Below are 230686 nucleotides of genomic sequence, written 5' to 3'. Positions count from 1 at the left end.
GATATACATTTTGAGGCTTTTCAGTTCCACACACCGTTGATCGGGAATGTAATCAAGATAAAGCACTGCGAAATCCGGCTGGCCAGTTTTGGGGCAGAGGCAGGTGAATTCTGGGATTTCCATGTGGATATGGAAATCGCGACCAGGATTAGGGTTATCGAAGGTTTCCAAAGCTTTGCTGGGTTGACTAGACATAAGGGCTACCGTATAAATCGGATTATCAAAAAAGTGCCATTATAGCCAAGACCTTCATCAATTGCGCCTGACTCATCTAAAGCTCGCTGGTTTTAAATCCTTCGTCGATCCCACTACATTGCACATCCATGGCCAACGCGTAGGCGTAGTGGGGCCTAATGGTTGTGGCAAGTCCAACGTCATGGAGTCCATACGCTGGGTGCTCGGCGAGTCCAGTGCGAAGGAAATGCGCAGCGAATCCATGGCGGATGTCATCTTCAACGGCTCCGGTAACCGCAAGCTGGCTTCCCGCGCCAGCGTGGAGCTTATTTTTGATAACAGCCTGGGCGGCGCGGCAGGGGAGTGGTCGCAATATGCCGAAATCTCCGTCAAGCGTGTGATCGAACGCGAAAAAGGTTCCAGTTACTTTATCAACAATACAGCGGTACGTCGCCGCGACGTGGCCGACCTGTTCTTGGGTACAGGATTGGGTGGTCGTGCCTATGCCATCATTGGCCAGAATACGATTTCCAGAATAGTCGAGGCCAGGCCTGAGGAAATGCGCGTGTTCCTCGAGGAGGCTGCGGGCATCTCTAAGTATAAGGAGCGTCGCCGCGAGACTGAGAACCGCCTGCGAGACACGCGCGATAACCTAGTGCGGGTAGAGGATGTCCGCCAGGAAATGGATAAGCAGATCATGCGCCTGGAAGCACAGGCTGCGGTGACCTTGCAATACCAGGGCCTGCAAAACAACTTGCAACTGGCGCAAGGGCAGCTCTGGCTGTTAAAAAAACGCGATGCCGGCAACCAATGGGAGAAGTCACAAGCCACAATGCAGCGGCTTGGTGTTGAGCTTGAAGCACAGATGGCAGCCCTCAGGCAATCGGAGAGTGGCCTTGAAAGCTTGCGCCAGCAACATCAGGCAGCCTCGGCGCAATTACAAACAGCACAGGCGGCTTATTACGAAGCCAACGCGGAAGTCTCAAACCAGGAACAGCAGTTGCGCCACACGCAGGAGGCGCGCTCGCGCCTGCAGGCGCAACTACAACAGATAGAGTCCCAATCACATAAACTTGACCAGCAGCACGAGGAATTCAGTACCAAGCTGCAGGCACTGCACGACCAGCAGCAAGTAGCCAGCACCGAAGAGACCGAGGCTGGCGAGCAACTGCAGGCATTGAAGCAGAAATTGCCGGAAATGGAGCGCGCCTTTCAGGCCGCGCTGCATATTCACTCCGCCGCGCAACGGGCGTTGCATGAGGCGGAGCAGGCCATACGCCTGGAGGAGACCAACCTAAAGCATGCCGAGCGCAACCTGGAGGATGCCAAGTTGCGCCTGCAGCTCATGCGACAGGAGGCGAGCAATCTGAATATGCCGGATGAGGCTAAGCTGCATGAGCTGGAAGCCGAGTTCAAGGAAGCGGCCGACCAGCAAGCCGGGTTTGAACACGACTTGCAGCAACTGCGGGAGCATGAGCAGCAACAGGCCGAGCAGGTCCGCGCCTTGCGCGATCAACTGCTGCAACATGAACGCCGGCTGGCACAGGCAGAAGCCGAGGCTGCCTCCCTGCGCAAGATACAGGCAGGCCTGGGCAAACAGGGACAATTGGAAGGGTGGCTGCGCGCGCATGGCCTGCATGACAGCGAGCGCCTCTGGCAAAAGATCAGGATCACCCCGGGGTGGGAAACCGCAGTCGAGGCAGTGCTTGGCGCCCGCCTCAATACGATTGTCGGCCTGCCGGAGCAGGATATGGCACGTGTTGTGGCAGATCGCCCTCCCGCAGCGCTGGTGATCGCCCTTCAAGGCAAACCAGCGTCGGCTCCCACCCATGCGCAGCAATTGAGCGCCATGGTAGAGGTGCTGGAGCCGGGATTGCAGGGGCTGCTGGAAAACTGGCTGGGCAACGTCTTGGTCGCGCAAACGGCGGACGAAGCAGAAAAGCTGCGCTTGTCATTGGAAAACGGGCAGAGCGTGGTCACTGCGGCGGGCGACATCTACGACCGCCATAGCATCAGCCTGCATGCGCAGAACTCGGAATTGCACGGCGTGCTGGAACGCCAGCGCGAACTGGATATGCTGGATGCGGGCCTGCCGCAAATGCAGCAGACGCTCCATGATGCCAAGCATGCCTTGCAGCAGGCAGAACTCAAGCAGCAGGAGTTGCGCCAGCAGCAACAGCAATTGCAGCAGCAATTACGCGGCACGACACAGGCGCAACACCAGCGCAGCTTGCAGATCCAGCAGCTCACACAGGAAAGGCAGCATATTGCTCAGCGCCGCCAAGGCCTGGAGAAAGATATTGCCGCTCTTGGCAAGCAACACGAAGCATTGCAGCAGGGCTGCCAGCAACAGCAGCAAAAGCTCGGCCAGTTGCAGACATCCCTAGCCCAGTTGCAATCCGAACGTCAGGAAACCCAGGCCAAGCGCCATGCCGCTGAAAACGAGTTGAATGCAGTGCGGGTTGCCTGGCAAAAAGCCGAGCGTGCCGCACAGGAAAAAAACTTCAACCACAAGCTGCTGGCGACCAGCATCGCGGATAGCCAGAGCAGGTTGATTGCGATCCAGGAAGAGCAGCAAAACCTCGTCATCCGCCGCCAAGAAGCGCAGGCGCTGCTCGAGGCGGCGGCAATGGAAAACCTCAAGGCCAACCTTGAAGTCGCGATCGTCCGCAAGCAGCAGCAAGAGACTGCATTGGCTGCCGCACGCGATGCGTTGGCAGAGGCTGACAATGCATTGCAGCAGCAAGAACGCAACCGTATGCAATACGAGCAGGGCCTGCATCCCCTGCGCGACAAGCTGGAGCAGTCGCGGCTCAATGAGCAGCAGGCGCGACTGCACTTTGAGCAATGCCAGCAGAACCTGCAGGAATGCGGGCTGGAGGAAGGCGCGCTGGTCCAGGGGCTGACCGTCAATACAAAAACCGGCGACCTGGAACGCAGGATTACGGCATTGGGGGCGGAAATCGAGGGTCTCGGGCCGGTGAACCTCGCCGCATTGCAGGAATTGGAAAGCGAGCGCGAGCGCAAGCAATACCTGGATAGCCAGTCGGCAGACCTGGAGCAGGCCGTCGCCACGCTCGAAGACGCGATACGGCGCATAGACCGCGAGACGCGCAGCCGCCTGCAGCACACCTATGACGAGGCCAACCGCAACTTTGCCGAATTGTTTGCGGAATTATTTGGAGGAGGGCAGGCTAAGCTGGAAATGCTGGGCGATGAAATCCTCGATACCGGCATGCAGGTGTTTGCGCAGCCGCCAGGCAAGAAGAATAGCACCATCCACCTGCTATCCGGCGGCGAGAAGGCGCTGACGGCCTTGGCACTGGTGTTTGCCTTGTTTCGCCTCAATCCGGCTCCGTTCTGCCTGATGGACGAGGTTGATGCGCCATTGGACGATAGCAATACCGAGCGTTTTTGCGCCTTGGTGAAAAAAATGTCGGAGCGCACACAATTTTTATTTGTCAGCCATAATAAAATAACCATGGAAATGGCTCAGCAGCTCATTGGAGTCACCATGCAGGAATCCGGCGTCTCCCGTATTGTGGAGGTGGATATTGCGGCTGCATTACAGATGCATGAAGCGGCATAAAGCAGGATTCGCCCTTGGCGCTTACGCATAGCGCACTGGCAACACTCTTGAATAAACCAGGATCATTTATCAGATCAAGAAGCTTGGAGTATTAAAATAATGACTGATCTACATTGGGCCTTACTGGGACTGGGCGCATTAATTATTGGCGCTGTGCTGGCATTTAACTGGTGGCAGGAACGCAAGTTCAGGAAGGAAACCTTCAAACGCTTTGATGAGCCTCAATATGATGCACTAATGGAAGAAGCACATGCCATCCGGCGGAATGAAGAGTTTCAGATAGACCCGCATGCTGTGAGGGATGATGAAGATGATTTACCCGAACATGTCGAGCCCAAGCAACTGGATGAGGCCGAGAGTGAATATGACCCTGTAGCCGATCACCCCATAGAAAATGAGACATCATTTACATCGGAAGATGTAAGTGAGCCAACGGTAGCAGCTGTCGATACTCCTGTTAGCGATATTGAGCTGGAACAAGATACATGGGTTGAGGAAGAGCACATTGCGGTAACCACGGAACTACCTCCTTGGGAAGAAGACATAGAGGCTCATCAGCCCGAAGAGCAATTGGATATAGAGCCAGCACCTGTGGCAGCCTCTCCCGCAATTGCTCAGCCTGTGCTTACTATCCCGCCTGAAGTAAACCCCGAGATTGATTTTGTCGGCGTACTATCCTTGCCCGCATCAGCCAGTGGCCAAGCACTGCGTCAGTTCTTGCTGTCGATAACCGATATTGATAAGCCTGTTTATGCTTACGGACTAGGTGGTGATCAGCGCTGGCACTTGCTGACTAGGGAACAAGAGTCTGCCCATTTCACCGCAGCGATTTGTAGCCTGCAGCTTGCGGACCGTTCAGGTGCAGTCTCGACCGGCACATTGTCACGCTTCCACCTTGCGGTCGAAGAGTTAGCTAAATCATTGGACGCCTCTATTGAATGGTTGAATACCGACAACCCCGTGCAGCAGGCAACCGAGCTGGATCAGTTCTGTATCGAAGTAGACCAGATGGTCGGATTTCATCTCACACAGGGAGCTAGCGGCCCGTTCACAGGCACCAAGTTCCGCGGCCTGGCAGAGGCGGGAGGCTTGATCTTGGGTGAAGATGGGGTTTACCACTACATGGCTGAAGATGGGAATGGCAATCCGCAGGTATTGTTCTCTGTAGTTAACCATGACAACCTGCCTTTCAGTGTCGACATGCTGCGCACCTCAGTGATTCGCGGCCTGACCTTCCAGCTGGATATTCCCCGCGTGCAGAATTACACCGAGGCGTATAACCACATGGTATTGCTGGCACGGCAGATGGAGCATAGCTTGGGTGCCCACCTTGTGGACGATAAACAGCGCCAGTTGAGCGATGCACAGATCGATAATATCCGTCATCAAATCAAGCTGATTCATGACAAGATGATTGCGCACGGCATTGTTCCTGGCCAGGTTTATGCCTTGCGCTTGTTCTCCTGAATATGTCGGATATCCAAGCCGGCTTATTCCCGGAATCTACGCCTGCAGTTACCACCTCCAATGTGGCTGAGCAGGCTGCTGCCTTACGTACAACCATCCGGCGCTATGATCACGAATATTATGTGCTGGATGCACCTAGCGTCCCCGATAGCGAATATGACCGCGTATTCCGCGAGCTTAAGGCTCTGGAAGAGGCACATCCCGCGCTGATCACGCCAGATTCACCGACGCAAAGAGTGGGTGGCGCTGCCATGAGCGGGCTATTGCCGGTCAGGCATCGCATTCCCATGCTGTCGATAGAAACAGAAACCGACATTACTCCTCAAGGCGCACACAATTTCGATGCCCGTGTGCGTAAAAAGCTCGGATTGTTGCCGGAAGATGCAGCGATTGAATATGCCGCCGAATTAAAGTTTGATGGCCTAGCGCTCAGTCTGCGCTATGAGCATGGACAGTTGATACAAGCCGCGACGCGAGGTGATGGCGAGGTGGGTGAGGATGTCACGCATAACATTCGCACCATACGCCAGATTCCGTTGCAGCTACATGGCGCTGCGCCCGAGGTGCTTGAGGTGCGGGGCGAAGTGTATATGAGCCGGCCTGATTTTGAGCGCTACAATGCCAGTCAGCGTGAACAAGGCAAGGCCACTCTGGTGAATCCACGTAATGGCGCGGCAGGCAGCATACGTCAGCTTGATCCACGACTTGCCGCGCAGCGCCCGTTATCGTTTTTTGCCTATGGCCTTGGTGAAACCAAGGGCTGGGAGGTGCCTCCTACTCATGCCCAGGTGCTAGATGCCCTCAAGGATTTTGGCTTTCCAGTATGCCAGGGGCGCACTGTGGGTGTGGGGCCAGAGTCTCTGGCAGCTTTTCATCAGGCGATTGCTGCCAAGCGAGATCAATTGACTTACGACATTGATGGGGTGGTTTACAAAGTCAATCGTCTCGATTTGCAGCGCGAGCTTGGCTTTCGCTCGCGTGAACCAAATTGGGCTGTGGCGCATAAATTCCCTGCCCAGGAAGAAATGACGGTACTGGAGCAGATAGATGTGCAGGTAGGGCGCACGGGGGCAATTACCCCAGTTGCGCGCCTCAAACCTGTGTTTGTTGGCGGTGTGACGGTCACTAATGCCACCTTGCATAATCAGGATGAAATCGACCGAAAAGACGTCCGCATCGGGGATACTGTGGTGGTGCGGCGTGCCGGGGATGTTATCCCTGAGGTAGTTTCTGTGGTGGCTGAGAGACGCCCGGCTAATGCCCGGCCTTATATCCTGCTGGACGCGATCGGGCATGCATGCCCAATCTGTGGCTCGCATGCCGTGCGCCTGCCGGATGAAGCAGCCGTGCGCTGTACGGGTGGCTTGTTCTGCCCAGCACAACGCAAACAGGCCATTCTTCATTTTGCTTCCCGCCGTGCCATGGATATTGAAGGCTTGGGTGAAAAGCTGGTAGACCAGTTGGTAGATAGCCACTTGGTAGCAATGCTGGCGGATATCTATCATCTTGATCTTGAGACCTTTTCCGGGCTTGATCGCATGGCTGAAAAGTCCGCGCAAAACCTTCTGGATGCTTTACAGCACAGCAAGCAAACCACGCTGAACAGATTTATCTATGCACTAGGCATACGCAATGTAGGCGAGGCGACAGCCAAGGATTTGGCACGATATTTTGGCAAGCTGGAAGCATTGCAAGCAGCGAGTGCAGAAGCGCTACAACAAGTGCCGGATGTCGGCCCTGTGGTGGCTCGCTCTATCGCCGAATTTTTTGCTGAACCGCATAACCGTGAAGTCATCAGCAAGTTGGTCGAGGCTGGCATACGGTGGCCAGAAAGTGAAGGACAACCGGCGAGCTCTGGCCAGTTAGAGGGGAAGACTTTTGTGCTGACAGGCACACTTCCCACCATGTCACGCGATGATGCCAAGGAACGCATAGAAGCTGCGGGCGGCAAGGTCAGCGGCAGCGTTTCCAAGAAAACCAGCTATGTGGTTGCGGGCAGTGAAGCGGGGAGCAAGCTCACCAAGGCACAGGAGCTAGGCTTAACCATTCTGGATGAAGCCGGGCTGCTTAGCCTGCTCGCTGAATGAGGGCAGACCTGCTTCCGGCATTGATACAGCTGGCGCACCAGGCTGGCGAAGCTATTATGCAGGTCTATCACGGTGATTTTGCCGTCCAGCACAAAGCAGATCAATCACCCTTGACCGAGGCTGACCTGGCAGCGCATCGCATCATCCAGGAAGGGTTGCAACATCTAACACCCGAGTTGCCATTGATTTCAGAGGAGTGCGAGCTTGTCTCTTTCGCAGAGCGTCAGCGATGGCAGCAATACTGGCTAGTTGATCCTCTGGATGGCACCCGCGAATTCGTCAAGCGCAACGGTGAATTTAGCGTCAATATTGCCCTGATAGATCAAGGCCGCCCCATTCTAGGTGTTGTGCATGCGCCTGCACTTGGTCTGGATTATTTTGCCGATGGCCTATCGGCCTACAAACAGCAAATAGGCGATGCCGTCGAGCGTATTCATGCTCGCGAGTTATGTTTAGATAACATTACCGTCGCGGCTAGTCGCTCCCATCCAGGCAGAAAAATACAGGCCATGTTGCACAATATCTCAGTGCAGCATGGTGAGCCGCATATCATCAATATGGGAAGCTCATTAAAAATATGCTTAGTAGCTGAAGGTAAGGCAGATATATATCCGCGACTTGGTTTGACTTCAGAATGGGATACCGCTGCAGCACAATGCATTCTGGAAAGTGCTGGCGGCCTATTAGTGGATCGTCATGGGCTTCCTCTGCAATACAATCGTAAAGACACCATCCTCAACCCCGAGTTTTTTGCCCGCGGACGTACCGCCCATGACTGGAATCAATATCTGGAGTAACAATGCCGCTTTTTAGAGCTCTTATCATATTCATGTTGACAGCTAATGCTGCGAATGCGGCGAACAATCCTGCTGAAGCCTGCCTCCAAGCGCTTAATGAAAACGATGCGGCGACTGCGTTGGCCCAAGCAGAGCAAGGATTAGCACAACAGCCTATGCAGCGAGATTTATTGCTATGCCAGGGCAGGGCAGCACTCAGTATGGGAAAGGCCAATGAAGCGCTGAATAGCTTTAGCAAAGCTGAACCTAGCGCTGTGACAGCAAATGACAGGCTGTTAGTCCATTTATTCAAAGGCAATGCTTATAAGGCGCTAGGCCAATATGCAGAAGCGCAAGCGAGTTATCAAGCAGCACTGTTATTGGCGCAGCAGGAAAAAAATCAAAAATTCCAGGTGATTGCGAGCTTGCTATCAGGAGAGGCGTTGGTACAACAGTCCCTGCTATCAGAAGCACAAGGCTATTATGAGAGTGCACTGAAACTAGCAGGCAACAATAACGAGCGCGCGGATGCCAATGAACACTTGGCGCGACTCAAAGCCAAGCAAGGGCTTTATGACGATGCAATCGCATATCAAGTCAAGGCATTAGTGATGCAGGCAAGTGATGGGGATTTTGATAGCTATGCCAATGCTGGTTTGGAGCTTGGATATTTATATATCGGTGCTAAGGACTTCAATAATGCCGAGAAAAACCTGAATAAAATCATAGAAAAAGCAAAAAGTGCCGGAGATGGCTACTGGGTAGCGAAAGGCTATTACTATCTTGGGCTCAATTTTATTGCAGCTAAGCAAGCCAACAAGGCGAAAGAAGCATTGGCGCAGGCACTAGAGATTGCCGAGGCTATTGGTGCTGAAAAACTAAGTGCAGAAATAAATCTGCAATTAGAAAAACTATCCCAGCATTAAAGTAATGCACTATTTGCATTTACTTCCAAAAACACATCAAAAATCTTCTGATGTTTTTTAATTTAATTAAAAATCAATCAATTAATTATGATATTTAATGTTAAAAATTAACTTTTAAGGGTTAATTTGTTTGCGAACAATCTGCATTTACGAGAAAATGCCTCTCCAATCCTGACACGCTGGGCTTATTGCCCCGGCTCAAAAGACCTGATAAATCAAGGTCATCAATAAATATATAAGGAGTGTGTATATGCAGCAGCAGATTGATATTTTTCTCACATCCCTCAATGAGTTCTGGACCCAAGTCGCTAATTTTTTTCCTAAATTGCTAGCCGTGATTGTTATCCTGGGATTCGGCTGGATCTGTGCCAAGGTGGCATGTATGGGTGTCAAGCGTATTCTTGAGTTGGCTCAGTTCGATAAGTTTGCTGATCGTTCTGGTCTTGAGGCCTTTCTCAAGCACGGTGATTTTGATCTGACGTTGAGTGGCGTAATCAGCCAAGTGATCTATTGGTTGGTGATTCTGCTATTTGTCATCACGGGCGCCAATACATTGGGCCTCAACGAAGTTGCCCATATGCTCAACAACTTAGCCAATTATCTGCCTAAGATTATTGTTGCTATTCTAGTGTTGATTTTTGGTACCTTGTTGGCGCGCTTCGTGAATCGCTTGGTATTCGCGTGGCTACACGGCATGAAATATGACGGTGCGCTCAAAATCAGCACGACCGTAGAGTATGGTATCCAGATTTTTGCCTTGTTTGTTGCCCTAGAGCAATTGGATATTGGCACACAGCTATTAACTGCATTATTTGTGATCGTCTTTGGTGCTATCTTCCTGGCGCTGGCCATTGCCTTTGGTCTGGGAGGCAAGGAAAGGGCTGCCCGCCTGATTGAAGAAATACAATCCAAGCGCAAATAAGGTGTAGTTTCCTTAAACTCGCTCAGAGCCGCTAATGCGGCTCTGAGCGTTTCTATCTGTAGGAGAGAGCCTACATCATAATCAGTCATTGCTTATCTCCCCGAGTGTATTGTTGTTTTAGCATGCAGTTGCAATCAGTCACATACTATTTGGGAGAATGAAATGGCACTTGGCACAGTGAAATGGTTTAACGACGCAAAAGGGTTTGGGTTTATTTCACCCGACGAAGGAGGCGACGATTTATTTGCCCACTTTTCGGAAATTCAGAGCAGTGGGTATAAAAGCCTCAAGGAAAATGACAGAGTGCAGTTTGAAATCGCACAGACAGCTAAAGGCAAGCAGGCCTCCAATATTCAAAAGGCTTAATCATGGATGTTGAAAAGGGTTGATCCTCTCAACCCTTTTGTTTTATGCATGCCTCAGCTTGGACTTAGTCCCAGCTAAATCTCACCTGATCCCCTCCCGATGATTTCCCTGCTTTTCCCGACATTATGTTTTATAACCTATGCTAGAATCTCTAGTTAATATTCATGTCCAATTCTTAACCCACGATGGGTGAGATGGCGGCGAATGCTGGTGTAAAACCATCATTGTGGTTTTGCAAATTTTTTATTTTCAATCACTTGGCTGGATTAACTCTCGCACCAGATGTGTAGAGCGTCAGCTCAAAAACTCGATTTAAGGAACACAGCAATGCAAGCAACCGTTGAGACCATCAGCAATCTTGAGCGCAGGATGACGGTTTCCGTACCAGTGCAGCCTCTGGAATCTGAAGTCAATGAGCGTATCAACCGCTTGGCACGTACTGCCAAGCTGCCTGGTTTCCGTCCAGGTAAAGTGCCGTTGAACATGGTGCGCCAACAATATGGTGCGCAAGTGCGTAACGAAGTGCTTTCTGATGCTGTGGAGCGTAGTTTCAATGACGCCATTGAGCAAAATAAGCTGCGTGTTGCTGGTTACCCCAACATTGAGCACAAGCCTTATGCTGAAACAGATCAACAGATTGAATACACAGCTACTTTTGAAGTGTTTCCTGAAGTGAAGGTCGGTGATCTGTCAAAGATCAAGATTGAGCGTCCTGCACTAGAGGTAGGCGAAGCTGAAGTCAAGAAAACCATTGATGTGCTGTTGCGCCAGCGTGCAACATTCGAGCCAGTCAAGCGTGCTTCCAAGAAGGGCGATAAGATCAACATCAGCTTGATCGCTTCGATTGACGGTCAAGAAGTTGAGCGCACTGATGAGCAAGGCCTTGATTTGGTCATTGGTGAAGGCGGTCGTTTCCCTGCTTTTGAGAGCGAGCTTTCCGGTAACAAGCCAGGTAGCAACAAGGTGTTCGAGATTGCTTACCCAGAAGATCACAAGCCAGAGCAGTTAGCTGGAAAAACCGTCAGTTACGATGTGACATTCAATACGGTAGAGCAAGCTAAGCTGCCTGAGTTTGATGCTGATTTTGCTCGTAGCCTGGGTGTGGAAGATGGCGATGTGGAAAAAATGCGCGAGGAAATCACTGCCAGCTTGAAGCAAGAAGTGGAAAAGCGTGTTCGCGCCAAGCTCAAGGAGCAGGCCTTCCAAGCATTGCTGGATGGTACTACCCTGGAAGTCCCCAAGGCATTTATTAATGCAGAAATTGGCCGCTTGATGCAAAGCACGCAAAACAACCTCAAGCAACGTGGGGTTGATTTGGCAAACGTCAACCTTGAGCCTGCATTGTTTGAAGAGCAAGCCAAGCGTAACGCTAGTTTGCGCCTTGTGCTGTCTGAGCTGGTTAATAGCGAAAATCTGCAAGCCAATGCCGACCAAATTCGCGCCATGGTAGATGTATTTGCTCAAAGCTTTGAGCGGCCTGATGATGTGGTGGCTTGGTACTATGCCGACACCAAGCGCCTAGATGAGCCAGCTGCTCTGGCAACTGAAGACAATGTCGTGGAATGGGTATTGAAGTCTGCCAAAGTCACCGACAAGAAAGTCAAGTTTGACGACCTGATGGGAAATAGCTAATGATTCATTATCCTTCGACCGCACAAAGCCAGTTTGAGGCACAAGGCCTGGGGTATATCCCCATGGTCATTGAGCAAAGTGGCCGTGGCGAGCGTTCCTACGATATTTATTCGCGCCTGCTCAAGGAGCGTATTATTTTCCTCGTTGGGCCGGTCAATGATGCCACGGCTAACCTAGTAGTCGCCCAGTTGTTGTTTCTGGAAGCGGAAAATCCTGACAAGGATATCTATTTCTATATCAATTCCCCTGGTGGCTCTGTCACTGCAGGGATGGGCATCTACGACACCATGCAATTCATCAAGCCTGATGTCAGCACTTTATGTGTAGGCCAGGCTGCAAGCATGGGGGCATTGCTGCTCACGGCAGGTGCCAAGGGAAAGCGTTTCTGCCTGCCTAACTCCCGTGTCATGATTCACCAGCCATTGGGTGGCTTCCAGGGCCAGGCTTCTGACATTGAGATCCATGCCAAGGAAATCCTTTTCCTGCGTGAAAAACTCAATGGCATTTTGGCGCATCATACCGGTCAGCCAATTGAGAAAATTGCGCAGGACACTGATCGTGATAACTTCATGAGTGCAGAGCAATCTGTGGCCTATGGCTTGGTGGACAAGTTGATTGCCAGCCGTGCGGATGCTGCATAAGATAGTAGACAAAACTTTAGTTTATTTAGGATAGTTTGATGACGACAAAAGCCGAGAGCGAAAAATTACTCTATTGCTCGTTTTGCGGCAAAAGCCAGCATGAAGTACGCAAACTGATTGCTGGCCCGTCCGTATTCATCTGCGATGAGTGCGTTGACTTGTGCAACGATATCATCCGAGAAGAAATTCAGGATGAAGATGGTCTCAAGCCTAAGAGTGGGAAATTGCCAACTCCTAAGGAGATTTGCGCCATTCTTGATCAGTATGTGATTGGGCAAACACAAGCCAAGAAAAACTTGGCGGTAGCAGTTTACAATCATTACAAGCGCCTAGAACAAGGCGGCCAGAAAGATGATGTTGAAATTGCCAAGAGCAATATCCTGGTGATTGGACCGACTGGCTCAGGCAAGACTTTGTTGGCGCAGACTCTTGCACGCCTGCTGGATGTACCTTTTGTCATGGCAGATGCGACAACGCTGACTGAGGCTGGATATGTTGGCGAGGATGTCGAGAACATCATGCAAAAGTTGCTGCAAAAATGCGACTACGATGTTGAAAAGGCACAGCGCGGCATTGTCTATATCGATGAAATTGACAAAATTTCACGTAAATCTGACAACCCATCCATTACTCGTGATGTATCAGGGGAGGGCGTGCAGCAAGCCTTGCTCAAGTTGATTGAGGGCACAGTAGCTTCAGTGCCTCCTCAAGGTGGTCGCAAGCATCCCAATCAGGAGTTTGTGCAACTGGATACCACTAATATCCTCTTTATTTGCGGTGGCGCATTTGACGGCCTGGACAAGGTCATCCGTCGCCGTTCCGAGAAGGGCGGTATTGGCTTCGGTGCTGAAGTGAAGAGCAAGGAAGATGCGCGTGCTATTGGTGAAGTGCTACGCGATGTTGAGCCTGAGGATCTGATTAAGTTTGGCCTGATTCCTGAGTTTGTTGGCCGATTGCCAGCAGTGGCAACACTTGAGTCTCTGGATGAGGCCGCTTTGGTGACAATTCTTGTTGAGCCAAAGAATGCGCTGACTAAGCAATATACCAAGCTCTTCAAGATGGAGGGCGTTGATCTTGAGTTCAGGGAAGCGGCACTGCACCTGATCGCGAAAAAGGCCTTAGAGCGCAAGACTGGTGCTCGTGGCTTACGTTCCATCATGGAGCACTCTTTGCTGGAGATCATGTATGACTTACCTTCAATACCCAACCTGCGCAAGGTTGTTGTGGATGAAGGAGTGATCAAAGGTGATACGCCTCCTATCCTTATCTATGCTGATGAACCTAAACTTGAGACTGCAAGTTAAGACTTGACGTACTCAATCAAATTAAAAGGCTGCTTTGCAGCCTTTTTTATGTGAAAATCTAAGCACTACCACTTGAAGTGGCGGTGCTTGTCCCCATTGATGTATAGAGCGTTCGGCATGTTGCCCAGCTGCTGACAACATTGAAAGTTTCTCCATGACAGAACAAACATTACCGGCTTTCTCCCCAGAATCTGGCTTACTGCCCTTGTTGCCTTTGCGCGACGTAGTGGTATACCCACATCTTGTCATCCCATTGTTTGTTGGCCGCGAAAAATCCGTCAAGGCGCTCGAGCTTGCTTCAGAACAGGATAAGCAAATCCTGTTAGTGGCTCAAAAATCTCCTAATAAGGATGAGCCTGACGCGGAAGATCTCTATGATGTTGGTACCGTAGCAACAGTATTGCAAATGCTCAAGCTGCCTGATGGCACTGTAAAAGTGCTGGTTGAGGGCTTGCACAGAGTGAAAGTGCTGGAGTTTGTCGAAACTCAGGAGTGCTTTGCCGCGAAAACAGAAATGATAGAAAGTCCGGCAGGCGATGATAGCCAGACTCAAGCCTTGATGCGTACTGTGTTCACGCAGTTCGATCAATACGTCAAGCTGAACAAGAAAATTCCACCTGAAATCCTGACATCACTAGCCACCATTGATGATGCTGGTCGCCTCGCTGATACCATCACGGCGCATTTGACATTGAAGTTGGAAGAAAAGCAAAGAATTCTGGAGATGTTCAGCGTATCTGAGCGCCTCGAGCATTTGCTGAGCCTATTGGAATCAGAGATCGATATCCTGCAGGTGGAAAAGCGTATCCGTGGCCGTGTAAAGCGCCAAATGGAAAAGAGTCAGCGCGAGTATTACCTGAATGAGCAGGTTAAGGCTATCCAGAAAGAACTCGGTGAGCAGGATGAAAATGCCGATATCGATGAGCTGGAAAAGCGCATTGCCGATGCTCGCATGCCTAAAGATGCCTTGACCAAGGCCAATGCCGAACTCAAGAAACTCAAGATGATGTCTCCGATGTCTGCCGAGGCGACTGTGGTACGGAACTACATTGAGACCTTGGTTGGCTTGCCCTGGAAGAAGAAAACCAAGATTAGTCGTGACCTCGGTATCGCAGAAGATATTTTGGATGCCGATCATTACGGTTTAGAAAAAGTGAAGGAACGCATTGTTGAGTATCTCGCGGTGCAACAACGTGTAGATAAACTCAAAGCACCTATCTTGTGCTTAGTCGGGCCACCTGGTGTAGGTAAGACCTCATTGGGCCAAAGCATTGCCAAGGCTGTAAACCGCAAATTCGTACGGGTAGCCTTGGGTGGTGTGCGCGATGAATCTGAAATTCGCGGTCATCGCCGTACTTATATTGGTTCCATGCCTGGCAAAATTCTGCAAAGCATGACTAAGGTGGGTGTTAAAAACCCATTATTCCTGCTCGATGAAGTCGACAAGATGGGACAGGATTTCCGCGGCGATCCTTCTTCTGCACTGTTGGAAGTGCTGGATCCTGAACAAAACCATACCTTCGTCGATCATTATGTCGAGGTAGAGTACGATCTTTCTGACGTCATGTTTGTAGCAACAGCAAACTCCTTGAATATTCCTGGCCCATTATTGGATCGTATGGAAGTCATTCGTGTGGCAGGCTATACAGAGGATGAGAAGGTCAATATCGCAATGCGTTATTTGTTGCCCAAGCAACTTAAGACACATGGCCTGAAGGAAAACGAGATTAGTGTTTCCGAAGCTACTATCCGGGATGTCGTCAGGTTTTATACTCGCGAAGCTGGTGTACGTAGTCTTGATCGTGAAATCTCCAAGGTATGCCGCAAGGTGGTTAAGGAAATTCTGACATCCAAGCCTAAAGCTGGCGCTGCTCCGCGTAAGGTGACCGTAACACCTAAAAACTTGGAAAAGTATCTTGGGGTTCAACGCTTTGACTATGGCGTCGCAGCGAAGGAAAACCAGGTTGGTCAGGTAACAGGTTTGGCATGGACAGAAGTAGGTGGTGAACTATTGACAATTGAGTCCGTTCTATTGCCAGGGAAGGGCAAGGTGATTACCACCGGCAAGCTGGGCGAGGTAATGCAGGAGTCCATTCAGGCAGCAATGAGTGTGGTGCGTAGTCGAGCTAAACGCTTGGGCTTCTCCGAGGATTTTTACGAGAAGAATGACATCCACATTCACTTGCCTGAGGGGGCTACGCCGAAAGATGGTCCTAGTGCTGGTATCGCCATTTCAACGGCATTAGTATCTGTCTTAAGTAACATCCCCGTTCGCTCTGATGTAGCAATGACTGGTGAAATTACCTTGCGTGGTGAAGTGCTGCCGATTGGTGGCTTGAAAGAGAAATTACTTGCTGCTCACCGTGGCGGTATTAAAACAGTCTTGATCCCCGAACAAAACGTGAAAGACTTGAGTGACATTCCTGCCAATATCAAGAATCATCTTGATATTCACCCTGTGAAATGGATTGACGAAGTATTGCAACTAGCACTAGAGAGGGTGCCAGAGTCGACTGATGCTGAAGAGGCTGTGGCAGAAGTCAAACCGAAAGGTAAAAGTACTAAACCGTCTCCTGTGACTAAACATTGAGCAATGTCAATGTAATAAGCGAGGGAAAGGCTTGACATAGCCTTTTTCCGCTTGATATAAAGCAGGGCACAGGGTCTTTTCGCACCTGTTCTTAAACAATGTCGAAAGGGGATTTACATGGCAAACAAGTCTGAACTGATTGAGCAAATCGCTAAATCTGCTGGTCTATCCAAAGCTGCTGCTGGTCGTGCTTTAGATGCAACAACTGCTGCAATTACCAAATCATTGAAAAAAGGGGAGCTTGTCACCCTGATCGGTTTTGGTACCTTTTATGTTGGTAAACGTGCTGCTCGCAATGGTCGTAATCCCCGTACTGGCGCCACAATTAAGATCAAGGCTGCCAATTCTCCTAAATTTAGGGCTGGCAAAGCGCTGAAAGATGCTGTAAACTAGCGGTCTTCGTTGGTTGAAGCGGGTGCTTAGCTCAGTTGGTAGAGCGTCGCCCTTACAAGGCGAATGTCGGCGGTTCGACCCCGTCAGCACCCACCATCAATCATCGTAAAAGTCGTTGAGTTTTGGAGAAAGCAACGCAAAGTCAAGGAGCGGTAGTTCAGTTGGTTAGAATACCGGCCTGTCACGCCGGGGGTCGCGGGTTCGAGCCCCGTCCGCTCCGCCAAGAAAAAAGCGAACCGATCGGTTCGCTTTTTTTATTTCCCCTCATTTCCTCATGTACTTCATATTTTTAACCCCGATGCATCACTGTTGCCGCAGGCATGTCTTGCTTACTGCATGTGTGGTATATTTAAGAGTTGGGTTTAGAAGTCAGTCTTGGTTGGCTGATCATTTCAAAGATTGAAAATAAAGAAGGCACATTGTTATGTTGGAAGCAATTCGTGATCGATCCAAAGGATGGTTAGCCAAAGCCATTCTGGCAGCCATTACTATCCCATTTGCACTTGTCGGCGTTGATAGTTATTTGCGTGATGCTGGCTCAAATGTTGCGGTGGCTAAAGTAGGGAAAGACTCTATTACCGTACAAGAGTATAGCAATGCCCTGCAAAACCTTCGCAATCGCCTTCAAAGCGAAGGTAAGGTTGACCAGGCAGTGATTGACGGTCCTGAATTGAAACAGGCGGTGATTGATCACTTGGTCGAAGGGAAGTTATTGGCTGCCGAAGTTAAGCGCGCAAATTTCATTGTCAGTGATGAACAACTTTCCAATTACATTACACGAGAAGAATCCTTCCATCAGGACGGTAAGTTTTCACAAGAGTTATACGATCAATTCTTGGCAGATCGCCGTCGCACTCCATCGCAATTTGAAAATGAAGTACGTGGCGATCTACTGACAATGCAAGCACGGGAAGGACTATCTGCATTGGCTTTTGTGCCAAATGGTGTTGCTAACAATGCCATCAAAATTGAACATCAGTCACGCGAGGTAAGCGTTGCTGAGTTCAAGACAGCCGACTACATTTCCCAAGTCAAAGTGACTGACGATGAAGTAAAAGCTTATTACAAAGAGCACCAAGAGAAATTCAAGGTGCCTGAACAAGTTAAGCTTGAATTCGTGCTACTTTCGGCCAATGCGTTAATTGCTAGTCAGCAAGTAACTGATCAAGAAGCACGAGATTATTACGCCCAAAATGCTGCTCAATTCCAAGGTGATGAGCAACGTCGTGCCAGCCATATTTTGATCGGCTTTGGAGTCAGCCCATCGCCAGATGCAAAACAAAAAGCCAAGCAAAAAGCTCAAGAGGTTTTAGCATTGGTGAAAAAGAATCCCGAGCAATTTGAACAGTTGGCACATCAATACTCACAAGACCCAGGTTCAAAAGACAAAGGCGGGGATCTAGGCTTGTTTGGCCCTGGGGCCATGGTGAAGCCTTTTGAGGATGCAGTATTCTCAATGAAGCCTGGCACGATCAGCGACTTGGTAGAAACTGATTTTGGCTACCACATCATTAAGCTGACCGAAATACATGGTAATGCTCAATCTTTTGAAAGCACACAAGGTCAAATTCGTGCTGAACTGATGTATCAAAAAGCCTTGGCTAAGTTTTCTGAGCAAGCAGAGAACTTCAGCAACATGGTGTATGAACAGGCTGATAGCTTAGAACCTGTTGCCAAGGAATTCGGATTGCAGGTTCAAAACAGCGGGTGGTTAAGCCGAGCTGATGGTGCAAAATTCTTTAAAAATGATAAGTTGATGGATGCTGTTTTCAGTGACGAAGTATTGAAGGAAAAGCGCAATACTGAAGCAGTGGAGGTTTCGCCAAATAATCTGATATCTGCCAGGGTTGCAGAATATAAACCCGCAGCAGCACGATCTTTTGAAGAGGTGAAGACTGGCATAGAGGACTTCCTGAAACAAGAAAAAGCCTCAAAACTAGCAAAGGAAAAGGGTGAAACAGCTCTTGCAGATTTACGTGCAGGCAAAACTCCATCATTAAACTGGACAGAGGCTGTCACTGTTGATCGCCGTAATCCACAAAGCTTAACTGATTTATCTGTATCAACAGCATTTAAGGCTGATGTCTCAAAGCTACCAGCTTATAACGGTGTTTCTGATCGCAATGGATATCTATTAACTAAAGTTACTGCCGTAAAATTTGCAGTGGAAAGCGACGAAGAGCAACGTGCTGCTAAAACGCAATTACAAACTGCACTGGCGGCAGAGTATAGGCATGCATACATTAATTCACTCAAGCAGAAAAGCAAAATCACAGTGAATAATCAATTGCTAAAATCAGATCAGGCAAATCCTTAATTTTTTGACCTTATCCAATAAAAAAGGCTCTTTTAGAGCCTTTTTTATTTTACAAATGGCTAGGCTCGTAAAACATCACTATTAGGTGATTCTCGTCAAGCGCCTCAGGCGTTTAATGCTGGCAAGGTATCAGACGGAAGTACGTTGCAGCTAGAGAGCATCAAGAGCGCGGCGCATGGCATCAACGCTTCGGGCAACCCAAAGGCACATGGAAAAGCGCAAAGCTCGCGTGCTACCTGACAAAGTACCTGGATAAATGCTTCGACATGCATGAACACTCAAGCAAGCGTTACTGGTCAAGCAAAGGCGCTCCCAAACCAGAAGTCACGCATCATTGACTAGGCTCCCAAAACATTACGGAAATGATTAAAGACACATTCGACATCGCCATGCTGCACGGAATGGAAGACTTTCCGGCTCAAATCATGCAATCGAGGGATCGAACGTTGTTATGGTTATCTGGAGCTAGGAATCTTAGATTATCATTCGACAATCAATTTAATTCTGATCAGGACTGACGATGTTTAATTGCTTCATTACATGGGTTGCTAGTTTTGATCCGGCTGTACATGCCGCTTTAATTTCTTTAATTGGGACTTTGCTTGTTGGCTTTCTTGCTTTTTTAGGTGTGTATAAAACTTTTACTCTGGGAAGGGAAACACTTGAGTTTGATACCAAAGCAAAACGTCTTGATGCCGACATTGCACTTAGAAAAGAAAATTACATATCAATCTTAGATAGTGCTTATAAAATCTTATCCTATTTGCCCCAGCTAGATAAAATCCAAAGTGATCCTTTATTCCAGCGTGAAATTACAAGCAACATGTCAAACATGCTTAAAGTTTCATTGATTGGAACCCCGCAAACCATTGAATTAACAATAAAGTTTCACTCTGAGGTTTTTAAAGTCTTAATGGATTCAATGAAAAATTTTTGTGAAATATCTCTAAAGTATCCATATGTTGACGAGGAATTGAATCCTCATGCCAATGATCAAAAATGGTATATGCAGCTGGAAAAATTCTCGGTCTTAGAGAAAATTAGAGATCAGTTAAAACCACTTAATGACTCTCTGATACCAGTCATTGCTTCTATGCGCAAGGATCTTCATGATGAACGTCATGAGGTAAATGGTGATTTTGATAATCGACTCATAGGAATTCTTAGTGAGAAGAATTCAAATGAATATGAATATACGAAACTTTTCTATAGTGATCTTAAATCACATATTAATGAGTAGATTTCACGCGATAAAAAACTCTTTCTAAGGGTAAGGTATCAACAACAAGAAAAAATCGCTCCTATAGATGAGTTATTCAGCAAATTGGCTAATCCAAGTCCCCAAATGAGGTTTGATTTCAGCCAGGTCAATGATAATGACTTGCTCATCGATTTTACATAATATACATTATACGAAGTTTATGACGAATTAAAATCGCCCTTGTCGTTGTAAAAATCGAGCCTTAATTGCACTACGGGTGCGTCCATCAAATCGTGCTTTCCTTGAGGTTCTTTTAACTCAACCGATTACTCGTCTTGACCGCGACCAATCTCTGAATAACTGCAGGAGATGGTTCTTGTTCTAGTACTCCTTCATTGTAGGAAATGACTTTAAACAGGGGAAGATAACTGATTAATAGCTCATTACTTTTGAGCAGGAAGTCTGGGTTTCTTGGTCGACCATATTGCTCGTGGCCTTCCATAAAGGTTTCATAAATCAGGACACCGGAAGCTGCCAGACTATTCGCCAGCAAAGGAAGTAAAGGGCGATGAAGGTAGCGGCAGACGATAATGGCATCGAACTGTTGTTGCGAGTAAGGCCAGCATCCCTGTTCTAGGTCTTGTAGGTGGGTATCAACACTAGGCGCTTGGTTTTTAAGGGTGCTCAGCGCAGCTGCATCGCGATCTACAGCAGTGACCTTAAACCCTTGCTGGGCAAGCCATATGGCATTGCGCCCATGCCCTGATGCAACATCCAGAACTTTTCCTCCTGTTTTGATGTAATGGCTATGTTGCATAAGCCATATGGAGGGCTGTGATGTCGTTAATGCTGAATGATTCACGAGGTTAAGCCTGAAGAATGTGGATATGTTCGGTGTTTAATACCATGCTGACTGGTTGATGAATTGCCAATGGCATAGAGTTGGCGCACTGTAGCTCAATTCGCTGGGTTGTACCTGGTAGATTGATACTGATTAGCCATTGATCTCCCAAGAGAATGCATTGATCAATGTTTCCAGTGAGATGCGCGGCTTCTTCATGTTGATTAGTCAAAAGCAAAGCATGATGAGGCACGCACCACTCTATGGTTAATCCAACAGAAAGCCTGTGTGGTACTGCTAGGGTCTGGCTGCCCAGCGATAGCAGGCTATGGTTTTCCGTTGCAGAGATAACCGTGCTGGAAAAAATATTACGCAGCCCAACCTGTGCAGCCACTGCCCTGCTTACTGGACGTTGCATAATGGCATCAGGCGTACCCTGTTGCAAAATGCAGCCCTGCCCCATTACGGCAATATGGTCTGCCAACAATTGGGCTTCATGCAGGTTGTGAGTCACCAATATCATGGGAATGTTAAGTTGAGGTTTTAGCTCGGCCAGGGTACGGTACAAGTCTTCCCGTGTCATGCTGTCTAGCGCTGAAAATGGCTCATCCAGCAATAAAATACTTGGATGGGCAGCAAGCGCCCGGGCCAGGGCAACGCGCTGTTGTTGCCCTCCAGAAAGCGTTGCCGGCTTGCGATGAGCCAAGTCGCTGAGTTTTACTTTTCCCAACCATGTTTGGGCGCGGGTTGATTGCTCTTGGCTAGGCAAACCATGTAGCGCAGCCTTGACGTTTTGCAACGCGGTCATATGAGGAAACAGGCCATAATGCTGCGGGACATACCCAATATGGCGTTGCTGAGGTGTTAACTTTATTACCTCATTGCACCAGAACTCGTCACTTAGGCGAATATAGCCAGATTCGGCATGCTGCAAGCCTGCGATCATGCGTAACAAAGTAGATTTGCCGCAACCTGATGGCCCCAGCAATGCCAACAACTCCCCTGCCTTGCAGTTCAATGCAGCCTTCAATGCAAAAGGCCTTTGCTGGCTAATATCGAGTTGGAGTTCAGATGTCATGATAGTTACCGCGTCGGCCAAAGCGCCGTGAAAGACTATTGGCAAGTGCCAGCACAATAATCGAGAACACCAGCAACATCAGCGACATATTACCTGCCGCTTCAAAATCCAGTGCTTGTACCCGGTCATAAATGCTGATGGCAATCGTCTTGGTTTCACCCGGCAAACTGCCGCCAACCATCAAGACAACACCAAACTCGCCCAGGGTGTGGGCGAACGTCAGTACCATGGCTGTCACGATGCCTGGCCAAGCCAACGGCAGTTCAACCGTCAACAGCGTGCGTAAAGAGGACATGCCGCAACATGCAGCAGCATCGCGCACTTCTTGCGGAATGGATTCGAATCCTCTCTGGATAGGCTGAACCGCAAACGGGATGTTGACGATGATGGAGGCGATCAATAAGCCGGAAAAGTGAAAGACGAGCAAATGGCCTGTCCATTGCGCTAGCCATTGTCCAAGCCATGACTGGCTACCAAGCCCTACTAGCAGGTAATAACCAACGACAGTAGGTGGCAGCACCAAGGGCACGGCCAACAAGGCTTCGATCACTGGCTTACCCATACATTGGCGATACGCCAACCACCGGGCTGCCAATAGCGCCAGCGGGATGAGCACAACAATGGTCATGGCCCCCAGCTTGAGTGACAGCCCTAAGGCAACCCAATCCATTAGTCACTACTCTCCTGGCAGGACAAAACCATAGCGGCTGAACACTTGCCTAGCTGCTGGTTGCTGGAGGAAATCATAGAATGCCTTCGCATTGCTACCTGAGTGCTTGAGCAATACCATACGTTGGCGCTGCGGGCTGTGCCAGCTTTCGGGGATTTCTGCATATTTCACGCTATTCATCAATTGCGGCGATTTAACCAAGGATAGTGCCACGATGCCACCATCGGTGGAGCCACTGGTCGCAAACTGGGCGGCCTGGGCGACATTTTCACCCAATACCAACTTGGGCTGGATTTGCTCCCAGATGCCTGCATGCTTGAGCACCTCAACGGCACGACGCCCATAGGGCGCATGCTCTGGGTTGGCGATAGCAAAGCGTTGCAGTTTGCCAGCCTTCAATGCTGCCTGCAAACCTTTCAGTTCCGAGTCAACTTCCAATGCAGCTTGCTTGGGTACCACGATCACCAGATGGCCAGTAGCGTACAATACGCCCTCATCCTTGGTAAAACCGCCAGCGTTGAGTTTGGTGACGTAATCCTCATCCGCAGAGACAAACAATTCAAAAGGCGCGCCATTGCTTATTTGAGTTGTGATAGCACCAGATGATCCATAGGTGACGGAAGGTTTTTCTCCACCCTGCTTCTCGAAAGCCTGGGTGAGTTCTTCGAGGACAAACTTGAGGTCAGCTGCGGCAGCAACACGCGCTGGCTCTGCATGTGCCAACATACTGAATATTAAACTCAAAGATAACGCTAGGCGTAAGGCAATATGATGCATGGAGTCAGCTTTCTGCGGGAATGATGGTGATTAGAAAAACACTTCATTATTTCTTTCGAAATATAACGAAACATTATAATCAACCCAATCAAAAAAGAACATGTCTACACAACCGCATTCCCAGGCCTTGCTGGAGTGGCATGAAGGCCAACCTTATTCTGCACATTTCGGGGATGTATATTTCTCGCGCGAAAGCGGGCTGGAGGAAACACGTCACGTATTCCTTCAGCATAATCAGCTAGCAGAGCGTTGGCAGAATTTGCCACACAAGACATTCACCATTGTGGAAACAGGCTTTGGCACTGGTCTCAACTTTCTTTGTGCCTGGCAGTTGTGGGAGCAAATAGCGCCAGCAGATGCGAGCTTGCATTTCGTCAGTATCGAGAAATTTCCGCTCAAGCATGCTGACCTCACTCGCGCGTTGGATTTATGGCCTGAGCTTAGGCAGTACAGTCAGGCTCTGCTGGCGCAATATCATCAAATCGTGCCCGGTTGGCAACGATTGGTATTTTGCCAGGGTCGCGTTCAACTGACGCTGCTGGTTGGTGATGTATTGGAGCTGCTGCCACACTTGAGTAGTCGAGCTGATGCCTGGTTTCTTGATGGGTTTGCGCCTTCACGTAACCCCGAGATGTGGCAGGATGCGCTATTTACCCAGATGGCCGAGTTCTCACACCAGCACACCACATTTGCCACTTTCACCAGTGCAGGCATCGTCAAGCGAGGCTTGCAATCTGCGGGCTTTGAGGTCAATAAGGTTGCTGGACATGGCCGCAAGCGTGAAATGCTGTGCGGCACTTTCACCCGCCATGAGCGCCCTGCCATCCAGGCTGGGTGTGCAATTGTAATAGGCGGCGGCATTGCAGGTACTGCCACTAGCCATGCCCTCGCGGAGCGAGGCTGGCAGGTCAAGCTGATCGAACAAGAGTCAGCCCTGGCCCAACATGCCTCAGGCAATCCAGTCGGCGTGCTCTACCCCAAGCTGGCACGCAATGATGTGCCATTGAGCCGTTTATCCCTGGCAGGCTATTTGCATAGCTTGCGGCTATTGCAGCGGCTTTCACTTGATCAGGCATCGCATATGCGATGCGGTATGTTGCAGCTTGCGTTTGATGAACAAGAGTTGGAGCGTTGCCAGCGGCTTGTTGCGCAAGGATTTTCCACTGAGTTGTTATATTGGGTGGAAAAGGAGGAAGCAAGCGAAATGGCAGGCGTTCCCCTATCGCACGGAGCGCTATATTTCCCTGAGGCTGGCTGGGTTAAGCCGCAAGCCTATTGTGCTGCCCTGGCCCAGCATGCCAATATCACTCAGACACTCTCCACCCACGCTACCGAGCTCAGGCAATGTGGCGATGCCTGGCAAGTATGGGCAGGTGGGCAGCTACTCGATGAAGCAGATATCGTCGTCATTGCCAATGCAGCACAAGCCGCTAATTTCTCGCAGACGCGTCACTTACTTCTGGAGCAAGTGCGTGGTCAAATTAGCCAGCTCAAGCAAATGGCGGATATGCCCGCCCTGCGCACGCTGTTATGCACCGATGGCTACATCAGCCCTCCCGTTGAAGGAAGTTACTGCCTGGGGGCGACTTTTGTCCCAGGAGATACCACCACCACAGTGCGCACCGAAGAGCACCAGCAAAACCTGGAGATGCTGCACCGCATGGCCCCTGCGTTGCATACCACCCTGATGCCGCAAGTGCCTACAGGGCGTGCTGCCATCCGTTGCACCAGTCCAGATTATCTTCCACTGGTTGGCCCAGTGCTGGATGCCGAAATCTTGGAGGCTAAGCCGCCGCGCTATACCGCCGATCCTGCTTCCAGCCTGCCATGGCTGCCAGGTCTTTATATCAATACCGGCCATGGTTCCAAGGGACTGACTACCGCGCCTATTGCTGCGGAAATGCTGGCTTGCGCCATTCATCAGGAGCCTGCGCCTGTTGATAGTGAGCTGCTTGCAGCCCTGGACCCCAACCGCTTTTTGCTACGCAAGCTAGGCTTGAAGCGCATGGTGCGTGGGCTGGCCTGCTATCCCCTACGGTGATGATTGCGAATATGGTTTAATGCAGAGCATGAATCCAGACCAGCTATTCCATTCCGCACTTGATGCACACCGTCAGGGGCAGCTCAAGCAGGCAGAACATCTTTATCGGCAGTTAATGGCCGTGGCTCCGCAACATGCCTATGGCTTGCATTATTACGGCGTACTCTGCTACCAATCAGGCCGGTCGCAGGAGGCTATTCAGCTCATAAACCAGGCGATTAGTGCTAATCCCGGCGACGCCGACCAGCATAACAACTTAGGCCTGGCTTTGCGTGCTAACGGTCAGCTGGATGCCGCGATTGAGCAGTTTAGACTAGGACTGGCACTGGCAAGCGATGATGCAGATTTATGGCAAAATCTTGCTGGCGCACAGTTCGCCTTAGGTCAGCTTAACGCAGCTAAAATCAGCTATCTTGAAGCCAGGAAGCTTTCGCCACGAGATAGCGACATCCATGCTGGCTTATGCAATGTATTGCAAGGCTTGGGTAACCAAGCACACCAGCTTGGGAATTTTACCGAGGCTGAGCATCATTTTCGTGATCTTGTGGCATTACAGCCCGGCAATGCTGCCTGGCATTACAACCTGGGCAACGCGCTGCGCGAACAAGGTCAGGCTGCGCAAGCTGCAGAAAGCTATCGTCGCGCCCTGGCGATCACCCCGCATGACGCTGATACACATAACAACCTCGGCAATGTGCTCCGTGAATTACAGCAATTACCCGAAGCCATTGCTTGCTATGAAAAAGCCCTGACAATCAACCCCAAGCTATATCACGCCAGGGTTCACCTTGTGCATCAGCGCCAGCATCTTTGCGATTGGCAAGGCCTTGATGTGGAGATCGCCGAGATACGTCGCTGGGTGAAAGAGGTTCCTGAAGCACAGGTTTCCCCGTTTGCCTTCCTGGCAATGCCAGGCACCACGCCTGCGGAGCAACTTCAATGCGCACAAAACTGGACCAATAGCCGCCACGGCAAGCTGTTATCCACGCAGCCATTGGGCAAGAAAACATTAGATCGCCAAGGCAAGCTGCATATTGGCTACTTATCCTGCGACTTCCGCTTGCACCCATTGGCTTCGTTAGTCAGCGAAATGCTGGAACTGCATGATCGTGATCAATTCAACATCAGCGCCTACTCTTATGGCATAGACGACAAAACGCCTGCTCGTATGCGTTTACAAGAAGCCGTGGATCATTTCGTGGATATCCGCCCACTGTCATTACAAGCCGCAGCAGAAAAAATCCAGGCTGATCAGGTAGATATTCTGGTTGATCTCACCGGCTATACCCAGGCCAGCCGTAGCGGCATCCTGGCATTCCGCCCAGCGCCGATACAAGCTTCCTGGCTGGGCTTTCCTAGCAGCATGGGCGCGCCCTTTGTGGATTACCTGATCAGTGACGCCGTTATCTCACCGGAGTCTGATCAAGCGTTTTATTCGGAACAATTGGCATTGTTGCCACATGCCTATCAGCCTAATGATCGCAAGCGCGCGGTGGCTGATATTCCTAGCCGGGCATCTTGCGGCTTGCCAGAGGGAGCGTTTGTCTACTGCTGTTTTAACCAGAGCTTCAAGATTACGCCTGAGGTATTCGCATGCTGGATGAGACTACTGCAAGCTACACCTGACAGTGTGCTCTGGCTGCTGGAAAGCCACGCCAGTGCTAGTCAACACTTGCGACTCGCTGCACAACACGTTGGCATAGATGCTACGCGCCTCATCTTTGCGCCCCGTGTGCCCATGGAACAGCACCTCGCACGGCATGCCCACGCTGACTTGTTTGTGGATACCAGCCCTTACAATGCGCACACCACTGCTAGTGATGCGCTGTGGATGGGGCTGCCATTGATCACATACCGTGGTAATACCTTTGCTAGCCGAGTGGCAGCCAGCTTGCTACAAGCGGCTGGGCTGCCTGAGCTCGTTACAACAGATCTTGCTGCCTATGAGGCCCTGGCTGTGAAACTGGCCCATCATCCCCAGCAATTACAAGCGTATCGCGAGTACCTGCTCAGCCAACGCGAAACGAGCACATTGTTCGATACCACGCGCTTTACCCGCGACCTAGAGGCTTTGTATCTCAGGCTGTCGCAGTCAACGCCAAGGTAGGCTCTGGCTCATCGCTAGGCAGGTTGCTCAACATGGCCATAGCGGCAATGTTGATGTCAGCCACCAAAATGCTGCTCAAGACACCGTTGGCATCGAGCAATGGCAATGACACTGTCAGGCAAAAATCCTCGGTTGCCGTGGAAAGGTAAATGCTCGAAATGTAGGGGTTCTTTGAGTCGCGTACGGCGCTGTAATAAGTTTGCAGGCTGCGGTCAGCCCCTGCCCCGCCGGCCTTGATCTTGCCGTACATGTTGGGGTTGATCCAGTTGGCAAAACGCTGGGTGCCATCGGGGTTGAGCTCAAATACGACTTCAAAGAATGGGTAATCCGAGAAACAGCTATCCAGGCAGTGTGCATCAGCATTGCGCGGTAAGGTTTGTAATGTCTTGAGTGCATTCAGCGCCCTGGCTTGCCAGTTACTATATTCATCAGTACGCGGAATGATCAGCCGTGGTGGAGTAGACTCAACCACGATGATGCTGCCAATATTGGATTTGCCAATTTTCTTGAGCGTAGCGGCTCTTTCCGCAGCGGCCACACTGTTGGAAATGCGTCCCTGGCTGCCATTGACGACGGCAATGGATACGCTGGCGACCGGGTGATCCTTGCCATCTTCCGTGGTAAAAAAGCCACGCTCCAGATCGCTACTATCATAAAGATGCACGGCCAATGCCTGGAAGTGGCTGACAACCTTCAACAGCAAGTTGACCAAGCCTGGATCCTCATGATCAAGAATCAAGACAAAATCATCACCGCCAATATGGCCAACCAATACTCCGGTGCGATTGTTGAATTCCTGCCTCACAATTTCTGAAAGCAGGCGAATCATGGCATCGCCACGGATAAAGCCATAGCGATCGTTATAAGCCTTGAAGTGATCAAGGTCGATATACACCAGTTGCGTGGTGGGATTGTTACGCAAACTCACATCAAGTGACTGGCGTAATGTCGGCCCTGTAGTCAGGTGGCTCAAGGGGTGCAGGTTGCCAGAGCTGGTTTTGCGACTGATGATTTGCGACATGATCTCCAGTGGGTGGACAATGCCGATATACACGCCATCGTCGCTAACCATGATCCATGGCTCAATCTCCCCTCGTTCCAGGTAAAGCCCTCTTGCCAAGGTCGAAGAAGGCATGCGAGAAGTGATCATGCGTGGCAATGGGTCACAGTAATTGCCCAGTGCATCATTGCGATGGGTAAATACCTTGCCTCGCTTCAATAAGCCGATGGGGCGCAAGCTGTCCAGCACCACTGCACAAGCAATATCGGGATTCTCGATAAAGGTTTTCCTCGCATGATCGATAGGTGTATTTACCTCGATAGTCAAGCCACGGCTGACGAATTCATTAATGCGAAATTCATCAGGGATGGGGGAACGATGCGATTCATCCCGGGCTGGCAGTGCTGTCACGTTTTGCACTGGCACCGCCTCGGGTTTGGCGAAATAATAGCCTTGCGCATAGACCAGCCCTAAATCCTGGCAATAGGTAATATCCTCTACCCGTTCCAGCCCCTCTGCCACGATGGTGCAGCCCAGGCGCTGGGCCATGGAGATAATGGCTTCGAGCAGCACAGTGCGCACACGGCTACCTTGCGCCTCATGCACGATCGTCCTGTCTATCTTGATGAAATCGGCCTTGACGACAGCGAGCGTACTCAGGCCATTGAACCCGGACCCCATGTCATCCAGCGCAATGCGTAAGCCTTGGGTGCGTATCATGTCGCAATGTTTGGCGAGTACATCCGGCGAGACTTCTTCGCTCTCTACAATCTCAATCACCACATCGCGATGCTCCATGCCATGGCGATCAAGTGCATCCAGCATCACCGACAGCCAATCGCCACGCATGATGGTTTGCGGCAACACATTGATAAACAAGGGAGTACCATGAGGAATTGCCTTGGCCTTGCCTGCCAAAGCCAGGTTCTGGCAGGCAATATCAAGCTCAACGGCGCGGTTCACCTGCCTGGCAAGACGAAATGCATCTTCACCATTCAGCATATTGCCATCAGGGTCACGTAAGCGACACAAGGCTTCGTAACCAAAAATCTTGCCGTTCTGAGTGAAATCGACAATCGGCTGAAAATGCATTTCTACATGTCGGCTCAAGTCTTCCAGCAGCCATGGGTGGCGCATGCGAGCATAAAAGGTATTGAATGGCATGATAGCGGCCATCACTTCCTCGATACCTAGCTTGCCATCTTCGCCATACCAGACATACGCCTCGTCCAGCACCTGCTCCGAATGCTCCACAGATAGTTTGTCGAGGATTTGCAGCAACTCCTGATCATCCTGGCAGGTAAAGACCATGACATAAGACTGCGCCGCCCCTTGAGTGGCCAGCATTTGTGGAGCAGATTGCAATGGGTGACTCAGGAGTTTGATATAGAGCTGCATGGGCCTGTTCATACGAAAAATGGGAAATCTTGAGCAAGACAATGCAATCCTTATGCCAGCCAAATACCGATATTGAACTTACAGCCCCCTTTTTGAGTTTCTGCTCTGTTATTGAAGGGAAAATATCCCTAACCCTAGCACCTCAACCTAAATGCAACAACACTTGGTCAAGCCTCTAAGAAAGTTGTGCCTTGCTTTGGTGCGCACGTTGATATTGAGTGCGATGCGTGCACCAGCATGGCGCTGGCACCTTGTGATAAAGTAGCCTTCAATAAAAATCAGGAAAGCAACAATGGCGGCTATCGATATCACCCCCATACTCAAATTCATGGTCGAGAAAAATGGTTCCGACCTGTTCTTCAGTACCGGCACTGCCATTCATATCGATATCGAAGGTCAAACTGTCCCCATTAACGCCCAGGTGATGTCCTCAGGCATGGTGCGCGAGATTGCCTATGCCCTGATGTCGCCAGCCCAGCAACAAGAATTTGAACAGACATTGGAAATGAACTTCGCCCTTAGCCTGCATGGTATTGGGCGTTTTCGCATCAATGTCTTCCGCCAACGTGGTGAAGTTGCCATGGTTGTGCGCTATATCAAGCACATCATCCCCAGCCTGCAAAGCCTGGGCTTACCCTCTGTGCTGAACGAGCTCATCATGCGCCAGCGCGGATTGGTGCTAGTCGTGGGGGCGACAGGCTCGGGGAAATCTACCACCCTTGCCTCCATGATAGACCACCGTAACACCACCCGCGATGGGCATATCCTGACCCTGGAAGACCCGATTGAGTTTATTCATGACCACAAGAAATCTGTCGTCGACCAGCGTGAAATCGGCATTGATACCTTGAGCTTCGAGAATGGCCTCAAGAACGCCATGCGCCAAGCACCTGATGTCATCCTCATTGGCGAAATCCGCGACATGGAGACCATGAAGCACGCGATTGCCTATTCCGAAACAGGGCACCTATGCCTGGCGACATTGCATGCCAATAATGCCAACCAAGCACTTGAGCGTATTCTGTCCTTCTTCCCTCCAGATGGTAAGCAAAGTATCCAGCTTAGCCTCTCGCTCAACTTGGCGGCCATCATCTCGCAGCGTCTGGTGCCCGGCATCAAGACCAAGCGCGTTGTCGCGACTGAAGTCCTGATTAATACGCCCTACATTTCCGAGCTTATCCTCAAATCCAAGCTCGAAGAAATCAAGGAGGTAATGGCCAACAATCAGGATATCGGCATGCAAACCTTTGACCAATCGCTGTTTGAGCTATTCAGCCAAGGCGATATCACTGAGGACAATGCCTTGGCAAGCGCTGATTCCCGCAACGATTTGTCATTGAAAATCCGCTTTGGTCATCAAGGCGCCACCGGGGGGTTTAGCGCTTAATAGCCCTCTGCTTATTACTGTCACGTAGCGACAGCGTTTATAATGTGCATCATGAATCCAGACCTCTACAAACTCCAGCCCTACCCTTTCCAGCGCTTGCGCGATTTATTTGCCGGCACTACCCCTAATCCGGATTATTCCCCAATCAACCTGTCGATTGGGGAGCCCAAACATGCTACCCCAACACTGATTTCATCAGCACTTGCAGATAACCTGGCTGGATTGGCGACTTACCCAACTACACTTGGCGTTGCCAAGCTGCGCGAAACCATCGCTACATGGATTGCCAAGCGCTACCAGATCCCGGCACTGAATGCGGAAACTGAGATCATTCCTGTCAATGGCAGCCGTGAAGCCCTATTTGCGTTTGCACAAACCGTGATTGATAGCAGCCTGCCGCAACCGGTGGTGATCAGCCCTAATCCTTTCTACCAAATATATGAAGGGGCTGCCCTGCTGGCAGGTGCTGAACCGTATTTCCTTAACACCCTGCCCAGCAATGATTTCGGCATGGCGTTTGAGTCTGTGCCCGAGAGTGTGTTGCAACGCACCCAGTTGGTGTATGTCTGCTCCCCAGGCAACCCATCCGGCAAGGTATTAAGCATGGAGCAGTGGAAAGAGATTTTCACGCTGTCTGATCGTTATGGCTTCGTGATCGCTGCAGATGAGTGCTATTCGGAAATTTATTTTGACGAGGCCAATCCCCCACTGGGCGCCTTGCAGGCCGCACATCAGCTTGGTCGAGATTACAGCCGCCTGGTTGTCTTCAGCTCGCTTTCCAAGCGCTCCAATGTGCCTGGCATGCGTTCAGGCTTTGTTGCTGGTGACGCCAAGATACTCGAGAAATTTCTGCTTTACCGCACTTACCATGGTTGTGCGATGAACCCTGCAGTGCAGGCCGCCAGCGCTGCCGCCTGGCAAGACGAAGTACATGTGGTGGAAAATCGTCGCCTTTACGCAGAAAAATTTGCAGCAGTTACGCCTATGCTGCAAGACGTATTGGAAGTCGAATTGCCAGATGCGGCGTTTTATCTCTGGGCATACACCGGGCAATCTGATACTAAGTTTGCCTTGAGCCTATATCGCGACTACAACGTTACTGTGTTGCCGGGTAGCTTCCTGGCGCGCGAGGCACACGGTATTAACCCAGGGCAAGGTTTTATACGCATTGCATTAGTGGCATCGCTGGCAGAATGCGTGGAAGCTGCCGAGCGCATCCGTCAATTAGCCAAAAGCCAAGGCTAGTTAGAAGTATCCAGAAAACCTTTGATTGCTTGATACGCCTGGGCATAGAGGTTGTCGCCCAGGCAGTCCAGCGCCAAGGTATCATCCATTCCCCGCAGCCACGTGAGCTGGCGCTTGGCGAGCTGGCGCGTCGCTACAATGCCTTGCGCTTGCCACTCGGCCTCATCAATATCTCCCGCGATGTATGCCAGTGTTTGCCTATACCCGACGCAGCGCATGGAGGTCATGTCAGGATGCAGGCCGGGATATTTCTTTAGTAATGCCTGTACCTCCGCTAGCAAACCTCCCTGCATCATGATGCTAAAGCGCTCTGCGATACGTGCATGCAGCACGGCACGGTCAGATGGCTGCAACGCGATTTTAAGTAAGCGATAAGGCAGGGTTTCAGCGGCCTGCTGCTGGTGCAGCGCCGTCATGGTTTGCCCTGTCAGTTGATACACTTCAAGCGCACGCTGGATGCGTTGCGAATCAGTCGGCTGCAAGCGTGCAGCCGTGTCCGGGTCTATGGTGGCAAGCTTTGCATGCATACCGGGCCAGCCTATCTCGGCTGCCTCCAGGTCCAGTGCGGCACGTACGCTAGCGTCCGCCTCCGGCAAACCGCTTAAGCCTTGTTCCAACGCACGAAAGTACAACATGGTGCCACCAACTAGTAATGGCACGTTACCACGCGCAGTAATCTCCGCCATCAAGCGCAAGGCATCAGACCGGAACTGGGCGGCAGAGTAGACTTGGGTTGGGTCGATCACATTAATCAGGTGATGAGGCGCTTGCTGCAAGATGTCGGCCTCTGGTTTGGCTGTGCCAATGTCCATGTCCTGGTAGACCAGCGCCGAATCTACACTGATGATTTCCAATGGCAAGGCTTGCACCAACTCAACGGCCAGCCCGGTTTTTCCGCTAGCGGTTGGCCCCATCAAAAAAATAGCGGGAGGATGTACAACAGGCATCAGTCAAGCAACTCCCTTATTTGCCGCGCATGAACATTTTATCCAGTTCACCCATGGTCATTTGGAACCAGGTTGGGCGGCCATGATTGCACTGCCCCGAACGCTCGGTTGCTTCCATGTCGCGGAGCAAGGCATTCATCTCAGGAATGGTGAGAATACGGTTGGCCCGTACAGCAGCATGGCAAGCCATAGTACCCAGCAGCTCATTGCGGCGTTCGGTAAAAGCCCTACTTGCGCCATATTGGCGCAAGTCTGCTAATACGTCCCTCGCCAGCGCGACAGCATCGGCATCCTTGAGCATCACGGGAATGGAGCGTACCGCCAGCGTGGTTGGCGATAGCACGGCAATATCAAAACCAAGCTGGGTCAGGCCATTATCTGGCAGGGCTTGCTGCTCCTGCACGGTCGCTACTTCCAGTCGGTCGGCATGGAAGCTCACTGGCAGCAATAATGGCTGCATCGCCACCCTGCTGGCATCCAGTGCATTTTTAAGTTTTTCATACATGATGCGCTCATGAGCGGCATGCATATCAACGACAATCAGCCCAAGCTTGTTTTGTGACAGGATATAAACGCCATGAATCTGTGCCACGGCAAAGCCCAAAGGAAAATCCTCTCCTTGGGCTACGCCCTGTGCTGGCTGCAGGACTTGAGCAGTATTATCTGGTGTTCCAGTATTCTGGCTTGCTGGCTCGCCATGATTGGCACTTTGAGATTGCAAATTACCAAATAGGGTTTGATAGAACTGGCTTGAGGCCTCATTGGCACGCAGGTCAATATTATTCTGGAAGCGCGGATAATTGATTTCAGGCACTGGCGCTGCCTGCTGCAGCGTCGCCGCAACATCTGGCGTGAGTGAGCTTGGCAAGCCAACAGGCGCTGCCAATGATTTATGAAGTGCATGGAAGATAAAGCGATGTACAGCCTGCCCATCGCGGAATCTCACCTCGGTCTTGCTCGGATGCACATTGACATCAACCAGGGCCGGATCAAGCTCCAGGAACAATACAAATGCCGGGTGGCGATCATGATGCAAGACATCCTGATATGCCTGGCGGATGGCGTGACTGATCAATTTATCACGTACAAAGCGCCCGTTGACGTATACATATTGCGTATCACGCGCATGGCGCGAAAATGTGGGTTTTGCCGCCATACCCCACAACCTGAGGCCGGCAGCGGATTCATCCAGGTAAAATGCCTCAGCGGCAAAATCCTTGCCGAGAATATCCTCAAAACGCTTTTCTGCACTGCCTGTAGCAAGACGCATGATCGCCCGGCCATTGTGCTGCAATAGCAGGCTCACATCCGGGCGGGATAGTGCTACCCGGCGAAAAGCTTCTTCGCAATGACCAAATTCGGTATTTTCGGTCTTGAGGAATTTACGCCGCGCAGGCGTATTGAAATAGAGATCCTGAATATCAACGATAGTGCCGACATCCAGCGCAGCAGGCTCAATGTCGGTTAGAAAGGAGCCTTCGGAGGCGACACGCCAAGCATGCTTTTCATCGGCATGATAGCTAGTGATCTGCGTGCGAGAGATAGCCGCGATACTCGCCAGGGCCTCACCACGAAAGCCAAGACTAGCGACACATTCCAGATCTTCCAGGCTGGCGATCTTGCTGGTGGCGTGGCGCGTCAATGCAAGATTGAGCTCATCGCGCGCAATGCCATTGCCGTTATCACTCACCTTGATTTGCTTGATACCGCCAGATTGCAAGGCCACGGCAATGTCGGTGCTCCCTGCATCAAGGCTGTTTTCCAGGATTTCTTTCAGTGCAGATGCAGGTCGCTCGACTACCTCGCCCGCGGCAATCTGGCTGATGAGTTGGTCTGGTAATAACTTGATGGATGGCATACTGGGGAGGCAGGGTCACTGACGATCAAGCCGCCTATTCTACCTTCAGCATGCCATCTAGGCGAATCTAGCGTCGGCCTACAGTCCGTCGATGAAGCGCAGGTCGTATTTCTTCACATCAACATCGGAAAGCACTTCACTCTCCAGCCCCACTTTTTGTGCCAGCAGATCTACAGGCACAAACTCGGGTGGACGTACCAGCAAGTCATCCGCTACTTGGTGCAATGCCTCGACAGCCTTGCCCTGCAAGTGAGCATCACGACCAAGTTTGCTGCCAAATGTATCGAAAATGACATAGATATTTTCTGCTGCCTTGAAGGCGTACCACGTCTTGGTCTCGTCTTCCTCTTTCACTGTCGGCAGGGTTTGTTTCAGAAAAATTTCAAGCTCCTGGCGCTTTTCAGGCCTGGCTTCCAATTTGATGTACAGCGCATATTTACTCATTGCATCGTTCCTTGATTACCGCATTCACGTACTTTTGATACGCACCTTTTATGCCAGCATGGGTTGGCTGGCTAGGAATGGCCGCGCAGTTCCACCGTTTGTAGATACTCGGGAACTGTTACCTTCCATTTCTTTTCTTCTTCTATCCTGTGTCTGAGTGCATCCGCTGCTACAGGTTCACCATGCACGATAAATGTCTGCTTAGGTGCTTGGGGGCATTGCTCTAGCCAATGCATGATTTCCTGATAGTCCGCATGCGCAGACAAATTATCAATGGAAGCAATCTCTGCACGCATAGGGACATATTCACCATGAATCTTCACGCTTTCAGCCCCGTCCAGCAGCGCTGCTCCACGAGTACCCGCAGCTTGGAACCCGGCAAACAATACCGTGTTGCGTGAGTCAGGGCCTAGTGCCTTGAGATGATGTACCACTCGTCCACCAGAGGCCATACCGCTGGCCGCCAGGATAATGGCAGGCTCGCGCAATTCGTTCAAGGACATTGACTCCTCAATCGTGCTCACCACCTTCGCTACCTTGGCCAACTCCCGGCATTGCGTTGCATTGAGTTTATGCTCGGCATGATGGGTAAGGAAAATCAATGTGGCATCAACCGCCATCGGACTATTCAGGTAAACCGGCAAGTCTGGGATCAAGCCTTCCTGCTTGAGTTTATGGATGTAATACAACACCTCTTGTGCCCGGCCAACGGCAAATACAGGCACCAATACAATGCCGCCGCGCTTGGCTGTACGATTAATAACGGTGGCTAGTTGTGTTTCTGGCGCCGCTTTCTCATGCAGGCGATTACCATAAGTGGACTCAACCACTAAATAGTCAGCAGCCTCTGGCGCTGTAGGCGCGTAGAGCAAAGGATCTTCCATCCGCCCAAGATCACCCGAGAACAGGATAGATGTTTGCTCATCCCTCAACAGCACTGTACATGCGCCAAGAATATGACCAGCAAGTTGGAGCTTGATATGAATGCCGTCCAGAATTTTGGTTTCTTGCCCCAATGGCACCGCTACCAGGTGCTCCAGTGCAGCCTCGGCATCTTCCTTGGTATAAAGCGGCAACGCGGGCTTGTGTTTGGAAAAACCACGCTTGTTGGCATAGCGTGCCTCCTCTTCCTGCAAATGCGCAGAGTCTCGCAGCAAAAGCTGGCACAGCGCCAAAGTCACTTCGCTGCAATACACCTTGCCACGAAAACCCTGCTTCACCAGCAATGGCAGATAGCCGGTGTGGTCGATGTGAGCATGCGTTAATACAACAGCATCAATCGAGGCTGGATCGACAGGCAGTCTTTCCCAGTTTTTCAGGCGTAATACCTTCAAGCCTTGGAACAGGCCGCAATCAATTAAAATACGACGATTGCCACTGGTTACAAGATGCTTGGAGCCAGTCACGGTGCCAGCAGCGCCCAGGAAGGTGATGTTCATGCTTATCTTTCTACCATTCTGGTATTGGCCAAGGGTGGGTTTGCAGCAAGATACTTCTTGATACCCGACAAAATGGAATTCACCAGTTTGTCCTGATGTGCGCCGTCGTTGAGCCTGCGCTCCTCTTCCGGGTTGGTGATGAACGCGGTTTCGACCAGGATGGAAGGAATATCAGGCGACTTCAGCACAGCAAAGCCAGCCTGCTCAACGTGGCGCTTGTGCAAGGTATTGATGGTGCCCATATGATCAAGCACCAATTTACCGAGCTTGAGGCTATCGTTAATCGTGGCGGTTTGCGATAAGTCGAGCAAGGTACGCGCTAGGTTTGGGTCTTTCACGCCCAAGCTTACCCCACCGATCAGGTCTGATTCATTTTCACGCTGCGCGAGCAGTCGCGCCATGGCACTGGTCGCCCCGGTTTCAGACAAGGCGAATACCGACGATCCCCTTGCCTGTGCGCTCAATGCTGCGTCGGCATGGATGGAAACAAACAAGTCAGCCTGCATTTTTCGGGCCTTGACCACGCGACCATGCAGGGGAATGAAGTAATCGCCATCGCGCGTCAATACACCTCGCAGATTAGGCTCCGCATCAATGGCAGCCTTCAACTTCTGAGCAATCGCCAGGGTGACATTTTTTTCGTAAGAGCCCTTGGCTCCCTTGGCCCCAGGATCTTCGCCACCATGTCCCGCATCAATCGCGATAGTGATCATGCGAGCACTGGGCTTTTTATTACTGGGCGGCGCCACAATGACCGATGGCTTGTTCGCCACAGGCGACTCAGGCACTACATCTGGGGAAACATTCGCAATCGCTGGCGACTCCGGGGCAACCTGCAATGCCGGCAAAGGTGCCTGGGCATTGTCTGGCTTGTCGCGTTGCTCCAGCATCGCCATCAATGGGTCTTGGGCCGGATAAATATCCAGCACCAATCTATCGCGATACTCACCGGCAGGTGGCAAAGTAAATACCTGTGGCTTGATTTCAGCCTTGAGATCAACCACGATGCGCACCGTACCCGGCTTGAAATTGCCGACACGTACCTGACGGATGTATGGGTCATTGGGGTTGATCTTTTCACCCAAGCTCTTGAGTACAGCCCCCAGCTCCACATTTTCCAGATCCAGCACCAAGCGCTCAGGGTCTTTCAGCATCACCATATTGTGATTGAGAGGCTTGCTGGTTTCCAACGTGATACGGGTATAGTCTTCGGCAGGCCATACCCGTGCAGCAGCGACCTGCACAATGTCGGCAGCATTAGCAGGCAAAAGGCCTAGAACCAGCGTCCAGACCAGCAACATACAGCTTAGGCAATAAGATTGAGTTTTGTAAGACATTGCTTTCCTGAATCAGTATTGGCGCTTGCTATGACCCGCCTGCCCTCACCTTCAGGCTGGAGACGGATATCGATATCAGGCGCAGGTAAAAGCTCTTGCGCCTTTTCCGGCCATTCGACCAGGCATAGGGACTCTGGATTGAAATAATCTCTGAATCCGGCAGCGTCCCATTCTTCCGGATCAACAAATCTGTATAAATCAAAGTGATATAAGTTTAATCTAGAAACGGTGTAAGGTTCAACCAGTGTGTAGGTCGGGCTTTTGACCTTGCCTGCATGTCCAAGGGCTCGCAACAGGCCACGCACCAGGGTTGTTTTGCCTGCGCCCAAGTCGCCATGCAGGTAAATATTAGTTCCCGGCGTCAGCACCTCGGCAAGCTTGCCACCAAATGCCAGCGTAGCTGCCTCATCGGCCAAGGCCAGTGTAAAATTCTCGTTCATATGTCTCAAACTTTAAACAACTTGGAAACTCTCGCAGCGGATATCAAGCGCTGGGGGCTGGAGCTGGGCTTCGGCCAGGTCGGTATCACCGATACAGACCTCTCTGCTGCCGAACCGCGCCACCAGGAATGGATTGCGCAAGGTTTTCATGGTGCCATGGATTATATGGCAAAACATGGCGAGAAACGCACACGCCCTGCGGAATTGGTGCCCGGCACCATTCGCATCATTTCTGCCCGCATGGATTACATGGCGCCGGCAGCACGTGATAGTGAAGAGGTGATGCAGCAATCTGAACTCGCGTTTATTTCGCGCTATGCCTTGGGACGCGACTATCACAAGGTGCTGCGCAACCGCCTGCAACAACTGAGCGACAAAATAGCACAACAAGTAGGTGAATTCGGTTATCGCGTATTTACCGACAGCGCTCCGGTGCTTGAGGTTGAGCTGGCGCAGAAAGCGGGCTTGGGCTGGCGTGGCAAACACACCTTATTGCTATCAAGGAACGCGGGCTCCTGGTTTTTCCTCGGCGAAATCTATACCGACTTGCCACTGCCTATAGATGAGCCCAGCTCGGGACATTGCGGCAAATGCACAGCCTGTCTTGATATTTGTCCGACACAAGCGATTATCGAGCCTTACAAAGTAGATGCCAGGCGCTGTATCTCTTATCTCACGATTGAGCTCAAGGACAGTATTCCCGAATCATTGAGGCCACTGATTGGCAACCGTGTCTATGGTTGTGATGATTGTCAACTGACTTGCCCCTGGAATCGTTTTGCGCAATTGACTCAGCAAGCTGATTTTCAAGTACGCCACGGCCTGGATAACATTAGCCTGGTGGAGTTGTTCAAGTGGGACGAAAAGACCTTTATGGAAAAAATGGCAGGCAGTGCCATCTACCGTATCGGCCATACACAATGGTTGCGCAATATCGCGGTGGGACTGGGTAATGCGGCAACCTCTCCCGAGGTGATCCAGGCGTTGGAGTGCCGGCGCAACGACCCTTCTGAACTGGTTCGTGAACACGTGGCCTGGGCGTTGGAACAACATGCAAAACAGCGATGAAAATTATTTATTCAACCGTATTAAAAAAATCTGGCCCGATTGTATAATCGCCGGTCCAAATTTGAATAAAGATCGGCACATGTTCACGCCATCCGTGTTTCGCCGTTTGAGCCTAGCGCTGTTTGCAGCCCTGGGCCTTTTTATTGCCTTTACCTTCTTCCAGTATGGCATTAGCAACGATGAGGAAGTGCAGCATATCTATGGCCGCCTGCTGCTGGATTTTTATAGCTCTGGCTTCACAGACCGATCTGCATTCGAGTACCGCAACCTCTTCCTTTATGGTGGCCTGTTCGACCTGATTGCTGCGCTACTTGAGCGCATATTGCCTATCTGGGTCTGGGATATGCGCCACCTGCTATCTGCCCTGTTCGGGTTGGCTGGGATTATCGCTTCCTACAAGATTGCACGCCGCCTGGGGGGAGAGCGTGCAGGCTTCTTCACGGTTTTATTGCTGGCAATTACTGGTGCCTGGTCTGGTGCCATGTTTACACACACCAAGGATGTGCCTTTTGCTACGTGTATGGCCTGGGCCTTGTATTACACCATGCTGATCATGGAAAAACTGCCGCGCCCACCGCTCAAGCTGGCCATCAAGCTGGGCGTTGCCATCGGCTGTGCGCTGGGACTGCGTATTGGTGGCGCTTTTGCCGTTATCTACTTGTTCTTGTTATTGGGCCTCGCAGGGCTTGTTCAGGTAAAAGGCTGGCAAGCACGTCTGCGCTATTGGCTGAATAGCGTCATTCACCTGATACCGGCAGGTGTTGTTGCCTTGATCCTGATGGCGATCTTCTGGCCATGGGGCGTAATGTCACCTGAAAACCCACTGCTGGCAGCCAAGTCTTTCTCACATTTTGCATTCAGCATGCTCACGATCATGGATGGCCGAGTCATGCCGATTGGCGATGTGCCTCGCTATTACCTACCCGCCTACCTCCTGGTCCGCTTGCCGGAAATCTTCCTGCTGGGATTGCTCGGCTTGGTGGTGGTTGCCGCGACTCGCTTGCACAGGCTATCTATTCACAAGGATAAGTTCTTGCCTTGGCTAGCGCTGGTCATTGCTGCCGTGTTCCCGATCGCCTTCAACGTAATTGATAAACCCGCTTTATATAACGGCATTCGCCACTTCACCTTTGTTGTACCGCCGATTGCCGTATTGGCAGGCCTGGGCCTTTCATTGAGCTGGGATACCTTGCATGCTTTCCCTCGCCTGCGCAAAGGGCTCACCGTCGGTTGCGCCGCATTATGCCTATTAACGCTTGCCACGCTTTGGCGCTTGCATCCTTACGAATATATCTACTACAACAACCTTGCCGGCTCCATGGCCGAGGCTGAGGAAGAATGGGAAGGCGATTATTGGTCCAGCAGCCTGCGCGAGGCTGCAGACATCTTGGAAGAGGAAATCTCCAGCAAGCCTAGGCGCGATGCCAATGGTGAGATCGTGCCTTACTTGGTGGCTGTGTGTGCCGAGAACATTCAGGGGACAGCATACCTGGACAACCGTTTCACCGTGACCAAGAACTGGGAAGCGGCCGACTTTTACCTTTCCACCACCAATATGGGCTGTGATGATGTCATGAAAGGCACGACGATTGGTGAAGTGGAACGCATGGGAGTAGTGCTGGCAGTTGTTAAAGACAGGCGCCAATTGCTGGCTCACCAGCGTAAGCCGCGCATCCCGGGTAGCGCCCATTAAACTCACAACTACCGTTCAGACGCGAGGGCGTATTGATGACAACAGATCGTAGCCAATCCAATCCACATATCAGCGTAATCATTCCTGCTTATAACGAAGCAGCTGCGATTACATCAACCGTGGAAAACATTGCCAACCAGCTCGCCACGCTCAGTCCGCATTGGGATATCGTCGTCATTGACGACGGCAGTCGTGACCAGACTGCCGATATTGTCAGGGTGCTGCCAGCTTATTTGCGTACGACACTAGTTCGTTTTTCACGCAATTTTGGCAAGGAGTACGCGATTAGTGCAGGGCTGGAATATGCCAGTGGCGATATCGTGATCTGCATGGATGCAGATGGCCAGCACTCCTCTGCCTTGATCAACGACATGCTGGACAAGTGGCGCGAGGGATATGACATGGTTTACGCCGTGCGCCAGGATCGCAAGGTTGAGTCGCACTTCAAGCTATGGGGATCTCGCGTTTTTTACGGCATCATGACGCTGGGCGAGCGTATCAGCATTCCACGTGATGCCGGTGATTTTCGCCTCATGAACCGCAATGTCGTGGATGCCTTGCGTAAACTACCCGAACGTAACCGCTTCATGAAGGGCATGTATGCCTGGGTGGGTTACAAATCCATCGGCATTCCCTATACCCCGCTACCTCGCAGCCATGGCGTGAGCACTTTCTCCCGCCTCAAGCTCATGCAGCTAGCCTGGACAGGTATCACCAGCTTCTCTGTCATCCCATTGCGCCTGGCTAGCGCGGTAGGTGGCCTACTGGCCTTGCTGGCTTTCGTCTACGGTATCTGGGTGATCCTGGAAAAAATGTTCTTCCACGAGTCCATCCCGGGCTGGCCTACCGTTGTTGCCAGCTTGATGTTTTTTTCCGGCGTACAACTCCTGTTCATCGGCATCCTCGGTGAATATATCGCCCGTATTTACGACGAAGTAAAGGGTCGCCCAACTTATATTGTTGCCGAAGTTGCCATCCCTCAACCTGAGGAACCATCACAGGCATGAGCGCTGCCTCACATGCACGCTCGGCATACTGGTTTACCCTCGTCGGTGCCGTGGCGGCCTTAGTGCATTATGGCAGTGCCATCTTTTTTGAAGGTTGCTTACAAATAAGTCCCAGCAATGCCAACCTCTTTGCATTCCTGCTGGCTTTTCCGGTGAGCTATATCGGGCATCACACCCTGTCCTTTGCCGGTAGTCGACAACTGCATAGACATGCCTTGCCCCGCTTTCTGCTGGTAGCTTGTACTGGTTTTATTGGCAATCAAGTCCTCTTGCTGAGCTTGTTGCAATTCACGCGATTGCCATTCTGGCTGGCACTGGCAATCGTCATGATTATCGTGGCAGTATCGACCTATTTACTAAGCCGCTTCTGGGCCTTCAAACAAGGAGTTTAAGATGGCCACTCCATTGATACTTAGTGCTGATGATTATGCCCAGTCTGCAGACATCGACCATGGCATTCTCAAGCTGATCCGCCTGGGCCGCCTCACCGCGACTTCCTGCCTCAGCCTCAGTCCGCGTTGGCATGAAGCGGCGGCTGCAATTAGCCCAGATATCCGCCAACAGGCAGATATAGGCTTGCACCTGGACTTCACCCAATTCTCTTACCCGCTCAGACTCTCACACCCACAGTTGGTGATCCGCAGCCTGCTCAGGCAACTGAGTCATAAGCAAATACAAGCCACGATCAGATTGCAATTGGATGCTTTTGAGAAAGAAATCGGTAGCGCGCCCGATTATATTGATGGCCATCAGCATGTGCACCAACTCCCGCAAATCCGTGATGCATTGCTGAGCGAACTGCAATCCCGCTATTCAGGCAAGCTGCCATGGCTCAGGATTTCACACCCAGCCCATGATGGCCTGAAGGGGCTTGTCATCTCGGCATTAGGCAGCAGCACGATGCGTAAGCTGGCGCTCAAGCGCGGATTTTCTACCACGCGTACCTTGCTCGGGGTGTATGGCTTCAACAGCAATGCCGAGAACTACCTTGAACAACTCAATCAATGGCTTGCAGTAGTTGCTAACGGCAATGCAAAAGGTCAGCCATACGCACTCATGTGCCACCCTGGGCTAGTGAGTGCAGATCAGACTGACCCTATCGGCCAGGCCCGCCCAATTGAGTATGAAGTATTAGCAGGTCATGCTTTTAACGAGCGCTTAGCCGCTCTGAACATCATGCCTGTGAAAGGCAGTGAGTTGTTTGCCAAGGCATAACAAAACAGGCCCATAAGGGCCTGTGATTTTATTTATTGCGCCTTGCTGCTGCGGGGTGTGGTTGCGGCGGGCTTGGGTGGGGATTTATCTTGGCTTTTCTTTTCCAGAGCCTGCTTTTCCTCCGGGCTTAGCACCTTCATGACACATTCTTCTGTGCCATAGCTGCCGCCGCTGTCATCGGGCTCGAAATACTCCTTGCGAAAGCTCCATCTATCTTTGCCAACCTTCTTGATCGTGGCAAGGCCAGTGCTATGATCGACGTTGTTTTTCTTGTCGCGGATATTGAAGCTGATCGCCATGCGATTACCCACAACCACGGCTTGACCATGGTAAACCGTGGAATTCACGGTTTCAGTTTCATAATAATAAGCGCCAAACTTGCCATGGCTGCTGACGCGGTTGAGGCGCAAGGCAACGACTAGATCATAAGCACCAATAGCGGAGTTTTCACCCTTGCACTCATAAAGACCTGTGTAATTGACGCCGGTAAACGCTGGTTTTGCTTGTGCCAAACTGGAAAAAGCCAGCATGGCGGAGACGATGATTACTTTTTTCATCCGAAGGACTCTGAATTATTGTTGCAATAGCGGTCTATTGTAACGCGTATATATGTCATCTCTGCAAGCATGCACAAATATTTCATGGGCTATCTGGCGAGATTGCCACCTCTCAACACCCTGCATTTTTTGTATTTGCGGACGAGGTGATTTAATATAGCTGCGTCGCAAAACCATTGATCAAACAATACTCTCGCGACACTCAACCATACCAACAGACTCTCAAAATTCAACCATGCTAAAAACTGCGGCCTTGTGGCGTTACAGTATTTTCAATTTTCTACTCATTGCTTTCCTCGCACATTGGTTCTGGCAACAAAACCAGCCTGTGGCGCTCACTGAACCCGAACTGCCTGCCAATGGCAAGCTTAACTGTGTTTCCTACGCACCTTATTATGGCGAAGGCGAAACGCCCTTTATTGCGACTACCGTGGCGGAGAAATCTAGGGTAGAGCAGGATTTGCGCCTGCTTTCCAAACGTTTTGATTGCGTTCGCACGTACTCGGTCAATCAAGGGCTGGATTATGTGCCCGAGGTAGCCGCCAAGCTAGGTATGAAGGTCTTGCTTGGCGCATGGATAGGCTACACCAAGCTTGAGAACGACAAGGAGTTCGAGCGAGCAATCGAGCTGGCAAACCGCTATCCCGACACGGTCAAGGGGCTGATCATTGGCAATGAGGTACTGCTGCGCAAAGAGCAGACTGAAGAAGTCATGCTGGCTTACCTGCAAGAAGCACAACAACGCACTGAAGTGCCTGTCACCTATGCCGATGTATGGGAATTCTGGCTCAAGCATCCCCGCCTCGAACAAGCCGTAGACTATATTACCGTGCATGTGCTGCCTTACTGGGAAGATGATCCGCAAAGCGTAGACAATGCCATTCAGCATGCAGAAAATGTCATGGATAAGCTGGGCCACACCTTTACCAAGCCTTTGTTTATCGGTGAAACCGGCTGGCCTTCTGTCGGCAAGCAGCGCAATGCCTCTGTGCCCAGCTTGGTTAATCAAGCATCTTACTTACGCCAGTTTATCCAGGTCGCTCACGATAAAGGTTGGCACTACAACCTGATTGAGGCAATAGACCAACCCTGGAAGCGTGATCTCGAAGGTACGGTCGGTGGTTACTGGGGGCTGTACGATACGAAGCTGAATAGCAAGTTTGACTTCAAAGGTCCAGTGGCTGAGCGCCAGGATGGCGTAAAACCGCTGATCTGGGGTTTTGCAGGCCTGATCATTTTCGTCATCCTCACCTTGGCACGTAAGGAAAACAGGTTGCCAGCCTTGCTGGCGACTGGCTCGCTGGGTGCTCTGACGGGTGCTACGGCTTATGTGCAGTGGGGATACCTGATTGCGGCTTGTCGCGATACAACGGAGTGGGCTGTCTTGATCGGCATTAGCCTGGTTGGCATCATTGCCCTGCTCAACATCCCATCGTTGATCACACGCGGGCAAAACAAGCTTGCACACAGCCTACTGTTTATCCTTGTGATGGCCGGCATGATAACGAGCTTCCTCCTAATCCCCAAGATGAGCTTCATTCCGCGAGACGTTGAGCTACACCCCATGATTGGGCACATCATTTACATGATGGATGGCCGTTATCGCAATTTCCCGCTGGCATTGTATGCCCTTCCTGCATTGCAATATGCCATTGGTTTCAGCCTGCTCGGGCTACTGCATCGCACTACGTTCGGGCGCTATCGTAAACTCAATATTGTTGCTCTGATTACGGCACTGATTTGCTTGATATTGGAACCGTTGAACACACATGCACTCTTATGGCTAGGCGTGATCATCTTGCTGGCCTATGCAAGTTGGCCACGCAAGGGAGCCAGGGTTTGAGGGGGCATCTGGCATCATCAGTGAAAAATAAAAGACAAGCATATGAAATTTATCAATAAATATAGCAAAGCCCTTTTTATTGCCTTGGCAGTCACACTGCTGCATTTCGGCATCTGGGAAGTCATCAATCGCGCACTGCCATTGATTGATGCGCCCCCTATCGTCAATGGCTTTGCTTACAGTGGATACCAGATTGGGCAAAGCCCACAGGAGCGTAAATACCCCAGCACTGCTGAGATATTGAAAGACCTGGAGCTGATGAAGAAGTACACCAACCGCATCCGTATCTACGGCGCGTTGGAAAACCCTGAAACCACCGCTCTGGCTGCCCGCCTTGGGCTTAAAGTCACCGCAGGTGCCTGGCTGGGTCCAGATCACGATGACAACAAGCGTGAACTAGATGCCCTGCTGGCCAGGACAGCGGTCTACCCCAATATTGAGCGCATTATTGTTGGTAACGAAGCGATCTTGCGCGGCGACCTCACAGCCGATGAAATGGTTGCCTATCTCGAAGAAGCCAAGCGTACAGCACGCGTACCAGTATCGACTGCAGAGCCATGGCACGTCTGGCTACGGTACCCTCAATTGGTCAAGCATGTCGATTTCATTACCGTGCACTTGCTGCCTTACCATGAAGGCCTACCCGCCGAAAAGGCCGTAGATTACGCACTTGAGCGCTATCACGAGCTGCTGGACAAGTATCCACGCAAGAAAATCGTGATCGGCGAAATCGGCTGGCCAAGCAAGGGACCAACTATTGATGCCTCGGTTGCATCTAACGTCAACCAAGCACGGTTTGTACGCGAATTCCTGGCCAAAACCGCCCATGAGCCTTTCGACTATTACCTGATGGAAGCGATCGATCAGCCATGGAAAGTCAAGATCGAAGGTTGGGCTGGTGCATATTGGGGCATGTTTGATGCCGAGCGCCAGGAAAAGTACTCCCTGCATGGCGCAGTACCCAAAGATCTACGCTGGGTTTCCAAAGCACTATGGGGTTCGATTCTAGCCTTCCTGCCGATATTGTTCCTGGCCGTACGATTCCGTAGCTGGGGCACAGGCGCACAGGTATCCCTGGCTGTATTGCTGCAAGCCTGTATTACCGTCTTGGTTGTGACCTGGAACCTGCCGGGTGATTACTATTATTCATTGCGTGACATGATCATCCTTGTGGGGCTTATTCTCGCCCTGCTGATGACCACAGCCGTACTGATGACCTATGCCGTTGAATTCAGTGAGGTCATGTTCAAGGGCTACTGGATTCGCGCCTACAAGCCTGCTGCACCCGTGCCAGCGGAAAAAGAGGCGTTTGTCTCCATTCACCTAGCTTGCTACAACGAACCGCCGGAAATGGTGATTGCCACCATAGAAAGCCTGGTCGAGCTTGACTACACCAATTACGAAGTGCTGGTGATTGACAACAATACCAAGGATGAAAGCAAGTGGAAGCCTGTGGAAGAATACATGGCCAAGCTACCCGACAACTTCAAGTTCTACCACCTGCCGCAATGGCCGGGCTTCAAGGCTGGAGCGCTTAATTTTGCCTTGCAGGAAACCGACCCCAGAGCAGAAGTCGTTGGCGTAGTAGATGCCGATTACGTCGTCACGCGCGATTGGCTGGCTGTGTTGATTCCTCATTTCGCTGATCAAGGCGTTGCCGTGGTGCAAGCACCACAGGCACACCGCGAGTTTGAGAACAACTTCTTCCGCCGCATGAGCAATTGGGAGTTTGAAGGCTTCTTCCGCATCGGCATGCATCACCGCCATGAGCGTAATGCCCTTATCCAGCATGGCACCATGACATTGGTACGTCGCAACGCCCTGGTTGATCTCGGCGGCTGGTCTGAGTGGTGCATCTGCGAAGATACCGAGCTAGGCTTGCGCTTGCTCGAAGGCGGTTACGAGTTGCGTTATATTGACCGTGTCTTTGGGCGCGGCCTGACTCCGGCCAACTTTGAAGCATTGAAATCACAGCGCTTCCGTTGGGCATTTGGTGCGATGCAGATCCTCAAGCACCACTTGCCAAAATTGCTCGGCAAATCCACGCTCAGCTTCGGTCAACGCTACCACTTCCTGACCGGCTGGCTAAGCTGGCTGGGTGACGGCCTGCAATTGATCTTCACCATGAGCTCCATTGGCTGGACCCTGGCCATGCTGGCCTTCCCCAAGTCGTTCAGCCTGCCGGTCTCCATCATGCTGACACCGGTGCTGTGCTTCCTTGTGGTCAAGGGCGCATTAGGCCCCATCCTGTATCGCAAAACCATGAAGGACTGCAAATGGTCTGACATCCTGGGAGCATCGCTAGCAGGCCTTGGTCTTTCGCATACCATCGCACGCGGCATCATGATGGGCCTGATCCAGAAGCGTGGCGTATTCAAGACCACCAACAAGGGCAAGGCAGTCAAGGGTAGTATTTTCGGCCTGCTCACACCAATCCGCGAAGAAGTGCTGCTACTGCTGGCACTGATTGTTGCTGCTGGTGCCATGCTTTACTCCCGCGGCTTCAGCAACCTGGATGCGCAGCTTTGGGTGACTATGCTGACCTTGCAATCCATGCCTTACTGGAGCACCCTGGCCTGCCAGATCATCGCGCAATTGCCTGATAGCAAGCCTGAACAAGCCTAGCGTTTATTACAGGCAAACAAAAACGGCGGCGAGATACACATCTCACCGCCGTTTTTTTATGACCAATCCATCTTCAAGATAGCCGCCTCGCCCACCATCGCAACCAAGCCGGCTTCCACGCCAGGGTCAGCGCAACCATCATGGCGGCCAAACTCAGCTGTATGACACCCAGCAAGGAGCCAAAACTGGCACCATCTGCCACCCAGTTCGCCACCATACTCAGCAATAACAAACCAGCACCCAGCAGGCGTGCTTGCTTGAATCGAGCAACCATAGTCACATTGACCGTTAATCTATGCTTTTCCTGCGACAAGGCCAAACTGGCCCAGCCTAAATAGGCAGCAGCCAGCCCGATAGCATGTATCCACATAGTATTACTCATGTTTGCCCAGCCCTATGCTGGAGGATGAAGTTGGCGTAGCTTTCTTGTGCTGGCTAGTGCTCTTGCGCTGCCCCAGCTTCAAAGCCGCATAAGCGGCCAGAATAGCGCCGAGCAATAAAACAACATCCATACCCGCCGTCGCATAATCGTGTCCTGCCAAGCTGTGCCATAGCGGCGTGCCAGTCGTCACTGCGTTGGAGGCAATGGTGAATAATGCCAACAGACTTATTAGCCATGCCTGCTCACGCCATGCTGCACGGCTACGCAACCAAGCATGAGCAAAGGTGGCAAGCCAACTTAAATAGAATACCCAGGCTTCAAGTGCATCACGCTCATAGCCCTGCAGGGCTGCGTTTGCAGGCAACCATCGATTAGCCAGTAAAAACATCAGCGTGGCGATGATGATACCTGTGACACTACCTATGGTCAGGCCTTGCACGATCACTACACCTTTCAAGCCTTGCTTGGCATGACGAACGCGACGCGCCTCCAGCCAGAACAAGAAACCGGTGGCAATCAATATGCATCCCGACAGGCCAGCGAGGAAATACAACCAGCGTAATGGCCAATGATTGAATTGGATGAAGTGCATTCCCGCGATATAGCGTTGAACTGTCAGCACGGGTTTGGCTTCGAAGCGGCTCAAAACTTCTCCAGAAATCCCATCGAAATAAATGGTATCAAGATTCATGGTGACATCTTGCTCATAGGAGCGACGGATTTCGACATAGGCATGAGCGTCCCCCGCATTACGCACACGCAAGAAATAAGGCTGCCCCCCACCCCACAGCTGGCTCGCCTGCGCCAACATGGCATCCAGCGATGCTAGCTGACCAGGTTTACCTGCTGGCTTGATGTCATAGCGCCCAGTCATTTCAACCTCATAAGCCGCCTTATCACCCGCATAAACCAGCTTATTGGTATTAGGAAAATACGTGGCAGCAAAAATGATCAGGCCAGACAATGTGATCACGAAATGAAAAGGCAAGGCCAACACACCGCTCAGGTTATGCAAATCCAGCGCTGAGCGCTGCATCGCTTTTTGCGGACGGAAAGTGAAGAAATCCGTGAATATCTTTTTGTGAATAATCACGCCTGAAACCAGCAGCACCAACATCCCCATCGCGGCAAGGCCAACTATCCAGTACCCCAACTTCAGCCATTGGATATGCAAGCGAAAATGAAATGGAAAGAAAAACCCGGTCGCGCCCAAGGTGTAGCGCTCATCCGTGATTTCTCCATTATGCGGATTGATATAACGCCGGATATTATCACCCTGCTCAGTGCGATAACGTAACGTAAACACTGGGGCACGCTCACTAGGCAGTGTGACACCCCACTGATTACCAGATAGCTTACTTGTCTCAATCAGAGGCAAGACGACTTTATCTAGCGATACCGCGGCATCCGGCATACTTACCCGCGTTGTAGGCATCATCCAGCGGTCAATTTCCTTGTCAAACACAGACAAGGTCCCCATCCAGAAGATCGCAAACAACACACTACCCAGCACAACGCCTGCCCAGGTGTGCAACAGCGCCATGGATTTACGCAAAGAAGGTTCCATCAGCAATGATCAACAATACAAACAGCGGTCATCTACTGAACTGGTCAGCCAGCAGATAAAGTAAACAGGGAAACAGGCACAACACCATGAAGAGACGCAACAAGCGGCGCTCGGCAAATGCCCATAGAAGAATGACAAGGTAAATCAGGAAAGCCAACAAGGCACTGGCAACGACGGCTTCGCTACGGAGCATGCCTAACTTGGCCAAGCCCAGTGCGAGAAACTGGACAATCACAGCACTCAAAGCATAACCTCCGATGATGATCGTCAGAATGCGCATGAATACCATCATAGGGAAGAAATTGCCTACTAAATGAGAGGTATTTATTATAACTCAGATAACCACCACATTCGGAATGTGGTGGTCATGGTGAGCACTCGTTAAAAATCTACTGTCGCAGAGAGTAGCAATGTGCGTGGTGTAGAAATAGTCAAACCTCCAGACGCTGAAGCCCAGTAACTGCGGTCAAACAGATTTTCCACATTTGCCCTCAAGGTGATGGGATGACCGTTTGCAGAAGTTACATACCGCGCACCGATATCAAATCGTATCCAATTCGGTACTTTCTGGGTATTTGCATTATCAAGGTACTGAGAACTGCTATAGAGTGTACGCGCAGTCAATGTCAGACCTTCGTAAAATGGCGTATCCCATTCCATTCCCAAATTGACGTTTGCACGGGAGGTTGCGGGAGACCTTGCGCCATCATTGGTACCGTTAACTGTTTTGGTCAGTTTACTGTCTAGCAACATAATACCCCCCAGCGTTCTTAACCCCTTCACCGGCTCGCCAAAAATATTCCACTCCAAACCAACATTACGCTGCTCCCCATTCAGACCAAAAATACGGTTTTCCGTAAAAGCGTTTGGCTGCTCAATACGAAACAGGCTGAATGTATTAGCAAAACGTCCATTATCAATCTTCACCCCAGTTTCCACTTGTTTGGATTTTATCGGTGGCAACACCTCACCTGGGTTGTTCACTGTAGCATTGGTTGGCGCAGTACCCCCAGGAGATAAGCTTTCCATGTAGTTAGCATAAATGGACACATTGTCCTGTAGCTTGAATACCACTGCCGCAGCTGGTGTCAAGGCTTGCTGGTTATAGTGCTGGCTACGGATTTCACTAGCATTGAAGGTGTCAACCTGTACACGCTGGGAACGAGCTCCTATAACCACGAGTAAACGATCATCTAAGATTGATATGGCGTCGGTCAGAGCAATACTTTCCAAGTCAGACAATCCGGATTTTGGCGTGTGTTGAGAAAACCCTTGAGTATTGGGGCGAGTAGTTCTCGTTGGCGAGTAGATATTGGAATTACTACTACCAGATAGGTTATAGATGCGATTACCAAACACCTGACGATACTTGGACATGCCCAATGTAACAGTATGCGCTAATGGTCCGGTGCTAAACTTGGAGCGTAGCCCTGCCTCTGCACTGAACACACGCTCGTCTCTATAGAACAAGCTGGGATCTGTTGCAAAATTACCTAGCGCATCAATATCTGGATTCGAGCGTAGAAATGCATTTTCACCCTTTCTTCCACCAATGGCGGCATAGCCGTTAAAGTGCGGAGTGAAATCATATTCCGCGCGCAAGGCTGCATAGGTATCCTTGGTATTTGTGTATGTCCACCGGGGCGCAAAGTTGCGATCTATCCTCTTGGCATCAGGCACTATGCTGGTATCCAGGCTTACCCTTTCAGGAGGTGCATCAATATTCCGTTGTTGGTACCCTGCATCCAGCGACAGTTTTAATTGGGCACCTTTATAGTCAATCGCTACCGTACCAACCGTTTGTTCAGTCGACTGATGATCAAATGCGGTTTCACCAGGTGTGCGATAAGCACCATTTACTCTGATGCCAACGCTATTGTCTGGGCCAAATCTGCGTCCAAGATCAAGGTGTGCACCTAACTGCTCCTTGCTGGCAAAACTTGTCGTGAGTTGATTGATGTTTTTATCGGTAGCTCGCTTAGGTACGATATTGATTGCCCCACCGACAGCGCCAGTAGGAGCCATGCCATTAAGCAAGGTGCTTGCCCCCTTTAACACTTCGACTCTCTCTATGGATTCTGCGGCTACCGCATAAGAAGGTACTACACCATACAACCCATTAAGCGCTAAATTACTGCTGGGCAAATTAAAGCCACGCACCGTGAACTGATCAAACCGTCCACCTCTAGCATTAGTGCTACGGACAGAAGGATCATTGGCAATAATGTCAGCCACTGTTGTTGCCTGCTGGTTCTGTATCAGTTCTCGTGTATAACTTGTGATGCTAAAAGGCGTATCCATGAAATCACGATTACCTAAAATGCCTGCCCTAGCTCCACTTGCCACCTGTCCACCGTTATAAACTTGTGGCAACTCCTCTACAGATTCACTTTGTCTCCCGGCCTTTACCTTCACCTCAGGCAAACTCCCACCTTGCTGTAACTGTGTGCTAGGTAGCTTGCGCAGGCCCCAAGTGCCATTTTCACGCACGACTTGATCCAAGCCAGTGCCCTGCAATAACTTGCTGACGGCCTGTTTGGCAGTGTAATTACCTTGCAAGCCACTGCTTTGCTTGCCAGACACCAGCTCAGGCTCAAACGAAATGAGGATGCCAGCTTGTTGGGCAAACTCAGCCAAGGCATCTTCCAGGGAACCCGCAGCTATCTTGTATTGTTGTTGGCGTTCTGCCGCAATATTTTCTTGGGCATAGGTAATTGGTGAAAAAGTGCTGCCCAATGCCAGCACAACCAAGGCGTGGCATACAGTCTGCCGGATTTTATGCTGGGATGATGGTAGACCGGAAGATTGTTCCGGCAGTTGGTATGTCATGATGGTTTCCTCAATCAAAATGAAGTGGTTCAACTGACATACCGAAGCAAAAATAAAAAACTACAGTCCGCTGCAAAAAATATTTTGCAGCTATGGTAAGTAGCTACTGATAATTAACGTACGCGATCAAGCAGGGTCCGGTAGAACCAAGAGCGCTTGATCTCCAAGCCTAGCGTATCTGCCACGGCATCTAGCGCTTTGTCGATATCATGAACAGGGAATACACCAGAAATACGCAGCTCGGCCACCTCTGCTGCGCATCGTATCGTGCCATGGCGATAACGCTCCAACTCTTGCAGCAATAAGCTCAGCTTCATATTGCGCGCCACGATAACTCCATTGATCCAGGCTAAACTATCGCGGCTGGCTTCCAGCAAAGAGCCAAGCTGTTGCCGACTAAAGACCAATGAGTAGCCGGCCTGTACGATACGCTTCACCCCCGCTGCCGCCACCTCAACCGCTCCATCAAAGACACTGACCAGTATGCCATTCTCATGATCGCGCACCAGGAAGCGTGTTCCTAATGCGCGTATCTGGCCATGGCTGGTTTCGACAATAAAATTGCGCTGGGCAAATGCCTGCTGATGGCCTGTCGTCAAGAGGATTTCCCCTTGATAGAAGCGGAATAGTCGCACGCTGGCATCATAATCAACGTCCAAAGCGCTGGCAGTATTGAGGTGAATGTCTGTGGCATCCATCAATGCCACATGCCTGCTTTCACCAACAGCGGTTGTATAATCCGCCAACATCGGGCGCCATGGTAGCTTCTGGTACCCCAAGCCCAATAACCCTGCGCTGCCTCCTACCAACACTGCCAATTTGAGCACTTGCCTGCGTTGCAGCATGTTATTCATGCGCTGGCTTATACGCCTTTCATCATGCAAGGTAGCTCTGGCCAGTGGAGGAGGAATCTGCCTTACCTGCTGATCAAGTTGACCAAGGCGATCCCAGGCAAGCTGGTGTTGTGGGTGCGCCTCTTGCCAACGCTCGCAGGCCTCGTAATCCTCCGGGCTAGCTTGGCCAGATTGCAAGATCACCATCCAGCGGATGGCTTCTTCTATCACCTGTGGAGAGGGAGTAGCTTGCATCAATCAGGTGGGGAAAGCAGCGGCATAACAAGCACCATATGCCCGTATCATGTATTGCTGCACTGAGCTGACAGAAACATCTAGCTGCTCTGCAATTTCGCCATAGCTCAGGCCATCAATACGAGAGAGCAAAAAAGCCTGGCGCACCTTGCTAGGCAACTGAGCCAGCATGCTATCGACCGCCACCACAGCTTCCATCGCCAGGGCCTGGGCTTCTGGCGATGGCACAACGGCCTCTGGCAATTGACTCAAGGCCTCTTGAAATGCCTGCTCCAGTGCTGATTTGCGGAAATAATCAATCACCAACCCCTTGGCTACTACGGTCAACAAGGCCTTGGCTTCATCAATATAGAGCCGTTCACGCGCGGTCAAGAGGCGGGTGAAGGTATCTTGAGCCAAGTCAGCCGCATGATGCGGGCAGCCAAGATGGCGATACAGCCACTGCACTAACCAGCGATGATGCTCTGTATAGAGCTGGCTGATGGCGCACAGACTCAAGGCCTGCGGATTTTTCATAGATGGGGATAGTTAAAAAATGCGAATTATTATTATTCTAAGGTAGTTTCTATTTGTAAGATAGAGCGAACGCTATCTTGGACGAAGGTATGTTGCGATCAGTGATTGACTAAATGCGCCGCTCCAATAATGCCCGCCTGATCACTGCTATTGGATACCCGGACATCAATCTTGTCCCGCAGTACGGGAATGGAGTCCTCATGCAACTGCCGGAACAATGCTGGCGAGAAATATGACCATGCCTGGCTCATCCCGCCCCCGATCAGCACTACCTCTGGGTCCAGTATTTTTGCCAGGTGGGCAATAGCCAAACCCAGATGCCGACCTGCAAGCGCATAGGCATCAAGTGCCGCGCTACCCCCCTGTGCTGCCCGCTCTGCAATATCCTGTGCAGAAAGGCTTTCTCCTGTCGCCTGGTGATAGCTCTGGGAAACACCAGGAGCTGCAGCATATTGCTCCAGGCACCCATGATTACCGCAACCACAGAGGCGCCCCTTGGGCTCAGTAATCAAGTGACCGACTTCCATGGCAATACCATGATCGCCAGGATAAGGTTTTGCGGCATGAATAAACCCGCCACCAACCCCTGTCCCCAGGCCAATATAGACCATACTGCGCGGAGCCTGTGGTAATAGCAGGAACTCCCCAAACGCCGCTACCAGGGCATCATTCTCCATAGCAACCGGCAAGCCGATCAATCGCGAGAGCTCTCCTGCAATATCAACATGGCGCAAGCCGGGCAAATTGGGAGATTGCACGACATGCCCAGCCACAGGGTCAATAAAGCCGGGAAAACCCATGCCGATGCCATTCACGTCAGGATACTGTTTCATTGCCTGCTGTAATGCCGATAGGCTGATCCTGAGAATTTCCTGCAACGCAATCGCCGGGGCATGCTGCTTGCAAATGGATGAAAAGTCAGCAGGAAACCGCTGTTCATGAATGACTTTTTTATCTTGCACCACACCCACCCTGAGATTGGTGCCACCAATATCTACGCCTAGGGTTAACTTTGCCATAAAGCCTTAGTTATATATAAACTATTAAATTAATAACAAACAACAATTAATTGTTTTTAATAAATTTTAATTCCACATTTATACCATTAACTAACTGCTCATGCTGCCATTCCAACACGATGGTCACGGCTTGCATGATTTTTTCAAACCCGGCTTCAGATTGAGAAACGGAAAAATGTGGATAGCTGAAATAATTCGCCGGAGCGCTACTTTGCAGGTGCAAGGTACCACCCAATACATCGTCATCCAGAAATAACTCCTGCCAGTCGTCTTGACTCAAAGCTTGCCCAAAGCCACCCAGAATTTCCTGCCCCTGGCGGAAGCGCCCGGCAGGGCCATCGCAACTAGGCATGGCAAGATTGATCTCAACACGCAGCCTGCCTGAAACCTGCATACCCTCTTGTAGGTGATAGCGGACTTGCAATGTCTCTTGTTCAAGCTTGTATTGCTTGTACAAAATGGGAGCAGAGCCATCAGGCAAATGTCCGACAAAGCGAATGGCTGCTGCATTTTCGCGTTGATATCGCAGCGGAATATTAGCGCCTTGATCCAGCCAGCTATCATGGAACAAGGCCTTGCGATAGACATCGATCTCAAGATCGCCAGGCAGGATTTCATGCTTGGAACCCATTTGCTCATGAGGGTTGGCAATCCCCTCACCTTGCTGGTGATGTTCTGGCGCAGCGTGAATCTTGCGATGGTAATGCTCTGCCTGCCGCGTCAGCGTATCACCAAAATTATGATGTAATGTGTAGCTATCAAGCTCAACGATTGCAGCGGCATCATCCAGCTTAATCACTGCTTGCACTATCCCGTTCTGCATCAACAGCTCATCGTATCCATCAATATCAATGTCCACGACCTCTGTTGCCGCACGCTTATCCACTTGGTCTAGCAAGCCTTCCAGCCTGATGATGGCATGATAAACCGCACGACGTAAGTGAGGCAGGTAAAGGCCACCAAACAAACCGTGCCAGTAGGCATCATTAGCCTGGGCTTCGTACAGCAGCTTCAGCATCTCGACAGTATGTTGGCTAGGCTTCAGGCTATGATATCGCTTGGATAACCCCAACATACGCTTATGCATCCAGTTAGACTCTGGATAGCGCATAAGGAAATTGCGCCAGATGCCGCCACGCACGAATGGCTTGGTCACTTCATATCGTTGGTGCTCCCGTTCCTGGGCAACCAAGTCCGCATAATGGTGCGCAGCAGGCACCGGCAATGTCCACTCATTCATCTCGATATAAGAGGTGGTGGGCAAATACACAATGCCTTTTGTCCGCGCACACTGGTGGTAGTCGGCATAGCGCATGGGCTTGATCACGTCTGAATTCAGCACCCCTTCTATGAATTGGCGCAACCAGCCACGCTCATATACCCACTGATAAGTCTCAGGCCAGATACCGAACTTCTCGATATCGTCAAAGTACACCGCAGCCGCCTGGCCATCTTCACTTGCCAGGCTTTCAAGATAAGCCACCACTTCATCCGCAGGTGAGAATGGCAAGCGGTAACGCAATGCCTCTGAGATAGGGAACAGGTCGATATGGCGGCCATCTTCCTCTGTCGTATAAAAACCATTCAATACACCAGCGTCTTTGCCTGCACACATGAAGTGGTAATCATCAACCGTTACATATTCAATGCCACCCTCTGCCAGGGCAGGCACTACGCTTGACTCCCAGACACGCTCCGTCAACCATGCGCCCTGTGGCGCTTGCCCCAGCTGGCTCTTGAGGAAGCGCGAAAGAACATTGATCTGCCCTACTCTATCCTGAACGGGAATGGAGGCCAGTACTGGTTCAGTGAAACCAGCGCCAAACAGCTCGGCCTGCCCACGCTCCACCATTGCTCGCAATAAGGCCATATCCTCAGGGAAATGCTCCAGCATATATTCCAGCAACCAGCCACTGATGTGGATAGCAAAATGAAACGCCGGATACTCATGCAAAACCCTGATAAACGGCCCGTAACAGCGGGCATGCGCATCTTCTAACACGCTCTCGAAATTACCCACTGGCTGGTGGGCATGCACACCAAGTAGCAATGCAATGGTTCTAGCCAATTCCTGCTCCTGTTTGATGAGATTAAGTGGTGGATTCCGCAGCTTGACCACGGCGCATGGTGCCCGCATTGGCAGCGGTGGAATCTGTGGCACCGCTACTGATGGCCAATCCTAGATTGCCAGGGGCTGGATGCTTGAGCAGGCTGTAAAGATTGGCAAGATTTTGACGGAATAATTGATCAAAACTACTCACACTCAAGGCCGAGTTGTAATCCCCCAGCCACCAAAACCAATCAGAACCCTCACAAATCGCTAACTGCCTGCTTGCCGCCTGTATTTCCTTCTCCGTCAACAATCCTTGCTGAATGACGATATCAAATACCTCCTTGGCCGCACAAAGCAAATCCCAGCCCCGGTTCTTATCAGCACTACCGATCCAGGTGCTAAAGCTGCCATACACCCAACTACCTGCAGCCACAGCTGGCAACTCCCCTAGTGGCAAGCTGCCATGCAGGGAGCGCTCAGCCAACTCGCTAGGCGTCAACATGACGATATGTTCATGTTGGCTCAATGCGGTATAAAGCTGGCTCAGGAAGTAATAGCCGTTGTAGGGATAATATTCCCAAGCATTTTCACCATCGAGAATCACGCTGACCACGGGCGATTGTTCACCATTATTCTGGGCATAGATCGCTTCCAGGCTGCCAATAAAATCGGCGACGGCATTATCCGCATGCTGGTTGGCATACTCGAACCCAATCTTGTCCGACAAGTGATCATCACGGAAAAAACAAAGAATCTGATGCTCAGCATTGCCCACCCGATAAGGCTTGTAGAGGTATTCGTGTCGCGGCGGCAACTCACTGCGATCAAATGATTTATACAAACTATTCGCCAATACGCCTTCACCTGTTGCCGCCCAGCTCACACCGTGTTCAGCCAGCAGCAACAAAGCATCGTGTGACACTGCACCTTCCGCTGGCCACATGCCATTGGCTGGTTTGCCGAAGCGGCGCTGGTGCGAAACCTGCGCCTCTTCGATATGCAGGCGTGCGCGCTGCTTGCCGTGCGGGTAATGCTGATAATGCGGCAATGGCGCATAGGGCATGGCATCGCGCGTAGAACGAAAATCCAGCAGCAAAGGCAGGATGGGATGGTAATGCGGTGTCGTGGAAATCTCGATCTGCCCTGCGGACTCTAGCGCCCGGTAACGGGGAATCAGGTCTCGCATCAGTGTGGCAATCAACTTGAACAAGGTTTGCCTATCTTCTGGCGTGAACTGGCTCCCCTTGTTCATGAGCGCCTGCACTTCGGGACTGTTACGCCGCACGCTTTCGCCGGTCCATGCCAGGTGATACCAGACCAGCAAATCAGCCATATATTGGCCTGAGAGATAATTGAACATGCTCTTGCCATGTGGCTCGAGCTTGACGTACATATTGTAGAGGCACTGATAATGCTCGAAGGGTGCGAGCATTTTTTCATGATGCCCCTTGAAGCAGCTATGCAGGATCAGGCAACGCTCATCCTGCGTCAGCGACTTCATGTCATCCTTGGCAAGCAGCGCCAGCAATGGGTCGCGGATATTGCCACTGTCAAACTGCTCGACGTAATCTTCCAGTTGATCCAGCAGCACTGGCACAAAGTTGAAGCTGACCCGCGCACCTGGATTGCTTTCCAGATGGTAGGCCATATCCGTGTAATCCTTGATGGCGTGCAGATATGTCCAAGGCAGCACATATTCACCGCTGGTAATGTCGCGGTAATCCGGCTGGTGCATGTGCCAATACAGATTGAGGTACAGCTTTGGAAGCGATGCAGTCATATCACCCTTTACTTGTTGTTACTTGTAAATAAAGTCTTGATCATGCTGCCCGATCTGCGCCGGGTTTAAGAGTCAACGAAAATGGTGCAGGCTTTGCCCCAACATATCGGGCGTGACCAACACTACACCCTCCTCCGTGACGTGAAAACGCTTGCGGTCCAGCTCCAGGTTAATACCGATCTCCATGCCATCGGGGATACGTGCACCGTTATCTACCACCACGCGCCGTAATGTCACATGTCGCCCCACATCGACCTTGGGCAAGATCACCGAATGCTCGATGCTGCTGTAGCTATTTACCCTGACATCCGAAAACAGCACAGAGTTTCTGATACTCGCGCCACTCACGATGCAACCGCCTGAAATCAGCGAGTCCGTCGCCTGCCCACGGCGCTCTTCATTATCAAAAACGAACTTGGCAGGCGGCAATTGCTCCTGATAAGTCCAGATCGGCCATTGCCGGTCATACAGATTGAGCTCAGGGACGACTTTGGTCAGCTCCATGTTTGCTTCCCAATAAGCATCTACCGTACCAACATCGCGCCAGTAATAGTTGCCATCCGCTGCACCGACGCAGCTATCCGTGAATCGATGGGCAAACACACGGTATTTCTTGATCAGGTAAGGAATGATGTCATGACCAAAATCATGGGATGACTTTGGATCATCGGCATCACGGATCAGTTGCTCGTAGAGGAAAGCGGCATTGAATACATAAATACCCATGCTGGCTAAGGCATGTTCTGGATCATCAGGCAAACCGTCAGGGTTGGCAGGCTTTTCCTTGAAATCCACGACCCTGTCATGTTCATCTACCCCCATGACACCAAAGGCGCTCGCCTCCTTCAGGGGCACATTGATGCAGGCTACCGTCATATCTGCCTTGTTGCGCACGTGGGCCGCCAGCATCTGGCCGTAATCCATCTTGTAAATATGATCGCCAGCAAGGATCAGGACGAATTCCGCACTGGTCTGTCGCAAGATGTCCAGGTTCTGGAATACTGCATCTGCCGTGCCTTTATACCACTCCTCCTGGATGCGCTGCTGGGCTGGCAATAGCTCGACAAATTCGTTGAACTCGCCACGCAAGAAACCCCAGCCGCGCTGGATATGCTGGATCAGTGTATGCGCCTTGTACTGCGTCACCACGCCAATGCGTCGAATGCCGGAATTGATGCAGTTGGACAAAGGAAAATCAATGATGCGGAACTTGCCGCCAAATGGTACGGCTGGTTTGGCGGTCCAGTTAGTCAGGTCCCTGAGACGACTGCCTTTACCGCCAGCGAGGATGAGCGCGACCGTGTTCTTGGTCAAAGTGCTCACAAAACGAGAAGAACTCAATTCATGCTGCTGCATTTTTGCCCCTCCTGATTTATAGTTTGGACATACGTTGTAACAACAGGGTGCGAACCGGGCCTATTCGCATTGATCTATTTCAGCTTCTGTAGAACCATTATAGGCACGAAGCCTCTTACTAAGCTATAGGCAAATGACTGGAAAAGCGCTTCCCAGCTAGCGCTTAGGAAACTTACCATCTCTGCAGAGTACTGGAATCCCATGTTGACCAAAACCAAGCACGACCCTCAGCTTAGCCACATACTCAATGCGCGGCACCATGATCCGTTTGCATATCTTGGGCTGCATCAAGTCCAAAATCAGTATGTCCTGCGCGTATTCCAGCCATTTGCAGAAAAAATATGGCTACAAACTACATCAGGCTGGGAACCGCTGAAGCTTAGTCATGATGCAGGGCTATTTGAATGGAAAAATAGCACCCCACCGCCTGTGCCTTGCCGTATCAAGCTGGAGGAGCAAGGACATCAATGGGAAACGCATGACCCCTATTCATTCTGGACTGCCTTATCACCAGATGAGTTATACCTGTTCGGCGAAGGCCGCCTGAAACAGGCTTACCGTACCTTTGGCGCACACTTGTGTGAGCAACAAGGTGTCAATGGCGTGAGGTTCGTGGTCTGGGCACCAAGTGCAGAACGCGTCAGCGTCATCGGCAACTTCAACCATTGGGATGGCCGTATCCACCAGATGCGCGTCCATGGCAGCAGTGGCGTCTGGGAACTCTTCATTCCCGGGCTTACCAGCAGCGACCTCTATAAATTCGAGATACGCAATCGCCATAGCGGGCAGGTGCTGACCAAGACCGACCCTTATGGCTTCAGCTTTGAGGCACGCCCAGGCACGGCGGCAAAAATCACTGGCAATGGCCAACACACCTGGCAGGATGCACAGTGGCTTCAGCAACGTGCACAGGCCGATTGGTTGCATGCCCCTTTCAACTGCTATGAAGTGCATCTTGGCTCATGGCGTCGCAATCATGAAGGCGGATTCCTGAGCTATCGTGAACTTGCCCATGAGTTGGTGCCTTATATTCAGGAAATGGGCTATACGCACATTGAGCTATTGCCAGTTTCCGAGCACCCTCTCAACGAATCATGGGGTTATCAAACAACCGGGTATTTTGCCGCGACTAATCGCTTCGGTAGCCCAGATGACCTGCGTTACTTCATCGACCACTGCCATCAGGCCGGGATAGGCGTCATCCTGGATTGGGTTCCTGGGCACTTCCCCAAGGACGATTGGGCCTTGGCACGTTTTGATGGCTCAGCCTTGTTTGAACATGAAGACCCACGGCTAGGTGAACATCAGGATTGGGGCACCTACATCTTCAATTATGGTCGCAATGAGGTGCGTAATTTCTTGCTGGCGAGTGCGCATTACTGGCTCTCAGAATTCCACATTGACGGCCTGCGCGTGGATGCAGTCGCCTCCATGCTTTATCTCGACTATTCGCGCAAGGCTGGCGAATGGCTGCCTAATCGACATGGTGGGCGTGAAAACCTGGAGGCCATTGATTTCCTCAAACAGCTCAACATCATGGTGCACGAGGATTTCCCAGGAGCACTGACCATTGCCGAGGAGTCCACCTCCTGGCCTATGATTTCACGTCCGGTTTATCTTGGGGGGCTGGGATTTTCCATGAAGTGGAATATGGGCTGGATGAACGATACCCTGGCTTATATCGCGCATGACCCCATTCACCGTCGCTATTATCACGACAAACTCACCTTTGGCCAGCTGTATGCCTATAGCGAGAACTTTGTCCTGCCGTTCTCGCATGATGAAGTCGTACATGGCAAGCGATCGCTGCTGGATAAAATGCCTGGCGATGCGTGGCAGAAGTTTGCTAACTTGCGCCTGCTCATGACTTACCAAATGACCATGTCCGGCAAAAAGCTCAATTTCATGGGCAATGAACTGGCACAAGGGCGAGAATGGAACGTCAACAGCAGCCTGGATTGGCAACTGCTAGATCTGCACTGGCACCAAGGTGTGCAACACTTGAACCGGGACTTATCCCACCTCTATCGCCAATTGCCTGCACTGCATGAACTCGACTTTGATCCTCACGGCTTTGAATGGATAGATTGCAACGACAGCGACCAATCCATCCTCACCTATTTGCGTCGCGGCAGGGATGGCAGCATCGTGCTGGTGCTACTTAACTTCACCCCGGTATTGCGAAGCGGTTACCGGATTGGCGTACCTTACGCTGGGCATTATCAGGAAATCTTCAATAGCGATGCCGGATGTTATGGCGGCAGTAACCAAGGCAACGGCGAGGGCTTGCAAACCGAGCCACAAGCCTGGATGGATCACCAGCAATCGTTATTGGTCACACTCCCGCCTCTAGGAGGCATCATCATTCAACCGACGTAAACTTGATACCATCGACACACCTCATCGATTAGCCGTTAACACTGATAAAAAGATAATAGAGTTGATTTAGCCACGCTAAATATCTCGCTTGGCTATCCCCGTAGATCGGGCTGAAGTGATATATTCACGCATTGCCATTTACCTCCCTTCCCCCCCGATGAGTGAGCTCAGAGCCCTGGCCAGGCGATATGTTTATTCAAGCTTCTTTATGCTGCTTGTTGGCTACATTTTCCCGATCATTGCCTTCTTGATGACGGATATTCTTGATGATCCCTATGTGTTTTTCATTGCATTGGGGTTCATGGTGCTATGCACGGCTATCGCCATGTGTCTCAACTTCATCACGGATCGCTACATCTTTGATATCAAGACCGTGAAAAAAGAAGATGGGAGCCAGTTCAGGCAGCGCTTTCTGCAACGCCATCACCACCTGCTACGCCTGCACCAGACAGTGGATTGCCTGAGCATCCTGAATTTACTGCTCAGCCCAGTCATGTTCTATTACGTGTCATATCTTCATGGTGCTCATGTCGTTAATATCGGGTAAATAGACGCCAGCAACAGTAAAGCGATGGCCACGTTGAACATACGCATTCTCAGCGGATCATTGAGCAGCTTGCGCAACATCACCCCAAACCCAGCCCAAGCCCCCACACAAGGCGCTCCCACCAAGGTAAACACTGCGCTTAATATCGCTACATCCAGCATGGTTGAGGGATGTGGCAGATAAGCTGCCAGTGCTGCCAACGCCATTACCCACGCTTTTGGGTTAACCCATTGAAATGCCGCCGCTTGCAGAAAGCTGAATGGCTTTCCTAATGTTTGCGCTTCACCTCGCAGGCCATGAATGGGAGCTTTTGCAATATTGAATGCCAACCAGCATAGATAAGCGGCACCAACGTACTTCATGACTATCTGCACAAAAGGATAGCGCGCAAACAAGCCTTGGGCTCCCATCCCAACGACAAACAGCATGACAAAAAATCCACTGCTGATGCCTAGCAGGTGCGGCATTGATCGTCGCCATCCATAGTTGAGCCCGGATGACATCATCATCAAGTTATTCGGCCCTGGGGTAATGGATGACACAAAGGAAAACATGACCAAGCCCAAAAGCAGCTCTACCGAAAAATGAGACATCAAAAATTCACCTAGCCTAGATAACTGTTGTATTTATACCAACACCGTTGCGTTTTACACAAAAAAACCTCATCACCCAGCACTCCGTTAACACTGATTAACGACATTATTAAGTAGCATGAATGAATCTTTGATGACATTGATTTCACTGAAGCCATTTATGCCCTATCGCAAACTACCCACTATGCCTGAGCTCGACTTTGATAGCCTTTGGAACCATACAGCAGATTGGTTCGAGACGCCTAATCAACACCGCCAGGGATGGAGTGGCGTCAGCCGTATCATGTTCAAGGCTGTGGATGAGAGCAGGCCTTTGTATGGGTTTCTCAAGCGCCAGCACAACTTCATGCGCAAAACATGGCGTCACCCATGGAGTGGCATTTCGACATTTCATTGCGAATACCAGAATCTACTGCAACTTTCCAAACGCGGAGTTCCCGTCCCAGCGCCACTTTTCTTCTCGGAAAAAAAGGAAGGCGATGACGTCAATGCCGTGCTACTGACCGCCGAATTGGTTGGCTTTATCCCATTGGATCAACTCGCTCCGAACATTTTCAAGCCTGGCATCAATGTCTCAAGGCAACGTAAACTCACTGCCTCAGTTGCCACAACCATCATGAAACTGCATCATGCGCGCTTTCAGCATCGTGCACTTTACCCCAAGCACATTTTCGTCAAGGAAATGCCAGATGGTCATTTCGAAAGCGTTCTGATTGATTTGGAAAAAGCACGTATCAGGCTACTGCCTGTACTACGCACCCTACAAGACTTGGCCACACTTAACAGAGACCTCATGCACCTGAGCCGCACTACACGGCTCTATTTTCTCAAGCAGTATTATGGTGCCAGCAAGCTAAGCTCACCGATGAAGTGGATAGCCAAGCATATCCATGCTCGCTCTGAACGCAAGAAAAAAGCTTAATCCTCATCCTGCCAGCCCCTCCACAAGCTACGGCACTTCAACATGAGATAGCGCCGCAGGAATTTTATGAGTAAAATGCGCACATCTTTTAGGGAGTAGCCTGCTTCTTTCCGAAGCGCCCGTATCAACATAATCGACGTTTGTCGTGGTGCGGGTAGCCATTCTGGTTGGCGAGACTAATGGAGGCTAGTACGTTCAGGTTGGGCGTCCTGGTCACCATTTGACTATGCCCAACCTCACGTACTGAATCCATGAATACTATTTCTACCTTGTTTTTGGCATTGGCCATGTCGGCCGATGCTTTTGCTGCGGCTATTGGCAAAGGTGCTATGCTGCAACGCCCCCGGTTGCTGGAAGCTTTGCGCACCGGCTTGATTTTCGGTGTCATTGAAGCTATCACCCCACTGGTGGGCTGGAGCTTGGGCCGGTTTGCGGCTGATTATGTGACCGCCTGGGATCACTGGATTGCCTTCAGCATCCTTTCCATATTGGGCTTGCGCATGATCTGGCTAGGTTTGCGACCAGATGAAGAGGCTGTGGAAAAGCCTCAAAGTCATTCTTTTATCCTCTTAGCCGCCACTGCGCTGGGTACCAGTATTGACGCCATGAGCGTTGGTGCCAGCCTGGCGTTTCTTGACGTTGATATTATTCCGGTGGCATTCGCCATTGGCCTGGTGACTTGCCTGATGGTCAGTATTGGCGTCATGCTGGGCCGCATGCTGGGCGCGGCCTCCAAACATACCGTAGAAATCATCGGCGGCCTGATCTTGGTTGCTATTGGCAGCCTGATCTTATACAAGCATTTATCTGGTGCTGGCTAAGCTTTTTTGGCCAGTAATTCAGGCGCAGTAGTGAAAGCGGCAAATCCGGCACGATACAAAGCCTCTGCGATCTCCCAGCGATCCTGCTTGACACGGTTAACCCAAAACAACGTGCTGTAGATGCCATCAAACAGCGAGAAGAGATAGAGCGTAGCAAGATGGATATCAATATCTGCGGGCAAGTCTCCTTGCGACATGGCCTCCCGTATCATCACTTCTATTCCTTCCCTTGACTGACGCTCCCAGTCATCGCGGATATCCAGCAGGGGCTTGTTGTCTTCGTTGCAGTCACACTGCATATACAGTATCTGCAATACACGCTGCACTGGCCCCGGTTCGCCACAGAGCTTGAGGAAGTACATTCCCTCTTGATGCAAAGCCTCAAGCGCCGATAATGCTGGGTCGCGCTCCGGGGGGACAGCCAATGTCAATGCGCGTTGACACATCTCGGTAGCGAGGTCGATCTTGTTATCAAAATGACCATACACCGCTCCGCGCGAGATACCAGCTGCATCCGCAATATCCGACATCGTCGCATAACTAATACCGCGTCGCAGGATCACCTGCTCAGCAGCATCAAGGATCGCTGAGCGCGTACGCAGTGAGTCTTCCTTAGTTTTCCTAGCCACAGCAACTCCGTTATTACCCTACTCATGATCTGGATATCATAACAAAAAATTAATTAATCAGTCATGATTGATTATGTTATAGTGCAAAAAAATCAGCTGTTAAATCAATTCCAGCTAACATTCCAACTTAACACCTCATTGAGCAAGCTTATGTCATCACCATTGTTTGGGCGTCAAACCACCTGGCTATGTGCGTCAGTTATTCTTGGTCTATCAGCATGCAGCCAGGAGCAACAGCAGGCAGAGAATGCTGCCCCTCCTGAAGTCGAAGTGCATATGGCAGAGATGACAACCAGCCCTATTGAGATATCCGTACCCGGTCGCCTGGAAGCCTATCGGCAGGCAGAGGTGCGGGCACGTGTCGCTGGCATCGTCACCGAGCGCCTCTACCAGGAAGGCCAGGAGGTCAAGAAAGGTACGCCTTTATTCCTGATCAACCCCGAGTTATTAACAGCAGCGCGTGACCAGGCCGCTGGCACTTTGGCCAGTGCAGAGGCCAATCACCGTAATGCGCTCGACAAGTTGGAGCGCTACCGTGACCTTGCCAGTGATCACTCCGTCAGTGAGCGCGATTACCAGGCCGCAGTCTCGGAAGAGTTGCAAGCCAAGGCACAAGTGCTGACTGCCAAGGCACAGCTAGACAAGGCCAAGCTGGACCTGGGGTATGCCAAGGTCACTTCCCCGATTGATGGTCGCACCCGCCGCGCCATGGTGACGGAAGGTGCCTTGGTCGGGCTGGACTCCCCCACTCCGCTGACAACGGTAGAGCAGATTGACCCGATCTACGTCAACTTCTCACAACCAGCTAGCGAGGTCATGGCGCTACAGCGTGCCATCAAGAGCGGCAAGATGAAAGGCGTTGCACGCGACAGCATCGCGGTAAAGCTAGTCTTCCCGGATGGGTCTGAATATGCCCATGCAGGCAAGCTTTTCTTCTCCGACATTGCTGTGGATAGCAGCACAGATACTGTGGCCATGCGCGCCCTGTTCAGCAACCCTGACCGCGAGCTGCTACCGGGTGGTTATGTACAAGTGCAATTAAAACAGGCAGAAAACCCTGCCACGGTGCTGGTGCCGCGTGATGCGTTGATACGGACTGCGGAATCCAGTAGCGTCATGATTGCTGACGAACAAGACCAAGTACAAGCGTTACCCGTCACGGCCCCGACCATGCTCAATGGCCAATGGGTAATCACCAGCGGCCTCAAGGGCGGTGAACGCATCATTGTCACCAACCCGGCCATGATGGCCCCAGGCACCAAGGTCAAAGTGCTTGAGGCTAGCTCAAGCGGCACACAGCCTTAATGATTTTTTGAACTGAGAATTCCATGGCTCGATTTTTTATTGAACGCCCGGTCTTTGCCTGGGTCATCTCCCTGCTGATTATTCTCGCGGGCCTGTTGGCGATTCGTGGCCTGCCGGTCGCGCAGTATCCTGATATTGCCCCACCAGTAGTCAATATCTCTGCAAGCTATCCTGGTGCCTCTGCCAAAGTAATCGAGGAGTCGGTCACTGCGATTATTGAGCGCGAGATGAATGGCGCACCACGGCTGATGTATATCTCGGCGACCAGTAGCCCGGGAACCGCCTCACTCAGCCTGACTTTCCGTCAGGGCACCAATCCAGACCTTGCCGCAGTGGAAGTGCAAAACCGCCTGAAAACCGTCGAAGCCCGCTTGCCTGAAGTTGTCCGCCGCAATGGTATCTTCATCGAAAAATCTGCAGACAGCATTCAGTTGATTGTATCCCTGACTTCGGAAGGCAATCGCTTGAGTGAGATTGAGCTTGGCGAATTGGCATCCGCCAATGTGCTACAGGCACTGCGCCGGGTTGAGGGCGTGGGTAAAGTGCAATTATGGAGCCCGGAATACGCCATGCGTATATGGCCTGACCCAGCCAAGCTCACGGCGATGAACCTGACCGCTTCAGATGTTGCATCCGCCATTCGTGCGCAAAATGCCCGCGTCACAGTCGGCGATCTCGGCAATCGTGCTGTGCCTGAGCACGCCCCCATCAGTGCCAACGTCATTGCCGACAACGCCCTGACCACCCCCGAGGATTTCGAGAATATCCCTTTGCGTAGCAAGGCCGATGGCTCTGCCATCTTGCTCAAGGACGTCGCACATGTGGAATTTGGCGGTAGCGACTACTCCTTCGTCTCGCGCGTCAATGGCAACAATGCAGCCGGCATGGCGGTCAAGATGGCACCTGGTTCCAATGCCGTGGCCACGGTCAAGCGTATCCGTGCCACCATGGATGAGCTGGTACGCTATTTACCCGCAGGCGTGGATTACCAGATCCCCTACGACACCTCTGCCTTCGTTGAAATTTCTATTGAGAAAGTTGTCAGCACTTTGGTCGAGGCCGTGGTACTGGTATTTCTCGTCATGTTCCTCTTCATGCAAAACCTGCGTGCCACCTTGATCCCTACCATCGTGGTGCCGATTGCACTCCTGGGCACATTTGCCGTGATGTTTGCGGCTGGCTTTTCCATCAATGTGCTGACCATGTTTGGCATGGTGCTGGCGATTGGTATCGTCGTGGACGATGCCATTGTCGTGGTGGAAAACGTCGAGCGCATCATGGCGGAGGAAGGCCTCTCGCCCTTTGAGGCGACCAAGAAAGCCATGAAGCAGATCAGTGGGGCGATTATCGGCATTACCGTCGTGCTGGTCTCTGTTTTCCTGCCCATGGCCTTCTTTAGCGGCGCAGTGGGTAATATCTATCGCCAGTTTTCCATGTCGTTGGCAGTGTCGATTGCCTTTTCGGCTTTCCTGGCACTCTCGTTGACTCCCGCACTATGCGCCACCCTGCTCAAGCCGATTACGCAGGATCACCATGAAAAACGTGGGTTCTTTGGCTGGTTTAACCGTAGTTTTGCTGCATTGACAGGGCGTTACCAGAAGCGTGTTTCCAGCATCATCAAGCGCCCGCTGCGCTGGCTGCTTGTCTATGGCACCATCATCGCCGTGGTCGCCTTTATGTTCTTACGCCTGCCCACCGCCTTCTTGCCTGATGAAGACCAAGGCGACTTCATGATTACGGTGTTGCTGCCTGCGGGTGCCACCATGCATGAAACCATGGGCACGCTGTCAGAAATTGCTGCTTACCTCAATGAGCATGAACCGGTGAAATATGTGTATGAAGTGGGTGGTTTCAGCTTCTATGGCACAGGCTCCAATAGTGGCATGCTGTTCGCCACCCTCAAGGACTGGAAAGAACGCAAAAGTGCAGATCAACACGTCAAGGCCATCGTTGACCGTGTCAATATGCAGTTCATGGGGCTGAAGAACACGATGGTATTTGCCATTAATACGCCTCCCCTGCCCGAGCTTGGCTCATCTAATGGCTTTGACCTGCGCTTGCAGGATCGCGGATCAGCAGGCTATCAGGCATTCCTGGCGGCCAAGGATCAACTCATGGCTAAAGGCATGAAAAACCCTGTACTCACCAACCTCATGTTCGCGGGCTTGCCCGAGGCAGCGCTGGTCAGCCTGGATATAGACCGCCGCAAAGCGGCGACTTTGGGTGTGAGCATGGATGAAATTAACTCCACCCTGGCGGCAATGTTTGGCTCTGACTATATCGGTGACTTCATGCACGGCAACCAGGTACGCCGCGTCATCATGCAGGCAGATGGCAAGGATAGACTGGAGCTTGAGGATATCCGCAAGCTCAGGGTGCGCAATAGCAATGGCGACCTTGCGCCACTAGCCTCTTTCGTCAAGATGGAGTGGATTTCAGGCCCACCTCAGCTCACGCGCTACAACGGCTATCCATCATTCACCATCAATGGCAGCGCCGCCCCAGGCTATAGCAGTGGCGAGGCCATGCAAGCGATCGAGCACATTGCACGTAGCCTGCCTCGCACCATCGGCTATGACTGGTCCGGTCAATCGCTGGAAGAACGCAGCTCTGGCGCCCAGGCCCCGATACTGTTCGGTCTGTCTGTGCTTATCGTCTTCCTCGCGCTCGCTGCCCTATATGAAAGCTGGCTGATTCCGCTGGCGGTCATCCTCGTGGTGCCACTAGGTGTACTGGGTGCCTTGCTGGGCGTGACACTACGCGAAATGCCCAACGATATTTACTTCAAGGTCGGCCTGATTGCCACCATTGGCCTCTCCGCCAAAAATGCGATCCTGATTGTCGAAGTCGCCAAGGATCTTTATGCCGACGGTATGAGCTTGTTTGATGCCACGCTGGAAGCAGCACGGCTGCGGCTACGCCCGATTGTGATGACCTCGCTGGCATTTGGCGTCGGCGTATTGCCGCTGGCCATCGCCACAGGGGCCGCATCCGGCGCGCAATCCGCGATCGGCACCAGCGTGCTGGGCGGCATCATCACCGCAACTTTGCTCGCCATTTTCCTTGTTCCCTTGTTCTTTGCCGTGATTGGCCGCTACATCAAGCGTCCGCGGCACCATGTGCAGGATCCAGCATGAATACTGCGTTAAACACCCGCTTGAATACGCCTCTAAAGCCGCTCGTGCTCGCCATCAGCCTAATGCTGGGAGCATGCTCGCTCAACCCGCCATACCAGCGGCCAGAAGCGCCTATTCCCACCGAATACCCCGCTGCAGGCACTGAAACCCACGCACAACCCGCAAGTTGGCAGGAATATTTTACCGATCCGGCATTACAGCAGCTGATCAATACCGCGCTCGCCAATAACCGCGACTTACGCCTGACGGCCCTGCGGATTGAAGAAGCCCGTGCGCAATATGGCATCCAGCGTGCTGACCGCTTGCCCACCATTGAGGCTACGAGCAGTTACGATCGTAGCAAGACAATTTTTGCACAAGGGCAAACCTTTGACGTCAATCTCTATCGCGTTGGCGTCGGCATCAGCGGCTTTGAGCTGGACTTCTTTGGCCGGGTCAAAAGCCTGACGACAGGGCTGCTGGAAGAATACTTAGCCACACAAGAAGCACAACAAACCGCTCGCACCAGCCTGATCGCCGAAGTCGCCGCATCCTATGTCAATGTGCGTGCGCTAGCGGAAAGATTAAAGCTTGCCAAGGATACCGAGCAAGCTCGCAACCTGGCCTACTCGCGTATCCTGCGTCGTCAGCAAGCAGGCCTGGACAATGCCATGGACCTCAAGACCGCGGAAATGCAGTTGGAAACAGCCCAGGCCAGCATTGCTGCCTTGCAGCGCGAATATGCACAAGCCCTCAATGCATTGCAGCTACTGGTTGGCAAACCTGGCCTAGTAGTAGCCGTGCCGCAGGAACAATTGGATAGGCTGGCATTCAGCCCCTTGCCCACTGGTTTGCCATCCACCTTGCTGGAAAGGCGGCCAGACATTCGCGCCGCCGAGCATAGACTGAAAGCTGCCAATGCCAACATCGGCGCAGCGCGTGCCGCATTTTTCCCGCGTATCCAGCTCACTACCAATGTTGGGCTGGTCAATGAGCACCTGAGCAGCCTATTTTCCGGCAGCAGTGACAAGGCCTGGTCGTTTAGTCCTCAGCTTACCTTGCCGATCTTCAATCATGGTCGTAACCAGGCAAACCTTGATCTTGCACGCGTACGCAAGGAAATCACCATAGTCGAATACGAGAAAGCCATCCAGAGTGCCTTCAGCGAGGTCTCCGATGTATTGCTCAGCCGTGAACAGATCGAGATACAAATTGCCGCGCAAACCCGCATCACCAATGCTGATCGCGAGCGCCTGAGATTAGCGTTGCGCCGTTACGACAAAGGTGTTGCCAACTACCTGGAGCTGCTGGATGCCCAACGTAGCCTGTTTGACTCCGAACAACAACTGGTCCAGCTCAAGCAACTCTCGCTGACCAACAGCATCAATCTGTTCAAGGTGCTCGGCGGAGAATGGCAAGCATCTTGATTGATACCATTGCAGTGAACAGTGCCAGAGCCATGAACTGCTGGCTAGCCAGCATGGATTACTCACCATGCTTTTCCAGAGGCAATAAATTACTTCACATTTTAAATACAACTAATTGATATAAAACAAAATTAGTAACAGGCATATTAAATGCCTATACACCCTGTAGTGCGGTTTGATCTGGCGACTTACCAGCCAGCCCAACCGCCTCTTTTCATTGATTTTTACAGGGTGTATACAACATGACAACACAACATTCCCAGTTCCGACCGAGCATCTTGCCGATGCTAATCGGCTTGGCCGCCATCTCTTCTCCAGCTTATGCAGACCCGACGTTTGCCCGCAATGATGACCAGTTCATCAATATTGGCGTAGCCGCACGTGCCAGCTACCGCTCAGAAAAAGATGCTGCACCCAGTGGCAAAGATAGATCGAATGATTTCGATATTGAAAGTGCCCGTCTCTACACCAACGGCAAGCTGCATAAATACGTATCTTTCGAGCTGAATACAGAGAAGGACGCCAACGACGACATCAAACTGCTGGATGGTCGCATCGGGCTGGAGCTTAACGAACATTTCAATATCTTCGTTGGCCGCTTCCTGCCGCCAGCCAGCCGCGCTTCTGCCTCTGCACCCTACTATCCACCAACCTTCGACTATCCATTCTCCGAACAAGCGCCCAGCAAGTTTGCTGGGCGTGACAACGGCGCTTCCATCTGGGGCGTGCTACTAAACCAGAAACTCAAATACCATGTTGGCGCATTCGAGGGACGCAGCGGATCAACTACATCCAATCAATCCGACAACCTCTCATTCTCTGGTCGCCTCTCCTATAATTTCTGGGATACTGAACCTGGCTTTTACAACATCGCCAGCTATGATGGCGCAAAAGATATTCTGGCGGTCGGTGCTTCATATCGCTTCCAGAAAGATGGCGCTGGCACACTAGCCAACCCAGGCGACTACCGTTACTGGAACGTGGATGGCCGCCTGGAAAAAGCCATCACCGGCGGCGGCGTGATCGGCGCTGAAGGCTCCTATTATCGCTATGACAACGACAATACCCAAGACCCAGAGATCGCCAAGGGCAAGGGCTTTTTCGTCACCGGCAGCTACGCCTTCCCGCAAGAGATCGGCATCGGCAAGATCCAGCCAAAGTTCGTCTATGAACAATTCAAGAACGACGAAAACAATGCCCTAGCCATCGCAGGCTTGGAAAGAAAACGCTACGACCTAGGCTTCAGCTACCTTATCAACGGCAGCAACCTGCGCATCGACACCTACTACTACAAGGAAACCCGCAACCTCGGACAGCCGGATATCGACGGCATTGCCGTGCGTTTCCATATCGCACACTTTTTCTAGAAGTAAAGAAAAACCATGAGTGATATAAACCAGTCATGGTTTATATCACTGTTTAACAAAATAAGGCTGTTATCACTTAGTCCGCCTATTTGGAGGTGGTTTTAAAGTACCTAATCGAATGAGTTGTTAGGCATCATTGCCGGGAAGCAACGGTGTTAGGATAGAAGCCATAAGCTCAGTTTGAACTTGATTCATGTCATCTACTAGCTTGTACATATCGCCAAGCGAGACTGAGGTTAGCTTCTCAAGTCTCTCGTATCGCTCAATATACAGCTTTCCAACAGCAGGAATACCATTCTGAATCGTCCATACTTGATGAATGTAAACTGCACGGCGGTCAAAGACATTTTTAATTTTTGTACTTATAAGCCCCACTTGATCTTTCAGATGGGGAGCTTTGCACTCAATTAGCGCTTTTAGCATCTCTGTCAGCTCACTTACTCTGGCTTTACCTGTGAAGGCTCTTCCAGTCGTGCTATCCAAACCTGCAATATGCCAAATCACGGTTCGAATTAGAACCTCTATACTGGATGAGCTGACAGCAATCTGACCAATAGCCTCTTGATAGGCTTTGGGTGGCCATGACCAGTTACGCGGGGTAGAGGAAGCTCTAAGAATATCCAAAACTAGGGAGTCTTGTGGAGTTGAACTGGCAATTTCCTGTGCCTGCTCGGGTGATATAGCAATCATATCTGCACTCACATAGCTGTCTTGCGAGCCATCAGCCTCAAAAGCATATACTTGCCATTTCTCAGGGATAAGCTGTTTGTAGTATTTCATGCTCATATTGAATTATCTTTCAATACCTAACTATATTGAGATAGCCACATCCTATTTAATGAAGCTTAGCTAAGTCAACGCACATGCCAACAATCTAAATATCACCAATCAACACATGATGATGTAGGCCGCCTAAGATTTTGCGGCCAAAAATACACTATGACATTGATAAAAATGAGCGACAGTTCTGTTTTGATATGAACATGAAGACAAGCGTCCTCCCGCACGCAACGGGAGGCCGTTATGATTTGACGTTAAGATTCCTTTGAGCAATCACGCGGGGTAATGCCTTTTTCCTTGGCGTACTTGTGCGACGATTCCTCAATGATCGGGCGCAGCAGCTTGCGGTCGGCCTGTACCCAATCAGAGATTACTTTCCACTGCTTGCCATTCCATTGCTGGAAGCGCACTGCGCCGCCGCCTTCATGATCGGAGCAAGAAAGCTTTAAGGGCTGCACTAAGCCGTAAGCACCTAGTTGCTTGAGGCGAGCATCATCCAGGCGGATATTCTCGAAGCCCCAACGGACTTCTTCGCCAGTCAAAGGACGCTTACCAAACTTGGCTTGGGCGACGCGTACCGCTTCAACATTGAGGATGCCATTGACCACACCAAGGTTGTAATACACGGTGCCAAAGCGCTTGGGGTCTTGCAGGTTGCCCTTACCAGCCTTGAGCACAGTCTTGTCGATATCCTGCAACACAGGGAAGTTGGTGCCGGATGGATGGGTGGTAATGGAGATGAAGCCCTTGGCTGCGCCACCTGCTGGTGCGGCATCCTCTTCCGAGTTGCTCCAGATATTGCCGATGATGTGATCCGCCGGGAAGCCGGTTTTTTGTGCGGTCTTTAGTGCCACCGGGTTCATGACGCCCCAGCCACGCAAAATCACCCAATCTGGCTTGATACGGCGGATATTGAGCCATTGCGATTGTTGCTCATTGCCTGGGTGCGGTACTTCGATCAGGGTCAGCTCGAAGCCGTATTTCTTGGCCAGCAGTTCCAGAATGGGGTTAGTTTCTTTGCCATACGGCGAGCCGTGAAACAGGGTGACGATTTTCTTGCCCTTCAGCTTGTCTAGGCCACCGGATTTATCCGCGATGTAATTGATGATGGCCGACACTTCGCTATAAGGATTGAGCTGCAAAGGGAAAACATAAGGAAACACGCTGCCATCGGTGGAATCAGTACGGCCATGGTTGATGGTGATCAGTGGCAGCTTATCCGCAGCAGAGCGCTCAAGCGTGGCATAGGCAATACCGACTGATAGCGGATTGGTGGCAGCTGCAGGTGCACCGTTCAAGCCCTTTTTCAGGCGTTCGTAGCACTCCACGCCTTTTTCCACGACATATTCGGTCTCGCACTCGCTCCAGGTGAACTTGACGCCATTCACGCCACCCTCTTTCAGGTTGACGTATTGCAGGTAATCAATAAATCCACCAAAAAACCCAGTACCGCCTGCGGCATAAGGCCCAACACGATAACTCTGCAAGGGAAAATATTGCTCGTTGGCCGCTTGCGCTGTTTCCGCAGCAAGGCTTAGCCCCAATGCCAGCCCCGCAAGCAGGACAGCAGGCTTTTTAATCAAAGACAACATGATGATGATGCTCCTATTAATAGTGAAATTCATACACTTTATAAATATTAAAATTCAACACATTAAAATAATCTCCTAAAGTAATTTATATATTAAATGGGCGTAAAAATCCCTACCCACTGCATACGTAGGGGATCAAACTTATTCAATCGGGAATCAAGTCATGGTGATTTGCACAAGCCTCAAAAACGCAAAGGCCAGATGCGGCTACGTTCGCGCAAGGTCTGCCACAGGCGTGCCAGCCCAGCTGGCTCTTTAATCAGAAAGAAGATGATGAATGCACCAAACATCATCTTTTGCAGATTTTCCATTTGCCCTGGGTCCACTACCCCAGCCAGCAAGCTGGATGAAAGATTAGAGAGCAATATTGGCAATAGCACGATGAAGGCAGCCCCGAGAAAATTGCCCAGGATGCTGCCCATGCCGCCAATAATGATGATGAACAATATCTGGAATGAGCGGCTGAGATCAAAACCGTGTGGCTCAACAGTGCCCAGATAGGTGAACGCCCAAAGTGCACCAGCAATCCCCAACAAGAATGAGCTGATGGCAAATGCCAGCAGCTTGGCCCTGAAGATGGGTATGCCAATCACAGCAGCCGCGGTATCCATATCGCGTACCGCCATCCAGTGGCGGCCCAGCTCGCTGCGCACAATATTCCGCGCCAAGAACGCCAGCGCTGTGACAATGCTTAACGTCAACACATACCTCCCTGCTGGCGTGCTGAAGTCATACCCCAGTATCACCAACGGCGGTGCAGTGATCACACCTGATGCATTGTCGTTGGAAAACCAGCTGAACTGGGTCAATACCCAGGTCACAACAAACTGTGCAGCCAGCGTGGATACCAATAGATAAAAACCCTTGATACGCAAACTGGGCAAACCCACGATAATCCCGACCAGCGCTGTCGTAAAACCACCCATCAGAAAAGCCAGCAACAAAGGCATGCCCTCAATGCGCAGGTGGAAGTTATAGGCGGCAAAAGCGCCCACTGCCATAAATGCCGCTGAACCCAGCGAGATTTGCCCGGCGTAACCCGTGAGCAGATTCAGGCCTAGCCCAGCCAGCGATAGCACGAGAAATGGTATCAGGATAGCGCTGAACCAATAATCGTTGCCAATGAAGGGGATGACAAAAAAAGCAAACCCCAGCAAGGTGTAAAAGGCCCAGCGCTGCTGCCATAGCTTGAAAAGTCGCTGGTCAGCCTGGTAGGAAGTCACAAATTGTCCTGACTCTCTGTAGATCATGCTCGCGCCCTCATTTTCATTTCTATACCCTCTCTATGGCACGTTCGCCAAAAATACCCGCAGGCCTGATCAACAGGAACAACAATGCCAGCACATAAGGAAACCAGTTTTCTATGCCGCCACCGATCACGGGGCCCAGATACACCTCGGCCAGCTTTTCCGATGCACCGATAATGAGGCCGCCCACGATGGCGCCACCAATCGAGGTAAAGCCACCGATAATCAACACAGGCAAGGCTTTGAGCACAATCAGCGATAGTGAAAACTGAACGCCCAGGCGTGCGCCCCATAGCAGGCCTGCCACCAGCCCAACAAAACCGGCGACCGACCAGACGATCATCCATATTTTCTGCAACCTGATACCCACCGAAAGCGCTGCCAGTTGATCATCGGCCACGGCACGCAGGGAAATGCCTATTCTGGTCTTGTTGAACAATAGAGATAGCAACAGTACCAACACACCAGCGGTTGCTGCCGCAAACAGATCAAACTGGGAAAGCAGCAAACCAGCAAACTCCAACGGCTCATCACTGACGCCTAACTCCAGGCCATGAACCTGCGCTCCCCAAAGAAATTGAGCCAGCCCTTCGATGATGTAGCTCAGTCCCAAAGTAGCCATGAACAACGTCATCGGTGGCTTATTCACCAAGGGGCGCAGCATCACGCGTTCAATACCCCACGCCAATACGATCATCGCCAGCAACGTGATGGCGAAGCTCGCCCAGAAAGGTACCCCACGTTCCAGCAGGCTGACGAAAGTCAGCGCCGCAAACAACACCATGGCGCCCTGGGCAAAGTTGAATACACCTGAGGCCTTGTAAATCAACACGAAGCCGATCGCGATCAACGAATACATTAATCCAGCTAGCAACCCACCCGCAAAAACTTCAAGAAAAAAATCCATGTATTCATTCTCTTAAAAATTACTTTTAATGCTTTACACCAAGATAAGCTGCAATCACATCGGGGTTGCGGCGCACTTCATCTGGCGTGCCATCGCCCACTTTCTTGCCATAATCAAGCACCACCACATGATCAGACAGCTCCATCACGACCCCAATGTCGTGCTCAATCAACACCACCGTAGTACCGAACTCGCGCTGGGTATCCAGAATAAAACCGCTCATCTCTGCTTTTTCTTCGCTGTTCATGCCTGCCATGGGCTCATCCAGGAGCAGTAACTTCGGCTCCGAGGCCAAGGCACGAGCAAGCTCTACGCGTTTCTGCAAGCCATAAGGCAATGTGCTCACAATGCTGTTGCGCCACTGATTGATACGCAGAAAATCAATCACTTCCTCTGCCTTGCGCCGCTGCACGCTTTCGTCCGTGATTGCACGGCCAATCCGCAGAGCCTGCTCCAGCCAACCGCTTTTCACTTGTAGATTGCGGCCGGTCAATACGTTATCGAGCACCGTCATGCTCTTGAACAAGGCAATATTCTGGAAAGTACGTGCAATCCCTTGCGTTGCAGCAAGATTCGCACGCATCTTGCGATGACTTGCGCCATTGAAATGGATATAGCCGATGTCAGGCTGGTAAACACCATTAATGATGTTAAGCAAAGAGCTTTTTCCCGCGCCATTCGGGCCAATCAATGCGCATATCTCGCCTTGTTTCACAGCAAAGCTAATATCGCTGATCGCCTTAACACCCTTGAAAGAAAGGGAAATATCCTGCAACTCAAGCAAAGGGGCTACCATCAGGATGCTCTCCGGCTTGTGCTTGCCAGGTCATCGTGCGCGGTGGGGATTTGCCTGGTGGTCGTTGTCGGCAAGGTACGCCAGTTGGCAACCTTATCCCAAGTGCGGATATGGATATCCAAACTCTTGAAGAAGGCCACTGAATCTGCCGTCAAGGCCGGGCCGATCAGCAATGGCACCCTGATGCGGCTAAAGCCGATGACATCTCGCAAGGGGCGCTTTACCAGCCAATACCCGAGGAAACCCTGCAACGCCGTCCTATCTCGATGCAAGGCATAAGTCACTACCCGACCAAACCAACTATCTGGCAGTGGCAGGCGCTCCCTGATCATGGCCTCAAGCCTGAGATAGGTTTCTCGCGTGCCAACAACCAAGGTAGGCCCAAGCTCACGCCGATCAGCATCGCGTGTGACGATGCTCTCGGGGAAATTGAGCGTAAAACCCGCCGTTAGCCATGGCGACAATAAGTAACGCAGATGGCCACTGGTGGCAAACACGCGTGCAACAAAGGCCTCTTCCGCACGTCCAAGGCGCTCAGTCAATACCAATAGGCGCCCTTCTTCCAACAGATCATCGTGGCGAAAATGCTCCACCTGCACGCTGCGCTCGCCGTTAACACGATATAGCGCAAACGCAGCCTGCCCAGCCTCTGACACAGGTTCACGCGCTATCGAATTGCCCCCTGTCAGCAACGATGGATAGTGGCGCAATGCCGGCTGTTGCTGCCCTGCAAGGCCGCGCGCCTCGGCATAAATCACACGCACACCTTGAGGACTACTGGCCAAGGTTTGTTCCACCTGCTGTTGACCCTCGGCAAATACAAATGCGGGTGCCAGGTGCGCCAGCAGCAAGGCCAGCGCCACCTCGTCCATCGATGGATCCAATGGCGCGGCTATGCCGCCCAACCATTGCGCCGCAATCGAGAGCAGCAAAGCTTCTCGCCGTGGGTGCGTCAGCAATACCAGCGTGTTGCCACGCTCAAACCCGATCTGGCCTAGCACTGCCACTAATTGCGCCACTTCTTCATGCAGCGATTTCCAGTGCTGCTCATGCCAGATGCCCAATTGCTTGTAACGCAATGCCACACGGTGTGGCTGCGTGGTCGCATGCTGAATCAGCCAGTGCGGTAAGGTATTGCTTGCCATATGCATTCCTTGCTTCACGCAGCCAATGCGACCTGTTTTTGTTCCAGCTCACGCACCAGCGGCAAGACTTTTTCACCGAAATAAGCAACTTCCTCATGGAAATGCAGGAAGGCAGATAGCACCAGGTCAACACCCACGGCCTTCAGCGCAACGATGCGCTCTGCAATTTGCTGTGGCGTGCCAATCAAGTTGGTCTTGAAACCATCGTTGTACTGCACCAAATCTTCAAAAGTCGATTTTGCCCAATTGCCTTCACCTTCAGGGCTGGCCTTGCCTGCCTGCTTGGCAGCATCACCAAAGGCATTGACGGCTTCTGGGTCTGCCTTGTCGATGATTTCCTTCAGCACCGCACGGGCTTCTTCTTCTGTATCGCGTGCAATGATGAAAGCATTGACACCCACCTTGACCTGATGACCATTGGCAGCCGCCTTGGCGCGGATGTCATCCACTTGGGCCTTGATGCCTTCTACCGTGTTGCCATTGGTGAAATACCAGTCAGATACTCTGGATGCCATGTCGCGTGCGGCACGAGAGCTGCCCCCCTGGAAAATCTCCGGATGCGGATTGGTGTTGTAAGGCTTGGGTTTCAGGGTGTAATCATGAAAGCGATAGAAATCACCCTTGAAGGTGAAGTTGTCCGTCGTCCAGATTCCCTTCAGCGCACGGATAAACTCCTCTGAGCGGCGATAGCGCTCATCATGCTCCAACCATGGCTCGCCAATCGCCTGAAACTCCCCCTTGAACCAACCAGAGACCACATTGATGGCAACGCGGCCCTTGGTCAGTTGATCTATCGTTGCCAACTGTTTGGCTGCAACCGCCGGGTTCCATGGGCCAGGGAGAATGGCGGCAATCACTTTGAGCTTGGTCGTGGCTGCCAGCAAGGCATGGGAAAATGCGACAGGCTCATGCTGAAACTCAGCACCATAACCCGCGGTAAAGCGAATCTGGCTCAGGGCATATTCAAAACCATTCTGCTCCGCCAATTGCGCCAGCTTGATGTTGTAAACAATATCCCAGCTAGTGCGCTGCTCGATCTTGCTCACAACCAGGCCACCACTGACATTGGGCACCCAATAGGCAAACTTGATATCGTCTTTCTTGCTACTCATGATTCATCCTTTCAATTAAGTCATTGACCTGCCTGCCACGCAGGCCTTGTTATTACTGCTGTATTGACCACCAGCCCTCATTGCCTCTTACCCAGATAGGCATCCTGCAAGGCACTATCCTGCAGCAACTGTTCAGCACTTCCAGACAGCACCACCTTGCCGGTTTCAAGCACATAGCCGTAATGAGCGTGCTTGAGCGCTACCGGGATGTTTTGCTCGGCGATCAAGAAGCTGACGTTTTCACTGGCATTCAACTGGCTGACGATATCGAAGATTTCCTGCACGATCAGCGGGGCCAGCCCCATGGAGGGTTCATCCAGCAAAACAAGAGAGGGATTGGTCATCAGGGCACGGCCAATGGCTACCATTTGCTGCTCGCCGCCTGACGTATAGCCAGCCTGCACCTTGCGTTTTTCCTTCAGCCGCGGAAACCAGGCATAAATACGCTCCAGGCCGGTTTGCAGTGCCTGCCTGCCGGGGCGGCGTACAAAACCGCCACTGATCAGGTTTTCCTCCACAGTGAGATGAGGAAATACATGTCGACCTTCCAGCACGTGAACGATCCCCTGCTGAACCAGCAGATTGGCGGAAGTATCAGTGCTTGGCTGCCCTTTAAAATGGATGCTGCCGCGACTGAGAGCTGCACGGCCTGCCCGCACCAGGCCTGAGATCGCCTTGAGGGTGGTGCTTTTCCCAGCACCGTTGGCACCCAGCAAGGCAACGATGCTGCCCTGCGGCACAGCTAGCGAAACACCGCTCACCGCCAGGATGGCGCCATCGTAAATGACCTCAATATCATTCACGCGCAACAGTGCTTCAGGCTGTTGCTGAGTGTGTAAACGTATGGCCTGCGGTTGAATCGCTTGGGTAACCACACTCATGCCCTGGCCTTTTCTGTCGCTGATTTTGCAGCATCCAGTGCCTGCAATGATGGCAAAGCCCGCTCAACAGCAAGCGCAATTCGCGCTTGCAATGATTCACTGGCAATCGCAAACCCGCCTAGATCCAGCTCATTAAAATCCTGTTCGCTGCCATACACACCCAATGGCAAGGTCAATGCCTGGAAAAAGCTGAACAAAGGGCGCAACTGGTGATCGATCACCAATGCGTGCCGATCACTTCCGCCAGTGGCTGCAAGAAAAACCGGGGTATTGATCAAGGCTTCATGGCCAACAAAGTCAAACAAATGCTTGAATAGGCCTGTGACAGATGCACGATAAACCGGCGTGGCGACCACCAGAATGTCAGCCTCCTCAATCTGGAGCACTTCATCCACTGCAGCCTTGGGTAGATCAAGGCGACTCAGGCTGCTACCAAGCAACGGTCCGAGTTGATACAACTCAATCAGATGCACATCCAGCGATAACTTGTCTTGCAACTCGGCGACGATCGCTTTTAACAAGGTTGTCGTGCGAGATGACTTTCCCAGACTCCCTGATACCGCCACCAGCTTCAATTTTTGGCTCATGCCGACTCCTATCCACTTATTCCAAAATGCACCGAATTCATCGAATGCAAATAACAATAAGTAGATAGCAGCAAGCATGCCAACACATAAAATCATTAAATATCATTAGCTTAATGAAAATAAGCATGCCTAATGACTGTTGCTATCCGTGCTGGATGCTGAACATCTGCTGATTAATCAGCAGTTCAAGCAAGATTTCCCCACCCTCACCCTCATGCACAGCACCATGCGTTGCTGATTAATCAGCAGCCATTCAGCAATTCTTTGCTTCAGTAGTAACAGAACGCACCGAAATAAATAACTAAACCAATGAATATCAATTAGTTAACAACATGGCACACAACATGCAATTCATCCGTGAGGATGATTGCATCCCTACCCATATTGATTGCTCATTAAGAAAGGTTATTCATGACAGCGACATCTGTACTCATTGAGGATGCTGAACAACAACAGTTGCCCCGCCCCGCAGCCCACATCATCAAAAGCGATGCCGAGGCGATTGAGGTTGCCCATTGGGTCGCCGCAGCAATTGCCAAGGAAGCCGCCACTCGCGATGCCGAACGCCGCTTGCCTGCGCCAGAGCTGGATCTGTTTTCCCAAAGTGGCTTATGGGGTATCACCGTGCCACGTGAATACGGCGGTGCGTTTGTATCGAATGCCACGCTAGCAGAAGTCATTGCCATCATTGCAGAGGCAGACCCCAGCATCGGGCAGATTCCACAAAATCATCTCTATATGGTGGAAGGCATACGCCTGGATGGTACTGAGTTCCAAAAAAAGTTCTTCTTTGACCTGGTACTCAAGGGCGTGCGCTTCGGCAACGCCTTCTCTGAAATTGGCACAAAGAGCGTCAATGATGTGCAAACCCGCATCACCCCCACCGAGGGCGGCTACCTGCTCTCAGGCAAGAAGTTTTACTCTTCCGGCGCCTTGCTGGCAGACTGGGTGCCAGTGGTAGCAAAAAATGAGGCTGATGACACCATTGTCGCCTTTGTAAAAAAAGGTACCCCAGGCCTCACGATCATTGATGATTGGTCCAGCTTTGGTCAGCGCACTACCGCCAGCGGCACAACGATTCTTGAAAACATTTTTATCCCTAGCGAATACGTGCTGCCTCACCACCTGGCATTTGACCGCCCCACCAGCATGGGCCCCGTGGCACAAATTATCCAGGCTGCCGTGGATACTGGCATTGCACGTGCTGCGTTGCGTGACACCATTCATTTTGTACGCAACCATACCCGCCCCTGGATTGATAGCAACCTGGAGCATGGTTACGAAGATCCGCTGAGCATCAAGGATATTGGCGATCTCCAAATCCGCGTGCATGCCACAGATGCCTTGCTACACCGCTCGGGAGAATTTCTGGATATCGCACAACGCGATCCGAATGAAGATACGGTAGCGGCAGCGTCGATTGCCGTGGCAGAAGCCAAGGTACTCAGCACCGAAACCGCCTTGCTGGCGGGCAGCAAGTTATTTGAATTGGCAGGTACGCGCTCTACCCTTGGCCAATTCAACCTGGATCGTCATTGGCGTAATGCCCGCACCCACACCCTGCATGACCCGGTGCGCTGGAAATATTATGCCGTAGGCAATTACGTGCTGAATAACGTCAAGCCACCACGCCATCCCTGGATATAACCCCGATCTGTTTTGCCAGCAAAAAAGCGGTGCCTATCTGGGCACCGCTTTTTTTATAGGGTCATCGCATCCAAGTGATACTGAGTGATTTTTCAGCAGCTCATCAGCACAATAGTCCTCACAACAACAGTATGGATAAAACAAAATCAATGAAAATCAGCAACATAAGATTGGCACGCAATATGTAATAACACCCTTAGCTAAGTGCAACACCTCTACCAATGGCTGGCACTTTTGCGATTATCTCGATAATTTACAAAAGGAATCTTAATGTCTCAGCAATTTTTCCCTCTGACCATGTTATTCACAAGCCTGCTGCTTCCAGTTGCAGCGGCAGCAGATACTGAGGCTTTGTCTCCGTGGCAAGCGCGAGCCGGCATTTCACTGATTGCCCCCAAGTCGAACAACGGCTCTATTCTCGATAATACCGCTGATGTCACCCTCAGTAACCGTGTAGGCCCCACCGTCAACATCGCTTACTTCATCACCCCGCATTGGGCAATCGATCTGCTAGGTGGCCTGGCATTCAAGCACCAGATTGATGTCAATGGCAGCCGTGCCGGTGAAGCTAAGCACCTGCCTCCCATTCTGAGCCTGCAATATCACTTCAGACCAGAAGCAACACTACGGCCATATGTGGGCCTGGGCCTCAACTACACCACCTTTTTGGATGAGAAATTAGACAATGGCGCCAAGCTAAAGCTGGGCGACTCTTGGGGGCCTGCTCTGCAAGCAGGTCTGGACTATGCCCTGGACAATCATTGGACCATAGGCGCAGATATCCGTTACGCACGCATCAATACCAAAGTCAAAATCAACGGCCTGGATGCTGGAGATGTCAGCATCAACCCTATCGTTTACACATTGAATGTCGGCTATCGCTTTTAGGAGGAATCACAACATGAGTCAACATACGCTTGAAAAACCCCAGCTGACTACTGTGGCACACCGTATCAGCAGCGATGCTGAAGCCATTGATGTAGCACATCGCCTAGCAGAACAGTTCCGCCAAGGAGCTGCCGAGCGCGACAAGCACAGAAAATTGCCCATCGCAGAGCTAGATGCCTTCTCTCAAAGCGGCCTTTGGGCAATCACAGTACCTAGACAATACGGCGGTGCTGAAGTGTCTTACCGCACCTTGGGCGAAGTCATCCGTATCATTTCAGCCGTTGATCCATCCTTGGGTCAATTACCGCAGAACCATTTTGTCGTGGTCGAACATCTGGTACTCGATGCCAGCGAAACACAAAAACAATTCTTCCTGGAGCTGGTTCTCAAAGGCGCGCGCTTTGGCAATGCATTCTCGGAAAAAGGCAGCCGCACCGTTGCTGAGTTTGAGACTAGGATCACACCTGATGGCACTGGGTATGTCGTCAACGGTACCAAATTCTTTTCCACGGGCGCTTTGCTCGCGCACTGGATCCCGATTGTGACTGTTGATGCTACAGGACTGCCACATCTGGCACTAGCTGAGCAAGGCACTCCCGGCTTGCAAGTCATCAATGATTGGTCAAGCTTTGGGCAACGCACGACTGCCAGTGGCACGGTTATCATTGATCAGGTAAAGGTACCGCAAGAGCATGTTGTTCCTATCTACCAGGCTTTTGCACGGCCTACTGTCGGTGGCCCAGTTTCCCAGTTTATTCAGGCCGCCGTCGATGCCGGCATTGCCGAAGGTGCGGTAGAGGCGACTATCCAGTATATCCGCCAGCATGCACGCCCATGGATTGATGATAAACACAGCCAGCATGCCAGCGAAGATCCTTATACCATTCAGCAGGTAGGTGATATCAAGCTACGTCTCAATGCGGCAATCGCAATCCTGGAGCGGGCGGCAGATAAGATTCAAATCGCTGCGGCAGATGCCACAGAAAGTCATGTAGCGGCAGCCTCCATTGCTGTTGCAGAAGCAAAAGTGCTCACCACGGAAATTGCGCTATTGGCCAGCAATAAACTGTTTGAGCTTTCGGGCACACGCTCCACGCTGGAAGACTATAATCTTGACCGTCATTGGCGTAATGCCCGCACCCATACCCTGCATGACCCGGTGCGCTGGAAATTTCATGCCATTGGCAACTACTATCTGAATGAGGTCAATCCGCCCAGACACCCCTGGATATAAACACTTAGCTCAATGATAAACTCAGGCAGATGATGCCTTTATCATTGAGCCAGCATCAGGCATCTCGCCACACGGGAAAGAGGAGAATCACGCATGAAACCAGAAACATTGGCCATACACGCAGGGTATAAACCCGACCCCACAACCAAGGCAGTTGCGGTGCCTATCTATCAGACGTCTTCATACGCTTTTGATAACACCCAGCATGGTGCAGACCTGTTCGACCTGAAAGTCCAGGGCAACATCTACACCCGCATCATGAACCCTACCAATGCAGTGCTGGAAGAAAGACTGGCCCAACTCGAAGGCGGCATAGGCGCTTTGGCACTCGCCTCAGGTATGTCCGCCATTACTTATGCCATCCAGACCATTGCCGAGGCCGGTGATAACATCGTCTCCGTGTCGACGCTGTATGGCGGCACCTACAACCTGTTTGCCCATACATTGCCCAAGCAAGGGATAGAAGTGCGCTTTTTCGATTATCGTGACCCAGCCAGCCTGGCGAAACTGATCGACTGCCGCACCAAACTGGTATTTGCCGAAACCATAGGCAATCCACTTGGCAACGTGGTCGACCTGGAGACCATCAGCAGCATCGCCCATGCTCATGGCGTCCCTGTCATCGTTGACAACACGGTAGCAACCCCACTGTTATGTCGCCCGTTTGATTATGGTGTAGATATCGTCGTACATTCGCTCACCAAGTATATCGGTGGTCATGGCAACTCCATTGGAGGAGCCATTATTGATAGTGGACGTTTCCCTTGGGGCGAGCATAAAGAGCGCTTCCCCAGCCTCAATACACCAGACCCCAGCTATCACGGTGTAAATTACGTTGAGGCTTTGGGGGCTGCGGCCTTCATCGCCCGCTCACGTGTTGTGCCACTCCGCAACACTGGCGCTGCCTTGAGTCCCTTCAACGCCTTCCTACTGCTGCAAGGGCTGGAAACCTTGCCTTTACGCATAGAGCGCCATAGCGAAAATGCCCTCAAGGTTGCGCAATACCTCAAGCAGCACCCCAAGGTAAAATGGGTGAAATATGCCGGATTGCCAGATCATCCTGAGCACGCATTGGTACAACGCTATCTCAAGGGCCAGGCTTCCGGCATTCTCTCTTTTGGCGTGCAAGATGGCCGCGAAGGTGGCACACGCTTTATTGATGCCTTGCAACTCTTCACTCGCCTGGTCAATATCGGCGATGCCAAAAGCCTGGCTTGTCATCCAGCTACTACCACCCACCGCCAACTCAGCGAGGCAGAGCTCGCCAATGCCGGCGTGAGTGTAGACATGGTGCGCTTGTCAGTGGGTATTGAGCATATTGATGACCTGATTGCCGATCTGGAACAAGCCTTGGCACAGGTGTAAATACAAGCCACATCAAGATGCATGACGTACCCTAGCCTCTTGATGTATCTGATTAGCAAAATAAAAAATCCCGGAAATCCGGGATTTTTTATTTATTTAAATCAATTAATTATTAAATTAACTTCATGAATAAAATGAAGGTTTAGGATATTGCTGGTTCAACGCCCAATCACCTAACTCGCGTAACTTGAAATCCACCGGATCATGCAAAGTGTATACCCGCAAGTTGCGCCAGAAGCGATCTAGACGCAACGCTGCCGTGGTCGCACGCGCACCTGTCACCTCAAACATGCGCTGGGTAATGTCCAGCCCTGCCTTGGTGGTGGCAACCTTGGCTGCTGTCACCGCCACCGCTACTTTACCTCGCTCTTCTGCGGTCAGCACTTCGCCCTTATTCCACGCATCATCCAGCAGTTCAGCGGCACGCTCGGTCAACAGCTTCGCACCTTCAAGCTGCACCCAAAATTCACCGTAATGCAGCAAGGTATAAGGCTCAGAGCGAATATCATCCGCCAATGATCCAGACCAGACGCGCGATTGCTGCAGGGTATATTGCCGCGCCTCTGCCAGCGCACCTTCGGCAATACCAAGATAAATATTCGAGAAAATTAATTGAGCGATCAGTGGTCGCAGGCAAGCAAACGGCGTGCTGAGTGGGCCGGGCTGCGTTAATAGCTCCGCCTCCTCCACGCGCACATGCTCGAAATCTGCACTACCACTGTCCGTCTGGCGCTGACCGATATTATCCCAGTCCTGATGCAGGATGATGCCTGAACGTGAGGTAGGAATAGCTGCAATCAATAGCTTTTGTGTGGAAGCATCAATGGCCGAGGCAATCAGCATGTCGGAATCGGTAGCACCAGAGCAAAAGCTCTTCTTGCCGTGGAACTCGCGCTGCCTAGCCTCAATGTTGCTCGCGGTGCGCGTATCCAGCGGATTAAGCGCATTGCCCCAGAACCAGTTATTTTCCGCGGTTTGGCGGAACCAAGGCTGCCATTGTGCCTCGGTACCAAATAACCTGACGGTGGCCAGCATGAGGTGCTGAAAGGCAAACACTTGGGCGATTGAGCTATCCACACGAGCAAAGCTGCGTACGATATCAAGGGTATCAACCCAGCTCGCGCCCAGGCCGCCCAAATCCGCAGGAATGATAAGCCCCAGTAGCCCACTGGCACGAATCTGGTCACGCTCGACTTTCGGTGTGCCGCCTAATTGATCCCTGGTGACAGCTGTCTTGGCAAATTCGCTCGCCAACGCCTGGGCCACAGTTTTGGGATCAATAGGCTCAGCTGGCCTAATCTCTGCCAAGGATAATGCTTCAATTTGATTCAAGACTTTGCTCCTATTTGACTGCCGTTAGCTTACCTGCGGCTGGCGGGGGCACGATATCGTTCGCGACCATCTCACCGAATGGGCCAGTCAGGTTAATACTGCCCAGCGCACGCTGCTGGTCGATGGGCAGTAAGGGGAATAACAATTCAGCCACGCGATAAGCTTCCTCAAGATGCGGATAGCCCGAGAAGATGAAATAGTCTATCCCCAGTGCGGCATACTCCTGGATGCGATCTGCCACCTCTTGCGGGCTACCCACCAGTGCAGTACCAGCACCACCCCGCACCAGGCCAACCCCGGCCCAAAGGTTGGGAGCCACGACCAGCTTATCGCGTCGCCCACCATGCAGGGAGGACATGCGACGCTGGCCTTCCGAATCGAAGCGTGAGAATGCCTTCTGCGCCGCAGCAATGGTCTCATCGGTAACATGCGAAATCAACTCATCCGCAGCCTGCCAGGCCTGCTCGCTCGTTTCACGCACAATCACATGCATGCGAATGCCGAACTTGAGCGTACGCCCATGTGCAGCAGCCCGGGCCTTGACGATTTCTATCTTTTCTTTCACCGCTTGCAACGGCTCTCCCCAGGTGAGGTAAACATCAATCTGTTCTGCCGCCAGCTCCACAGCCTCAGGCGATGAGCCACCAAAAAATAATGGTGGATAAGGCTTTTGCACTGGGGGATACATATTCTTGGCATTCTTGACCTTGTAATACTCTCCTTCAAAATCAACAGACTCGCCAGCAGCAACGCCACGCCAAATCTTGAGGAACTCATCAGCCTCAGCATAACGCTCCTCGTGGCTAAGAAAGCTACCATCACCATGCTGCTCATCCGGATCGCCTCCGCTCACGACATTGATCAGCAAACGGCCATCCGCAATACGGTCCAATGTTGCGGCCATACGGGCAGACACCGTCGGAGAAATTGTGCCAGGCCGGATAGCCACGAGGAATTTGAGCCGCTTGGTGAAATTGACCAGCGATGATGCCACTACCCAGGAGTCCTCACACGAACGTCCGGTCGGGATCAGCACGCCCTTGAAACCAAGCTCATCCGCCGCCTGGGCCACCTGTTTGAGGTAATGGTGGCTGACGGCGCGACCACCATGGCTCGTGCCCAAATAGCGGCTATCGCCATGAGTAGGAAGAAACCAGAAAATATCCATCTTACTGTCCTTGTCTGAGTAAACGCATCAAAAAAACCAATACCCAGATTCAGCAAGCTCCATGCCATCCGCTAAGTGAATGTTTTTTAAACACTTATAAAAACCACATTTTAATAACTGCTGCTTAATCAGCAATAAACTGCTCAATTGCTGATATACCAGCACACAGCCTCTGCAAAATATCGCAACAGTGCTGATTATGCAGCAACAGTTAAGAATACAGATGGCAACACCTATCCCTCAACACCAAGCCCTGATTGGCCTGGCAGGCTGCTTCCCAGGCACCAGTAAGTAGGTCAGCCGCGTGCGCTGAATTTTGGCACGATAGCTGCTATATCCTTATTAATTAACTTACGGATATAACTTTTGGCTATTTCAAATATCAAACGGCAGGGCAATATCGAAGAGTCGCAAGCGCTATCTATTCGGGATATTACGCAAGCGCTGGTGGCCGAATTCAGCCTGACAGCTGTGGAGCGTGATGAAGCAGGTGGCACACCGAAAGCCGAGCGCGACCTGATTCGTCATAGTGGTCTGCTCGCCTTATCCATCCCAGAGCATGAAGGAGGCCTCGGGGCCAACTGGCAGGATGTCATGCAAGTCGTGCGAGAGTTTGCCCAGGTAGATAGCTCTATTGCACATGTGTTTGCCTTTCATCACCTCATGCTGGCAACCGTCAGGCTATTCGCCCGCCCCAATCAATGGCAGCCGTGGTTTGAGCATACCGCACGCCTGAACTGGTTTTGGGGCAATGCGCTTAATCCACTGGACGAACGCACGATCAGCCGGCAGGTAGGTCACTGGTATGAGTTTTCCGGCAAGAAAAGTTTTTGCTCTGGCGCGCTAGATTCAGAAATGTTGATTGTGTCTGCCTATGCCCAGGATACACGCGAGCTGGTCGTTGCAGCCTTGCCTACAGGCAGGACGGGAATCAGCGTATTGCAGGATTGGCATAATATCGGTCAACGCCAGACCGATAGCGGCAGCGTCAATTTCGAGAAAGTACGTGTCGAGGCTAGCGATATTTTGGCTGACCCTGGGCCGCTTAGTACACCGTTCTCTTGCCTACGCCCGTTACTCGCCCAGTTAATCCTTACCAATATCTACCTTGGCATTGCGGAAGGTGCTTTCAACGATGCGCGCCACTACACACTCAATGAAGCAAGACCTTGGCACCGTTCTGGACAAGAGTACCCGGCAGACGATCCTTACATCCTCGCACATTACGGCGAATTCTGGGCAAGCCTGCAAAGCGCACGTGTGCTTACAGACATCGCCGCCCGCAAATTTGACGAGGCATGGAGTAAGCAAGAGCAATTGACAGAGGCGGAACGCGGTGAAGTCGCTATCGACATTACCTCAGCCAAGATTATTGCCACACGCATCGGGCTAGACATTACCAGTCGTATGTTCGAGGTGGCTGGCTCGCGCGCCACCCATGCTGGCCTAAGGCTAGACCGGCACTGGCGCAACCTGCGCACCCACACATTGCACGACCCTCTCGATTACAAAATCAAGGAGCTAGGCGAATGGGCACTGAAGCAACAGTACCCGACGCCGACATTCTACTCATGAACTTACTGGACAACGACTATATGGGACTGACCCATCGCGAATTTGACAGCATTTACTCGAAAGAGGACGACATGAATTTGTTAACCCTACCCAATTCCCAGTCGCTCAGCACCTCAATACGTGCTACAGCCCAGGTGTTTGAAGACCCAAAATCGCTAGCGCTTCTTGCCCGCATTCAGCAAATAGCACCTAGCGATGCCAATGTGCTGATCATCGGAGAAACCGGTACAGGCAAGGAACTTATCGCCCGCCACGTGCACGATCTCAGCCATCGCAAGGGCAAGCCTTTCGTCGCCGTCAATTGCGGCGCCTTCTCCGAGACACTGGTAGAAAGTGAACTATTTGGACATGAAAAAGGCGCATTCACCGGCGCATTCTCTGCCAAGACAGGCTGGTTCGAGGCTGCCAATGGCGGCACCATCTTCCTTGATGAGATTGGTGACTTGCCCTTGAGCATCCAGGTCAAATTACTGCGCGTATTGCAGGAGCGTGAAGTCGTGCGTTTAGGCGCACGCAAGCCGACGCCAATAGATGTACGCCTGGTTGCGGCGACCAATGTGCGTCTGGAGGAAGCGGTATTAGCCGGGCATTTCCGCGAAGACTTGTTCTACCGCCTGCGCGTCGCACATCTGGAAATTCCTACCCTGCGTGACCGTCCCGGCGATATTCTGCCCTTGGCGCAATATTTTGTGAGCGAATACCGCCGTCGCCTCGGCTACGGCGAAGTGGAAATCGACGAGGATGCAAAACGCAAACTCCTTGCACACGCATGGCCTGGCAATATCCGCGAACTAGAAAATGCAATTCATCATGCACTGCTGATTTGCAAGGGCAACCGCCTGCGTAACGAGGACTTGCAACTATCGTCCATGCAATTATTCCACCGCAGCCGCCATGAACATGATGGCCATGGTGGTAGCGACTCGCTGCAACATGCCTTGCACCAGCTGTTTGAAGCTGGACACGAAACGCTTTACGAACATATAGAAGATACTGTCGTGCGCACGGCCTATCACTATTGCCACAACAACCAAGTGCAAACAGCACGCTTGCTGGGAGTCAGCCGCAATATCGTGCGTGCAAGGCTGATCAAGATGGGCGCAATTTCAGCACTGAAATAAAGCCTGGATATTGACGATGAGCCGCCGTTGCATCATCACAGCACGGCGGCACCCAATAAAACGGTAGCATCAAGGGCTGATTTACTTTAATCTGCCTATCTGCATTTTGCAGCTGCATTCAACCATAGCACTACTCGACATGAGCACGATCAGTAAAATTTCTTCATCTACCCTGCCTACCAAGTACGGTCAATTCATCATCCATGTCTATCACGATATACAAAGCGGCCAAGAACATGTCGCATTGGTGGCAGGCCATGTGCTTAATAATGACAAGGTCATGGTGCGGGTGCATTCAGAATGCCTGACGGGCGATATTTTCTCTTCTAATCGTTGTGATTGCGGCGAGCAATTGGTGCTGGCACAAAGCATGATTGCAGAAGCAGGACAAGGCGTTCTGCTTTATCTTAAGGGACATGAAGGCCGCGGCATCGGCCTTGCCAACAAGATTCACGCCTATGCCCTGCAAGACCAAGGGTTGGATACTGTCGATGCCAACCTACATCTGGGTCTACCGATTGATCAGCGTAGCTATACGGCTGCCGTAGATATCCTCAAGGATCTGGGCGTGCACTCATTGCGCCTACTCACCAATAACCCGGAGAAGGTATCCAGCCTGCAACAAGCTGGACTGACCATTCATGAACGTATTCCACTGGTGATCCAGCCTAACCAGGATAACCTGCAATACCTACTGACCAAGCGCGATAAACTGGGGCATTTTTTCTCGCAGACAGAAATGCAGAGCCCGGATTTTGGCGAGCTGTAAATAGCGATGAAGTACATCAAATAAAAAGAGCGGTTAACCGCTCTTTTTATTTGATCAATTGAAATTCCTCTTCACATGATGCAGATGATAACCATGCTGCTCAATATCCTTGATAATCAGGCTGGCATCGTAGTCTTGGTGCCTATCCTCTTTGTTCACCTCGACATCCGAAGTCTGGTGAATCAACTTGGCATAATCCGGGTCTGACACATCCACCTTGGAAACATCAGCCCCTGCCCTCACCGAGATATATTTATTGCTACTGGTTGCACTCTTATAGATATCTACTTTCATGATGATCTCCACTTGGTTGATATTCGAAGTTGATATTCAAAAAAGCATTGCTAGCCAAACTACTTATTACCCTGATATGACCACATGATCGCGAAGAAGTGCCATTGCTAGCGCAGTGTTACTCCTTCCGCTCCACGCCGAGCTCCAGCGGCATCTTGACCTCATTTTCATCCGTCGAGATTCGATTCAAAGGCTTCACCTGCACTTTGCCAGCATCCAAGGACAATGTCTCCAGTAGATAGCGCCGCACAGCTTCCTGACGCTCATTTGCCAGCGCCTCCAGCCACGATGGCTCCAACTTGGCTTGCTTGTTGAGGGCATCTAGCAATTTTTCATAATAAGCAGCTTCATCTTTCTCCTGTTTGATGCCATCACGAGCCTCAGGCGTCAACTGCTCCTTGCCAAGCTTATCCAGTGCTGAGCGTACCTTTTTATTATGAGTATCCACTGGCCCAGGCTTTTCACCAGGTTGTAGCTGGATACCCATTTTCGCCGCGACCTGGTTACGTACAAACTGCACCTGCAAGGCACGACCATCGGCCTTGTCATCCAGCACTGGAGCCACTTGCAATACTAATGCAGGCCGCTTGGCCAAGGCCTCGCTAATGACCTTGAGCTTTTCCTGTTCTGGCGGTACAAGTTCAGCGCTACCAGGATCAAACATCAACGCTTCCAGCTTGTCCGAGCTAATACCGAGCAAGTTGCCTAACGCACGGAACGGTGAAGTCACCAGCTTACCCAGCACATTGACGATGGCCTTCCACACAATCTTGCCATAGCTGAATTCAGGATCATCCAGGCTGCCTGCGACAGGCAGATCAAGATCAATGACGCCGTTACTATCCTCCAGCAGCGCAATCGCCAAATCGAGCGGCAGGTTTACGGCATCTTCACTCGCCACTTTCTCGCCCAGCTTGAGCTTGTTGACGATAAATTTGTTTGCCCCGGCCAATTGGCGATTCTTGATCTTGTATTCAAGGTCCACCGACAACCTGCCTGAATCGATGCGACGACCAGCAAACTTGCCTGAATATGGCGTCAGGCGATTCATTTCCAGGTTGCGGAATATCAGCTTGAGATCAGTGAACTCTGTCGCCTGGAATGGCTGCAGGGAGCCGCGAATCCGCGCAGACCCGTAATCATCCACCTTGCCATCCAGTTCGACTTGCGCCGTCGTAGTGGGCATGGTGGACATACCATTGATGACACCAGACAAGGTGTTGATATGCGTGCCAAACTGCGGAGTAAGCGACAAATCGGCAAACTCTAGATTGGCATTGTCAATGCGAATGCGCTCAATAGCGACTGGGAAGGGATCAGCAGCTTTTGTTGGGGCTTGCACCGGCGTAGCCTGCGCTGTGGCAGTTGGCTGCTCCCGCAGAATACGTTGAACATTCAAGCTGCGATCTTCATAAATAATGAACTTGCCACGCGGCTGGTTCACCTTGAGTTCGCCAATATGCAGGCTATCCGGTGCCAAGGCCAGCTTGAGGCTGTTGGTGGAAAGGCTGCGCCACCCCAAGAACGCCTGCCCGGTGTCCTCTTCCACGATATCGAGCTGATCAACACTGAAGCCACCCTGATATTGCATAGCCAGTTGCTTACTCTGCTTAAGGTTAAGCTTGCCTTGCGTACTCACCGCGCCATTGTTCAACTTGAGCATAGCGAACTGATTAACGTAAGGTGCAAAAGGCTTGAGCGAGAAAGCCGCAAGCTTAAGATTGATATCTCCGCTCATAGGCTCCGGTGCCAGCTTGCCACTGGCACTGAAATTACCACCTTGCTTGACCTTGAAAGCAACACTCACAGGCAGCGCCCGCTTAGTATCCAGGCTGACATCCTTGACCTCAAGGCTAGCCTGCTCAATATCCAACGTCACTGGGGCCTTGGTGCTTGAATCGTTGAAGTGCAGGCCAGCATCTTCCAGCGCAAAGCGCTTGAGGTCGAATGCCCAGGAGGAAGGTGCGCCCTTCTCCGCACCAGGCTTGGCTTGTGCCGTCTTGGCCTGATGCGCTGGGCCTTGCGCAGCGGCCTGCGCTGGCTCCAGAATGGCCTGCCAATTCACTTGCTTGGCATCCCGTAGCACATCTGCTCCCAGCCCCTTTAAAAGCACCGCTTGCAGGCTGGCTTTCTGCGCAGCAATATCTACTTGCCCACCCTGCAAAGCCAAGCGTTCAAGATGAGCCACTGGTTTGCTATTAGCCCCCGAGCGTAGCGAGAATGGCCCGATATTGCTCTCAATCTCCTCTACGCGGCTTTTTCCTTGCTCAATGGCAAACTTCAAGTTGAGCGACAAATTATCAACTGCAACTTGCAAAGGCTGCTTGAAAGTCTCATCCGTGTAGTCCAGCTTAAGGCCATCGATATTGGCTTGATTAAGGTGAATGCTCCATGGATGAGGGCTGGCATGATCACTATCCTCACTTGCCTCTGGCTGTCCATCATCCGGCGTTGATGCCACATGTAACTGTTGCCAATTAACATGGCCATCGCGTTGCCGTGTCGCGTTTACTTGCCCTTGCGCCACAGCCAAGCTGCCTATATCCAGCTGATGTGCCTGCAAATCCAGCCCCACTTGCTCCACCGTGATAGATGGCAGCGCCAGCAAAGGTTTGCCATGTTGCGTTAGCTTGATATCTGCCAATGCGAGCTTGAGTGCGTCAAACTGCACTTGTGCTTGCTCCTGCATCTTGAACTGCAAGCTGGGCAACTCAACTGCCAATTGCTTCAGTTCCAGCTTGCCCTCTTGTGCTTGCGATTGCAGCAATGTCGCTGCTGCATCATCCAGCACCAGGCTAAAATTGTTGATCGTGGCCTCGGGCTTGTCCTGCACGATAGCGAACTGGTAATCCAGCTTAGTCTTGAGTTGTCCTGACGCTAGCTTGATCGGCAGGGCACCGGGTGGCAACACTGCCAGTAACTTGGCAAGCTTGAGCCCTTCCAGCTCAAACTTTCCACTAGACACCACAGGGTTGAGCCCCAACTCGCCCTTCCATTTCAGGGTGCCACCCTGCTCAGGCAATTTAGCCAAGATAGCGTAATCCCCAAGATCTTCCGGCAATGTGGAAAAACCATCCAACTCCAGCCCCAGTGGTTCCAGTACTGCGCGGAAAGCTTCTGGTCGATTGCGGTCAACATACTCAACATCGCCCCGCTCAATCAAGATATGGTCAACCAACAAGCGTGCCATGCCCTCGCTCTTCGGCTCATCCGGCTTTTCATTGAGCTTGGCAATCAATGCCGCCCAATTGCTTTCACCACCCGGCAATATCTCAAAGCTGACATGAGGCGCGGCCAAGTGAATATCCTTGAGCCGCCATGCAAAACGGAACAAGCCACTCAACTCAAGATCAGCATGCAAACGCTCAACACTGGCCAGTGAAGCACCCTCAGGGGTGGTGAGCTGTAACTGCTTGACGGTCACGGCCAGGCGTAAAGGGTCAAAATCGACGCGCTCAACTGACAAGCGGCTGGCCAGCTTGTTTTCAGCCACCCCAGGCAACAGACGCTGCGCAATCGGGTTGACGGCAAAATAGCCAAATAGAAGATAAGACACCCAGAAACCAAGCAGCATCAGGAAAGGTAGGCTAGTCAATGCCCGCCAGGCTTTTCCTGCAATGATCTTCCTATCCGCCATGAGCGCTCTCCTCGCCAGTCTGCTAGCTTATTGATTTTAATGACTTGCCGTCATGGTTAATGCGCGTGATCAAAGACCAAGCTAAAAGTGACAGGCACCACGGTGCTGATAGAAGGAAGTTGCGCGATCTCCCGCAGCTTGTCTATACCTTCGGTGTAGCCCAGTGCTGCTGCATCCAGCAACAAAGGCTCTATCGTACTGACCAGCAAGCCCTGCTTGCCCAGCCCAACCACACGCAACCTGGTTTCCAGCGGAATGGTCTTACCGTTGATCACCAGCTGCAGCTTCACCGCCTCGATCTTGGCTTCACCAGCGGCAGGTGCCTTGAATGTATTCACGGTATTACCGCTAATATCCGCCTGGGGGAAAGAGGCAACATCAAACAACATGCTCTTCATGCGCTCATCCCGCACCGGGATATTGGTATTGACGCTTGCTAGATTAATCGTTGCCTTGAATGCGCCATTCTGGCTGATGGTACCGGCCAGTTGGTTAAAGCGATGCGCCTCTCCAATGGTGTTTTTCTTGATGGATACAAAATTCAGGACTGAACTATCGTTATTCAAGGTCCAATCTGCACTAGCGGCCTGGGAAAACAACAACCCCATGCCCAGCATACCCATGGCAATTACAGAAAACTTTTTCATCTCACTCTCCATCACTATATTGATTGTTATTCATATTTAAACCCGGTCAATTTCCCTGGCAAGGTAAAACCATTCACTTCCTGGTTCCGCCCCTGGGTTGGGAAACACGATATAGACAGCTTCCATCGCCCGAATTTCCCGGCCATCTCCACGCGTGCCTATCAATGTACCCGGCTCTAGTCGCTCAAAACCACGCCACTCCTGCGCCAATGTGTCTGCCGGTGCATCCCGATCCACCACCTCGAATAAACGCAGGGTTCTACGCCCAGGCGTTTCGAGCGGAACAGCCTGATCGCTTAGTCCCAGCCATGCCAAGGTATTCACAATCGCCTGGTAAGCAACTTCTGGCGCTGTCACATCCTCATGTTGTCCACATTCCAGCGTCAGGCCATAGCCACCTTGGCTACGCATATACTCCGTGGTGCCAACGCCGTAGCGTACATCGGCGTCCGCACCAGCCGCCTGGGCTTGTCTGTGCGCCACCCCATTGGCATAAGTATCCAACCAGCCGTCCACAAATAGCTTGACGCCCAGTCGCCGTGCCAATGCCTCCTCCTCGGCTTCATGAGCAAAAGGCTCCAGGCTACCCTGGTTATTGTTGGGTCCCAGCATTGCAAATGGCTCGCCTGGCGTATGGAAGGAATGCAAATCCAGTAGCACATCATGATTAGCCAGCAATGGGCACAGCCAATTGGCAACATGATCCTCAAACTCTTGAGGATGCTTGGTCGGGAATAGCTTGCGATTTAAGTTGCGTTCGCCAGCCCGGGTATATTGCGCCCTAGCCAGCGGGTTGCACACAGGCACAAAGGTGACGCTGCCAGCAAGCAAGCTCAATTCGCCACGCTGTATGTCGCTGATCGCCCTGCGAATCGCCATCGTGCCACACGGCTCATTGCCATGCACACCGCCCAACACGATGAGGCGCTTGCCAGCTTGGACGCCGCTGAATGATATAGATTCAAAATGAAGGCTCATGCCTGATTATCCCCGTTTAGCCACGCTTTTTGCAATGTCATGGCATCCATCAGACCAGGCAAGCCTCAATAGTTGGTGGCTGTAAACAGCCAATTGGTTGTTTACAGCCACCACATCCAGCCAAATCCTCGCTCAACAACAATCACCATACCGGCGCAATCCCCCGCCATATCGCAACCTGACAAAAAACTGACGTATCAGGCCCGCTTATTGCTATCTATTCTCACAAGATTATCTTTTGTAGAGCAGATCAGCATGAGACTCAATCCAACCTGGCATGGCATCGATTTACAATGGGCTTATTCAGATCTGCTCCCCTCCATTTATCGACATACGGGCTATCATCGAATCGCATGCGATGTATTGCATGATGCCTTGATCCGCTTTGCCATTTCGAGCAGTCCAGGCCGTTTGGAGCAACCTCATGCCTATTTGCGCACCATTGTGCGCAACCTACTGATTGATGGCTATCAGGAGCAATCGCGCTTTCTGCCCTTGGTGGATGAAGAAACCGGGGAAAACCATGAACTGAATCAAGCAGCAGCCCCCTCTGCCGAACACCTCATCGACATGCAGCAGAGGCTCACTGCCCTGCTCAACATCATTGACCACATGCCAGCACGCTGCAAGGAAGTATTCTTGCTCTTCCGCATTGAGGGATTATCGCAACAGGACATAGCTGAGAAATTAGGCATCTCCATCAATATGGTGCAAAAACATATCATGCGTGCCATGCTAGATTTGCTTGAAGCCAAGGACCTGATCAACTAACCGTTCTGGCCTAGTATTGGCACGACCTTAATCTCACCAGCATGAGCCATATCTCTTTACAACGCAGCGCACGCCAGGCCGCTATCAAGTGGTTTGTCATTATGCAGGATGCCGATATTGAGCATCCTGAGCGTAGCCGTTTCGAGGAGTGGCTGTTCTCCCATCCGGCGCACCAGCGGGCTTATCAAGAAGTATGTACTTTATGGGAAGACCTGGATTCGCCTGATCGCCTGCTGCACCTTGAAAGTGCCATGCAGCAGAAAATCTTTATTGAGAAAACTGACCGCAGCAAAAAAATTCGCACTGTCATTACCCGCACACTGAGCGTCATGTTCTTCGCCGTGGCTGGTATTAGCGCTTATTACGGCTATGAAGCCTGGGAGAGCCAACCGACCATGCACATGGTGGCCAATACGGCCATCGGTCAAATCCGCTCCCAAGTGCTGGAAGATGGCACCAAGCTCATGGTCAATGCCAATAGCGATATTGAGATTACCTACACCCGCAAAGAACGCCGCGTCATCCTGAAACAAGGCGAAGCGAGCTTTGATGTTGCCAAAAACCCTGACCGTCCGTTTGTCGTCGATAGCGGCCTTGCCAGAATCACCGTGCTGGGTACACGTTTTGCCGTCAATAAATTCAGCAGCAAAGTACGCATTAGCGTGGATCATGGCGTAGTGCGGGTAGAACCTCAGCAATATCTCACCACCGAGCTCACCGGGGTAAATCGCTACGCTGAGCATGTATTGACGCTACGCGACAATGAAGTCGCTGAATTCAACCTCAATGGCCAATCCAAGCGCCTGCAACGCCCGGCAGCCGATGCATTCAGCTTTGAATTTGGCACCATTACATTTGACCAAGCCGGGCTGGAAGAAATCGCAGAAACCCTTTCGCGCTATCGCCAGCTCCCGGTCACAGCGCAATTTGATACGGCAAACGATGTCAGTATCACTGCCGTCATTCAAGCTAAATATACAGAACGCTTCATCACCGAATTACCCATCATTGCCCCGGTCAAGGTCAACACCGATCGCAACGCAACTCTCCTAATCCCGAAGAAGATGCAAACCTCCCGCAAGCCATAACATCTGCACGATCACTTGCCTCATGCAGTAATCACCATTGGTAACACCCTAGTTACAACAAAATGTTCCGCAAATATGTATGGCAATACAACCTAGCTTACTAATGCCCCCTCTTAGCCTCACTCCACCACAAAAATATTCCCTGCCTTGTATCTAAGACGTCAGGGTTTTGCTTCCCTAAAGGTTATATCGATAGTGGGAATAATTTTTTAAAGGAGATAAATGAATTGGATATTTTCAAAATCATGTACCGCATAGTCATCGCATTGGTAGGGCTACTATTCATCATATTGCTCGGCACCCTCTCGCTTTCTCTATAACTAAGCAGGCATCAAGGACTGCAAAGCCAAACTTCCCACCCTGTCCGCGCTTTTGCTCCTAACCTTCTCATCCACACTGCTACGTCTAATAAAAATTAATTTCTCACGTCCCAACCGCATTACCACAAATCCCAAAAAGATCAGGAAACTTTCCCATACATATAACCAATTGATTTTAATTAATAATTTTTTACATTTATTAATTTCTAGTTTTTCTCAAAAAAATCCCGTCAGGGTTTCCTGAACCGAACAGTTAAACAAGCATGTGAGGCGAATTTTGTCGCCTGCATACAAGGTGAATAAGCCTGCTTCTTGCCAGGTAGCACCTTCAATAATTAAAAGTTAGATCATAAAAACAAGAATAAAAAATTATTAAATACATGGAGCAATGGGATGACCAGGAGAGGGAGAATTTTTCATGAACCACCGCAGCTCAATAAGCTATCACGCGCATTGTGCCGCGCTTATAGCCACAAGCGCGCGGTAATACTGACGGCAATGGTGGGAATCATGCCTTTTCAGTTACAAGCAGCAGAGCTTGATACTACATTGCCAAAAAACAATGCGAGTACGGGCGCTTTTGCACCCAGCAACATTGATATCCCCAGCCAACCTCTCGATGCCGCACTCAAGCAACTCGCACGCACCACAGGCATCAGTGTCGCCTTCGACAGCAATCTTGCCACAGGCAAGACCGCTCCCGCAGTCAAGGGCCGTATGAAGCCAGACCAAGCCCTCCAAATGCTGCTTGCAGGTAGTGGCTTGGAATCCACAATCAATCAAGACAATGCCGTGATCAAAGCTGCGGCAGAAAAACCCGCGATAGATTTTCAACATGTAGACGCAGTTGAAGTCCGCGCTAAGCGGTTTTATGAGATTGGCCCATTACCTGGTTTGGGGCTAACCAAGGAAGAAATCCCTGGCAACGTACAAAGCATTTCTGCAAAGGAGATTAAAGATGCCAACTCCTTGAGTTTAACTGACCTACTGAATCGTAAACTTCAATCAGTCAATATTAATGATTATCAAGGCAATCCATTTCAAATGGATGTCACGTATCGAGGATTCACTGCGGGGCCCCAAATCGGCACCCCTCAAGGATTGTCGGTGTTTTTTGATGGTATACGTGTCAATGAACCATTTGGCGATGTTGTAAATTGGGACATGATTCCAATGAATGCGCTTGCCAGCGTTGATGTTTTCCCCGGTTCTAATCCTATTTTTGGTTTAAATACATTAGGTGGTGCATTTACTGTCAAAACTAAAGATGGTTTTAACCATACTGGTATTGATGCCAATGTCATGACCGGCTCCTTTAATAGAAAGCAATTACAGGCAACAGCAGGCTGGAATAATGGCACTCTTGCCTTATTTGGTGCCGGTAATTTTTTTCTAGAGGATGGCTGGAGAGAAAACTCTCCCAGCCGGGTCAACCAAGCTTTTGGCAAAGCCAGCTACCGTGGAGACAAGCTAGATCTCAACTTGAGCACATTGATCGTGCACAACAATCTAGTTGGAAATGGCTTATACCCGACCGATATGTATCACGAAAATAAAAATGGTGTGTTTTCATCACCAGACAAGACTGAAAATAATTTAGTGCAATTTCAGCTTTCAGGTAGTTATTTCGTTAGTGAAAACTTTACTATCACTGGTCAGATTTATAGAAGGAATAGCAAGCGCCATCAAGTTGGAGCCGATGTGTTTACCGGGCTTTCAAGACAGGAAGAAGGTGTGCTTGCGCGTGATGCATCCAAGGCAGCCACTCCCTATACTTGCTTACTAGACAGCACCAACTCCTATGGCATTCCTGATTACTATGTGTTGACTATAGAAAACCCGACAGATCCCTTCATGGATCTTTTTTTAGATAGTTTTTACAACAGCGGTATTACTGATCCCGAAAGCAGCTTACTTTCTAACTACGGAAATCTGGAGAAAAACAAAGCAGATATACCAGATGAAATTATGCAGGTATTGCAACAGCAGTTTGCCTTAACCTCCAACCTAAATGCAGATCGATATAAGCAGAAAGATGTTGAAACTCTTCCCATCATTGGACCAATAACCCCGGAGTATTTTGGTGAAACAAGCTATCAAATTACCGCCCTTATTTTTAGAAGTGTAGGAACTGCTGATGGCCAAATCAATACGGCATCTGCTTTGGATAACTATTACTACACCACTGAAAATGGTGTTATTAAAAAGCATTTCATCATGCCAATTGCACCAAAAAATAATGATGTCTGTACTGCCACTCAGTCCCAGGACTCAGCCACAAACAGCCCTCAAAAAGCTTATTCATACATAGACCCAGTTACAGGTGCGATCGCCACTGTCGATGGGGCTTATATAGGCAGCACAGGCATAGTCGAAGGTACACCGACTGCAATCTTCACCGACAATAAAATCGACCAGATTGTTGAAGGTGCATCGATACAATTCAACTGGAATTATGAGCATCATAAATTCATGGTGGGTGCTTCAATTGATGATGCTAGCGCTACATATAAAAACTACCAACGCTTAGGTATGTTGGATGCAGACAGGAATGCCTACTTAGCCCCAGATGAAATCCATCCGCAGTTTTCAGGCGCAGACATTTCGCTCAGCAATAACAATTTTAGCGGCACTAATGTCACCAAGAGTCTCTATTTCAGCGAAACTTGGTCACCGGTAAAACAATGGAATTTTAGCATCTCTGCACGTTATAACGACACAAAAGCCAAGAACAAGATTGCCACACGCTATGGCGTTAATAGTTTTGACATAGGCGAGCTACTATCGCTACCTGATTATCTAGCCATATGCCCTAATCGCGATTGCAGTAATGTTTCCACAGGTTACAAAATACCTGACCTATCCAACTCACTGGATCCAGCGGAAACCGAGAAGTTCAGCTATTACTCGCTCAATCCTTCATTGGGCGCTACTTGGCAAGTTACCTCATCCACAAATTTGTTTGCCAATTTCGCACAAGGCACCAGAACTCCTAGCGTGATTGAGTTAGGTTGTGCCCTGGACAAAACGCCGGTTGTCGTAGGCGGCACGGCTGACAATCCAATCTACAGTTATAAAAGCCTACAAGAAAACCGTGAGTGCTCCTTACCCACCACTTTGTCAGGCGATCCCTATCTCCCGCAAATAAAAGCCACTACCTATGACATAGGGGCGCGGGGACAATGGGGAGAAAACTATCAATGGAATCTTGGCGCCTATCAAACGGATCTCAAAGATGATATTTATTTTGTCGCTCTGCAAAATGGTCGTGGTTTCTTTGACAGTATAGGCGATACTCGCCGCCGAGGCCTTGAAGCAGGGCTATCTGGGCGACTAGGTAAAGCTAGCTTCAGCCTTAATTACAGTCTGACCGATGCAACATTCCAGAATGACTTTCTGATGTTCAGCGAAGACAACAGCAGTGCTCAGGTAATCAATGGCTTTGGTAGCGGAGTGATACGCGTTAAGCCAGGCAGTCGCATGCCTGGAGTACCTTTGCACAACCTCAATGCCAGCGTCCGCTACGAGATCACGGACAAGTGGCAAGTAGGTATCAGTGCAGTCGTACACTCGGAGAGCTATCTCCGTGGCAACGAAAACAACGAGCATGAGCAAGGCGTGGCGCGCACATTCCAGAGCATACGTTATGTCAATGGTGTAGCCGAACCCTATACTCGCGTACTCCCACCTACAACCAATCCAGGCAAGGTTTCTGGGTATGCTGTGTTCAACCTACAAACCAGTTACAAGCTGTCCAGCGAATGGACAGCCAGCCTGCTTATTAACAATCTATTCGATACAGAGTACTACTCTGCAGGACGCCTAGGGCGCAACCCGTTTTCCCCATCCATACTCGGTGCTATAGGTTCGAGTGGCTATAACCATAATTCAGATGATTGGCGCAGCACCAACTTTATCGCACCGGGTGCACCTCGAGGTATCTGGTTTAGTCTGAACTATCAATTTGATATAACAAAATAAGGAAGTGAATACGAAGGGCATTTGTGAACTACCCAGAAATTCGACCTCAACTCTCTTAACGCTTTAGAAGAAACTTAAAGGGGCTGGGGTGAATTGGTGTTGCAGGCAGCCACAAATGCCTGCTTATTCTAAACGATCGGAGTAAAGCATGAAACAAATCTCATTGAAAGTAGCAGTAGCAACCGCTCTTAGCTTGCTTTCGGCTCAAGCCATGGCCACAGGTCTGGTTGCTGTTCCAGCTGCCGGATTCAGTGGTACGGCTTACACCTTGTGCAACACCACTGGTAATTTTGGTTCTAGTATTACTACTGCACCTACAACTGGAGCCAATAACACTTGTGCAGTTTTTCCCACGAATGAAGCAACAGCTCCTGTAAGTGGCTTCACATTGGTCGCTAATGCTTCCCGTCCAGTAGTTCTCAACAACACTTACACAAACTTCACAAATGTAACGGTCGGTACAGTAACAGATCGTGTCTGGCGTAATGCTGCAGCGACCGAGTGTATTTATGGCACCAAATACGTCCCTGCTAATGTGGACTATCGCCCAACTGTATCTGGTACCCAATATTTCGAAGTTAATGACATTGCGCGTGGTGGGTTCAGCTCATCTGGCACAGTACAAGCAGGCTACTTTGTAGTATCTGGTACCAATGCCTCACCAATTTACCGCATTGGCAGAACTTATACCTCGGTACAGCACAGAGCATTACAATACGATACTGCCACAAACAAAGCGCTTCCTGGCACCAATTACGTCGCCCTTCCCCCAACCCCTGGTTCAACAGCCTCCATCAATGGCGAAGACTTTGAAATCAACGCAACGACTACAGCTACAACTGTAGCTGCCAACCAGACAGCCAACGTCAACAGCGAATGGGTGGACTTCACATTTGACGCTACCTGGGCCGACGACGATGGCTCGACAAACCCTGCCTCTCCAATGACCTATGTTCAAGCAGCTTGTAGCTCAGGCAGCATCCCGGTCGCCACCAATGCGATCAGGTTGCGGCAGACAGCGCAAGAGTTTGCCAGGTTTATCGATGTGAGTATTGATGGCTATGCGCCAAGCAGTGCAACACCTTTGCCGAATCCTAGTGTTCCATTTTAATCACTCCAATATTTAATGCCTTTAACGGTGAGCTAAAGCTCACCGTGTTAATTAATTTAAAAAGGAATTTAGAAATGGCTATCAAAATATTCAATCCAACAGAAATCAGCTACACCGGAACATCTGGTGCCGACATCATCATAGGCAACGGTCTGGATAATCAGATTTTTGGTGAAGGCGGCAATGACCTTATTGTAGGAGGCTCTGGCAATGACTTTCTGTTTGGTGGCGATGGCAATGACACCATTTTTGGTGGTGCTGGTGATGACATCATTGATCTCGGCAATGGCAACAACCTTGCTTTTGGTGGTGCCGGCTCCGACAACATCTATGGTGGCGATGGCAATGACACCATTTTTGGTGGTGCCGGCGACGACTACATCTATGGTGGCGACGGTAATGACATACTGAGTGGTGGCGATGGCGCAGACATTATCTTCGGCGGCGATAGCTCAGCCGGTGACCAAAATGTAATTGGTAATCTATACCTAGTAAGTTCCGATGACTTTCTAGGAGGCGGTGAGGGCAATGATACTTTCGTCATCAGCTCTGCTGTCGAGAACACTTACATTAGCGGTGGTACATCAGATTTGGATAATGCAGGTAATGAGGCAAGATACATTGAGCTGGAAGAAGCGAATGAAGAAGATGAAGATGCTGGCTTGGTAGCTTTTGATCGGGTAACTGGTACCATTGTCCCAATCTCCACAATTGCGCAATCTCAGTTAGCCGAGACAGATGCCCGTATCAATTTAGTAACTCGTCCTGGATCAAGTGCCATTAGTACTTATGCCAGCAGTATCGCGGGCTATAACGCCGTTGATACGATAGAATTTAAGGTTTCTGGAGACTTTTCTGAATCTCTAGGTTTTAGCGGCATTGAGCGTATCGAACTTGCAAGCGGCGTCAACATCGTTCTTTCCGCTGAACAACTAGAGGAAAATGGCGAATCATTAAGCACTGGGTTCCTGAATCCTGGCACGCATATCTACGGCGTCGCTGGTGGCCCTACCGAATCCGTCACCATTAAGCTGGAATTCGAAGAAGAAGAATTCGAGCCTGATGTCGATGGGGCAGACGAGGTCGAGTACCTAGCGGCTGAATTTGAGGTGGATGACTACTCCGTTGCCGAGCTCTTCCACAACGTGGACATCATCTACGATGCCACTGAGGGTGAAGAAGGCAGCTATGTTCGCATTGATGGTGCCAATGAGTCTGCTGGTGCACGCGAGATTGTCTTAGGTAGCGATGGCGTGGATTATGTCACTGCACGCCTGGGTGATGATGTGGTCTACGGCAATGGTGGTAACGACTTGCTGGTTGGTCACGGCGGTGCGGATTACCTTGACGGTGGTGAAGGCGACGATATCTTCTTGATCGGTGGTTTTGGTAGTGGCGTGCAAGGCACCACGTCCAAGGCTGACGATGGTAACCCTGAGTGGATCGCTACTGGTGCTAAGCATGATGTGATCGTTGGTGGTGAAGGTACTGATACCTTGCGCATTACTACTGGCATTGGTGCTAATACCCAAGCTGCTGGCACTATCATTCTCAATGACGCTAATTTCCAGGAAATGGAAGTGGTTCAGGTAGGTGGCACAGTAGGCCGCTTGAACGTGGAAAACACAGCCCTGCAATTGTTGAATAACAATTACCACTTCAATGCTGGCGGTACAGTAGCCGACCTCTCCAATGCCAAGGGTAACAACGGCGGCACGATCAACAATGTGGTCGTTGATGCTTCCGGCGTAACAGCCAACGGCCTGACCTTTGAAGGTAACGGTAACACCCAGACCTTCATTGGCACCACTCAGGATGACCGCTTCGTCAGCAATGGCGGGCACGATACTCTTACAGGTGGCTCTGGGTCCGATACGTTCGCCTTCGGCAAGATTTGGACACAAACCGTGACTGGCGATGATGATGAAGTGCAATGGTATGAAAACGTTGGGGTTGATCTCACCAACGCTGATACCGACACCATCACCGACTTCGCTAGCGGAGTGGACAAAATCGAGCTCAATACGGATCAATTCGCTTCGTTGGTCGGCTTCAACGCTGGCAACCTGGTGGTCGGTTCTGGCCCGCTCGATGCAGATGACTACCTGGTGTTCAATACTTCCACCAATACCCTGCAGTATTACGCAGATGGCAACGGTGGCAGTGCAGCCATTGACATCGCTGTCCTGACTGGCGTTAGCTCAATCACAGCAGCGGATATCGTGGTTGTTTAATTAGGGGTGCCGGGCTGGTAACACCGGCCCGGCAGTGTCCTGATTTTCACCAGGAATACTGCATACGTGATTAAAAACAAGAACTCCGCTGTACTGAAGAAATCCTTGATGGATCTTACCTCTCTCTTTCATCGAGTGATTTTCTTCGGTTTTTTTACCAACCTGCTGGTGTTGGCACCATCGTGGTACATGCTCGAAGTCTATGACCGGGTGATTTTCAGCCGTAATCTTGCGACTTTGCTCATGCTCACCATGATGGTGATCTTTATTTACCTGATCATGGAAAGCCTGGAATGGGTGCGCCGCGGCATGATGCTGCAAGCCGCCAACCGGCTTGATCAAGCCTTGAGCCAACCTATTTTCAATGCAGCGTTCACAGCAAAGCTAGGCAATGCTGGCTTCGCTGCGCAGCGTGTATTTGCCGATTATCGCAGCCTGAGGGAAATGCTCTATTCCCCTGCCTTACTGGGGCTGATTGATATTCCTTTTATTGTGATTTTTCTTGTCGCTATTTTCTTTATCCATAGCAGCCTGGGTTACCTGACCCTACTTGGCTTGGCAGTACAAACCATTATCGCCCTACTGAACCAGATGCGCGTGCAGCCCCAGCTGCAAGAGGCCAATCAGCACGCACTGGCCGCACAGAGTTATTTCAGCAATATCCAGCAACATGCAGAAGTGGCGCGTGCCATGGGCATGCAAGCTGCACTAGAAACCCGCTGGCAAGACAAACAGCAAGCCTTTCTCGACAAGCAGGCAAATGCCTCGGAGATTGCTGGTCAGCATGCGGCATATTCCAAGTTTCTCCAGATCAGCCTCACCTCCCTGGTATTAGGGCTAGGTTGTTATCTGGTGATCAGTCAAACCTTGATCAACGGCGCGGCCATGATGATCGTTGCATCCATTCTCGCTGCACGCGTATTGGCCCCCTTCAGCCAATTGATCGCGCAATGGCGCAGCATAGCCAATGGCTTGCAGGCGTATGACCGCCTGAATGAGCTTCTGGAGCAGCACCCAACCAAACAGGCTGGCATGGCATTACCAGCACCGACAGGCGAGCTTACGGTGGAAAACCTCAGCTACGCCCTGACAGAAAATGCACGCGAGCCTCTGTTGCGTAATATCCAGTTCCGCCTGCGACCTGGCGAAGTGCTACTCATCACCGGCCCCTCAGCCTCTGGCAAAACCACATTGTCCAAATTGCTGGTAGGCCTATTACAGCCTAGTACGGGCAAGGTGCGACTCAATGGCGTAGATATCTTTCAATGGGATAAGGCCGAGCTTGGGCCATACCTGGGTTACCTACCGCAAGACATTGAACTGCTGGATGGCACCATCACCGAGAATATCTGCCGTTTTGGCACGCCGGATCACGCCAAGCTGACCGAGGTCATTGCGCTTCTGCAACTGCAGACTTGGATAGAGAGCTTGCCTGATGGGCTTGATACCCACATAGGCCATGAAGGTTACTTGCTCTCAGGTGGTCGCAGGCAGCTCATCGGCTTGGCAAGGGCTTTGTATGGCAAACCCACAATCGTGGTGCTTGACGAGCCCAATGCCAACCTGGATGAAGCCAGTGAGCAATGCCTGCAACAGGCTGTGCACATGCTCAAGAGTCAAGGCACCACCTTTATCATCATCAGCCATCTGCAAGGCATCCGCCATGTAGCCGACAGCATGATGGTGATGATGAAAGGCCAAGTGCTCCGCTATGGCAAGCCTGAGGAGGTATTGGTCTCGTTGCAACAAGCTGCCACCCCGCAAAGGAAGCAGGCATGAGCACCCAGCCCCTCTCCCTGCGCAGTTACTTGGCATTGTTCAAACATGAAGCCTGGAGTATTGCCCTGTTCAGCATGGTGACGAATGTCTTGATGCTCGCTCCCACGCTGTATCTATTGCAATTGTATGATCGTGTATTGCTGAGCCGTAGCGAGATGACGCTGCTGGCAGTGACCTTGATCACCCTCTTCCTGTTCATGGTGATGGCATTTTCCGACTGGGTGCGTTCCTTGGTCGCGATCAAGGCAGGTGTGTGCTTCGACAAGCTGTTGACGTCAAGGCTGTTTTCCCTAGGCCTGACGAGGCAAGCAGCACAAGGCACTCAGCAAGCCATGCAGGACCTGACCTTCATCCGTCACTTCATTACTGGTAACGGCCTGTTTGCCTTTTTCGATGTGCCATGGACCTTGCTCTATATTGCCGTGTTATTCATCCTCAGCCCTATACTCGGAGCCCTCGCCATTGCCCTTTGTATGGTGCAATTCGGCCTTGCGCTGTGGAACCAGCATAGCACTGCGCAACCACTAGCAGATTCAGCAGAAGCACGCCAACATGGTTTGCAATTCCTCGATAGCAAGCTGCGTAACATTGAGACCCTGCATGTGCTCGGCATGCTGCCACAGCTCAGGCAGCGCTGGTTAGCCATTCAGGACCGCTGGCACGCGCTGGATGCAAAAACCAACGATGTACAAAGCCGCAACCAGCAGGTCAACAAGTTTGCCCGCTACACCATGCAATCCGGCATGTTGGGCATGGCGGCCCTGCTAGCGGTCAAGGGAGACATTTCCATCGGCGCAATGATTGCCTCCAATGTGTTGATCGCGCGCGCATTACAGCCATTTGACGTGATCGTGGGCACCTGGAAGCAATTTATCCAAGCCAAGGCTTCAGCAGGCAATATCGACCAATTGCTAGCGACTGGCACCGATCATGACGACATTACCCAACTAGTGACGCCAAATGAGGCGATCAAGGGCAGGCTGTCATTGGTGCAGGTGGCGGTAAAGAGCCATCATGGCACGCCATTGTTAAAACCGCTTAACCTTGAGATCGAGCCCGGCGAGATTCTCGGCGTCCTCGGCCCTTCTGGTTCCGGCAAAACCACCCTGCTGCGTTGCCTTGCCAACACCTGCGATCAGCGCGAGGGCGAGATATTGGTCGATGGCATTGCGCTTTCTCGCTTGCCGGCAAACCTATATGCCTCAGCCATCGGGTATCTGCCGCAGGAAACCGCCTTATTGGAAGGCAGTATTGCCGAAAATATTGCGCGCTTTACGCAGCCGGAACCTGAGAAAGTGATACAGGCTGCCCAAGCCGCAGGCATTCACGAGGCAATTTTGCGTTTGCCCAAGGGATATGACACGCGATTGAACGCCGAAGCACCAGTGCTCTCAGGTGGGCAGCGCCAGCTAGTTGGCCTAGCGCGGGCGATCTACCAGCAACCCGCTATCCTGCTGCTTGATGAGCCCAACGCCCACCTTGACGACCAAGGTGAAGCCAGCCTGATCACCGCACTATTGCTGCTGAAAAACCAGGGCAAGAGCATCGTCCTGGTCTCGCACCGACCACATATCCTCAATATCACCGACAAGTTACTGGTACTCGACCAAGGCAACATGCTGTGGCATGGCCCGCGTGAACAAGTGCTTGCGGAAATCAATCATGCCAGGCAAAGCCCGGCGAGCAAGGTGGCACAAGAGCCTGCTCAATATCTTTTCATGGGCACGTTGCCCCGGCAGGGCAGGTGATGCAAGGCGCAAACCGCAGACGTGCTTATTGCCTGGCGAGGATTTGCAACGCAGCAGCAGCTGCTGCCCTGCCGGGGCAACCCTACGGGCATAGCTCCAAAACGCGCCCGCTCTACGTTGCAGCCCTTGGCAAGGCAATGAGCATTACCTGCGGACTGCGCCTTGATCGGACGCATTTTGGAGCCATGCGTGCCCATGAAAAGATATTGAACAGGCTCTAGGGATGAACAACATGACTCAGGCTGTACAACACACATTGCACGATACGCTTGCGCCCGCCTCCAATGTAGTACCCCTGCATGAACAGGGAAATGAGATCGGGCATGAACGCAGCACAACAAAACTGGGGCTGATCATCCTGCTGCTTGGCTTTGGCGGCTTCCTCGCTTGGGCAGCATTGGCACCATTGGACGAGGGAGTGCCCACTGAAGGCGTCGTGACCGTAGAGGGGCGACATAAAACCATACAGCACCTCACAGGCGGCATTGTCAGCCAATTGATGGTGCACGAAGGCCAGCCAGTCAAGGCTGGAGATGTCCTATTCACGCTGGATGCGACTGCCAGCAAGGCACGCTTTGATGAAGTACGCCAGCGCTATCTGGGCTTGCTCGCCCATGAAAGCCGCCTGCTGGCAGAAAAATCTGCTGCAGGCAGCATCACCTTCCACCCTGAGCTGATCAAGCAACAAGCGGACCCTTATGTACAGCAGTTGATGCTGAATCAATCCCAATTATTACGCGCCCGCCAGCAGGCATTACGTGCCGATGTGGAAGCCATGCGTGAATCTATCGAGGGCCAGCAGGCCTTGATTGAGGGCTACCAGGGCGTAGCAGGCAGTTATCGATCGCAAGTGGATTTGCTGACGCAACAGCTGACAGGTATCAAGCAACTTGTCAGCGAAGGCTATGCCCCGCGCAACCAGCAAAACGAGCTCGAACAAAAGCTAGCGCAAACCTACGGCCTGATCGCCACCAATGATTCCAATATCCTGCGCAGCCGCAAAGCCATTCTTGAGTTGCAGCAGCGCATTACCGCACGCGAGCAAACCGAGAAAAAGGAAATGGATACCGAAATGGCACAAGTCAAGCTGGCCGTGCAGGCAGATGCCGAGAAGTACAAGCCATTATGGGATGAATTGCAACGCGTCACCGTCAGCGCGCCTGTCAGTGGTCAAGTCGTCGGCTTGCAGGTACATACCATAGGCGCGGTGATCCAGCCTGGGCAGAAGATCATGGACATCGTGCCTTTCGATGAGCCCTTGATCCTGGATGCACGCATTCCTCCTCACCTGATCGACAAAATCCATACTGGCCAGGATGCCGATGTACGTTTCTCCAGCTTTGCCAATACGCCCCAATTGCTGCTGGAAGGCAAGGTCAAGACCATATCCAGTGATTTGCTGGTAGACCCCGACAATACCAGCTATTACCTGGCCCGCATTTCCGTCACGGAAGAAGGCATGAAAACCCTGGGCAAGCGCCGTATGCAGCCTGGCATGCCAGTGCAGGTAGTCATCCGCACTGGGGAGCGCACCCTGCTCACCTACCTGATGCATCCGCTGGTGAAGCGTATTGCTGCCTCAATGAAGGAAGAGTGAGAGGTTAGCCGCATGAGTCTTTGCCTTCACAAACTGTACCACTGGGTATCACGTTGCATTCTAGGTGGATCACTCTTATGTGTGGCTACCTCGCCACAAGCAGCGGAAAACCTGCTCAGCCTCTACGAAAAAGCCGTGCAATACGACGCACAATACAAGGCAGCCGAGGCGAATATGGCCGCCGAACGAGAGGAGATCAACAAGAGCCGCGCCCTGTTCATGCCCCGGGTGCAGTTTGGTGCCAGCGTTGGCCGCGGCAACACCGACCGTACCACGCAAACCAACCTGGGTGCGATTGATACCAAGCTTAACTATGACATCCACAACTATGCCCTGAGCCTGCGCCAACCCTTGTTCAACAAGGAAACCATGGCCACTTATCGTGGTGCAGAGGCTAATGTGCAAAGTAAGGAAGCCCTGCTACTGAAGGAAAATGCCACCCTGATCACGCGGCTGGCTGCCACCTATTTTGAAACGCTGTACGCGCAAGAGAAAGTCACCGTGCTGCGCAGCAACATCAAGGCCACCAGCCAACAGCGCGATCAAGCACAGCGCCGCTATGATAACGGCGAAGGCACCATTACCGAAGTCAATGAAGCTCAAGCCAATCTTGAGCTTGCCCAGGCTGAACTGATTACCACGGAGAATTCGCTAGGAGTATTCAAGCAGACCCTGAGTAACATGGTTGGCATCCAGGTGGAAGAAATTGCGCCGATCAATACTGCCCAATTACCCATGACAGTGCCGGAATCAGAAGAGCTGGATTTCTGGCTGCAACAAGCACTGGGCAACAATCCCGAAATTACCGCTGCCCGCTTGTCAGTCGAAGTGGCTCGCCAGGATGTCGAAAAGAAGCGCGCCGGCCACTTCCCCACACTGGACCTGGTGGGTGTACGCTCATTCAGCGAAAACGACAGCAACAATACCTTGGGCTCGCGCTTCGACACCACTACCGTATCCCTGCAACTCAACATGCCTTTGTTTGCCGGTGGCTTTACCAGCGCCAGCGTACGTCAGGCCTTCAACAAGGTAGATGCCGCAGAGGAGTTGCTCAATCTGCGGACACGCGACATCGAGGCCAATACCAAGAAATACCTCAATAGCATACGCAGCGGCCTGCTGGCACTCTCTGCCTACCGCCAAGCGGTGAAGTCCAGCGAAATTGCTCTGGAGGGCACGGAAAAAGGCTTTGCTGCAGGCACACGCACCAATATCGAGGTATTGAACGCACAGCAGAAACTATTCCGTAGCCGCCTGGAGCTGAGCCGTGTGCAGTACGTGCTAGTCAATGACATCATTAATCTCAAGCAGGCTGCGGGAATGCTCAACGAGGCCCAACTGCACGCCCTGAACCAGTATTTTGCGGTGAATTGAATGATGCCCGTAAAGCCTATCCTTCAATTTTTATGCACGATGCTCAAGATTGCCAGTGACATACTCGCCATGACTGGGCTCGGACTGTTATGGCTATCTCCCCTGGCTGCCTCGGCTACAGGCTTTGAACCATTGCCCATCAGCGGCGTGCTGCGTGACGACGGCACCAGCGCCTATATCCTCTGCAATGCTAGTGGTAAATTTGATGAGAGTACAAACCACAACATCCCGCGCAAGCCTACGCCCAGCCAGAGCAATACCTGCGCTATTTTCCCGGCCAATGACATTGCCGCGCCACTGCCCGGTTTTAACCTGCTGAAACACGCCAGCCGCCAAGTGGTAATGAACAATGCACTGACTGGGTATGCTGATAAAAAAATTGCCAGTGTGCTGGATATTGTCTGGCGTAATCAGGCCAGTGGCGAGTGCATTTATGGCACCAGGGTGCTGACATTCTCCAGCCAAGATGCGGATTACAACGATCAACTACCCGGCAAGCAGTATTTTCGTATTACCGACATTGCCCGCGGTGGCTTTGCTGGCAGAGAGGTTGAGATTGCATATGCCCTGACGGCATCGGGTGCCGAGCCTATCTATCGTGTCGGACGCAGCTATACGGCGGTCCAGTATTACAAACGTCCGGGTTACCAGCGCCAGCCACTGGCCGAACCTGCCTTCCACAATGCCATCAATGGTGTGGACTCCACAGAGCACATCATCCCTGAGCTCAGGCAGCAAAGTGCCTCGCTCAATGATAACTGGGTGAACTTCACGACATTGATCGGGCTACCCAAGCGCCCTGCTTCGCCCATGATGTACGTCAAGGCCGCCTGTAGCAGCGCCCCTCCAGCAGAACAGCCTGAAGCCATTCGCCTACGTCAGGCCATATCCCCTTTTATTGAGCTTAATGTGCCTGGCTTCGTACCAAGCAACGCCACCTCCACTGAAACAACGCAACCTTGAGGATATCGCCATGTCACTGCCCGCAACATACTCGCCAGATACACACATCAGAAACTCGCAAACACGCAGCCTGCGCCATCGGGGTTTCACCCTGCTTGAGTTACTGGTGGTGATGGTCATTATCGGCCTGCTGGCAGGCTATGTTGGCCCCAAATATTTCGCCCAGATCGGCAAATCTGAAGCCAAGACTGCCAAGGCGCAAATCGAGGCCCTGGGCAAGGCTCTGGATCAATATCGCCTGGATACCGGTAGCTACCCAAGCACGGAACAAGGCTTGGCAGTGCTCAATGCACCACCAGCAGATGGGTCGCGCTGGCATGGCCCTTATCTGCAAAAAGCCCTGCCACAAGACCCATGGGGCAAGGCTTACCAATATCGCTCTCCCGGTGAACATGGCGATTACGACTTATGGTCATTCGGCAAGGATGGGCAATTGGGCGGCACCGAAGAAGCTGCCGATATCGTGAGCTGGCAATAGGCTGCACGGAGCGTACCCCGCATGAAATTTGAGCTCAAAGTGGCACGCGGCACTGAAGTGCAATCGCTGACCCTGGAGGCCAGCAACGGCCTGCAAGCGCAATTGCAAGCTGAGTCCCAGGGCTATAGCGTGCTCGGGCTGAAGCAATTAGGTAGTGCAGGCATAGGCGCACGCTTACGCAAGCCGCGGTTCAACTTGATGCTGTTCAGCCAGGAGCTGTTATCGCTGCTTGATTCCGGCCTCAGCTTGGTAGAGGCCATTGAGGCCCTTGCAGAGAAAGAAGGCCATGCCGAATCGCGCACGCTGCTCAAGCAGATACTGGCATTACTTTACGAAGGCTTGCCGCTCTCTGGCGCACTGGAAAAATTTCCAGCTACCTTCCCACCGCTTTATGTGGCCCTGATCCGCAGCAGTGAACGCACCGGGGACATGGTGCAGGCTTTAGGCCGCCACGTGACTTATCAAGGACAAATTGATGCGGTGAAAAAGAAAATCACCACGGCTTCTATCTACCCGGTATTACTGATCGTGGTAGGTGGCTTGGTGATGCTGTTCCTGTTGGGCTATGTCGTGCCACGTTTCAGTGCCATTTACGAAAGTGCGGGCGATAACCTGCCGTGGATGTCGCAACTGTTGTTGGGCTGGGGACGATTGCTGCATGAACATGGCCAGCTTGCATTACTTGCCTCTGTCATCGTGTTGGCTCTGTTGGCTATCGTATTCAGCCGCCCAGTGGTTCGCCTCACGCTGCTACAACAATTATGGAAAGTACCTGCCTTGGGCGAAACCATGCGCATCTACCAGCTTGCCCGCTTTTACCGCACCTTGGGCATGCTGCTCCAAGGTGGCATCCCGTTGGTCACCGGTATGCAGATGGTCGCCTCCTTATTGCAACCGAGCCTGCGGCACCAGCTGCAATTGGCTGAGCACGACATCCGCGAGGGCAAGCCCCTATCCAACGCCATGGAGGAACATGGTATGACAACCTCCATTGCTTTGCGCATGTTGCGCGTCGGGGAACGCACTGGACGCATGGGCGAGATGATGGAACGCATCGGCAGCTTTTACGATGAGGAAATCGCCCGCGCCGTGGATTGGTTTACCCGCCTACTGGAACCGCTGCTGATGGTAGTGATCGGGCTAATCATCGGCATCGTGGTGGTACTCATGTACATGCCCATTTTCGATCTGGCAGGCAGCATCCAATGAATCAGCCACTGGATAAGCTACCCCTATTGCAAGCCATTGCTGAAACCAGCTCGGCCCCACTCACCCTGGCAACAGTGCAACAAGCGCGTGCACTTGCACAGCAAGGCCAACAACCGCTGCTGGATGTACTGGAAGAAATCTCCGGGCTAGACAGCGAAGCCTTCATGCAGGCGCTGGGCAATCTCATGCGCTATCCAGTGCTGGGTATATTGCAGCTATACGAATGGCAGCCGGATTTCCAATTACTCTCCTTTGCCGAAGCCAGTCGCCAGGAATGTATCGCCTTACGTGAGCTGAATGGCAGGCTGCATATGGTGTTTGCCAATCCATTCGATGCGCAGCTTTACAGCCGCATGAACCAACTGCTACAGCAACCGGCGCAATGGAGTATTGCCCACCGCAAGGACATTGCTGCCTTCCTCTCACGCTTTGAGGAAAGCATGCGCGCCATGGACGGCCTGCTGCCGGAACACACGGATAGCGAAAGCGGCACTAGTACCATTGAGGATATATCACTACGCTCCATCGCCGAAGACACCTCGCCCGTGGTCAAGCTGGTGCGCTCCACGCTATATGACGCACTCAAGGCCGGAGCCAGCGATATCCACATGGAAACCGACGCGCAAGGGCTAAGCATCAAGTACCGTATTGATGGCGTACTCAGCCATGTCGGCAGTATTCACGGCATAACGCAGGCCGAACAAGCCGTTTCGCGCATCAAAGTCATGTCTGAGCTCGACATTGCCGAGCGCCGCATTCCCCAGGATGGCCGCTTCAAGGTCATGGCGCTGGGGCGAGAGGTAGACCTGCGCGTTTCTATCATGCCCAGCGTATTTGGTGAGGATGCGGTATTGCGTATCCTTGACCGCAAGGCGCTCTCAGACCAGGCGCAAGGCTTGAGCCTGGATGTGCTGGGCTTCGAGCCCGAGATCATGGCGCGATTCCGCCTGCTGGCAGAAGAGCCTTATGGCATGTTGCTGGTCACCGGCCCCACCGGCTCAGGCAAAACCACCACCTTGTATGGCGCAATCTCGGAAATCAACCATGGTCAGGACAAGATCATCACCATCGAAGACCCGGTGGAATATCAATTACCTGGGGTGTTGCAAATCCCGGTGAACGAGAAAAAAGGCCTCACCTTTGCGCGTGGCCTGCGCTCTATCCTGCGTCACGACCCGGACAAAATCATGGTGGGCGAAATACGCGACCCTGAAACCGCACAGATTGCTGTGCAGTCTGCGCTCACTGGCCATTTGGTATTAACAACGGTACACGCCAACAATGTATTCGACGTCATTGGCCGTTTTACCAATATGAATGTCGACCCTTATAGCTTTGTCTCCGCGATCAACGGCATCATGGCGCAGCGTCTGGTGCGCACCATCTGCCAGCATTGCGCAATCGACGATACCCCAGATGCTGCATTGATCAGCAAATCCGGCATTGCTCCGGAGTCCATTCATGAATACCGCTTCCGCTTTGGCCAAGGTTGCGGGCAGTGCCATGGCACCGGCTACAAGGGCCGCAAGGCCGTAGCTGAGCTACTAGTGTTCAATGACAGTATCCGCGAACTCATTGTGACGCGAGAACCTGTGCGCAAGGTGAAGGAAGCCGCCCGCGCCAATGGAACCCGCAGCATGCGAGAAGCCGCCCTCGAGATGGTCAAGCGCGGCGAAACCACCCTACAGGAGATCAATCGTGTTACCTCGCTCGTTTAATTGGCCATCAGCATCATGGAGCTTCCCATGGCGGGACGAGCTGCGTGTCCTCATTCAGCCCCATTCTCTCAGCCTGCTCAGGATAAAGCGTGGCATCAAGCCACTAGCCGTGGCCAGGGAAGAGATTGCCCTGGAAGTGAATAGTGCAACAACGACAAACGGAGAATTCTGGCAACCAGCCATCGCCAGCCTGCATCAGCAATTACAAATGCAGCAATGGCGCGGATGCCAGCCAAAAGTAGTGGTATCCAACCACTTTGCGCACTATGCGATCGTGCCGTGGAATGCCAGCTTACATAGCCGTAAGGAGCAAAGCGCCTTCGTCAGGCATTATTTCACCCAGCTTTATGGTGATTTCGCCCGCGCCTGGGATATCCGCACCACGCCCATGACTTATGGCCACCCCACATTTGCCAGTGCAATTGACGAGAAATTGCTCCAGGCCTTGCGCGAGGAGTTTTCCCGAGCCGGGCTACCTGTCCATAACATTCATCCGCACCTGATGGTTGCTGCCAATGTCATCAGGCAAAAACTGGCGCGTACGCCTTTACCCAATGCCTTGAACTTCGTCATGTTGGAAAATGACCGCGTAGTGATTGCCCTGATTCAGCATGGACAATGGCTCAGCCTGCAGAGCTATGCGGCAGAAAGTGACATTGAAAACCAATTGCAGGCACTGCTGGACAGGGAGTCCATCATTGCCGGTGTCGACAATAGCGAGTGGCCGGTGGTGTTCTACGCCGCAGGCGCAAGTCACCTGACATCACTCCAGCTGCCTCAACGCAAGGTGCACAACATCGTACCGCACCACCAAGATCAACATGGCATGGAGGCATGGCAATAATGCTACCCGTCATTTCCATCAACCACGCCCCGAGCCAGCATGACCGTGCGATTAAGGGAATGGTCCTGCTGGCCCTTGGCATCGTTGCGAGCCTGGGATTATTCGCCTGGCTGCAACAACTCAATACCCAGCAACAGCGGCTGAATGCCGATCTGCAGCACATGCAGGCCCCGATTGCCACGCCCAAGCTTAACGGCAAGGAAAGTCAGGCCAAGCAACAGGAAATCACTGCCGTGCAGGCCGCAATGCATGAACTTGCCCTGCCTTGGCAAAAGCTGTTCCTGGCACTGGAAAACATCAAGGATAACGAGATCAAGTTGGCGAGCATTGAGCCTAACCCAAGGCAGCACAAGCTGCGCATTACCGCGAACACTAATGAAGTCGTCAATATGTTCAAGTATGTGCGTAGTCTGTCTGAACAGCCCATTTTCAATGATGTATTGCTCATGTCACATGAGTTTCATCACGATCAACCCATGCCGGTACATTTTGTCGTGGAGGCCGTATGGGTGCCACAGCCATGAATTTGGGCAAGATGGATAGATTACGTTACCGCATTGGCCAGCTTGATGGCTTGAGCAAGCTGGGCTTGTGCCTATTGCTCGCTTGCCTGCTCATCGCCCTTACCTATGCGTGGCCCCAAGCCAGGGCCCTACAGCAGCTCCAACTGGATGTTGCTGACATGCACCATGCCATGCCGCAGCATCAAGGCCAGTGGATAGATAGATCGCCACAAGCCTCTCTCAACACCTTCTACCAGTTTCTGCCGCGCGAACATGAAGCCACCACCTTACTAAATCAGGTGCTGGATATTGCGGAACAGCATGGGCTTGTGCCGGAAAAAGTGGATTACACCCTGAGCCGACAACCCACAGCCTTATTCTCGAAGTATCAACTCAGCCTGCCCGTGCGAGGGCGTTACCTGGATATCCGGCACTTTATTGCAGAGGTCATGGACACCCTGCCCTCGGCAGCCTTGAATGATATTGCACTCAAGCGGGAAGACATGCTGAGCGATCAAGTGGAAGCCAAGCTCAGGCTCACGCTCTATCTGCGCAAGGATGGGCAATGAAGCCAGTACAAAGGCAACGCTTGATTTGGGCTGGCTTGATGATCACGCTAGCAATTACGCTGTGGACAGCCTGGAACGACGAACAAGCAGATACCGTGCAGGTTGCCGCCGCACAACCTCATGTTGTTGCCCCCCCAACCACAAGAACGCAGGCTGCTAGCGTTAACAATACAGATACACCCATGCTCGATATGAAGCAGTTGCAACGCACGCCCTGGCAAGACAGCGAGCACAATCTATTCAGTCATGCCCAAATCGTTGCACAAGCCGAACTGCCTGAACAACCCATCGTTCAGCAAGCCATGGAGATTCCTCCCGTACCTTTTACTTATGCAGGCAAATTGGAAGATCACGGGCAATACACCGTCTTCCTCTCCATGGGAGACAAGAACATGAGCGTCAAGACCGGGGATACCGTCGGCGACTGGAAGGTCAAGGCAATCGACGCAAACCGCATGATATTGAGCTATCAGCCATTGCGTGCTGATGTGCCCTTGCTGATTGGAGAACACCATTGAATACCTCACTGCACACCATGACAAAACTCAGCACAGTATTGCTTGCCATCATGCTGGTCGCTTGCTCATCCACGGAAATGCGGCAAAACCAAGGCAACCTGGAATTACAGCAAGCCAGGGATATGATCAACGCCGGACAGACAGAGGCTGGGATAGAGCGACTGAAAAGCCTGGTGCGGACTTTTCCCGACAACCCGGAATACCGCAACTATCTGAAGCAACAGCAAGATCTCCAGCTTGCCATCCAATTACGGGAGGCGGACAAGCTCAAGCAGCAACAACGCTGGGGCGAGGCCGAGATCGCTTTCCGGCGCGTGCTAGAACTAGATGGGCAAAACCAGCGCGCGCAAAACGGTATTCAGCAGATACGCATCGCGGCCACGCACGAAGCCATGTTGCAACGTGCAGATGACATGCTAGCCAAGCAGGATTGGGAAGGTGCACAGTTGTTGGCTCGCACGGTATTGGCAGAAGATGCCAGCAACCGCAGTGCACGCGCACTATTCGAGCAGATCGAGCAAAAACGCATGGATAAAGTGGTGAACCCGCCCCACATCCGCTCCGCCTTCAAGCGCCCCATCTCGCTTGAGTTCAAAGATGTTGCCATCAAATCGGTATTCGAGTTTATCTCCCAAGCGGCGGCGATCAACTTTACCTACGACCAGGAATTGCGCGGCGACCAGCGTACCAGTGTTTTCCTGCGCAATACCCCTATTGAGGAAGCCATTGACGTCATCCTCGCGAGCAACCAGCTTGGCAAGAAAGTCCTCAACGACAATACCCTGCTCATCTATCCAATGAGCCGTAGCCAGGAATACCAGGAGACCTTCGTACGTAGCTTCTACCTCAGCAATACAGATGCCAAGAAGCTGATGAGTATGATCAAGACGGTAGTCAAAACCAAGGATATCTATATCGACGAGAAGCTCAACACACTGGTGATGCGCGACACGCCCGAAGCGATCCGCACCGCAGAAAAACTTATCATGTCGCAAGACATGGCAGAGCCAGAAGTCATGCTGGAAGTGGAAGTGCTGGAGATCAATCGCCGTAGCCTGGAAAACATTGGTATCCGTTACCCGACAACGGCCAGCATAGGCGTACAAGGGCGCGATACGGTAAACGGCACTACTACCCTCTCCCCAGGTAAACTCACAATCAATGAGCTGAAAAACTTCAACTCAAACCTCGGTGTGTTCAGTATCAGCGACCCTGTACTGGCCTTGAATCTGTTACAGCAGGATACCGATACCAACCTGCTCGCCAATCCGCATATTCGCGTCAAGAACCGTGAAAAGGCCAAGATACACGTCGGTGACCGCATCCCGGTACTCACCAGCGTGGCTAACTCCACCGGCTTTGTCTCGCAAACGGTGAACTATATTGAGGTCGGCATCAAGCTCGACGTTGAGCCAACCATCTTGCTGCGCGACGAAGTATCAATCAAGGTTGGCCTGGAAGTAAGCAACCAGACAGATCGTATGACAACGAGCTCGGGCACCGTGACCTATACCATCGGCACCCGCAATGCCAGCACCATCCTGCGCCTGAAAAATGGTGAAACACAAATTCTCGCCGGCCTGCTGCGCGACGATGAACAGAAAGTTTCCAACCGCGTACCAGGACTATCCAAGCTGCCCTTGGTAGGCAAGCTATTCAGTGACCGCAACAATGACCATAGCAAGAAGGAAATTGCCCTGCTGATCACTCCGCGCATCATCAACAACCTCACTCCCGAAAGTGCTGTCTACACTGCATTTCCCGCAGGCATTGATCGCAGTGCATCCCGCGCTGGACGTAGCAGTGGAGAATCAGCCGCCGTCACCGCCCAAGCTGCAGCCACTGCCCCAGTAAAGAGCGCCCAGGAAATCCAGGCTGAACGTGCAGAGTCTGACCGTTCCTTTGCTGGTTCTGTCATGCGGCCCGTGGAGGATATTGCCAGCCCGGACGAGCAACGATGAAGCTATCATCAAGAAAACTCTCCGGCTTTACATTGATCGAGCTCATGGTGGCACTGGTATTACTGGCGCTGATCCTAAGCTCCGCTGCGCCTGTCATGCAAATCACAGCCAAGCGTGCCAAGGAGCAGGAACTCAAGCGCAACCTATGGCAACTGCGTGATGCCATAGACGCCTACAAGAAAGCCGTGGATGACGGCTTGATCAAAAAAAGTCCAGGCCAAACTGGCTACCCGCCCAACTTGCAAATACTGGTGCAGGGCGTGGAAAACCCGCGTGATCCCAAGAAACGCAAGATACACTTCCTGCGCAGCATTCCACGTGATCCATTTGTACCAGACCCGGAATTAAGCAATGAGGCGAGTTGGGGCAAACGCAGCTACACCAGCTCGTTTGAAGAGCCTGCAGAGGGCGATGACGTCTACGACGTTTACTCCCTTTCCAGCGACACCGGACTTAACCAGCAACCCTATCGGGAATGGTAAGTATGCAAACAAGGCGAGAGAGCGTAACAGACAACAGACTAGGATTTACCTTGATCGAGGTACTGGTGGTGCTAGCCATCATCGCCACACTCTTGAGCCTCGTTACACCGCGCTATTTCTCCAGCATAGATCGCGCCCGCGAACACTCACTCAAGCACGACCTGATTGTCATGCGCGATGCCATCGACAAATTTTATAGCGATACCGGGCGTTATCCAGACACCTTGTTCGACCTTGTGCAGCGCAAATACCTACGCGCCATCCCGGAAGACCCCATCACCGAAAGCACAGAAACCTGGCTACTCGTCCCACCGGATGACGCTAATATTCCCGGTCAGGTCTACGACATTCGCAGTGGCTCGGAAGCCATGGCCTTGGACGGCAGCTATTATGCGGAGTGGTAAGCAACAAGGCATGGCACTGATGGGAGCGCTGATGGTTATTCTCCTCATGGGGTTGGCGCTGGCAGAAGCAGGCAACCGCTGGAGCGACATGCAAAGACGTGAACGCGAGCAAGAATTGCTCAAGGTCGGCGATACCATCCGCAAGGCCATAGGCAGCTATTACAATTTATCGCCCGGCATGGTGAAGCAATTCCCTCCCACGCTGGCATCGTTATTGAAGGATGACCGTTTCCCCACCCCGCAACGCCACCTGCGCAAGCTCTATATCGACCCTGTGACGCAACGAGAAGGCTGGGGCCTGCTCTACGCCCCAAGCGGCGGTATTATGGGCATCTACAGCCTATCGGGAGAGCGCCCTTTTAAAACACGTAACTTCCCCGCGCCCTACCAAGACTTTGAAAAGAAAAAAGCCTATATCGACTGGATATTTACCTATATGCCGGAGATGGATAACAGCACAATGCCTACTGAATAAGCACCCATGCAAGAAAAGGAAACAACAAATTCCCTTCCCGAATAAAAAAAGCCCCGATCAATGATCGGGGCTTTTTAATATCCTGGCGGAGAGGGAGGGAAACCCATTCTCTGCATTAATATCCATTAAAAATCAGATGGATACCAATATCGTTACACCACTAAAAGCAAGCCAAAATGGAACAGCGTTCGATGCTCATGCATTCACATGATATTGTGAATTAGCTAGAACGTTAATTTATTATTATAAATGCATCATTAGCAAGTCAAAAATCCCACATTATTTCTGTACAAATTATAACAAAAAATGTCAAGGAATTCTATTGACGAAATAACCGGTAATTAGTACGTATAAGAAATACACAATATTGAAAAACTATAATTTCATTTGATAGTCCTTACGTTAAGTCAGGGAGCTAACTTATCAGGTCGTGACTATCTCACTTAGTGCTTTGATTACAAACTGTGCAGAAATAAAAGATCCATAATTGTGTAGACTATCATCTTTTTTATTATTGCATAAATCAACTACTACTTTAGCACATATACATATAGGCTTATAAATTGACAACTCAGCAGCTCGGTGAATAGCAAATATTTCCATATCTAGCCCATTTACTTTTCTGTGAATTGACTCAATTTCTTTTAGATATTTCTCATCTGCGATAACAGCCGAACCACTGGTAAATATTCCAATCTCAGGTTGAATAAATTCTGAAGGTCTTTTTGTGCCTGTATAACCTCTTTCCAACTCTTGAATTAAACCTGAAATATTAACCAGACCACTCAATTTAGTTAATGTGTCATGATCAGTATTTACTTGGTATGGTTCTTGTGAAAATCCTATTGTAGACCATTTTCCTGACTGATACTCATAAGCCATACTTGAAACAAACAACTGACCTAATTTTGCACGATTTTCAAATCCACCACATATCCCACTCATTCCAATTATTTTTGGCTTAAATCTTTCGATGGACAAGCCAACTATAACCGCTGCATTAACCAAACCCATTTTCGGAAGTAAAATTATAGAGCCTTTTTTTCCGGAAATCTCGACATCGTATCGATCAACACCTCCACTATTAACTGCTTTACCATTCAATAAAGTAACATATGGATTTCTTTCCTCATTTAATGCGCAAAAAATTAGGAAATCAAAATTTATATTTTTATTAAGTTGTATCAAAAGATGATCTAGAGCTGATTTCCAAATTTCAGTTTTGGAGTAATCAGCCAATATACATCCATTAGACTCGAAGTACTCCCTTACTCCAGAAAACTCATTTGGATAAGAGCTGATTGCTAACAATAATGAATCATTTTTATCGGACTTTTTAATGGTCTCTATAATGGCCTTTCCATTCTGACAAGCAATGCCATGATCAACACTTGGCAACTGGAGATCAATAATAAATAAACCTATATCTTGATTCAAATTAGCAGAAAAATCCGTCATATTTTTTGCTTTTATTATATTTGAATCAGACACACCCTTAGAAGTAAGGTGTTTAATTATAGCTTTTGACTTTGAAGAATTGTCCTCGATCAGCATTATCTTCATTTACAAGATCTCAAGATAGAAATAATTTTTTGTTGTGTTGTATTTGATTTGTAGTGATAAAGAATTGTACCTAAAACTGTTTGATTGTATTTTTCCAAAATTATATTGGCTGAGTCTTTAAGTTTAACTTTCTTACCTCCAATATAAAAATCTGGATACTGGGTGACGATAATTATTTTTGTGAGTTTTTTCGACTGTTTTAAAGCCCGTAAAACCTCAATCCCTCCCTGGGCTTGATCGTGACCTTTAATTTTATCCTCAGCCCCATCGCCAAAAGTTGATAATGCCATATCAAGGATTATAAGATCATAATTATTCTCCATAACATCGAGAACTGCATTGCTAACACAGTCTATAACTTTAGGAAATTCACCTAAAGCTTCTTGTACGCAATCTTTGAGCTCATCGCGCTTGTGAACTTCATCCTCAACCAACAGAATTTTCATTCTAATACCCCTATCATGGCTTCTTCATTAGCAGTTTCAGCATGAATTGAGAAACCAAGCTTAAGTTCGAATTTTGAATCATCTGATTTGCAGCGTAATGTATGATTTGTTTCATATTGGCGAGTAATAAATTTAATTTTTTTAATCCCAGTATAACCTTCCGTAACCATATCAATACCAGTTTCCCTAGATTCTATTGCATCATATATTCTACTTTTTGATCTAACATATTCCTCTTCTAAAACAATTGAAGTTATATCAATAGAAACCAAATCCAAGTTAGAGTTTTGATTTGGCTTTTCTACGTTGACATCTACTTTAATTTTTTTATTTTCCTCGCCATGTTTTTGGGCATTTGTCAACAACACCGCCAAACAATCATAAAGTCTATGTACACTGATTCCCGTATACTTCACGTCAACACCATTTCCAGAGAAGTCTAATAAATCCACTTTATTATGTTCCATGAGTATGATTTGACATAAATCTTTAATTGAGGCGGAAATGTAACCTGTTTGCGGAACTTGGAACCAATCAGCCACTTTTTTAAAAACCTCATTAACTGCTTGATGCAACTCAGATTTAATTTGTTCTTCAGTTGAGCCATGGTTTCCAGAAAAATATTTATCTATAGAGCCATATGCCTCTTGGAGAAGTGTAGTTTTAATAAATCTTGCAGCATTTTCAAGTTGCGGGGTTATTTGTTTCCAGCAAAATGAAATTATTAACTCATTCAATAATTCACTTCCACCGGCTGATCTTATAGTAGATGTTAATCCTCTAATATTTTCTTTTGTTGTGGGATCATCCATATCAATAACAGCATTAAAGAGGGAGTTGCTTGACTTAAACTGCAGGTGATCTCTTCTTAATTTATCAATAATTTCTTTGTAGGATGACATCCATGAATCAACGATTCTACGCATTTGTAGATGTCCCATAAAACTACTAAACTCTGGCTTTCTTAATACTGCATCTACTGTGTCAGTAGTAACACCATCCAGTGTATTGTGCCTAATTCGTCGACCAAGATATGATTGAATTCCAAATTCAGTGTTTAGGCAGAACTGTTCAAATGCATCTTTCGCAATTTGAGCAATCAAATACTCTTCTTGATCATTTAATTGAATAATTATTATATTTTTATCTTTGTGAGCTGTGATCTCAGTTTTATAATTAGTAATAAGTGAACGATATTGCTCAGTTGAAATGGTTGGGTTGCTATCAAGCCATTTTTTCATAGATACACTATCAACATACATTCTGCTGCTGTCAAAATATTGTTGCAATTTTGATAGTTTTGATCTAGTGGTAATTGCGTCTGCCTGTATTATAAACTCTAGTCTATTCAGTTTTTTCCCTACAGCTCTAAGGATATCTCCTCTGATTTTTGATGCCTCCGAGGCATTTTTTATCAGGTTGTACATTTTCTCCAGAGTGATTTCATCTAGAGATGCCACAATATAATTAGCAACCTGAGGAGAGTCCTCTAAAAGATAATTTATGAAATTTAAAATTGACCCATTATGATAATGTTTTACATGTTCAATAAAGTCTGCTCTAAACTCGTAATCTATATCTGGGTCAATAGATTTTTTTCTGAACAATGCTAAAGCCAGAACTGATACTAAATTTTTATTTCCAGAGCACGTAATAATTAAAAATTTGTTCATCTCCTCTTCAGTCAACAAAGTGTCAAGAGCTATCGTATTTTCAAAAATAAACTTAACATCATTATCGGAAAGTTCAAGAATGTTATTTCTATTTCCTATAAACTTCAAAAATAAGTATGTTCGATAAAATGTATCTAGAGTTATCGGGAACTCAGTCTCAACATTTGTAATTGATGAAGAGGTTAGTAACAATTTATCATTAAATGACTCTGATATTGTATAGATCTTTCCATTTATTATTTCCTCAAGTAGCCTTGCTCCAATTACTCGATCAAATTTATTTCTGTATTTAGCATACTTTTTTACCTCAAGGAATGCAGATGAAGTTCTATATAGATCCATTGAGGGGTAACTATCGGTAGCTTGAGATGCATAGTATTCCGTTACGATATAATTATCATTAACCTCCTCGGAGGGCTCTTCAATAATACTAGCTATAGCTTGAATAATATCTTCATTTAATTTCTGTATTAATTCTTTATAAGGCCCGCTTAAGCTATCTTTCAGATTAAAAATCACAATTATTGAATAAATTGTATCCATAAGGCTTGATTCAGTAGCTCTAAGTAAAAAACCAGCCACATCATTTTCATCTAGTGGCGTTGGTATAAAATTACTTAAGGTTATTGCTTTTCGGAAGTCGCCATTGATTTTTCCGATTAGACCATTAATCCTTCTTTGAGAAATTACAAATAGTGATATTTTTGAGCTAAGATTCTCAAGCGCACTAAAATGCATTCCAACATTGTCTCTATGACCAATTTCGTCTTCAATTTTACTTACAGTCTCAACCTGATTTGAATTTAAATCTCTCGAGCTTCGTAGATATGCTAACTTATAGGAAAGATAATTAGAGGCACCATATTTCTTACTAATATTGAGCATATGTGCTAAGGCATCATCTGAACTCATGCTATTTAGGTGAGCTAATGGTCTCATTAAATCCAATATATCAGTCACTGTTTTTGACATGGAATTTAGATAGCCAACTGTATAATTTACCTCCCCCCTCCAATCCAGATTAGGAAATGCGTTGATAGTAAATAAATCATTGCTTTGTCTTTTTTTATCAAATATGTGCTCACTAAGCAATCCTCCTGGACCTTTCATTAATGCTCCCACAATAATGCTGTCATGAGGATTATTTTTTCTTCTAATGTTTTCTGCATCAATTGATGTTATTGTGTGTTTTGAGCTATAACCTCTTAGTTGATTTCTTTTTTCTACATTTTTAACCATGTAGATCAATTTATATATATCTGCTGTTCTAGAAATTTTAGGTTTTTTGAATTTGTTTTTCATCATTTCCCTCAAGCCAAATAATACTTTTATTTCGCAAATTAAATTTATTACTAATATTACCATCTATTACTGAACTGTATTTAACCTAGTGATTGGGTTTCTAAATTTACTTTAGCATTCAGTCTTGGTGTAGTTTGTATTTTCTGGTCATTAGGTCTTTATGCCTTCTAACAGCGGCTGGTACATAGTCACCCCTCAAACAGATCGTCTGTTTACTTTTCGAATTCCACTCTTCCCCAGCTGATCCAACCTCAACACCGTCGGCCTGTGATACACCGGCAAGCGCTTGTCGAGATAGGCAGGCGCAGCTTGCGGCCAGCCTCCATAAGGTGCCTGGTGCGTTCTGTTCCAGGTCTCCCGTCCAGCCCGAATCAGTGCCATCTGCTGCATCCGGACACCATGGAACCCAGGCATCTTCCAGATCTGCTGAATCAGGAGTGCTAGATCATCAGTTCGTTCGGACCTGGTATTGCCTGATCCACGACTCAAGGCCAGCATCCCCGTGAGCAAGCTATCGTAACGCGCCTGCGTGCATTCCCAGGTCCAGTGCCTGCCACCACCCGTGTTCTGGCTATGTTGCTTGTGCAGCAACACATATTGATCCTCCCACTGCAGCCGCTGGCGTTTATTGCGCGCATCCTGGAGTTGCTCCCTGGTATTGACCAATCCTTCCCCAGGGGTGACCAACAGCCACCACAACAGATGAGTGATGTGCTGGTTATCCTGCGGATACATGATCAGCGTGGCATTGGCTAAGCCTTTGGCTTTGCGTCGGGTGCGTGTGTGCTGTGGCATATCCGTGCCATATAACGCAGCAAACTTGTTGGCCAGTGCCTCCGCCTTCTCCAGCGCCACGATACCACTCGTCCAATAGCGGCTACCTCGTTGCACCGTTTCCAGCATCAACCGCATCGTCGCACTCTTGCTGCAGGCGATACGGACATAAGAACGACCTTCAGGAATACGCTCCAGCAATAGCATCAGACAACCTCCAAATCAATCAATGTCTGATGTATAGAGACGAGATCGGATGAACGAATGAGATCAATACAGATCGCTTAAAACCCAGCAAAAAAATCACTACGCAAGGCATGGTGAAGCGCTGCAAGGGGGCCTTGCAGCAGTAGTGTGCTAACAGCACACAAAAGTAAAGTGCGAAGCACACTACTAGAGATTCCATACAACAGACACTCAACTCCCGATGGCTGTCCACCGTGGACAGCCATCGGGCACATGGCGCACGCCCCGATCACCGCCTCCCCATGGCACCCCCACTGCAAAAAAAATCACCTCCCCAGCCGAATTCCGCCAACATGGTAGCTATACCTAATAGGTCCAATAAAACAAGCGAAGTTTATCGTTGTGTACCGCCATCATCGAATCCGCCATTTGTGTTATCGGTTGAGAAGAGAGATGTGCGCCAACACACTCTCTTCGAGATCGATAAACGTCTACCAGTATCAGGGTTGCCACCCTGATACTGACGTTACCCGTAGCCGCGTGCCCGTAATGGGGCTGGCGCGGCTGCAACGGGCGCTTCAGGGGGTAACGCCCCTGATTCGACCTAATCCGCAGCCTCCATAGGCTGAGATTGGGCGACACGGAAACGGGCCTCCAGGCGACTGGAGTCACCCTGATACGAGCGAAAGGAAGTATGGAGCGCGCGCAAGCGATCTCCAAAGCCTTCCCCAGGGGGTGCCTGAAAAGGTATTACCTGTGCCACAACCGAGGGCGTCAGCACTTGAGTGATCAAGTGAGCAAAACGGGAGAAGTCCTGGTTTTGCGGCACTCAGGGACGCAAGTCTCTGAGGTCGGCGAACAGCTTAAGCGGCAAAAGCACCTGATCCTGTGAACCAGGGAGTCGGTGCGAAGTGGAGGCATGCAAGCCATTGTTCAGCGCAGCAGTCGCTGGATGGTCAAAGTTGGAAGTTAACAGGTGAGTAAGCGCAGGGACTTTGGAGTCTCGCCCGCGCCGAAATCTGCAATGAAAGAGAGATACTCTCTAGCCTGTTTAACGAGACGGTGGCGTGTATGACCGCAGTAGCAAGTATCTAACGTGGGAACCTCTTGACGGCGGCTGGGTGGCACCAGTCGTAGCAGCCGGAGCACCGATCAAAGTGCTGGCAAGAGGGGGAGCGTTGTTGAGTATTGAGCGGTCGCAAGACCAAAGCGCATGACGGGGATTTGACCGAATCCGCATGCGCACAGGTGCAACCCTGACAAGAAAGACGGCAGGTAGCAGTGAGACGTCAAAACGGATTGGCTTCCGTATCGATGGTCAGTTGGAATCACCCTGGCGGGTGTGACCAATGTAAAAGGTGTGAGTAGTACCAGGTGGTGGGAATTGGCGTTCTCATCATCCCAAGGGCTGCGTCCAAGTTACCAATAGTGGGTAACTCCACTATTGGTAACAGGCAACTATTGGTAACAGGTATTTGTATCTGGCATTCTCATCCCCGGGTTTCGGCCCGGGGTTCTTTAGCTATTCGACTGCGTGAAGGATTGACAGTATATTCTGTTCGTTTGATTGATAAGCGCGTGGTCTATGATCCATCAACATCAACTTGCAGGGCTGATTCAACGCTCCCAAGCGTTTCAGCAGGCCATCATTGAGCATGCCAACCAACTTGATGAGCCTGATGATCGCAGGCTGAAATTGGTGTTACAGGCTGGTTACTTGACCATAGAGCACTCTGTGGCTGCATTGGGACTCATCGCCGATGAATTCATTCCATCAGGCATTGCTTTGTTGCGCGTTCAGTTCGAGAGCTTGGTGACAGGCATCTGGCTGTTGCATGCTGCATCAGATAGCTGGGTGGAGAAGCTGGCAGAGCCGTTAACGCACGATGCCGCCAAACGAGCCAACGAAGGCTTGGGAATGACGGAAATGCTCAAAGAACTCGAAAGCCATCCATCATCACCTCGGCATATTGTGCAGCAATTGCAACAATATAAAGCCGTGACCTGGAAAGCCATGTGTAGCTTTGTGCATAGCGGCATCCACCCGTTGAGTCGAGGTCAGGCTGGGTATCCGGTTCAATTGATCCATGATGTTGTCAGAAACGCAAATGCGATCAGCGCCCTCAACCTTCAACTCATCACGTTATCTACACATCCTCACTGCATGCCAATCGTCAGAGCGCTGCATGAGCAGTTCTCAGATATTTTGCCGATCATTGATACCCCAACCTCTGCTCCAACACCCGAATGTCAACGCTAATCACGCCACCATCATTTCAATGATAGGCACCTCCACGTCGATCGCAAACCCCTGCATAGCCTCGAACAATGCCTTCCTCGGAAACTGGCGACTGCCATAGCGACGTCCCACACCCCCGCCAGCATGTCCGGTCAATGCATCATGCACATCTTCGCCTATCCCGCATTCACGGCAGATATCCTTGAAGCCATGACGGAAGGAATGGAAAACCTTGCGTTTGTCGGTCATGCCGATCACGTCCCTGGAGTATTGGCTCCACCACTTGCTCCAGCCCGCTGAGTATTTGCCACGTTTATCCGGGATAAGCTCCGGAAAGAGCTTGCTGTGCTGGTCTGCTTTGCAGCGTTGCCAGTAGCGGATGAAGCCTGCGTCGATGAGCTTGGCATGGATGGGGACGATACGGCGCGAGCTTTCTGTCTTGAGGGTTTTATTGCCCGTGCCGTCATCGCTGATGTCACTGATATGAATGTAGTAGCCATACACTGCATCGTGCTGGATATCGCTGACATTGAGTTGGGCCAGTTCCTCCAGCCGAGCGCCGGTGAAGATGCCTAGCAGTGGTATCCACCGCGCTGCGGCGGCACCTGAGCGTTTGCTGGGGGTGAAGTCCCCCTGGTAGAGCGCGGAGCCTACGATGGTACGAAGGTCTTCTGTGCTGTAAGGCAGACGGGAGACCTGCATCACTTTGGGCTTGGGCACGGTAATGCGACTGGCGGGGTTCCTGGGCAGGAGTTCCCGGTCTGTCGCCACCTGTAGCAAGGCGCACAACAGGCCTAGTTTCTTCTCGACGGTCTTGGGCTGGAGAGATTGCAGGAGATGATCACGGTAAGCCAGCACCATGGCGCGGGTGATCAGGCAGATATCCTGTCCGGCTTCTGGATGAAAGGCCTTGAATTCCTTACGCACGGCATTGAACGATACCAGGGTGGAATATGGCCGGTCTTTGACCTGTTGTTCCCATAAGGTATACAACGCATCCATGGAGGTTCTGCTTCCTGAGAGATGGGCTTCGGTCTGGGAACGATATGCCTCTACTGGCACATACGCCGAAGTCGGCACCTGCTCGCCTTCATGGCGACGCTTGACGACCTCATGCGCAGCAGACACCGCATTGAGGAACTCATAACGCAGCTTGCGATAAAGCGCATCCCCAGGGCTGACCTGCAAGCCATTCAGATGCAGAAACGTGGTCAAGGCCGGATCGACTACCTCCGTCTGTGCCCGGGCACGGGCTTCACGCAAGAGAGGATCGACTTCCTGCAAGTTTACCGCGATGTCGTCATACGACACGTCAGCAAAGCCTTGCTCTCTATCCTGATCATTACTCAATACCACCGACTGTATCCAGCGCTCACAGACAGAACGAATCAGCTCCGGGGTCAGTGTCACCGGCACAATAGGCTTCATCTTGGGTAGCCGTTCACGCTCACGGGCCAGGGCTGTCTCAAAGGCCTGATCCAGTTCAACGGCACGCAGACGCGCCAGCTTGACCGCTTCACTGCGAATGGTCGTGCCTAGACTATGACGGATTTCTTTACGATGCTGAAACTGCGGGATGACGGCTAAAGGCACCTTGCGCCTAAACCACCAGGTAGAACCGCGTAATTCGAGATACTTCTCTGAGGACATATCGCACAACTCTCCAATGTAAAGTGGAACATTGAAGTGTAGCGATCAGGTCGGATTATCTGATTGATCCCAAGGACTTACTGAGGAATCAACAGCTTATCAATGACTTGGCGGAGAGGGAGGGATTCGAACCCTCGACAGAGTTGCCCCTGTGCCACCTTTCCAGGGTGGTGACTTAAACCACTCATCCACCTCTCCGCAAAACGAGGCCGAATTATATATAAATATCCGGAACAGACCAAGTGTTTTGGCTAAAAACGCTTATTTTTATGATGCAATCTATTTGATAAAGTTGCCAAAAAATCATAAACGCTGCCAAATCATTGCGTTATCAATGAGGTAGCGCTCAGCCATTACGTAACAACTGCAAAGCCTGATCCAGGCGCTCAACGCCCTTAACCTCCATGCCAGCAATCGCCTGTTTAGGCAAGTTAGACTTGGGCACAATGGCATGAGTAAAACCAAGCTTGGCTGCTTCGCGCAAGCGCTCTTGTCCGCGCTGGACTGGGCGAACCTCCCCTGCCAAACCGACCTCGCCAAACACGATTAATTTATTGTTCAGGGGTTTGTTTTTCAGCGAAGAAACAATAGCAAGCAATACGGCAAGGTCTACCGCAGGCTCGCTGATTCTCACACCGCCCACGGCATTGATGAATACATCCTGGTCGAAACAGGCAACCCCGGCGTGACGATGCAAGACGGCAAGCAACATGGCGAGCCTGTTTTGTTCCAAACCAACGCACAGGCGCTTGGGGTTAGGCGCATGGGCCTCGTCAACCAATGCCTGCACTTCCACCAATAAAGGCCTGCTACCTTCCTGCGTCACAGTAATGCAGGAACCTGCCACTTCTTCGGCATGGTGCGACAGGAACAAGGCGGAAGGATTGCTGACTTCGCGCAGGCCTTTTTCCGTCATGGCAAATACTCCCAACTCATTTACCGCACCAAAGCGATTCTTGAAAGCCCTCACCAAGCGAAAGCTGGAGTTCTGGTCGCCTTCAAAATACAACACAGTGTCAACAATATGCTCCAGCACACGTGGCCCGGCCAATGCGCCTTCTTTGGTCACATGACCAACTAGGATCATGGTGACGCCAGCCTGCTTAGCAAAACGTGTCAGTTGCGCGGAACACTCACGCACTTGTGCCACGGAACCAGGAGCAGACTGCAAAGCCTCGGAATACATGGTTTGTATGGAGTCGATGACCGCAACTTCGGGTTTGTGTTGTTGCAAGGTAGCGAGAATTTTTTCCAGGCTGATTTCGGCCAAGAGCTCTACCGGCCCGGCGTCCAGGCCTAATCGCTTGGCACGCATGGCAATCTGCTGTGCGGATTCCTCACCTGACACATATAACGCCTTACGTGCACTGCTGATATGGCATAAGGTCTGCAACAGCAAGGTGGATTTACCGATGCCTGGATCACCACCAATCAACACTACACCACCAGGTACCAAGCCACCACCGAGGACACGATCAAACTCATGGATACCTGTTGGATGTCGTGGCACATCTGCCGCTTCGACATCAGCGAGCTTTTGCAAGCCACTGGATTGGGCAAGAGCTGCGTAGCGGTTCTGACTGGTGGTAGTTTCTACCACGCTTTCAACCAGCGTATTCCAGGCCATGCACGAAGGGCACTGCCCTTGCCACTTTGGGGTTTGCCCACCACATTCGGTGCAGCTATATACCGTTTTTGCTTTTGCCATCAGCCCGTCACCTTGAACACTACACGTGGCGCCACGGCACACAATAATTCATATCCTACCGTACCAGCTGCTTCTGCCACGGCATCCACGGGGACCACCCCGCCCCACAGCTCAACAACACTACCAACACCAGCATTGGGCAAGTAAGTGATATCCGCAACCAGCATATCCATGGAAACACGGCCCAGCGTTTGTGTCAGCTGCCCATCAACCGCGATAGGCGTGCCATTGGGGGCATGGCGTGGATATCCATCTGCATAACCACAGGCGACAATCGCCACCCTGGTGGTTTGTGTAGCGGTAAATCTAGCGCCATAGCCGAGAATTTCCCCAGCCTCCAGGGTTTGGACTGCAATTACCTCGCTCGTGAAGTGCATGACCGGCTGCAAACCGAAACTGGCAGCCGTCACACCCGTTACCGGTGTGGCACCATAAAGGATAATACCTGGCCTGACCCAGTCGCGATGCGCTTCTGGAAAGCGCAGGATAGCGGCCGAATTGGCCAAACTTACGGGATAAGATGCTCCTGCAGTTGCATCATCGAACACACCTAACTGGCTAGCGATACCGTGCTCATCATCAGCTGTCGCAAAATGCGTCATCAATTGAATAGCAGCTACCCCGAGGCAGGCTTCAAGCCGTTGCAAAGCGGCCTTATATGCCTGCGGCTTAAATCCCAGGCGGTTCATGCCACTGTTCATCTTGAGAAACACGGAAATAGGCTTTGCCAGTGTTGCAGCCCTCGCCTCCAGCATGGCGAGTTGCGCATCATGATGCACCACAATGCTAACGTCATGCATGGCAGCAGCATCTAACTCATCTGCGCTGAATACGCCCTCTAATAGCAATAACTGCTGGCTATACCCCGCTTCACGCAAAGCCAATGCTTCACCCAGGCGTAACACGCCAAAGCCATCAGCATCTTCCAGGCCAGGAGCAGCACGCAACAAACCATGTCCATAGGCATCTGCCTTCACTACAGCCAATATCTTGGAAGCAGGCGCATGACGCCGCACCAATTGTAAATTATGGCGCAAAGCGCCTAGGTCAATTGTCGCCTTGGTTGCGCGCATGCTTACTCGTCATAGTTATCGTGATATTGCCCGACGAAATTCTCAAAGCGGGTATTTTCGCCAAGGAAGGTCAAACGTACGCGCCCAATTGGGCCGTTACGTTGCTTGGCGATGATAATCTCAGCGGTGCCTTTATCGGGGCTATCCGGGTTGTAGACTTGATCGCGATAGATGAACAAAATCAAGTCAGCATCCTGCTCAATCGCCCCAGATTCACGTAAATCTGACATGACCGGGCGCTTGTCCGGGCGCTGCTCCACGCTACGGTTGAGCTGTGACAAAGCAATCAAAGGAACATTCAGCTCTTTCGCCAAAGCCTTGAGCGAACGAGAGATTTCAGAAATTTCCGTGGCACGGTTCTCACTCTTACCACCTGTGGATGTGCCGGTCATCAACTGCAAGTAGTCAATGACGATCAAGCCAAGCTCACCTACTTGCCGGTGCAACCGGCGCGCACGTGCGCGAACTTCAAAAGAACTGAGGCCTGCGCCTTCATCAATAAAGATAGGCGCCTCATTGAGCTTGCCCAGCGCCGTTGTCAAACGCACCCAGTCTTCATCCTCTAGGTTACCGTTACGCATTTTATGCTGGTCAAGCTTGCCGATGGAACCAATCATACGCGTCACGAGCTGTGTGGCACCCATTTCCATGGAGAATACCGCCACAGGCTTACCAGTATCCAGGGCGACATTCTCGGCAATATTCAGTGAGAAAGCAGTCTTACCCATGGATGGGCGCCCTGCCACGATAATCAAATCGCCCGGCTGCATACCTGATGTCATGCCATCAAGATCAGCAAAGCCGGTAGGAATACCCGTCACATCGCTGTGATTGTCACGTTGATAGAGGTAATCAATGCGGTCAGCCACCTGAGGCAACAGGGTTTTCATATCCAGAAAGCCCTGCGTAGAGCGTTTGCCCCCTTCGGCAATCTGGAAAATCTTGGCCTCGGCCTCATCCAGCAATTGCTGGGCATCACGTCCCAGGGGGTTGTAAGCACTCTCGGCAATATTGGAACCAACTTCAACCAGCTTGCGCATCACAGACCGTTCACGCACGATTTCGGCATAACGGCGAATATTGGCTGCAGTCGGCGTGTTCTGGGCTAATGCCGCGAGGTACGCCAGGCCCCCCACGCTGGAAAGCTCAGCAGAGTTTTCCAGCGACTCTGCTACCGTGACGATATCGGCAGGCCTGCTACGCTCGAACAGGCGGCCGATATGCTGAAAAATCAGCTTGTGGTCATGTCGGTAAAAATCATCAGGCCCGAGGACATCCGCGATGCGATCCATCGCTTCATTTTCAAGCAGCAAGCCGCCCAATACGGATTGCTCGGCCTCTACGGAATGCGGGGGAAGTTTTAAGGATTCTAGTGTGTCATCAGCCATGGCGCATTATAGCAATTAGGCTTGCGGCTTGGTGCTGCACCGCAACATAAGTCGTCGACAAAAAACAAAAAGGGCTGCCGAAGCAGCCCTTTCAATGGCGTAAAAGCCTTGTCTAATCTTATTCGCCGAGTACGGAAACCGTGATTTCAACGACAACATCGTGGTGTAGCGCGATGTTGATTTGGTGATCACCAATCACCTTCAAAGGACCGTCTGGCAGGCGAACTTCAGACTTAGTAGTCTCAAAGCCTTGAGCAGTCAGGGCTTCAGCAATGTCACCTGTGGTCACAGAACCGAACAGACGACCATCCACACCTGCCTTTTGAGAAACCTGCAGCAGGAAGCCAGCCAGCTTTTCGCCACGCTTTTGTGCAGCAGCCAATTGCTCAGCCTGTTGCTTTTCCAGCTCTGCACGACGCGCTTCAAATTCAGCCTTGTTAGCTTCAGTTGCACGCTTAGCCTTGCCTTGAGGGATCAGGAAGTTACGGCCATAGCCATCCTTTACCTTAACGATGTCACCAAGATTGCCCAGATTAACTACTTTTTCCAACAAAATAATTTGCATGGTGTCACCTCTTAGTGCTTGTCAGTGTATGGCAGAAGAGCAAGGAAGCGAGCGCGCTTCACTGCAGTAGTCAGCTGACGCTGATACTTGGCCTTGGTACCAGTAATACGAGCTGGGATGATCTTGCCGTTTTCGTTGATGAAATCCTTCAACAGATCAGCATCCTTGTAATCCACTTGCTTGATGCCCTCTGCCGAGAAACGGCAGTAGCGGCGGCGTTTGAACATGTCACGTGCCATGATAAAAACCTTTCAGATAATTCTTTCTAATGTTTGTATATGCAATACCAGTTGCGAGCTTTTGAGACTGCGCTTTGCCAGAAACCCGGTGACTTTCACCTGGGTGCCCGCATTGATCTCCTGCACTTCCAGTGCCAGCGGCCCCATGGCCACACTGGACACATCGCATTCAACCTTGCGCTTCATTCCCGCTTCGACCTGTTCAGATAAATGCTTCAGGACGAAACTCAATACTGGTATTCCTGCTGGGGTATATCGCAGTTCGGCTACTTGCGCGAACTCGCCACTCAACTCCAGCCTGTTTAAACTCACTACTTAAGCTGTAGCTTGCTCTGCTGCAGGTGCAGCATCATCCTTAGCCAACAATGACTTGGACTTCTCTTCCTTCATCATTGGGGATGGTGCAGTCACTGCTTCGCTAGTATTCAGTGTCAGGTGACGCAATACTGCATCGTTGAACTTGAATGCGTGCTCAAGCTCATCAAGAACTGCTTGGCTAGCTTCAATGTTCATCAGCACGTAATGTGCCTTGTGGATTTTCTGGATTGGGTAAGCCAGTTGACGACGACCCCAATCTTCCAGGCGATGGATGGTACCGCCATTGGAAGTCACGAGGGTGCGATAGCGTTCAATCATCGCTGGCACTTGCTCGCTTTGGTCCGGATGGACGATAAAAACGATTTCATAATGTCGCATAGAAACTCCTTTTGGATTAACAGCCTCCCGTATGCGCAACGGTAAGGCAAGGTGGAAAACCCGCAACTATAGCTAAAAAATATCAATTAATCAATCACAACCTACATTGCACCATGCCCCTCACAATAACGCCCCACATACTAAAATTGTCTATTTACTCAGAATTGAATAGAATCATTAGGATTGAATCTGGTCATTATATGCAGCAAGCTGTTCGGATTGACATGCCAGCTTACGCCAATACCCCAACACACGCGATGACCAACCCACTTTAAAAAGATTACCAATAAACCTATAAGCCGCAATGACAAACCCAACAAACTGTCCGGTCTGGCATGACCTTAGCGCCCATTATCAAGAAATCCTCCCCCTGCAAATGCGGGATATGTTTACCAAGGATGGGCGTCGATTTGAAAAATTCTCCCTGAAATCCGAAGGTTTGCTGCTGGACTATTCCAAGCATCGCATCACCGATGAGACATTGCCGCTGCTATTCAAGCTGGCACGTGACTCCAAGGTAGAAGAATGGCGTGACCGCATGTTTACCGGCGAGAAGATCAACTTCACCGAAAACCGTGCCGTATTGCACACTGCCCTGCGCAACCGCAGCAACACACCTATATATGTTGACGACAAGGACGTCATGCCCGAGGTCAACCGTGTGCTGGCGCAAATGCGCAAATTCAGCGAAGGCATCCGCTCTGGCACATGGAAAGGCTATTCAGGCAAGCGCATCACCGACATTGTCAACATCGGCATCGGCGGCTCTGATCTTGGCCCAGTCATGGTATGCGGCGCTCTCAAGCCTTATGCTCAAGCTGGCCTGAACGTCCATTTCGTTTCCAATATCGATGGCACCCACCTTGCACAAACACTGGAGCAATGCGATCCAGAAACGACGCTATTCATCGTCGCCTCGAAGACGTTCACCACCCAAGAAACCATGACCAATGCGCACTCCGCGCGTCAATGGTTCTTGCAAGCAGCTAAGGATGAAGCACACGTTGCCAAACACTTCGTTGCCATTTCCACCAACGCAAATGAAGTCAGCAAGTTTGGTATTGATGCTGACAACATGTTTGAATTCTGGGACTGGGTAGGCGGACGCTACTCACTCTGGTCTGCAATTGGATTGTCGATTGCCATTTACATCGGCATGGATCACTTTGAGGAGCTACTGCAAGGCGGCCATGACATTGACCTGCATTTTAAGAACACGCCACTGGAACAAAACATTCCTGTGATCATGGGCTTGCTGGGCGTCTGGTACAACAACTTCTTTGGCGCAGACAGTGTCGCCATCCTGCCCTACGACCAAGGTTTGGCACGCTTTCCTGCTTATCTGCAGCAAGCAGATATGGAAAGCAATGGTAAATTCGTTGCCCGCGATGGCCGCATCGTGCAATGCACCACCGGCCCTATCATCTGGGGCGAGGCTGGTACCAACGGCCAGCATGCGTTTTACCAACTCATCCACCAAGGTAATCGCCTGATTCCCTGCGACTTCATGATGCCGCTGGAAAGTCAATACAGTGTGGGCAAAGGTGGTAACGAACATCACCTGATCTTGCTTGCCAACTGCTTCGCACAAACCAGCGCCTTGATGCAAGGCAAAACATTGGATGAAGCCAAGGCTGAACTGGTTGCCCAAGGCCTCAGTGGCGAAGAACTGGAAACCTTATTACCTCACAAGGTGTTTGAAGGTAACCGCCCAAGCACCACAATCTTGTTCGAGAAGCTCACCCCTAGGATGCTGGGCAAGCTGATTGCCATCTATGAGCACAAGATATTTGTGCAAGGCATTATCTGGAACATCAACTCCTTCGATCAGTGGGGCGTGGAGTACGGCAAGCAAATCGCCAAGAAGATCCTGCCGCAGCTAGACGATGGCAAGGAGTCCACCGACTATGACAGCTCCACTAACGGACTGATGAACTACTTCAAGTTCAATAAATAATACATTGATCTAAAAATAAAAAAAGCCACGAATATTCGTGGCTTTTTTATTGCAGTGTCTAGGTAGTGACTAGCTGGACTATTTACTCCAAACCAAACTTCTTACCAAGAAAACTTGCACTGACGCTTGCACCCAATCGTTTTGCAAAGCGATCTGCCAAGCCCTCCTTGGCGGTAAAGTCCACCAAGTTCTCCTGCTTGATCACTTCACGAGCAACATAATCAGAGCTACCAAAAGCATCAGCCAAGCCCATCTCTACACTGCTCTCACCACTCCAAAATAAACCACTAAAGGTTTCTGGTGTTTCCTTGAGGCGCTTACCACGCCCTTCACGCACAACGGTAATGAATTGCGCATGGATCTGGTCCAGCATCTGCTGTGCAAATTCCTTATGCTTAGGATTGACAGGAGAGAATGGATCTAGCATGGCTTTATTGCTACCAGCTGTCATCAGGCGACGCTCAACGCCAACTTTCTCCATAACCCCAGTAAAACCAAAACCATCCATCAGCACACCAATCGAACCTACGATGCTGGCTTTGTCGACATAAATCTTGTCGGCTGCAACAGCAATGTAATAACCGCCTGAAGCACAAATATCCTGCACCACGGCATAAACCGGAATATTGGGATGCAGCTTACGTTGACGCTTGATTTCATCATTGATCATGCCCGCCTGTACTGGGCTACCACCGGGGCTATTGATACGCAGGATGATACCTTTGGTGCCTTTGCTATCGTAGGCAGACTTCAAGCTGGCAATCACGGTATCCGCATTGACCACATCATCGCTGCCAATCACGCCATTGATATCGATTAATGCCGTATGCTCGACCGAGGCGCTAGACCCTTCACTCCAACCTGTGACATAAAAAAGCACGACAAACAGGTAAAGGAACCCAAGCGACTTGAAGAAAATGCCCCACTGCCGTGAACGCCGCTGCTCTTTGACCGAAGCCAAGGCAAGCTGATGCAATGTTTCACGCTCCCAGTTGGAGCCATTAGGATAATTGTCAGACATTCGTTAAGTTTTCCAGGTTAATCAATATTTGCTGTCCCAATTCCTGCACTGGTACAGAGCGCAGCTTACGTCCATGGCATGGACCTGCAACACAAAAACCAGTTTCAGGCCGGAAATGCGCACCATGAACCGCACAGATCAGGTATTGCCGGGTGAAATCAAAAAATTCGCCATGATTCCAATCCAACTCCACCGGAACATGGGCACATTGATTGACGTAGGCATAGACCTTGCCACCAAACCTGACTACAAATCCAGTGACATACTGGCCCAGCTCAGGCAGATCGAAGCGCACACCATTACCTCCATCTACCAGATCCCGGCTCAAGCAAATCAGGCGTTCGTTTCCAGCCATTGGCCGAGTGTAGCAAAATCATCGAAATGCGCCAGCGGAGAATGCGCTAGCAAGCGCTCTAGAGGATGTGCACCATACGTCACGCCTAAACTAGCCACCTTGGCATTCTGCGCCATTTGCAAGTCAAAGCTTGTATCACCAATCATCAGGGCGCGTTCAGGCTCGACGCCGAACTCATCCATTAATTCAAGAAGCATTTGTGGATGCGGCTTGGATTGGCACTCGTCCACGCAACGCGTTCCATGCATAAACTCCTCCAAGCCACTGTGTTCCAAGGCGTGATTTAAACCACGACGACCTTTACCCGTCGCCACAGCGAGCATGTATCCTTGCTGATTAAGCTTGGCAACCGTGTCATATGCTTGGTCAAACAATACAACATCATCCTGATGCGCACTGTAATGTACATTGTAACGGGCCGCCATCTGCTGGATTTGTTCCTGGCTAATCACGCCGAATAACTGCTGAATGGCTTCTCTCAACCCCAAACCGATAATGCTGCTGGCAGCTTCATTCCCCGGATCAGGCAAGCCCGCCTCAACAGCCCCTTTACGAATACTATCGACAATAATCTGCGTAGAATTGGCCAGCGTGCCATCCCAATCAAACACAATCAGGTCAAAACGCTTAGTCATGCTTAGACTCCGCGCTTAACACCTGAACAAATTTCTCAAGTTCCTTCGGTAATGGTGCGATTAACTTCAATTTTTCTCCATTCACTGGATGTCGTAAATTCGTTTCGGCAGAATGCAGGAACATACGTTTTAATCCGCGTTTTTGCAGGGATTTATTGAGGGAGAAATCTCCATACTTATCATCCCCCGCAATCGGGAAGCCCAGATGCGACAATTGCACACGTAATTGATGTGTGCGGCCAGTCACAAGCTGAGCCTCCAGCAAAGTAAACTCACCAAGCGGTTTACGCAGGTAAAAAATAGTTTCTGAGTCCTGCCCATCATCCTGCACTGCTACTCGGCGCTCACCACTCGAGAGTACAAACTTATGCAAAGGCAGCTTGACTCGACGCTTCTGGTCAGTCCACTTCCCATGCACCAGTACCAGATAGCGCTTGTCAGTCTGGTTGTTACGAATGGCATCATGCAGGTTAACGAGTGCAGCACGCTTTTTGGCCAGTAACAGCACACCGGAAGTTTCCCTATCCAGGCGATGCACCAGCTCAAGAAACTTGGCATGAGGACGCTCCAGGCGCAACTGCTCAATAACACCACGACTAATGCCGCTGCCGCCATGCACTGCAAACCCTGCAGGCTTATCAATGACCAACAGAGCCTCATCCTCAAAAATAATGGCATCATCAAACTTTGATACCTGGGGCTTGGCCACAGATTCTGCCTGCGGCGGCTGCGCCATGCGCACAGGAGGAACACGTACCTGGTCACCTAGATTCAACTTGGCGCTGGAATCAACACGCTTACTATTTACACGCACCTCACCACTGCGCAGGATGCGATAAATATGGCTTTTAGGGACACCTTTGAGGATTTTGGCCAGGAAATTATCAATTCGTTGACCTTCACTGGCTTCATCTACGGTAAGCAGGTTGACAGCGGCGGGATTAAATTGATTTCTTGTTTTGCTTAAATTAGTCATCTCACCTATACTACGACCATCTTGAGGTAAATGCGCTAAGCGCTTCTTCAAGAATGACAACTGGAATGAAAAAATACCTTGGTTAACTCGCTCGCCAATGAACATCAAGTAGCGATTTGCAATAAAAATGCGCTCTAGCCGCCGCAGACCAAATAGCTCATGTGGCGCATCAGCCCAGGATATACTGAAAAAATAGCATATTAGCCGATAATGACGGCTAATCCGAGACAGAAATAGACGTACCGGGGTTTAGACCCAATAGTTTACGAAAGCTTTCGTTAACAAATTCAAGCTGATACCGTGGCACAACGGTATTAGAAAATCTTTTTCCGGGTGGCCCAAGACGACACCTCAAAACTGCACTAAAACGCACATTAGGAAAAAGCAGCCTGAAGGCAAAGAACTGCCTAGGTGAAAAATTGAGAAACTATTGCTTCGCGTTACCTCCTGCGGACTTTGATCTGCTCGTATCGTGTTGTTATCGCCTGCCTACATTGAGCAGGCGCATACATTGAAGTTTCAGTCATACCGCTGCTGCCCCAAAGCCACGGCCTGCTACCCGCTTGAAGAGCGCGGGAGCCCACAATGAAACGCATGCTATTTAATGCGACGCAATCAGAAGAATTACGCGTCGCGATTGTCGACGGACAAAAACTTATCGATCTCGACATCGAGTCCGCCGGCAAAGAACAGCGCAAAAGTAATATCTACAAGGGTGTCATCACCCGTATAGAACCATCCCTTGAAGCCGCCTTTGTCAACTATGGCACTGATCGTCATGGCTTCCTTCCCTTCAAAGAAGTCGCTCGCAGCTATTTCCAGAATGATGGCGATGCAGGCCGTAGCCCACGCATCCAGGATGTACTGAAAGAAGGCCAGGAACTGATTGTTCAGGTCGACAAGGACGAACGCGGTAACAAAGGCGCGGCCCTGACGACGTTTGTGTCATTGGCAGGCCGTTACCTCGTATTGATGCCTAACAACCCACGTGGCGGTGGTGTTTCTCGCCGGATTGAAGGCGAAGAGCGTAACGAATTGCGCGACACCATGGCGCAATTGCAAGTACCAAGCGGCATGAGCATCATTGCCCGTACCGCTGGTATTGGCCGTAGCGTGGAAGAGCTGCAATGGGATCTGAACTACCTGCTGCAACTCTGGACTGCTGTAGAAAGCGCTTCCACCATCCAGAGTGGCCCTTTCCTGATCTATCAGGAAGGCAGCTTGGTTATTCGTGCTATCCGCGACTATTTCCAGCCTGACATTGGCGAAATCCTCATTGATACTCCTGACATTCATGAACAAGCTATCCAGTTCATGAATCATGTGATGCCTAATAATGTGTCACGCGTCAAACTGTATCGCGATGAAATACCGCTATTCTCACGCTTCCAGATCGAACACCAGATCGAGTCCGCATTTGCCCGCGAAGTACGTCTACCTTCTGGTGGCGCTATCGTCATTGACCACACCGAGGCACTCGTATCGGTTGACGTCAACTCTGGCCGCTCCACCAAGGGTAGCGACATTGAGCAAACGGCATTCAATACCAACCTGGAAGCTGCGGATGAAGTGGCCCGCCAATTGCGCTTGCGCGACTTGGGTGGCTTGGTCGTCATCGACTTCATCGATATGGAAAGCCAGCGCAACCAGCGTGAAGTGGAAAACCGCCTGCGCGATGCACTGCACCATGACCGTGCCCGCGTACAGACCGGCAAGATCTCGCGCTTTGGCCTATTAGAGCTTTCCCGCCAGCGCCTGCGCCCTAGCTTGGGTGAAAGCAACCATATTCCTTGCCCACGCTGCCATGGCACCGGTCATATCCGTGGTATCGAGTCGACTGCATTGCACATCCTGCGCATCACACAGGAAGAAGCCATGAAGGAAAACAGCGCCATCATCCAGGTACAACTGCCTGTCGAAGCCGCTACATTCCTGCTCAACGAAAAACGCTCTGAAATCCACAAGATTGAGCAACGCATGGGCGTACAAGTGGTGTTGATCCCCAATATCCACATGGAAACTCCTAACTACAACATCCTGCGCATCCGTCACGATGATGTAGAAGAAACTGGCCGTGCCAGCTATGAAATGGTCGAACTACCATCTGACACCATTGAAACCGCTATTGCACAGGCTCCCAAGCCTGCCAAGCCAGAAGCAGCCGTCAAGGGCATTACTCCGGCTTCACCTGCCCCAGCGGCCAAGGAAAAGCCAAGCAGCACCTCCCTGCTCGGTCGCTTCAAGTCCTGGCTGGCAAGTGTTACTGCGACCAAGCCAGAAACTAAGCCACAAGAAGAAAGCCAGCGGCGCGACAATGGGCGTAACCAGCAGCGCCGTAACAACAACCGTCGCAATGAGCGTAACGGCAACGATCGCAATGGCAACAATGAGCGTCAGCCGCAGAATGAAGCTCGCCAGGAACAGCGCAAAGAGCAGCGCGGCAATCAGCAAGAGCGCCGCCAGCAACAGCCTGAACAGCGGACTCAGCAGCCTCGCCAGGAAAAAGCAGAGCGTCCAGATCGTAACGAGCGCCAGCCTAAGCCGCAACAAGCGCTGGCAACTCCAACCGCCCAGACAGACGTAGCTGTAGAAGCAGGCCAGGAGCAGCGCGGTAATCGTCGTGGCCGCAATGGTCGTCGTGAGCGCCAGCCACGCAACGAAAATGCGAATCGCGAAAACCGTCAACAAGCGGCAGAAGATGTGCGTATTACCGCTGAGGCCGTAGCTCCAGTGGAGGCACCAGTGCCAGCGGAGGCGCCCAAGGCAACTGTAATCGCTGAAACCGCCCCTACTCCGGTCGTGAAGGAAAAGGCTGAAGCAGCGCCAGTTGAAACCACAACAACGCCTGAGACGCCAGCAGCATTGCCAACGACAAAAACAGAAGCGGCTGCTGTTGAGGAAAACCTGACCTTAGTGGAGACCGCCCCCAAGCAAGCGCCAGCAGCAGAGAAGACATCCGCCAAAAAGCCTGCCGAAGATAAGGTATCTGCAGCCGCCGAGCCAGCCAAAGCGACTGAAGATGCACCTGAGGCTGCTACAGAAACAGCTGCAAAGCCTGAAAAGAAGCCGCGTGCACCACGTCGCCGCAAGGCTGAAACAGAAAAGCCAGCTGACTTGGCAGACTCAGGCTTGCAACTGGTCGAAACCAAGGCCGATGCAGCTCAAGCCGCAGCTCCTGTAGAAGAAGCACCAGCGAAACGTGCGCCACGCAAATCCGCAGCATGGCAGCAAAAAGCCGCCAAGGATGAAGCTGGCAGCGCAGAACTGGTTATGGTAGAAACACAGAAGTAAAATATGCCAGCCTAAAAAAAGCCCTGACTTGTCAGGGCTTTTTTCTTTTCAGTGACTCAAATATCTCAATCTCTCAGTCAGTCGTCAACCCAACAGAGGGAATGAAGCTAGTCAGATCATCACAGCAGATAACTCATGATTACTCTGCGACTTCATCCGGCACATCGGCACCATAAAAACTGCTTTTGAGCTTCTTCAGCTGGTCGCGATAATCAGCTGCCTTTTCAAACTCCAGATTCTTGGCACTATCATGCATGGCTTTTTCCAGGCGCTTCATTTCCTTCACTAGCTGCTTCTCGCTCATCTGGCCATAGCTAGCTTGTTCCTCGGCGGCCTTGCGTTCACGCTGCACATCTTCCTTGCTATAGACACCTTCAATGATGTCCTTGATACGCTTATTAACACCCTTGGGCGTAATACCATGCTCGGCATTGAAAGCCAGCTGTTTCTCGCGGCGACGCTGAGTTTCATCCATCGCCAGCTTCATGGAACGCGTGACAGTATTAGCATAGAAAATCACTTTGCCGTTGAGGTTACGCGCAGCGCGTCCTGCGGTCTGTATCAATGAGCGCGATGAGCGCAGGAAGCCCTCTTTATCGGCATCCAGCACCGCCACAAGGGAAACCTCGGGGATATCCAAGCCCTCGCGCAATAGGTTGATACCTACCAGAACATCGAACTCACCCAGGCGAAGATCTCGAATAATTTCAACCCGCTCCACCGTATCAATATCAGAGTGCAGGTAACGCACTTTCACCCCATGATCAGAAAGGTAATCCGTCAGGTCTTCCGCCATGCGCTTGGTCAATGTCGTCGCCAGTACACGCTCGCCCACATCCACGCGTAGCTTGATTTCCGATAGCAAATCGTCCACCTGCGTATCAGCAGGCTTGATCGTGATTTCAGGGTCCACCAAACCCGTTGGCCTGACCACTTGTTCTACAACCCGCTGCTGATGCGTCGCTTCATAATCAGCAGGAGTCGCACTGACGAAAATACATTGCGGGATAATGCGCTCAAACTCTTCAAACCTCAGCGGGCGATTATCCATCGCTGATGGTAGGCGGAAGCCGTAATCAACCAAGTTTTCCTTGCGTGCGCGATCACCTTTATACATCCCACCAACCTGCGGCACGGTGACATGGCTTTCATCAATCACCATGAGGGCATTTTTTGGCAAGTAGTCAATCAAGGTTGGCGGCGCATCACCAGGGTTGCGACCAGTCAGGTGACGGCTGTAGTTCTCAATGCCCTTGCAGAAACCAATCTCGTTGAGCATTTCCAGATCAAAGCGTGTGCGCTGTTCGATACGTTGTGCCTCAACCAATTTATTGGTCTTGATATAAAAATCCACACGTTCACGCAACTCCTGCTTGATGGTCTCCATCGCACGCACGGTCGCCTCGCGGGCTGTCACATAGTGGCTGGATGGGAAAATACGGAAATTATGAATCTTGTTGAAAATTTGCCCGGTGAGTGGGTCAAACAGGGTAATCCCCTCAATTTCGTCATCGAACAGGCTAATACGCACCGCTGTTTCACTGTTCTCCGAGGGAAATACATCTAACACGTCACCACGCACACGGAACGCACCACGTGAAAAATCAAAGTCATTTCGCTCATACTGCATCGCGATCAACTTATTGACGATATCGCGCTGACTGATCTTCATGCCCAGATGAATATGCAACACCATGCCATGATATTCACCCGGGTCGCCAATGCCATAAATTGCTGACACTGTCGCCACGATAATACTGTCCTCGCGCTCCAGCAATGCCTTGGTGGCAGAAAGACGCATCTGCTCGATATGGTCATTGATGCTGGAGTCCTTCTCAATGAAAAGATCACGCGATGGCACATAAGCCTCAGGCTGGTAGTAATCGTAATAGGAAACGAAATACTCAACCGCATTCTCGGGGAAAAACTCCTTGAATTCGGAATACAACTGGGCAGCCAGCGTCTTGTTCGGTGCCATCACGATCGCAGGGCGGCCCGTGCGGGCGATAACATTGGCCATGGTATAGGTCTTGCCGGAGCCTGTGACGCCTAGCAAGGTCTGGAACTTCAAGCCCTCGTTGATTCCCTCGGTCAACTGCTCTATAGCTGTAGGTTGATCCCCCGCAGGCGGGAATGGCTGAAAAAGCTTGTATTTACTGTTTGGGAAAGTGACAATCACATCAATCACCTAGGAGAAGGAATCAGGATTTTAACAGGCCAGACCCTTCTACGCGCCTGTTACTGAGCTTCTTTCCAGCATGTTGCATCTTTTTCCTGGTTTAGCCTGGAGCGAATATGCCTTATCTGCTGCTGTTTGCCGTGCCATGGTTATTTTTTCCGACTACCTCTGCCTGGGCTATTGACCGGGAAAAACTCATAGAACCATTCTTCTCTACTGTGATGGTCCGTGCCTATCGCACCGATGGAGGCCTCGGCTACGGCTCTGGCATCGTCGTCGCCAGTGATAAAGTATTGACCAATTGTCATGTACTCCGTGAATCCGGCAAGCCCTGGATATCAAGAGGCGAAGATGTTTATCACGTGCAGTCTGTACAGGCAGACGTCTGGCACGACCTCTGCCTTCTGCACACAGATCCCCTTCCCTTCAAGCCCGTGACTCTAGGATCAAGCAATGCATTGAAGAAAGGCGAGCAAGTCATTGCCATCGGACACTCTAACGGAGTAGCCGCGCCATTAATCTCGGCAGGAAACGTCAAGTCCCTCTACGCCTTGGATGATGCCCACATCATCCGTAGCAGCGCACGCTTTGCCCTAGGTGCCAGTGGCAGTGGCCTATACAACGAGGCTGGTGAATTGATTGGTATCAATACGTTCAAGACACTAGGGCGCCAAGCTTATTACTATGCCCTGCCTATCGAATGGTTAAAGCAAGTGGAAATGCGCCAGCCGCAAACACGATTTCCGCTGATCGGGCAAACCTTATGGGAAGCCACAGAGCAGTCACGACTTTATTTCCTAATGATAGCAATGCCCGAAATCCAGCAAAACTGGCCTGCTTTACTCCAAGTGGCTTCTCAATGGACAGCAGCCGAACCGGACAATAGCGAGGCATGGTATGAGCTGGGCTATGCACAAGAACAACTCAAGCAGGCTCAGGCTGCTGAAGTCAGCTATCAACATGCCCTGACGTTGGACCCACAAAACACGGATGCCATGTTCCGCCTCGGCCTACTTGCTGCACAACAAGGCAATCAGGCCGAAGCCCAGGCCATGGAGCAATCGCTCAGTCGTATCAGCGAGAAATTAGCGATGGAGCTACGCAAAGCCACTGCTTGCTCCTCGGATTGCCCTGCGACACCGGCTCAGCCAACATCTGCTAGCCCTTAATGCCTGGCTGGCAGTGTAAATAACATCCACAACGCCAAAGTGTTGGCAACTCAGGGCGAGCCCTTCAAAGCTTGCCGCAAGCTCACATATGCACCTCTCCCGGCAAAATATCGTGCAGCTTCATATTCCGCATTATGGATAATGTGAGTAAAATTAACGTTTTGCCGTCGTCTTCATTATTTATCTATAGGATTTTAGATCTTGGAACTCTCGCAGCGCGTTCAATCCATCAAAGAATCACCCACCTTGGCTGTCACCGCCCGTGCCGCAAAACTCAAGGCAGAAGGCCGTGACATTATTGGCTTGGGTGCAGGTGAACCGGATTTCGATACTCCACAGCATATTAAAGACGCTGCAAAAAAAGCGATTGATCAGGGCTTTACCAAATACACCCCCGTTGCTGGCATTCCCGGCCTGAAAAAAGCCATTGTTGCCAAGTTCAAGAACGAGAACGGCTTTGACTATACTGACAAAGAAGTGATCGTCGGCGTGGGTGGCAAGCAATGTATTTTTAACCTTGCCCTTGCAGTGCTGAACCCAGGCGATGAAGTCATCGTACCTGCTCCTTACTGGGTTTCTTATGCTGATATCGCCTTGGTGGCAGGTGCCAAACCAGTGATCATTGAGTGCGGTATTGAGCAAGGCTTCAAGCTTACGGCTGCACAACTGGAAGCGGCAATCACCCCAAACACCAAGCTATTCATGATCAACTCGCCCTCCAACCCTACCGGCGCAGTCTACTCGCTGGATGAGCTGAAGGCGCTGGGTGAAGTATTGAAAAAGCATCCTCATGTGCTAGTAGCGACGGATGATATGTATGAACACGTCAACCTGACTGGCGAACAGTTCTACAACATCCTCAATGCTACCCCAGAGCTCAAGGATCGCTGCATTGTGCTGAATGGCGTTTCCAAGGCTTACTCCATGACTGGCTGGCGCATTGGTTATGCCGCTGGCCCTGCCCATATCATCAAGGCCATGGAAATCCTGCAATCACAATCAACGTCCAACCCTGCCTCTATCTCGCAAGTAGCGGCACAAGCCGCACTGGAAGGCCCGCAGGAGTGCATCACCCCCATGTTGGAAGCCTTCCGCGAACGCCATGAATTTGTCGTCCGACGCTTCAACGAAATGAAGGGCCTGAAATGTATCAAGGCAGGTGGTGCCTTCTATGCTTTCCCAGATGCTCGCGAAGCGATCAACAATTTGTTCGCTGCAGGCAAAATCAAGGCTGCCAATGACATGGCCCTTTCCGAATACCTGCTGGAACAAGAAGGCGTTGCCGTCGTACCTGGCTCAGCATTTGGTGCAGAAGGTTACTTCCGTATTTCTTTCGCAACCTCGATGGACAACCTGAAAAACGCGCTTGCACGTATCGAGCGAGCCTTGGCTTAAGTCGAAGTAAAATAAATCAGTATAAAAAAGCCTGCTTCAAGCAGGCTTTTTTATTGGTGATGTAAATACTCAAGCAGATGTCATTAGAACTGCCAACTCAGATTCGCACGAACGCTATGATCCTCCGCCCTGGATGCATATTGCCCGAGATAGGAGAAGCTCAGGTTGACGCGGTCTGTCGCATAGATATCGACCCCGGCATCGAGCACCACACTCTCACGCCGCACTGGCGTACCAGAGATGGAAAACACATCTCCGCCGGTAAATGCAAGTTGGGCACGCTCGCTGGTATCGCCACTGGCAGTACGCCAAGCTAGCGAGCCACGCAAAACGGCACTACCTTGTCTCTGCCCTAACTGCTGTGCTACGCGTAGTCCCAGCGTGGTAAAGGTCGTATCCGTGCCCTGACTGCGGCCATGTAGTGCGGCACCTTGTTTTTCCTGGAAAGCATCGGTATGCACGTAAACATGTGCCAGCGTAATAAATGGTTCCAACGCCAAGCGACCAGCATCCAGGCGATAGCCTACATCAGCGAAACCTTGCAAGGTGCGGCCATCGTAGTCAGATTTGCTTTGTGCTGAAAGCCCAGAAAAAGCCACATTGCGTTGCGTGCTGATGTCATGCCAGCTATGACTAGCCCCGAGCCTGAGGCTAAGCTGATCCCATTCTGTTCCGCCGTAAACACCCAGGTGATAACTGCGTACGCTGGCAGAAGAGCGCCTGTCACTCAGGCTTTGGTTACTGTCGGTATATCCACCCAAGGCACCCACCCGCCAGCGATTGCTCAATTGAGTATCTGCACCAAACAATAATCCTCCAGTACGTCGGCTCAACCGTGCTGCATTCTGGGTACCGCTATCGTGTCCCCAATTGCCAACTGCCTGCGTCCAGGCGGTATAAGCCCCGCCATCCACGGTACTATTGTTGCCCAGAGCGGCGACTGAGCCAAATGCCTGGCGCACGCGATCCAAAGCTGCATTGCGTACAAAACGACTGTCTTCGATCAAGGTATTGCGCGCTGAGGCATGGATCTCGCCCGACAATTGATCCAATGCAGCCGCAGTATCCTGCTGTTGCAGTGCGGCATCAAGGAACGAGTTGCTGCCGGCCACCATTAAAGCGCCGCCAAGCACCGCCCGTTGATTGCGGTTCAGGCTGGATTGCACGTTATCAACCGCGGCTTGGTCAATGGACAGACTGACTTCAACATTATCGAGATTATAAAAAGTGTTGAGGCTAACCAATCCGCCACCCGTCCATGAGCTGGAGGAAAACGGCGTGCCCAAGGTACCGTCAGTCGTCAAAATGGTGTAGCGATGGTTTAGCAAATAGCCGCCATTACCGTTTTCCTGCGTCACGGCCAGTGTGATGCCGCCCAGATTGGAAACCCCGGTATCGGTAATATGCACCAAGTCAGACTGACCAGCAGCGTTAACTTCCGCAACATAAGTACCGCTAAAACCTGCAACTGATCCATAAGTTTGGGTGCCAACAGAGTTACCTGGGCCTATGGTGCCACTACCAGTCAGTGTGCCACTAAAGATGAAGTTCCCCCCCAGAGTGGCGCTCGTATCAACAACCGCATTACCTGTGACCACGATAGGCGTGGCAATGGTGCCGCCATGCGTCACCGCACCCTGGCTGAGACTTACATCTCCAGTAATCGTGGTCGCCGCAGTGCGGCTGAACAACACCTGCGCACCTTCGGCAGTCAACCCATGATTCAACGTCGTGGCGCTAGCAAAGGTCAGGACGCTCTGGTTTGCATTCACGACACCATCAATGCTGACCGCACCGTTGAACACTGCGGAGGATGCGCCAGTAAGGTGAAGCTCGCCACCGATGGTGGTTGTACTGCTGTTAAATTGCAGGGCGGTGCTATCGCTGCTTGAGACCCCACCTGCCACCGTCGTGCTGGTGCCATTAAATTGCAATTGAGCATGGTCAGTGGCGCTGACATTGCTGCCAATGTTGGTATCGCCATTAAACGTGTAGCTTGCACCATCGCTTGCCACACTTTGAGCAATGGTTGTCGTACCAGTAAAATTAACGGTAGAACCGGAGCCTGCCACGACACCGCCCTCAATATCTGCACCGTTAGTGAAGACAATAGTTGTACCCTCTCCCCCACTGACGCTACCTACAATCGGGCTGCCATCGGTATTGACCACGGTAGCACCATCTTCCGCGCTCACATCATGTATGCCCCTGACTACGCCTATCCACTGCGCACCAGCACCAACCACGAGATTAGTCAGGCCAGTGCGGCCTGCTTCCACGCCATCGAGGTCGACAATATCGCCGCTGGATACCGAGCCATTGGCAAGCGTAAGGTTAATAATGCCATCCAACCCGTCATCGTTGCGATTAACCTGTAATAGCACGCCGTTATTCTGCGTCAGCACCGAACCTGCGCCCACCAGGATATTCTGCACCTGCCCTGCCTCAGTCAACTCAGACAAAATGGAAGCTCCAGCGGCACTGACATGAGTACCAACCAATGTAGCAGTGGCATTATTCAGCAGATAAATGCCGGCTCCCTGCTGGGAGGTCAGGCTAGAGCCGCTGATCTCAAGCTGACCGCCAGCCGTAGCAAACGCCGCTGCCACATTGCTTGCCGTCGTCACGACAGATGAAGTCTGCAAGCGCACCAAGCCACCCAAGATCGCTGATGCCCCATAAGCATCTTGCCCCGAAGTGATGATACTGCCATGATCGAACACCACGGTGCCTTCAGCACCATCAGGCCAGCCAGCTGATATTCCGAGGGCACGTTCACCACTAGTCGTAACAGCTATCCCGCTCGCGTGGATCAAGGACTGCGCACCACTAGACTGTATGCCAACAGCATCATCACCCGAGGTATTGATCACACCTGTCGTCGCCTCGAGTTGGCCTCCGTTGTAGGCATATAAACCGCGACCAATTGCACCCGTGGTCGTGATAGTAATATTGGCCGCTTCTATCTGGGCCCCAGAATTTTGCGCAAACAGGCCGTAGGAGTTCTCGCCACTGGTCAAGATACGCACACCATTGATATTGACTGCCGTTTCCTGCCCTACCGTATCACCACTAGTCGCAGCCCAAGCCAATACAGCATGAGAGTTTGTACCGATAGTAGAAACCTGCACACCGTTAATCGTCGCGCTACCGCCACTATCAGCACGCACACCATAGCTACGGTTGCTGCCTATCATGCTAATGGTGCTATTTTCCAGCACTACGCTGGCGCCACGGGTGGCAACCGCGCCAACAGGTGCATCACTGCCATTGGTGCCAGTCCCGCTAATGATGATCTCGGTGTTATTTGCGGTGACACTGGAACCAGTACCCGTCGCACTCACGCCACGTCCGTAAGCACCCAAGTTACTCTGGTTAATGATCACTCCCTCCAGGTTAACCTGACCGCCATTGCTGGCATTGGCACCATAAGCACGGCTACCTGCTACGCTAATCTCGGTATCCGTCGCCTCGACCACACTGCCACTGCCATCAGCAACAAGACCATGAGCGGCCTGCCCTGACGTTTGTACGCTACCTCCATGCAGAGTGACCTCGCCTGCGCTATAAGCAGACGCACCATAAGCACCAGCGCCTGTCGTGGCAATATCCACGCCAAAACCTTCATAACTGCCACCAGACACAGCCACTACCGCACTGCCGGTGCCAGCATTGCTCACTGAGCCACCACTCATGACAATACCGCTGGCATCAGATTTCACAACGCCATTCGCCGCTCCATCCACCGTGCCACTGAAATGGCTCGCATTGAGCAAAGCTACCGAATCGTTCGCAGCGCTGAGATAGCCATGCTCCACCTGCCAACTACCCCCCAAAGTTGCGCCATCAAGCTTGATGTTGCCGCCAACCTGGATAGGTTGCGTACTGCTACCACCAGTGGCAGATGCCCCATTTTCCAGCTCGACATTACCCTCAATGCTAACGACATCATTGCCATTGCTACTGAACACAAAACTAGCGTTATCGCCGATCAAACTACCAGTGACAACCGCACTGCCAGCAAAATTAGCACCAGCCTGCTGTGTTGTACTTCCCTCTGCCAACAAGGTGCCTGCAATAGTCGCCCCGGAAGCCACCTGCGCTATGGCACCAGCATCGACAGCGACATCACCGCTGGTATTGCCGACGATATCGCCATTGACATACACCTGCCCAGCCAGCAATCTCGACCAATAGGTATCAAAGACCGTGACGCCGTTATTCCTGGCCTTGAGATACATGGCCCAGAATTGCGATGGCGTACCGCTAGTTGTCTCAGGTGGATTCCATGAATACACCAGCTCACCATTGAAGTAATACTCGATCAGATTTTCAGCAGGCAGCAGCCTCAAATCCAAAGTATTCCAGCTTCCGTAATTGATCAGGCTGGCGGTTTGCAGCAAATCCACCCATTCACCTTCATCCCAGACGCGCAAATGGCCCATACCGTCCTGGTTACTGAAATGAATGATGGGAAATGCAGCCTCATTGTTCACATAGCTGCCTGCCGCCACCACTGATTCTGGCATGGCACTGCCCCACATACCGGTGTTGACAAAATCAGTCGAAGTGCCAGTTTGCCAATCGCTATTGATCCACAAGTCGCCACGCAGGAAAGAAGCGCCAGCGGAAACCGTGGTGCGCTGAGAATAACCCTGCCAATTATTGAAGGAATCAGTTGTGGCCGGAGGATTAACCGACAATTTCAACGCATCGCGCCCTTCCCACTCGACCAAGGCCAATGCGGGACTTCCGCCTCTATCCTGTGTCCAGGCGGATGGATTCATGTTCACTTCGTAAGGGGTATATACCGTGGAATCCGCCAGCGCTATTGCAGCATGCCCCCCGGCATATAACAGCCCAGCAGCCATCATACTGCTGGCAAGCAGCCCTCGCCCGCCTTGGCCACCAACTGCCTCTGACACCACCAGATACATCAGACGGGCAGCATTCCATATTGTTTTATAAGTGTTATTCACCGTAGTCCCCCCTTAGGATTGATGAATGAGTGAAAAAAGGAAAAGCTGTCCGGTCAGGCAAGGCCGACCGGACAAAGCTAATTGGCACGAAGTGGGATATGGCAGCGGGTCATGCAAGCATGGCCTAGCACCTTAGAAAAAACATGATCAGGCATGGGCTTATGGAAGTAATATCCCTGGACCAGATGGCAGCCGCTATGAGTCAGGATATCTAGCTGCTCCTGGGTTTCGACGCCTTCGGCAATCACGCGTAGCCCCAAGCGCTTGGCAATGGCAAGAATGCCCTCGGCAATCGCCATGCTTGCAGGGTCGGAAGCAATATTTCTGATAAAGGATTTGTCGATCTTGATGCTATCGACTGGCAGACAACTGATATAACAAAGATTGGCATAGCCCACGCCGAAATCATCCAGCGAAATATGAACCCCTAGCTTGCGCAACTCGGTCATGATACCGACAACGATATCAAGGTCCTCCAATAGCAGACTCTCCGTCACCTCTAGCTCAAGGCGATCGGGGTCAACATTGAACTCCTGCAGTATGCTTTGCACCATGCCTGCAAAGCGAGGCTCCCTGAACTGCTTGGCAGAAATATTGACCGCTATTCTTTCCAGCCGCATGCCCTGCAAATCCCATACCCGCAGGCGCTTGCATACCTGCCGCAAAGTCCAGATGCCGATAGGTAAGATGAGACCGCTTTCCTCCGCGATGGGAATAAAGCATTCAGGGGAAATCATGCCTCGTTCAGATTGATTCCAGCGCAGCAAGGTTTCTGCACCAATAATGCTATTGGCCTGTACATCCATTTGCGGCTGGAAATGTAGACTAAGCTCGTTCCGCTCCAATGCGCGATGTAGAGCCGCCTCAAGGAACAGATGCTCTCGCTCACTTCCTATCGCCTGCTCGGAATAGATATGAACACCATGACCACCCAAATTGCGACATGCCAACAGCGCCGAAGTGGCATGGGCAAGCAGCTCTTGGCTTTCATCACCATGCCATGGGTATACTGACGCACCAATATTGCATGAAAGAAGCACCTCTCCACCGTCGGTCTTGAAAGGCGAGGAAAAAACAGATTTGATTTCTTCCACTGCCCTGAAAACACCGGCATCAGCCACATCATGACTGGTGTGCAAGACGGCAAACTCATCCCGCCTGAGATGGGCTACCGGCATACGTTCATTCAAGCGCAGTGCAATATCATTCAGTAAAGCCGCAGCTGCTTTATCCCCCAATATTTCTGCCGCATGTTCAAACCGCCCGACCTTCACTACCAAGACAGCTACCTTACGCACCGGACTCTGTTTGGCGTAATGCACAAACTGGGTAAGATGTTCTAGAAAAAGCGGTTTTCCCGGCAAGCCGGTTATCATGTCATATGCAGGATCAGGGATATGGGGGCAGTACCTCTCATCATTTAAAGCGCCAGCAACAAATAATTGCTGGGGTTGGGTCGGATATGGATTGCGAGAATCACTGGCAATGCTAACATTACCAATATAGTGGTCACATGCATCCGACTTGCGCTCTCCCTTACCACTTTTGGGAGATCCATCAAGATGATAGCGGCTAGGCCAGATTGTTTGTGGAGTCACGCCTATTTGCTCGGCGATCAGTCGCTCATAGCGAGGACATGGGCTATAAAGAGCATTACTCAGCGTTGTGCGCGACAAGCCATGTCGCCTGGACAATGCTTGTAAGTTGGTTTGGGTCTTGCGCACGGCAGCAATAATGTCTGCCCGATGCCAATCTCTTGTTGTCAATTTTTTTTCATCATTCATAGCGACTTGTTGTCAAACAACCCAGATAGATGATCAATAAAGATGGGCTATTTAAAAACATCCTAATTCGGATGTCAATAGTAAAAAGTCGGAAAGCCATTTGCAATATCGGAGAAAAATAACCGTTGAAATTAAAATCTATCAATAAGCTCTTGATATTTACCCCTCCCCCCCGAAATTTCCGACTTGTATAAAAAATCGGATGAGTGGAATTTCAAAGAAGTTGCTTCAGGTCATTGGCAATCAATCTGCAAAATCCTGGGCTGAACAAAATGGCTTGCCCGTGCAAACCGTTCATGAATGGATAAAACATGATCGAAAGCCGCGCGGAGCCAATTTTCAGCTATTGATCCAGACGACCGGCATTGCAAAAGATTGGTGGACATCTGATAGCGAGCAGCCTCCGCCGCCAAGCGCTCCGCCCGTGCAGGCTGAAAGAACAACATTCGGCCTTCAGATCAATAAGGGGTTGCTCCACCACTGCATGGACGCCTGTAGGCATATTTATGGCGCCGATTTTTCCTCCGCGCTGGAGCAAATACAAATCGACTATGCGGTAGATTGCTACAATGAGGTCATCGGCATGATTCAGGACAATCCCACTGGCCTAAGAAACCTAGCCCAGCTAACGCGGGAAGACATTGTCCAATTGATGAAAATCTCCATCAAACTTGGAAAACTGCATAGCTTCTCAACTACTTACGATTACGCGGTAAAATAGCCAACTCCCCATGACACTATTGACTATCGCGGTTTATTGATGAAGCTCAACCTCTGGTTACTGATGATCATGTTGCTTGGCAGGCGCGAGCGGGTTTTCAACATCGTCGCCACCACCTCGCAATATGGTGTGCAGAAAATCCTGGCAGTTGATGGCAGCAACGTATACGGACAATCCCTTAACCCTGAGGGGGCGCTGTCGCGCAACGTGATTGCCAGCCCAATCGAGCGTTTTCCTTACCAGAATATTGTCGTCGAATACCGCTACGCCGTCGCTGGCACCAATCGCTTCCGCCGATACACTTCCATCGCCCGCTTGATGCTTGAGCTGCCGATTATCCTGACACCTATCTATCGCTGGACAGCGAATATCAAGCACTTTATCGCCAGCGCACTCTTCAACCGCAGGCCTGCCGAAACCCGCGAGCGTTATGAGCTGCTGAGATATATCGTGGCACACAAGGCCGTCTCCGATGTACCGTTTACGCTGAATGAACTCATGGGGGAAATGGTCGGCTACCTCTGTTTCACACAAGAAGACCGCATCTGGTATCTGCAAAAGATGAAATACCAGCTGGCTTCGCTGGTAGAAACACATGATCTGGAAATCACTGCCAAAGGCAGCTACAAAGTGACAGGCTTGGCATGGAAAAGCCTGAGCGACTTTCAGGAAGAAAACCGCCGACATCGCGATAGCGCACGCATCCAGTTCGTCATCGCAACGCTAACGATTGCTATCGCATTCTTTGCCATTTCTCATACCGGCCTCATCAAGTTACCGGTATTGCTAGATTTGCAGCAAGAAGCACGACAGGTGAAAAGTGTCGTGCAATCGCATTGGCACTCACTGCTACAGCCTGGAGAGCCTCACTTCGAGGAGCAGGAGCAACACGGCTTGGATGCCATCATGATGCTCCGTACAGAGCCGCAAAGCATTGAATCTATCGCCCCCCCCATTGATAACGCTCCCGCAACCGATCCGGCAAAGAAAAAAGCAGACTAATCTGCTTCCTTGTCACTTAGCCTGCTTGATACGCTCGACCGCTTCCTGTGCAATCTTCTGGTATTGCGGAATCACCTTCTGATTTAACTCAGTAGTCAGTTTCATGGACTCAGTCGCCAACTGCGGCATCTTCTGATTGATAGAACGGCCAGCAGGGGAACTATAGAAATTAATGGCCGCCTGCAACTCCTCCTGCGTGAAAGTGCGACGATACAGCGGCAACACCAGCTTGACGATGGCATCGTAAGACAAATTCTCTTGCTGAACCTTCACTGCCCTATCGCCAGCCTCCTCCGCAATCTTCTTCTGCTTGTCATTCAACTGCGGATATTGCAGCGACTGCAAAAGATTATTGCGCAATGCCGTATCAGCATTAGCACGCATGGTCTCCAACGCACCCTTGACGTTAGAAACCTCCATGAACTTGAAAATCAGCTCATCAGAAGGTGCAGCGGCATAAACATTGCCCCACGTGGCCAACATACAGATAGCAAGTGTTTTCTTCAGCATTGACGATCTCCTCTTACAATTGATGTTATCAAGCACGACATTAAGTCGCGAAATGCAAGATTATCACTTTTTTCATTTAACTCACATTCCACCACCGACCGCATCGTGTAGCACACCTCAACATCACATGATGCGGAACAAGCGCAAGGTATCGCCCGGCGGACTGAAAATCTTGTATTCCTGCGAAATACCATTCGATACATTAACCTCTTCTGAGCTAGGCCTACCTTGGCAAGAGCCGCGCCCCGTATCAACCTTGAGCACATGCTTGCCATCCGTGAGGAAAAACGTCACATACTCCCCCGGCATAATCGTAAAAGAACGAATGTTGTCGATATAAAGCTCATTCTCGCAGCCTATTCCAATCTCCTGCGGCGAAGCATCACGACGCACTGTCACATAAGCCCCAGTAAAAAACTTCGGATAACTGGCATATACCCGATCAGGCGGAACAGGTGTGCTGGAAGCACTCTGCGACGAAACCCCGGCACACGCACCAAGTGCAAGAAAAAGCGCAGATAATATGATTTTTTGCATGATGACCTAGCAATTGAATGTACATCAACAGACTGCCAATATCCGGCTAGGTTCAGAATGCCAGATGCAGAAACGTACAAAGACCAATATGCGACTAATGGAGAGTTTTGATGAAGTAGGTAATTGATTATTACTGGTGCCCGGGGCCGGAATCGAACCGGCACGCCCAAAGGGCGAGAGATTTTAAGTTATGCAGCCAATAGTGATCTTTACATTATAGAACAATCTGATGCATTGATTTTTTTACTCATTGGCAATCAATCTTCCATATTCATGTAGACAGTTTGTTGTCGAAAATGAAAAATCAGTATAAAGAGATTCTAAGTTTAAATTATTGGTGGCTATTGCTCATTTTCGGCCAATGTGAATCTAATTGGTAATAAGATTTTTGACGGTAATCGCATTGGACTCAAACTACTTGCTATACTAGTTAAATTGTAGATCAGCAAATATTAATAAATCCCGTAAGGATATGATTGGTATGGAAAAAGTAGTTTCTTCGGCAAGGTTAAAAGATGATCCCGTATGTAGGCGGATTATAGACTTCCTTTCGCAACATACGCAGAGATTGGAACTCACCAATTCTATACTGTATTACGACTTTCCTTTATTTAGGGACTATGAGGATGAGCTTTATCAACCTTCATTGTTACTTCTGGACCAAAAAAAAGGTGTAGTAGTTATTGGAAAAGTTGATACTGCATTTGATCTTCCAAGATCTGACTTTTTACTTGGGGAGTTTTATAGCTTATTATTTTCAAAGTTTTTAAATAGCAGGCAATTACGCAGTTCTAGGACATCCCTTAAATTTTCCCCAAATGTTTTTCTGTTTTTACCTGGGGATGATGCAGGTAATATTGCTACCGAAAATCGGGTTTTGTCTTCTTTGGAAAGCCTGGAAGCACAACTCAATGAGCTACCAGACGCTAATTTGTCTGAAGATGATGTTAAAGAAATACGATCTGTAATTGAGGGGGTAAAAGCATTAACTAAAGCAACACCAAGGGATGTCGCTTCAGATGGCTCTAAGCCTAAAGCACTAGTTTTAAAGGCCCTTGAGGATGAGATTGCTAATTTTGATGCTCATCAACGTCAAGCTGCCCTGACTGTTGCATTGGGACCTCAAAGAATTAGAGGTTTAGCTGGTTCAGGTAAAACCATAGTGCTTGCTTGGAAAGCTGCACATATTTTGTTAACCAATCCCGATGCTAAAATCTTGTTTACTTTTTACACTAAAAGTTTATACGATTTGATCAGGAAACAAATTACAAGATTTTATAGACACTTTAAAGATTCTGATCCTAACTGGGATAATCTACATGTTCTACATGCATGGGGAGGCACTAGGGAAGCTGGTGTCTATTACAACTCTTGCATTGAGCATGGCGTTACACCTGCAAAATTCTCTAAAAATTCTCCGGTTTCATTTAAATCTATTTGCGAAGATTTATTGAACAAATCACCCATAAAAGAAAAGTACGATGTTGTATTAGTTGATGAAGCTCAAGACTTGCCAGAAAGTTTCTTTATATTGCTTTTTTATTTGGCAAGGGGCGGAAGAGATGAAAAAACGATTATCTGGGCTTATGACGAATTTCAATCTATTTTTGAGCCTAGAATGCGCACACCTGATGAGCTATTTGGCATTGACTCTGATGGTCAACCTCGAATTAATCTGGATCGTTCCGCTCAATCACTAGGTTTAAGCCCTTATATTAATAATGATCAAATATTATATAAGTGCTATAGAAATCCCCTTGATGTCTTAGTTTGTAGCCATGCTGTGGGATTAGGGATTTATGGCTCTCAAATTGTCCAAATGTTACAAGATAAAGATCATTGGTCTGATATGGGTTATGAAGTCATTGAAGGTGATTTCACTACTGGCTCGCGCACGGTTATCAAAAGACCTGAAAATAATAGTCCCCTCTCAATACTCCAGCACGAAACTAAAGGTGAGTTAATAAAGTGGTTTCTTACTGATAATTTTTCGCTTGAGCTGGACTGGATTGTGCAAGAAACACAGCTGTTAATTCAAGGTGGGCTTTTACCTGACGATATTTTGATTATTAGCCTTGATGATAGAAATGCAAAAACATATTTTGAAGGTTTAAGTCGTCGTTTCTCAGAATTAGGTATTTCAACACATAATTTATCTAATAATCCTTTTTCATCCACTCAATTCAAAATGGAAGGAAGGATTACTCTTAGTACTGTCCATAAAGCTAAAGGCAATGAAGCTGCTGTGGTTTTTGCTACTGGCATTGATGCGCTTGCCTTTGATCTTCGCGGAAGAAAAGCTAGAAATCGCATTTTCACCGCATTTACCCGTACAAAATGTTGGTTAAGAATAAGTGGTTTAACTATCGCGCAGGGAATACTTAATGAAATTAATCAGGCTTTAAGCAATTCCCCGCATTTGGTTTTTGAGTGGCCCGACCTAAGGCAAGTTGAAACTATTCAGAGGGATATGAGCTCAAGGCAATCAAAGGCCAAGGAATTCAGGGAAAAATACTTAAAAGCAATGGCTGATCTTGGCATTTCGGAAGAAGAAGCTTTATCTACCTTTGAAACGACGGAGAAGAGTGAGTGACAGATAGGGAGTTCAAACAATCCATTGCAAAGGCATATAACTTCTTCAGGCAAATGGGCATCGAAAAAAGCTTTATACATGGCTACTCCCTTCCAGTTAGCCAGCCATTCAATTCCATTGCTTTAGATACAAATAGTCCTTACCCAGATGTTTTTTATCAGGGACTGAAGTTGAGTCACTTTAACTTTAATTTGCAAGACTACTCTTATTTTCAGTTCAGCTTTAATGGACCTGAGGATTTAAGATATGCCTTCTATCCTTCTCCTTTTGGGCCAGGAGATCATGCTGAAATTAAAGATCTTACCATTGGTTTTGAAGAGGGTCTAATTGATCAAGAGGAGTTTGAGTTCGCTTTACAGGGTCTTAAAAATAACTACGCAAGACCATTGTTAAGGTATGAATATAATTCCAATCAATATAAAAGCGGTTGCCATCCTGCATCGCATCTGCATTTAGGAACGTTTGGTGAGGATCGGTGGACAATTCATAAAAAACTCACGCCGTACGTTTTCGCTTTAATAATTGCAAAGCATTATTTTGGTGAGCATTGGGAGGCTATTACTGAATTCGATGTAGCGGGTATTCGCTTAAGCAATGAATTTGATATGAATCTTTTTAGAGAAAAAACTGAATGCTCAATCACTCCAGTACATATGTTTACCGACCATGAAACTCGCGGCTTTTATTTCTTGTGATAATTAAATTTATTTAAATTACTAAATTTCCTTCTCTCGATTCTTTTGCTCTATATCTGTCTTATCAGTAAGTAAATAAGTAGAATATTCTGGCTAGCACTCTGCTATTTTCAATAGCACCTCAACTTGCGGTGAGTTTTGCCCTTGCTCAGTTCGAATTAACGTTCCCTTCGCAATTTTGGCCTGGGAAGCCTGGGTTAAAACCCAGGTGATTTAGACGCCAACATGGCAACCACCTAAGAAAGACAAACGCAAGCTTAGTGACCTGGTTGATTTATGGCATCAGCATCATGGCCAGCATCTCAAATCGAAGAACACCCTGCCAAAGCTAAAGAATGTATGTAAAGCCTTGGGCAATCCATTTGTTGATGACTTCAACGCTGACAATCCCGATTGATGCAGCGCTCTATGCAGAACTCGCAAACCTGAAGCCAAAAACACTAGGCGGCAATATCTTCAAGCAAGCCTATAACCAATTCAGGCTGGCCGTTGAAAAAAGCAAGCTACAACTACCAAGAGGCCAGCTATCTCATGTGCTGCGCCATACCTTCGCCAGCCACTTCATGATGAACGGTGGCAATATCCTGGTACTGCAACGCCTGCTTGGACACTCCACGTTGGCCATGACCATGCGCTATGCACACATGGCACCAGATCACCCTCAGGAAGCTAAGAAGTTTAATCCTTTGGCTCATCTTTGTGAGTTTTAAAGATTTTCCAAGTCTCAAGGATCTCACGCCCCATAGCAATTATGGCTGGGATAAAAATCAATGAGACTAGATAGATAAGCTTATCTGTATCAAAGCTTCTTCTATTAACTAGACTAAGTAAATACATGATTCCCAAAATTGAATAGGCGATAAATCCTGTCATACCAGCATGTTTGACATACCACTGATAAGGTGTTCCTAGCTTTGCTCCAATCTCTTTGTGGCCGTGAAAAGAGTAAGCAATATGGCTTATTACATAACCGCCAAAGAATGTAGGCGCAGTTATAGAGAGAGCTAATAGGATTAGCTTGACCACCTCAAGTGATTTGAACAGCTCCAAATCTAGCCAAAATATCAATAAGACTCCGGGGCAAATGAAGCTGAAGACAAATAAAGCAGCCCCAAGGAAATGATTATGTTTTAGATCAGTAAAGTCTTTTACTACACTCATATAGTCACCACAAACATTGACAGAATGTTGACACTTGCTGGAGAGGGAGAGGAAGTATTTTGTTAAGGCATTGATTTTTAATGGTGCCCGGGGCCGGAATCGAACCGGCACGCCCAAAGGGCGAGAGATTTTAAGTCTCTTGTGTCTACCAATTTCACCACCCGGGCAAGGATGCTTGAATCGCCTCGAACAAAGCGAGGCGGTATTCTATCACCGTACAGTCATAATTGAGTAAATAAAATTAACAAAGCCTAGCCTGGAGGCTGTTCCCAGCCTAATTTTCATGAGTCATGAGCAGCAACATTTAAATATGGCAAATATCTTTACAACAAGCTATCGTAATCACTCAACACTAATGCTAGGTAACTTTATTCTGGCGATAAGGCCTTGCGCCTGATTGGCGGGCTCTAGCGTGATGTGTCCGCCATGATGGCGGACGATTTCACGGACAATCGCAAGGCCCAGGCCACAGCCTTCGGGGCCTTCATCGAGGCGATAAAAGCGATTGAAGACGTTTTCGCGTTGCTCTTGTGGGATGCCAGGGCCATTGTCTTCCACTTCTACCAGCACGTCTTGGTGTTGCTGCATGCAGCGGATGGTGATGTTGCCATGGCTTGGGGTATAGCGCAGGGCATTATCGACGAGGTTGGCCAGCATTTCCTGGATTTGCCAGAGGCTACCATTGACCTTGGCCGGTTGAAGATCCAAACCTAAATCTATGCCCTTGGCATAGGCACGGGAGAGCCATTCAGCTGCCATGTCTTCGATGGCGGTGCTGATGTCCAGGGTGATGAATTTGTTAACCTCGCCCTCGCCTTCCGCGCGTGCCAGCGCGAGTAGCTGGTTGGCGAGGCGTACGATGCGCCGCGTGCTCACCAGCATGCGATCGTGTGATTGTGCACGTTCTTCCGGGGTTTGCTCGGAGGCAAGTTCAAGTTGCATTTGCAGGCCTGCCAACGGTGTGCGTAGCTGGTGCGCTGCATTGGCAAGAAACTGGTTTTGCAGTTTGAGCGAGTGATCCAGCCGCGCCAGCAGCGAATTGAGGGCAACGATGATCTCGCGAATTTCCACCGGGGCCTGGCCTTCATCAATCGGGCTTAAGTCGGTTTCTGAACGATCATTGATCTGGGCGCGCACTTGCGCAAGGGGTTGCAAGCCACGCCCTACCCCAACCCACAGCACCACAATAGAGAAAATCGCAAAGATCAGCTCAGGCACGATCATGTGGATGAGGGTTTTTTGCACTAGGCGATTGCGTTTGTAGGTAGTTTCCGCGAGATAAAGCACGGCATTCAAGGTAGGGCTTTTGATCGCAACTACGCGAATCGGAACGCCTTGATATTCAGCCTCATAGAAATATGGTTTGTTGTCTGCAGTGGGTACTTGGATAGGCAGATCTGCCACGCCCGCGATCAATTGTCCCTGCAGGTCAAAAATAGCGGCCTTGGCTGAGTCATAGTCATCTTGCTCGCTACGCAACAAGTTATTCTCAATTTGCGGGTAGGCGTCATGCCATTTTTCCGCCTCATTCGGCAGGGAACGCTCCATGTTGTATGCAAGCTTGAGTAGGTGCTGGTCGTACACTTCGCGCGCTGGTTCAAGCGCCATGAAATAATCAGTCAGGATACCAACAGCCACCAGCGCGGCCAGCGCCACCAGCAGCCAGCGCAACAGCTTTTGCCTGAGGCTATTGGCAGCCTTGATCATGCGGCGGGCTCTTCCAGCAGATAGCCAAAACCACGCACAGTACGGATGTAAATGCCGTGATCATCGAGCTTGTTGCGCAGGCGTGAGATATAAACCTCGATAGCATTGAGACTGATATCAGTTTTCCAATCACATAACGCCTCAACGATGGCCTCCTTGCGCACCACTTTGCCGAGGTTGCGAAGCAGGTAAACCAATACATCCCATTCGCGGATGGAAAGTTCAATAGATTCACTATCAACGCTGGCGCGCTGTGCGCCAAGATCAACCACCAGCTTGCCGCAAGCCAGAGTGTTACGCTCACTCAGGGTATGGCGGCGCAGCAAGGCGCGGGTGCGCGCATGCAGCTCAGCCAGGACAAAGGGCTTGAGCATGAAGTCATCCGCGCCCAGATCCAGGCCGTATATACGGAAATCGACATCATCACGCGCAGAAATAATCAGCACCGGGATATTGCTGTTGTGCTTGCGCAAGCGCCGCAACACCTCGAAGCCATCCATACCGGGCAAGCCGATGTCCAGCAACACCATGTCATATTGCCCCGCCTCTATCATGGCATTGGCCTTGGTGCCGGTTTCTGCGAGGTCTACGGCGTAACCTGCCTTGGTCAGTGACTCACAAGTACCCTCTGCCAGAATGGCATCATCTTCAACAACCAATATGCGCATAGTCCTCCTTGGGGCTGATAGCAATGAGTGGTGAATATTAACAGACACTAGTACGCGCTCTGGGTGCTCACGCTCTTGGGATAATGGCGATAAATCCAGCCAAAGATCACTGGTAGCACCAACAGGGTCAGGAAAGTAGTAGTCACCATGCCGCCGACAATCACCAGTGCCAGTGGACGCTGTGCCTGCGAACCGATGGCTTGCGACAAAGCTGCGGGCAATAAGCCCAAGCCTGCAAGCATGGCAGTCATCAATACCGGGCGCAAACGCATGGATGCACCTTCTAGAATCGCCTCTTCCAGCGCATGCTCACCCTGATTATACAAACTCTTGATATAGGAGATGAGAATCACCCCATCCTGAATGGCAATGCCGAACAGCGACAAGAAGCCAATGCCTGCGGAGATCGATAGCTCCTCACCTGCCAGATAGAGCGCGGCAATGCCACCGATGGTGGCGAATGGCACGTTGAGCAGCACCAAGCTGGCATCCTTGGCCGAGCCAAAAGCCGAATACAGCATGATGAAGATCGCAAGCAGAGTAAGCGGCACAATGATCGCCAGCTTCTTGTGTGCCTCCTTCATCTGGTTAAATTGCCCATCCCATTGCGTGCGGTAACCACGTGGCAGCTCAACCTGCTCGCTCACCAGCTTCTGCGCTTCGGCAGCGGCGCTGCCCAGGTCGCGATCACGCACGCCAAAGCGGATGGCAATAAAACGCCGCCCGGATTCGCGATAAATAAAGAATGGCCCATCACTCAGCTCCACCTGCGCCACCATCGAGAGCGGAATACGCTGACCATCAGGCGTATCGACAAACAAGCGCTGGATCAGATCAAGGCGGTTGCGCTGACCTTCAGGGAAGCGCAAGGCCAGGTCAAAGGTACGCTCGCCTTCCAGCACCTTACTGATCGGGTTGCCACCAATGGCATGTACCACCAGCGCCTGCACATCGGCGACATTGAGGCCAAAACGTGCGCTGGCCTCGCGATCGACACGGATGTTCATGGTGGGCTGGCCCAGCTCGCGGAAGATACCAACATCTGTCATGCCCTCTATACCTTGCAGGATAGCCTGCACTTGCAGGGCCTTGGCATGCAGCACTTCCAGATCATCACCAAAAATCTTGACTGAGTTCTCCCCCTTCACTCCAGACAAAGCCTCGGCGACGTTATCCTGGATATATTGCGAGAAGTTGTACTCAATGCCGGGGATTTCCTGCAAATAGCCCTCCACCCGGCGGATAAGGTCCAGGCGTGTGACGCCTTGCGGCCACAGCTCGGGCTTTTTGAGGTAGACGCCAAACTCGACGTTGAATACACCGGTGGCATCAGTACCATCATCTGGCCGACCGATCTGCGCCACCACCGTTTTCACCTCAGGTTGCTTGAGCAGATAGCCGCGTACCTTGGTGGCAAAGTCAGAGGAATAATGCAGGTCAACTGTATTAGGCAAACTGATGCGCAACCAGAGATTGTTCTCTTCCAGCGTTGGCAGGAAGCTGGTACCCAGTCGGCTTGCACCGAACAAGGCGATAGAAAAAGCCAGCAAGGCCGCCACAGCCACCAGGGCTGGATTGCGGAGCAGCTTTGCCAGTAAGGGTCGATAAAGCTTGATCAGCACATTGATCATGCCAGGGCGATGCTCAAGTTGATCGGGCTTGAAGAGGAAGGATGCCGCGGAGGGAATGAAGGTCAGGCTCAAGACCATGGAGGCAAGCAAAGCCAGGCCCATGGTATAAGCCATAGGGTGGAAAATCTTGCCCTCCACACCGCCCATGATAAACAAGGGCGCATAAGCCATGATGATGATCATGGTGGAGAAAATCATCGGTCGCTGCACTTCTGCCGCTGCTGCAACAATGGTCTGGCGCAGGTTGCTAGTGCCATTTTCCATACGGCGCATGATGTTTTCAATCACGATCACGGCAGCATCTACAATCAGGCCAAAATCAATCGCCCCTAGCGAAATGAGGTTGGCCGGGATAGCGAGCACCATGCCGGCAAAAGAAGCACTCAACGCCAGCGGAATCACCAAGGCCACTGCCAGCGCGGCGCGGAAGCTTCCAAGAAACACGAACAACACGATCAAGACCAGCGCCATGCCAAACAGCAAGGTGTGGTGCACCGTACCCATCGTCAGGTCGAGCAGCTCCTGCCTATCGTAGAAAGGTTCAAGCTTGATGCCTTGCGGCAGAATGCCACCACGGTTGATTTCATCCACTTTATTGTGAACCCGCTCCAGCATTTCCGAGGCATTGCCGCCGCGCCGCATGAGCACTATGCCCTCGACAGCATCCGGGTCGTCGTTGTACTGCACCACGCCCAGCCTGGGCGCGAAGCCAAACTCGACGCGCGCTACATCACCCACGCGAACAGGTAGGCCATTACGCGAGACAATCGCGATATTGCGTACATCCTGCAGGGTCTTGATCAGGCCAATGCCGCGCACCACATACTGCTGCTCCCCTGCCCTCAGGTTGCCGCCACCAGCGTTGGCATTGGCATTGCTCAAGGCTTCGACCAGCTCGTTGAGCGAGATATTGTAGGATTGCAGCTTGCGTATATCCGGCAGCACCTGATATTGCTTGGTCGGGCCACCAAAACTATTGATGTCGGCAATGCCAGGCACCGTTTTCAGCTGGCGATAAATTTCCCAATCCTGAAAGGATTTGAGCACCATGACATCGTCGCCGCTTTCCGAGGCAACGCGATAACGCAGCACTTCCCCCAGCGCATCGGCATCTGGGCTTAGCTCACTCTGCACCCCATCCGGCAGTTCGGCGCTATCCAGATGAAGCTGCACGTTTTGCCGCGCAGTGAAGGAATCGGTGCCATCCTCGAATTGCAGCGTCACCACTGATAACCCGAACAGCGACACTGAACGGAATGTCTTGAGCTTGGGCAAATTAGCCAATGCTGTTTCTACCGGCACGGTGATCTGCCGTTCCACCTCATTGGTGCCACGCCCCTGCCATTGGGTAATCACCTGCACGTTAAGCGGCGATATATTCGGGTAAGGCTCGATAGGCAGCTTGGTAAAGCTGACATACCCCAGCACCAGCAAACCAAGTGACAGCCCGAGTATCAGCAAGCGCCGGCGCAATACGCCCGCGATGAATGCGCCCGTTGCCTGCATTACATCGCTCCCGAGAGTTTCTGGTTAAGCAGGGTTGCGCCGCGAATCACTACTTTCTCATCGGCAGACAAGCCCACGGTCACCGCCACCAGGTTTTCCTGATACGGCTTGATGCTCACCTGACGCTTGCGATAATTCCCATCCGCTGTTTCGATGATCAGGTAATCCACCTGTTGCGAGCGCACCACCGCATCCACAGGCACCAGCAAAGCTAGCTGCTTGCCAACACTCAAGCTGGCGGTAGCAAACAAATCCGGACGCAAAGTGCCATCGTTGACCACCAGGCAACGTACGCGCAGCGTGTTGGTTTCCACATCCAGCGTGGGCGAGAGGATATCCACCTTTGCGTGATAGACCTTGCCCGGCAGTGCCTGCACATGCAGTTGCAATGATTGCCCCTGGCGAATGCGCTGGTAATCCTGTTCATAGACGTTGCCGAAAAACCACAGCGTGGCAGTATCGGCGAGTGACATGAAACTATCACCCAAATTGATGAAAGCGCCGGGATCAAGGTTACGTTGCGTGACGACACCGCTCATCGGTGCTCGCAACAGCAAATGTTCATTCACGCGCCCGCTCTGCTCCAGTGCCGCCACATCCTGCTCGGAGGCGCCCATCACCCGCATGCGCTCACGCGCCGATTGCAGTGTGGATTCTGCATCCTGCGCCAGCTCCTGCGTTGCTTTACTTGCCTGCAAAGTGCGCCAGGTATTGCGTGCCAGCAGCAACTCGTTCTGCACTGAAATATATTCAGGGCTGTACAGCGCAGCCAGCGGCTGCCCCTGACGCACCTGTGCCCCCTCGAATACCAGAATGCGATCCAGCCTGCCTGCAATCCGTGCTGATACCAGGTGTATCTTTTCAGCATTGAATGACAGCCGCCCCATCAATGGCACCACGTCATCAATCTCCCGCTGCTCAGGCAAGGCACTGGCAAAGAAATCTGCGGCTACCTTGTCTGCGCTCAATACTTCTGGCTTTTGCGGCACCGGCGTCACCGCTTCAGGCGCATGCGAAGTGTTGTAGGTGAGTGGCACCAGCCAGCCCCCTAAAGCGATCCCGAGGATAAAAATCAATGGCAACAGCAGTTTTCTCATGGTGATTCCATTCCCAGGCCGATAGCGGCATCCAGCGCGGCCTTGGCTTGTTGTGATGCACTATCAACCCAGGCGGCTGAAAGCTCGGTGTCGCGTAGGTTTTGCTGGGCCAGCAACAGGCCGTTGAAATCACCCGCATTATTTGCGTAGGTATTCAGCGCCAGGCGGTAAGCCGCTTGTGCCTCTGGCATGCGGCGCTGCTGCAACAGCTCCTTTTCCTTGATCACCTGTTGCAACTGGCTATAGGCATTGGCAATGCTTAATTGCACTTGACGCCAGGCCAGCTCAGCACCAGCCTGTGCAGAAATCACGCCTGCATTGGCTTCACTCACCCCGGCTTTTTCGCGCTCGAAAAACCAGGTCGGTAAGATCAAATCGACTTCCACGCCGTATTCGTTGCCAGCGAGACCATAAGGCGGATGGTTGCTATTCTTGGTGAGGATGACCTGCACATCCGGGTAATAGGCTTTCTTCGCAAGGTCCAGGCTCTTGCGGGCAGCTTGCAGTCGATAGGCAGAATCGCGCAAATTGGGGTGCAAGCCATGGGCTTGCTGCGTCAGCTCGGCAAGGGATGGCAGGTTCAAGTCAAGCAATGGCTCTACTGCAACTGCCAAGGGTTGGGCTGGGCTGCGCCCGATCAATGTATTCAGCGCCTGCTGGGTTTGCTCGATCTGGCGCTGGGTTTGGTAGACATCATTTTCGGCGCTACCGTGCGCTACCTGGGCATTCATGTAATCAACAAATGCCGCCGCATTGTTGGCATAACGCACCTTGGCGACCTGCTTGATCTGGTTGAGGCGCTCCAGGGTATTGTGGTTAATCGCGGCTTGTTGCTGCAAGGCCAGCAACTGGTAATACTGGCGCTTCAGCTCTGCGAGCAAATCCACGTACAAGCCGTCAATCTGGGCCCCCGCACTGCCCGCCTCGGCTTCGAGGATATCTGCCGCCAAGCGCTTTTTCCCAGGGAAGGACATGGTCTGCGTCAGGCGGTAACTCATGCCTTGCGAACCATTGATATTGAGCGGGCTACGCGGCATAGGCGTTTGCTCCATGCCTATCATGGGCTGATCCCAAGCCAGCGCCTGCGGAATACGCGCCTCAATCTGCGCCCGCTCCTGCTCTGCTTGTACAAATTGGGGGTTACGCGCTCGCAACTCCTGTGCAAGCTGACGCAAAGTCAGTGCTTCAGGTTCTGCTGCCCACCCTAGCCTTAGTCCAGTACCCCATAAGGATATCGACCAGAGCAAGGCCAGGCAAAGCAAACGATGGCATCTTTTCTGCATGATGCCTTGAGTGTAAGTAGCGGGGCCATACACCAACCTTAAGATTAGCTGACAAAAAGCTGACCAATCTAGCTAACAACCGCATTACATCAGGACATGAGGCTGGATATACAATAAAATATAATGCGATGCATTTGCATCACAACTGATAACTCAAGGGTGTGTTAATAAAGTGAAAAATAATATTGTTCTTGCATTACTCGTTGTTGCAGCAACCGGTTGCGCATCTCCAGCAACCAAAGAAGGTATGCTTATTTCACCAACAGTCACTCAATATACCAATCCAGCTCAAAAGGGGAAATTTACGGTTGCTTCTGTGACAGGTGGCAAAGCAACAAACCCAATGTGGACGTCACAAGTCAGCCAAGAGAATTTTGAAAGTGCGTTAAAGGAATCCTTGGCAATCGCAGGCTTAACCGCAGTGGACTCACAAGCTGGTCAATATAAGATTGATGCCAACCTCGTCTCCTTGGACCAACCACTTGTAGGGCTCACATTTGACGTGGTATCCAATGTTAATTACCGCGTTTACAAGGATGGTTTTGAAAAGATCTTACCTATCAAGGCAACTGGCACTGCAACTTTCTCCGATGCTGCGGTTGCAATCGCTCGCCTGAGAATCGCCAATGAAAAATCCATCCAGAATAACATTACGGAGTTCATCAAAGAACTCGGCAAACTGAACGAACTTCAATAAGTACAAATGGCCCTTAACGGGCCATTTGTACTTTGTCGCCCACTGTCATATTGAGATCACATTTACCCGATATATTTCTCGCATCCATTTAATACAATGATCCCGCCTGAAAAGGTAGCATCATGAGACCAGGATGATCCTTTTTCTCAGCTTCGATGGTGTATTGCACACCACAGGAAACCGTCAGCCCATTTTCACCAAGCTGGGCCTGCTTGAGCAATGGCTCAGGCAGCACCCCGATGTTGATATCGTCATCAGCAGCAAGTGGCGTCACCACATGGGCATGACTGAGTTACAGCAACTATTCAGCCAGGATATTCAGCCCAGAATTGTGGGTGTCACCCCAACGGTACGCCAGCAGGCCAATGACGATTACTGGCGCTTGACGGAAATATTCGATTGGCTGCAACACTGCAGTCGCGACCAAGAATGGTTGGTATTGGATGATGGCGTGTTTCCCGAGCGGTTTAATCGCTTGGTTAAATGCAATCCACTATTGGGCTTGACCGAGCAAAACCTGGACTCACTCACCCACATCAAACGGCGCTTGCTCATGCAGCCATCAAACCAGGACTTTATGCCTCAAGCGCGTTACGCAGCGGCATAAAATCTTGCAAATGCTGCCGCTGCTTGCCAACTGCATCAAAATTATCAGGTGCAAGCCATTGTTGATAAGCCTGCGATAACATTGGCCAATCGCGATCGATGATGGAGAACCAGGCGGTATCTCGATTACGCCCTTTGTACACCACTGCCTGCCTGAAAATGCCCTCAAACTGAAAACCCAACCGTAAAGCCGCCTTGCGGGATGGGCTATTCAGGCTATCGCACTTCCATTCATAACGTCGGTAACCCAGCGTGTCAAAGGCATACTGCATCAGCAGAAACTGGGCCTCAGTTGCCATGGTGGAACGCTGCAGCAGTGGAGAATAGATAACAAAGCCAACCTCGACTGAGCCTACCGCAGGCATGATCCGCATGAGGGCCAATGTCCCCAGTGGCTGAGAACTTGCAGGGTCGATGATCGCATAATGCTGTGGGTCCACCGATGCGGCCAATGACGCTACATATTGGCGAAACTGTGCAAGACCTTCTGGGCGCTCCAACGGGATATACGTCCAGTCACGATGATCAGGGGCCTGCTGGTAAGCAGCAAACAGGCTATCTGCATGGCGATCAGCGATAGGCTCCAGCCTGCAATACTGCCCCTGCAAGATCACATGAGGAGGAAATGGTGGCGACACCCAGTTTGGCAGGGCCTCCCCAATGGGCTGGCCATATTCATTCATGCGCTGGTTCATCTGCTTAAGCACATTGGCTCAACCATTGCGATATCACCTGATCTAGCTTAGGTGCCAAGCGTGGCGCCAGCATCTGCCCCTGCTGTCGTAATTCGGGCACAGAGAATCCGCTCAACTCGCCTACATGCCCAACATACCAGCGCTCCAGGCCTTCAGCCGTCACCTCGATATGGAATTGCAAAGCCAGCCCATGCTTGCCATAAGCAAAAGCCTGGTTGGGATATAGCGCAGAAGAAGCCAGCCTGACCGCACCTTGCGGCAAATTAAAAGTATCGCCATGCCAATGCAGCACCGCATCCCCTTGCCCCAACGGTGCCAGTGGCGACTCATGACCTTCCGGTGTCAACGTCAACGGACTCCAGCCGATCTCCTTACCTGCCTCTCCAGCATACACCTTTGCCCCCAATGCCCGCGCCATGATCTGCGCCCCTAGGCATATCCCCAAGGTAGGCTTGCCATGCTGCAAGCGCTCCTCCGTCAGGTCGATCACGGGCTGTAGAAAAGGATAATCCGTCGTCTGGTATACACCGATCGGCCCGCCCAACACGACGAGCAAATCGGCATCTCGCGCTTGCTTCAACTCGTTACCACTAGCATTAGGCGTATCAATGTAATGCACATCATAGCCAGCACGAGTAAGTAATGGTGCAATACCATCGAGATCCTCAAATGCAATGTGGCGCAAGGCAATCGCGGTTTTCATAACATCTTCCTTGTAATGGCGGCGGCTTGTAATGAGGCTGTCAGTGCAGCATGCTGGAGCACAATGGCTGCATTTAACAACAAACTCAGCCTCAACGATAGAGGCTTAACGCCTATCATCGCCTGAATAAATCAGTTCGCTAGCACCACATGACTTCGGGTATTCAGTGAGCAACAGGCCGTTAGCCTGCCGCACGAAAAGTCAGGTTGATACGCACCCGCCCCATCAATGGATGCTCCTCGGGTTTAAGCGGCGCAATGCCGTGATAACGAAGCCTGCTGGGGCCACCCCATACCACGACATCGCCATGCGTTAACTCAGTGCGTAATACCGGATCACTGCGCTTTAATCCGCCGAACAGGAATATGGCGGCCACCCCCAGCGACACGGAGACGATAGGTTGCGAGAAATCCCGCTCATCCTTGTCTTGATGCAAACTGAGCTTGGTGCCAGATTCATAGCGATTGATCAGGCACGCATCAGGCTGAAACTGCTCACAACCCGCAACAGCAGCTGCAGATTGAGCCAACGCCTCAAAAGATGGCGGCATCTTCGGCCACGGCAGGCCGGATAACGGGTCTAAGCTTGCATATCGATAACCTCGGCGGTCAGACACCCAACCCAACTTTCCACAATTGCTCATGGCAACCGACATCGTCAAGCCGCCTGGTGTCTGCATATGGCGCCACGGGGCTTGCGCCAGTATCCGTTGCAGGTCATGCAGCAATGGCTGGTCTTGCTGGCCAACAAAGTCACGCAGCAGGTAAGCGCCCGGCACGAATGGCTCGGGTGTGGAAGTCAGATGGCTAAACAGATCGTCATGCATATTGCTCGCCCTGATATCGGCTTATTGAGACTCTTTGTCCAGCAAGGCCTGCTTACGGTGCAGACCCCAACGATATCCCGCCAACTTGCCATCAGTGCGTACTACACGATGGCAAGGGATTGCGACAGCCAGCTTGTTGGCGGCACAGGCGCTGGCCACTGCGCGTACGGCACGCGGTGCTCCCAGCTGTTGTGCAAGCTCGCTGTAACTGAGGGTTTGGCCTGGGGGAATGCTACGCAATAGTGTCCAAACCCGCTGCTGAAACACCGTGCCCTGAATATCGAGAGGCAGTGCCATCACATGGCTGGGCTCGTCTATCAGCGTGACCACCTCGGCCAACAATGTATAGAACCCATTCTCCCCAGGTAGCAATTCAGCGCGCGGAAACATGGCTCGCAAATCAGTCAACAATGCCTCGGTGCTATCACCTAGTAAAATAGCGGCAATGCCCTTGGCGGTCACCGCCACAATCAACTTCCCCAAGCTACAACTGGCAAAGCCATAATGCAACGCCTGCCCCGCCCCGCCTTGCTTGTAGCTGGATGGCGTCATCCCCATGGCACCTTCTGCCTGGGCATAGAAGCGGCTAGCGGTATTGAACCCTGATTCATAGATGGCTTCCGTCACGCTCACTCCTTGTTGCAAACTTTCCCTGGCCTTACGCATGCGCACGGCGTTGGCATATTGCTTGGGCGTCAGGCCCATTGTGGCCTTGAATACCCGATGAAAATGAAATTGGCTGAGACCCACATATCCCGCCAGCTGGCTCAACAGCATCGCTGGATTCTCATCCAATAACCTGCATGCCTCAGCAATCATGTCCGCATGAAGCATTGGCTTGGTATCTGAGTTCATTGCTGTCGTGTCATCTTGCATGTGATATTTCGCTCACGCTTTCTCTTTATGCCAGCAGTCTAGCAAAACTAATACGGGCTAAGCTTCGCGTTTCTTGCTATTGCATTTATCTTGTCAAAGACGCTAAAAAGCGCGCTATCCTGCGGCTTTATCAACACTTTTTCATGGATATTCGCAATGTCATCTTCAATTCAAGCCAGCCAGTTCCTCGCAGCTATAGATACCGATTGGGCCAGACTGATCAAGCTGATAGGGCCAAAATCTGACAGCACGCCGGCGCAACAGGAACCTTATGAAGCCCTGATCAGGGCGGTGGCTTATCAGCAATTACATGGTAAAGCTGCCGCTGCCATACTCGGCAGGCTACTCGCCTTGTACGGCGGTCAATTCCCCGAGCCTGCCGCGCTGCTCGCGAGTGATATTGCAGATTTACGGGCGTGCGGGTTTTCTGGTCGCAAGATCAGCTACATGATCAATCTGGCTGAGGCCTCCCTTGCGGGGAACATTCCAGATTATGTAACGGCTCTCGCGATGGATGATGAAGCACTGATCGCCCAACTTACGACATTGCCCGGCATCGGCCGTTGGACAGTAGAAATGATGCAGATGCATACCCTGGGCCGTCCGGACATTCTGCCGGTTAACGATCTTGGCGTCAGGGAAGGATATCGCCGCATGAAAGGCCTGAGCACCGCCCCTACTGCACGTAGCCTGAAAGAGATCGGTTTGGCATGGCGTCCATACCGCAGCACTGCTGCCTGGTATCTCTGGCAGGTGCCGCGTGACTACACCACTGCTGACTAAAAAGGCTGACTCAAAAGCAGGTGCAAGAAAAAATTAATCAAGAAAAGCTTAATGGCGTTTTGCCACGTTGACACTGGGTACCTGGCGCAACAAGGTCAATAGCTTGGTCAATTGATCCAGGTCTGCAATCTCAATGGAGAAGCTCATTCTCGCCTGATTATTGCGACTTTGCGTCTTCACCTGAGTCACATTCACCCGCTCGCGCGCGAACAGATCGCTAATGTCCCGCAGTAGGCCTTGGCGGTCATAAGCCTCAATATCAATATCAACGGCGGCCAATTTTTCCTGACGATTGCCCCACTGGGTGGCTAGCAAACGGTCATTTTTTTCTTCTGGCAAGCGTTTGATGAAGGGGCAAGCCTGGCGATGAATTGTCACTCCCCTCCCCCTGGTCACATAACCGACAATCGCATCTGGCGGCGCAGGCTTGCAGCACTTTGCCATATATGTCATCAAGTTGCCGACACCTTCAACCAAAACACCTGAAGAGTCAGTATCGCTTCCCGACTTGAGCAAGAACGGCACGTCCTGCTCAGGCTTGGCCGGCAGTTCGCTTTGTACGGCCTGGGTGATCTGGTGCTCCCCGACTTCCCCGCGCCCAATCGCCGCCAGCAGCTCTTCCAGCTTGGGGTAATGCAACTTTTGGGAAATTTTTTCCAGATTGATGTCAACCGCACCCAGGCGATGCAACTCTTTATCGAGACGGGCACGCCCTTGGGCAACATCTTCCTCGAAATTCTGGTAACGGAACCAGTGCCGCACTTTGGCTCGGGCACGCGCGCTTTGCAGGTAGCCGAGATTAGGGTTAAGCCAGTCGCGACTGGGCGCACCCTGCTTCGCTGCAAGAATCTCGACCCGCTGGCCATTTTGCAGCTTGTAATTGAGTGGCACGATGCTGCCATCCACTTTGGCGCCACGGGTGCGATGCCCGAGATCGGTATGCAGGATATAGGCAAAATCCACAGGCGTGGCCCCTCTCGGCAGATCAACCACCTTGCCCTGCGGCGTCAATACATACACCTTGTCCTGAAACAATTCATTCTTGAATTGGCCAATCGCCCCGCCATCATCCGAGACATCCTGCTTCCACTCCAGGATTTGCCGCAACCAGACGATCTTGTCATCAAACTTGCTATCAGCCTTGCTGCCTTCCTTGTAGCGCCAATGGGCTGCCACACCCAGCTCTGAGTGATGGTGCATCTCATGGGTGCGGATCTGTATTTCCAGCGGCAAGTTACGCGGCCCAATCACCACGGTATGCAAGGAGCGGTAGTTATTGCTCTTGGGGCGCGCAATATAATCGTCGAACTCCTTGGGGATAGGCTGCCAAAGATTATGGATCAACCCAAGTGCGGCATAGCAATCCTTGATGTCATCCACCAGGATACGTACCGCCCGCACGTCATACAGCTCGTTGAATGAAAGCTGCTTGCGGCGCATCTTGTTGACGATACTATATATATGCTTGGGACGGCCCATCATCTCGGCCTTGATCCCGGCAGCCTGCAGTTGATCCTGCAATATATCCAGTACCTCCTTGATATATTGCTCACGCCCGACGCGCTTCTCCGCCAGTAGCTTGGCAACTTCTTTATATAGCTGCGGCTCAAGAAAACGTAGGGAAAGATCCTCCAACTCCCACTTGATATGCCAAATACCCAAGCGATTAGCCAACGGGGCAAAAATCGTCTTCGCCTCATAGGCAATACGCTGCTGATCCGCCTCGGATGCGCCAGCCAGGCTACGCAAAGTTTCCACCCGGTCTGCCAGCTTGATAAGCACTACGCGGATATCCTCCACCATAGCCAGCAGCATCTTGCGCAAGCTTTCTACTTGCGCCTGCTGGGCCTCGCTATCTTTCTTCCTATCCTTGGCGTGACTGATATCGGGGCGGCTGAATCCCTGGATTTCCTCCATGCGAGCAATGCCTTCCACCAATGCCACGACTTGTGGGTTAAAGGCTTCCTGCAACTTTTCCTTCCAGTCAAGCAGATATTCCGGGCAGGCATGCAGGATGGTTGCAGCAATGGTCTCGGCATCCATGCCCATGCCCGCGAGGATAGAAGCCACTCCCAGCACATGGTGCAACACTGGCACGGCAGTCACTTCATGGCTATCGGCATAGCATGGCGCAACAAATTCCGTACTCTTGCGGATGAGCGCGGTATCTTCAGGGCTAAATTGCTTATCTAGCGAGGCAAGCCAGGACTCGATATCGAGTACCCCTTGCTCGCTGGCTTGAGAGAGGAGATCAGGGACAAAAACCATAGCGCATTATGTCATCAAATTGCCAACATTGTATCCAGCACCCTCTTTTACCTTTTATACGACATAAAGTTCCCAATTGCCCTGAAAGCCGCATGCAGCCTTGCTGAAAATATGATCAGCTTGAGCTTGTATTGTCATGACAAGCACTTAAGACGCTAATCCTGATACCACCCACAATCTTATCCACAGAATATGTGAGCGAATGCAGTTTGAACAACATGGGCACTTTTTGCGCAACAGATGGTCTAGTTAGTCGTGCAACAACCAATAAATGAATAACCTATTACAAGGAAAGCTAACATGATGAAACGTACTCTTGCCGCGCTGACCATGATCGGTGCCTTTTCCGCACAGGCCTATGCCGCTGAAGACGTATCCAAGCTTAATCCCCAGCCTGGTCAATGGAGCACAGTGATTGCAATTTTCGACCACCTAGAAAACCACTACCTGCTTAAAACATCGGTGCATGACGATATTGAATCCTGCTCTGCCCGCCTGCAAAACACTGCCGAACAGATCAAACAGGCAGGAAACATTGTCTACACCGCTCCACGCAATACCAAGGTAAGTTTTACCAAGGAGGAAGGCGTAGAGAATGAAGCCAAGGTGCTGGAAATCCGTTGCGTACTGGAGCCATTCCAGCCTGAACGCGTATAAGCATATCTGACAGGAATCATGCACGATGGCGCCTGAAATGGCGCCATTTTTGTATCTGAACAGTCACTTTATCCGACACTAGTTTCGGAGATTTACCGAATTCTAGATACACTCCAAATCCTCATCATGCAACGTTAGTTGAGCACCCTGCGGAGTACAACCATGCATAAAAGCCTTATCCTCGCCATTGCCGCCATCCTTGTTTTCATTCTGGCTTACTGGGTAGTGGAAATCATTGAGTTATCCAGGCAGCCCTAAAACGCGATGGTTATAGATTCATGCGGCTTATCAAACTTAGGCTCAACAGGTAAAGTAGTGGCATCATCCACGCCGAGACCTTAGCCATGCCATTACGTCGCCTTACGACTATAGTCGCTTCCCTCGCCTTACTTGCCAGCGCCAATGGTTGCGCGAATGCCACCAAGCTTGATGATAAAGTCCCCTACCCAAAAGCTGGAGCTGAGACTCAGCGCCATGTCCTGCAACTGCCGCCATTAGCAGAAGAAAATGATGTCAAACTGGAATTGCAAGTCGGGAAAACCATGCAGGTCGACTGCAATCGCCAGAGTTTTGGCGCATCACTCGTGGAGCATACCGTGCAAGGGTGGGGCTACCCATATTATGAAGTGCAAAATATCAGCGGCCCAATTTCCACCCGCATGGCCTGCCCGCAGAGCACAGAAACCACCAAGTTTGTTGCCGCCAATGGCACTGGCTTTATCGTGCGTTACAACAGCAAGCTACCGGTAGTGGTCTATATCCCCAAAGGGTTTGAATTGAGATACCGCACCTGGCAACCGGTTCACGAATTTCAAGCAATTACAGCAGAATAACCCCGGCGCCTATCACCAGGCCCACCGGGCAAAACGATCGCAATCTGTTTCCACTAAACGACAGAAACATCCATTTATCATCAAGAGCCCTCCAAAACCTGCCTCCAGAATGGAGATTGCCCTTATTTGATATGGGCCTAATTCGTTTAATCGTATAAACTATAGGGTTAAGGAGATTGCCCTAGGAGTCAGGGGCAATCATGAGGAGAAACATTCCTCCCTTCTTAAGATTGCCCCTGTCTTTGAGTGGTATGGATGGGGTCAATTGATGACCCGCCTGAAATGTCTCTTACCAGCGACATTTCAAATATCGGCGGCTTACCAGCCGAGATAGGTATCCTTGAGACGGCACAGCAATGCCGTTCAGGGGTGTGTGGCAGTGGTTTTTATGTCTTTTACATGTTGAGATGCTGAAATGATAAAAAAGCGATATCCCAGACTTTTCAGTCTATTGTCTACGCTAGGTATCACATTGTTGCTAAGCGGCTGTGACTTTGTGCTACTAGATCCCAAGGGCCAGATAGGAGTTGAAGAACGATCTCTTATCATTACCGCGATATTACTGATGTTGATTGTCGTGGTTCCGGTCATCATCATGACGATCGTATTTGCCTGGCGCTATCGCGCTTCCAACACCAAAGCCACCTACACCCCAGATTGGGCGCACTCCAATAAAATCGAAGTTGTTGTCTGGACTGTTCCCGTCATCATCATCCTGGTACTGGGCACCATCACCTGGAAAACCACTCACTCCCTGGATCCGCGCCAACCAATAGAATCCGAGCAACCACACCTGACGGTGCAAGTTGTTTCGCTGGATTGGAAATGGCTGTTCATCTACCCAGAGCAAGGTATTGCCACTGTCAATGAACTGGCCTTCCCTGCCAATGTGCCAGTCAGGTTTGAAGTCACCTCGGGCTCAGTCATGAACTCTTTCTTCATTCCGCAGCTTGGTAGCCAAATCTACGCCATGGCAGGCATGAAGAACACACTGCACTTGATCGCCAATGAAGAAGGCGTTTATCGCGGTTTATCTGCCAACTATAGCGGCCACGGCTTCTCCGGCATGAAATTCAATGCCAATGTGACGTCGCAAGAAAAATTTGATGAATGGGTACAGCAAGTCAAGCAAGCCTCGACTACGCTAGATGCTGACAAGTACACCGCTCTCAAAAAAGCTTCTTTCAACAATCCGATTGAGCGTTTCTCTAGTGTCACGCCCGACATGTATGACGGCATTGTTGCGAAGTACACCCATTCTACTGGTTCGCATGCGCTCTCAAACTCGGAGGGTAAGGAGTAAAAATGTTTGGCAAATTAACCCTGGATGCGGTTCCCTACCATGAACCGATTGTGATGATCACGCTGGCAGTCGTCGGCGTGCTGGGTTTGGGCATCGTTGCTGCCCTGACCCACTTCAAAAAATGGAAATGGCTCTGGTCTGAATGGTTTACGTCAGTTGACCATAAGAAGATCGGTATCATGTATATCGCTGTTGCCTTCATCATGCTGTTGCGCGGTTTTGCCGATGCGATCATGATGCGCGGCCAACTTGCTGTTGCTTCCTCCGGTGCTGAAGGCTTCCTGCCACCACACCACTATGACCAGATTTTCACCGCCCACGGCGTCATCATGATTTTCTTCATGGCCATGCCATTCATGGTCGGCCTGATGAATATCGTGGTCCCGTTGCAAATTGGTGCACGTGACGTTGCTTACCCCTTCCTCAACTCCCTGAGCTTCTGGCTGTTTGTGGTCGGCGTTGCGCTGATCAACATCTCCCTTGGCGTTGGTGAGTTTGCCCAGACTGGTTGGTTGGCATACCCTCCGCTTTCAGGCATTGAATATAGCCCTGGCGTTGGTGTTGACTACTGGATCTGGAGTTTGCAGATTTCAGGCTTGGGGACATTGCTCACGGGCGTTAACTTCTTCGTCACCATCATGAAGATGCGTGCCCCTGGTATGTCGTTGATGAAGATGCCTGTATTCACATGGACTGCTCTGTGTACCAACATCCTGATCCTGGCTGCTTTCCCTGTGCTGACAGCCACCATCGCGCTGTTGACGCTGGACCGTTACCTCGGTACCCACTTCTTCACCAATGAACTTGGTGGTAACCAGATGATGTACGTTAACCTCATCTGGATCTGGGGCCACCCTGAGGTTTACATCCTGATCCTGCCTGCTTTCGGTATTTTCTCCGAAGTCGTCGCCACGTTCACCAAGAAGAAGCTGTTTGGCTATACTTCCCTGGTATGGGCTACCGCAGTGATTACCATCCTGTCGTTCGTCGTATGGCTGCATCACTTCTTCACGATGGGTGCTGGTGCAAACGTCAACGCCTTCTTCGGCATTGCCACGATGATCATCTCGATCCCGACTGGTGTGAAAATTTTCAACTGGCTGTTCACGATGTACCGTGGCCGGATTGAGTTCTCTACACCTATCATCTGGACCGTTGGTTTCCTGATCACCTTCACCATCGGTGGTATGACCGGCGTATTGCTGGCCGTACCTGGCGCAGACTTTGTGCTGCATAACAGTCTGTTCCTGATCGCCCACTTCCATAACGTGATTATTGGTGGTGTAGTGTTCGGTTACCTGGCTGGTTTTGTTTACTGGTTCCCCAAGGCATTTGGCTTCAAGCTGAATGAAAAGCTCGGCCGTATTGCAGCCTACCTGTGGATTTCCGGCTTCTTCGTTGCGTTCGTGCCACTGTACATGCTCGGTTTCATGGGTATGACACGCCGTTTGAACAACTACGACAACCCTGCCTGGACCCCATTGCTGTACGTTGCATTGGGTGGTGCCTTCATCGTCGGTGCTGCGATCCTGGTGCAGTTGGTTCAGTTGTATGTCAGTGTACGTGACCGTAAGCAGAACCTCGACCTGACTGGTGACCCATGGGGTGGCCGTACGCTGGAGTGGTCTACTTCTTCCCCACCTCCTTTCTACAACTTCGCTCATGTACCAGAAGTGAAGAACCTTGATGAGTGGTGGGAAATGAAGCAGGACGGCCGTGCTACCAAGGCACCTGCCAAGTACGAGAAAATCCATATGCCCAAGAATGCTTCTGAAGGCGTGATTATCAGTGCATTCAGCCTGGTATTCGGTTTTGCCTTTATCTGGCACATCTGGTGGTTGGTTATCGTCAGTACAGCAGCCATGTTGATTACCGTGATTGCACGTAGCTACAACAAAGATGTCGACTACTACGTGCCTGTCGAGGAAATCAAGGCCATTGAAAACAAGCATATTCAAGTTAAACAAGCGAGTCAGGCGTAATCATGTCTAGTCAAACTTTGCATACACAACACGCTCATGCCGATGGGCATGAGCACCACCACGACGCTGGAGCCACGAAGATATTCGGGTTCTGGATTTACCTGATGACGGACTTGATCTTGTTCGCGACCCTGTTCGCGACCTATGCAGTCCTAAGCCAAAGCTTTGCCGGCGGCCCCACTGGTAAGGATATTTTCGAGCTTGATTATGTGCTCGGCGAAACCTTCCTGTTGCTGTTCAGCAGCATCACCTACGGCTTTGCCATGATTGCCCAGCACAAGGGTAACAAGCAGGCCGTGTTGAACTGGCTGGGCGTGACTTTCCTGTTAGGCCTGGGCTTCATCGTGATGGAAATCAATGAGTTCCATCACCTGATCCATGAAGGTTTTGGTCCTGACCGTAGCGCATTCCTGTCTGCCTTCTTCACACTGGTCGGTACTCACGGCCTGCACGTGACTTGTGGCCTGATCTGGATGGCCTTGATGATGGCGCAAGTCTGGAGCAAAGGCCTGACTGACACCAACAATACACGCCTGATGTGCCTGAGCCTGTTCTGGCACTTCCTGGATATTGTCTGGATCTGCGTATTTACTGTTGTTTATCTGATGGGGGTGCTGTAAATGTCACATGGACACGCTGAGCGCGCAGGCGCAAGCCACGGTAGCGTTAAGTCTTATCTGATCGGCTTTGTTCTTTCCGTGATCCTGACGGTCATTCCGTTCGGGTTGCTGATGTTCCCCAACGAACTGTCTTCATCCACCATCCTGGCAACTATCCTGATATTTGCCGTGGTACAGATCGTGGTGCATCTTGTGTACTTCCTGCACATGAACACCTCATCCGAGCAAAGCTGGAACGTCACGGCCTTCATCTTCACCGTCATCATCCTCGCGATCGTGGTAGTGGGTTCTATGTGGGTCATGTTCCACCTGAACCACAATATGATGAGGCATTTCTAAAGCCAGATTGATGAAGCAATATCTACTCATCACCAAGCCAGGCATTATCTTCGGCAACCTGATTTCGGTTGCCGGAGGTTTTTTCCTGGCATCACGCGGCGACATTGATGTTGCCTTGTTTCTGGCTACAGCTATCGGTATCTCGCTGGTCATTGCCTCTGGCTGCGTCCTTAACAACTATATCGATCGTGACATCGACAGCAAAATGGAGCGCACTCGCAACCGCGTGCTGGTTCGTGGCTTGATTCCAGCCAAGAATGCTGTGATCTACGGTAGCCTCTTGGGTATCATCGGTATCGCCCTGCTCTACGCGACTACCAATATGTTGACCGTCTGGTTGTCCCTGTTCGGCTTTGCGATTTATGTCGGGGCCTATAGCCTCTACCTGAAGCGTAATTCAGTCTATGGCACATTGATTGGCAGCCTCTCAGGCGCCGCACCTCCGGTGATTGGCTACTGTGCAGTCAGCAATGAGTTCGATATGGGTGCTGTTATCCTGTTAGTGATTTTCAGCCTTTGGCAAATGCCGCATTCCTATGCCATTGCCATCTTCAGATTAAAGGACTATACAGCGGCATCCATTCCAGTACTGCCAGTGAAGAAAGGCATTCTCGCTACCAAGAAGCACATCGTTTTATGGATCGTGGCCTTCGTGATTGCAGCAGTCATGCTGACACTCAGCGGCTATACTGGAAATCATTACCTGGTCGTGGCTGGCGTGATCAGTATTTACTGGCTGGGCATAGCGCTGGCAGGTTACAAAACCAACGATGACCAAGTATGGGCAAAAAAGCTGTTCATGTTTTCTATCGTCACCATTACTGCCTTGAGCGTCATGATGTCGATCGACTTTCAGGAACCGCGTAAGGATGGCGTCTGGGTGGCCGCGCGAATGCCTACAGTTGTTGAGCATCAGATCAAGGTGGATTAAGGCATCAGAGCATCATCCAACTTACACTTGATTAAATAAAAAGCCGTTGCATGCAACGGCTTTTTATTTACCTATTTTGATTATTAAGCAAACTGCTGCATGGATGAACCGATCACCGCACGCGCAGTTTCGGCTTCCTCTTCCGTCTTGGCATTGGCAACCAAGACTGCATGCCCCTGCTCCACTGCATTGGCAAGCAGTTCTGAATAACGACGATCTTGGTTGGAAATACCTTTACCAGCACCAATAAAGCCGCCAATCGCTGCTCCCCATCCCACCATGAATAAGGGAGCCACCAGCGGGCTGGCTACAAACAGGCTCACATTAGCAGCGACAATGGCCATTTGCCCCAAAGCGCCAACCCCTGCACCAACAACAGTGCCAATCGCACCATCAACAACAACATTTTTCAATGCTTCTTTATCATCCTCATCTTGTTCAATATGGTCAGTACGTCCTATAGCCACTTGAACTTGGTCCCGGCTAAAGCCTTTATCAATTAACGCTTGAGCTGCATTCTGCGCATCATCAAGGGTAGGATAAATGCCCGTCACGCTATCCAGATAATCTGACATGATGCTTCCTTTCACTTCATTAAATTACCAATCCCTCCACACCTAATTGAGGGCTAACTGCACCACGATTGACCTGCTCTGCTTCTGGGTCAATAGCAGGAGGAACCCGATCTGGCTGATGTATATCGCGAGTTGGCGTTTTTGGTCCTGTACCAGGATGGGCCGGGTGCTGAAGTTTGTCTTTATTTCGAGTGTTATCGGCAGGAGATGGAGGTTGCACTTCGGAACCTCGTTTATCAGGAGCAATCGGGGCATCAAGCTCCAACTCAACCGCCATCGCATGCATTGCTGTTGTCGCAAACACACCACCCAATATCATTGTGAAAAATTGACGCATATAGCCTCCATCATTAACGCTGAAACGCGAGCTATCCACATGCAGATAGCATAATGATGAATAAACCCGTACCCTATCAGCCTACTCTGAATCACTCGTCAGACAGGGCTGACGTTGATATACGATAAAGCCAAGACCAATGCCACCTCATCCTCGCCCACACACTGCATTAGTAGTGCTCGCTATTATCTTGATCGGCATTAACCTGAGACCGGCATTCTCCAGTGTCTCTCCACTGCTGGCTGATATTCGCCTCAGCTTGGGCTTGAGCAGCAGCACCGCAGGATTACTCACCACTCTCCCCGTCGCCTTGCTCGGATTATTTGCGCCTGTTGCCTCGTGGTTGGCAAAACGCTACGGTGCAGAAAAACTACTTGTCCCCTTACTTCTACTATTGGCGGCAGGGCTTGCTATACGAGGTATATGGAACACCGCCAGTCTTTTTCTCGGCACCAGCATGGCAGGCATCAGCATAGGATTGCTGGGTATCTTGCTGCCTAGCGTCATCAAGCGAGAATTTCCCCAACACCCTGACCTCATGACTGGTGTGTACACCATGGCTTTGTGCCTGGGAACAGCACTAGCAGCAGGGCTTGCTGTGCCATTACTCCACACGGTGGGTAGTTTGCCACTGGCCTTGGCACTCTGGTCTTTACCCGCATTAGTCACGGCATGGCTGTGGTGGCCCCTTCGTCGCTTGGGAGACTACCCTGTCCGTAGTACACAACAGGCTAACAGTACTTCTTTGTTGCATGATGCTACAGCCTGGCAAGTTACCCTGTTCATGGCGACTCAAAGTGCGCTGGCTTACTGCGTCTTTGGCTGGCTGCCCACCATCCTGCAAGATCGAGGCATTACAGCTGCCGACTCTGGCCTGCTACTTTCGGGTTCTGTCATGATGCAGGTTATTTCTGCACTATTAGTGCCATGGCTATGTTCCTTGATGCGGAACCAGAAAATCATGAATCAACTGATGTTCATCGTGATTTATATTGGCCTGATGGGCGCCATCTATGCGCCTATTGAACAATCATGGTTATGGATGGTGTTGCTGGGACTGGGTCAAGGCGGCGGCTTTGCCATGGCGCTCACGATGATCGTCTTGCGCACTCGCACACCGGCACAAGCTGCGCAGCTTTCTGCCATGTCACAAGGTTTAGGTTATATCTTGGCCTCGTTGGGACCACTACTCATGGGCTTCATGCATGAAGCTAGCGGTCATTGGCATAATGCAGGCTGGTTGATCACGGCCATTGTCTTGGCGGGCCTGTACCACGGCAACCGAGCAGGTGCTCAGCGTTTTGTGCTGGAAAACTAGATTAAAAACAACACTAGAAACAACAAAGGGAAGCTAGTTAGCTTCCCTTTGTAATATGCAATGCAATATGCGCTGAAAAAACACTATCGCTGACGAGCGTTAAAGCGCGGATTACTCTTGCAGATGACAAACACTTTGCCATGACGCCTGATAACTTTGCAGTCACGATGCCGTGTCTTGGCAGATTTCAGTGATGACAGGATTTTCATAATGCCCCCTTGATATGGATAGGCTGATTATCCCTGTTTTACCTTAAAATTGCAACAATGTTGCAATTAAACCATTATCCCAATTGATAATGCTTGCGTAATGCCTGTTTGACATTCCATGTGCAAGATAAGCCCGCAGGAAAAATCACCAGATCGCCCTTACCGAAGCTCACTGGATCACCCCCGCCGTCAGGAGTAACAGTTACCTCACCCTGCAAAATATAGGCAATTTCCTGCTCACCAAAATGCCAAGGAAATACGGATACCTCCTTGGACCAAGTGGGCCAACCGGAAACACCCAAGGCGTTTAACTGCTCCTCACTGGGATGGTGTTCAACTTTAATCGTGCTCATATCAATCTCCTGAAAATAAAGAAATTAACGATTGCCACCAGCGATAGACAGCGGTGGTTCTTGCATCAGGGCCACCTGCTCACGTAGCTCCAGGATACGGTCTTGCCAATACTGTTGGGTATTAAACCAAGTGAATGTCATCGGAAAAGCAGGATCATGCCAGCGCTTAGCCAACCAGGCGGAATAATGGATAAGACGCAAGGTACGCAACGCTTCGACCAAGTGCAGCTCTGCTGGATTAAAATCATAAAAAGATTCATAGCCTTCCAGCACTTCGGCAAATTGCTGACTCATTTCCGCAGGTGAGCCAGACAGCAACATCCATAAATCCTGAATCGCCGGGCCCATCCTGCTATCGTCGAAATCGACAAAATGTGGGCCATCGTCTGTCCATAGCATATTACTCAAATGACAATCCCCATGCAGGCGCAGCACCGCCACATCCCCCGCACGCTCATAACAGGCCCTGATACCGTCCAAAGCCTGCGTGACAACACTGCGATAAGCAGGCAACAAGTCAGCAGGAATAAACTGATGGTTGATCAACCACTGGCTAGGTTCCTCACCAAAGCTATCAATATCGATTGCAGGACGATGTTGGAAAGCAGCTTGTGCCCCAATCGCGTGAATACGTCCTAAAAAACGACCTATCCACTCGAGCCTGCCCTCTTGGTCAAGTTCGGGGATACGCCCACCACGCCTGGGAAATACCGCGAAATGAAAGCCCTGATATTGTTGCAAGGTCTTGCCACCCAGCGCAAGCGGTGCCACCACGGGGATTTCTGCCTCGACCAACTCCAGCGAAAAAGCATGCTCTTCCAATATCTGTGCTTCGCTCCAGCGGTCAGGACGATAAAACTTGACAACTACCGGAGGCTGCTCCTCCACACCCACTTGGTAAACGCGGTTTTCATAACTATTCAATGCCAATAAGCGCCCATCACCCAATATATCAACGCTACCCATCGCATCGAGGATCAGGTCTGGCGTTAAGGTTGAAAATGGTGCTGTGGTCATCAGAAGGTACTTTGCAAAATGAGGAGATAAAACGAGGCGAAGCTATCGCTATTAGCATTCGGTCTAATCGTGGGGCATAGCTTATCACGGCGCCTATTCAAGCAAAAATCCGTTTTCAATCACATGATCAAGGTAGCTTTTCTTTTCCATTGCAAAGATGCACTAATTTAGGGCGCTACAATCACCTTAAAATGAATTATTTTGGTGCATTTTTATAATCAATAAGAGAAAATGCACTATTTTTGATCATGACCATGGAGAGCAGAGGGAATGAAGTATCAATCGGCACATGATTTCTTAGCCGTCGTCGCAAAGAAGAACCCCGGCCAACCCGAATACCTACAAGCAGTCACTGAAGTGGTGGAAAGCTTGTGGCCATTCATCAGCCAAAATCCACGTTATGCTGAACATGGCGTTCTCGACCGCTTGGTCGAGCCAGAACGCGCTATTTTGTTCCGCGTTTCCTGGGTAGATGATAAAGGGGAAGTCCAGGTCAACCGTGGATACCGCATCCAGCATAATGGTGCGATTGGCCCATACAAAGGCGGTTTGCGCTTCCATCCCTCAGTTAACCTCTCCATTCTCAAGTTCCTGGCTTTCGAGCAAACCTTCAAGAATGCACTGACCACATTGCCTATGGGCGGTGGTAAAGGCGGCTCCGACTTTGATCCCAAAGGCAAGAGCAATGGCGAAATCATGCGCTTCTGCCAAGCCTTCGTGAGCGAGTTGTTCCGTCATGTCGGTTCAGATACGGATGTACCGGCTGGTGATATTGGCGTAGGTGCACGTGAAATCGGCTTCATGGCAGGCATGATCAAGAAACTTACCAATCGTGCAGACTGTGTCTTTACGGGTAAGGGCCTGAGCTACGGCGGCTCATTGATTCGCCCAGAAGCCACAGGTTACGGCACTGTTTACTTTGCGGAAGAGATGCTGCGTCATAGTGGTCGCACCATTGCAGGGCTACGCGTGGCCGTCTCTGGCTCTGGCAATGTCGCGCAATATGCCATCGAAAAAGCCTTGGCATTGGGTGCAAAAGTCATTACTGCTTCTGACTCCAGCGGCACAGTAATTGACGAAGCCGGCTTCACCACGGAAAAACTGCAAATCCTCATGCAGGTTAAGAATGTGGAATATGGTCGTATCAAGGATTATGCAGAACGTGTCGGTGCACGTTTTGTAGAAGGCGCTTCCCCATGGAGCGTAAAAGCGGAAGTTGCCCTGCCCTGCGCTACACAGAATGAACTGAACAAGGATGATGCAGCCACCCTGATCGCCAATGGCGTTCTCTGTGTCGCGGAAGGCGCAAATATGCCATGTACAGCCGAAGCGATGAAACTGTTTGATGAAAACCGTATTCTTTACGCACCAGGCAAGGCAACCAATGCCGGCGGTGTGGCGACCTCCGGCCTCGAGATGACGCAAAATGCAATGCGTCTCTCCTGGACACGCGAGGAAGTGGATGCCCGCCTGTTCGACATCATGAAGGGCATTCACGATGCCTGCGTCAAGTTTGGTACACGTGAAGATGGTAGCGTCAACTACGTGGATGGCGCTAACATCGCTGGCTTCGTTAAGGTGGCAGACGCCATGCTGGCGCAAGGTGTGATCTAAGCATCTATTAGTATGAAGAGCAAAAAAAGAGCACCATCCGGTGCTCTTTTTTTATTCTTGGCCGTTACCACACGGCTAGAACGGTATGCCAAAATTGAAACCAAACGCCAAGTCTTTCAGTGCGCTACTGCGCCCTCCTGACGTAATCGCCTTGGAAATCGAAAAATCCAAGTTGGTGCGATCAGGCTGATCACTGATTAAGCGCATACCCAGCGAGACGGAACTCATTTTTTCCAGCTCTTGGGTTTGGGTATGCTCGTAAATACGCGCCGATTCAAGCAATACATAAGGTTGCAAGCCCACCATCTGATAAAAAGGCAATTTGTAGTTGAATGGTATGGTGCGATTCAACTCCAGGGTTATTCCCCACCCCGAATCACCTACCAGACGACCAGGGCGATAAGCACGCCCGTGCTGGTAACCACCAAACTGTATTTTCTCGGTAATCGGTAAATCATCGGGTGAATATTGCATCGTGCCGGACACCGATGTTCCCCAAGCACCATCCAAATAATTGCGCTGCACAAAATTGACCAAATACTTTGAGAAGTTCAAGTCAATGTTGCTGGTGATTGGTTGCGATGGGAAATTGGTGGAGATTTCCTTGGAAGCCCCCATGGCATCCAATCCACGGCTCATAGTCAATTGCAATCGACGGCCTCGATGTGCGGTCGTATCACTGTAGCTAGCCCCTAAGGAGACGGTACGTATATCGGAAGTGGTCGTGATTGCAGCGCCGCTCTGCTTGCTGCGGATTTCATCTTCAAAGTTATTGGCTGTCAAAGATGCTGAAAGCAGCAGGCTTTTATCCTGCCGCAACATCAAAGGATAACTCAGCCCTATACTTAACCGCTGCGAATTCACCATGCGCCCCAGGCCTGACGCCAGCTCTGCCGTAGGCTTGCCATCATAATCCGATGCATCTATCCTGACGATCAATCCCTCCTTGCCAATAGGTTGTGCATAGCTCAGTGCATAGTACTGTTCATTTTCGGCAGAGATCAGGGTAGATGCCGTGATTTCTTCCGCCAAGCTCGTGTTGCCACTGGCCTTGACAGTAAAAATACCACGCGTGAATGGTTGCACAGTTTCCAAACGTCCCAAAGCTTCAATCGGTTTGCGATCTACCTTGAGCGTCAGTTCTGACGCTCCATCCATCTGTTGTGGCAATGGCAAGGAAGCCTGGATTTTCAGCCCGGGCAACAAACCCAGCATGGTCGTATAGCGCTCCATTGTCGGCCGAGTCAGCGGTTTTTCAGTCAATAACGGCTGGATGATCTCGCGTATCTTGCCCTCAGTCGCTCCCGGGTTTCCTTCAATCTTGACGGAGCCGATATGCCCCTCTATCACGACCACCGTGATCACTGGCTCATTAAAATTTTGAGCAGGAATATAACAAAATGATAAAGGCAGGCCGCGTTGCTGATAAAACGCTGTGACCTGGTTGGATAATTCAATGATCTTAGCGATCGTGATTTTCTTATTGGCATAAGGCGCAAAAAAAGCGCTCACTTCTTCAAACGGTACAGCTTTCACACCATAAATACCAAAACTGGCTGGCTGTACTTCCGTTTCTAATATTTTTTGTACCTCAGGAGAAATCTGAGTTTGTTTCTCCACTTGCACCTCAGCTTGCGGCCTGGTCTTAGGGGCCTCTGCCTTGGGCAAAGTATCCACTGGATTTTCTACTGCTAATAAGTAAGGCGGGTTAATCAGCATGCTGCCAATCAGCACAGCAATCAGTGCCCTGCCTGGGCTTTTCTTCGTTTTCTGCATTTTCTCCCCTATGCAGTCAATCCATATGCAACTCCAATAAAAATCCCGACAGTAGCAGCTACTGCCGGGATTTTATGGCTTTCAGGATATTAGTTCCCGAAAAGAGCACCCAACAGCGCAGGCAAACCATTTACCGTGGCATTGCCGCTATTAGACGCAGATGCGCTTGCAGAAGTCCCCCCCACATTCTGGGTAAGGCCACCCAGAATATTGGTCACTGGAGCAAGCAGACCACCACCACTGTTGCCTGACAGCAGCGTAGTGACTGGTGCCAGTAGATTTGTCGTAGGAGCGCCACCCTCGGCAGAACCCAGCGCCAACACATTAGTCACGGGAGCCAATAACCCGCCGTTAGGCAATGTGCCAGCCCCCAGTAAACCAGTGACAGGCGCTAACAAATTACTATTCGGCAATGCTCCACCGCCCAACAAACCGGTCACAGGTGCCAACAATCCATTCAAGCCATTGATATTGCCGCCAGCCAGAACATTGGTAACAGGTGCGAGTGCATTACCCAAGCCCCCCAGATTACCTGAGGAAAGATTCAATACGGGTGCAAGGACACCGCCATGACCATTCGCAGCCACATTGCTGGTGAGAGGTAAAACACCTGCCTGCCCAATCAATGGATCCAGTGTAGTCTTATTACCTTCTGCGCTGGTCAGTGGCAGCACACCACCTTCACCAATCAGAGGATCAAGCAAAGCAGGCTGTCCATTGCTGGCCTGGCCACTAGTCAGTGCCAATACACCATTCTTACCGACCACCGGATCTAGCAATGTCTGATCACCTCCTGCCGTGGTCAAAGGCAGGACACCATTGGTTCCAATCAGTGGATCAAGCACACCATTAATACCCGCCAATACCTGGGTGACAGGTGCCAAGGCACCATTACCGGCAACAGCACCGACCAAACCCTTGGCAAGACCTGCCACACTATCCACCGCATACTTGCTGGTATCAGCGACCTGAACGATCAAGCCCTTGCCTAAGCCACCATCAAGACCTGGCAGACCTTGACCACCACCTAGTAAATCAGTCACAGGACTCAATCCACCCTCAGCACCTGGAATAGCGCCAGCCAACGTCGAACCCAGCTGACCAACCACACCGCCGACAGTTGTAGTCAATGGCGTGACCACACCATCCGCAGTGCTACCAACGGTGCCAGTGACACTCGCTAGTGAACCGACGGTATTACCTACGGTTTCCAGGGTAGGACTCAGGGTTGAAGCTAACGGTGTCGTCACTCCAGTCACAGTATCAAGCAAAGGATTAGCCACACCAGCCACGGTATTCACCACAGGTGCAAGTGTGTCTGTCACCGGTGCCAGTGTTTGTGCCACTGGTGCAAGTATGCCAGCCACTGGTTCAAGCACAGGCTGTAACACACCGCCTGCAGTATTGATCACAGGAGCCAGTGGGCCAGCAATTGGCTCCAGCACAGTTCCCACCCCGCTTAAGACAGGTGTAATTGCGTTTCCGGTTGCAGATGTCACCGGTAATAATGCGGTGTTCAACCCGTCAGCCACAGGCCCAAGTGCTGTTGCCAATGGTGCCACTGCACCGGACAAAGCTTCGGAGGTTGGCCCCAGGGCTGTTGCGACAGGTGCCACCACATCGCCCAAGGCTCCGGTAATCGGTAATAAGCTATCTGTCACTGGCGCGAGTGAAGCTGTTAACGGACTAACGGTATTCACCACAGGTGTCAGCACGGGCTGCAACGCAGATACAACCGGATTGAGCACTGGTTCCAACGCTCCACCCAATGGATCCGTCACAGGTTGCAAAGCAGTGGTGACAGGCTCGACTACATTGTTGGTGAGATCATTGACCGTATCAATGGTGTCATTCAGCGTATTGTTGGTTGTCGTCACAACCGGAGGATTGCTGGATGTTGTCGGCCTAACATTGCTTTTACCCCCTCCATCACAACCAACCAATGCGATGGAAGAACAAATGACAGCCAGACTGATGGCGTTATTCAGCGGCACTTTTGATTTGGTGGACATTGCGTTCCCCTTCAAGCGTTAATGGAGCCAATTGCTACTTGGTTCCGTTCCGTACATAACCTCAAGCAACCCTAAAACATGCGCTATTTATTGGCTGCTTGTTGTCAATCAAGTGGCTCTTAAAACTTATTTACGGGCCACACAATTATCATTTTTATCACTTTTATCAAAAGTGTCAATTATTTTAAGGGACGGGATATCCAGAAATGAAAAAAGCCATTTCCCGAATCACTCGAGAAATGGCTTAGCTATTCAATTTGAGAAGTAAATTACTGCAAGGAAATAAAGCTTTGCAAAGTGTGTCTTTTTAGCAACTAGTCTTTCAGTTTCTTTAGCCAAAGCGTCACAACACTACCTTCGCCATACACAGACGAAACGTCCACCCAGCCACCATGAATCTCCATGATTTCCTTCACCAAGCAAAGACCTAGACCTGTTCCAGGAATACTGCCGGAAGTGTCAGCTCGGTAAAAGCGTTCAAATAAATGATCCATATGCTCTTTGCTCATCCCGATGCCATGATCCTCAACGGCAATACCTACATAGGTATGCTGATATTTCTGTTGCTCATGGATATACAGACGGATTTCCGTACCCGGATCAGAATATTTATGTGCATTGGATAGCACGTTGACCAATGCTTGTATCAGCTTGTCGAAATCGGCCGACACCTTCAACGCATGGTTATTGAAATTAAAGCTGATCGCCCTACCTTCGCCGCTGACAAGAAACTCCTTGAGTGCTGTATCAACGATATCTGTCAGGCGATAAGGCCTGATATCGAAGCTCATGCCTTTTCTAGCCTCAATCTTGGCCAGATCTAACAGATCATTGATTAATTTGGTCAACCGCACGGACTGTCGATGCACGGTTGCCAACATATCCTTTTGCTGATCGGCATTAAACTCCCGCTTAAGGAGTAACTCGGTAAATCCATGGATGCTGGACATGGGGGTACGCAACTCATGGGCGGCCATCGACAGGAACTCCCCTTTCATGCGATGCAGCTCTGACTCTTGGGTAATATCACGGAAATAATGAATAGTGCCAACAAAACGATCATCGGAATCTTGCGCCTCGCGCACAGAATGCTTGATGACTGTTAATTTGGGTTTTGTCATGCGCAATACCACTGCATCGGGCAAGCGCTGTGCAGCGCTAGTCTCATCGTCCTGACAAAGCGACTTTAACAGCCTGACAAATTCATCTTGCGGAATGGCATACAGTTGCTCAGGTTGCAAACCCGTCATATTCAGGAAAGCAGGGTTGAACGAACTCAATACGCCTTTTTTATTAAAGGTGACAAAACCATCTGGGCTCAACTCAAAGGTGCTTTGCATGATGCCATGCAGGCGACTGGAAGTTTCTTGTGCTGTTTTTCTTTCTGTAATATCTCGCGCAACAGCAATGTAATTAAAAACTTGTCCATTCGCATCAAACAAAGGCTCAATATCGAGATCAACCCAATAGCTTGTGCCATCTTTTGCTGTCCTCAGCAACTCGGCATGATAGCTTTGCTTGAGCTGAAGCTGACGCTTGATTTGCTCTGCTGTATCCTCGTCGCCATCCATCAAGTCGCCTAAATAACGACCTATCACCTCTTCGGGCAGATAGCCTGAACGGCGCACAAAAGCCTCGTTCACCCACTCGATATACCCCAGTGCATTAGCGATGATGACTGAGTTATCCGTCATCGAGACAATATGTGTCAGCGTCCTTGATTCGGATTCACGCATGGATAGCAAAGCATGCGCTTGGAATAATTGCTTCTTTTGCACATTCAACTTGCGCGTATTCAGCAGGGAAGAATAAAACAACTGTCTCTGAGCACGCTTAATGGACTTAGGCTGAAGAGGAATATGTTTGATATCAGCGGTATCTGCAACCCAAGGAATCAACAAGAATGCAACATAGCGTTGATGGTGCTTCGTCACTTTCCCCCCGAGCAAAACACCCGTCGCTTTGTGGCGCAAGAGGCAGGTCTGCTCTCGTTCAGACAATAATACCTGTAGGCAGAAAAATTCTATCGGCGCCAGTATATCGAATAGATCTGCAATGTTGCGCCCATGGCATTGAGCAAAATCCAGCGACTGCAGGCCATGGCCTGTTTCCTGAATAATTAAATGCTCATCAACAATGACGTGAAAGGGGAAAAAAGCCAGGAAATCTGGCGTGGGACTAGGAAGCTGTAGCGCGGGCCTAAATTGACGCATGCGCTTTAAACTGACTTTGCCCTGTGACATTCGCAATCATCGCCTCAATCAGTGGCTCAAGCTGGCTCAATGCCACAGGTTTACGAAACAATAACACGCCCTCCGGTAGCCCACCTTTGTCCTGAATATAATCATCATTCAGAGCGGTCAAGGCGATGATGTTTAACTTACTGAATTGATTTGAACTCTTCAGGTGACGGAGCATCTCAAAGCCACTCATTCCCGGCATGTTCAGATCCGTGATCAATAAATCTGGCACCTCGCGTCCCAAGCTAATCAAGCCTTCAAAGCCATCTGTAGCCACATTAATACGGACAGGGTATTTCCAGCTAGAGAAAAAATAAGAGAATAAATTCCGTAAGGCGCTATCATCCTCCACCAACAGAATGTGAAATACCTTCTGCTCCGAGGTCTGCCCAGTTGCTGGGATAATGGCTTGCCGACGCTGGCTGAGAATATGGTCAATCGAAGAACGCGCGATCCGGCGATGACCTCCCGCTGTTTTCCATGCTTTCAGGACACCGGACTCAACCCATAACTGTACTGTTCGCAAGGAAACCTCTAATACTTTAGAGGCATCTCTTGTGGATATGAACTCTTCCTTCCCAGTATCTTGATTAACCATGACGACATTATTGGAATGTAATATATTCACATTATCCTTACTTACAAATAAAAATCAATCAGATAGATTGATTCCGTCACAGAACACGTTGACATATTAAACCAATATGATAAAAATGATAAAAATCACTAATCATAATAGTGCCATGCAGAATAAATCAAGAATCCGGGGAGCAATAATTGCACAAGATACTCATTATTGAAGATCAAGAGGACGTGCGTAAACTTATTCATCTTAGCCTCGGCGATGAGCAATATACGATTTACGAAGCTAACAATGGAGATAGTGGCTTGGCATTGGCAGAACAATTCAAACCAGACCTGATATTAATGGACATCATGATGCCTGGGCTCATGAATGGCTACCAGATATGCGACAAACTCAAAAACGAAGATGACTTCAAAAACACAAAAATTATTTTTCTCACCGCTCGTGCGCAAGAACAAGACATGCTGGATGGATATCGCTCAGGATGTGACGAGTATCTGGTCAAACCATTCAGCCCCATCAAACTAGCAGAAATTGTAAAATCGCTATTGTCTGGGCAGCGTCTGCAATACTAATAGCATTAGGCACACATCAGCCTGGAAGAGCATAAATGGCCGGTAGATTGCGCCACCAACCGTAAGCATCCATGCCACAACCAAAGACATATTGATTAGGTACCTGCAAACCAACAAAGTCAGCCTTGATTGGTTTCAGTTTACCCGGATCCAACAACTTCTCAACCAATACAGCCACTACAACACGCTTAGCACCAAGTGCTAGGCACTGTGCCTTGATTTCGGCCAGCGTGACACCCTCATCCAAAATATCATCCAGCACAAGGATCGTCCGATCTCGCACTTCCTCGCCAGGCTTAACCTTCCAGACCAGTTGTTCATCGCCATGTGTGCGATTGTGATAGCGGCTAGCCTGCACATAGCCAAACTCAAGGGGAAATAGCAATTGCGGTAATAATTGACCGGTAAATACTACTCCGCCTCCCATCACACACAGCACTAAAGGCTTTTCATCATTCAGCATCTCCGTGATGCCTTGTGCAAGCCTGCTGACAGCCTGGCTCACAGTTGCTTCATCGTGAACCAGGCTTGCTTGCTGCAATATAATAGCTGGGTTGGAATGCAACGCTGTCAATACACTTACTTCGTCAGGTCACGCAAATACTGGGCAAATTCAGTGCCAAACTCTTCGTGCTTCAAGGAGTATTCGACATTGGCCTTGACGTAGCCGAGCTTGCTACCACAATCATAGCGCTTGCCATCAAAGCGATAAGCCAATACTTTTTGCTGCTCCATCAAGGCAGCGATACCATCGGTCAATTGAATTTCACCGCCCTTGCCTGGCTTGACGTTTTCAAGGCAAGTAAAAATTTCTGGTGTGAGAATGTAACGCCCTACCACGGCAAGATTGGATGGCGCTTCTTCTGGTTGGGGCTTTTCAACAATACCATTCAACTCAAGTACATTGGGGCCATCAACCTCAACTGCATCAACAATCCCATAGCTCGCTGTCTCACTAGGATCCACATCCTCAACTCCCAGGATTGAGGCCCCTTGCTGTTCAAAAAGCTCTGTCATCTGTTGCATCGCAGGCTTGTCAGCATCAATCAAGTCATCTGCCAGAATCACGGAAAATGGCTCGTCGCCTACTACGGATTTAGCTAGCAACACGGCATGACCTAAGCCCAGGGCTTCAGCCTGACGGATATAGATGCAGGAAACATTCTTAGGCAGAATATTGCGAATGTCTTCCAGCATCTTAGTCTTCTTGCCAGCTTCCAGTGTTGCCTCAAGCTCAAACGACTTGTCAAAATGATCTGGGATAGAGCGCTTGTTACGACCAATGATAAAAATCAACTCAGTTGCACCCGCCGCCACAGCCTCTTCTGCTGCATACTGAATCAAGGGCTTATCGACAATAGGCAACATTTCTTTCGGGCTTGCCTTAGTCGCTGGCAAGAAGCGGGTACCCAAACCAGCTACAGGGAATACTGCCTTGGTAATCTTTTTGGTAATCTTTTTGGTCATCTCTTCATATCTTTCTTGTTAATGTATGGTTGGAGATTCAGACTCAGATGGCGATACTAACGCCGGGTTAGCATGGATGTCCCCCGCATACTCTTCCACCCACATACCCAGCTCTTGCTTGATCACAGTTTCATCTATTAACGATGCTCTATCGATCCACTTCAGCAATGCATGCACCCAAGCCTCATCTACGCTACGCGCCACGGCGATACGCAATTTATCGTGTGGCGTTGGTACAGTGAGCTCGTCATCGGCCAAAAGTTCCTCATAGAGCTTCTCACCGGGACGCAACCCAGAATATACGATCTCAATGTCATCTTCATTAAGACCGGATAGTCGAATCATATCACGCGCCAAGTCCACAATCCTGACAGGGTCTCCCATATCCAGCACAAAAATCTCGCCACCATCCCCCATCAAACCCGCCTGCATCACTAACTGGCAGGCTTCTGGAATCGACATAAAATAGCGGGTAATCTCTGGGTGGGTCACCGTGATCGGTCCACCTGCAGCAATTTGTTCACGGAACCTAGGGATAACACTACCGCTGCTACCTAATACATTGCCAAAACGCACAACCACAAAGCGAGTACCAGTGTCCTCCTGCAACCCCTGGCACACCATCTCCGCCAAGCGCTTGCTTGCCCCCATCACATTGGTCGGGTTCACAGCCTTATCAGTAGAGATCAGTACAAATTTGGCAACCCCTGCATTTTTGCACGCCTGCGCCATGGTGTAAGTACCAATGACATTATTTGACAATGACTCAGCCACATTGCAGTTTTCCATCATAGGTACGTGCTTGTAGGCCGCTGCGTGAAAAACTACATCAGGCTTGTAACGACCCAACACCTGCTGAACACGCCGCGCATTCCTGACATCACCCACCAAATACTCAATACGGGTATGGGTTGCAAGGCCTGAAAACTCCTGCTCCAACCGATACAAGGCATATTCAGACTGATCTAGACAAACTAGGCACTGCGGATGATATTTCAACACTTGGCGACACAACTCCGAACCAATAGAGCCACCTGCTCCACTGATCAGCACGACTTGCTCCTCGATCAAATGCTGCAATCCCTCGCCATCCAATGTCACCGGCTCTCTGCCTAACAAGTCCTCTACTTCGACAGGCCTAAGCTGCGCCATACTGACGCGCCCACTCATCAAGTCCTCAAACGAAGGCACAGTCAGGACATTTAAGCCATGCTGATTAGCCAACTCCACGACTTCACGGCGACGTTGGTGACGAGCAGAAGGCATGGCTACGATCACATGTTCAACAGATAAAGCATCGGCCAATTGCGGCAGCTGCTCAATACTCCCTAAAACATTGATACCCAGCAACTCACGACCGCGCATCGCCTTCTTGTCATCCAGCAAGCCCACTACATTCCACTCATGGCTTTTGGAAAGATCCTTCAACAAGGCAACCGCCGCCTCTCCTGCTCCTAGCACCAACACTGGCTTGCCAGAAAACTGCGCAGCACCATACAAGCGATGCTCTTTCCATGCACGATAGGCAAAACGACTACCTCCCATGAGCAATAACAGCAGCATAGGATCCATAATCAGCACAGATCTTGGGACAACGCCGTGCGGCTTGAACATGAACAAAATGGCAACCACAAGGGCAGAACTGATAGCTATTGCTCGTATCAGGCGCTGTAAATCCGGCAAGCTGGCAAAACGCCAAACCCCACGGTAAAGTCCAGCAAACAAGAACACCAAGGCCTGCAGGGGAATCACCCAAACAGCACTTTCCAGCATGCTCTGCGTGAAATTGTCCGGAACGTCAAAATTAAATCGGAAAAGAAAGGCTACCCACCATGCCAGCACAGCTACCACGATATCGTGCAACCAAGCGCTTAAAGACCGTGGGTTTCTCACACTAATATAATTCGACCACTTGAAGATGGGATGAATATTCAGCACGCACAAAACCCAAAATGAAATAAATGCATTCTACTAAAAACCGTTTCCCAATAATTCATTCTTCACAACAATTAACTCTTACCCTTAGACTCAACGCACAACACGATCACCACGCCCCTTACCCAGCAGTGTTTGCAATAACAGCTTAAAATAGAGTGATAGCCTGAGATCACGCAGCATCAACGCATCTGTTTCAGCCAAGAGCCGAGGTGTAGACATATCAATATCATTCACCTGTGCAATCCCCGTAATTCCTGGACGCACATCATATACGCCCCTGGCCGCGCGTTCAGAAATCAACTCTTCTTGGTTAAACAAATTCGGGCGAGGCCCCACGAGACTCATCTCACCTTTCAACACATTCCAGAGCTGGGGCAATTCATCCAGCTTGGTCTTGCGCAGAAACCGTCCCAACTTAGTAATAGAAGAAGATGATGCCAAATGACTAGCAACGGAGACAGTATCCACACGCATGGTACGGAACTTCACCAAGGTAAAAGGCTGTTGGTAACGTCCCACACGCACCTGACGAAATAAAGGCACCCCGGTATCCATCAACCCCAAGATATAAATCAACAACAAGACCGGAGCACCAAGAATCAACCCTAGCGCAGCAAACACCACATCAAACCATCGAATCACAATAAACCTTTTGTCACAAAACAGCGCCGTAAACCTTCATCTGCCGTGATAGGTGGAGTCCACCCCAGCAGTTGTTGAGTCTTGGCAATATCTACCTGTAACGACCCCAACAAACGCTGGGCAATCGCCCCTTTTCCAATCAGGCTTAAACCCGTGCGCAACACACCTGCAGGCACAGGAATCAGTCGCGATGGAACCCCAGCAGCATCCGCCAAGCGTCGCAATAAATCAGACGTAGATAAATCCTCTCCATCACTCGCGAGAAAAACCTGATTTGCCGCTGCCGGGTGATCAATACAAGTAATGATCAGACTAATCAAATTATCTAGAGAAACCAATGAGCGCCGATTATCAATTGCCCCCAAAGGCAACGGCCAACCAGCCTGGACCCACTTCATCATACTGGCAAAGTTGCCTTTCACCCCTGGCCCATACACCAACGGAGGGCGAATAATCACCACCTCTATGCCAGTTTCCTCCGCCAATTCCAACAAACCCTGCTCCGCTTCATACTTTGAAATGCCGTATAAGTCTTGTGGGTTAGGCACGTCAGAAGCTCTAAAAGGTCTTGCAGCTGGAGTTTGCTCACCGTTCACCTTAATAGAGCTGATGAATATAAATCGCCTCACCCCAGCCTGGGCTGCCTGGCGCGCCAAATTTAGAGTACCGTCGACATTAGTATCTCGAAATGATTGAATCGGGTTGGGATGCTCATCTCTCATGACATGAACACGGGCGGCTAGATGAATCACGACATCAACACCCGCCATTGCGGAGGACCATGAAGTAATGTTATTAATTTTATCCACCACATAATCAATGGTTGGACTACTAATTTGAGCGCGCCGTCCGGCGCAAACAACTTGCACGGACTGAGCACTTCTTAGCGTCTTCAATAAGTGATGGCCCACGAAACCACTAGCCCCAGTCATCAAGATCTTATTCATTAATCAGTCGCTCATATACGCTCAACACCTTGCCCACAATGATTTCCTGTGAGAACTCTTGCAAGACCAGTTCCCGACCAGCCTGTCCCATCCGATGCCTCAAAGCACTGTCAGTGATCAATCTACGCAATGCTATCGCCAGTTTTTCAGCACTTTTTTCTGCGACAACAAGGCCATTGTATTCATTGATGACCACTTCGCGGCAACCAGGTACATCCGTAGTAACAATAGGTTTGCCTGAGGCTGCAGCTTCCAGCAATGCTTTTGGCAACCCCTCTCTATAAGAAGGTAAACAGACAATATCCGCCGCTTCCAACACCTTAGGCATGTCTTCTCGCCTGCCCCACCATTCAATATGCTCCGAGGCCTGCCATGTTTGCAGCTGGGCCTCAGTAATACTAGCCGGATTCCCTATATCTGTACCACCAACCAGAACGAAACGGACATCCAATTGTTCAGCCTTCAGCAGGGCTGCAGCCTCAACAAACTCCCCTACCCCCTTATCCCATAGCATCCTAGCAGGCAGCACAACGACAACAGGTGACTCACTTTCCTTTTGTTTTGGTGAGAATATACGGGCATCTACGCCTGCGCCTCTTATCAAAGTGATATGAGATAGCGGAACCCCTATTCCTTGCATAACCGCTGCATCATCCCCATTCTCGACAATGACTGCCGTAGACTTCAATAAAAAACCCAAGACCTTTGTCACACTGCGCTTGAGCAATGAGGGCAACCAACCTTGCGAAATAAATAACCATCCCAGGCCCGCTACCCAATTAACACGGTGTTTTACATTCACCAATGCTGCGGCAATGGAGCCTAGTAACATAGGTTTAATAGCGATGTGATGACAGATATCAGGTTGTTCGGTACGGTATATTTTCACCAATCTGTAAATAGTCCGAAGTGCAGACAAGGGATTCAGACTTTGACGAACAATGTTCAAGGGAACCACTCGAATCCCATGCCGCTCTAGCTCAGATAGGTGACTGGTGACATTGGTGATAAGTACCACTTCAAACCCATTCAGCTTAGTACTGCTAAGCAGAGGCAACCAGTGTGAACAAGCAAACCAATCCTCTGCAATAAAGAAGATTATTTTTTGTGAGGCGCTATCTGTAGTCAAAAATGGAATCTCTGTAAGTTCAATCTTCAGTGCTTAAGCTTGTTTTTACTGGTGAATATTGATTTGGGGCTGTAGTGGATAAGCCCTAAACATCAGGCCAGTCCTCAAGTATTTCCAATAGTTGTTTAAGAGAAACATCATTGAATCTGAACTCGCATTCATTGAGAAATAGCGGGAATGACTGCTTTGGTATCCCATTGTACTTTGTCTTTAATCCGCTTTAATTTCCTAATATCCATATTTATTGAAGGTTTTCTAGAAAGTGAACACGTAAGACCCTACGAAAAAATTTTGCAAAGGAAAAGCAGCCCAAAAAAAATAGTTCCAACGCGCTAATAGCTCCTGCACGATATAGACTGCGATAACTTGCAAGCTCACCCTTCTCCATACTCCACAAGCGCCCACTGAGTCCCGCAGCTCCGTACACCGCTTTATAGTTATAAGTCAGTGCCTGGTCGAATCGATAACATTCGCCAACAAAAAAACAAATATGAAGCCAGAGTTGGTAATCCTCGCAATAACGTTGTCCGTCCACAAAACGCTGCCCGATATCGCGCCGCACCATAACAGTTGACGTAGGAAAACGATTGGAAATCAGCAGCTCCCGCCTCCACACTCTAAGAGGCGGAGCGACACCGCCGACAAAGTTTTTTTCGCGCCCATCATTCATCACCACACAATGGCCAGTCAAGACAGCGTCAGGATGCTGGGCCATCCAACTATACTGTAACTCTATTTTTTGAGGATGCCAGCTGTCATCAGAATCAAGGAATGCGATATATTCTCCCTGAGCAATTTTCCATCCTGCATTACGAGCTGTACCAGGTCCGCCATTATCAGGTAACTCATAAACCTTTAGCCAACTGGCACCATAGCGCGCCTGTAGTTCAAACAGTACATTCACCGTACCATCTCGACTGCAATCATCAACTAAAATAACCTCTAATGGCAGGAGCGTTTGAGAGGCGATAGACTCCACAGCTCTGACAATCGAAGCAGAACACCTAAAACACGGAATAACGACACTGACACTTACCGCAGAATGCGCCCCATACATTAGCGAAACATCTAACTCAACTGAATCTTTATTTATAAAATCAGGCACACTACCGCTCACAGAAAACCATCAAGAGCGCATGAGGCGCGGAGAATGTTTTATCAAGCGCAACATGAACAATAATATCTGCAACGGGCGCCATTCGAACTGCATTTGAATACGGAAAAACTCTGTTAACGTACCCAAACTATCGGTAGAGCTAATACCCTCGTCACCAAAGCGACCAGCACAAAAGTCAGCCACGCAGATACTGCCCCCGTGTTTTATCGCGCGCAAGATAAAAAGCTGATCAGCTGCTATAGGGTAGAACTGGGAATAAAACCCTATGCCCTGCTGAACATGAAGCGTCTTTTTGTAAATAGATCCAACAGCATGAGAAGTAACAAATGCCATCCCACCTCGCAGCCAAGAACAGCCAGCCGCGGGGGTTTTAACAACAGCCCCATATGCAATTGAGGCAGTTATAATATCTGCCCCACTTTGCAACGCCCAGAGTTTGTAATTAGCAACTGCATCGGGATAAAGAAGGTCATCTGCGCCAATGACTAAATAATACTCACCAGAACACAATTTAATTGCTTTATTCAACGCGTCGTATATTCCGAAATCAGGCTCCGAGCGATAAACCAGATGCAAATCGCTGACACCATCAAGGATGGCCACTGTGCCGTCAGTGGATGCAGCATCCATTACCACCCATTCAAAATCTAGATCGGTTTGCGCACGCAACGATGCAAGTAAATGGGGCAGCATTTCCACAGCATTGTAAGTAGCGGTGATTATACTAAGAGTAGGTTTTCCGCTATCCATGACTACCGTTCCCACGCAATCAGCTCTGCAACCTGGCGAATGCTCTGGTCATGACCAAAACCTACGTTGATATGCGAACATGTTGACACTACGCGCTCAGGTACGACACTTATGACATACATGCTCGCCGCAGCCACATTATCAACATAGAGAAGCTCTCGGTGAGGCGCTTTTGAATAAGGCAAGATCTGATTATTTACCCACCCGTCTGCTACACCCCATTCAAAACCCATATCACTTTGAGTAAGCAGGCTTTCTACCAGACCTGGTAAATTTTGAGTGGTGTTATAGGTCGCCGTTATTAGATTAAGACTAAGCATGCACATCAATCCTGGCTTTGGCGGTCAATCCTTTAATCCATGCATAGCATGATGCCAAATATGGCTTGATACCTCGCCTCTCTGGCAATAAAGCCACTGGAATGGCATGGCGATGCAACACTGTGATTTGTCGCTTCAGGCTAGCAAGGTAGTCATCGTAAAGGTAAAGAGAACTAGTAGCTATGCGATAACCCTCATAAAGTCTGACACTACTCAAACCTATAATGCGAAAGGCATGAAAGTGATAAAAAACTGGTTTGAATTTACGAGGCTGTTGCAGCAACTGATAATCAACGTTCCACGGTGCCAGGGTTTGTTCAACACATTGCAAGATATGGACATCGTGCGCAAATAATTGAGGCCATACATCCAAATATTTCTGGTCTCCAAACTTGCCATCTTCCATTCGTGCATAACACCATTCCAGGCAACGTTCTTGCCACCAATGCATCACCCTGCGAGCGGCCGCGCTGCGGTCAAACACCATAAACTGAACACAGAAGCGACCACTGGTTTCCAGGTGCCGCATATAGTCAGGCGCATAGGCATGCTCAGTAATCATGACATGCTTGCCGCTTTGCTCGAATTCTTTAAACAGCAGCGCAGGATCGTTATAAAAGAACAAATCGGCATCCAGATAAGTAACTCGCTGAACCTGATCATCGAGGGAAAATACCCAATCCGCCGTAAATGGCGTGATAGTCCAGCAATATTCCCCCTTGGACCTGCTGGGCTTGACAGCCAGTAAGGCATCGCTTTCAAAATCGGACAAGAGCATCAAGGAAACCTGCGGCAACTTCAATGCCAGCAATTGCTCATGGACTACCTCATCCATGCACACTATCCATAAATGAAAAGCCTGTGTGCAGCGCACCAGGGAATCATGCAGGCACAGGCCCTGGGGCAAAAACTTGTTATCAAAAAGCGTAACAAAATGTTCCATATCAAGGAACAAACCGGTTGACTGCGTCTATGACGGTTTGCACATCCTGCTCGCTCATCTGAGGATGACATGGCAAGGAGAGGCATTGCAGTGCATGGGTTTCACTCGCTTGCAGACCGGCAGGGTCTCGCCGTATATCGCCACACCTTTCCTGATGATGGATAGGTACTGGATAGTGAATCAGCGCCTGCACACCACTTGCTTGCAAATGCGCCTGCAGCGATTCGCGGTGCTGCGTCAACACAACAAACAAATGATAAACATGTGCAGTCACGGCCTCAGGGGCCAGCAGCAGCTTCACATGCGCATTATTCAAAGCATTGCGGTATTGCTGAGCAATAGACTGCCTATGGGCGGTGTATTGTTCCAGCCACTGCAGTCGTACTGACAACAATGCTGCCTGCACCTCATCCAGCCGGCTATTCATGCCAAATTCAGGATGATAGTAGCGTACGCTTTGACCATAATTTCTTAACACCCCAGCCTTGTCTGCCAGGGCGGCGTTTGAGGTAACCAATGCACCACCATCACCTATCGCGCCCAGATTCTTGGTGGGATAAAAACTATAAGCGCCAAAACTGCCAAAGCTCCCTGCCACCTGCCCAGCCACACTCGCCAGATGCGCCTGGGCACAATCCTCCAGCAAGGCAACCTGGTGTTGTTCGCACAATGCCAGCCATGCATCCATATCCCGCACCTGGCCGTAAAGATGTACCAGCAAAACTGCCTTTGTCTGTGGGGTAATGCAACGACGTACACTTTCCAGACTCAGCAAACCTGTCTCAGGATTTATATCGGCCAGCACGGGGGTAGCACCAGCGCGGATAATGGCCAGCACTGAAGCGAATGCCGTCATTGCCGTCGTAATCACCTCGTCGCCTGGGCCAATATCCAGTGCGCGCAGGCCGATTTCTATGGCATCCATCCCGTTACCCACCCCTACCGCATGCTGGGTACCACAGCGCTGGGACCAAAGTGCCTCGAACTTGCGGCCTTCCTCACCGAGGACATACCATCCAGAGCGCAAAACACGTTCTACGGCCTGCAGTTCAGCGGCGATCAGTGTTTCAGGCTCAGCCTTGAAATCATTCATTAAAATCATAGATCATCCCAATATTTGCCATGATGCTGGCGGTAATAATCCAAGCTAGCAGCCAGACCTTGCTGTAAATCCACCTTGGGGCTCCAACCCAGTACCTGTTTGATTTTATTGAAATCACTATAGTAATCGCCAATATCAATCGCTTTTCTTTCAGGGGGGAACGGCACAATCTCATAGCTGGAGCCAGGTTGTAGTTGCGTCATCATTTCAGCCACTTGCTGCAGATTAACCACCTCTTCACTGCCTAGGTTGAACACTTGCCCCTCAGCCTCTTCAGCGGAGGCAGCAAGCAGCAAAGCATCAACCACATCATCCACATAATTGAAATCCCGCAGTTGCAAACCATCTCCGAACACGGAGATAGGCTTGCCCTCGATCAACCTACGTAACCATATCCCAAGAAAAGTCTGCCTAGCGTCTTTGACCCGCATGCCGGGGCCATAGGTATTAGTCAGACGCAAGGCACAGGCCTTGATGCCATACACATTGTTATAGAGGATGTGGTACCACTCGCCTGCCAGCTTATTGATGCCATTTACATCCACAGGCTTGATCGGATGCGCTTCATCCACCGGCAGATATTCCGGCTTGCCATAGAGCTGCCTAGTGCTGGCGAAAACAATCTTCACAGCTGGGTTATGCTGCCGACAAGCCTCCAGGATGGAAAGCTGGGCTGCAGCATTGATGTCCAGATCTGTCCTGGGGTCCGTCATGGAGTCCAAATGACTGGTTTGCCCGGCAAGATTGAACAGGTAATCCTTGTCTTTAATCAGATAGGCCATGGCATGGCTATCGCGCACGTCACTGATATTGATTTTTACTGACGATTCAAGGCCATGGAGATTAAAGGCGTTACCACCATAAAGCGGCAACAGACTGTCTACAACCGTGACATTGGCATCGAGTGCAACCAAGCGCTTAACCAGATTGGAACCTATAAAACCCAGGCCACCGGTAACCAGAATATCCTTACCAGAATACAGTTCATCATTCATACAAGTGCTCTAGTGGTATTCATAAGATAAAGACAGGAAATTTATGTGTAAGCATGAATTATACAATGCCACAAGAAATGCAATGCCCCCTGGTACTAATGTTTAACAATCCGCTTGAAAAGCAATCCCTTGTAATAACCAATTTCCGTCAGATCAGTTCCGGGAAATTCCATCACAATTTCATAGCCATTGCTCGTCATCGTCTGTAAAAACTTGGTCCAGGATAAAAACCAGGCAGGATAACTTGCAGGATAAATCGCAGCTGGTACGGTCTGTACTGTTAAGCGATCTTCACCATCATAAAATGCTGTGCGATCAAACAGGAAAAAATCAGCTTCCAGCTTCATCAGCTCTGCTAGCAGTTGGTAAGGCTGCTCCATGTACTGCAACACACTGGAGAGAAAAATAACATTGGGTGCGCCCTCGGATAAAAATTCAGCAGGCGTATGATAAAACTTCAAATTGGCTGTCGTCAGATGCTCCTGGCCCCAGTCAACAAAATGTGGCTGTTCTACAACCCCCCAGCGCAAATTCTTCACGGCAGACAATAGCTTAGCATGCTGGGAATAAAAGCTGGCTAGGGAACCGCCAAAGTCAAGCACGCTCAACTGGCTACCTGAGACTTGCGCGGCATACAGCAAGCCAGACAAGGCCGGATATCGATACTCCACATGGTAAAAACACACTGAATCGCGTTCAAAAATGGCTTCGCCGCGCTTGACCTTGAGGGCAGAATTCTGGATGGTGCTGAGAATATTCGCTGCATCATAGCCACTGCTATTTTGTTTAGCCAGTGCCCAGGAAGCATAATCTCCAGCAAATGAAGAGCTGGCCCCTCGCTGTCTGAATTGACGCAAAATTTGGAATAAAACTGGCGGACAAAATGCCTTGATGAGCTGGGTAAGATTCATAAAAACTTCTTAATAAATGTGTTTATTTTGATAAAAAATTTACGCAATAAAGATAAATTATTCTTACGGAAAAATTGCTCAAAATTATTGAAGGCCTGCTGATTTTCAGTCAATGGAATATCAGTCAGAATCAAGGGAGAATTCAGCAGCTCTGACGCATAACTATCACTTTCCCCACAATGCACACCCGACCCATCATGGCCAATATTAGTTACCAAGGACTTCCCTGAGTAGAGTGTCAACTTATTGAGTAAAAATACACTGGCATGCCAGCGAATAGCCCAGGAGTTATTACGGCCTGCAATCTGATCTCGCAACATATTTGAATAGGCATAACTACCATTGAAATCAAATGTCTTGAGCAAATTGCGCTGGCTTAATTGCGCCAACAGTTTGCTGCCATCAGCCTCGAACCAGGCCCATCTATCTTCCCATGTTGCCCAACCCCAGCAATCAGCGCCACGCAAAAAGAAAGTTTCAGGTAAATCTGCAATCGGATAGACATAGGCATGAATGCTTGCCACTTTCTTTGTTGCAGCATACTTGGTCAGACCATCATTCATATACTGAAGAAAATAAGGACTAGTCACCATATCATCCTCAAGCACAATCACCTTTCCATGAGCTTTGACTACAGTAGTAACCCCGTCAATAATCGAGGCAGCCAAACCCAGGTTGGACTCCCGCTCCACCACGGTGATGGATTTGAACCCCTCAATGTTGCGTACAAAAGCTCGCACAGCATCCACCATATTTTGCTGTATAGCAGTTTTCGCAGCATCGGAAAAAATCAACAAGTCCGTATCAGTGGACAACGGGTTGCTTGTGAGGGCCTCAATAGTCCTTCTTGTATGATCAGGGCGGTTATAAACGAATAAGGCAACAGGGGCTAAATTTGACATGGTGATTTACGGCTTCAAACCATCTTCATAGAACTCGGTATTGAAAGTGCGGGCGATGACTTTGTAATGATGCTTCGCCATAAAATCGCGAATGCGCTCTCCAGCTGCGTCGTCTAATGCTTCCGCCAGTACTATGCGTGGCCTATATTTTCCCCAATCATTTGACGCAAGTACTTGGTAATCAAGCCCTTCGACATCTATGGTCATAAAATCAATTTCAGTGCCTGGCAACAACACCTCATCCAAAATTTTCTTCAAAGGCCGAACCGGCACGGAACGAGTGCCGATGCGCTTGTATGCTGTGGTTTTCACGCGTTGATCGGCAAGACTCTCACTGAAGGTGTTTAGAGCTGGCTCATCAAACATATGATAGGTCAATTCAGATTCCTCATCAGAAACCCCTACTTCCAGAGCAATATCCTTTGGCCTAATTTTCTTGAACCAAGCAATAGCCACATGGGATGGGTCAATACAAATACCTCTCCAGCCACGCTTATAAAACAAGTATGAGTTTGAAAATCTTACAGGATGATGAGCCCCAACATCCACATAAACTCCACAATCCCTCCCGTCAAATACTCTCCTTAAAATCAAATCCTCACCTTCTTGAGAGTAGGACTTCATTGCCATTGTTTCAAAATATATATCAAATAAATCTAAAAATTTAGAAGGAAAAAACTTTCTCAATACAAACCTAATTACTCTTAACATATAGAAGTGGATTTATTGAAGTTAACATCATAAAAAATAATTTCCTGCATCGCTTAAAAATTCCCACAGAAAAAACTGCAACAGCATAAGAAATGACAGTTGAAATTGCGGCACCATTAATGCCATATTTTGGAATTAATAATAAATTAAGCACAACATTTACCACACATCCATTTAGCGTTCTATAGAAGCCAAATTTTTGCATTCCTTCGATGGTAAGCAAACTACCACTTAGCACTCCCAAAACAACAAAAACTCCTGCCCATGTATGTATGACTAAAACAGAAGCTGATAAAGAATAGTAACTTCCAAATAAAATTTTCACTAAAAATTCACCAACAAAACTCATTACCACTGCAACTAAAAAAGCCATAATCACAAGAAACTTAAAAAGCTTTAATGTCTTGTGAAAATATAAAGCTTTATTTTTATATCTCAACTCTATAATAGATGGCATAGTAGAATTTACAATAGCGATTGGCACAAAGTACCATAACTCACTTACCCTGACTGCCGCAGAAAACAATCCAACAGCCTCATTATCTAATATCTCGCCAATCATAATCTGATCAATCCTCATATAGATCATTATTGCAATACTAGACAATATCAATGGCCAACTTTCCCGTAACAACTCCAAAGCTATTTCTCTATCAAACCTCCACAATCTTATGCTTAGATTATTAAAATAATATGCTCCCAATAAAAACAATCCAGATAGTAAAATCTCAAAAAACCCAGCCCAAGCAAATGCTATTAACGGCGCAGAATTTAACAATAAAATAATTTTTACAATTGAAATAAATATGAAAGAAAAAGCTACAGGAATAACACTATATTTAGACTTAACTTTAGCCTGAAAATAGAAATCTATTACATTTATTGACTGAAAGATAAATCCTGCGGCCGCAATACCTACCAACCACATAATATCCGGCTCACTTCGAACAAAATAGATGGCAAGCATTGTAATAAACAATGCTATAAATCCAGCAAAAGTTTTTAGAACAAAGGCAGTACCAAGCAATACATTTGTTCGGTCTGGATACTTGACAATATCCCGAACAACAATACCATCCAATCCTAATGTAGCAAATGCTGAAAATAATGCAGTAAAAGCAATTGCATAGTTCCACAACCCAAATTGTTCCGGTCCCAAGTAACGAGCAATCCATACCCCTACTATAAGCCCTACTCCCATCCGCAACACTTTATCAGCAATTAACCAACCACTATTCCCTAGCGCGGCCTGCAGGTTGTAACGTCCATCCAGTCGGCTCTGGATAAATTTTGGCAAATACTTAGTCCATATTAGATTCATATACTACTGATCAACTAAAAAATCTTTATATACTTGAAACAATCCTTCTTGCAGATTAGTTTGAGACTTCCACCCTGCACTTGTCAGCCTGGTAACATCCATGAGTTTTCTCGGCGTGCCATCAGGTTTAGTCGTATCAAACTCAATATTGCCCTCATAGCCCACTGTCTGTTTAACGAGTTCCGCCAATGCCTTGATGGTCACGTCTTCCCCCACGCCGACATTGATGAGGGGCGGTTCAAATCTGCCAGTCTTGCTTTCATCACTGCCCAGTAAGGCCTGATATTGGTCTTGTGGTAGGTTCATGAGATAGACGCAGGCATCGGCCATGTCGTCGCTGTAGAGAAACTCTCTTCTAGGTGTACCGCTACCCCAAACAGTGACGGTTGGTTGGTTGCTCTGCTTGGCTTCGTGAAACTTGCGCAGCAGGGCCGGGATGACATGGCTGTTCTGGGGATGATAGTTGTCACCGGGGCCATAAAGGTTGGTCGGCATGGCAGCAAGGTATTGGGTGCCGTACTGGCGGTTGTAGCTCCAACACATTTCGATACCGGCGATTTTAGCAAGCGCATAAGGACGATTGGTGGGTTCCAATGAGCCTGTGAGTAGGTGTTCTTCTTTCATTGGCTGTGGGGCCAGCTTGGGGTAGATGCAGCTGGAGCCGAGGAATAGGAGCCGCTTAACACCGTGTTTCCAGGCGCTATGGATGACGCTGTTCTGGATGGCAAGGTTGTCACGGATGAATTCTGCCGGGTAGGTGTTATTGGCAACGATGCCGCCTACTTTAGCCGCCGCGAGAAAGACATATTCGGGCTTGTGTTCAGCGAAGAATGCGTCCGTGGCTTTGTCGTCAGTGAGGTCGAGCTCGGCATGGGTGCGCTTGAGGATGTTGGTGTATCCCTTGGCTTCGAGGTTCCTGACGATAGCAGAGCCAACGAGGCCGCGGTGCCCTGCTACGTAGATGCGTGCGTGTTTGTCCATGCGGGTTACTCGTTATAGTCGTAAGCAGCAAAGCCGTGTTTTTTGACGAGTTCATCACGTTGGGCGCTCTTGAGGTCTTCACGCACCATTTCAGAGACGAGTTCCTGGAAGGTGGTTTTGGGGGTCCAGCCGAGTTTTTGTTTGGCTTTGGTTGGGTCGCCCAGCAGGGTTTCCACTTCGGTAGGACGGAAGTAGCGTGGGTCAACCTGGACGATGGCTTTGCCGTTGGCATCATAGCCCTTTTCTTCTACGCCTTCGCCCTTCCAGGTAATGGCGATGTCGAGTTCCTTGGCAGCAGCGTTGACGAAGTCACGAACGCTGTATTGCACGCCTGTGGCGATGACGAAGTCTTCTGGATGGTCTTGCTGCAGCATGAGCCATTGCATTTCGACGTAGTCCTTGGCGTGGCCCCAGTCACGCAGAGCATCGAGGTTGCCGAGGTAGAGGCTGTCTTGCAGGCCTAGCTTGATACGGGCCAATGCACGGGTGATCTTGCGGGTGACGAAGGTTTCACCACGCAATGGACTTTCGTGATTGAAGAGCACACCGTTACAGGCGTAAATGCCATAGGCTTCGCGGTAGTTGACGGTAATCCAGTAGCCGTAGAGCTTAGCGACGGCATAGGGGCTACGTGGATAGAAAGGTGTGGTTTCTTTCTGCGGCACTTCTTGTACAAGGCCATAGAGCTCAGAAGTAGAGGCTTGGTAGAAGCGAGTCTTTTTTTCCAGGCCGAGGATGCGGATGGCTTCAAGAATGCGTAATGTACCAATACCGTCGGCATTGGCAGTGTATTCCGGGGTTTCGAAGCTGACGGCAACATGGCTCATGGCAGCCAGGTTGTAGATTTCGTCAGGTTGCACTTGCTGGATGATACGGATGAGGTTGGTAGAATCAGTCAGGTCGCCGTAGTGCAGGATGAAGTTTTTATTGTCGACGTGCGGATCTTGGTACAGATGATCAATACGGTCAGTATTAAACAACGATGCACGACGCTTGATGCCGTGGACGATATAACCTTTACTCAATAAAAGCTCTGCCAGGTAGGCGCCATCTTGGCCAGTTACACCTGTAATTAATGCTACTTTTTTTGTCATGTGCTGATCCTGTTTTATGCTCATTGCGCCTACTCTTCCACATCGCTAGCCACTTCATGGCGCAAGGTTTCAATCTCACTCGCCAGTTGTTGATATTCCTTGATCTTCTCTTTCAGGAAATTAATCGTCACCGCGGCTTTTTGCTCTATGCCTGTCGGGGTCAATACATACATATAAGCCAGCTTATTTTGGCTATTGCGGAAATTGGAGACCTTGAGCAAGCCAACTTCAACCAAGGCCTTGAGGCAGTAATTGGTTTTCCCAAGGCTAATGCCCAAAGCTTTGGCAAGTTCGCGCTGGCTGATGTCAGGCTTTTCTTGAACCAGCTTGAGTATCTTGTAACGATATTCGTCAGTGAGCATGGGAAATGAAATATTGAATACTTCGTTCAATTGATGAACGCAGTGTACCTAAACTCACATTCGCTCACAAGCCTGAAAAACTCACAGGCAAAATGGTATGCTAGAAACAAGCTATGACAAGGAGTTTTGACTTATGCCAACCGTATTGATCACTGGTGCCAATCGCGGCCTGGGCCTTGAGTTCACAAAGCAATATGCAGAGGCCGGATGGCAGGTACTGGCATGTTGCCGCAAACCGGAATCTTCAGAAGAACTCTTGCAACTTGCCATGCAGTTCAAGGAGCACATCAGTGTACATCAACTGGATGTGGGTGATTTCCATCAGGTGGATCATCTGGCGGCATCCTTGGCAGACAAGCCAATTGATGTTCTGCTGAATAACGCGGGTATCTATCCTGATAGCCCGAACCAAGTATTCAGCGAAGCTGATTATGCCGCGTGGATAGAGGCATTTCGTATTAATAGCGTAGCACCATTCAAGGTGGCACAGGCTTTTACGCCACACCTGCAGCAAGGCACTCTCAAGAAGCTGGTCAACATGACCAGCAAAATGGGTAGCATTGCCGACAACACCAGCGGTGGCAGCTACATCTACCGCTCTAGTAAGACGGCACTGAACATGATCAGCAAGAGCCTATCTATCGAATTAGCAAAAGATGGCATTACCACGCTTTTATTGCATCCTGGCTGGGTATTAACTGATATGGGTGGCCCGAATGCGCTGATCAACACCGAGCAAAGTATCAGCGGGTTACGAAAAGTCATTGATCAGGCCTCACTTGCCGATGCAGGCAAGTTTTATGCATATGATGGACAAGAAATCCCCTGGTAGTAACAGTCCACATGAGGTGCCGCGCCCGCTTATTTACAAAGGGCGTGGCGCGATCAGCAACCATAGCGGTCGCTTCGAGCAGTTTCAGCATGCGGATGCTGATGACGGCTGGGACAATCTAGAACAAGAGTTGGCACCAATAACCACTGAGGTGCTAATCGACAACACACGTAGCATCATCAACTGGAATAACTCGCCTGATGTTCCCTTTGATCGCTCGATCAACCCTTATAGAGGCTGCGAGCATGGGTGCATCTATTGCTTTGCCCGCCCCAGCCATACCTATCTTGGCTTATCAGCTGGGCTAGATTTTGAGAGCAGGATTTTAATCAAGCCTGATGCAGCCAAGCTACTACGCAAGGAATTGAGCAAAAAGAATTATCACTGCGCGCCCATCGCCATGGGGACGAATACAGACCCATACCAACCACTGGAAAAACAGCAGCAAATCACACGGCAAGTGCTGCAAGTCTTGGCAGAATGTAAACACCCGGTGAGCATAGTCACCAAATCAGCTATGATAGAGCGTGATATCGATATCCTGGCTGAGATGGCAAGCGCAGGTCTGGCGCAGGTTTTTATTTCTGTCACAACCTTGAGCAACAAGCTCAGCCGCTCCCTTGAACCCAGAGCAGCTGCACCGCAACGCCGATTGGAAACCATCAGGCGATTACATGAGGCAGGTATTCCCACCGGGCTTATGACAGCGCCCATTATTCCCGTGCTGACTGATCCCGAGCTTGAGCAAATATTAATAGCCGCCCATGAGGCTGGTGCAACCAGTGCAGGTTATGTGTTATTGCGGCTACCCTTAGAGGTTGCGCCTTTATTCGAGGAGTGGCTGGTGCACCACTATCCGCTCAAGGCCAGTCATGTCATGAGCATCGTTCGCCAAAGCCGTGATGGTAAAAACAATCAAGCGAACTTTCACGAACGCATGCGTGGTAGCGGATTATTCGCAGATATGATCAGGCAACGTTTTAGCCTCACCAGCAAGAAACTTGGCTTTAACAAGCGTCACCTGGAAATGAACACTGCGTTATTTCAAGTACCTGGCAGGCCAGAGCAGCTGGGGCTGTTTTAATCCGGCAGCTCTACCCACCCCTCTTCTCTTGATTGAATAACGTGATAGCAACTAAATTACCAATCAATCCCAGTAAACTTCTTGATGTCACGGCGCTGACGCTTGGTCGGGCGGCCCATACCACGCTCGCGCTGGCCATGCTCATGCTCGCGTGTCACGGCTAGATTTTCCCGTTTGCTGATACTCTCGGGTGTTTCCTCATACAATAGCACCGCTTCTGGCGCACCACGGCGTTGAATGCTCAAGCCGCGCACCACCACTTCTACTTCCAGCTCTTTACGGCGAATATGAATCACCTGCCCAAGGCGAACTTCCTTGGCTGGCTTAGCACGGTCGCCATCCACATGTACTTTGCCGCTATCTACCGCATCAGTTGCCAGGCTGCGAGTCTTGAAGAAACGGGCAGCCCATAACCATTTGTCCAGGCGACACTTGTTATCCTGCTCACTCATGCCTCTTTCCTCTAGGCTGCTGGTTACGCTGGTAGATATCCTGATACACCTGTAAACCTTGCTGTGCATGGCCAAGCACCGTGCCCTCAGGGTAAGCACCATCAATATCCGCCGCGCCCGCTGGCAAGCCTGTCAGTAGTGCGATGCCATCCAGCACATGCTCCATGGCGTAGATATGGAACATGCCATTCGCCACGGCATTGACAATATCTTGGTGTAATAGCACATGCCGCAGGTTGCTCGTAGGCAACAACACGCCCTGCTCTCCATTCAAGCCCAGTTTTTCGCACAAGCGGAAATGGCCTTCAATTTTTTCATTGATGCCACCAATCGGCAGCACATCACCATGCTGGTTCAATGCGCCAGTCACCGCAATGCCTTGTGACAATGGCAAGCCTGATAGGCTGGAAAGCAATGCATATAACTCTGCACAAGAAGCAGAATCGCCCTCTACTCCGTGATACTCCTGCTCAAATACCAACGAGGCATTGAGGGAGAGCGGGGCTTGCTGGGTAAACATGGCTGCCAGCCAGTGTTGCAAAATAAACATGCCTTTGTCGTGCTGCGGCCCGGTGAGCTTAACCTCGCGGTCTATATTGATCACGCCCTGCCGCCCAGGGTGACAACGGGCGGAAATCTGTACCGGCGAACCAAACTCGGCATCTCCCATATCAATATGCGTCAGGCCATTAATGCGGCCAACTGCCTGCCCCGTCACGGCAATCTTGATCTCGCCATCGAGAATAGAGTCACGAATCTGCTCCTCGGCATAACTGTGCCGATGCCGCGTTGCCGCAAGGGCCAGCTCAACTTCTGCCACGTCAACGAGCTGATCATCCACAACCAAAGCAGCCGCCTCCTGCACCAAGGGCAACCACGCCCCCAATGCGAGATTGACCCGTGCTTGGTCCTCTTCCCACTCGTGCAAGACTTGCAGCAAGCGTGATACGGCAGCGGCTGTAAAGTGAGGTAAGCCAGATGCAGCACAATAGCATGCAAGATAGATAGCCAGCTGGCGATATAGCGCGGGTGTCGCCTTGGCATTGTCGGCAAACTCCACCTTGGTACGGAAATGCTCCAAAAAGGCTGGATGTTCTTCGTGCAAATGATAGTAATCGTCGCGACTGGCGATCAGGATCAACTTAAAGTCTAGTGGCAAGGCAGCCGGAGTTAAGGTGCTCAACGCAGCATTACCTGAGGCACTTCCACTATCCTCAATCTGCAACTTGCGGTTGCGCAAGACACGCCCCAGCTTTTCCAGTAATGGATTTGCTCCAGATTGCTGGTCGGCGAGAATATCTTCCAGATGCAAGATCAGCGCACCACCATTAGCTCGCAGCAGATTACCTGCCTTGAGCCGCATGAAATCAGGGATGTGATCAGCTGAAGCTTCTACGCCACCAAATAAGGATGCATGGCTAGGGTCATCGTCATACACGACAGGTGCCCCGCCAATGGCATCATGGCTCAATAGCAGGTTGGCACGACAACGCCCGAGAAAAGCCTCAAGCATGTCATCTGCTTCATTATTCGTGGCAAACAGGTCAGCATTATCCAGCACCTCTTGTACCAGCTGTGCTGACCAGCGCTCAAACACAGCGTGATCAATCAAGTGTGGCAACATCTGCTCGCGAATGGTTGCCAGTTCTTGCTCCAGGAAAGACTTCAGTTTTGCTGCAGGGGAGTTGTCACCATGCAAAATCTCTGGCTGCCGCTCCGGAGACCGCTTGAACTGCAACAATGCCGGAATAGCACGCAATTGCCTACGCACAAATTGCTCTAACAACTGGCGCAACTCAGCGCCTTTACCTGCCTGCAAACGCAACAATAGCGGCTTTTCTGGCAGCAGGAAATTCTGCAGATAGACCAGATCAGGCGGCACAGGCTGCTGCTTCAGCATTTGTCCGACCATACTCTTGAGCAATGAGGTACGCCCGGAAGCAGGCTCGCCAATGACCAACATGTGATAGCCAGGTTGCTGCATGCGCAGGCCGAAACTAGCGGCGGACAATGCACGCTCCTGCCCAATCCAGGTCAGGTGATCGCTATCAATCTCGGCTAATAATTCAGCTGTGCTTGCAAAGCCCAGGCTGGTTGAATCAATGGATATATTGAGTTGTGGCGCTGTGAGCTTGCTTAACATTCAGATGGGAAAATATGAAATTGAGGTTGTAGAGTATTTATTGCCAGCGTTCGCGTGCAGCATGGTCACTCGCACGTTCATCCAGCCACTTGGCTCCTTCTGGCGTGACTTCCTTCTTCCAGAATGGCGCTTCGGTTTTGAGGTAATCCATGATGAATTCACACGCTGCAAAAGCGTCGCCTCTATGCGCACTGACGACTATCACCAGCACGATTTGTGCCTGTGGTGGCAAGGTGCCAATACGATGGATCACGAGCGCATCGAATATATGCCAGCGTTGCTTGGCTTGCTCAACAATTGCAGCCAGGGATTTTTCGGTCATCCCTGGATAATGCTCCAGCGTCAGGCTCGCGATGGATTGGCCGTCATTCAGGTCGCGCACTTGCCCAGTGAAGGAAACTACGGCACCTGCCTGAGGGTATTGCAAGCGTAGCCGGGTAGTTTCTACCCCAACGTCAAAATCTTCTTGCTGTACGCGTACCATCATCTAGCCCCCTGTCACAGGTGGGAAAAATGCCACCTCATCACCAGGCTTGATGAGCATAGTGTCTGGCACCAACTCTTGGTTAACAGCAGCACGCAGGCTGGTATTGCCCGCAAATTGCTCCTGCCAGGCACCGCCGCGTGTGGCCAACTTCTGCTTCAGTGCAGCAACTGTACCAGGCTCTTGCCAGTCCAGGCTTTCGCCATCACTACCCAACGCCTCACGTAGCCTGGCAAAGTACAGCAACTGGATCATGCGCCAGTTACATCCTGATCGGTCACAGGGCCGCGCTTACCGTTGATGGCATCCATCATCAGCATCAATAATTTTTGCTTGTGCTCTTCGTTGTCCATCAAGCTGGAACTGAAGGTAATGCCAAATTTGCTGGCATATTGCTGGATCAGCATGATCAAGCCCTGTTCATCACTCATGTTACTACTCCTCTAAATCGTTATCCGGTAACGCCAGGCCCACCTGCGCTTCGCCTTCGAGCTCTACGCGCTCAATCTGCGCAAAGCGGCGCGAGATTTTCTGGCTCGTGGTGTGCACATCCTGCACATCCTCATGGGCTTGGCGAATATGGTCGGCAAGTTTCTTCATACGCACATCGAAGCGCGAAAACTCCTTGGAAAGCTTACCCAGCTCATCCTTGATGATATGCACCTGCTTGCGGGTTTCCACATCCTTGAGCACAGCGCGCGCAGTATTGAGCACCGCCATCAGCGTGGTGGGCGACACCACCCATACCCGGCGGCTCATCGCATAATCAACCAGGTCAGGATGATAAGCATGAATCTCGGCAAACACGGCCTCCGCAGGGATGAACATCACAGCACCGTCTGAGGTCACATTCGGGATGATGTACTTGCTGGCAATATCATCCACATGTTTTTTTACATCCGCCTTGAACTGACGCTGCGCAGTCACACGCTCGGCATCAGTGATGTCACGATCCAGCATGCGGTGATAATTTTCCAGCGGGAACTTGGAGTCAACCGCGACCGTACCGGTAGGCTCAGGCAGGAACAACGCGCAATCTACCCGCGTACCGTTGCCCAGCGTATGCTGCATGGCATAGGAAGTGACGGGCAACACGTTGCGCACCAAGGCTTCTAGTTGCACTTCGCCAAAAGCACCGCGTGAGCGCTTGTCACCCAGTAGCTCTTGCAGGCTCACTACATTGGTCGTCAAGCCATCAATCTTCTTCTGTGCCTCGTCAATAGTAGCCAGACGTTCCATGACGCGCACAAAGGTATCGTTGGTTTTCTTGAAACCTTCATCCAGGCGCTCTGACACCTTGCCGCCAATTTGCTCCAGGCGACCATCTACCGTCTTGGTCAATGCCTCAATACTGTTGGTAAGCTGGGTAGTAGCCTTGAGCATCGTGTCCTGGATCAAGGCCTGCTCTGCCTTGCCCTGCTCTGCTAATGTCACATGCAGACGTTCCAGCATGGTCTCGCGCGTGTGTGCCAGGCTTTCCGTCTGGCTCAACTCCAGCACCTTCATGGCATCACGTGTTTGTTGCAACTCTTGCGCTACTGCAGCACGCAAGCGCTCGGCTTGTTCATTTGAGGATTGATTCAGGCGATCGCCCAATTTGTTGAGGCCATCATTGAGGTCGCGCAGCATTTCGCGGTGCTTTGCCTCGAGCTGCTGCAGTAATTGTTGGTCAGCATTAGCGCTATTCGACTGACGATAGGCAAGCCAGAGCAGAATAATCAGTGAGACTAGCGCGGCGATGAGAAGCAATGTATCTATCATAGGAATGGAATTATAGCGCATCCCTCGCCAGCCAGCCCGCCATGCATCCGGCAGTTAGACGAAAACCCACTGAGAAAAATGGTCACCCCGGGCTAGGTCAGGGAAAGCAAGGAGAATCCCGGGGCAACCAGCAAACTGGCTAGACCACCAAACGCAATGACCAGGCCGCTATCTCGGCAATTTCCGCCACCACCAGGTTGAACGCTGTAAACAGGAGCACTTTCATGCTATTAAAGCTTAGTGCCTTCTGTGTGAATGTTGTCGCTGGCTTGATGTCAAACGCGATACAAATTCGCTCTTCATCAGAGTGAAACGGAATGGTGCGATGAAATAACGAAGAGGGAAACAGCACGATATCCCCCACGGCTGGCTTGATTGTCTTGGCAGGAAAATCATCATGCAACTTGGGGTAGTCATCGCCATGGGTACTGAACTCAATGCAACCATCATGCTGCCCCTGCACTTGCTGCGGCAGCGCCAGATATACACAGCCACTCAGCCAGCCGATCTCATGAATGTGCGAAGTCAAATGCCCACCCTGACGCATACGCACATACCAGGAACTGGCAAACTCTACCTGTTCAGGAAAGTGCCGCATGAGATCACAATCCTGCCCCTTAAACTGTTCCGCGTAGGCAAGCACTTCAGCACGAATCAAATCTGCCAATTCGCGGAATGCATCTTCCTTGCGCTTGAACAGATTGCCTGCGGACTGCATCCCATGATGCAATCGTCCCTGCTTGCGCTCGGCGATCTCGGTCAGGTTGATGTCATTCAGCAATTGCTCCAGCAGCGGGCTATCCGGCTCGGCTAATGTCTTGATGCTCCGATGGAACACATAGTCCATGGGCTGCTTGCAAAAGCGATAGCCATCATCGGTATGAAAATTGGTCGCGTAATGCGTGGACAAGGTCGCCAGGAATGGCGACACATGCTCTTTTACCTCAAGCATAGGTATCAGGCGGCGGCGAAAAATCTCGTACTGCTCGGATTTGTACAGACAGTAGAGAATGCGCTCCTGCCAATCCTCCTGGCGGGCATCCTCAAAATACGGAATAGCCTCGATAAACTTCCCGGCATCATAGAAAAATTGCGCCATATTGAACGAAGCGGCTCGATGGCCTGGCTGCATGCGTAACGCCTGCAGATAGCAAGCCACTGCATTTTCCATATTCCCTTGATCCCGGAACACCTCACCGAGATTATTGTGCGCATCAGGATAATTTGGCTGCATCACAATCGCCTGGCGATAATGCGACACAGCTTGCTCCAAGGCACCGCGGTCGCGCAATGCAGTAGCAAGATTGAAATGCCCCAAGGCATGGTCAGAAATTGCCAGGGATTGACGATAACATGCGATCGCATCATCCAGATGCCCCTGCTGTTGCAAGGCGGTACCCATGGCACCATAAGCTTCAAAAAAACCTGGCTCGATCACCACAGCTTGTCGGTAATGCTTGATGGCATCTTCCAGCAACTGCTTTTTTTGTAGTAGTGTCGCCAGGTTGAAATGCGCAACCGCCAGGCCAGGGCTGATCGCAATCGCTCGCTGATAAGCAGTCATCGCCTCATCATCGCGCCCAAGCTGCGACAACACCGACCCCAGGTTAAAATGTATTTCAGAAATAGCAGGGTTAATGGCCAGCGCCCTGCGGTAGCTTTGTACCGCTTCTTCAAACTTACCTTGCCCTTCTAATGCAACACCCAATACGTTGTAAACGACCAACGCGGAGGGATATTGCTTGATCAAGGCACGGGCTTTTGCTTCCGCCGCTTGAAGCTGGCCCGTATTGTATAGGTTGAAAAGCGCGTGCACCTCTCCCTGCCCAGGCTGCCTCGCCGTCTGCACACCTTGCTTCATTGCACATCTCCATAGTCCATTATATGCATTGCAGCTCTAATGGCTGCTCATGCAAAACCGTTCCGCTGAGCGGGGCCGGGCTATATACAATTTTGTATATATATGTGCATTCTGCATGAAGGCATACCCCCATGGCAATAGTTGTTGTTACAATTTTGAAACAATTTTCGAGCGGCTTGCTATCTCAGCACCTGAAAAGAAAAAACCCCGGCAAGCCGGGGTTTTATGAGAGACATCGTTATAAAGCTTTAATCCTTGGCTGCACGCTTGCGCTCATGTTCCAGTAGGTGACGCTTACGGATACGGATGTTCTTAGGTGTGATTTCCACCAATTCATCGTCATCAATAAACTCCACGGCAGATTCCAGAGTCAACTGCACTGGCGGGATCAAACGCACAGCTTCGTCAGTACCGGAAGCACGCAC

Annotated in this window: 196 protein-coding genes, 4 tRNA genes and 1 pseudogene (2 of these 201 running past the window's edge); 89 read left to right on the top strand and 112 right to left on the bottom strand. The window is 50.6% G+C overall.

Translation table 11 applies throughout. The features are described from left to right. On the bottom strand, positions 1-195 hold the 5' portion of the coding sequence (queF, locus tag ACIKP9_RS03155) for a preQ(1) synthase (protein ID WP_230347238.1). The gene continues 225 nt to the left of window position 1, outside the view; the window shows 195 of its 420 coding nt (coding positions 1-195); the start codon lies at positions 193-195; the stop codon falls past the left edge of the window. A gap of 61 nt (positions 196-256) precedes the next feature. Here queF and smc point away from each other — a divergent pair, with 61 nt between their 5' ends. The 16 genes from smc to ACIKP9_RS03075 all read left to right on the top strand — a co-directional run bounded on the left by smc (position 257) and on the right by ACIKP9_RS03075 (position 20424). Then, entirely contained in the window at positions 257-3763 is a 3507-nt protein-coding gene (gene smc / locus ACIKP9_RS03150; protein WP_400879182.1) for a chromosome segregation protein SMC, read from the top strand. Positions 3764-3862: 99 nt separating this feature from the next. After that, positions 3863-5230: a cell division protein ZipA C-terminal FtsZ-binding domain-containing protein gene (locus tag ACIKP9_RS03145; protein ID WP_400879179.1), complete on the top strand. Its 1368-nt coding sequence runs from the start codon at positions 3863-3865 to the stop codon at positions 5228-5230. A gap of 2 nt (positions 5231-5232) precedes the next feature. Further along, positions 5233-7317, top strand: coding sequence for an NAD-dependent DNA ligase LigA (ligA, locus tag ACIKP9_RS03140; RefSeq protein ID WP_400879176.1), 2085 nt, complete (start codon positions 5233-5235; stop codon positions 7315-7317). Continuing rightward, positions 7314-8114, top strand: coding sequence for a 3'(2'),5'-bisphosphate nucleotidase CysQ (gene cysQ, locus ACIKP9_RS03135; protein WP_400879174.1), 801 nt, complete (start codon positions 7314-7316; stop codon positions 8112-8114). Before ligA ends, cysQ begins: the two co-directional genes overlap by 4 nt. Positions 8115-8146: 32 nt before the next feature. Then, positions 8147-9019: a tetratricopeptide repeat protein gene (locus tag ACIKP9_RS03130; protein WP_400879171.1), complete on the top strand. Its 873-nt coding sequence runs from the start codon at positions 8147-8149 to the stop codon at positions 9017-9019. 250 nt (positions 9020-9269) lie between these two features. Continuing rightward, complete coding sequence (locus ACIKP9_RS03125) at positions 9270-9941, top strand: mechanosensitive ion channel family protein (RefSeq protein ID WP_400879168.1); 672 nt, start codon at positions 9270-9272, stop codon at positions 9939-9941. Positions 9942-10103: 162 nt separating this feature from the next. Continuing rightward, a complete protein-coding gene (locus ACIKP9_RS03120) occupies positions 10104-10307 on the top strand; it encodes a cold-shock protein (RefSeq protein WP_230347230.1) in 204 nt (67 codons plus the stop codon). Positions 10308-10634: 327 nt separating this feature from the next. After that, positions 10635-11939 carry a trigger factor gene (gene tig, locus ACIKP9_RS03115; protein WP_400879165.1) on the top strand — a complete coding sequence of 435 codons (1305 nt, stop codon included), beginning with the start codon at positions 10635-10637 and terminating at the stop codon, positions 11937-11939. Next, on the top strand, positions 11939-12580 hold the full coding sequence (clpP, locus tag ACIKP9_RS03110) for an ATP-dependent Clp endopeptidase proteolytic subunit ClpP (RefSeq protein WP_400879163.1): 642 nt from the start codon (positions 11939-11941) through the stop codon (positions 12578-12580). The genes tig and clpP overlap by 1 nt, the downstream gene beginning before the upstream one ends. A 38-nt stretch (positions 12581-12618) precedes the next feature. Continuing rightward, positions 12619-13884: an ATP-dependent Clp protease ATP-binding subunit ClpX gene (clpX, locus tag ACIKP9_RS03105; protein WP_230347228.1), complete on the top strand. Its 1266-nt coding sequence runs from the start codon at positions 12619-12621 to the stop codon at positions 13882-13884. A 154-nt stretch (positions 13885-14038) separates the two neighbouring features. Continuing rightward, entirely contained in the window at positions 14039-16474 is a 2436-nt protein-coding gene (gene lon / locus ACIKP9_RS03100; RefSeq protein WP_400879161.1) for an endopeptidase La, read from the top strand. Between the two features lie 117 nt (positions 16475-16591). After that, positions 16592-16867 carry an HU family DNA-binding protein gene (locus tag ACIKP9_RS03095; RefSeq protein WP_011479634.1) on the top strand — a complete coding sequence of 92 codons (276 nt, stop codon included), beginning with the start codon at positions 16592-16594 and terminating at the stop codon, positions 16865-16867. Between the two features lie 20 nt (positions 16868-16887). Then, a tRNA-Val gene (locus ACIKP9_RS03090) sits at positions 16888-16963 on the top strand. Positions 16964-17013: 50 nt separating this feature from the next. Then, positions 17014-17090, top strand: a tRNA-Asp gene (locus ACIKP9_RS03085). A gap of 201 nt (positions 17091-17291) precedes the next feature. Further along, a complete protein-coding gene (locus ACIKP9_RS03080) occupies positions 17292-19184 on the top strand; it encodes a SurA N-terminal domain-containing protein (RefSeq protein ID WP_400879158.1) in 1893 nt (630 codons plus the stop codon). Positions 19185-19704: 520 nt separating this feature from the next. Then, a complete protein-coding gene (locus ACIKP9_RS03075) occupies positions 19705-20424 on the top strand; it encodes a hypothetical protein (RefSeq protein ID WP_400879156.1) in 720 nt (239 codons plus the stop codon). A 274-nt stretch (positions 20425-20698) separates the two neighbouring features. On the opposite strand, the gene ACIKP9_RS03070 is transcribed toward ACIKP9_RS03075, so the two are convergent. Genes ACIKP9_RS03070 through modA form a run of 4 tightly spaced genes read right to left on the bottom strand, consistent with a single transcriptional unit; the run spans position 20699 to position 23751 of the window. After that, entirely contained in the window at positions 20699-21247 is a 549-nt protein-coding gene (locus tag ACIKP9_RS03070) for a class I SAM-dependent methyltransferase (protein WP_400879154.1), read from the bottom strand. Positions 21248-21251: 4 nt separating this feature from the next. After that, positions 21252-22304: an ABC transporter ATP-binding protein gene (locus ACIKP9_RS03065; RefSeq protein WP_400879152.1), complete on the bottom strand. Its 1053-nt coding sequence runs from the start codon at positions 22302-22304 to the stop codon at positions 21252-21254. Then, a complete protein-coding gene (gene modB / locus ACIKP9_RS03060) occupies positions 22294-22974 on the bottom strand; it encodes a molybdate ABC transporter permease subunit (RefSeq protein ID WP_400879149.1) in 681 nt (226 codons plus the stop codon). Before modB ends, ACIKP9_RS03065 begins: the two co-directional genes overlap by 11 nt. Positions 22975-22980: 6 nt before the next feature. Next, positions 22981-23751, bottom strand: a complete 771-nt coding sequence (gene modA, locus ACIKP9_RS03055; protein ID WP_400879146.1) for a molybdate ABC transporter substrate-binding protein — start codon at positions 23749-23751, stop codon at positions 22981-22983. A gap of 100 nt (positions 23752-23851) precedes the next feature. Between modA and mnmC the strand changes: the two genes are divergently transcribed. Next, positions 23852-25792: a bifunctional tRNA (5-methylaminomethyl-2-thiouridine)(34)-methyltransferase MnmD/FAD-dependent 5-carboxymethylaminomethyl-2-thiouridine(34) oxidoreductase MnmC gene (gene mnmC, locus ACIKP9_RS03050; protein WP_400879143.1), complete on the top strand. Its 1941-nt coding sequence runs from the start codon at positions 23852-23854 to the stop codon at positions 25790-25792. A 28-nt stretch (positions 25793-25820) separates the two neighbouring features. Continuing rightward, on the top strand, positions 25821-27899 hold the full coding sequence (locus ACIKP9_RS03045; RefSeq protein ID WP_400879140.1) for an O-linked N-acetylglucosamine transferase, SPINDLY family protein: 2079 nt from the start codon (positions 25821-25823) through the stop codon (positions 27897-27899). On the opposite strand, the gene ACIKP9_RS03040 is transcribed toward ACIKP9_RS03045, so the two are convergent. Further along, complete coding sequence (locus ACIKP9_RS03040; protein ID WP_400879137.1) at positions 27871-30297, bottom strand: EAL domain-containing protein; 2427 nt, start codon at positions 30295-30297, stop codon at positions 27871-27873. The genes ACIKP9_RS03045 and ACIKP9_RS03040 overlap by 29 nt on opposite strands. 292 nt (positions 30298-30589) lie before the next feature. On the opposite strand from ACIKP9_RS03040, the gene ACIKP9_RS03035 reads away from it, so the two are divergent. Together ACIKP9_RS03035 and dapC are read left to right on the top strand one after the other, a co-directional pair. Then, positions 30590-31684: a PilT/PilU family type 4a pilus ATPase gene (locus ACIKP9_RS03035; protein ID WP_400879134.1), complete on the top strand. Its 1095-nt coding sequence runs from the start codon at positions 30590-30592 to the stop codon at positions 31682-31684. Between the two features lie 51 nt (positions 31685-31735). After that, on the top strand, positions 31736-32929 hold the full coding sequence (gene dapC / locus ACIKP9_RS03030; RefSeq protein ID WP_400879131.1) for a succinyldiaminopimelate transaminase: 1194 nt from the start codon (positions 31736-31738) through the stop codon (positions 32927-32929). Here the strand turns inward: dapC and miaA are convergent. From miaA to tsaE, 6 genes are all read right to left on the bottom strand, one after another. Continuing rightward, positions 32926-33876: a tRNA (adenosine(37)-N6)-dimethylallyltransferase MiaA gene (miaA, locus tag ACIKP9_RS03025; RefSeq protein ID WP_400879128.1), complete on the bottom strand. Its 951-nt coding sequence runs from the start codon at positions 33874-33876 to the stop codon at positions 32926-32928. The two genes, dapC and miaA, sit on opposite strands and share 4 nt — an antisense overlap. Positions 33877-33892: 16 nt before the next feature. Next, positions 33893-35734: a DNA mismatch repair endonuclease MutL gene (gene mutL / locus ACIKP9_RS03020; RefSeq protein ID WP_400879125.1), complete on the bottom strand. Its 1842-nt coding sequence runs from the start codon at positions 35732-35734 to the stop codon at positions 33893-33895. 78 nt (positions 35735-35812) lie between these two features. Then, positions 35813-36178 carry a putative quinol monooxygenase gene (locus ACIKP9_RS03015; RefSeq protein WP_230347181.1) on the bottom strand — a complete coding sequence of 122 codons (366 nt, stop codon included), beginning with the start codon at positions 36176-36178 and terminating at the stop codon, positions 35813-35815. 71 nt (positions 36179-36249) lie between these two features. Beyond that, positions 36250-37617 (bottom strand): MBL fold metallo-hydrolase RNA specificity domain-containing protein, encoded by a 1368-nt coding sequence (locus ACIKP9_RS03010; protein ID WP_400879122.1) that lies wholly within the window; start codon positions 37615-37617, stop codon positions 36250-36252. Positions 37618-37619: 2 nt separating this feature from the next. Further along, positions 37620-38954, bottom strand: a complete 1335-nt coding sequence (locus ACIKP9_RS03005; RefSeq protein ID WP_400879119.1) for an N-acetylmuramoyl-L-alanine amidase — start codon at positions 38952-38954, stop codon at positions 37620-37622. Beyond that, complete coding sequence (gene tsaE, locus ACIKP9_RS03000) at positions 38924-39394, bottom strand: tRNA (adenosine(37)-N6)-threonylcarbamoyltransferase complex ATPase subunit type 1 TsaE (protein ID WP_400879117.1); 471 nt, start codon at positions 39392-39394, stop codon at positions 38924-38926. Before tsaE ends, ACIKP9_RS03005 begins: the two co-directional genes overlap by 31 nt. Between tsaE and queG the strand changes: the two genes are divergently transcribed. The 5 genes from queG to ACIKP9_RS02975 all read left to right on the top strand — a co-directional run bounded on the left by queG (position 39395) and on the right by ACIKP9_RS02975 (position 44377). After that, a complete protein-coding gene (queG, locus tag ACIKP9_RS02995; protein WP_400879114.1) occupies positions 39395-40462 on the top strand; it encodes a tRNA epoxyqueuosine(34) reductase QueG in 1068 nt (355 codons plus the stop codon). 79 nt (positions 40463-40541) lie between these two features. Continuing rightward, complete coding sequence (locus ACIKP9_RS02990; protein WP_400879111.1) at positions 40542-42155, top strand: ArnT family glycosyltransferase; 1614 nt, start codon at positions 40542-40544, stop codon at positions 42153-42155. A 35-nt stretch (positions 42156-42190) separates the two neighbouring features. After that, positions 42191-43162: a glycosyltransferase family 2 protein gene (locus ACIKP9_RS02985; RefSeq protein WP_400879108.1), complete on the top strand. Its 972-nt coding sequence runs from the start codon at positions 42191-42193 to the stop codon at positions 43160-43162. Continuing rightward, positions 43159-43554: a GtrA family protein gene (locus ACIKP9_RS02980; protein WP_400879106.1), complete on the top strand. Its 396-nt coding sequence runs from the start codon at positions 43159-43161 to the stop codon at positions 43552-43554. Before ACIKP9_RS02985 ends, ACIKP9_RS02980 begins: the two co-directional genes overlap by 4 nt. 1 nt (position 43555) lies before the next feature. Continuing rightward, positions 43556-44377, top strand: coding sequence for a ChbG/HpnK family deacetylase (locus ACIKP9_RS02975; RefSeq protein ID WP_400879103.1), 822 nt, complete (start codon positions 43556-43558; stop codon positions 44375-44377). A gap of 32 nt (positions 44378-44409) precedes the next feature. On the opposite strand, the gene ACIKP9_RS02970 is transcribed toward ACIKP9_RS02975, so the two are convergent. Continuing rightward, positions 44410-44934, bottom strand: coding sequence for a hypothetical protein (locus tag ACIKP9_RS02970; RefSeq protein ID WP_400879101.1), 525 nt, complete (start codon positions 44932-44934; stop codon positions 44410-44412). 235 nt (positions 44935-45169) lie between these two features. Here ACIKP9_RS02970 and ACIKP9_RS02965 point away from each other — a divergent pair, with 235 nt between their 5' ends. Both ACIKP9_RS02965 and ACIKP9_RS02960 read left to right on the top strand, forming a co-directional pair. Further along, positions 45170-46777: a glycoside hydrolase family 17 protein gene (locus ACIKP9_RS02965; RefSeq protein WP_400879099.1), complete on the top strand. Its 1608-nt coding sequence runs from the start codon at positions 45170-45172 to the stop codon at positions 46775-46777. Positions 46778-46819: 42 nt separating this feature from the next. Continuing rightward, on the top strand, positions 46820-49402 hold the full coding sequence (locus ACIKP9_RS02960; RefSeq protein ID WP_400879097.1) for a glycosyltransferase: 2583 nt from the start codon (positions 46820-46822) through the stop codon (positions 49400-49402). Positions 49403-49475: 73 nt separating this feature from the next. On the opposite strand, the gene ACIKP9_RS02955 is transcribed toward ACIKP9_RS02960, so the two are convergent. From ACIKP9_RS02955 to glgC, 10 genes are all read right to left on the bottom strand, one after another. Then, entirely contained in the window at positions 49476-49784 is a 309-nt protein-coding gene (locus tag ACIKP9_RS02955) for a DUF3325 family protein (RefSeq protein ID WP_400879094.1), read from the bottom strand. Then, positions 49777-51351, bottom strand: a complete 1575-nt coding sequence (locus ACIKP9_RS02950; RefSeq protein WP_400879092.1) for a PepSY-associated TM helix domain-containing protein — start codon at positions 51349-51351, stop codon at positions 49777-49779. The genes ACIKP9_RS02955 and ACIKP9_RS02950 overlap by 8 nt, the downstream gene beginning before the upstream one ends. Positions 51352-51379: 28 nt before the next feature. Then, positions 51380-51631, bottom strand: a complete 252-nt coding sequence (locus tag ACIKP9_RS02945) for a hypothetical protein (protein WP_400879089.1) — start codon at positions 51629-51631, stop codon at positions 51380-51382. Positions 51632-51732: 101 nt separating this feature from the next. Continuing rightward, the gene (locus tag ACIKP9_RS02940; RefSeq protein WP_400879087.1) at positions 51733-54180 is read right to left on the bottom strand and encodes a TonB-dependent siderophore receptor; all 2448 of its coding nucleotides are present in this window, start codon (positions 54178-54180) and stop codon (positions 51733-51735) included. Positions 54181-54293: 113 nt separating this feature from the next. Continuing rightward, complete coding sequence (locus ACIKP9_RS02935) at positions 54294-55268, bottom strand: FecR domain-containing protein (RefSeq protein WP_400879084.1); 975 nt, start codon at positions 55266-55268, stop codon at positions 54294-54296. Between the two features lie 3 nt (positions 55269-55271). Continuing rightward, the gene (locus tag ACIKP9_RS02930; RefSeq protein WP_400879081.1) at positions 55272-55784 is read right to left on the bottom strand and encodes a sigma-70 family RNA polymerase sigma factor; all 513 of its coding nucleotides are present in this window, start codon (positions 55782-55784) and stop codon (positions 55272-55274) included. Between the two features lie 98 nt (positions 55785-55882). After that, a complete protein-coding gene (locus ACIKP9_RS02925) occupies positions 55883-56803 on the bottom strand; it encodes an ROK family protein (RefSeq protein WP_400879078.1) in 921 nt (306 codons plus the stop codon). Positions 56804-56849: 46 nt separating this feature from the next. Continuing rightward, positions 56850-58871 (bottom strand): alpha-amylase/4-alpha-glucanotransferase domain-containing protein, encoded by a 2022-nt coding sequence (locus ACIKP9_RS02920; protein ID WP_400879075.1) that lies wholly within the window; start codon positions 58869-58871, stop codon positions 56850-56852. A 22-nt stretch (positions 58872-58893) separates the two neighbouring features. After that, positions 58894-60636, bottom strand: a complete 1743-nt coding sequence (locus ACIKP9_RS02915; RefSeq protein ID WP_400879072.1) for a glycoside hydrolase — start codon at positions 60634-60636, stop codon at positions 58894-58896. Between the two features lie 72 nt (positions 60637-60708). Further along, complete coding sequence (glgC, locus tag ACIKP9_RS02910; protein ID WP_400879069.1) at positions 60709-61992, bottom strand: glucose-1-phosphate adenylyltransferase; 1284 nt, start codon at positions 61990-61992, stop codon at positions 60709-60711. 201 nt (positions 61993-62193) lie between these two features. On the opposite strand from glgC, the gene glgB reads away from it, so the two are divergent. Together glgB and ACIKP9_RS02900 are read left to right on the top strand one after the other, a co-directional pair. Further along, positions 62194-64371 carry a 1,4-alpha-glucan branching protein GlgB gene (gene glgB / locus ACIKP9_RS02905; protein ID WP_400879066.1) on the top strand — a complete coding sequence of 726 codons (2178 nt, stop codon included), beginning with the start codon at positions 62194-62196 and terminating at the stop codon, positions 64369-64371. Between the two features lie 208 nt (positions 64372-64579). Beyond that, entirely contained in the window at positions 64580-64918 is a 339-nt protein-coding gene (locus tag ACIKP9_RS02900) for a hypothetical protein (protein WP_400879063.1), read from the top strand. Here ACIKP9_RS02900 and ACIKP9_RS02895 read toward each other — a convergent pair. Further along, positions 64897-65511 carry a LysE family translocator gene (locus ACIKP9_RS02895; protein WP_400879060.1) on the bottom strand — a complete coding sequence of 205 codons (615 nt, stop codon included), beginning with the start codon at positions 65509-65511 and terminating at the stop codon, positions 64897-64899. The two genes, ACIKP9_RS02900 and ACIKP9_RS02895, sit on opposite strands and share 22 nt — an antisense overlap. Before the next feature lie 133 nt (positions 65512-65644). Between ACIKP9_RS02895 and ACIKP9_RS02890 the strand changes: the two genes are divergently transcribed. Beyond that, a complete protein-coding gene (locus ACIKP9_RS02890) occupies positions 65645-66433 on the top strand; it encodes a lipopolysaccharide kinase InaA family protein (protein WP_400879058.1) in 789 nt (262 codons plus the stop codon). A gap of 124 nt (positions 66434-66557) precedes the next feature. Here the strand turns inward: ACIKP9_RS02890 and ACIKP9_RS02885 are convergent, their stop codons facing one another. Beyond that, a complete protein-coding gene (locus ACIKP9_RS02885) occupies positions 66558-66686 on the bottom strand; it encodes a hypothetical protein (protein WP_400879056.1) in 129 nt (42 codons plus the stop codon). Between ACIKP9_RS02885 and ACIKP9_RS02880 the strand changes: the two genes are divergently transcribed. Next, positions 66685-67254: a manganese efflux pump MntP gene (locus tag ACIKP9_RS02880; RefSeq protein ID WP_400879053.1), complete on the top strand. Its 570-nt coding sequence runs from the start codon at positions 66685-66687 to the stop codon at positions 67252-67254. The genes ACIKP9_RS02885 and ACIKP9_RS02880 overlap by 2 nt on opposite strands. On the opposite strand, the gene ACIKP9_RS02875 is transcribed toward ACIKP9_RS02880, so the two are convergent. Beyond that, positions 67251-67883, bottom strand: coding sequence for a TetR family transcriptional regulator (locus ACIKP9_RS02875; RefSeq protein WP_400879051.1), 633 nt, complete (start codon positions 67881-67883; stop codon positions 67251-67253). The two genes, ACIKP9_RS02880 and ACIKP9_RS02875, sit on opposite strands and share 4 nt — an antisense overlap. 150 nt (positions 67884-68033) lie before the next feature. Here ACIKP9_RS02875 and ACIKP9_RS02870 point away from each other — a divergent pair, with 150 nt between their 5' ends. The 4 genes from ACIKP9_RS02870 to ACIKP9_RS02855 all read left to right on the top strand — a co-directional run bounded on the left by ACIKP9_RS02870 (position 68034) and on the right by ACIKP9_RS02855 (position 75098). Beyond that, a complete protein-coding gene (locus ACIKP9_RS02870; RefSeq protein ID WP_400879048.1) occupies positions 68034-69188 on the top strand; it encodes a MexX/AxyX family multidrug efflux RND transporter periplasmic adaptor subunit in 1155 nt (384 codons plus the stop codon). 23 nt (positions 69189-69211) lie between these two features. Next, on the top strand, positions 69212-72325 hold the full coding sequence (locus ACIKP9_RS02865; RefSeq protein WP_400879046.1) for a multidrug efflux RND transporter permease subunit: 3114 nt from the start codon (positions 69212-69214) through the stop codon (positions 72323-72325). After that, positions 72322-73731, top strand: coding sequence for an efflux transporter outer membrane subunit (locus ACIKP9_RS02860; RefSeq protein ID WP_400879043.1), 1410 nt, complete (start codon positions 72322-72324; stop codon positions 73729-73731). The genes ACIKP9_RS02865 and ACIKP9_RS02860 overlap by 4 nt, the downstream gene beginning before the upstream one ends. A 242-nt stretch (positions 73732-73973) precedes the next feature. Further along, the gene (locus ACIKP9_RS02855; RefSeq protein WP_400879040.1) at positions 73974-75098 is read left to right on the top strand and encodes a porin; all 1125 of its coding nucleotides are present in this window, start codon (positions 73974-73976) and stop codon (positions 75096-75098) included. Positions 75099-75224: 126 nt separating this feature from the next. On the opposite strand, the gene ACIKP9_RS02850 is transcribed toward ACIKP9_RS02855, so the two are convergent. The 9 genes from ACIKP9_RS02850 to msuE all read right to left on the bottom strand — a co-directional run bounded on the left by ACIKP9_RS02850 (position 75225) and on the right by msuE (position 84145). Further along, the gene (locus ACIKP9_RS02850) at positions 75225-75884 is read right to left on the bottom strand and encodes a hypothetical protein (RefSeq protein WP_400879037.1); all 660 of its coding nucleotides are present in this window, start codon (positions 75882-75884) and stop codon (positions 75225-75227) included. Between the two features lie 248 nt (positions 75885-76132). Further along, on the bottom strand, positions 76133-77470 hold the full coding sequence (locus ACIKP9_RS02845) for an ABC transporter substrate-binding protein (RefSeq protein ID WP_400879034.1): 1338 nt from the start codon (positions 77468-77470) through the stop codon (positions 76133-76135). A gap of 182 nt (positions 77471-77652) precedes the next feature. Then, positions 77653-78720 carry a branched-chain amino acid ABC transporter permease gene (locus ACIKP9_RS02840; RefSeq protein WP_400879031.1) on the bottom strand — a complete coding sequence of 356 codons (1068 nt, stop codon included), beginning with the start codon at positions 78718-78720 and terminating at the stop codon, positions 77653-77655. 22 nt (positions 78721-78742) lie between these two features. After that, the gene (locus tag ACIKP9_RS02835; protein ID WP_400879028.1) at positions 78743-79624 is read right to left on the bottom strand and encodes a branched-chain amino acid ABC transporter permease; all 882 of its coding nucleotides are present in this window, start codon (positions 79622-79624) and stop codon (positions 78743-78745) included. Between the two features lie 25 nt (positions 79625-79649). Beyond that, positions 79650-80420: an ABC transporter ATP-binding protein gene (locus ACIKP9_RS02830; RefSeq protein ID WP_400879025.1), complete on the bottom strand. Its 771-nt coding sequence runs from the start codon at positions 80418-80420 to the stop codon at positions 79650-79652. Then, complete coding sequence (locus tag ACIKP9_RS02825) at positions 80420-81565, bottom strand: AMP-binding protein (RefSeq protein ID WP_400879023.1); 1146 nt, start codon at positions 81563-81565, stop codon at positions 80420-80422. Before ACIKP9_RS02825 ends, ACIKP9_RS02830 begins: the two co-directional genes overlap by 1 nt. Positions 81566-81579: 14 nt before the next feature. After that, positions 81580-82677 (bottom strand): dimethylsulfone monooxygenase SfnG, encoded by a 1098-nt coding sequence (gene sfnG / locus ACIKP9_RS02820; RefSeq protein WP_400879020.1) that lies wholly within the window; start codon positions 82675-82677, stop codon positions 81580-81582. 77 nt (positions 82678-82754) lie between these two features. Further along, a complete protein-coding gene (locus tag ACIKP9_RS02815) occupies positions 82755-83558 on the bottom strand; it encodes an ABC transporter ATP-binding protein (protein WP_449815536.1) in 804 nt (267 codons plus the stop codon). Further along, positions 83555-84145 (bottom strand): FMN reductase, encoded by a 591-nt coding sequence (msuE, locus tag ACIKP9_RS02810; protein WP_400879017.1) that lies wholly within the window; start codon positions 84143-84145, stop codon positions 83555-83557. The genes ACIKP9_RS02815 and msuE overlap by 4 nt, the downstream gene beginning before the upstream one ends. A gap of 411 nt (positions 84146-84556) precedes the next feature. On the opposite strand from msuE, the gene ACIKP9_RS02805 reads away from it, so the two are divergent. The 4 genes from ACIKP9_RS02805 (at position 84557) to ACIKP9_RS02790 (ending at position 89279) form a co-directional block, all read left to right on the top strand. Then, complete coding sequence (locus ACIKP9_RS02805) at positions 84557-85792, top strand: SfnB family sulfur acquisition oxidoreductase (protein ID WP_400879014.1); 1236 nt, start codon at positions 84557-84559, stop codon at positions 85790-85792. 270 nt (positions 85793-86062) lie between these two features. Further along, entirely contained in the window at positions 86063-86680 is a 618-nt protein-coding gene (locus tag ACIKP9_RS02800) for an OmpW/AlkL family protein (RefSeq protein ID WP_400879011.1), read from the top strand. Positions 86681-86693: 13 nt separating this feature from the next. Continuing rightward, positions 86694-87914 (top strand): SfnB family sulfur acquisition oxidoreductase, encoded by a 1221-nt coding sequence (locus tag ACIKP9_RS02795; protein ID WP_400879008.1) that lies wholly within the window; start codon positions 86694-86696, stop codon positions 87912-87914. A gap of 93 nt (positions 87915-88007) precedes the next feature. Further along, positions 88008-89279: an O-acetylhomoserine aminocarboxypropyltransferase/cysteine synthase family protein gene (locus ACIKP9_RS02790; protein ID WP_400879005.1), complete on the top strand. Its 1272-nt coding sequence runs from the start codon at positions 88008-88010 to the stop codon at positions 89277-89279. Between the two features lie 123 nt (positions 89280-89402). Here the strand turns inward: ACIKP9_RS02790 and ACIKP9_RS02785 are convergent, their stop codons facing one another. Together ACIKP9_RS02785 and ssuD are read right to left on the bottom strand one after the other, a co-directional pair. Beyond that, positions 89403-90602: an acyl-CoA dehydrogenase family protein gene (locus tag ACIKP9_RS02785; protein WP_400881834.1), complete on the bottom strand. Its 1200-nt coding sequence runs from the start codon at positions 90600-90602 to the stop codon at positions 89403-89405. A gap of 19 nt (positions 90603-90621) precedes the next feature. Then, positions 90622-91779 (bottom strand): FMNH2-dependent alkanesulfonate monooxygenase, encoded by a 1158-nt coding sequence (ssuD, locus tag ACIKP9_RS02780; protein ID WP_400879002.1) that lies wholly within the window; start codon positions 91777-91779, stop codon positions 90622-90624. Between the two features lie 372 nt (positions 91780-92151). On the opposite strand from ssuD, the gene ACIKP9_RS02775 reads away from it, so the two are divergent. From ACIKP9_RS02775 to ribA, 3 genes are all read left to right on the top strand, one after another. Next, a complete protein-coding gene (locus tag ACIKP9_RS02775) occupies positions 92152-93354 on the top strand; it encodes an acyl-CoA dehydrogenase family protein (protein ID WP_400881832.1) in 1203 nt (400 codons plus the stop codon). Positions 93355-93425: 71 nt separating this feature from the next. Further along, positions 93426-94475, top strand: coding sequence for a sigma-54 interaction domain-containing protein (locus ACIKP9_RS02770; RefSeq protein WP_230348037.1), 1050 nt, complete (start codon positions 93426-93428; stop codon positions 94473-94475). Between the two features lie 139 nt (positions 94476-94614). After that, the gene (gene ribA / locus ACIKP9_RS02765) at positions 94615-95244 is read left to right on the top strand and encodes a GTP cyclohydrolase II (RefSeq protein ID WP_400878999.1); all 630 of its coding nucleotides are present in this window, start codon (positions 94615-94617) and stop codon (positions 95242-95244) included. A gap of 54 nt (positions 95245-95298) precedes the next feature. Here ribA and ACIKP9_RS02760 read toward each other — a convergent pair whose 3' ends face one another. From ACIKP9_RS02760 to ACIKP9_RS02745, 4 genes are all read right to left on the bottom strand, one after another. After that, positions 95299-95538 carry a hypothetical protein gene (locus ACIKP9_RS02760; RefSeq protein WP_230347134.1) on the bottom strand — a complete coding sequence of 80 codons (240 nt, stop codon included), beginning with the start codon at positions 95536-95538 and terminating at the stop codon, positions 95299-95301. Between the two features lie 118 nt (positions 95539-95656). Next, the gene (locus tag ACIKP9_RS02755) at positions 95657-99175 is read right to left on the bottom strand and encodes a DUF748 domain-containing protein (protein ID WP_400878995.1); all 3519 of its coding nucleotides are present in this window, start codon (positions 99173-99175) and stop codon (positions 95657-95659) included. Between the two features lie 56 nt (positions 99176-99231). Further along, entirely contained in the window at positions 99232-99822 is a 591-nt protein-coding gene (locus ACIKP9_RS02750) for a YceI family protein (protein WP_400878992.1), read from the bottom strand. Positions 99823-99858: 36 nt separating this feature from the next. Continuing rightward, the gene (locus tag ACIKP9_RS02745; RefSeq protein WP_400878989.1) at positions 99859-100800 is read right to left on the bottom strand and encodes a M14 family metallopeptidase; all 942 of its coding nucleotides are present in this window, start codon (positions 100798-100800) and stop codon (positions 99859-99861) included. 255 nt (positions 100801-101055) lie between these two features. Between ACIKP9_RS02745 and ACIKP9_RS02740 the strand changes: the two genes are divergently transcribed. The 21 genes from ACIKP9_RS02740 to ACIKP9_RS02640 all read left to right on the top strand — a co-directional run bounded on the left by ACIKP9_RS02740 (position 101056) and on the right by ACIKP9_RS02640 (position 126927). Beyond that, entirely contained in the window at positions 101056-101571 is a 516-nt protein-coding gene (locus ACIKP9_RS02740; protein WP_400878986.1) for an RNA polymerase sigma factor, read from the top strand. A 41-nt stretch (positions 101572-101612) separates the two neighbouring features. After that, the gene (locus ACIKP9_RS02735) at positions 101613-102659 is read left to right on the top strand and encodes a FecR family protein (protein ID WP_400878983.1); all 1047 of its coding nucleotides are present in this window, start codon (positions 101613-101615) and stop codon (positions 102657-102659) included. An 830-nt stretch (positions 102660-103489) separates the two neighbouring features. Beyond that, on the top strand, positions 103490-106960 hold the full coding sequence (locus ACIKP9_RS02730; RefSeq protein ID WP_400878980.1) for a TonB-dependent receptor domain-containing protein: 3471 nt from the start codon (positions 103490-103492) through the stop codon (positions 106958-106960). Between the two features lie 148 nt (positions 106961-107108). After that, positions 107109-108071 (top strand): hypothetical protein, encoded by a 963-nt coding sequence (locus ACIKP9_RS02725; protein WP_400878977.1) that lies wholly within the window; start codon positions 107109-107111, stop codon positions 108069-108071. A 74-nt stretch (positions 108072-108145) separates the two neighbouring features. Further along, the gene (locus ACIKP9_RS02720; protein WP_400878974.1) at positions 108146-110305 is read left to right on the top strand and encodes a calcium-binding protein; all 2160 of its coding nucleotides are present in this window, start codon (positions 108146-108148) and stop codon (positions 110303-110305) included. A 66-nt stretch (positions 110306-110371) separates the two neighbouring features. Then, positions 110372-112084, top strand: a complete 1713-nt coding sequence (locus ACIKP9_RS02715; RefSeq protein ID WP_400878971.1) for a type I secretion system permease/ATPase — start codon at positions 110372-110374, stop codon at positions 112082-112084. After that, positions 112081-113832: a type I secretion system permease/ATPase gene (locus tag ACIKP9_RS02710; protein WP_400878969.1), complete on the top strand. Its 1752-nt coding sequence runs from the start codon at positions 112081-112083 to the stop codon at positions 113830-113832. The genes ACIKP9_RS02715 and ACIKP9_RS02710 overlap by 4 nt, the downstream gene beginning before the upstream one ends. 232 nt (positions 113833-114064) lie before the next feature. Continuing rightward, positions 114065-115429 carry an HlyD family type I secretion periplasmic adaptor subunit gene (locus ACIKP9_RS02705; protein ID WP_400878966.1) on the top strand — a complete coding sequence of 455 codons (1365 nt, stop codon included), beginning with the start codon at positions 114065-114067 and terminating at the stop codon, positions 115427-115429. An 81-nt stretch (positions 115430-115510) separates the two neighbouring features. After that, the gene (locus ACIKP9_RS02700) at positions 115511-116803 is read left to right on the top strand and encodes a TolC family outer membrane protein (protein ID WP_400878964.1); all 1293 of its coding nucleotides are present in this window, start codon (positions 115511-115513) and stop codon (positions 116801-116803) included. Continuing rightward, a complete protein-coding gene (locus ACIKP9_RS02695; protein WP_400878961.1) occupies positions 116804-117766 on the top strand; it encodes a hypothetical protein in 963 nt (320 codons plus the stop codon). A gap of 10 nt (positions 117767-117776) precedes the next feature. Next, positions 117777-118244 carry a type II secretion system major pseudopilin GspG gene (gspG, locus tag ACIKP9_RS02690; RefSeq protein ID WP_400878959.1) on the top strand — a complete coding sequence of 156 codons (468 nt, stop codon included), beginning with the start codon at positions 117777-117779 and terminating at the stop codon, positions 118242-118244. Between the two features lie 21 nt (positions 118245-118265). Further along, entirely contained in the window at positions 118266-119453 is a 1188-nt protein-coding gene (locus ACIKP9_RS02685) for a type II secretion system F family protein (protein ID WP_400878956.1), read from the top strand. After that, the gene (locus ACIKP9_RS02680; RefSeq protein WP_400878954.1) at positions 119450-121171 is read left to right on the top strand and encodes a GspE/PulE family protein; all 1722 of its coding nucleotides are present in this window, start codon (positions 119450-119452) and stop codon (positions 121169-121171) included. The genes ACIKP9_RS02685 and ACIKP9_RS02680 overlap by 4 nt, the downstream gene beginning before the upstream one ends. After that, positions 121152-122015, top strand: a complete 864-nt coding sequence (locus tag ACIKP9_RS02675; RefSeq protein ID WP_400878952.1) for a hypothetical protein — start codon at positions 121152-121154, stop codon at positions 122013-122015. Before ACIKP9_RS02680 ends, ACIKP9_RS02675 begins: the two co-directional genes overlap by 20 nt. Then, entirely contained in the window at positions 122006-122539 is a 534-nt protein-coding gene (locus ACIKP9_RS02670) for a hypothetical protein (protein WP_400878949.1), read from the top strand. Before ACIKP9_RS02675 ends, ACIKP9_RS02670 begins: the two co-directional genes overlap by 10 nt. Next, positions 122521-123087, top strand: a complete 567-nt coding sequence (gene pilO / locus ACIKP9_RS02665; protein WP_400878946.1) for a type 4a pilus biogenesis protein PilO — start codon at positions 122521-122523, stop codon at positions 123085-123087. The genes ACIKP9_RS02670 and pilO overlap by 19 nt, the downstream gene beginning before the upstream one ends. Next, a complete protein-coding gene (locus ACIKP9_RS02660; protein ID WP_400878943.1) occupies positions 123084-123605 on the top strand; it encodes a hypothetical protein in 522 nt (173 codons plus the stop codon). Before pilO ends, ACIKP9_RS02660 begins: the two co-directional genes overlap by 4 nt. 17 nt (positions 123606-123622) lie before the next feature. Further along, positions 123623-125566 carry a secretin and TonB N-terminal domain-containing protein gene (locus ACIKP9_RS02655; protein ID WP_400881830.1) on the top strand — a complete coding sequence of 648 codons (1944 nt, stop codon included), beginning with the start codon at positions 123623-123625 and terminating at the stop codon, positions 125564-125566. Continuing rightward, entirely contained in the window at positions 125563-126048 is a 486-nt protein-coding gene (locus ACIKP9_RS02650) for a type II secretion system protein (RefSeq protein ID WP_400878940.1), read from the top strand. Before ACIKP9_RS02655 ends, ACIKP9_RS02650 begins: the two co-directional genes overlap by 4 nt. A 2-nt stretch (positions 126049-126050) precedes the next feature. Then, a complete protein-coding gene (locus ACIKP9_RS02645; protein WP_400878937.1) occupies positions 126051-126452 on the top strand; it encodes a type II secretion system protein in 402 nt (133 codons plus the stop codon). Between the two features lie 31 nt (positions 126453-126483). Then, on the top strand, positions 126484-126927 hold the full coding sequence (locus ACIKP9_RS02640) for a type II secretion system protein (RefSeq protein ID WP_400878934.1): 444 nt from the start codon (positions 126484-126486) through the stop codon (positions 126925-126927). Between the two features lie 423 nt (positions 126928-127350). On the opposite strand, the gene ACIKP9_RS02635 is transcribed toward ACIKP9_RS02640, so the two are convergent. From ACIKP9_RS02635 to ACIKP9_RS02620, 4 genes are all read right to left on the bottom strand, one after another. Beyond that, entirely contained in the window at positions 127351-128481 is a 1131-nt protein-coding gene (locus ACIKP9_RS02635; protein WP_400878932.1) for a 5'-methylthioadenosine/S-adenosylhomocysteine nucleosidase family protein, read from the bottom strand. Positions 128482-128486: 5 nt separating this feature from the next. Further along, the gene (locus ACIKP9_RS02630) at positions 128487-128936 is read right to left on the bottom strand and encodes a hypothetical protein (RefSeq protein WP_400878929.1); all 450 of its coding nucleotides are present in this window, start codon (positions 128934-128936) and stop codon (positions 128487-128489) included. Continuing rightward, on the bottom strand, positions 128933-131914 hold the full coding sequence (locus ACIKP9_RS02625) for a hypothetical protein (protein ID WP_400878926.1): 2982 nt from the start codon (positions 131912-131914) through the stop codon (positions 128933-128935). The genes ACIKP9_RS02630 and ACIKP9_RS02625 overlap by 4 nt, the downstream gene beginning before the upstream one ends. Before the next feature lie 192 nt (positions 131915-132106). Further along, on the bottom strand, positions 132107-132892 hold the full coding sequence (locus ACIKP9_RS02620; protein WP_400878923.1) for a hypothetical protein: 786 nt from the start codon (positions 132890-132892) through the stop codon (positions 132107-132109). Between the two features lie 1564 nt (positions 132893-134456). Between ACIKP9_RS02620 and ACIKP9_RS02615 the strand changes: the two genes are divergently transcribed. After that, positions 134457-135131, top strand: a complete 675-nt coding sequence (locus ACIKP9_RS02615; protein WP_400878920.1) for a DUF6988 family protein — start codon at positions 134457-134459, stop codon at positions 135129-135131. Here ACIKP9_RS02615 and ACIKP9_RS02610 read toward each other — a convergent pair whose 3' ends face one another. From ACIKP9_RS02610 to rpsF, 9 genes are all read right to left on the bottom strand, one after another. Next, the gene (locus ACIKP9_RS02610; protein WP_400878918.1) at positions 135132-136760 is read right to left on the bottom strand and encodes a DUF6538 domain-containing protein; all 1629 of its coding nucleotides are present in this window, start codon (positions 136758-136760) and stop codon (positions 135132-135134) included. It abuts the gene before it with no gap. A 108-nt stretch (positions 136761-136868) separates the two neighbouring features. Next, positions 136869-136958, bottom strand: a tRNA-Ser gene (locus ACIKP9_RS02605). 148 nt (positions 136959-137106) lie between these two features. After that, positions 137107-138468, bottom strand: a complete 1362-nt coding sequence (radA, locus tag ACIKP9_RS02600) for a DNA repair protein RadA (protein WP_400878916.1) — start codon at positions 138466-138468, stop codon at positions 137107-137109. Beyond that, positions 138468-139541: an alanine racemase gene (alr, locus tag ACIKP9_RS02595; RefSeq protein ID WP_400878913.1), complete on the bottom strand. Its 1074-nt coding sequence runs from the start codon at positions 139539-139541 to the stop codon at positions 138468-138470. The genes radA and alr overlap by 1 nt, the downstream gene beginning before the upstream one ends. Positions 139542-139543: 2 nt before the next feature. Next, the gene (dnaB, locus tag ACIKP9_RS02590) at positions 139544-140929 is read right to left on the bottom strand and encodes a replicative DNA helicase (protein WP_400878910.1); all 1386 of its coding nucleotides are present in this window, start codon (positions 140927-140929) and stop codon (positions 139544-139546) included. Between the two features lie 118 nt (positions 140930-141047). Further along, positions 141048-141494 carry a 50S ribosomal protein L9 gene (gene rplI, locus ACIKP9_RS02585; RefSeq protein WP_400878907.1) on the bottom strand — a complete coding sequence of 149 codons (447 nt, stop codon included), beginning with the start codon at positions 141492-141494 and terminating at the stop codon, positions 141048-141050. Positions 141495-141505: 11 nt separating this feature from the next. Beyond that, the gene (gene rpsR / locus ACIKP9_RS02580) at positions 141506-141733 is read right to left on the bottom strand and encodes a 30S ribosomal protein S18 (protein WP_230341869.1); all 228 of its coding nucleotides are present in this window, start codon (positions 141731-141733) and stop codon (positions 141506-141508) included. A gap of 12 nt (positions 141734-141745) precedes the next feature. Further along, positions 141746-142045, bottom strand: a complete 300-nt coding sequence (gene priB / locus ACIKP9_RS02575) for a primosomal replication protein N (RefSeq protein WP_400878904.1) — start codon at positions 142043-142045, stop codon at positions 141746-141748. A 3-nt stretch (positions 142046-142048) separates the two neighbouring features. Continuing rightward, entirely contained in the window at positions 142049-142429 is a 381-nt protein-coding gene (gene rpsF, locus ACIKP9_RS02570) for a 30S ribosomal protein S6 (protein WP_230347105.1), read from the bottom strand. Positions 142430-142733: 304 nt separating this feature from the next. Between rpsF and pgi the strand changes: the two genes are divergently transcribed. Next, positions 142734-144386, top strand: coding sequence for a glucose-6-phosphate isomerase (gene pgi / locus ACIKP9_RS02565; RefSeq protein WP_400878900.1), 1653 nt, complete (start codon positions 142734-142736; stop codon positions 144384-144386). Positions 144387-144468: 82 nt separating this feature from the next. On the opposite strand, the gene ACIKP9_RS02560 is transcribed toward pgi, so the two are convergent. The 4 genes from ACIKP9_RS02560 to ACIKP9_RS02545 are packed head-to-tail and all read right to left on the bottom strand — an operon-like array spanning position 144469 to position 147373. Further along, a complete protein-coding gene (locus ACIKP9_RS02560; protein WP_400878897.1) occupies positions 144469-145407 on the bottom strand; it encodes a S49 family peptidase in 939 nt (312 codons plus the stop codon). Further along, on the bottom strand, positions 145400-145762 hold the full coding sequence (locus tag ACIKP9_RS02555; protein ID WP_400878894.1) for a Rieske (2Fe-2S) protein: 363 nt from the start codon (positions 145760-145762) through the stop codon (positions 145400-145402). The genes ACIKP9_RS02560 and ACIKP9_RS02555 overlap by 8 nt, the downstream gene beginning before the upstream one ends. After that, positions 145741-146397, bottom strand: a complete 657-nt coding sequence (locus ACIKP9_RS02550; protein WP_400878892.1) for an HAD-IIIA family hydrolase — start codon at positions 146395-146397, stop codon at positions 145741-145743. The genes ACIKP9_RS02555 and ACIKP9_RS02550 overlap by 22 nt, the downstream gene beginning before the upstream one ends. Next, complete coding sequence (locus ACIKP9_RS02545) at positions 146390-147373, bottom strand: RluA family pseudouridine synthase (protein WP_400878890.1); 984 nt, start codon at positions 147371-147373, stop codon at positions 146390-146392. The genes ACIKP9_RS02550 and ACIKP9_RS02545 overlap by 8 nt, the downstream gene beginning before the upstream one ends. 585 nt (positions 147374-147958) lie before the next feature. On the opposite strand from ACIKP9_RS02545, the gene ACIKP9_RS02540 reads away from it, so the two are divergent. Further along, positions 147959-150664 carry an Rne/Rng family ribonuclease gene (locus ACIKP9_RS02540; RefSeq protein ID WP_400878887.1) on the top strand — a complete coding sequence of 902 codons (2706 nt, stop codon included), beginning with the start codon at positions 147959-147961 and terminating at the stop codon, positions 150662-150664. Positions 150665-150803: 139 nt separating this feature from the next. Here ACIKP9_RS02540 and uvrB read toward each other — a convergent pair whose 3' ends face one another. After that, positions 150804-152843 carry an excinuclease ABC subunit UvrB gene (gene uvrB / locus ACIKP9_RS02535; RefSeq protein ID WP_400878885.1) on the bottom strand — a complete coding sequence of 680 codons (2040 nt, stop codon included), beginning with the start codon at positions 152841-152843 and terminating at the stop codon, positions 150804-150806. 116 nt (positions 152844-152959) lie between these two features. Between uvrB and ACIKP9_RS02530 the strand changes: the two genes are divergently transcribed. After that, entirely contained in the window at positions 152960-154012 is a 1053-nt protein-coding gene (locus tag ACIKP9_RS02530; RefSeq protein ID WP_400878882.1) for a trypsin-like peptidase domain-containing protein, read from the top strand. 201 nt (positions 154013-154213) lie between these two features. Next, positions 154214-155407, top strand: coding sequence for a pyridoxal phosphate-dependent aminotransferase (locus ACIKP9_RS02525; RefSeq protein WP_400878879.1), 1194 nt, complete (start codon positions 154214-154216; stop codon positions 155405-155407). A gap of 83 nt (positions 155408-155490) precedes the next feature. On the opposite strand, the gene ACIKP9_RS02520 is transcribed toward ACIKP9_RS02525, so the two are convergent. Next, positions 155491-160386 (bottom strand): autotransporter domain-containing protein, encoded by a 4896-nt coding sequence (locus tag ACIKP9_RS02520; RefSeq protein WP_400878877.1) that lies wholly within the window; start codon positions 160384-160386, stop codon positions 155491-155493. Positions 160387-160463: 77 nt separating this feature from the next. Next, positions 160464-162152, bottom strand: coding sequence for an EAL domain-containing protein (locus tag ACIKP9_RS02515; protein WP_400878875.1), 1689 nt, complete (start codon positions 162150-162152; stop codon positions 160464-160466). Positions 162153-162372: 220 nt separating this feature from the next. Here ACIKP9_RS02515 and ACIKP9_RS02510 point away from each other — a divergent pair, with 220 nt between their 5' ends. Both ACIKP9_RS02510 and ACIKP9_RS02505 read left to right on the top strand, forming a co-directional pair. Next, positions 162373-162891: a hypothetical protein gene (locus ACIKP9_RS02510; protein WP_400878872.1), complete on the top strand. Its 519-nt coding sequence runs from the start codon at positions 162373-162375 to the stop codon at positions 162889-162891. A 39-nt stretch (positions 162892-162930) separates the two neighbouring features. Continuing rightward, positions 162931-163893: a hypothetical protein gene (locus ACIKP9_RS02505; RefSeq protein ID WP_400878870.1), complete on the top strand. Its 963-nt coding sequence runs from the start codon at positions 162931-162933 to the stop codon at positions 163891-163893. Between the two features lie 12 nt (positions 163894-163905). Here ACIKP9_RS02505 and ACIKP9_RS02500 read toward each other — a convergent pair whose 3' ends face one another. Continuing rightward, the gene (locus tag ACIKP9_RS02500; protein WP_400878867.1) at positions 163906-164403 is read right to left on the bottom strand and encodes a DUF2059 domain-containing protein; all 498 of its coding nucleotides are present in this window, start codon (positions 164401-164403) and stop codon (positions 163906-163908) included. A gap of 123 nt (positions 164404-164526) precedes the next feature. Then, on the bottom strand, positions 164527-164940 hold the full coding sequence (locus ACIKP9_RS02495; RefSeq protein ID WP_400878865.1) for a hypothetical protein: 414 nt from the start codon (positions 164938-164940) through the stop codon (positions 164527-164529). A gap of 481 nt (positions 164941-165421) precedes the next feature. Between ACIKP9_RS02495 and ACIKP9_RS02490 the strand changes: the two genes are divergently transcribed. The 4 genes from ACIKP9_RS02490 to ACIKP9_RS02480 all read left to right on the top strand — a co-directional run bounded on the left by ACIKP9_RS02490 (position 165422) and on the right by ACIKP9_RS02480 (position 168938). Then, positions 165422-167533, top strand: a complete 2112-nt coding sequence (locus ACIKP9_RS02490) for a DEAD/DEAH box helicase (protein WP_400878863.1) — start codon at positions 165422-165424, stop codon at positions 167531-167533. Continuing rightward, positions 167530-168228, top strand: coding sequence for a DUF2290 domain-containing protein (locus tag ACIKP9_RS02485; RefSeq protein ID WP_400878860.1), 699 nt, complete (start codon positions 167530-167532; stop codon positions 168226-168228). The genes ACIKP9_RS02490 and ACIKP9_RS02485 overlap by 4 nt, the downstream gene beginning before the upstream one ends. A 265-nt stretch (positions 168229-168493) precedes the next feature. Continuing rightward, on the top strand, positions 168494-168625 hold the full coding sequence (locus tag ACIKP9_RS13485; RefSeq protein WP_449815894.1) for a phage integrase: 132 nt from the start codon (positions 168494-168496) through the stop codon (positions 168623-168625). After that, positions 168597-168938 (top strand): tyrosine-type recombinase/integrase, encoded by a 342-nt coding sequence (locus ACIKP9_RS02480; protein ID WP_400878857.1) that lies wholly within the window; start codon positions 168597-168599, stop codon positions 168936-168938. The genes ACIKP9_RS13485 and ACIKP9_RS02480 overlap by 29 nt, the downstream gene beginning before the upstream one ends. Here ACIKP9_RS02480 and ACIKP9_RS02475 read toward each other — a convergent pair. From ACIKP9_RS02475 to ACIKP9_RS02445, 7 genes are all read right to left on the bottom strand, one after another. After that, complete coding sequence (locus ACIKP9_RS02475; RefSeq protein ID WP_400878855.1) at positions 168907-169389, bottom strand: hypothetical protein; 483 nt, start codon at positions 169387-169389, stop codon at positions 168907-168909. The two genes, ACIKP9_RS02480 and ACIKP9_RS02475, sit on opposite strands and share 32 nt — an antisense overlap. An 81-nt stretch (positions 169390-169470) precedes the next feature. Beyond that, a tRNA-Leu gene (locus ACIKP9_RS02470) sits at positions 169471-169556 on the bottom strand. Positions 169557-169731: 175 nt separating this feature from the next. Beyond that, the gene (locus ACIKP9_RS02465; protein WP_400878852.1) at positions 169732-171096 is read right to left on the bottom strand and encodes a sensor histidine kinase; all 1365 of its coding nucleotides are present in this window, start codon (positions 171094-171096) and stop codon (positions 169732-169734) included. Continuing rightward, positions 171093-171764 (bottom strand): response regulator, encoded by a 672-nt coding sequence (locus tag ACIKP9_RS02460; RefSeq protein WP_400878850.1) that lies wholly within the window; start codon positions 171762-171764, stop codon positions 171093-171095. The genes ACIKP9_RS02465 and ACIKP9_RS02460 overlap by 4 nt, the downstream gene beginning before the upstream one ends. 47 nt (positions 171765-171811) lie before the next feature. Next, positions 171812-174901 (bottom strand): efflux RND transporter permease subunit, encoded by a 3090-nt coding sequence (locus tag ACIKP9_RS02455; protein WP_400878847.1) that lies wholly within the window; start codon positions 174899-174901, stop codon positions 171812-171814. After that, positions 174901-175998: an efflux RND transporter periplasmic adaptor subunit gene (locus tag ACIKP9_RS02450; protein WP_400878844.1), complete on the bottom strand. Its 1098-nt coding sequence runs from the start codon at positions 175996-175998 to the stop codon at positions 174901-174903. Before ACIKP9_RS02450 ends, ACIKP9_RS02455 begins: the two co-directional genes overlap by 1 nt. Further along, entirely contained in the window at positions 175995-177281 is a 1287-nt protein-coding gene (locus ACIKP9_RS02445) for a TolC family protein (protein ID WP_400878841.1), read from the bottom strand. Before ACIKP9_RS02445 ends, ACIKP9_RS02450 begins: the two co-directional genes overlap by 4 nt. Positions 177282-177453: 172 nt before the next feature. Here ACIKP9_RS02445 and ACIKP9_RS02440 point away from each other — a divergent pair, with 172 nt between their 5' ends. After that, the gene (locus ACIKP9_RS02440) at positions 177454-177978 is read left to right on the top strand and encodes a hypothetical protein (protein ID WP_400878838.1); all 525 of its coding nucleotides are present in this window, start codon (positions 177454-177456) and stop codon (positions 177976-177978) included. A gap of 133 nt (positions 177979-178111) precedes the next feature. Continuing rightward, positions 178112-178585: an HAD domain-containing protein gene (locus tag ACIKP9_RS02435; RefSeq protein WP_400878836.1), complete on the top strand. Its 474-nt coding sequence runs from the start codon at positions 178112-178114 to the stop codon at positions 178583-178585. Here the strand turns inward: ACIKP9_RS02435 and ACIKP9_RS02430 are convergent. The 4 genes from ACIKP9_RS02430 to ACIKP9_RS02415 all read right to left on the bottom strand — a co-directional run bounded on the left by ACIKP9_RS02430 (position 178554) and on the right by ACIKP9_RS02415 (position 181684). Beyond that, positions 178554-179291: a GNAT family N-acetyltransferase gene (locus tag ACIKP9_RS02430; RefSeq protein WP_400878833.1), complete on the bottom strand. Its 738-nt coding sequence runs from the start codon at positions 179289-179291 to the stop codon at positions 178554-178556. The genes ACIKP9_RS02435 and ACIKP9_RS02430 overlap by 32 nt on opposite strands. After that, a complete protein-coding gene (locus ACIKP9_RS02425; protein WP_400878831.1) occupies positions 179284-179982 on the bottom strand; it encodes a glutamine amidotransferase in 699 nt (232 codons plus the stop codon). The genes ACIKP9_RS02430 and ACIKP9_RS02425 overlap by 8 nt, the downstream gene beginning before the upstream one ends. Positions 179983-180163: 181 nt before the next feature. Next, positions 180164-180808 (bottom strand): DNA oxidative demethylase AlkB, encoded by a 645-nt coding sequence (gene alkB, locus ACIKP9_RS02420; RefSeq protein ID WP_400878828.1) that lies wholly within the window; start codon positions 180806-180808, stop codon positions 180164-180166. 21 nt (positions 180809-180829) lie between these two features. Next, a complete protein-coding gene (locus tag ACIKP9_RS02415) occupies positions 180830-181684 on the bottom strand; it encodes a methylated-DNA--[protein]-cysteine S-methyltransferase (protein WP_400878825.1) in 855 nt (284 codons plus the stop codon). Positions 181685-181840: 156 nt separating this feature from the next. On the opposite strand from ACIKP9_RS02415, the gene ACIKP9_RS02410 reads away from it, so the two are divergent. Further along, positions 181841-182467 carry a DNA-3-methyladenine glycosylase family protein gene (locus tag ACIKP9_RS02410; RefSeq protein WP_400878822.1) on the top strand — a complete coding sequence of 209 codons (627 nt, stop codon included), beginning with the start codon at positions 181841-181843 and terminating at the stop codon, positions 182465-182467. A gap of 48 nt (positions 182468-182515) precedes the next feature. Here ACIKP9_RS02410 and ACIKP9_RS02405 read toward each other — a convergent pair whose 3' ends face one another. Then, complete coding sequence (locus ACIKP9_RS02405; protein WP_400878819.1) at positions 182516-184735, bottom strand: RelA/SpoT family protein; 2220 nt, start codon at positions 184733-184735, stop codon at positions 182516-182518. Between the two features lie 300 nt (positions 184736-185035). On the opposite strand from ACIKP9_RS02405, the gene ACIKP9_RS02400 reads away from it, so the two are divergent. The 7 genes from ACIKP9_RS02400 (at position 185036) to cyoE (ending at position 191400) form a co-directional block, all read left to right on the top strand. Then, positions 185036-185392 (top strand): hypothetical protein, encoded by a 357-nt coding sequence (locus tag ACIKP9_RS02400; protein WP_230347075.1) that lies wholly within the window; start codon positions 185036-185038, stop codon positions 185390-185392. Between the two features lie 344 nt (positions 185393-185736). Then, complete coding sequence (gene eco, locus ACIKP9_RS02395; RefSeq protein WP_400878816.1) at positions 185737-186225, top strand: serine protease inhibitor ecotin; 489 nt, start codon at positions 185737-185739, stop codon at positions 186223-186225. 415 nt (positions 186226-186640) lie between these two features. After that, positions 186641-187528, top strand: a complete 888-nt coding sequence (cyoA, locus tag ACIKP9_RS02390; protein ID WP_400878813.1) for a ubiquinol oxidase subunit II — start codon at positions 186641-186643, stop codon at positions 187526-187528. Positions 187529-187530: 2 nt separating this feature from the next. Then, positions 187531-189510, top strand: coding sequence for a cytochrome o ubiquinol oxidase subunit I (gene cyoB, locus ACIKP9_RS02385; protein WP_400878810.1), 1980 nt, complete (start codon positions 187531-187533; stop codon positions 189508-189510). A 2-nt stretch (positions 189511-189512) separates the two neighbouring features. Beyond that, the gene (locus ACIKP9_RS02380) at positions 189513-190130 is read left to right on the top strand and encodes a cytochrome o ubiquinol oxidase subunit III (protein ID WP_400878808.1); all 618 of its coding nucleotides are present in this window, start codon (positions 189513-189515) and stop codon (positions 190128-190130) included. Further along, positions 190131-190469, top strand: coding sequence for a cytochrome o ubiquinol oxidase subunit IV (locus ACIKP9_RS02375; protein WP_400878806.1), 339 nt, complete (start codon positions 190131-190133; stop codon positions 190467-190469). It begins immediately after the preceding gene. A gap of 10 nt (positions 190470-190479) precedes the next feature. Further along, positions 190480-191400 (top strand): heme o synthase, encoded by a 921-nt coding sequence (cyoE, locus tag ACIKP9_RS02370; RefSeq protein ID WP_400878803.1) that lies wholly within the window; start codon positions 190480-190482, stop codon positions 191398-191400. An 83-nt stretch (positions 191401-191483) separates the two neighbouring features. Here cyoE and ACIKP9_RS02365 read toward each other — a convergent pair whose 3' ends face one another. Beyond that, positions 191484-191975, bottom strand: coding sequence for a hypothetical protein (locus ACIKP9_RS02365; protein ID WP_400878800.1), 492 nt, complete (start codon positions 191973-191975; stop codon positions 191484-191486). A gap of 19 nt (positions 191976-191994) precedes the next feature. Then, positions 191995-192312, bottom strand: a complete 318-nt coding sequence (locus ACIKP9_RS02360; RefSeq protein ID WP_400878797.1) for a hypothetical protein — start codon at positions 192310-192312, stop codon at positions 191995-191997. A 139-nt stretch (positions 192313-192451) separates the two neighbouring features. Between ACIKP9_RS02360 and ACIKP9_RS02355 the strand changes: the two genes are divergently transcribed. Further along, positions 192452-193630, top strand: coding sequence for a CynX/NimT family MFS transporter (locus ACIKP9_RS02355; protein ID WP_400878794.1), 1179 nt, complete (start codon positions 192452-192454; stop codon positions 193628-193630). Between the two features lie 83 nt (positions 193631-193713). On the opposite strand, the gene ykgO is transcribed toward ACIKP9_RS02355, so the two are convergent. The 3 genes from ykgO to ACIKP9_RS02340 all read right to left on the bottom strand — a co-directional run bounded on the left by ykgO (position 193714) and on the right by ACIKP9_RS02340 (position 195209). After that, the gene (ykgO, locus tag ACIKP9_RS02350; RefSeq protein ID WP_230347065.1) at positions 193714-193839 is read right to left on the bottom strand and encodes a type B 50S ribosomal protein L36; all 126 of its coding nucleotides are present in this window, start codon (positions 193837-193839) and stop codon (positions 193714-193716) included. A gap of 74 nt (positions 193840-193913) precedes the next feature. Next, complete coding sequence (locus tag ACIKP9_RS02345; protein ID WP_400878790.1) at positions 193914-194192, bottom strand: cupin domain-containing protein; 279 nt, start codon at positions 194190-194192, stop codon at positions 193914-193916. Positions 194193-194216: 24 nt separating this feature from the next. Beyond that, on the bottom strand, positions 194217-195209 hold the full coding sequence (locus ACIKP9_RS02340) for a serine/threonine protein kinase (protein ID WP_400878787.1): 993 nt from the start codon (positions 195207-195209) through the stop codon (positions 194217-194219). 270 nt (positions 195210-195479) lie between these two features. On the opposite strand from ACIKP9_RS02340, the gene gdhA reads away from it, so the two are divergent. Further along, entirely contained in the window at positions 195480-196823 is a 1344-nt protein-coding gene (gene gdhA, locus ACIKP9_RS02335) for an NADP-specific glutamate dehydrogenase (protein ID WP_400878784.1), read from the top strand. Between the two features lie 75 nt (positions 196824-196898). On the opposite strand, the gene ACIKP9_RS02330 is transcribed toward gdhA, so the two are convergent. From ACIKP9_RS02330 to ACIKP9_RS02315, 4 genes are all read right to left on the bottom strand, one after another. Further along, a complete protein-coding gene (locus ACIKP9_RS02330; RefSeq protein WP_400878781.1) occupies positions 196899-198599 on the bottom strand; it encodes a ShlB/FhaC/HecB family hemolysin secretion/activation protein in 1701 nt (566 codons plus the stop codon). 89 nt (positions 198600-198688) lie between these two features. After that, positions 198689-200611, bottom strand: coding sequence for a hypothetical protein (locus tag ACIKP9_RS02325; RefSeq protein WP_400878778.1), 1923 nt, complete (start codon positions 200609-200611; stop codon positions 198689-198691). Positions 200612-200925: 314 nt separating this feature from the next. Then, positions 200926-202824: a PAS domain-containing protein gene (locus ACIKP9_RS02320; protein ID WP_400878775.1), complete on the bottom strand. Its 1899-nt coding sequence runs from the start codon at positions 202822-202824 to the stop codon at positions 200926-200928. Continuing rightward, positions 202811-203479: a response regulator gene (locus ACIKP9_RS02315; protein ID WP_400878772.1), complete on the bottom strand. Its 669-nt coding sequence runs from the start codon at positions 203477-203479 to the stop codon at positions 202811-202813. The genes ACIKP9_RS02320 and ACIKP9_RS02315 overlap by 14 nt, the downstream gene beginning before the upstream one ends. A gap of 149 nt (positions 203480-203628) precedes the next feature. On the opposite strand from ACIKP9_RS02315, the gene ACIKP9_RS02310 reads away from it, so the two are divergent. Next, entirely contained in the window at positions 203629-204012 is a 384-nt protein-coding gene (locus ACIKP9_RS02310; protein ID WP_400878769.1) for a response regulator transcription factor, read from the top strand. A 16-nt stretch (positions 204013-204028) separates the two neighbouring features. Here the strand turns inward: ACIKP9_RS02310 and ACIKP9_RS02305 are convergent, their stop codons facing one another. The 20 genes and pseudogenes from ACIKP9_RS02305 to ACIKP9_RS02210 form a co-directional block, all read right to left on the bottom strand. Continuing rightward, positions 204029-204586 (bottom strand): hypoxanthine-guanine phosphoribosyltransferase, encoded by a 558-nt coding sequence (locus ACIKP9_RS02305; RefSeq protein WP_400878766.1) that lies wholly within the window; start codon positions 204584-204586, stop codon positions 204029-204031. 5 nt (positions 204587-204591) lie between these two features. Beyond that, complete coding sequence (gene galU / locus ACIKP9_RS02300; RefSeq protein WP_400878763.1) at positions 204592-205479, bottom strand: UTP--glucose-1-phosphate uridylyltransferase GalU; 888 nt, start codon at positions 205477-205479, stop codon at positions 204592-204594. Between the two features lie 18 nt (positions 205480-205497). After that, positions 205498-207342 (bottom strand): polysaccharide biosynthesis protein, encoded by a 1845-nt coding sequence (locus ACIKP9_RS02295; protein ID WP_400878761.1) that lies wholly within the window; start codon positions 207340-207342, stop codon positions 205498-205500. Between the two features lie 165 nt (positions 207343-207507). Then, the gene (locus tag ACIKP9_RS02290; protein ID WP_400878759.1) at positions 207508-208059 is read right to left on the bottom strand and encodes a sugar transferase; all 552 of its coding nucleotides are present in this window, start codon (positions 208057-208059) and stop codon (positions 207508-207510) included. After that, positions 208056-209006 (bottom strand): UDP-glucose 4-epimerase family protein, encoded by a 951-nt coding sequence (locus ACIKP9_RS02285; protein WP_400878756.1) that lies wholly within the window; start codon positions 209004-209006, stop codon positions 208056-208058. Before ACIKP9_RS02285 ends, ACIKP9_RS02290 begins: the two co-directional genes overlap by 4 nt. Further along, on the bottom strand, positions 208999-210135 hold the full coding sequence (locus tag ACIKP9_RS02280) for a glycosyltransferase family 4 protein (protein WP_400878754.1): 1137 nt from the start codon (positions 210133-210135) through the stop codon (positions 208999-209001). The genes ACIKP9_RS02285 and ACIKP9_RS02280 overlap by 8 nt, the downstream gene beginning before the upstream one ends. Positions 210136-210220: 85 nt before the next feature. Next, positions 210221-210340: pseudogene (locus ACIKP9_RS02275) on the bottom strand (IS1595 family transposase); the annotation flags it as partial. Positions 210341-210376: 36 nt separating this feature from the next. Then, positions 210377-211252: a glycosyltransferase family 2 protein gene (locus ACIKP9_RS02270; protein WP_400878751.1), complete on the bottom strand. Its 876-nt coding sequence runs from the start codon at positions 211250-211252 to the stop codon at positions 210377-210379. Positions 211253-211261: 9 nt separating this feature from the next. Beyond that, complete coding sequence (locus ACIKP9_RS02265) at positions 211262-212002, bottom strand: glycosyltransferase (RefSeq protein ID WP_400878749.1); 741 nt, start codon at positions 212000-212002, stop codon at positions 211262-211264. A gap of 2 nt (positions 212003-212004) precedes the next feature. Beyond that, the gene (locus tag ACIKP9_RS02260) at positions 212005-212322 is read right to left on the bottom strand and encodes a hypothetical protein (RefSeq protein ID WP_400878746.1); all 318 of its coding nucleotides are present in this window, start codon (positions 212320-212322) and stop codon (positions 212005-212007) included. Beyond that, a complete protein-coding gene (locus ACIKP9_RS02255) occupies positions 212315-213157 on the bottom strand; it encodes a glycosyl transferase (protein WP_400878744.1) in 843 nt (280 codons plus the stop codon). Before ACIKP9_RS02255 ends, ACIKP9_RS02260 begins: the two co-directional genes overlap by 8 nt. 109 nt (positions 213158-213266) lie before the next feature. Continuing rightward, positions 213267-214367: a DegT/DnrJ/EryC1/StrS family aminotransferase gene (locus ACIKP9_RS02250; RefSeq protein WP_400878742.1), complete on the bottom strand. Its 1101-nt coding sequence runs from the start codon at positions 214365-214367 to the stop codon at positions 213267-213269. Next, complete coding sequence (locus tag ACIKP9_RS02245; protein ID WP_400878739.1) at positions 214364-215362, bottom strand: NAD-dependent epimerase/dehydratase family protein; 999 nt, start codon at positions 215360-215362, stop codon at positions 214364-214366. Before ACIKP9_RS02245 ends, ACIKP9_RS02250 begins: the two co-directional genes overlap by 4 nt. A gap of 95 nt (positions 215363-215457) precedes the next feature. Then, positions 215458-216273, bottom strand: a complete 816-nt coding sequence (locus ACIKP9_RS02240; RefSeq protein WP_400878736.1) for a methyltransferase, TIGR04325 family — start codon at positions 216271-216273, stop codon at positions 215458-215460. Further along, a complete protein-coding gene (locus tag ACIKP9_RS02235; RefSeq protein WP_400878733.1) occupies positions 216270-217175 on the bottom strand; it encodes a glycosyltransferase family protein in 906 nt (301 codons plus the stop codon). The genes ACIKP9_RS02240 and ACIKP9_RS02235 overlap by 4 nt, the downstream gene beginning before the upstream one ends. 6 nt (positions 217176-217181) lie before the next feature. Then, positions 217182-217862 (bottom strand): FkbM family methyltransferase, encoded by a 681-nt coding sequence (locus tag ACIKP9_RS02230; RefSeq protein ID WP_400878730.1) that lies wholly within the window; start codon positions 217860-217862, stop codon positions 217182-217184. Positions 217863-217869: 7 nt separating this feature from the next. Next, entirely contained in the window at positions 217870-219183 is a 1314-nt protein-coding gene (locus tag ACIKP9_RS02225; RefSeq protein WP_400878727.1) for a flippase, read from the bottom strand. A gap of 27 nt (positions 219184-219210) precedes the next feature. Next, on the bottom strand, positions 219211-220188 hold the full coding sequence (locus ACIKP9_RS02220; RefSeq protein ID WP_400878725.1) for a GDP-L-fucose synthase family protein: 978 nt from the start codon (positions 220186-220188) through the stop codon (positions 219211-219213). Between the two features lie 5 nt (positions 220189-220193). After that, positions 220194-221282 (bottom strand): GDP-mannose 4,6-dehydratase, encoded by a 1089-nt coding sequence (gene gmd, locus ACIKP9_RS02215; RefSeq protein WP_400878722.1) that lies wholly within the window; start codon positions 221280-221282, stop codon positions 220194-220196. 29 nt (positions 221283-221311) lie between these two features. After that, on the bottom strand, positions 221312-221644 hold the full coding sequence (locus ACIKP9_RS02210; protein WP_400878719.1) for a MarR family EPS-associated transcriptional regulator: 333 nt from the start codon (positions 221642-221644) through the stop codon (positions 221312-221314). A 133-nt stretch (positions 221645-221777) separates the two neighbouring features. Between ACIKP9_RS02210 and ACIKP9_RS02205 the strand changes: the two genes are divergently transcribed. Together ACIKP9_RS02205 and ACIKP9_RS02200 are read left to right on the top strand one after the other, a co-directional pair. Continuing rightward, on the top strand, positions 221778-222476 hold the full coding sequence (locus ACIKP9_RS02205; protein WP_400878717.1) for an SDR family oxidoreductase: 699 nt from the start codon (positions 221778-221780) through the stop codon (positions 222474-222476). Next, the gene (locus ACIKP9_RS02200) at positions 222451-223560 is read left to right on the top strand and encodes a PA0069 family radical SAM protein (RefSeq protein ID WP_400878714.1); all 1110 of its coding nucleotides are present in this window, start codon (positions 222451-222453) and stop codon (positions 223558-223560) included. Before ACIKP9_RS02205 ends, ACIKP9_RS02200 begins: the two co-directional genes overlap by 26 nt. A gap of 56 nt (positions 223561-223616) precedes the next feature. Here the strand turns inward: ACIKP9_RS02200 and ACIKP9_RS02195 are convergent, their stop codons facing one another. The 8 genes from ACIKP9_RS02195 to typA form a co-directional block, all read right to left on the bottom strand. Beyond that, a complete protein-coding gene (locus ACIKP9_RS02195) occupies positions 223617-224012 on the bottom strand; it encodes an RNA-binding S4 domain-containing protein (protein WP_400878712.1) in 396 nt (131 codons plus the stop codon). Further along, positions 224005-226155: a Lon protease family protein gene (locus tag ACIKP9_RS02190; RefSeq protein WP_400878709.1), complete on the bottom strand. Its 2151-nt coding sequence runs from the start codon at positions 226153-226155 to the stop codon at positions 224005-224007. Before ACIKP9_RS02190 ends, ACIKP9_RS02195 begins: the two co-directional genes overlap by 8 nt. A gap of 37 nt (positions 226156-226192) precedes the next feature. Then, a complete protein-coding gene (gene moaE / locus ACIKP9_RS02185) occupies positions 226193-226642 on the bottom strand; it encodes a molybdopterin synthase catalytic subunit MoaE (protein ID WP_400878706.1) in 450 nt (149 codons plus the stop codon). Continuing rightward, positions 226643-226894, bottom strand: coding sequence for a molybdopterin converting factor subunit 1 (gene moaD, locus ACIKP9_RS02180; protein WP_400878703.1), 252 nt, complete (start codon positions 226892-226894; stop codon positions 226643-226645). Then, positions 226891-227070, bottom strand: a complete 180-nt coding sequence (locus ACIKP9_RS02175) for a hypothetical protein (RefSeq protein ID WP_230347029.1) — start codon at positions 227068-227070, stop codon at positions 226891-226893. Before ACIKP9_RS02175 ends, moaD begins: the two co-directional genes overlap by 4 nt. A gap of 4 nt (positions 227071-227074) precedes the next feature. Further along, positions 227075-228400 (bottom strand): DNA recombination protein RmuC, encoded by a 1326-nt coding sequence (locus ACIKP9_RS02170; RefSeq protein WP_400881828.1) that lies wholly within the window; start codon positions 228398-228400, stop codon positions 227075-227077. A gap of 139 nt (positions 228401-228539) precedes the next feature. Beyond that, on the bottom strand, positions 228540-230261 hold the full coding sequence (locus tag ACIKP9_RS02165) for a tetratricopeptide repeat protein (RefSeq protein WP_400878699.1): 1722 nt from the start codon (positions 230259-230261) through the stop codon (positions 228540-228542). 248 nt (positions 230262-230509) lie between these two features. Then, positions 230510-230686, bottom strand: partial view of a translational GTPase TypA gene (gene typA / locus ACIKP9_RS02160; RefSeq protein ID WP_400878696.1) — the 3' end only. 1632 nt of this gene lie beyond the right edge of the window; 177 of the gene's 1809 nt are visible here — the last part of the coding sequence; the start codon falls outside the window, past its right edge; its stop codon occupies positions 230510-230512.

The organism is Methylobacillus methanolivorans, assembly GCF_044751345.1.
GTDB lineage: Bacteria > Pseudomonadota > Gammaproteobacteria > Burkholderiales > Methylophilaceae > Methylobacillus > Methylobacillus methanolivorans.
This window is presented reverse-complemented; position numbering and strand designations above follow the sequence as displayed.

Excerpts from the sequence above, each read along its gene's own strand:
- ACIKP9_RS03145 (WP_400879179.1), top strand. The coding sequence starts at position 3,863 with ATGACTGATCTACATTGGGCCTTACTGGGACTGGGCGCATTAATTATT.
- ligA (WP_400879176.1), top strand. The coding sequence starts at position 5,233 with ATGTCGGATATCCAAGCCGGCTTATTCCCGGAATCTACGCCTGCAGTT.
- cysQ (WP_400879174.1), top strand. The coding sequence starts at position 7,314 with ATGAGGGCAGACCTGCTTCCGGCATTGATACAGCTGGCGCACCAGGCT.
- ACIKP9_RS03130 (WP_400879171.1), top strand. The coding sequence starts at position 8,147 with ATGTTGACAGCTAATGCTGCGAATGCGGCGAACAATCCTGCTGAAGCC.
- ACIKP9_RS03125 (WP_400879168.1), top strand. The coding sequence starts at position 9,270 with ATGCAGCAGCAGATTGATATTTTTCTCACATCCCTCAATGAGTTCTGG.
- ACIKP9_RS03120 (WP_230347230.1), top strand. The coding sequence starts at position 10,104 with ATGGCACTTGGCACAGTGAAATGGTTTAACGACGCAAAAGGGTTTGGG.
- tig (WP_400879165.1), top strand. The coding sequence starts at position 10,635 with ATGCAAGCAACCGTTGAGACCATCAGCAATCTTGAGCGCAGGATGACG.
- clpP (WP_400879163.1), top strand. The coding sequence starts at position 11,939 with ATGATTCATTATCCTTCGACCGCACAAAGCCAGTTTGAGGCACAAGGC.
- clpX (WP_230347228.1), top strand. The coding sequence starts at position 12,619 with ATGACGACAAAAGCCGAGAGCGAAAAATTACTCTATTGCTCGTTTTGC.
- lon (WP_400879161.1), top strand. The coding sequence starts at position 14,039 with ATGACAGAACAAACATTACCGGCTTTCTCCCCAGAATCTGGCTTACTG.
- ACIKP9_RS03095 (WP_011479634.1), top strand. The coding sequence starts at position 16,592 with ATGGCAAACAAGTCTGAACTGATTGAGCAAATCGCTAAATCTGCTGGT.
- ACIKP9_RS03080 (WP_400879158.1), top strand. The coding sequence starts at position 17,292 with ATGTTGGAAGCAATTCGTGATCGATCCAAAGGATGGTTAGCCAAAGCC.
- ACIKP9_RS03075 (WP_400879156.1), top strand. The coding sequence starts at position 19,705 with ATGTTTAATTGCTTCATTACATGGGTTGCTAGTTTTGATCCGGCTGTA.
- ACIKP9_RS03065 (WP_400879152.1), bottom strand. The coding sequence starts at position 22,304 with ATGACATCTGAACTCCAACTCGATATTAGCCAGCAAAGGCCTTTTGCA.
- modB (WP_400879149.1), bottom strand. The coding sequence starts at position 22,974 with ATGGATTGGGTTGCCTTAGGGCTGTCACTCAAGCTGGGGGCCATGACC.
- modA (WP_400879146.1), bottom strand. The coding sequence starts at position 23,751 with ATGCATCATATTGCCTTACGCCTAGCGTTATCTTTGAGTTTAATATTC.
- mnmC (WP_400879143.1), top strand. The coding sequence starts at position 23,852 with ATGTCTACACAACCGCATTCCCAGGCCTTGCTGGAGTGGCATGAAGGC.
- ACIKP9_RS03045 (WP_400879140.1), top strand. The coding sequence starts at position 25,821 with ATGAATCCAGACCAGCTATTCCATTCCGCACTTGATGCACACCGTCAG.
- ACIKP9_RS03040 (WP_400879137.1), bottom strand. The coding sequence starts at position 30,297 with ATGCAGCTCTATATCAAACTCCTGAGTCACCCATTGCAATCTGCTCCA.
- ACIKP9_RS03035 (WP_400879134.1), top strand. The coding sequence starts at position 30,590 with ATGGCGGCTATCGATATCACCCCCATACTCAAATTCATGGTCGAGAAA.
- dapC (WP_400879131.1), top strand. The coding sequence starts at position 31,736 with ATGAATCCAGACCTCTACAAACTCCAGCCCTACCCTTTCCAGCGCTTG.
- miaA (WP_400879128.1), bottom strand. The coding sequence starts at position 33,876 with ATGCCTGTTGTACATCCTCCCGCTATTTTTTTGATGGGGCCAACCGCT.
- mutL (WP_400879125.1), bottom strand. The coding sequence starts at position 35,734 with ATGCCATCCATCAAGTTATTACCAGACCAACTCATCAGCCAGATTGCC.
- ACIKP9_RS03015 (WP_230347181.1), bottom strand. The coding sequence starts at position 36,178 with ATGAGTAAATATGCGCTGTACATCAAATTGGAAGCCAGGCCTGAAAAG.
- ACIKP9_RS03010 (WP_400879122.1), bottom strand. The coding sequence starts at position 37,617 with ATGAACATCACCTTCCTGGGCGCTGCTGGCACCGTGACTGGCTCCAAG.
- ACIKP9_RS03005 (WP_400879119.1), bottom strand. The coding sequence starts at position 38,954 with ATGTCTTACAAAACTCAATCTTATTGCCTAAGCTGTATGTTGCTGGTC.
- tsaE (WP_400879117.1), bottom strand. The coding sequence starts at position 39,394 with ATGAACGAGAATTTTACACTGGCCTTGGCCGATGAGGCAGCTACGCTG.
- queG (WP_400879114.1), top strand. The coding sequence starts at position 39,395 with ATGTCTCAAACTTTAAACAACTTGGAAACTCTCGCAGCGGATATCAAG.
- ACIKP9_RS02990 (WP_400879111.1), top strand. The coding sequence starts at position 40,542 with ATGTTCACGCCATCCGTGTTTCGCCGTTTGAGCCTAGCGCTGTTTGCA.
- ACIKP9_RS02985 (WP_400879108.1), top strand. The coding sequence starts at position 42,191 with ATGACAACAGATCGTAGCCAATCCAATCCACATATCAGCGTAATCATT.
- ACIKP9_RS02980 (WP_400879106.1), top strand. The coding sequence starts at position 43,159 with ATGAGCGCTGCCTCACATGCACGCTCGGCATACTGGTTTACCCTCGTC.
- ACIKP9_RS02975 (WP_400879103.1), top strand. The coding sequence starts at position 43,556 with ATGGCCACTCCATTGATACTTAGTGCTGATGATTATGCCCAGTCTGCA.
- ACIKP9_RS02970 (WP_400879101.1), bottom strand. The coding sequence starts at position 44,934 with ATGAAAAAAGTAATCATCGTCTCCGCCATGCTGGCTTTTTCCAGTTTG.
- ACIKP9_RS02965 (WP_400879099.1), top strand. The coding sequence starts at position 45,170 with ATGCTAAAAACTGCGGCCTTGTGGCGTTACAGTATTTTCAATTTTCTA.
- ACIKP9_RS02960 (WP_400879097.1), top strand. The coding sequence starts at position 46,820 with ATGAAATTTATCAATAAATATAGCAAAGCCCTTTTTATTGCCTTGGCA.
- ACIKP9_RS02955 (WP_400879094.1), bottom strand. The coding sequence starts at position 49,784 with ATGAGTAATACTATGTGGATACATGCTATCGGGCTGGCTGCTGCCTAT.
- ACIKP9_RS02950 (WP_400879092.1), bottom strand. The coding sequence starts at position 51,351 with ATGGAACCTTCTTTGCGTAAATCCATGGCGCTGTTGCACACCTGGGCA.
- ACIKP9_RS02945 (WP_400879089.1), bottom strand. The coding sequence starts at position 51,631 with ATGCGCATTCTGACGATCATCATCGGAGGTTATGCTTTGAGTGCTGTG.
- ACIKP9_RS02940 (WP_400879087.1), bottom strand. The coding sequence starts at position 54,180 with ATGACATACCAACTGCCGGAACAATCTTCCGGTCTACCATCATCCCAG.
- ACIKP9_RS02935 (WP_400879084.1), bottom strand. The coding sequence starts at position 55,268 with ATGCAAGCTACTCCCTCTCCACAGGTGATAGAAGAAGCCATCCGCTGG.
- ACIKP9_RS02930 (WP_400879081.1), bottom strand. The coding sequence starts at position 55,784 with ATGAAAAATCCGCAGGCCTTGAGTCTGTGCGCCATCAGCCAGCTCTAT.
- ACIKP9_RS02925 (WP_400879078.1), bottom strand. The coding sequence starts at position 56,803 with ATGGCAAAGTTAACCCTAGGCGTAGATATTGGTGGCACCAATCTCAGG.
- ACIKP9_RS02915 (WP_400879072.1), bottom strand. The coding sequence starts at position 60,636 with ATGACTGCATCGCTTCCAAAGCTGTACCTCAATCTGTATTGGCACATG.
- glgC (WP_400879069.1), bottom strand. The coding sequence starts at position 61,992 with ATGCAGCAGCATGAATTGAGTTCTTCTCGTTTTGTGAGCACTTTGACC.
- glgB (WP_400879066.1), top strand. The coding sequence starts at position 62,194 with ATGTTGACCAAAACCAAGCACGACCCTCAGCTTAGCCACATACTCAAT.
- ACIKP9_RS02900 (WP_400879063.1), top strand. The coding sequence starts at position 64,580 with ATGCTGCTTGTTGGCTACATTTTCCCGATCATTGCCTTCTTGATGACG.
- ACIKP9_RS02895 (WP_400879060.1), bottom strand. The coding sequence starts at position 65,511 with ATGTCTCATTTTTCGGTAGAGCTGCTTTTGGGCTTGGTCATGTTTTCC.
- ACIKP9_RS02890 (WP_400879058.1), top strand. The coding sequence starts at position 65,645 with ATGACATTGATTTCACTGAAGCCATTTATGCCCTATCGCAAACTACCC.
- ACIKP9_RS02880 (WP_400879053.1), top strand. The coding sequence starts at position 66,685 with ATGAATACTATTTCTACCTTGTTTTTGGCATTGGCCATGTCGGCCGAT.
- ACIKP9_RS02885 (WP_400879056.1), bottom strand. The coding sequence starts at position 66,686 with ATGGATTCAGTACGTGAGGTTGGGCATAGTCAAATGGTGACCAGGACG.
- ACIKP9_RS02870 (WP_400879048.1), top strand. The coding sequence starts at position 68,034 with ATGTCATCACCATTGTTTGGGCGTCAAACCACCTGGCTATGTGCGTCA.
- ACIKP9_RS02865 (WP_400879046.1), top strand. The coding sequence starts at position 69,212 with ATGGCTCGATTTTTTATTGAACGCCCGGTCTTTGCCTGGGTCATCTCC.
- ACIKP9_RS02860 (WP_400879043.1), top strand. The coding sequence starts at position 72,322 with ATGAATACTGCGTTAAACACCCGCTTGAATACGCCTCTAAAGCCGCTC.
- ACIKP9_RS02855 (WP_400879040.1), top strand. The coding sequence starts at position 73,974 with ATGACAACACAACATTCCCAGTTCCGACCGAGCATCTTGCCGATGCTA.
- ACIKP9_RS02850 (WP_400879037.1), bottom strand. The coding sequence starts at position 75,884 with ATGAGCATGAAATACTACAAACAGCTTATCCCTGAGAAATGGCAAGTA.
- ACIKP9_RS02845 (WP_400879034.1), bottom strand. The coding sequence starts at position 77,470 with ATGTTGTCTTTGATTAAAAAGCCTGCTGTCCTGCTTGCGGGGCTGGCA.
- ACIKP9_RS02840 (WP_400879031.1), bottom strand. The coding sequence starts at position 78,720 with ATGATCTACAGAGAGTCAGGACAATTTGTGACTTCCTACCAGGCTGAC.
- ACIKP9_RS02835 (WP_400879028.1), bottom strand. The coding sequence starts at position 79,624 with ATGGATTTTTTTCTTGAAGTTTTTGCGGGTGGGTTGCTAGCTGGATTA.
- ACIKP9_RS02830 (WP_400879025.1), bottom strand. The coding sequence starts at position 80,420 with ATGGTAGCCCCTTTGCTTGAGTTGCAGGATATTTCCCTTTCTTTCAAG.
- ACIKP9_RS02825 (WP_400879023.1), bottom strand. The coding sequence starts at position 81,565 with ATGGCAAGCAATACCTTACCGCACTGGCTGATTCAGCATGCGACCACG.
- sfnG (WP_400879020.1), bottom strand. The coding sequence starts at position 82,677 with ATGAGTAGCAAGAAAGACGATATCAAGTTTGCCTATTGGGTGCCCAAT.
- ACIKP9_RS02815 (WP_449815536.1), bottom strand. The coding sequence starts at position 83,558 with ATGAGTGTGGTTACCCAAGCGATTCAACCGCAGGCCATACGTTTACAC.
- msuE (WP_400879017.1), bottom strand. The coding sequence starts at position 84,145 with ATGAGCCAAAAATTGAAGCTGGTGGCGGTATCAGGGAGTCTGGGAAAG.
- ACIKP9_RS02805 (WP_400879014.1), top strand. The coding sequence starts at position 84,557 with ATGACAGCGACATCTGTACTCATTGAGGATGCTGAACAACAACAGTTG.
- ACIKP9_RS02800 (WP_400879011.1), top strand. The coding sequence starts at position 86,063 with ATGTCTCAGCAATTTTTCCCTCTGACCATGTTATTCACAAGCCTGCTG.
- ACIKP9_RS02795 (WP_400879008.1), top strand. The coding sequence starts at position 86,694 with ATGAGTCAACATACGCTTGAAAAACCCCAGCTGACTACTGTGGCACAC.
- ACIKP9_RS02790 (WP_400879005.1), top strand. The coding sequence starts at position 88,008 with ATGAAACCAGAAACATTGGCCATACACGCAGGGTATAAACCCGACCCC.
- ssuD (WP_400879002.1), bottom strand. The coding sequence starts at position 91,779 with ATGGATATTTTCTGGTTTCTTCCTACTCATGGCGATAGCCGCTATTTG.
- ACIKP9_RS02770 (WP_230348037.1), top strand. The coding sequence starts at position 93,426 with ATGAATTTGTTAACCCTACCCAATTCCCAGTCGCTCAGCACCTCAATA.
- ribA (WP_400878999.1), top strand. The coding sequence starts at position 94,615 with ATGAGCACGATCAGTAAAATTTCTTCATCTACCCTGCCTACCAAGTAC.
- ACIKP9_RS02760 (WP_230347134.1), bottom strand. The coding sequence starts at position 95,538 with ATGAAAGTAGATATCTATAAGAGTGCAACCAGTAGCAATAAATATATC.
- ACIKP9_RS02755 (WP_400878995.1), bottom strand. The coding sequence starts at position 99,175 with ATGGCGGATAGGAAGATCATTGCAGGAAAAGCCTGGCGGGCATTGACT.
- ACIKP9_RS02750 (WP_400878992.1), bottom strand. The coding sequence starts at position 99,822 with ATGAAAAAGTTTTCTGTAATTGCCATGGGTATGCTGGGCATGGGGTTG.
- ACIKP9_RS02745 (WP_400878989.1), bottom strand. The coding sequence starts at position 100,800 with ATGAGCCTTCATTTTGAATCTATATCATTCAGCGGCGTCCAAGCTGGC.
- ACIKP9_RS02740 (WP_400878986.1), top strand. The coding sequence starts at position 101,056 with ATGAGACTCAATCCAACCTGGCATGGCATCGATTTACAATGGGCTTAT.
- ACIKP9_RS02735 (WP_400878983.1), top strand. The coding sequence starts at position 101,613 with ATGAGCCATATCTCTTTACAACGCAGCGCACGCCAGGCCGCTATCAAG.
- ACIKP9_RS02730 (WP_400878980.1), top strand. The coding sequence starts at position 103,490 with ATGCCTTTTCAGTTACAAGCAGCAGAGCTTGATACTACATTGCCAAAA.
- ACIKP9_RS02725 (WP_400878977.1), top strand. The coding sequence starts at position 107,109 with ATGAAACAAATCTCATTGAAAGTAGCAGTAGCAACCGCTCTTAGCTTG.
- ACIKP9_RS02720 (WP_400878974.1), top strand. The coding sequence starts at position 108,146 with ATGGCTATCAAAATATTCAATCCAACAGAAATCAGCTACACCGGAACA.
- ACIKP9_RS02710 (WP_400878969.1), top strand. The coding sequence starts at position 112,081 with ATGAGCACCCAGCCCCTCTCCCTGCGCAGTTACTTGGCATTGTTCAAA.
- ACIKP9_RS02705 (WP_400878966.1), top strand. The coding sequence starts at position 114,065 with ATGACTCAGGCTGTACAACACACATTGCACGATACGCTTGCGCCCGCC.
- ACIKP9_RS02695 (WP_400878961.1), top strand. The coding sequence starts at position 116,804 with ATGATGCCCGTAAAGCCTATCCTTCAATTTTTATGCACGATGCTCAAG.
- gspG (WP_400878959.1), top strand. The coding sequence starts at position 117,777 with ATGTCACTGCCCGCAACATACTCGCCAGATACACACATCAGAAACTCG.
- ACIKP9_RS02685 (WP_400878956.1), top strand. The coding sequence starts at position 118,266 with ATGAAATTTGAGCTCAAAGTGGCACGCGGCACTGAAGTGCAATCGCTG.
- ACIKP9_RS02680 (WP_400878954.1), top strand. The coding sequence starts at position 119,450 with ATGAATCAGCCACTGGATAAGCTACCCCTATTGCAAGCCATTGCTGAA.
- ACIKP9_RS02670 (WP_400878949.1), top strand. The coding sequence starts at position 122,006 with ATGGCAATAATGCTACCCGTCATTTCCATCAACCACGCCCCGAGCCAG.
- pilO (WP_400878946.1), top strand. The coding sequence starts at position 122,521 with ATGGGTGCCACAGCCATGAATTTGGGCAAGATGGATAGATTACGTTAC.
- ACIKP9_RS02660 (WP_400878943.1), top strand. The coding sequence starts at position 123,084 with ATGAAGCCAGTACAAAGGCAACGCTTGATTTGGGCTGGCTTGATGATC.
- ACIKP9_RS02655 (WP_400881830.1), top strand. The coding sequence starts at position 123,623 with ATGACAAAACTCAGCACAGTATTGCTTGCCATCATGCTGGTCGCTTGC.
- ACIKP9_RS02650 (WP_400878940.1), top strand. The coding sequence starts at position 125,563 with ATGAAGCTATCATCAAGAAAACTCTCCGGCTTTACATTGATCGAGCTC.
- ACIKP9_RS02645 (WP_400878937.1), top strand. The coding sequence starts at position 126,051 with ATGCAAACAAGGCGAGAGAGCGTAACAGACAACAGACTAGGATTTACC.
- ACIKP9_RS02640 (WP_400878934.1), top strand. The coding sequence starts at position 126,484 with ATGGTTATTCTCCTCATGGGGTTGGCGCTGGCAGAAGCAGGCAACCGC.
- ACIKP9_RS02635 (WP_400878932.1), bottom strand. The coding sequence starts at position 128,481 with ATGCTGATCGAGGACAATTCTTCAAAGTCAAAAGCTATAATTAAACAC.
- ACIKP9_RS02630 (WP_400878929.1), bottom strand. The coding sequence starts at position 128,936 with ATGAAAATTCTGTTGGTTGAGGATGAAGTTCACAAGCGCGATGAGCTC.
- ACIKP9_RS02625 (WP_400878926.1), bottom strand. The coding sequence starts at position 131,914 with ATGATGAAAAACAAATTCAAAAAACCTAAAATTTCTAGAACAGCAGAT.
- ACIKP9_RS02620 (WP_400878923.1), bottom strand. The coding sequence starts at position 132,892 with ATGCTATTGCTGGAGCGTATTCCTGAAGGTCGTTCTTATGTCCGTATC.
- ACIKP9_RS02615 (WP_400878920.1), top strand. The coding sequence starts at position 134,457 with ATGATCCATCAACATCAACTTGCAGGGCTGATTCAACGCTCCCAAGCG.
- ACIKP9_RS02610 (WP_400878918.1), bottom strand. The coding sequence starts at position 136,760 with ATGTCCTCAGAGAAGTATCTCGAATTACGCGGTTCTACCTGGTGGTTT.
- radA (WP_400878916.1), bottom strand. The coding sequence starts at position 138,468 with ATGGCAAAAGCAAAAACGGTATATAGCTGCACCGAATGTGGTGGGCAA.
- alr (WP_400878913.1), bottom strand. The coding sequence starts at position 139,541 with ATGCGCGCAACCAAGGCGACAATTGACCTAGGCGCTTTGCGCCATAAT.
- dnaB (WP_400878910.1), bottom strand. The coding sequence starts at position 140,929 with ATGGCTGATGACACACTAGAATCCTTAAAACTTCCCCCGCATTCCGTA.
- rplI (WP_400878907.1), bottom strand. The coding sequence starts at position 141,494 with ATGCAAATTATTTTGTTGGAAAAAGTAGTTAATCTGGGCAATCTTGGT.
- rpsR (WP_230341869.1), bottom strand. The coding sequence starts at position 141,733 with ATGGCACGTGACATGTTCAAACGCCGCCGCTACTGCCGTTTCTCGGCA.
- rpsF (WP_230347105.1), bottom strand. The coding sequence starts at position 142,429 with ATGCGACATTATGAAATCGTTTTTATCGTCCATCCGGACCAAAGCGAG.
- pgi (WP_400878900.1), top strand. The coding sequence starts at position 142,734 with ATGACAAACCCAACAAACTGTCCGGTCTGGCATGACCTTAGCGCCCAT.
- ACIKP9_RS02560 (WP_400878897.1), bottom strand. The coding sequence starts at position 145,407 with ATGTCTGACAATTATCCTAATGGCTCCAACTGGGAGCGTGAAACATTG.
- ACIKP9_RS02555 (WP_400878894.1), bottom strand. The coding sequence starts at position 145,762 with ATGGCTGGAAACGAACGCCTGATTTGCTTGAGCCGGGATCTGGTAGAT.
- ACIKP9_RS02550 (WP_400878892.1), bottom strand. The coding sequence starts at position 146,397 with ATGACTAAGCGTTTTGACCTGATTGTGTTTGATTGGGATGGCACGCTG.
- ACIKP9_RS02545 (WP_400878890.1), bottom strand. The coding sequence starts at position 147,373 with ATGACTAATTTAAGCAAAACAAGAAATCAATTTAATCCCGCCGCTGTC.
- ACIKP9_RS02540 (WP_400878887.1), top strand. The coding sequence starts at position 147,959 with ATGAAACGCATGCTATTTAATGCGACGCAATCAGAAGAATTACGCGTC.
- ACIKP9_RS02530 (WP_400878882.1), top strand. The coding sequence starts at position 152,960 with ATGCCTTATCTGCTGCTGTTTGCCGTGCCATGGTTATTTTTTCCGACT.
- ACIKP9_RS02510 (WP_400878872.1), top strand. The coding sequence starts at position 162,373 with ATGAGTGGAATTTCAAAGAAGTTGCTTCAGGTCATTGGCAATCAATCT.
- ACIKP9_RS02505 (WP_400878870.1), top strand. The coding sequence starts at position 162,931 with ATGAAGCTCAACCTCTGGTTACTGATGATCATGTTGCTTGGCAGGCGC.
- ACIKP9_RS02500 (WP_400878867.1), bottom strand. The coding sequence starts at position 164,403 with ATGCTGAAGAAAACACTTGCTATCTGTATGTTGGCCACGTGGGGCAAT.
- ACIKP9_RS02495 (WP_400878865.1), bottom strand. The coding sequence starts at position 164,940 with ATGCAAAAAATCATATTATCTGCGCTTTTTCTTGCACTTGGTGCGTGT.
- ACIKP9_RS02490 (WP_400878863.1), top strand. The coding sequence starts at position 165,422 with ATGGAAAAAGTAGTTTCTTCGGCAAGGTTAAAAGATGATCCCGTATGT.
- ACIKP9_RS02480 (WP_400878857.1), top strand. The coding sequence starts at position 168,597 with ATGACTTCAACGCTGACAATCCCGATTGATGCAGCGCTCTATGCAGAA.
- ACIKP9_RS02475 (WP_400878855.1), bottom strand. The coding sequence starts at position 169,389 with ATGAGTGTAGTAAAAGACTTTACTGATCTAAAACATAATCATTTCCTT.
- ACIKP9_RS02465 (WP_400878852.1), bottom strand. The coding sequence starts at position 171,096 with ATGATCAAGGCTGCCAATAGCCTCAGGCAAAAGCTGTTGCGCTGGCTG.
- ACIKP9_RS02460 (WP_400878850.1), bottom strand. The coding sequence starts at position 171,764 with ATGCGCATATTGGTTGTTGAAGATGATGCCATTCTGGCAGAGGGTACT.
- ACIKP9_RS02455 (WP_400878847.1), bottom strand. The coding sequence starts at position 174,901 with ATGCAGGCAACGGGCGCATTCATCGCGGGCGTATTGCGCCGGCGCTTG.
- ACIKP9_RS02450 (WP_400878844.1), bottom strand. The coding sequence starts at position 175,998 with ATGAGAAAACTGCTGTTGCCATTGATTTTTATCCTCGGGATCGCTTTA.
- ACIKP9_RS02445 (WP_400878841.1), bottom strand. The coding sequence starts at position 177,281 with ATGCAGAAAAGATGCCATCGTTTGCTTTGCCTGGCCTTGCTCTGGTCG.
- ACIKP9_RS02435 (WP_400878836.1), top strand. The coding sequence starts at position 178,112 with ATGATCCTTTTTCTCAGCTTCGATGGTGTATTGCACACCACAGGAAAC.
- ACIKP9_RS02425 (WP_400878831.1), bottom strand. The coding sequence starts at position 179,982 with ATGAAAACCGCGATTGCCTTGCGCCACATTGCATTTGAGGATCTCGAT.
- alkB (WP_400878828.1), bottom strand. The coding sequence starts at position 180,808 with ATGCATGACGATCTGTTTAGCCATCTGACTTCCACACCCGAGCCATTC.
- ACIKP9_RS02415 (WP_400878825.1), bottom strand. The coding sequence starts at position 181,684 with ATGCAAGATGACACGACAGCAATGAACTCAGATACCAAGCCAATGCTT.
- ACIKP9_RS02410 (WP_400878822.1), top strand. The coding sequence starts at position 181,841 with ATGTCATCTTCAATTCAAGCCAGCCAGTTCCTCGCAGCTATAGATACC.
- ACIKP9_RS02405 (WP_400878819.1), bottom strand. The coding sequence starts at position 184,735 with ATGGTTTTTGTCCCTGATCTCCTCTCTCAAGCCAGCGAGCAAGGGGTA.
- ACIKP9_RS02400 (WP_230347075.1), top strand. The coding sequence starts at position 185,036 with ATGATGAAACGTACTCTTGCCGCGCTGACCATGATCGGTGCCTTTTCC.
- eco (WP_400878816.1), top strand. The coding sequence starts at position 185,737 with ATGCCATTACGTCGCCTTACGACTATAGTCGCTTCCCTCGCCTTACTT.
- cyoA (WP_400878813.1), top strand. The coding sequence starts at position 186,641 with ATGATAAAAAAGCGATATCCCAGACTTTTCAGTCTATTGTCTACGCTA.
- cyoB (WP_400878810.1), top strand. The coding sequence starts at position 187,531 with ATGTTTGGCAAATTAACCCTGGATGCGGTTCCCTACCATGAACCGATT.
- ACIKP9_RS02380 (WP_400878808.1), top strand. The coding sequence starts at position 189,513 with ATGTCTAGTCAAACTTTGCATACACAACACGCTCATGCCGATGGGCAT.
- ACIKP9_RS02375 (WP_400878806.1), top strand. The coding sequence starts at position 190,131 with ATGTCACATGGACACGCTGAGCGCGCAGGCGCAAGCCACGGTAGCGTT.
- cyoE (WP_400878803.1), top strand. The coding sequence starts at position 190,480 with ATGAAGCAATATCTACTCATCACCAAGCCAGGCATTATCTTCGGCAAC.
- ACIKP9_RS02365 (WP_400878800.1), bottom strand. The coding sequence starts at position 191,975 with ATGTCAGATTATCTGGATAGCGTGACGGGCATTTATCCTACCCTTGAT.
- ACIKP9_RS02360 (WP_400878797.1), bottom strand. The coding sequence starts at position 192,312 with ATGCGTCAATTTTTCACAATGATATTGGGTGGTGTGTTTGCGACAACA.
- ACIKP9_RS02355 (WP_400878794.1), top strand. The coding sequence starts at position 192,452 with ATGCCACCTCATCCTCGCCCACACACTGCATTAGTAGTGCTCGCTATT.
- ykgO (WP_230347065.1), bottom strand. The coding sequence starts at position 193,839 with ATGAAAATCCTGTCATCACTGAAATCTGCCAAGACACGGCATCGTGAC.
- ACIKP9_RS02345 (WP_400878790.1), bottom strand. The coding sequence starts at position 194,192 with ATGAGCACGATTAAAGTTGAACACCATCCCAGTGAGGAGCAGTTAAAC.
- ACIKP9_RS02340 (WP_400878787.1), bottom strand. The coding sequence starts at position 195,209 with ATGACCACAGCACCATTTTCAACCTTAACGCCAGACCTGATCCTCGAT.
- gdhA (WP_400878784.1), top strand. The coding sequence starts at position 195,480 with ATGAAGTATCAATCGGCACATGATTTCTTAGCCGTCGTCGCAAAGAAG.
- ACIKP9_RS02330 (WP_400878781.1), bottom strand. The coding sequence starts at position 198,599 with ATGCAGAAAACGAAGAAAAGCCCAGGCAGGGCACTGATTGCTGTGCTG.
- ACIKP9_RS02325 (WP_400878778.1), bottom strand. The coding sequence starts at position 200,611 with ATGTCCACCAAATCAAAAGTGCCGCTGAATAACGCCATCAGTCTGGCT.
- ACIKP9_RS02320 (WP_400878775.1), bottom strand. The coding sequence starts at position 202,824 with ATGCGTCAATTTAGGCCCGCGCTACAGCTTCCTAGTCCCACGCCAGAT.
- galU (WP_400878763.1), bottom strand. The coding sequence starts at position 205,479 with ATGACCAAAAAGATTACCAAAAAGATTACCAAGGCAGTATTCCCTGTA.
- ACIKP9_RS02285 (WP_400878756.1), bottom strand. The coding sequence starts at position 209,006 with ATGAATAAGATCTTGATGACTGGGGCTAGTGGTTTCGTGGGCCATCAC.
- ACIKP9_RS02265 (WP_400878749.1), bottom strand. The coding sequence starts at position 212,002 with ATGGATAGCGGAAAACCTACTCTTAGTATAATCACCGCTACTTACAAT.
- ACIKP9_RS02260 (WP_400878746.1), bottom strand. The coding sequence starts at position 212,322 with ATGCTTAGTCTTAATCTAATAACGGCGACCTATAACACCACTCAAAAT.
- ACIKP9_RS02255 (WP_400878744.1), bottom strand. The coding sequence starts at position 213,157 with ATGGATGAGGTAGTCCATGAGCAATTGCTGGCATTGAAGTTGCCGCAG.
- ACIKP9_RS02250 (WP_400878742.1), bottom strand. The coding sequence starts at position 214,367 with ATGATTTTAATGAATGATTTCAAGGCTGAGCCTGAAACACTGATCGCC.
- ACIKP9_RS02245 (WP_400878739.1), bottom strand. The coding sequence starts at position 215,362 with ATGAATGATGAACTGTATTCTGGTAAGGATATTCTGGTTACCGGTGGC.
- ACIKP9_RS02240 (WP_400878736.1), bottom strand. The coding sequence starts at position 216,273 with ATGAATCTTACCCAGCTCATCAAGGCATTTTGTCCGCCAGTTTTATTC.
- ACIKP9_RS02235 (WP_400878733.1), bottom strand. The coding sequence starts at position 217,175 with ATGTCAAATTTAGCCCCTGTTGCCTTATTCGTTTATAACCGCCCTGAT.
- ACIKP9_RS02220 (WP_400878725.1), bottom strand. The coding sequence starts at position 220,188 with ATGGACAAACACGCACGCATCTACGTAGCAGGGCACCGCGGCCTCGTT.
- gmd (WP_400878722.1), bottom strand. The coding sequence starts at position 221,282 with ATGACAAAAAAAGTAGCATTAATTACAGGTGTAACTGGCCAAGATGGC.
- ACIKP9_RS02210 (WP_400878719.1), bottom strand. The coding sequence starts at position 221,644 with ATGCTCACTGACGAATATCGTTACAAGATACTCAAGCTGGTTCAAGAA.
- ACIKP9_RS02205 (WP_400878717.1), top strand. The coding sequence starts at position 221,778 with ATGCCAACCGTATTGATCACTGGTGCCAATCGCGGCCTGGGCCTTGAG.
- ACIKP9_RS02200 (WP_400878714.1), top strand. The coding sequence starts at position 222,451 with ATGATGGACAAGAAATCCCCTGGTAGTAACAGTCCACATGAGGTGCCG.
- ACIKP9_RS02195 (WP_400878712.1), bottom strand. The coding sequence starts at position 224,012 with ATGAGTGAGCAGGATAACAAGTGTCGCCTGGACAAATGGTTATGGGCT.
- ACIKP9_RS02190 (WP_400878709.1), bottom strand. The coding sequence starts at position 226,155 with ATGTTAAGCAAGCTCACAGCGCCACAACTCAATATATCCATTGATTCA.
- moaE (WP_400878706.1), bottom strand. The coding sequence starts at position 226,642 with ATGATGGTACGCGTACAGCAAGAAGATTTTGACGTTGGGGTAGAAACT.
- moaD (WP_400878703.1), bottom strand. The coding sequence starts at position 226,894 with ATGATCCAGTTGCTGTACTTTGCCAGGCTACGTGAGGCGTTGGGTAGT.
- ACIKP9_RS02175 (WP_230347029.1), bottom strand. The coding sequence starts at position 227,070 with ATGAGTGATGAACAGGGCTTGATCATGCTGATCCAGCAATATGCCAGC.
- ACIKP9_RS02170 (WP_400881828.1), bottom strand. The coding sequence starts at position 228,400 with ATGATAGATACATTGCTTCTCATCGCCGCGCTAGTCTCACTGATTATT.
- ACIKP9_RS02165 (WP_400878699.1), bottom strand. The coding sequence starts at position 230,261 with ATGAAGCAAGGTGTGCAGACGGCGAGGCAGCCTGGGCAGGGAGAGGTG.